The 229,346-nt window shown below is 67.7% G+C and carries 194 protein-coding genes, 1 pseudogene and 1 riboswitch (1 of these 196 running past the window's edge); of the genes and pseudogenes, 94 read left to right on the top strand and 101 right to left on the bottom strand.

Annotated features, from left to right (window positions below):
* The 4 genes from ACSQ3D_RS20010 to ACSQ3D_RS19995 all read left to right on the top strand — a co-directional run.
* On the top strand, positions 1–727 hold the 3' portion of the coding sequence (locus ACSQ3D_RS20010) for a KpsF/GutQ family sugar-phosphate isomerase (protein WP_436128046.1). Its footprint begins 275 nt before the window's first position; 727 of the gene's 1,002 nt are visible here — the last part of the coding sequence; its start codon lies off the left edge, out of view; the stop codon is at positions 725–727.
* 109 nt (positions 728–836) lie between these two features.
* On the top strand, positions 837–1,397 hold the full coding sequence (locus ACSQ3D_RS20005; RefSeq protein WP_056410875.1) for a KdsC family phosphatase: 561 nt from the start codon (positions 837–839) through the stop codon (positions 1,395–1,397).
* Positions 1,398–1,467: 70 nt separating this feature from the next.
* Positions 1,468–2,079 carry an LPS export ABC transporter periplasmic protein LptC gene (gene lptC, locus ACSQ3D_RS20000; protein ID WP_056411607.1) on the top strand — a complete coding sequence of 204 codons (612 nt, stop codon included), beginning with the start codon at positions 1,468–1,470 and terminating at the stop codon, positions 2,077–2,079.
* Between the two features lie 61 nt (positions 2,080–2,140).
* The gene (locus ACSQ3D_RS19995) at positions 2,141–2,917 is read left to right on the top strand and encodes an SDR family oxidoreductase (RefSeq protein WP_436128045.1); all 777 of its coding nucleotides are present in this window, start codon (positions 2,141–2,143) and stop codon (positions 2,915–2,917) included.
* 256 nt (positions 2,918–3,173) lie between these two features.
* Here ACSQ3D_RS19995 and ACSQ3D_RS19990 read toward each other — a convergent pair whose 3' ends face one another.
* Together ACSQ3D_RS19990 and ACSQ3D_RS19985 are read right to left on the bottom strand one after the other, a co-directional pair.
* Positions 3,174–3,716 (bottom strand): RNA recognition motif domain-containing protein, encoded by a 543-nt coding sequence (locus ACSQ3D_RS19990; protein WP_436128044.1) that lies wholly within the window; start codon positions 3,714–3,716, stop codon positions 3,174–3,176.
* Between the two features lie 400 nt (positions 3,717–4,116).
* Positions 4,117–4,539, bottom strand: a complete 423-nt coding sequence (locus ACSQ3D_RS19985; RefSeq protein ID WP_056411609.1) for an RNA recognition motif domain-containing protein — start codon at positions 4,537–4,539, stop codon at positions 4,117–4,119.
* Positions 4,540–4,865: 326 nt separating this feature from the next.
* Positions 4,866–5,058, top strand: a riboswitch (yybP-ykoY riboswitch).
* A 3-nt stretch (positions 5,059–5,061) separates the two neighbouring features.
* On the opposite strand from ACSQ3D_RS19985, the gene ACSQ3D_RS19980 reads away from it, so the two are divergent.
* The 4 genes from ACSQ3D_RS19980 to ACSQ3D_RS19965 all read left to right on the top strand — a co-directional run bounded on the left by ACSQ3D_RS19980 (position 5,062) and on the right by ACSQ3D_RS19965 (position 9,014).
* Complete coding sequence (locus ACSQ3D_RS19980; protein WP_056410882.1) at positions 5,062–5,631, top strand: TMEM165/GDT1 family protein; 570 nt, start codon at positions 5,062–5,064, stop codon at positions 5,629–5,631.
* Positions 5,632–5,870: 239 nt separating this feature from the next.
* Positions 5,871–7,076: a homoserine O-acetyltransferase MetX gene (metX, locus tag ACSQ3D_RS19975; RefSeq protein WP_396506319.1), complete on the top strand. Its 1,206-nt coding sequence runs from the start codon at positions 5,871–5,873 to the stop codon at positions 7,074–7,076.
* A complete protein-coding gene (gene metW, locus ACSQ3D_RS19970) occupies positions 7,073–7,657 on the top strand; it encodes a methionine biosynthesis protein MetW (protein ID WP_396506320.1) in 585 nt (194 codons plus the stop codon). Before metX ends, metW begins: the two co-directional genes overlap by 4 nt.
* 208 nt (positions 7,658–7,865) lie before the next feature.
* Positions 7,866–9,014: a glycerophosphodiester phosphodiesterase gene (locus tag ACSQ3D_RS19965; RefSeq protein ID WP_436128043.1), complete on the top strand. Its 1,149-nt coding sequence runs from the start codon at positions 7,866–7,868 to the stop codon at positions 9,012–9,014.
* On the opposite strand, the gene ACSQ3D_RS19960 is transcribed toward ACSQ3D_RS19965, so the two are convergent.
* Positions 8,983–9,645, bottom strand: a complete 663-nt coding sequence (locus tag ACSQ3D_RS19960; protein ID WP_436128054.1) for an NAD(P)H-dependent oxidoreductase — start codon at positions 9,643–9,645, stop codon at positions 8,983–8,985. The two genes, ACSQ3D_RS19965 and ACSQ3D_RS19960, sit on opposite strands and share 32 nt — an antisense overlap.
* A 101-nt stretch (positions 9,646–9,746) precedes the next feature.
* Positions 9,747–10,244, bottom strand: a complete 498-nt coding sequence (locus ACSQ3D_RS19955; RefSeq protein WP_436128042.1) for a MerR family transcriptional regulator — start codon at positions 10,242–10,244, stop codon at positions 9,747–9,749.
* A 157-nt stretch (positions 10,245–10,401) separates the two neighbouring features.
* Between ACSQ3D_RS19955 and otnI the strand changes: the two genes are divergently transcribed.
* From otnI to ACSQ3D_RS19935, 4 genes are all read left to right on the top strand, one after another.
* Entirely contained in the window at positions 10,402–11,232 is an 831-nt protein-coding gene (gene otnI, locus ACSQ3D_RS19950) for a 2-oxo-tetronate isomerase (RefSeq protein ID WP_436128041.1), read from the top strand.
* Positions 11,233–11,347: 115 nt separating this feature from the next.
* The gene (locus tag ACSQ3D_RS19945; RefSeq protein ID WP_436128040.1) at positions 11,348–12,589 is read left to right on the top strand and encodes a GGDEF domain-containing protein; all 1,242 of its coding nucleotides are present in this window, start codon (positions 11,348–11,350) and stop codon (positions 12,587–12,589) included.
* A gap of 171 nt (positions 12,590–12,760) precedes the next feature.
* Positions 12,761–14,233 (top strand): M20 family metallopeptidase, encoded by a 1,473-nt coding sequence (locus ACSQ3D_RS19940; protein ID WP_396506330.1) that lies wholly within the window; start codon positions 12,761–12,763, stop codon positions 14,231–14,233.
* A 200-nt stretch (positions 14,234–14,433) separates the two neighbouring features.
* Positions 14,434–15,300, top strand: coding sequence for a lysophospholipase (locus ACSQ3D_RS19935; protein ID WP_436128039.1), 867 nt, complete (start codon positions 14,434–14,436; stop codon positions 15,298–15,300).
* 34 nt (positions 15,301–15,334) lie between these two features.
* Here ACSQ3D_RS19935 and ACSQ3D_RS19930 read toward each other — a convergent pair whose 3' ends face one another.
* The 4 genes from ACSQ3D_RS19930 to ACSQ3D_RS19915 all read right to left on the bottom strand — a co-directional run bounded on the left by ACSQ3D_RS19930 (position 15,335) and on the right by ACSQ3D_RS19915 (position 18,586).
* Entirely contained in the window at positions 15,335–15,745 is a 411-nt protein-coding gene (locus tag ACSQ3D_RS19930; protein ID WP_436128038.1) for a hypothetical protein, read from the bottom strand.
* A gap of 70 nt (positions 15,746–15,815) precedes the next feature.
* Positions 15,816–16,250, bottom strand: a complete 435-nt coding sequence (locus ACSQ3D_RS19925; protein WP_436128037.1) for a DUF2628 domain-containing protein — start codon at positions 16,248–16,250, stop codon at positions 15,816–15,818.
* Positions 16,251–16,464: 214 nt separating this feature from the next.
* Positions 16,465–16,947: a YidB family protein gene (locus tag ACSQ3D_RS19920; protein WP_056410913.1), complete on the bottom strand. Its 483-nt coding sequence runs from the start codon at positions 16,945–16,947 to the stop codon at positions 16,465–16,467.
* 277 nt (positions 16,948–17,224) lie between these two features.
* Positions 17,225–18,586 carry a M20/M25/M40 family metallo-hydrolase gene (locus tag ACSQ3D_RS19915; protein WP_436128036.1) on the bottom strand — a complete coding sequence of 454 codons (1,362 nt, stop codon included), beginning with the start codon at positions 18,584–18,586 and terminating at the stop codon, positions 17,225–17,227.
* Between the two features lie 160 nt (positions 18,587–18,746).
* On the opposite strand from ACSQ3D_RS19915, the gene ACSQ3D_RS19910 reads away from it, so the two are divergent.
* Complete coding sequence (locus ACSQ3D_RS19910; protein WP_436128035.1) at positions 18,747–19,658, top strand: LysR family transcriptional regulator; 912 nt, start codon at positions 18,747–18,749, stop codon at positions 19,656–19,658.
* On the opposite strand, the gene ACSQ3D_RS19905 is transcribed toward ACSQ3D_RS19910, so the two are convergent.
* The 5 genes from ACSQ3D_RS19905 to ACSQ3D_RS19885 all read right to left on the bottom strand — a co-directional run bounded on the left by ACSQ3D_RS19905 (position 19,615) and on the right by ACSQ3D_RS19885 (position 25,512).
* Positions 19,615–20,826 (bottom strand): MFS transporter, encoded by a 1,212-nt coding sequence (locus ACSQ3D_RS19905; protein WP_436128034.1) that lies wholly within the window; start codon positions 20,824–20,826, stop codon positions 19,615–19,617. The genes ACSQ3D_RS19910 and ACSQ3D_RS19905 overlap by 44 nt on opposite strands.
* A gap of 324 nt (positions 20,827–21,150) precedes the next feature.
* Positions 21,151–21,969, bottom strand: coding sequence for an SOS response-associated peptidase (locus ACSQ3D_RS19900; protein ID WP_436128033.1), 819 nt, complete (start codon positions 21,967–21,969; stop codon positions 21,151–21,153).
* A 205-nt stretch (positions 21,970–22,174) separates the two neighbouring features.
* Positions 22,175–23,308 (bottom strand): diguanylate cyclase domain-containing protein, encoded by a 1,134-nt coding sequence (locus tag ACSQ3D_RS19895; RefSeq protein WP_436128032.1) that lies wholly within the window; start codon positions 23,306–23,308, stop codon positions 22,175–22,177.
* 188 nt (positions 23,309–23,496) lie between these two features.
* Positions 23,497–24,258 carry a 16S rRNA (uracil(1498)-N(3))-methyltransferase gene (locus ACSQ3D_RS19890; RefSeq protein WP_436128031.1) on the bottom strand — a complete coding sequence of 254 codons (762 nt, stop codon included), beginning with the start codon at positions 24,256–24,258 and terminating at the stop codon, positions 23,497–23,499.
* A gap of 75 nt (positions 24,259–24,333) precedes the next feature.
* Complete coding sequence (locus ACSQ3D_RS19885; RefSeq protein WP_436128030.1) at positions 24,334–25,512, bottom strand: aminoglycoside phosphotransferase family protein; 1,179 nt, start codon at positions 25,510–25,512, stop codon at positions 24,334–24,336.
* Here ACSQ3D_RS19885 and ACSQ3D_RS19880 point away from each other — a divergent pair.
* The 3 genes from ACSQ3D_RS19880 to rsmA all read left to right on the top strand — a co-directional run bounded on the left by ACSQ3D_RS19880 (position 25,511) and on the right by rsmA (position 30,544).
* Complete coding sequence (locus ACSQ3D_RS19880) at positions 25,511–28,036, top strand: LPS-assembly protein LptD (RefSeq protein WP_436128029.1); 2,526 nt, start codon at positions 25,511–25,513, stop codon at positions 28,034–28,036. The two genes, ACSQ3D_RS19885 and ACSQ3D_RS19880, sit on opposite strands and share 2 nt — an antisense overlap.
* A gap of 38 nt (positions 28,037–28,074) precedes the next feature.
* Positions 28,075–29,493 (top strand): peptidylprolyl isomerase, encoded by a 1,419-nt coding sequence (locus tag ACSQ3D_RS19875; protein WP_396506367.1) that lies wholly within the window; start codon positions 28,075–28,077, stop codon positions 29,491–29,493.
* Positions 29,494–29,764: 271 nt separating this feature from the next.
* Positions 29,765–30,544: a 16S rRNA (adenine(1518)-N(6)/adenine(1519)-N(6))-dimethyltransferase RsmA gene (rsmA, locus tag ACSQ3D_RS19870; RefSeq protein WP_056410945.1), complete on the top strand. Its 780-nt coding sequence runs from the start codon at positions 29,765–29,767 to the stop codon at positions 30,542–30,544.
* A gap of 636 nt (positions 30,545–31,180) precedes the next feature.
* Here the strand turns inward: rsmA and ACSQ3D_RS19865 are convergent.
* The 5 genes from ACSQ3D_RS19865 to ACSQ3D_RS19845 form a co-directional block, all read right to left on the bottom strand.
* A complete protein-coding gene (locus ACSQ3D_RS19865; protein WP_010464776.1) occupies positions 31,181–31,606 on the bottom strand; it encodes a barstar family protein in 426 nt (141 codons plus the stop codon).
* A 140-nt stretch (positions 31,607–31,746) separates the two neighbouring features.
* Positions 31,747–32,154, bottom strand: a complete 408-nt coding sequence (locus ACSQ3D_RS19860) for a ribonuclease domain-containing protein (RefSeq protein ID WP_056171418.1) — start codon at positions 32,152–32,154, stop codon at positions 31,747–31,749.
* A gap of 242 nt (positions 32,155–32,396) precedes the next feature.
* On the bottom strand, positions 32,397–34,748 hold the full coding sequence (locus tag ACSQ3D_RS19855; RefSeq protein WP_056410948.1) for an NADP-dependent malic enzyme: 2,352 nt from the start codon (positions 34,746–34,748) through the stop codon (positions 32,397–32,399).
* A gap of 254 nt (positions 34,749–35,002) precedes the next feature.
* Positions 35,003–36,529, bottom strand: coding sequence for a CoA-acylating methylmalonate-semialdehyde dehydrogenase (locus ACSQ3D_RS19850; protein WP_436128028.1), 1,527 nt, complete (start codon positions 36,527–36,529; stop codon positions 35,003–35,005).
* 103 nt (positions 36,530–36,632) lie between these two features.
* Positions 36,633–37,997 (bottom strand): aspartate aminotransferase family protein, encoded by a 1,365-nt coding sequence (locus tag ACSQ3D_RS19845; protein WP_436128027.1) that lies wholly within the window; start codon positions 37,995–37,997, stop codon positions 36,633–36,635.
* Between the two features lie 233 nt (positions 37,998–38,230).
* On the opposite strand from ACSQ3D_RS19845, the gene ACSQ3D_RS19840 reads away from it, so the two are divergent.
* Positions 38,231–39,136 (top strand): LysR family transcriptional regulator, encoded by a 906-nt coding sequence (locus tag ACSQ3D_RS19840; protein WP_436128053.1) that lies wholly within the window; start codon positions 38,231–38,233, stop codon positions 39,134–39,136.
* 72 nt (positions 39,137–39,208) lie between these two features.
* Positions 39,209–39,514: a flagellar basal body protein gene (locus tag ACSQ3D_RS19835; RefSeq protein WP_056171407.1), complete on the top strand. Its 306-nt coding sequence runs from the start codon at positions 39,209–39,211 to the stop codon at positions 39,512–39,514.
* Positions 39,515–39,779: 265 nt separating this feature from the next.
* Here the strand turns inward: ACSQ3D_RS19835 and ACSQ3D_RS19830 are convergent, their stop codons facing one another.
* Positions 39,780–40,049, bottom strand: coding sequence for a DUF2061 domain-containing protein (locus ACSQ3D_RS19830; protein WP_056171405.1), 270 nt, complete (start codon positions 40,047–40,049; stop codon positions 39,780–39,782).
* A 281-nt stretch (positions 40,050–40,330) separates the two neighbouring features.
* On the opposite strand from ACSQ3D_RS19830, the gene ACSQ3D_RS19825 reads away from it, so the two are divergent.
* The 10 genes from ACSQ3D_RS19825 (at position 40,331) to ACSQ3D_RS19780 (ending at position 51,837) form a co-directional block, all read left to right on the top strand.
* The gene (locus tag ACSQ3D_RS19825; RefSeq protein WP_436128026.1) at positions 40,331–41,383 is read left to right on the top strand and encodes an SPFH domain-containing protein; all 1,053 of its coding nucleotides are present in this window, start codon (positions 40,331–40,333) and stop codon (positions 41,381–41,383) included.
* Positions 41,384–41,486: 103 nt separating this feature from the next.
* On the top strand, positions 41,487–43,004 hold the full coding sequence (locus ACSQ3D_RS19820; RefSeq protein WP_056410962.1) for a DUF4178 domain-containing protein: 1,518 nt from the start codon (positions 41,487–41,489) through the stop codon (positions 43,002–43,004).
* An 86-nt stretch (positions 43,005–43,090) separates the two neighbouring features.
* A complete protein-coding gene (locus ACSQ3D_RS19815; protein ID WP_056171400.1) occupies positions 43,091–43,312 on the top strand; it encodes a DUF350 domain-containing protein in 222 nt (73 codons plus the stop codon).
* Positions 43,313–43,600: 288 nt separating this feature from the next.
* On the top strand, positions 43,601–43,810 hold the full coding sequence (locus ACSQ3D_RS19810) for a hypothetical protein (protein WP_436128025.1): 210 nt from the start codon (positions 43,601–43,603) through the stop codon (positions 43,808–43,810).
* A 274-nt stretch (positions 43,811–44,084) separates the two neighbouring features.
* Complete coding sequence (locus ACSQ3D_RS19805; RefSeq protein WP_436128024.1) at positions 44,085–45,749, top strand: polyamine aminopropyltransferase; 1,665 nt, start codon at positions 44,085–44,087, stop codon at positions 45,747–45,749.
* A 165-nt stretch (positions 45,750–45,914) separates the two neighbouring features.
* A complete protein-coding gene (locus tag ACSQ3D_RS19800) occupies positions 45,915–47,621 on the top strand; it encodes an NAD(P)-binding protein (RefSeq protein WP_436128023.1) in 1,707 nt (568 codons plus the stop codon).
* Positions 47,622–47,628: 7 nt separating this feature from the next.
* Entirely contained in the window at positions 47,629–48,117 is a 489-nt protein-coding gene (locus tag ACSQ3D_RS19795) for a L,D-transpeptidase family protein (RefSeq protein ID WP_436128022.1), read from the top strand.
* A gap of 166 nt (positions 48,118–48,283) precedes the next feature.
* A complete protein-coding gene (locus ACSQ3D_RS19790) occupies positions 48,284–49,300 on the top strand; it encodes an OmpA family protein (protein WP_436128021.1) in 1,017 nt (338 codons plus the stop codon).
* Positions 49,301–49,481: 181 nt separating this feature from the next.
* Positions 49,482–50,873, top strand: coding sequence for an esterase-like activity of phytase family protein (locus ACSQ3D_RS19785; protein ID WP_436128020.1), 1,392 nt, complete (start codon positions 49,482–49,484; stop codon positions 50,871–50,873).
* A gap of 262 nt (positions 50,874–51,135) precedes the next feature.
* Positions 51,136–51,837, top strand: a complete 702-nt coding sequence (locus ACSQ3D_RS19780) for a riboflavin synthase (RefSeq protein ID WP_056410973.1) — start codon at positions 51,136–51,138, stop codon at positions 51,835–51,837.
* Between the two features lie 68 nt (positions 51,838–51,905).
* On the opposite strand, the gene ACSQ3D_RS19775 is transcribed toward ACSQ3D_RS19780, so the two are convergent.
* A complete protein-coding gene (locus tag ACSQ3D_RS19775) occupies positions 51,906–52,319 on the bottom strand; it encodes a nuclear transport factor 2 family protein (protein ID WP_156370415.1) in 414 nt (137 codons plus the stop codon).
* Between the two features lie 166 nt (positions 52,320–52,485).
* Here ACSQ3D_RS19775 and ACSQ3D_RS19770 point away from each other — a divergent pair, with 166 nt between their 5' ends.
* On the top strand, positions 52,486–52,995 hold the full coding sequence (locus tag ACSQ3D_RS19770) for a GNAT family N-acetyltransferase (protein ID WP_436128052.1): 510 nt from the start codon (positions 52,486–52,488) through the stop codon (positions 52,993–52,995).
* A 108-nt stretch (positions 52,996–53,103) separates the two neighbouring features.
* Positions 53,104–53,598 (top strand): NUDIX hydrolase, encoded by a 495-nt coding sequence (locus ACSQ3D_RS19765; protein ID WP_436128019.1) that lies wholly within the window; start codon positions 53,104–53,106, stop codon positions 53,596–53,598.
* A gap of 25 nt (positions 53,599–53,623) precedes the next feature.
* On the opposite strand, the gene ACSQ3D_RS19760 is transcribed toward ACSQ3D_RS19765, so the two are convergent.
* From ACSQ3D_RS19760 to ACSQ3D_RS19730, 7 genes are all read right to left on the bottom strand, one after another.
* Positions 53,624–54,598, bottom strand: coding sequence for a Bug family tripartite tricarboxylate transporter substrate binding protein (locus tag ACSQ3D_RS19760; protein WP_436128018.1), 975 nt, complete (start codon positions 54,596–54,598; stop codon positions 53,624–53,626).
* Between the two features lie 93 nt (positions 54,599–54,691).
* Complete coding sequence (gene tcuB / locus ACSQ3D_RS19755; protein ID WP_436128017.1) at positions 54,692–55,885, bottom strand: tricarballylate utilization 4Fe-4S protein TcuB; 1,194 nt, start codon at positions 55,883–55,885, stop codon at positions 54,692–54,694.
* Positions 55,872–57,326 carry an FAD-dependent tricarballylate dehydrogenase TcuA gene (gene tcuA / locus ACSQ3D_RS19750; protein ID WP_436128016.1) on the bottom strand — a complete coding sequence of 485 codons (1,455 nt, stop codon included), beginning with the start codon at positions 57,324–57,326 and terminating at the stop codon, positions 55,872–55,874. Before tcuA ends, tcuB begins: the two co-directional genes overlap by 14 nt.
* Positions 57,327–57,548: 222 nt before the next feature.
* The gene (locus ACSQ3D_RS19745; protein ID WP_436128015.1) at positions 57,549–58,532 is read right to left on the bottom strand and encodes a LysR substrate-binding domain-containing protein; all 984 of its coding nucleotides are present in this window, start codon (positions 58,530–58,532) and stop codon (positions 57,549–57,551) included.
* A gap of 249 nt (positions 58,533–58,781) precedes the next feature.
* Complete coding sequence (locus ACSQ3D_RS19740; protein ID WP_436128014.1) at positions 58,782–59,903, bottom strand: porin; 1,122 nt, start codon at positions 59,901–59,903, stop codon at positions 58,782–58,784.
* A gap of 39 nt (positions 59,904–59,942) precedes the next feature.
* A complete protein-coding gene (locus tag ACSQ3D_RS19735) occupies positions 59,943–60,956 on the bottom strand; it encodes a Bug family tripartite tricarboxylate transporter substrate binding protein (protein WP_396506410.1) in 1,014 nt (337 codons plus the stop codon).
* 168 nt (positions 60,957–61,124) lie between these two features.
* On the bottom strand, positions 61,125–62,222 hold the full coding sequence (locus ACSQ3D_RS19730) for a 4-oxalomesaconate tautomerase (RefSeq protein WP_436128013.1): 1,098 nt from the start codon (positions 62,220–62,222) through the stop codon (positions 61,125–61,127).
* Positions 62,223–62,450: 228 nt separating this feature from the next.
* On the opposite strand from ACSQ3D_RS19730, the gene ACSQ3D_RS19725 reads away from it, so the two are divergent.
* The 8 genes from ACSQ3D_RS19725 (at position 62,451) to ACSQ3D_RS19690 (ending at position 75,796) form a co-directional block, all read left to right on the top strand.
* On the top strand, positions 62,451–63,392 hold the full coding sequence (locus ACSQ3D_RS19725; RefSeq protein ID WP_056410997.1) for a LysR family transcriptional regulator: 942 nt from the start codon (positions 62,451–62,453) through the stop codon (positions 63,390–63,392).
* On the top strand, positions 63,389–64,510 hold the full coding sequence (mnmA, locus tag ACSQ3D_RS19720; RefSeq protein WP_436128012.1) for a tRNA 2-thiouridine(34) synthase MnmA: 1,122 nt from the start codon (positions 63,389–63,391) through the stop codon (positions 64,508–64,510). The genes ACSQ3D_RS19725 and mnmA overlap by 4 nt, the downstream gene beginning before the upstream one ends.
* A 283-nt stretch (positions 64,511–64,793) precedes the next feature.
* Positions 64,794–65,270, top strand: a complete 477-nt coding sequence (gene bcsD / locus ACSQ3D_RS19715) for a cellulose biosynthesis protein BcsD (protein WP_235503871.1) — start codon at positions 64,794–64,796, stop codon at positions 65,268–65,270.
* Positions 65,271–65,313: 43 nt separating this feature from the next.
* Entirely contained in the window at positions 65,314–65,973 is a 660-nt protein-coding gene (gene bcsP, locus ACSQ3D_RS19710) for a cellulose biosynthesis protein BcsP (RefSeq protein ID WP_436128011.1), read from the top strand.
* Positions 65,970–66,755, top strand: a complete 786-nt coding sequence (gene bcsQ, locus ACSQ3D_RS19705; protein WP_056411008.1) for a cellulose biosynthesis protein BcsQ — start codon at positions 65,970–65,972, stop codon at positions 66,753–66,755. The genes bcsP and bcsQ overlap by 4 nt, the downstream gene beginning before the upstream one ends.
* The gene (gene bcsA / locus ACSQ3D_RS19700; protein ID WP_436128010.1) at positions 66,752–68,938 is read left to right on the top strand and encodes a UDP-forming cellulose synthase catalytic subunit; all 2,187 of its coding nucleotides are present in this window, start codon (positions 66,752–66,754) and stop codon (positions 68,936–68,938) included. Before bcsQ ends, bcsA begins: the two co-directional genes overlap by 4 nt.
* A 33-nt stretch (positions 68,939–68,971) precedes the next feature.
* Positions 68,972–71,293 (top strand): cellulose biosynthesis cyclic di-GMP-binding regulatory protein BcsB, encoded by a 2,322-nt coding sequence (bcsB, locus tag ACSQ3D_RS19695; protein WP_396506421.1) that lies wholly within the window; start codon positions 68,972–68,974, stop codon positions 71,291–71,293.
* Positions 71,294–71,392: 99 nt separating this feature from the next.
* The gene (locus ACSQ3D_RS19690) at positions 71,393–75,796 is read left to right on the top strand and encodes a cellulose synthase subunit BcsC-related outer membrane protein (RefSeq protein ID WP_436128009.1); all 4,404 of its coding nucleotides are present in this window, start codon (positions 71,393–71,395) and stop codon (positions 75,794–75,796) included.
* 174 nt (positions 75,797–75,970) lie between these two features.
* On the opposite strand, the gene ACSQ3D_RS19685 is transcribed toward ACSQ3D_RS19690, so the two are convergent.
* The 14 genes from ACSQ3D_RS19685 to cysC form a co-directional block, all read right to left on the bottom strand.
* Positions 75,971–77,545, bottom strand: coding sequence for a hypothetical protein (locus ACSQ3D_RS19685; RefSeq protein ID WP_436128008.1), 1,575 nt, complete (start codon positions 77,543–77,545; stop codon positions 75,971–75,973).
* A gap of 460 nt (positions 77,546–78,005) precedes the next feature.
* On the bottom strand, positions 78,006–78,719 hold the full coding sequence (locus tag ACSQ3D_RS19680; protein ID WP_056411015.1) for a Bax inhibitor-1/YccA family protein: 714 nt from the start codon (positions 78,717–78,719) through the stop codon (positions 78,006–78,008).
* A 146-nt stretch (positions 78,720–78,865) separates the two neighbouring features.
* The gene (locus ACSQ3D_RS19675) at positions 78,866–79,441 is read right to left on the bottom strand and encodes a hypothetical protein (protein ID WP_436128007.1); all 576 of its coding nucleotides are present in this window, start codon (positions 79,439–79,441) and stop codon (positions 78,866–78,868) included.
* A 514-nt stretch (positions 79,442–79,955) separates the two neighbouring features.
* Positions 79,956–80,534, bottom strand: a complete 579-nt coding sequence (gene ssb / locus ACSQ3D_RS19670) for a single-stranded DNA-binding protein (RefSeq protein WP_436128006.1) — start codon at positions 80,532–80,534, stop codon at positions 79,956–79,958.
* A 124-nt stretch (positions 80,535–80,658) separates the two neighbouring features.
* The gene (locus ACSQ3D_RS19665; RefSeq protein WP_436128051.1) at positions 80,659–81,828 is read right to left on the bottom strand and encodes an MFS transporter; all 1,170 of its coding nucleotides are present in this window, start codon (positions 81,826–81,828) and stop codon (positions 80,659–80,661) included.
* A 409-nt stretch (positions 81,829–82,237) separates the two neighbouring features.
* Positions 82,238–86,578 (bottom strand): DUF4347 domain-containing protein, encoded by a 4,341-nt coding sequence (locus ACSQ3D_RS19660; protein ID WP_436128005.1) that lies wholly within the window; start codon positions 86,576–86,578, stop codon positions 82,238–82,240.
* On the bottom strand, positions 86,575–87,432 hold the full coding sequence (locus ACSQ3D_RS19655; protein ID WP_436128004.1) for a sulfotransferase: 858 nt from the start codon (positions 87,430–87,432) through the stop codon (positions 86,575–86,577). The genes ACSQ3D_RS19660 and ACSQ3D_RS19655 overlap by 4 nt, the downstream gene beginning before the upstream one ends.
* A gap of 75 nt (positions 87,433–87,507) precedes the next feature.
* On the bottom strand, positions 87,508–88,044 hold the full coding sequence (locus ACSQ3D_RS19650) for a phage tail protein (protein ID WP_056411036.1): 537 nt from the start codon (positions 88,042–88,044) through the stop codon (positions 87,508–87,510).
* Positions 88,045–88,060: 16 nt separating this feature from the next.
* Positions 88,061–88,588 carry a phage tail protein gene (locus ACSQ3D_RS19645; RefSeq protein WP_436128003.1) on the bottom strand — a complete coding sequence of 176 codons (528 nt, stop codon included), beginning with the start codon at positions 88,586–88,588 and terminating at the stop codon, positions 88,061–88,063.
* A 22-nt stretch (positions 88,589–88,610) separates the two neighbouring features.
* Positions 88,611–89,129 carry a phage tail protein gene (locus ACSQ3D_RS19640; RefSeq protein WP_056411040.1) on the bottom strand — a complete coding sequence of 173 codons (519 nt, stop codon included), beginning with the start codon at positions 89,127–89,129 and terminating at the stop codon, positions 88,611–88,613.
* 63 nt (positions 89,130–89,192) lie between these two features.
* Entirely contained in the window at positions 89,193–89,693 is a 501-nt protein-coding gene (locus ACSQ3D_RS19635) for a GNAT family N-acetyltransferase (protein WP_436128002.1), read from the bottom strand.
* On the bottom strand, positions 89,683–90,852 hold the full coding sequence (locus ACSQ3D_RS19630; RefSeq protein ID WP_436128001.1) for a sulfotransferase family protein: 1,170 nt from the start codon (positions 90,850–90,852) through the stop codon (positions 89,683–89,685). Before ACSQ3D_RS19630 ends, ACSQ3D_RS19635 begins: the two co-directional genes overlap by 11 nt.
* Positions 90,845–91,483, bottom strand: a complete 639-nt coding sequence (locus ACSQ3D_RS19625) for an aspartyl/asparaginyl beta-hydroxylase domain-containing protein (protein ID WP_056411051.1) — start codon at positions 91,481–91,483, stop codon at positions 90,845–90,847. The genes ACSQ3D_RS19630 and ACSQ3D_RS19625 overlap by 8 nt, the downstream gene beginning before the upstream one ends.
* Entirely contained in the window at positions 91,480–92,163 is a 684-nt protein-coding gene (cysC, locus tag ACSQ3D_RS19620) for an adenylyl-sulfate kinase (RefSeq protein ID WP_436128000.1), read from the bottom strand. Before cysC ends, ACSQ3D_RS19625 begins: the two co-directional genes overlap by 4 nt.
* A gap of 257 nt (positions 92,164–92,420) precedes the next feature.
* On the opposite strand from cysC, the gene uvrA reads away from it, so the two are divergent.
* Positions 92,421–95,498, top strand: coding sequence for an excinuclease ABC subunit UvrA (gene uvrA / locus ACSQ3D_RS19615; RefSeq protein WP_436127999.1), 3,078 nt, complete (start codon positions 92,421–92,423; stop codon positions 95,496–95,498).
* Between the two features lie 72 nt (positions 95,499–95,570).
* Here the strand turns inward: uvrA and ACSQ3D_RS19610 are convergent, their stop codons facing one another.
* Complete coding sequence (locus ACSQ3D_RS19610) at positions 95,571–96,551, bottom strand: alpha/beta hydrolase (protein ID WP_436127998.1); 981 nt, start codon at positions 96,549–96,551, stop codon at positions 95,571–95,573.
* A gap of 139 nt (positions 96,552–96,690) precedes the next feature.
* On the opposite strand from ACSQ3D_RS19610, the gene ompR reads away from it, so the two are divergent.
* Positions 96,691–97,437, top strand: a complete 747-nt coding sequence (ompR, locus tag ACSQ3D_RS19605; RefSeq protein ID WP_436127997.1) for an osmolarity response regulator transcription factor OmpR — start codon at positions 96,691–96,693, stop codon at positions 97,435–97,437.
* Complete coding sequence (locus ACSQ3D_RS19600) at positions 97,434–98,852, top strand: ATP-binding protein (protein WP_436127996.1); 1,419 nt, start codon at positions 97,434–97,436, stop codon at positions 98,850–98,852. The genes ompR and ACSQ3D_RS19600 overlap by 4 nt, the downstream gene beginning before the upstream one ends.
* 304 nt (positions 98,853–99,156) lie before the next feature.
* Here the strand turns inward: ACSQ3D_RS19600 and ACSQ3D_RS19595 are convergent, their stop codons facing one another.
* Complete coding sequence (locus ACSQ3D_RS19595; RefSeq protein WP_436127995.1) at positions 99,157–101,205, bottom strand: sigma-54-dependent Fis family transcriptional regulator; 2,049 nt, start codon at positions 101,203–101,205, stop codon at positions 99,157–99,159.
* A 307-nt stretch (positions 101,206–101,512) separates the two neighbouring features.
* On the opposite strand from ACSQ3D_RS19595, the gene exaC reads away from it, so the two are divergent.
* Positions 101,513–103,036: an acetaldehyde dehydrogenase ExaC gene (gene exaC, locus ACSQ3D_RS19590; RefSeq protein ID WP_436127994.1), complete on the top strand. Its 1,524-nt coding sequence runs from the start codon at positions 101,513–101,515 to the stop codon at positions 103,034–103,036.
* 344 nt (positions 103,037–103,380) lie between these two features.
* A complete protein-coding gene (locus ACSQ3D_RS19585) occupies positions 103,381–103,761 on the top strand; it encodes a DUF779 domain-containing protein (RefSeq protein WP_436127993.1) in 381 nt (126 codons plus the stop codon).
* Between the two features lie 86 nt (positions 103,762–103,847).
* On the opposite strand, the gene ACSQ3D_RS19580 is transcribed toward ACSQ3D_RS19585, so the two are convergent.
* Entirely contained in the window at positions 103,848–105,803 is a 1,956-nt protein-coding gene (locus ACSQ3D_RS19580; protein ID WP_436127992.1) for a methyl-accepting chemotaxis protein, read from the bottom strand.
* 293 nt (positions 105,804–106,096) lie between these two features.
* Between ACSQ3D_RS19580 and ACSQ3D_RS19575 the strand changes: the two genes are divergently transcribed.
* Entirely contained in the window at positions 106,097–106,537 is a 441-nt protein-coding gene (locus tag ACSQ3D_RS19575; protein WP_056411072.1) for an acyl-CoA thioesterase, read from the top strand.
* Positions 106,534–107,484, top strand: coding sequence for an EamA family transporter (locus tag ACSQ3D_RS19570; protein WP_436127991.1), 951 nt, complete (start codon positions 106,534–106,536; stop codon positions 107,482–107,484). Before ACSQ3D_RS19575 ends, ACSQ3D_RS19570 begins: the two co-directional genes overlap by 4 nt.
* 99 nt (positions 107,485–107,583) lie before the next feature.
* On the opposite strand, the gene ACSQ3D_RS19565 is transcribed toward ACSQ3D_RS19570, so the two are convergent.
* The 13 genes from ACSQ3D_RS19565 to def form a co-directional block, all read right to left on the bottom strand.
* A complete protein-coding gene (locus tag ACSQ3D_RS19565; protein ID WP_436127990.1) occupies positions 107,584–108,903 on the bottom strand; it encodes an ABC transporter substrate-binding protein in 1,320 nt (439 codons plus the stop codon).
* A gap of 56 nt (positions 108,904–108,959) precedes the next feature.
* Positions 108,960–109,964: a succinylglutamate desuccinylase gene (locus tag ACSQ3D_RS19560; protein WP_436127989.1), complete on the bottom strand. Its 1,005-nt coding sequence runs from the start codon at positions 109,962–109,964 to the stop codon at positions 108,960–108,962.
* Positions 109,961–110,950, bottom strand: a complete 990-nt coding sequence (locus ACSQ3D_RS19555) for a Bug family tripartite tricarboxylate transporter substrate binding protein (protein ID WP_436127988.1) — start codon at positions 110,948–110,950, stop codon at positions 109,961–109,963. The genes ACSQ3D_RS19560 and ACSQ3D_RS19555 overlap by 4 nt, the downstream gene beginning before the upstream one ends.
* Positions 110,951–111,260: 310 nt before the next feature.
* Complete coding sequence (locus ACSQ3D_RS19550; protein WP_396506973.1) at positions 111,261–112,163, bottom strand: LysR family transcriptional regulator; 903 nt, start codon at positions 112,161–112,163, stop codon at positions 111,261–111,263.
* A 67-nt stretch (positions 112,164–112,230) separates the two neighbouring features.
* The gene (pyrF, locus tag ACSQ3D_RS19545) at positions 112,231–113,058 is read right to left on the bottom strand and encodes an orotidine-5'-phosphate decarboxylase (protein ID WP_396506975.1); all 828 of its coding nucleotides are present in this window, start codon (positions 113,056–113,058) and stop codon (positions 112,231–112,233) included.
* A 147-nt stretch (positions 113,059–113,205) separates the two neighbouring features.
* Positions 113,206–113,763, bottom strand: a complete 558-nt coding sequence (locus ACSQ3D_RS19540) for a FlgO family outer membrane protein (RefSeq protein ID WP_436127987.1) — start codon at positions 113,761–113,763, stop codon at positions 113,206–113,208.
* A complete protein-coding gene (locus ACSQ3D_RS19535) occupies positions 113,760–114,449 on the bottom strand; it encodes a hypothetical protein (protein ID WP_056411093.1) in 690 nt (229 codons plus the stop codon). The genes ACSQ3D_RS19540 and ACSQ3D_RS19535 overlap by 4 nt, the downstream gene beginning before the upstream one ends.
* A 209-nt stretch (positions 114,450–114,658) precedes the next feature.
* Positions 114,659–115,858 (bottom strand): phosphoglycerate kinase, encoded by a 1,200-nt coding sequence (locus tag ACSQ3D_RS19530; protein ID WP_436127986.1) that lies wholly within the window; start codon positions 115,856–115,858, stop codon positions 114,659–114,661.
* Between the two features lie 163 nt (positions 115,859–116,021).
* Positions 116,022–116,357 carry an AzlD domain-containing protein gene (locus ACSQ3D_RS19525; protein WP_436127985.1) on the bottom strand — a complete coding sequence of 112 codons (336 nt, stop codon included), beginning with the start codon at positions 116,355–116,357 and terminating at the stop codon, positions 116,022–116,024.
* Positions 116,354–117,121, bottom strand: a complete 768-nt coding sequence (locus tag ACSQ3D_RS19520) for an AzlC family ABC transporter permease (protein WP_436128050.1) — start codon at positions 117,119–117,121, stop codon at positions 116,354–116,356. The genes ACSQ3D_RS19525 and ACSQ3D_RS19520 overlap by 4 nt, the downstream gene beginning before the upstream one ends.
* A 53-nt stretch (positions 117,122–117,174) precedes the next feature.
* Positions 117,175–118,170, bottom strand: a complete 996-nt coding sequence (fmt, locus tag ACSQ3D_RS19515; RefSeq protein ID WP_436127984.1) for a methionyl-tRNA formyltransferase — start codon at positions 118,168–118,170, stop codon at positions 117,175–117,177.
* A 41-nt stretch (positions 118,171–118,211) separates the two neighbouring features.
* Positions 118,212–118,712 carry a hypothetical protein gene (locus tag ACSQ3D_RS19510; RefSeq protein WP_056411102.1) on the bottom strand — a complete coding sequence of 167 codons (501 nt, stop codon included), beginning with the start codon at positions 118,710–118,712 and terminating at the stop codon, positions 118,212–118,214.
* Positions 118,709–119,218, bottom strand: coding sequence for a peptide deformylase (def, locus tag ACSQ3D_RS19505; RefSeq protein WP_056411104.1), 510 nt, complete (start codon positions 119,216–119,218; stop codon positions 118,709–118,711). Before def ends, ACSQ3D_RS19510 begins: the two co-directional genes overlap by 4 nt.
* A 199-nt stretch (positions 119,219–119,417) precedes the next feature.
* On the opposite strand from def, the gene ACSQ3D_RS19500 reads away from it, so the two are divergent.
* Together ACSQ3D_RS19500 and dprA are read left to right on the top strand one after the other, a co-directional pair.
* Complete coding sequence (locus ACSQ3D_RS19500) at positions 119,418–120,635, top strand: LysM peptidoglycan-binding domain-containing protein (protein ID WP_436127983.1); 1,218 nt, start codon at positions 119,418–119,420, stop codon at positions 120,633–120,635.
* Between the two features lie 78 nt (positions 120,636–120,713).
* Positions 120,714–121,940 (top strand): DNA-processing protein DprA, encoded by a 1,227-nt coding sequence (gene dprA, locus ACSQ3D_RS19495; RefSeq protein WP_436127982.1) that lies wholly within the window; start codon positions 120,714–120,716, stop codon positions 121,938–121,940.
* 117 nt (positions 121,941–122,057) lie between these two features.
* Here dprA and ACSQ3D_RS19490 read toward each other — a convergent pair whose 3' ends face one another.
* The 9 genes from ACSQ3D_RS19490 to ACSQ3D_RS19450 form a co-directional block, all read right to left on the bottom strand.
* Complete coding sequence (locus ACSQ3D_RS19490) at positions 122,058–124,475, bottom strand: DUF1631 family protein (RefSeq protein WP_436127981.1); 2,418 nt, start codon at positions 124,473–124,475, stop codon at positions 122,058–122,060.
* A 17-nt stretch (positions 124,476–124,492) separates the two neighbouring features.
* Entirely contained in the window at positions 124,493–125,443 is a 951-nt protein-coding gene (gene secF / locus ACSQ3D_RS19485; protein WP_056411112.1) for a protein translocase subunit SecF, read from the bottom strand.
* An 11-nt stretch (positions 125,444–125,454) separates the two neighbouring features.
* Positions 125,455–127,338: a protein translocase subunit SecD gene (secD, locus tag ACSQ3D_RS19480; protein WP_396506986.1), complete on the bottom strand. Its 1,884-nt coding sequence runs from the start codon at positions 127,336–127,338 to the stop codon at positions 125,455–125,457.
* A gap of 15 nt (positions 127,339–127,353) precedes the next feature.
* Complete coding sequence (locus tag ACSQ3D_RS19475; protein ID WP_156370419.1) at positions 127,354–127,527, bottom strand: hypothetical protein; 174 nt, start codon at positions 127,525–127,527, stop codon at positions 127,354–127,356.
* On the bottom strand, positions 127,524–127,859 hold the full coding sequence (gene yajC / locus ACSQ3D_RS19470) for a preprotein translocase subunit YajC (protein WP_056171299.1): 336 nt from the start codon (positions 127,857–127,859) through the stop codon (positions 127,524–127,526). Before yajC ends, ACSQ3D_RS19475 begins: the two co-directional genes overlap by 4 nt.
* A gap of 422 nt (positions 127,860–128,281) precedes the next feature.
* Complete coding sequence (locus tag ACSQ3D_RS19465; protein ID WP_056411116.1) at positions 128,282–129,136, bottom strand: hypothetical protein; 855 nt, start codon at positions 129,134–129,136, stop codon at positions 128,282–128,284.
* A 36-nt stretch (positions 129,137–129,172) separates the two neighbouring features.
* Positions 129,173–129,763, bottom strand: coding sequence for a hypothetical protein (locus ACSQ3D_RS19460; RefSeq protein ID WP_436127980.1), 591 nt, complete (start codon positions 129,761–129,763; stop codon positions 129,173–129,175).
* Positions 129,764–130,245: 482 nt separating this feature from the next.
* Complete coding sequence (locus ACSQ3D_RS19455; protein WP_156370420.1) at positions 130,246–130,848, bottom strand: hypothetical protein; 603 nt, start codon at positions 130,846–130,848, stop codon at positions 130,246–130,248.
* A 376-nt stretch (positions 130,849–131,224) separates the two neighbouring features.
* Complete coding sequence (locus ACSQ3D_RS19450) at positions 131,225–134,794, bottom strand: indolepyruvate ferredoxin oxidoreductase family protein (RefSeq protein ID WP_436127979.1); 3,570 nt, start codon at positions 134,792–134,794, stop codon at positions 131,225–131,227.
* Positions 134,795–134,962: 168 nt separating this feature from the next.
* Here ACSQ3D_RS19450 and ACSQ3D_RS19445 point away from each other — a divergent pair, with 168 nt between their 5' ends.
* The 6 genes from ACSQ3D_RS19445 (at position 134,963) to ACSQ3D_RS19420 (ending at position 143,322) form a co-directional block, all read left to right on the top strand.
* Complete coding sequence (locus tag ACSQ3D_RS19445) at positions 134,963–135,445, top strand: Lrp/AsnC family transcriptional regulator (RefSeq protein WP_056171295.1); 483 nt, start codon at positions 134,963–134,965, stop codon at positions 135,443–135,445.
* 392 nt (positions 135,446–135,837) lie between these two features.
* Complete coding sequence (locus tag ACSQ3D_RS19440) at positions 135,838–138,858, top strand: DUF2339 domain-containing protein (RefSeq protein ID WP_436127978.1); 3,021 nt, start codon at positions 135,838–135,840, stop codon at positions 138,856–138,858.
* Positions 138,855–140,375 carry a DUF3999 domain-containing protein gene (locus ACSQ3D_RS19435; RefSeq protein WP_436127977.1) on the top strand — a complete coding sequence of 507 codons (1,521 nt, stop codon included), beginning with the start codon at positions 138,855–138,857 and terminating at the stop codon, positions 140,373–140,375. The genes ACSQ3D_RS19440 and ACSQ3D_RS19435 overlap by 4 nt, the downstream gene beginning before the upstream one ends.
* A 94-nt stretch (positions 140,376–140,469) precedes the next feature.
* Positions 140,470–142,236, top strand: coding sequence for an MFS transporter (locus ACSQ3D_RS19430; protein ID WP_436128049.1), 1,767 nt, complete (start codon positions 140,470–140,472; stop codon positions 142,234–142,236).
* A 100-nt stretch (positions 142,237–142,336) separates the two neighbouring features.
* Positions 142,337–142,801 carry a bifunctional diaminohydroxyphosphoribosylaminopyrimidine deaminase/5-amino-6-(5-phosphoribosylamino)uracil reductase RibD gene (locus ACSQ3D_RS19425; protein WP_436127976.1) on the top strand — a complete coding sequence of 155 codons (465 nt, stop codon included), beginning with the start codon at positions 142,337–142,339 and terminating at the stop codon, positions 142,799–142,801.
* Positions 142,802–142,905: 104 nt separating this feature from the next.
* Positions 142,906–143,322, top strand: coding sequence for a hypothetical protein (locus tag ACSQ3D_RS19420; RefSeq protein WP_436127975.1), 417 nt, complete (start codon positions 142,906–142,908; stop codon positions 143,320–143,322).
* A gap of 80 nt (positions 143,323–143,402) precedes the next feature.
* On the opposite strand, the gene ACSQ3D_RS19415 is transcribed toward ACSQ3D_RS19420, so the two are convergent.
* On the bottom strand, positions 143,403–145,364 hold the full coding sequence (locus ACSQ3D_RS19415) for a DUF3482 domain-containing protein (protein WP_436127974.1): 1,962 nt from the start codon (positions 145,362–145,364) through the stop codon (positions 143,403–143,405).
* A gap of 69 nt (positions 145,365–145,433) precedes the next feature.
* On the bottom strand, positions 145,434–146,600 hold the full coding sequence (gene mltA / locus ACSQ3D_RS19410) for a murein transglycosylase A (protein ID WP_436127973.1): 1,167 nt from the start codon (positions 146,598–146,600) through the stop codon (positions 145,434–145,436).
* Between the two features lie 391 nt (positions 146,601–146,991).
* On the opposite strand from mltA, the gene ACSQ3D_RS19405 reads away from it, so the two are divergent.
* On the top strand, positions 146,992–147,642 hold the full coding sequence (locus ACSQ3D_RS19405; RefSeq protein WP_056411136.1) for an OmpA family protein: 651 nt from the start codon (positions 146,992–146,994) through the stop codon (positions 147,640–147,642).
* Between the two features lie 90 nt (positions 147,643–147,732).
* Here the strand turns inward: ACSQ3D_RS19405 and ACSQ3D_RS19400 are convergent, their stop codons facing one another.
* The 4 genes from ACSQ3D_RS19400 to ACSQ3D_RS19385 are packed head-to-tail and all read right to left on the bottom strand — an operon-like array spanning position 147,733 to position 155,481.
* A complete protein-coding gene (locus ACSQ3D_RS19400; protein ID WP_056411138.1) occupies positions 147,733–148,362 on the bottom strand; it encodes a response regulator transcription factor in 630 nt (209 codons plus the stop codon).
* Complete coding sequence (locus ACSQ3D_RS19395) at positions 148,362–150,407, bottom strand: two-component system sensor histidine kinase NtrB (RefSeq protein ID WP_056411140.1); 2,046 nt, start codon at positions 150,405–150,407, stop codon at positions 148,362–148,364. Before ACSQ3D_RS19395 ends, ACSQ3D_RS19400 begins: the two co-directional genes overlap by 1 nt.
* Positions 150,404–151,219, bottom strand: coding sequence for a carbon-nitrogen hydrolase family protein (locus ACSQ3D_RS19390; RefSeq protein ID WP_056411627.1), 816 nt, complete (start codon positions 151,217–151,219; stop codon positions 150,404–150,406). Before ACSQ3D_RS19390 ends, ACSQ3D_RS19395 begins: the two co-directional genes overlap by 4 nt.
* Positions 151,219–155,481 carry a YhdP family phospholipid transporter gene (locus tag ACSQ3D_RS19385; RefSeq protein WP_436127972.1) on the bottom strand — a complete coding sequence of 1,421 codons (4,263 nt, stop codon included), beginning with the start codon at positions 155,479–155,481 and terminating at the stop codon, positions 151,219–151,221. Before ACSQ3D_RS19385 ends, ACSQ3D_RS19390 begins: the two co-directional genes overlap by 1 nt.
* Positions 155,482–155,579: 98 nt before the next feature.
* On the opposite strand from ACSQ3D_RS19385, the gene glnE reads away from it, so the two are divergent.
* The 15 genes from glnE to ACSQ3D_RS19310 all read left to right on the top strand — a co-directional run bounded on the left by glnE (position 155,580) and on the right by ACSQ3D_RS19310 (position 174,759).
* Positions 155,580–158,339, top strand: a complete 2,760-nt coding sequence (gene glnE / locus ACSQ3D_RS19380; protein ID WP_436127971.1) for a bifunctional [glutamate--ammonia ligase]-adenylyl-L-tyrosine phosphorylase/[glutamate--ammonia-ligase] adenylyltransferase — start codon at positions 155,580–155,582, stop codon at positions 158,337–158,339.
* Positions 158,340–158,470: 131 nt separating this feature from the next.
* A complete protein-coding gene (locus ACSQ3D_RS19375) occupies positions 158,471–159,220 on the top strand; it encodes a TetR/AcrR family transcriptional regulator (RefSeq protein ID WP_436127970.1) in 750 nt (249 codons plus the stop codon).
* Positions 159,217–160,653, top strand: a complete 1,437-nt coding sequence (locus tag ACSQ3D_RS19370; RefSeq protein WP_436127969.1) for an efflux transporter outer membrane subunit — start codon at positions 159,217–159,219, stop codon at positions 160,651–160,653. Before ACSQ3D_RS19375 ends, ACSQ3D_RS19370 begins: the two co-directional genes overlap by 4 nt.
* 76 nt (positions 160,654–160,729) lie before the next feature.
* Positions 160,730–161,965, top strand: coding sequence for an efflux RND transporter periplasmic adaptor subunit (locus ACSQ3D_RS19365; RefSeq protein ID WP_436127968.1), 1,236 nt, complete (start codon positions 160,730–160,732; stop codon positions 161,963–161,965).
* 12 nt (positions 161,966–161,977) lie between these two features.
* Complete coding sequence (locus tag ACSQ3D_RS19360) at positions 161,978–165,088, top strand: efflux RND transporter permease subunit (protein WP_436127967.1); 3,111 nt, start codon at positions 161,978–161,980, stop codon at positions 165,086–165,088.
* A gap of 108 nt (positions 165,089–165,196) precedes the next feature.
* Positions 165,197–166,402 (top strand): HD-GYP domain-containing protein, encoded by a 1,206-nt coding sequence (locus tag ACSQ3D_RS19355; RefSeq protein ID WP_436127966.1) that lies wholly within the window; start codon positions 165,197–165,199, stop codon positions 166,400–166,402.
* Between the two features lie 309 nt (positions 166,403–166,711).
* Entirely contained in the window at positions 166,712–167,332 is a 621-nt protein-coding gene (locus ACSQ3D_RS19350; protein ID WP_436127965.1) for a glutathione peroxidase, read from the top strand.
* Between the two features lie 244 nt (positions 167,333–167,576).
* Positions 167,577–168,884 (top strand): NAD(P)/FAD-dependent oxidoreductase, encoded by a 1,308-nt coding sequence (locus ACSQ3D_RS19345; protein ID WP_436127964.1) that lies wholly within the window; start codon positions 167,577–167,579, stop codon positions 168,882–168,884.
* Positions 168,884–169,717, top strand: a complete 834-nt coding sequence (locus ACSQ3D_RS19340; RefSeq protein ID WP_436128048.1) for a DUF1365 domain-containing protein — start codon at positions 168,884–168,886, stop codon at positions 169,715–169,717. The genes ACSQ3D_RS19345 and ACSQ3D_RS19340 overlap by 1 nt, the downstream gene beginning before the upstream one ends.
* A gap of 81 nt (positions 169,718–169,798) precedes the next feature.
* Positions 169,799–171,028, top strand: a complete 1,230-nt coding sequence (locus ACSQ3D_RS19335; protein ID WP_056411636.1) for an SAM-dependent methyltransferase — start codon at positions 169,799–169,801, stop codon at positions 171,026–171,028.
* A gap of 24 nt (positions 171,029–171,052) precedes the next feature.
* Entirely contained in the window at positions 171,053–171,622 is a 570-nt protein-coding gene (locus ACSQ3D_RS19330; RefSeq protein ID WP_436127963.1) for a chalcone isomerase family protein, read from the top strand.
* Positions 171,619–172,947 (top strand): MFS transporter, encoded by a 1,329-nt coding sequence (locus ACSQ3D_RS19325; protein WP_436127962.1) that lies wholly within the window; start codon positions 171,619–171,621, stop codon positions 172,945–172,947. Before ACSQ3D_RS19330 ends, ACSQ3D_RS19325 begins: the two co-directional genes overlap by 4 nt.
* A complete protein-coding gene (locus ACSQ3D_RS19320) occupies positions 172,944–173,495 on the top strand; it encodes a DUF3833 domain-containing protein (RefSeq protein ID WP_436127961.1) in 552 nt (183 codons plus the stop codon). Before ACSQ3D_RS19325 ends, ACSQ3D_RS19320 begins: the two co-directional genes overlap by 4 nt.
* Complete coding sequence (locus tag ACSQ3D_RS19315) at positions 173,492–174,274, top strand: SDR family NAD(P)-dependent oxidoreductase (protein WP_056411156.1); 783 nt, start codon at positions 173,492–173,494, stop codon at positions 174,272–174,274. The genes ACSQ3D_RS19320 and ACSQ3D_RS19315 overlap by 4 nt, the downstream gene beginning before the upstream one ends.
* Positions 174,271–174,759, top strand: coding sequence for a nuclear transport factor 2 family protein (locus ACSQ3D_RS19310; protein WP_436127960.1), 489 nt, complete (start codon positions 174,271–174,273; stop codon positions 174,757–174,759). The genes ACSQ3D_RS19315 and ACSQ3D_RS19310 overlap by 4 nt, the downstream gene beginning before the upstream one ends.
* 146 nt (positions 174,760–174,905) lie before the next feature.
* Here the strand turns inward: ACSQ3D_RS19310 and ACSQ3D_RS19305 are convergent, their stop codons facing one another.
* The 8 genes from ACSQ3D_RS19305 to ACSQ3D_RS19270 all read right to left on the bottom strand — a co-directional run bounded on the left by ACSQ3D_RS19305 (position 174,906) and on the right by ACSQ3D_RS19270 (position 182,555).
* Positions 174,906–175,811: a sugar phosphate isomerase/epimerase family protein gene (locus tag ACSQ3D_RS19305; protein WP_436127959.1), complete on the bottom strand. Its 906-nt coding sequence runs from the start codon at positions 175,809–175,811 to the stop codon at positions 174,906–174,908.
* Between the two features lie 23 nt (positions 175,812–175,834).
* Entirely contained in the window at positions 175,835–176,746 is a 912-nt protein-coding gene (locus tag ACSQ3D_RS19300; RefSeq protein WP_436127958.1) for a 4-hydroxyphenylpyruvate dioxygenase, read from the bottom strand.
* 39 nt (positions 176,747–176,785) lie between these two features.
* Positions 176,786–177,694, bottom strand: a complete 909-nt coding sequence (locus ACSQ3D_RS19295) for a shikimate dehydrogenase (RefSeq protein ID WP_056411161.1) — start codon at positions 177,692–177,694, stop codon at positions 176,786–176,788.
* Between the two features lie 57 nt (positions 177,695–177,751).
* Entirely contained in the window at positions 177,752–178,756 is a 1,005-nt protein-coding gene (locus tag ACSQ3D_RS19290; RefSeq protein WP_056171242.1) for a TRAP transporter substrate-binding protein, read from the bottom strand.
* A gap of 89 nt (positions 178,757–178,845) precedes the next feature.
* Positions 178,846–180,126, bottom strand: a complete 1,281-nt coding sequence (locus ACSQ3D_RS19285) for a TRAP transporter large permease (RefSeq protein ID WP_056411165.1) — start codon at positions 180,124–180,126, stop codon at positions 178,846–178,848.
* 46 nt (positions 180,127–180,172) lie between these two features.
* The gene (locus ACSQ3D_RS19280) at positions 180,173–180,793 is read right to left on the bottom strand and encodes a TRAP transporter small permease (RefSeq protein WP_436127957.1); all 621 of its coding nucleotides are present in this window, start codon (positions 180,791–180,793) and stop codon (positions 180,173–180,175) included.
* A 303-nt stretch (positions 180,794–181,096) separates the two neighbouring features.
* The gene (locus ACSQ3D_RS19275; protein WP_436127956.1) at positions 181,097–181,846 is read right to left on the bottom strand and encodes a TetR/AcrR family transcriptional regulator; all 750 of its coding nucleotides are present in this window, start codon (positions 181,844–181,846) and stop codon (positions 181,097–181,099) included.
* A gap of 94 nt (positions 181,847–181,940) precedes the next feature.
* Entirely contained in the window at positions 181,941–182,555 is a 615-nt protein-coding gene (locus tag ACSQ3D_RS19270; RefSeq protein ID WP_056171236.1) for a glutathione S-transferase N-terminal domain-containing protein, read from the bottom strand.
* A 132-nt stretch (positions 182,556–182,687) separates the two neighbouring features.
* On the opposite strand from ACSQ3D_RS19270, the gene purB reads away from it, so the two are divergent.
* From purB to ACSQ3D_RS19255, 3 genes are read left to right on the top strand one after another with little or no spacing between them, the layout of a single operon-like run.
* Positions 182,688–184,067 carry an adenylosuccinate lyase gene (purB, locus tag ACSQ3D_RS19265; RefSeq protein ID WP_056411172.1) on the top strand — a complete coding sequence of 460 codons (1,380 nt, stop codon included), beginning with the start codon at positions 182,688–182,690 and terminating at the stop codon, positions 184,065–184,067.
* Positions 184,068–184,113: 46 nt separating this feature from the next.
* Positions 184,114–185,808: a tetratricopeptide repeat protein gene (locus ACSQ3D_RS19260; RefSeq protein WP_436127955.1), complete on the top strand. Its 1,695-nt coding sequence runs from the start codon at positions 184,114–184,116 to the stop codon at positions 185,806–185,808.
* Between the two features lie 2 nt (positions 185,809–185,810).
* Positions 185,811–186,371 (top strand): YaeQ family protein, encoded by a 561-nt coding sequence (locus ACSQ3D_RS19255; RefSeq protein ID WP_396507038.1) that lies wholly within the window; start codon positions 185,811–185,813, stop codon positions 186,369–186,371.
* A 144-nt stretch (positions 186,372–186,515) separates the two neighbouring features.
* Here ACSQ3D_RS19255 and ACSQ3D_RS19250 read toward each other — a convergent pair whose 3' ends face one another.
* Both ACSQ3D_RS19250 and ACSQ3D_RS19245 read right to left on the bottom strand, forming a co-directional pair.
* Positions 186,516–186,821 (bottom strand): DUF2007 domain-containing protein, encoded by a 306-nt coding sequence (locus ACSQ3D_RS19250; RefSeq protein ID WP_396507040.1) that lies wholly within the window; start codon positions 186,819–186,821, stop codon positions 186,516–186,518.
* Between the two features lie 148 nt (positions 186,822–186,969).
* Positions 186,970–187,416, bottom strand: a complete 447-nt coding sequence (locus ACSQ3D_RS19245) for a DUF3717 domain-containing protein (protein WP_436127954.1) — start codon at positions 187,414–187,416, stop codon at positions 186,970–186,972.
* A gap of 493 nt (positions 187,417–187,909) precedes the next feature.
* Here ACSQ3D_RS19245 and ACSQ3D_RS19240 point away from each other — a divergent pair, with 493 nt between their 5' ends.
* The 3 genes from ACSQ3D_RS19240 (at position 187,910) to ACSQ3D_RS19230 (ending at position 189,647) form a co-directional block, all read left to right on the top strand.
* Positions 187,910–188,644, top strand: a complete 735-nt coding sequence (locus ACSQ3D_RS19240; RefSeq protein WP_056411178.1) for a TerC family protein — start codon at positions 187,910–187,912, stop codon at positions 188,642–188,644.
* Between the two features lie 90 nt (positions 188,645–188,734).
* Positions 188,735–189,193 (top strand): hypothetical protein, encoded by a 459-nt coding sequence (locus ACSQ3D_RS19235; RefSeq protein WP_056411179.1) that lies wholly within the window; start codon positions 188,735–188,737, stop codon positions 189,191–189,193.
* A 100-nt stretch (positions 189,194–189,293) separates the two neighbouring features.
* Positions 189,294–189,647, top strand: a complete 354-nt coding sequence (locus ACSQ3D_RS19230) for a phage holin family protein (RefSeq protein WP_056411181.1) — start codon at positions 189,294–189,296, stop codon at positions 189,645–189,647.
* Here ACSQ3D_RS19230 and ACSQ3D_RS19225 read toward each other — a convergent pair.
* Together ACSQ3D_RS19225 and tfpZ are read right to left on the bottom strand one after the other, a co-directional pair.
* The gene (locus ACSQ3D_RS19225) at positions 189,615–191,156 is read right to left on the bottom strand and encodes a M48 family metalloprotease (protein WP_436127953.1); all 1,542 of its coding nucleotides are present in this window, start codon (positions 191,154–191,156) and stop codon (positions 189,615–189,617) included. The genes ACSQ3D_RS19230 and ACSQ3D_RS19225 overlap by 33 nt on opposite strands.
* Before the next feature lie 10 nt (positions 191,157–191,166).
* Positions 191,167–191,925 carry a TfpX/TfpZ family type IV pilin accessory protein gene (gene tfpZ, locus ACSQ3D_RS19220; RefSeq protein ID WP_436127952.1) on the bottom strand — a complete coding sequence of 253 codons (759 nt, stop codon included), beginning with the start codon at positions 191,923–191,925 and terminating at the stop codon, positions 191,167–191,169.
* 65 nt (positions 191,926–191,990) lie between these two features.
* On the opposite strand from tfpZ, the gene moaC reads away from it, so the two are divergent.
* Positions 191,991–192,479, top strand: coding sequence for a cyclic pyranopterin monophosphate synthase MoaC (gene moaC / locus ACSQ3D_RS19215; RefSeq protein WP_436127951.1), 489 nt, complete (start codon positions 191,991–191,993; stop codon positions 192,477–192,479).
* A gap of 263 nt (positions 192,480–192,742) precedes the next feature.
* On the opposite strand, the gene ACSQ3D_RS19210 is transcribed toward moaC, so the two are convergent.
* The 10 genes from ACSQ3D_RS19210 to sucC form a co-directional block, all read right to left on the bottom strand.
* The gene (locus ACSQ3D_RS19210; protein ID WP_436127950.1) at positions 192,743–194,479 is read right to left on the bottom strand and encodes a Wzy polymerase domain-containing protein; all 1,737 of its coding nucleotides are present in this window, start codon (positions 194,477–194,479) and stop codon (positions 192,743–192,745) included.
* Between the two features lie 104 nt (positions 194,480–194,583).
* Positions 194,584–195,093 carry a pilin gene (locus tag ACSQ3D_RS19205; RefSeq protein ID WP_436127949.1) on the bottom strand — a complete coding sequence of 170 codons (510 nt, stop codon included), beginning with the start codon at positions 195,091–195,093 and terminating at the stop codon, positions 194,584–194,586.
* 204 nt (positions 195,094–195,297) lie between these two features.
* Positions 195,298–196,098, bottom strand: coding sequence for an MBL fold metallo-hydrolase (locus ACSQ3D_RS19200; protein WP_436127948.1), 801 nt, complete (start codon positions 196,096–196,098; stop codon positions 195,298–195,300).
* Positions 196,099–196,108: 10 nt separating this feature from the next.
* A complete protein-coding gene (locus tag ACSQ3D_RS19195; protein WP_436127947.1) occupies positions 196,109–198,370 on the bottom strand; it encodes a CHASE2 domain-containing protein in 2,262 nt (753 codons plus the stop codon).
* A gap of 90 nt (positions 198,371–198,460) precedes the next feature.
* Positions 198,461–199,114 (bottom strand): FHA domain-containing protein, encoded by a 654-nt coding sequence (locus ACSQ3D_RS19190; RefSeq protein WP_056411189.1) that lies wholly within the window; start codon positions 199,112–199,114, stop codon positions 198,461–198,463.
* A gap of 44 nt (positions 199,115–199,158) precedes the next feature.
* The gene (locus ACSQ3D_RS19185) at positions 199,159–199,947 is read right to left on the bottom strand and encodes a Stp1/IreP family PP2C-type Ser/Thr phosphatase (protein ID WP_082485727.1); all 789 of its coding nucleotides are present in this window, start codon (positions 199,945–199,947) and stop codon (positions 199,159–199,161) included.
* 17 nt (positions 199,948–199,964) lie between these two features.
* A complete protein-coding gene (locus tag ACSQ3D_RS19180; protein ID WP_436127946.1) occupies positions 199,965–202,565 on the bottom strand; it encodes a CHASE2 domain-containing serine/threonine-protein kinase in 2,601 nt (866 codons plus the stop codon).
* 260 nt (positions 202,566–202,825) lie between these two features.
* The gene (locus ACSQ3D_RS19175) at positions 202,826–203,515 is read right to left on the bottom strand and encodes a TerC family protein (RefSeq protein WP_056411194.1); all 690 of its coding nucleotides are present in this window, start codon (positions 203,513–203,515) and stop codon (positions 202,826–202,828) included.
* A gap of 152 nt (positions 203,516–203,667) precedes the next feature.
* Positions 203,668–204,564, bottom strand: coding sequence for a succinate--CoA ligase subunit alpha (gene sucD, locus ACSQ3D_RS19170; protein ID WP_056411196.1), 897 nt, complete (start codon positions 204,562–204,564; stop codon positions 203,668–203,670).
* Positions 204,565–204,579: 15 nt separating this feature from the next.
* The gene (gene sucC / locus ACSQ3D_RS19165; RefSeq protein WP_056411199.1) at positions 204,580–205,740 is read right to left on the bottom strand and encodes an ADP-forming succinate--CoA ligase subunit beta; all 1,161 of its coding nucleotides are present in this window, start codon (positions 205,738–205,740) and stop codon (positions 204,580–204,582) included.
* Between the two features lie 207 nt (positions 205,741–205,947).
* Between sucC and argC the strand changes: the two genes are divergently transcribed.
* Positions 205,948–206,880 (top strand): N-acetyl-gamma-glutamyl-phosphate reductase, encoded by a 933-nt coding sequence (gene argC / locus ACSQ3D_RS19160; protein ID WP_056171188.1) that lies wholly within the window; start codon positions 205,948–205,950, stop codon positions 206,878–206,880.
* Positions 206,881–206,926: 46 nt separating this feature from the next.
* Here argC and recX read toward each other — a convergent pair whose 3' ends face one another.
* A complete protein-coding gene (recX, locus tag ACSQ3D_RS19155; RefSeq protein ID WP_056411201.1) occupies positions 206,927–207,379 on the bottom strand; it encodes a recombination regulator RecX in 453 nt (150 codons plus the stop codon).
* 85 nt (positions 207,380–207,464) lie between these two features.
* Positions 207,465–208,532, bottom strand: coding sequence for a recombinase RecA (recA, locus tag ACSQ3D_RS19150; protein ID WP_056411202.1), 1,068 nt, complete (start codon positions 208,530–208,532; stop codon positions 207,465–207,467).
* Positions 208,533–208,674: 142 nt separating this feature from the next.
* Between recA and ACSQ3D_RS19145 the strand changes: the two genes are divergently transcribed.
* On the top strand, positions 208,675–209,232 hold the full coding sequence (locus ACSQ3D_RS19145; protein WP_436127945.1) for a MarR family winged helix-turn-helix transcriptional regulator: 558 nt from the start codon (positions 208,675–208,677) through the stop codon (positions 209,230–209,232).
* Between the two features lie 106 nt (positions 209,233–209,338).
* Here the strand turns inward: ACSQ3D_RS19145 and ACSQ3D_RS19140 are convergent, their stop codons facing one another.
* The gene (locus tag ACSQ3D_RS19140; RefSeq protein WP_056411206.1) at positions 209,339–210,316 is read right to left on the bottom strand and encodes a LysR substrate-binding domain-containing protein; all 978 of its coding nucleotides are present in this window, start codon (positions 210,314–210,316) and stop codon (positions 209,339–209,341) included.
* A gap of 107 nt (positions 210,317–210,423) precedes the next feature.
* Here ACSQ3D_RS19140 and ACSQ3D_RS19135 point away from each other — a divergent pair, with 107 nt between their 5' ends.
* From ACSQ3D_RS19135 to ACSQ3D_RS19115, 5 genes are all read left to right on the top strand, one after another.
* A complete protein-coding gene (locus tag ACSQ3D_RS19135; protein WP_436127944.1) occupies positions 210,424–211,389 on the top strand; it encodes a tripartite tricarboxylate transporter substrate binding protein BugE in 966 nt (321 codons plus the stop codon).
* A gap of 178 nt (positions 211,390–211,567) precedes the next feature.
* A complete protein-coding gene (locus tag ACSQ3D_RS19130; protein ID WP_436127943.1) occupies positions 211,568–212,515 on the top strand; it encodes an N-formylglutamate amidohydrolase in 948 nt (315 codons plus the stop codon).
* 193 nt (positions 212,516–212,708) lie between these two features.
* Positions 212,709–213,383 carry a response regulator gene (locus tag ACSQ3D_RS19125; protein ID WP_056171164.1) on the top strand — a complete coding sequence of 225 codons (675 nt, stop codon included), beginning with the start codon at positions 212,709–212,711 and terminating at the stop codon, positions 213,381–213,383.
* A 64-nt stretch (positions 213,384–213,447) separates the two neighbouring features.
* A complete protein-coding gene (locus tag ACSQ3D_RS19120) occupies positions 213,448–214,899 on the top strand; it encodes a sensor histidine kinase (RefSeq protein WP_056171161.1) in 1,452 nt (483 codons plus the stop codon).
* A 150-nt stretch (positions 214,900–215,049) separates the two neighbouring features.
* Positions 215,050–216,072, top strand: coding sequence for a tripartite tricarboxylate transporter substrate-binding protein (locus tag ACSQ3D_RS19115; RefSeq protein WP_436127942.1), 1,023 nt, complete (start codon positions 215,050–215,052; stop codon positions 216,070–216,072).
* Positions 216,073–216,289: 217 nt separating this feature from the next.
* Here ACSQ3D_RS19115 and ACSQ3D_RS19110 read toward each other — a convergent pair whose 3' ends face one another.
* From ACSQ3D_RS19110 to ACSQ3D_RS19100, 3 genes are all read right to left on the bottom strand, one after another.
* Complete coding sequence (locus ACSQ3D_RS19110; protein ID WP_436127941.1) at positions 216,290–217,057, bottom strand: SPOR domain-containing protein; 768 nt, start codon at positions 217,055–217,057, stop codon at positions 216,290–216,292.
* Positions 217,058–217,214: 157 nt separating this feature from the next.
* Positions 217,215–218,072: a biotin--[acetyl-CoA-carboxylase] ligase gene (locus ACSQ3D_RS19105; RefSeq protein WP_436127940.1), complete on the bottom strand. Its 858-nt coding sequence runs from the start codon at positions 218,070–218,072 to the stop codon at positions 217,215–217,217.
* On the bottom strand, positions 218,069–218,770 hold the full coding sequence (locus ACSQ3D_RS19100) for an SET domain-containing protein-lysine N-methyltransferase (RefSeq protein WP_436127939.1): 702 nt from the start codon (positions 218,768–218,770) through the stop codon (positions 218,069–218,071). Before ACSQ3D_RS19100 ends, ACSQ3D_RS19105 begins: the two co-directional genes overlap by 4 nt.
* A 166-nt stretch (positions 218,771–218,936) precedes the next feature.
* Here ACSQ3D_RS19100 and ACSQ3D_RS19095 point away from each other — a divergent pair, with 166 nt between their 5' ends.
* From ACSQ3D_RS19095 to ACSQ3D_RS19055, 9 genes are all read left to right on the top strand, one after another.
* On the top strand, positions 218,937–221,861 hold the full coding sequence (locus ACSQ3D_RS19095) for a DNA topoisomerase III (RefSeq protein WP_436127938.1): 2,925 nt from the start codon (positions 218,937–218,939) through the stop codon (positions 221,859–221,861).
* Positions 221,861–222,094 (top strand): hypothetical protein, encoded by a 234-nt coding sequence (locus ACSQ3D_RS19090; RefSeq protein ID WP_436127937.1) that lies wholly within the window; start codon positions 221,861–221,863, stop codon positions 222,092–222,094. Before ACSQ3D_RS19095 ends, ACSQ3D_RS19090 begins: the two co-directional genes overlap by 1 nt.
* A 199-nt stretch (positions 222,095–222,293) precedes the next feature.
* Positions 222,294–223,070, top strand: coding sequence for a helix-turn-helix transcriptional regulator (locus ACSQ3D_RS19085; protein ID WP_436127936.1), 777 nt, complete (start codon positions 222,294–222,296; stop codon positions 223,068–223,070).
* Positions 223,071–223,570: 500 nt separating this feature from the next.
* Positions 223,571–224,134, top strand: a complete 564-nt coding sequence (locus ACSQ3D_RS19080; protein WP_436127935.1) for a YbhB/YbcL family Raf kinase inhibitor-like protein — start codon at positions 223,571–223,573, stop codon at positions 224,132–224,134.
* A 162-nt stretch (positions 224,135–224,296) separates the two neighbouring features.
* Positions 224,297–224,635 (top strand): DUF4124 domain-containing protein, encoded by a 339-nt coding sequence (locus tag ACSQ3D_RS19075; RefSeq protein ID WP_436127934.1) that lies wholly within the window; start codon positions 224,297–224,299, stop codon positions 224,633–224,635.
* Between the two features lie 154 nt (positions 224,636–224,789).
* Positions 224,790–225,770 (top strand): glycerophosphodiester phosphodiesterase family protein, encoded by a 981-nt coding sequence (locus tag ACSQ3D_RS19070; RefSeq protein ID WP_436127933.1) that lies wholly within the window; start codon positions 224,790–224,792, stop codon positions 225,768–225,770.
* Between the two features lie 194 nt (positions 225,771–225,964).
* Positions 225,965–226,747, top strand: a complete 783-nt coding sequence (locus ACSQ3D_RS19065) for a tyrosine-protein phosphatase (protein WP_436127932.1) — start codon at positions 225,965–225,967, stop codon at positions 226,745–226,747.
* A gap of 183 nt (positions 226,748–226,930) precedes the next feature.
* A complete protein-coding gene (locus ACSQ3D_RS19060; RefSeq protein WP_436127931.1) occupies positions 226,931–227,935 on the top strand; it encodes a peptidoglycan recognition protein family protein in 1,005 nt (334 codons plus the stop codon).
* A gap of 1 nt (position 227,936) precedes the next feature.
* Positions 227,937–228,242 carry a hypothetical protein gene (locus ACSQ3D_RS19055; protein WP_436127930.1) on the top strand — a complete coding sequence of 102 codons (306 nt, stop codon included), beginning with the start codon at positions 227,937–227,939 and terminating at the stop codon, positions 228,240–228,242.
* A gap of 43 nt (positions 228,243–228,285) precedes the next feature.
* Here the strand turns inward: ACSQ3D_RS19055 and ACSQ3D_RS19050 are convergent.
* Positions 228,286–228,390, bottom strand: a pseudogene (locus ACSQ3D_RS19050) (IS481 family transposase); the annotation flags it as partial.
* On the opposite strand from ACSQ3D_RS19050, the gene ACSQ3D_RS19045 reads away from it, so the two are divergent.
* Positions 228,359–228,826, top strand: coding sequence for an STY0301 family protein (locus ACSQ3D_RS19045; protein WP_436127929.1), 468 nt, complete (start codon positions 228,359–228,361; stop codon positions 228,824–228,826). The pseudogene ACSQ3D_RS19050 and the gene ACSQ3D_RS19045 sit on opposite strands and share 32 nt — an antisense overlap.
* 77 nt (positions 228,827–228,903) lie before the next feature.
* Positions 228,904–229,311, top strand: coding sequence for an STY0301 family protein (locus ACSQ3D_RS19040; RefSeq protein WP_436127928.1), 408 nt, complete (start codon positions 228,904–228,906; stop codon positions 229,309–229,311).
* The last annotated feature ends 35 nt before the right edge of the window (positions 229,312–229,346 follow it).

Here is a 229,346-nt window from a genome sequence, read left to right as displayed (position 1 = left end):
TGGCGACCTGGGCATGGTCACCGGCGACGACCTGGTGCTGGCCATCTCCAACAGCGGCGAGAGCGGCGAGCTCACCGCCATCCTGCCCGTGCTGCGCCGCCTGGGCGCACCGCTGATCGCCATGACCGGCGGTCTGGAGTCCACCCTGGCGCGCCACGCCGAGCTGGTGCTGGACACCAGCGTGGAGCGCGAAGCCTGCCCCCTGAACCTGGCGCCCACCGCCAGCACCACGGCCCAGCTGGCCATGGGCGACGCGCTGGCCGTGGCCCTGCTGGACGCCCGGGGCTTTCGCCCCGAAGACTTCGCCCGCTCGCACCCCGGTGGCGCGCTGGGCCGCAAGCTGCTCACCCATGCGAGCGATGTGATGCGCACCGGCAGCGAGATCCCGCGCGTCGCGCCCGAGGCCTCGTTCAGCGACCTCATGCGCGAGATGAGCGCCAAGGGGCTGGGCGCCTCGGCCATCGTCGACCCGGCGGGCCAGGTGCTGGGCATCTTCACCGACGGCGACCTGCGCCGCCGCATCGAAGCCGGGGCCGACCTGCGCACCGCCACCGCCGCGCAGGTGATGCACGCCGGGCCGCGCCGCATCGCACCCGACGCGCTGGCCGTGGACGCGGCCGAGCTGATGGAAGCGCACGCCATCACGAGCGTGCTGGTGGTGGATGCCGCCGGCCTGCTGGTGGGGGTGGTGCACATTGGTGACCTGATGCGCGCGAAAGTCATATGACCCCCTGTGTCGCTTCGCGCCTTACCCCAAGGGGGACGCACCCGGTGGCCCGGCTAAGCCGGTTCCACGGGTGCGCTGGTGTGCGCCGTGCCTGTTCAAACGCTGTGTGATGACCTCTGACGTGACCTTTCCTGTGCTGCAATTTCCGCCCGAGCTGCTGCTGCGTGCCCAGGATGTGCGCGTGGCGTTCTTCGACGTCGACGGCGTGCTGACCGATGGCAGCCTGTACTTCAGCGAGGCGGGCGAGACGATCAAGCGCTTCAACACGCTGGACGGGCATGGGCTCAAGCTGTTGCAGAAGGCGGGCATCACCCCCGCCGTGATCACGGGGCGCGACTCGGCGCCGCTGCGCGTGCGCCTGAAGGCGCTGGGCGTGGAGCACGCGGTGTTCGGCACCGAGGACAAGCGCCCCGCGGCCGAGGACATCCTGGCGCGGCTGGGGCTGGCCTGGGCCCAGGCCGCGGCCATGGGCGACGACTGGCCGGACCTGCCGGTGATGCGGCGCAGCGCGTTCGCGTGTGCACCCGCCAATGCCCAGGCCGAGGTGCGCCATGCCGCGCACTTCGTCACCCAGGCGCGTGGCGGCGACGGCGCGGCGCGCGAGCTGTGCGACCTGCTGTTGGTGGCGTCGGGTCGCTACGCGGCACTGCTGGCGGAATACACCGCATGAGCAAGGCACCCATGAACGCGTGGCTGCACCGCCGCCGGCCTGCCGGTGCGGAGGGCTGCCTGTGAACCGCATGGTGCGCCAGGGCTGGGACCAGTTCTCGCTGTATTTGCCCGTGGTGCTCATGGGCCTGCTGGCCCTGGGCACCTGGTGGCTGGTGCGCAACGCGCCCGCCCCGGTGCTGCCCGCCGTCGCGCGCACGCAGGGGCACCAGCCGGACTATTTCATGAAGGGCTTTTCAGTCAAAAGTTTCGACGCCACCGGCCGCCTGCAAAGCGAGGTGCAGGGCGAGGTGGGCCGCCACTACCCCGACACCGACACGCTGGAGATCGACAAGGTGCGCATGCGCTCGGTCGCGCTCGACGGCCGCATCACCGTGGCCACGGCCGACCGCGCGCTGTCCAACGCCGACGGCTCCGAGGTGCAGCTCTTTGGCAATGCCATCGTCACCCGCGAGCCGCTGCCCGCCAAGCCGGGCAAACCGGCCGAGCCCCGCCTGGAGTTCCGCAGCGAGTTCCTGCACGCTTACACCAACACTGAGCGGGTGCGCTCGGACAAGCCCGTCGTCCTCACCCGGGGCAACGACCGGTTCACCGCCGACGGCATGGACTACGACAACCTGGACCAGGTGATGCAGATGCGCGGCCGTGTGCGCGGCGTGCTGCAGCCCGGTGCCGCCAAGTAGCCGCCAGCCCTGCGCTGCCTGCCGCTCCAACCCCCGCCTGTCCCCTCCCGCCGGAGCCCGTATGACCACCCCTCTCGTCTTCATCACCGGCGCTTCCAGCGGCATCGGCCAGGCGCTGGCCCTGCGCTTTCACCAGGCCGGCTACCGGCTGGCCCTGGCCGCGCGCCGCACTTCCGAGGTCAAGACCTGGGCTGCCGCGCAGGGGATCAGCGCCGACAGCTATGAAATATATAGCGCAGACGTCGCGGTGACCGACAGCATCGTCGCCGCGGGCCGGGACTGCTTGCAGCGCCAGGGCGTGCCCGACGTGGTCATCGCCAATGCCGGCATCAGCGTGGGCATGGACACCGCCGTGCGGAACGACCTGGACGTGATGGCCCGCACCTTCGCCACCAACAACCTGGGCCTGGCCGCCACCTTCCACCCGTTCGTGGACGCCATGGTGCAACGCGGCAGCGGCACCCTGGTGGGCATCGGCAGCGTGGCGGGCATCCGCGGGCTGCCCGGGCACGGCGCCTACTGCGCCAGCAAGGCGGCCGTCATCAGCTACTGCGAAAGCCTGCGCGGCGAGATGCGCCCGCACGGCGTGCGCGTGGTCACCATCTCGCCCGGCTACATCGACACCCCGCTCACGCAGCAAAACCGCTACGGAATGCCGTTCCTCATGCAGCCCGGCGACTTTGCCGACCGCGCGTACCGCACCATTGCTGCCGGGGTGAGCTACCGCGTCATTCCCTGGCAGATGGGTGTGGTCGCCAAGCTGCTGCGCCTGCTGCCCAATGCGGTGTTCGACAAGCTGCTGGCAGGCCGCCCGCGCAAGCGCCGAATCGACGAATAGCAGCCCTCCCTGTCTGTGGCGCTTTGCGCCTTTTCCCGCAGGGGAACGCTCCCGGCGTAGCGGGCCGGCCTTTGCGCAGGCGCAGTGGCCGTCTCGTGCCGCCTTGCGACGACGGGACCACGGAATTCGAACTCGTCACGCCGTGGCATGAAAGATGGCCGCTGATGCCCAACGGAGCGCTTTTCACTCTGCAGCGGCCCTGACATGAAAAAAGCTCCCGAAGGAGCTTTTCTCAAGAATGCAGTACCGGCGAGGTTCAGTAGCCGCTGTTGCCGCCGCCGCCGTAACCGCCGCCGCCACCATTGCGGCCACCGCCGCCGCCATTGCGGGAGCCCGAGCCGTAGGGGCTGCGAAAGCCGCCTTCGCCACGGCCACCACCGCCGCCGCCATATCCGCCGCCGCCGTCACGGCCGCCACCACCACCACCGTAGCCACCGCCGCCGCCTTCACGGCCACCGCCGTAGCCGCCGCCGCCACCACTGCGGCCACCGCCGCCAAAGCCGCCACCACCACCACCGCCGCCGAATCCACCGCTGCGGGGTGGGCGGGCTTCCATGGGACGGGCTTCGTTGACCACGATGGAGCGGCCACCCAGGGGCTGGCCGTTCATGCCGTTGATGGCGGACTGGGCTTCTGCGTCGCTGCCCATCTCCACGAATCCAAAGCCCTTGGAGCGTCCCGTGTCGCGCTCCATCATGACCTTGGCGCTGGTCACGGCGCCAAATTGGCCAAAGGCCTGTTCCAGATCACTGTCGCGCACCGAGTACGGCAGGTTGCCGACATACAGTTTGTTGCCCATCGAGGGACTCCTCAAAAACACATGGATAAAGCGAAGGGAGTCCCGAAAACGCAGCCAGCTGATCTCAATGACATTCTTAGCGCGAAACTGACGGACACCGCAGACTTGGACGACGGGGGAAAATCCCGCCAGCACACTATGCTCCACACTTTGGCTGAAAATGCAAGCGCTATCGCATGCTGTGGTGACTTTGCTGCGCATCCATGAAATGGCCCTGGCTCCTTGGCCTTGCCGCACCTTGCCGGCGGCCGTGCGGGGCGGCTGCGCCAGGCGGGTTTTTGCGCTGCAGCGATGGACGCCGCCAGTGGCATGGCGATCGTCCGGACATGAAAAAAGGAGCCCGAGGGCTCCTTTGTCTTGCCTTCAGCAGACACCGCGAAGGGTCTGCTGATCAGGTCTTTCAGTAGCTGCCGCGGCCACCGCCGTAGCCACCGCCACCACCTTCACGGCCACCGCCGTAACCACCACCACCGCCGCCGCCGCTACGGCCACCGCCGTAACCGCCGCCGCCACCACCGCCGTAACCGCCACCACCGTTGCCGCCGCCGAAGCCGCCGCTACGTGGAGCGCGTGGCTCCATAGGACGGGCTTCGTTGACCACGAGGTCACGGCCGCCGAAGTTTTGGCCATGCACGCCTTGGATGGCGGCTTGTGCTTCGGCATCGCTGCCCATTTCCACAAAGCCGAAGCCCTTGGAACGGCCGGTGTCACGTTCCATCATGACCTTGGCGCTGCCAACGGAGCCGAATTGGCCGAAAGTCTGTTCCAGATCTTGGTCGCGGAACGAATAGGGCAGGTTGCCCACGTAAAGTTTGTTGCCCATGAAGGACTCCTCAAAAAACACAAAAACGCGATGGAGTCCGACGCAATCAACAAACCTGTGACGACTTCAGAGACGCGAAACTGACCATACACCGCTAAGCTATTTGCCCCCTGCGAGCAGAAGAGCGGATTCATTATCAATCACTTTATGGACCCCGTGGGGGTTTATTTGGTCATCGGGCGACCGAATCCGCAGAAAGTTGAAGGGATTGGGGCCTTTCTTTGCAGAATCTGCGGGGAAACCCGCAAAAAACGGAACCCGGCCTCCCGCCCGCGGGCGCCGCCGAGGCGCTGCCGGACCACAGCGCCACGCCGGTCTGCTAAAATCCGCCGGTCTTTGGGGAGTAGCCCGCCCGGTGCGCAACGCGCCGGGGGCATGCGTCAACAAACTTGGGTCCTGTGGGCCTATGGCGCATGCGGTTCTTGAGCTGGGCGAGACCATTGACTGCATGCCGATCCAATGGCCGGAGTCGGGGTGCAGTCAATGCGTTGTCTATAACTATCCGGCCGGATAGACCCCCACATGGAACCGTTCTTCATCTCCACCGCCATCGTCGCGCTCGCCGAAATGGGCGACAAGACGCAGCTCCTGGCGCTCGTTCTCGCCGCCCGCTTTCGCAAACCCTGGCCCATCGTCCTGGGCATCCTGGTGGCCACCCTGGTCAACCACGGCCTGGCCGGCGCCGTCGGCTCGTGGGTGACCACCTTCGTGGGCCCGCAGGTGCTGCGCTGGATCCTCGCGGCATCCTTCATCGCGATGGCCATCTGGATGCTGATCCCCGACAAGCTCGACGAAGGCGAGGCCGACGGCTCGCCGCGCTGGGGCGTGTTCGGCACCACGCTGATCGCGTTCTTCCTGGCCGAGATGGGCGACAAGACGCAGATCGCCACCGTCATGCTGGCCGCGCAGTACAACGCCTACGTGTGGGTGGTGGCCGGCACCACGCTCGGCATGATGATCGCCAACGCACCGGTGGTGTGGCTGGGCGAGCGCATCACGCGCCGGGTGCCGATCCGCGCGGTGCACATCGTGTCGGCCGTGATCTTCCTGGTGCTGGGGTGCCTGGCCATCTTCATGCCTGCCGGCACCTGATGGATGGACGAAGTGGCAGGCGCTTTGGTATATTTACCGCCAGCGCCGATTTGCCACAGCTTGCGGGCGCTCTATAAATTCTGCTAAAGACCCGTCCGACGTACCTGCCCGGCCTCGTTTTTAGCGACGCCGGGTATTTTTTTGCCGCGGGCTGCCAGCCAGCCCCGGCCAAAGCGGCTCCTGCAGGGAGCATTCGGCGAATGCAAGCGGTGGAACGTGAGGGCTCACCAGTTCCAACTATGTCGTTCATCGCCACACCCCAGACCATGCACTTTGCGGAGGTGCTGCCGCTGCAAAGCGGCGCGACCATCCGCGCCTTCGACCTGGCCTTCGAGACCTACGGCACGCTCAATGCCGACCGCTCCAACGCCGTGCTCGTGTGCCACGCGCTCAACGCCTCGCACCACGTGGCGGGCGTCTACGCCGGGCAGGACAAGAGCGAAGGCTGGTGGGACAACATGATCGGCCCGGGCAAGCCGGTGGACACCGACCGCTTCTTCGTGATCGGCGTGAACAACCTGGGCTCGTGCTTCGGCTCCACCGGCCCCATGCACACGCACCCCGACACGGGCGAGGTCTACGGCGCGGACTTCCCGGTGGTCACGGTGGAGGACTGGGTCAACGCCCAGGCCCGCCTGCTCGACCGCCTGGGCATACGGCAACTGGCCGCCGTGCTGGGCGGCAGCCTGGGCGGCATGCAGGCCCTGAGCTGGACGCTGCAGTATCCCGAGCGCATGCGCCACGCCGTGGTGGTGGCCAGCGCGCCCAACCTCACGGCCGAGAACATCGCCTTCAACGAGGTCGCCCGCCGCGCCATCGTGACCGACCCGGACTTCCACGGCGGGCACTTCTACCGCCACGGCGTGATCCCCAAGCGCGGCCTGCGCATCGCCCGCATGATCGGCCACATCACGTACCTCAGCGACGATGTGATGAACGAGAAGTTCGGCCGCAGCTTGCGTGCGCCCACGCTCCCCGCTTCGCGTGGTTCGCTGCCCCCCGAGGGGGCTGGTCCGGCTCGGGGCGGCCCAGCGCCGGATCTCCGCGACTATCTGTACAGCACCCAGGACATCGAATTCCAGATCGAGAGCTACCTGCGCTACCAGGGCGACAAGTTCAGCGACTACTTCGACGCCAATACCTACCTGCTGATCACCCGCGCGCTCGACTACTTCGACCCCGCCCGCGCGCACGCCGGCAACCTCACGAGGGCCCTCGCGCGGGCCACGGCGCGGTTCCTGCTGGTGAGCTTCACCACCGACTGGCGCTTCTCGCCCCAGCGCAGCCGAGAGATCGTCAAGGCCCTGCTCGACAACCGCCGCAGCGTGAGCTACGCCGAGATCGACGCACCCCACGGCCACGATGCCTTCCTGCTCGATGACGCCCGCTACATGGGCGTGATGCGCTCTTACTTCGATAGCATTGCCAAGGAGGTGCAGCCATGACCGACAAAGCCGCCATGGAGGCGCTGGCGCGCCTGGTGCCCCAGGGCAGCCGGGTGCTCGACCTGGGCTGCGGCAACGGCGCCATGCTCGACTACCTGCAGCGCGAACGCGGCTGCAGCGGCTACGGCGTAGAGATCGCCGATGCCAACGTACTGGCCTGCGTGCAGCGCGGGGTGGACGTGATCCAGCTCAACCTGGACGAAGGGCTGGCCATGTTCGGCGACAACAGCTTCGACGTGGTGCTGCAGATCGACACGCTGCAGCACCTGCGCAATGCCGAGGTCATGCTGCGCGAAACGGCGCGCGTGGGCCGCACCGGCGTGGTGGCCTTTCCCAACTTTGCGCACTGGCCCAACCGCATGTCCATCCTGCGCGGGCGCATGCCCGTCACGCGCCGCCTGCCCTACCAGTGGTACGACACGCCCAACATCCGCGTGGGCACGTACAAGGACTTCGAGGTGCTGGCCACCAAGAACAGCCTGCGCATCCTGGAGTCCTTCGGCCTGCAGGACGGGCAGGAAGTGCGCTGGCTGCCCAACATGCGCGCCAGCACGGCGGTCTTTCATTTTGAACATGCGTAGCGATGCGGCGTCCATCGGCTTGAACCGTTCACGCTGACGCCGTCGAAGCGCCGCGCAAGGATTCGACAGGCTCGGCCCGAACGGTGGGTGCGAGTGCAAAGAGGCCCATGCCATGGCGGCTCCCGAGGGGCGCGAAGCGAGGCGACACGCCGCTGTCAACCGCATCGGCTAAGGTGCGCTCTTCCTGCAAGGACTGAAGGAGACCCGCATGAACCGCATTGCACTGCGCACCGTGGCTGCCGCCGCGCTGCTCGCCGCCTGGGCCCTGGGCGCCACAGCTCAGCAGGCCTGGCCGCCCACGCCCACCGTCATCGCCCACCGCGGCGCCTCGGCCCTGCGGCCCGAGCACACGCTGGCCGCGTACCAGAAGGCCATCGACGACGGCGCTGACATCATCGAGCCCGACCTCGTGATCACCAAGGACGGCGTGCTGGTGGCGCGGCACGAGAATGCCATCGCCATCCTGGGCGCCGACGGCGCGGTGAAGGAAGCCACCACCGACGTGGTGGACCGCCCCGAGTTCGCCGCGCGCAAGGCCACCAAGACCATCGACGGCCAGTCCATGACCGGCTGGTTCACCGAGGACTTCACCCTGGCCGAGCTGAAAACCCTGCGCGCCCGCGAACGCATCCCGGCGCAGCGCCCGGCCAATGTGGCCTACAACGGCCAGTTCGAGATTCCAACGCTGCAGGAAGTGATCGACCTGGCCAAGGCCCAGAGCACCAAGACGGGCAGGACCATCGGCATCTACCCCGAGACCAAGCACCCCACCTACTTCCAGTCCATCGGCCAGCCGCTGGAGGCGCCGCTGCTGGCCGTGCTGGAGAAGAACGGCTGGAACCACCAGGACGCACCCGTGTTCGTGCAGTCCTTCGAAGTGGCCAACCTGCAGGCCATCCGCAAGCTCAGCACCGTGCGCCTGGTGCAACTGGTCGCGCCGTCGGGCCGGCCCTACGACTTCGTGGCCCAGGGCGCGGCCAATACGCGCAGCTATGCCGACCTGCTCACGCCGGGCGGCCTGCAGCAGGTGGCTGCGTACGCCAACGCCATCGGCCCGTTCAAGACCCTGGTGGTGCCGGTGAAGGACGGCCTGCCCGGCGAGCCCACGGGCCTGGTGGAGCGTGCCCGCGCCGCCGGCCTGGCCGTGCACATCTGGACCCTGCGGCCCGAGAACGCCTTCCTGCCTGCAGGCCTGAAGAAGGCGCCTGCCACCGACGGCACGCAGCGCGGCGACAGCGTGGCCGAGATCTCCGCCTACCTGCGCGCGGGCATCGACGGCTTCTTCACCGACGACCCGTCCGTGGGCCGTGCGGCGGTGCAGGCCTTCACGGCGTCGTCGTCGTCGGCGAAGAAGTAGCGGCGGGCGCGAGGCCGGGCCCGGTGCGCCGGCCTCGCGGCGCGCGCCGCGCCTGCCGCGCGCCCAGCTGGCGCGCCGCCTCCACCCACTGCGCCAGCCGCCCGGTGCTGGCGCTGCGCACCGGGCCGAAGCTGTGCACGCGCACTGGCCGGATGCCGCAGAACTCCAGGATGGCCTTCTTCATCTGGTGGTGCCCCGGCATGCGCGTGACCCAGCGGAAGTACCACGGCGGCGAGTCCATCGTCACCAGCAGCTCGGCCGACCGCCCGGCCAGCAGCTTGTCCCACAGCGACGAACCGGGGCGGTACTTGAATGCGTACCCGGGCAGGAACACCCGGTCGATGAAGCCCTTGAGCAGCGCCGGCATGGCGCCCCACCAGATCGGGTAGACCCACACCAGGTGCCCCGCCCAGGCGATGTCGGCCTGCGCGGCCGCGAGGTCGGGCTCCAGCGGCTGGGCCGCGCCGTAGCCCTGGAACAGCGGGTCGAACGCCAGCTGCCCCAGGTTGAGACGCCGCACGTCGGCGCCCGCCTGGCGCGCGCCATCGGCATACGCGTGCGCCATGCCGGCACACAGGCTGTCGGCCGACGGGTGGCCCAGGATGATGAGAATGCGCTGCTGCTCTGCCACAAAACCTCCATTCGCCTGCACGGCGTGAGAGCCTGCTCAGGCTCTTGGTTGTCGATGCGGCATGGTCACCCTGCCCCGCGGGGCAGAGTCAAGCAGCGGGATCAAACCCTGGCCACAAAGCCGCGTGGCGGGTTGGTGCGCGCAGACTTGGTGGCGGGCCTCGATGGAGATGGGGGCGGTGGCGTGGCGGGCTCCACCGCGCAGGCCGCAGCGCTCGCGGGCACGGCCTGGGCGTCGCACTGCTGCAGCTCCCGCTCCAGCTGCGCCAGTTCGGCATCGAGCAGGGCCAGGCGCGCGCGCTCGGCGGCCACGGCAGCGCGGCGGTCGGCGATGAGTTGGCCCACGGCGTTCCACCCCGTGGCGGAATCGAGCGCAGGCAGGCCGCCCAGCTCCGCCAGCCGAAACCCCAGCGCCTGCGCCTGCCGTATCAACAGCACCCGCGCCACATCGGCCTCGCCATAGTCGCGGTAGCTGCCCGCGCGCGCCACCGCGCCCATCAGGCCGCGTGCCTCGTATAGGCGCACGGCCTTGGGTGTGGTGCCGGTGCGTTGGGCGAGTTCTCCGATGCGCATCGAGGGTCCTTCACGGTGACTGGTCATGGTGTGGAAATAGCAATGCTATCAATTTATGAGCTTCTGGCGCACGCCCATCAAGCGGTAGCGGCCATTTTGGCTTGTACATGCCGGTGTACCGCGCGGCAGCCTGCCTGCTGCACGATAAGCTGCCGGGTCCTGAACGCCACTGCACCCCGCTGCCATGCCCCAGTTTGCCGCCAACCTGACGCTGATGTACACCGAGCTGCCCTTCCTGGACCGCTTTGCCGCCGCGGCGCGCGACGGGTTCAGTGCGGTGGAGTTCCAGTTTCCGTATGCATGGGCCCCGGGCGACATCGCGACGCGGCTGCAGGACAACGGCTTGCAGTTGGTGCTGTTCAACGCGCCGGCCGGGGGGGCCGACCCCGCCGCCATGGCCGCGGCCTGGGACCAGAGCGCGCGCGGCACCGCCGCCCTGCCGGGGCGCGAGGCGGAGTTCCGCGCCGGTGTGCAGGAGGCCCTGCGCTACGCCGACGTGCTCGGCTGCCCGCGCATCCACGTGCTGTCGGGCATCGTGCCGCCGGGAGTGGAGCGCGAATCGCTCAAGGGCCTTTGCGCGGGCAACCTGCGCTGGGCGGCGGACGAAGCCGCGCGCTCCGGGCGCGAGATCCTGATCGAGCCCATCAACCTACGCGACGTGCCGCGCTACTTCCTGAACCGGCAGGACCACGCGCACGAGCTGCTCGACGCGGTGCAGGCCGACAACCTCAAGGTGCAGATGGACCTGTACCACTGCCAGATCGTGGAGGGCGACGTGGCCACCAAGCTGCGCCGCTACCTGCCCACCGGCCGCGTCGCGCACATCCAGATCGCGGGCGTGCCGCACCGCCACGAGCCCGACCAGGGCGAGCTGCACTACCCCTACCTGCTGGACACCATCGACGCCCTGGGCTGGCACGGCTGGGTGGGCTGCGAATACCGGCCGGCGGCGGGCACCACCGAAGGCCTGGGCTGGCGCAACCGCGCCCTCGCCCGGGCCGCCGCGGCGACCTGAGCGCGGCGCACCGCCGGGCGCCTTGCGCCGCAGGCCTGCACATTTGCCGTTTCCTGCGCCGCGGTCCTTGGTTTATGCTGGGCCGACCCACCACAAGCACCGCCTCCAGCGCTCCATGGCTGCCCACGTACCCACCATGCTGGCAATGATCATTGTCAGCTCCCTCATGATGGCGGCCTCGATGGCCGTGGTGGGCTGGGGCCGCCGGCGCGACGGCCTGGCGCGCTGGGCCGGGGCGCTCCTGGTCAATGCCATCGGGCACAGCCTCATCATGCTGCGCGGCGTGGTGCCCGACGTCCTGTCGGTGGTGGTGGGCAACGTCCTCCTGTCGTGCGTGTTCGTGGGCATGATCGCGGCGATCTACCAGTTCCAGGGGCGGGCGGTGCGCTGGATGCTGCTGTGGGCGCCGCCTGCGCTGGTCGCCGGGGTCGTCATCGTCTTCATCGACAACTTCGCGGCGCGCGTGAGCTTCGTCAGCCTGGTGATCGGCCTGCAGGCCGTGTGGACGCTGGTCTCCGCGCTCGAGCGCCGCCACGCCACGGTGGGGCGCGGGCAGTGGCTGCTGGTGGCGGGGCTGGGCATCGAGGCGGCCGTGCTCGGCGGCCGCGCGCTGCTGGCGCTCAGCAGCCATTCCACCGCCATGAGCATCCTGCAGGGCAGCGTGCTGCAGACGCTCACGTTCATGGGCACCTTTTCAGTGGTGCTCATCAGCACCATGGGCTTCGTCTTCATGGCGCGCGACCGCGCCGATGAAAACAACCGCATCATGGCCGCGGTCGACCCGCTCACCGGCGTGGCCAACCGCCGCTCGCTCATCGCCGCGCTCGACCGCGATGCCTCGCGCGCCGTGCGCACGCGCGAGTCCATCGCACTCATGATGGTGGACATCGACCACTTCAAGCGCGTGAACGACCGCTACGGCCACCCGGCCGGCGACCAAGTGCTGTGCCACGTGGTCAACGTGCTGCGGGCCCGCGTGCGCGCGCAGGACCTGGTGGGCCGCTACGGCGGCGAAGAGTTCATGGTGCTGCTGCCCGACACCACCCTGCTGGGCGCCGAGCAGCTCGCGCGCGCGCTGTGCCGCGAGGTGGCGGACTCGCGCTGCCGCATCCGCGCGGCCGACGGCACCGAGGCGAGCGAAGGGGTCAGCATCCCCGTGACCGTGAGCATCGGCGTGTTCGGCGGGCGGCTGGAGCCCGGCGACAGCTGGGACATGCTGATCGCCGCCGCCGACCGCGCGCTCTATGAGGCCAAGGAAAAAGGGCGCAACCGCGTCGAGGTGGCCACGTCGCTGCGCCGCCCGGCGGACCCGGGCCCGCGCAGCAGCCCCGACACCCAGCCCGCGTCGCGGTACTGAAGGGCTCCTGGTTCCTGGCGGGCGCTGCCGCCTGCGAGCTCCCGCCTGCGCGGTGCTGCATGGCGGGGCACTCCAGGGACATGCCTTTGCGCCATGGCGCCCGCGCGGGTGTTGTGTTGGAATGGTGGTTTTGGTCCACGAGACCCATCCCACCTTCGAGGAGAGCCGCCCATGAACGCCCGCATTCCCGCCCACGCACTGCAACCCGACCTGGCCCTGGAACGGGTGAGCCAGGCGTGGGACAACGACATCGTCCGCCAGCTGACCGACTACATCGCCATCCCTGCCAAGTCGCCCATGTTCTCGCCCGACTGGGCCGAGCAGGGCCTGCTCGATGCCGTGGTGCGCAACGCCGCCGCGTGGGTCGAGTCGCAGAAGGTCGCAGGCCTCACGCTCGAAGTCGTACGCCTCCCAGGCCGCACCCCCGTGCTGTTCTTCGAGATCGAATCCACCCAGGCCGGCGCCACCGACACCGTGCTGATGTACGGCCACCTCGACAAGCAGCCCGAATTCAGCGGCTGGCGCAACGACCTGGGCCCCTGGACGCCCAAGTACGAGGACGGCAAGCTCTACGGCCGCGGCGGCGCCGACGACGGCTACGCGGTCTACGCCAGCATCGCGGCCGTGCAGGAGCTCAAGCGCCAGAACGTGCCCCACCCGCGCATCGTCGGCCTGATCGAGACCTGCGAGGAAAGCGGCTCGCGCGACCTGCTGCCCTACATCGATGCGCTCAAGTCCCGCATGGGCAACGTCGCGCTGGTGGTGTGCCTGGACTCGGGTGCGGGCAACTACGACCAGCTGTGGCTCACCACCAGCCTGCGCGGCATGGCCACCGGCACGCTCAAGGTCGAGATCCTGACCGAAGGCATCCACTCCGGCGACGCCTCGGGCCTGGTGCCCTCGTCGTTCCGCATCATGCGGCAGGTGCTCGACCGGCTGGAAGACAGCGCCACCGGCCGCCTGCTGCCGCACAGCTTTCATTGCGAAGTGCCTGCCGACCGCCTGGCCCAGGCCCGCGCCACGGCCGCCATCCTGGGTGAAGAGGTGTACAAGCGCTTCCCCTGGGCGCACTACGACTGCGGCGGCGCCACCACCTTTGCGCTGCCCACCACCACCGACCCGTTGCAGGCACTGCTCAAGCGCACCTGGGAGCCCACGCTCAGCGTGACCGGCGCCGAGGGCTTCCCCGCGCTGCAGGACGCCGGCAACGTGCTGCGCCCCTACACCGCGTTCAAGCTGAGCCTGCGCCTGCCGCCCCTGGTCGATGCCGGCCAGGCCGTGCAGGAGCTCAAAGCCCTGCTCGAAGACAACGCGCCCTACCAGGCCAAGGTCACCTTCCAGGGCACCAGCGGCGCCACCGGCTGGAACGCGCCCAGCGCCACGCCGTGGTTCGAGCAGGCGCTCAACGACGCATCGCAGGCCCACTTCGGCGCGCCCTGCGGCCACATCGGCCAGGGCGGCACCATCCCGCTCATGAACATGCTCAGCGAAGGCTTTCCCACCGCGCAGATGATGGTCTGCGGCGTGCTGGGCCCCAAGAGCAATGCGCACGGCCCCAACGAGTTCCTGCACGTGCCCTATGCCAAGAAGCTCACCGCCGCCGTGGCACAGGTGATCGCGGCATTGCCGGTGGCGTCGGCCTGATACCGGCCTACCCGCGCGCCTTCGATCCCATAAACCCCGCTCACGCCGAGCCGCCCCAGCGCCGCGCAGGCCTTGTCCGGGGTGCGCACGGGTGGGCGGATGGAAGAAGGGCACATCCCGGTGCGCTGCCGCGTCCGCACCTGTCACCGCCCCCACCCTGCTCCTGCCTGTTTTTATTGCCCCCTCATCGCTGCTCCCCTATGTCCGAACTCGCCGTCTCGACCCTGCGCACCTTCACCGCCGCCGATGGCGAAAACCTGGCCATGCAGGACTGGGCCCTGGCACCCGGCGAACCCTGCCGCGGCACGGTGCTGCTGGTGCACGGCCTGGGTGAGCATGTGGGCCGCTACGACCCTGTCGCGCGCCGGCTCAACAGCTGGGGCTTTGCCGTGCGCGGCTACGACCAGTACGGCCACGGCGAGTCCGGTGGGCCGCGCGGCGGGCTGACCAGCGACATGCGCCTGCTGGCCGACCTGGCCGACATGGTGGACGCCACCCGCGCCCGCATGCCGGCCGGCCAGCCGCTGGTGCTGCTGGGCCACAGCATGGGCGGGCTGGTGGCGGCGCGTTTCGTGTCGCTGAACCTGCGGTCGGTGGATGCGCTGGTGCTGTCGTCGCCCGCACTGGACGCAGGGCTCGGCCCCGTGCAGAAGCTGCTGCTGGCCACGCTGCCGCGCCTGGCACCCAACCTGCGCGTGGGCAACGGGCTCGATGCGCAGTACCTCTCGCACGATCCGGCCGTGGTGGCCGCCTACCTGGCCGACCCGCTGTGCCATGACCGCATCAGCGCACGCCTGGCGCGCTTCATCGCCCAAGGCGGCCCCGCCACCGTGGCCTGCGCGGCGCACTGGACGGTGCCCACGCTGTTGATCTGGGCCGGCGCGGACAAGCTCGTCAACCCCGCTGGCAGCCGCGCCTTTGCGGCCGCTGCCCCCGCGGCCGTGGTGCAGTCGCACTGCTTCGAACCGCTGTACCACGAGCTCTTCAATGAATGCCCCGAGCTGGCCGAGCCCGTGTTCGAACGGCTGCAGCGGTGGCTGGTGGCGCGGCACCCCGCGGCGGCCTGAGGCCGCCGCGCCAGCACTGCGGGTGGGCGCCGCGTCACTGCCTGCGGTGGAGCCGGTGCCAGGCCACCGTGCCGTAAACCCCTGCTGCATAAAGACACACCAGCACGACCATCACGAACAAACCGCCGCTGAGGCAGGCGTCCAGGCTGTCCATGACATCGGCCCAGGCCACGCCGCCATCGTCATCGTGCAGCAAGAGGTCGTTCCACACCCAAAGCGCCTTGGACAGCAGAAAGTAAGCCAGCATCAATGCCGCCGCGATACGGCTGCGCCAATGGATGCCCGCCGTGAGGCCCGCAGGGATCAACACCTCCAGCAGCAAGGGCCAGCTGAAAGGCACACCGTTCGTGCCCATGGCCGCGCCTGCAGTGACGGAGATGGTGAGGACGGTGGTCAGCAGCCCGGTGGCCGCCGCCGCACGGATGCAGCGCTGCGCCCTTCGCAAGGCTGGTGACGCTGGCGCTGGCTGCGGGGACTGCTGTGGCAGTGGGTGGGACGTTGCCTGCGCAGGCAGGTCAAAACCACCCGTTGTCATGGAGCACGACCTTCTTGTAGTAGTCGCGGTTGGCCATCATGCCGAACAGTGCAGCCCAAGCTCCGGTGTAGTGCACACCTTTGAGAACATGCCCGAACCCGGCCAGCGTGATGATCAACTCCAGCAGCAAAATGCCTGCAAATGCCATTCCCCAGTAAGCCAGCCCGCGCTTCCACATGCCCTTGGCGGCGTAGTAGAACGGGCCGAAGATGGCTGCCAGCAAATTGAAGTTGCAGGCCATGCGCTCGCGAAAGTTCAGTTCCTTGAGCTTGGGCATCTTCACGCCCCCTGCGCGTTCGATCAACGCGAAACGCTTTTGCCAGGCCTCCGACAACTCCACCGTGTCGGTGGCGCTGGCCGGGGCTGCGGGTTCGAAAGACGGCGTGCCGGTGTGGTCGGCGTTGGGTTGGCTCATGCTGGAAATCCCTCTCGTTGGTGTTGTGACGCGACGTGCCTGCGCAGTGGCAGAGACGGCGGCACAAGATGCTAAGCGCACCACCTTGGGGAGGGCTGTGAGAACTTCTCTGAGCTGTGAAGAAAGGTAACCGCACGCACCGGCACACACAGACGCACAGCGGCCCACATGCCGGGGAACCCTGCAGCGCTTGTTCAGTCAGCGCTACGTGCTTCTATTTTTGTAGCAAACCGCCCAGCATGCCGAACAGATCGTTGGCATTGCCAAACCCGCCTTGCGGTGCCTGGCCTTGGGGGCTCAACTGATCCACCAGGCCCGGCAGCACCTGGGCCAGTTGCCCGGCTGCGGCACCGGAGCCCACGCCCAGTTGCGCCGCAATCTGCGACAGCGGGCCGCTGCCCAGCACCTGCGACAGCTGATCGCCCGAGATCGCCTGGTTGGGCCCCGAGCCCAGCCACGACGCAATCACATTGCCCAGCCCCGCCTGCTGGAACTTGGCCATCAGGCCCGGCAGGCCACCCACCGGGCCGTCGTTGCTGATGAGGGACATCACCGCCTGGATGAGCTGCGGGTTCTGCGCCGCCAGGCTGATGAGCCCGCCCAGCCCACCGGCTGCACCGCCGTGGCTGGCAGCATTGGCGCTGCCCTGCGACGCGTTGTTGATGACGGCACCCAAAACGGAATCGAGCAAGCCCATGGCGATCTCCTGCGCAAGACAACAAAAGGCAGATGTTACGCAGTCGGGGGCACGCCCTGTGTCAACAAAGGTGAATTCAGCGCAGCCTCGCCCTGCGTTGCTGACTGCGCAGCGCCCTGGCTTCGACAGGCTCAGCCCGAACGGGTGAGAGGGGTCGCCGCTATGTCCCCAACCTGCCGATACTGGCGCGGCCCAAGGCCAGTGCCGCCGCGCAAGGGCCGCCCCGCCGCGCTGGCGGCGTCCCCCTTGGGGGAAGCGGCGAAGCCGCTCAGGGGGGCTACTTTCTCTGGCGCTTTTCCAGCAATGGCTCGCTTACACCCTGAACACCCACCAGGCCCAGCACCGTGACCAGCGAGGTCTGCGCGCCCTTCCAGGCGTCGGTCAGGTCGATCCATTCCGACAGCGCATGAAAGCCGCCCGTCTTGCCCCCGCCCCCGATCACGATGGCCGGGATGCCCAGCGACATCGGCACGTTGGCATCGGTGCTGGCACCGCCCAGCACCGTGGTGCGTCCGAACGCGGTGTTGGCGCGCACGGCGGCTTCCACGATCAGCGAGTCCGCCGCCGTGCGGCCGCCGGGCCGGTCGCCGATGAGCTTGGTCGATGCCGACAGCGTGTTCACGCTCCAGCGCGCGTTCTCTTCGGCCACGGCGGCGTCGATGGCCGACAGCACCTGCTTTTCGGTGGCCAGCAGCGGCGCCATCTCGTCGGAGCGGATGTCCACCGCCATGCGCGCATCGGGCGCAATGGTGTTCACCGACGTGCCGCCGCCCACCGTGCCCACGGTGAAGGTGGTCTTGGGTGTGGCGGGCGTGCGGATCTCGGCGATCTTGGCGATCGCGCGGCCCATGCCGTGAATGGCGCTGGGCACTTGGCCGAAGGCCGCATAGCTGTGGCCGCCCGGGCCCTTGAAGGTCACCTCGTGGCGGTGGCTGCCGGTGCCCAGCACCAGCACCGTGCCGTCGGGCGCGGGCTCCAGCGCCACCATGCCGTCAATGTCCAGGTGCTCCTTGAACAGGTGCTTCATGCCGCGCAGGTTGCCCAGCTCTTCCTCGTCCACATTGCCGACGAACACCAGGTCGCCCACGGTGGAAACCTTCTGGTCGTTCAGCACCTTGAGCCACGACAGCAGCACGGCCAGGCCGCGCGTGTTGTCCGAGATGCCGGGCGCATAGAGCTTGCCGTCGCGCTCCTTGACCTTCACGTCGGTGCCGGCCGGGAACACCGTGTCCAGGTGCGCCGATATCACGAGCTTGGGGCCGTTGCCCGTGCCCTTGCGGATGCCCACCACATTGCCTTCGGCGTCGATGGCGGCGCTGGTCAGGCCCAGCGCCTTCACGCGGGCGAGGAACGCCTCGGCGCGCTTTTGCTCCTTGAACGGCGGCGCCTCGATCTCGGTCAGCATCTTGAGGTCGTCGGTCGCGCGGTCGTGGTCGGCCTTCACCGCATCAAGCAGCTTCTGGATCTGCGGCGCGGCCATGAGCTGGGTGTAGGCCTTGTCCACCGCCGGGCGCAGCGTGGTGGGCGTGGGCGCCACGGCGCCCTGGGCATGGGCCACGGGGCCGAGCAGCGCGGCAGCGGCCAGGGCCACGGCGCCAGCCAAAGGGGTGAAGCGAAGGGTGCGGGCAGGGTTCTTCATGGTCAGACAAAAGAGGGCGAGACAAGGGATGCAGGCCGGCATGGCTCCATCGATGGAGCCCGTGACGCAGCACAAAATGCCATGCAATTGTTGGACCGATTCACACCCGCCGGTTCTGCTTTAATCTGCCGAGCCGGCAGTTTTTCTTACACCTCATCGCATGCGCCACCACATCCCCAGCACCCGCGCCCTGCTCGTCTTCGATGCGGTGGCGCGCCACCACGGCGTGAGCAAGGCCGCCGAGGAGCTGTGCATCACCCACAGCGCCGTCAGCCAGCAGCTGCGCCTGCTCGAAGGGCAGCTGGGCCTGCAGCTGGTGCAGCGCGGCGCGCGCGGCTCCACGCTGACCGACGTGGGCCGCCGCTACCACGCGCAGATCGTGGGCGACATGCTGCGCCTGCAGAACCACACGCTCGAAGCCATGGCCCAGCGGCCCGACGGCGCGCGGCTGCTGGTGGGCTGCGTGCCTGTGTTCGCCGAGCGCTGGCTGCTGCCGCGCCTGCCCACCTTCCTGGCCGCGCACAAGGGCTGCAGCGTGCACCTGCAGGTCTACCCCACGCAGATCTACATGGCCGAGATCCCGTTCGACGTGGCCGTGCAGTACAACGATGCCGCCTGGCCCGGCGTGCAGCCCGCGCCGCTGATGAGCGAGGTCTGCGTGGCGGTGTGCGCACCCGCATCCCGCCACCGCCGCGCCATGGAGCGCAAGGACTTTCGCGCCGTGCCGCTGCTGCAATTGAGCTCACGGCTGGGCGCGTGGGATGCGTGGTTCGCCCGCGCCGGCATCATCCGTGTGCCCGCGCACAGCCTGGGCGGCCACCGCTTCGATCTGTTCTCCATGCTGGTCGAGGCCGTGCGTGCCGACCTGGGCGTGGGCCTGGTGCCCCGCTACTTCGTGGAGCGCGAGCTGCAGTCGGGCGAACTGGCGCTGGCCCACCCGCACCACGACAGCGACGCGCGCGGCTACAGCCTCTTCGTCGCGCCCGACCGGCGTGAGGACGCGGCGGTGGATGCGTTCGTGCAGTGGCTCACGACTGCGGTGCAGAGCCCGGATCAGCACCCGCCCGCGTAGCGCGCCGCCGCTGCACCGCCAGCCACGCCAGCGCCATGCCCGTGACGGTGATGGGCACCAGCGAGCCCGCGTTGAGCAGCGTCCATCCCTGCGTGGTGACCAGCACGCCGGATGCGAACGAGCTCATCGCCAGCGTGCCGAACACGCAGAAATTGATGGCGGCCTGCGCGCGGTCCTTCTCTTCGGGCCGGTAGGCCGTCATCGACAGCGTGGTGGCGCCGGTGAAGAGAAAATTCCAGCCCACGCCCAGCAGAAACAGCGCAATGCCGAAGTGGTGCAGCTCGATGCCCATCAGCGCCACGACCACGCAGGCGAGGTTGAGCAGCACGCCCGTGCCCATGATGGGCAGCACGCCCAGGCGCTTGATGAGGTGGCCGGTGAAGAAGCCCGGCGCGAACATGCCGATCACATGCCACTCCAGCACCAGCGCCGAGTCGTTGAAGCCGAAGCCGCACACCTGCATGGCCAGCGGCGTGGCGGCCATCAGCAGGTTCATCACGCCATAGCCCAGCGCGGCCCCCAGGATGGCCACCACGAACACAGGCTGTCGCATCAGTTCGGCGAGCGGCCTGCCCTGTACGGGCTGACCCGCGGCGTCGCGCGGTGCAGTGCGGGGCGCGAACCGTATCGCAGCCATGCACAGCATCGACAGCAGCGCCACCCCCATGAGCGCGACATAGGCGCCCGCAAACGGCACGGGAAACAGCGTGCGCGTGGCGCTGGCCAGGTTGGGCCCCGCCACCGCGCCGAGCAGGCCCCCGGCCAGCACCAGGGACACGGCCTTTTCGCGGTAGTCCGGCGCGGTCAATTCGGCAGCCGCAAAGCGATACAGACTGCCATTGGCGCTGTAGTACCCCGCCACCAGGGTGGCCGCGCACAGCATCCAGAAGTTGGCATGGAAGGCCGCCCACGCACACAGCCCGCACGACACCACGGCCACCGCCAGCCCGATCTGGAACGACGCCTGCCGCCCCCAGCGCGCCTGCGTGCGCGCCACCAGCGGCGTGGAGAGCGCGGCACCCACCACGTAGCCCATCACGGGCAGCGTGGCCATCCAGCCGAAGGGCGCCAGCTGCAGGCCCACCAGGCCGTTGATGGCGATGAAGACGACGTTGTTGGTCAGGAAAAGGCCCTGGCACAGGGCCAGCAGCCAGAGGTTCTTGTTCACGGTGATGGAGGGGGGCGAGGGAGGGGTCGGGCGCAGACCGCACCGGATCGAACCCAGGCGCAGGGCCCTGGCATTGTGCACGCCGGTGGATGAGGATCAGCCAGCGTGCAGCGCCCCGTGGGTAAGGTGGCGGCCAGTGCTTGAACTCCGGCTTGCTGCGGGGCGCTTTCGCCGTCGTCCGCCATGCCGTCTCGACTGGCCGCGCCTGAGCCTGCCGAAGCCTTGCGCCGCGCTTCGACAGGCTCAGCGTGAACGGTGGGTGGGGTGAGGTTGGGTTCGGCGAGGTTCAGCGGGGTGCAACGGCAACCGGGGCCGCACTGAGCTTCAGCCCAGCCACCCCTTGGGCACCTTGTCCGCCTTCTTCTCCACCGGGTTGGCCGTGAGCCACTGCGGCGCGTACTGGCGCATGAATTCCTTGGCCTTGTCCTGCCGGGCCGTGAGCCAGGCGTCGTAGGCGCCTTCGTTCAGGATGGCGGGCATGCTCTTTTCGCTGCCGGGCTGCTGGTAGCGGTGCAGCAGCGCGTGGTTGTTGGCGTTCACGGTGAGCAGGCAGTAGCTCACGATGACTTCGCCGTCGCTGCCCTGCCACCGCGCCCACAGGCCCGCCACGCCCATGGGCTTGCCGTCCACCCGCGAGATGCGGGTGGGCAGCGCCTTGCCGGCGCGGTAGTCGTCTTCGTAGAACGCCTGCATGGGCACGATGCAGCGCTGGCCCTTGAGCCATGCGTCGCGGAACGCGGTGCCGGTGGAGGCGAGGTCGGACTTGGCATTGACCAGCTTGGGCGCGCGCAGCTTCGCGTCGGATGCGGACTTGACCCAGTGCGGCACCAGGCCCCACTGCGCAGGCACGAACACGCGGGTGGTCGCAGGGGTGGCTGCGGCAGTGCCTTGGCCAGGGGCGGCTGCCTCTGCCTCGGCAGCGGCAGCTTCCGCGTCACGGGCGCTGTCGCCGGAGGCCTCGACGGCGGCGGCGGTGGTCGCTGCAGCCGGGTTGGCAATGGCGGCGGCGGTGGCGGCGTGGACGATGAAGCCCCCGGGCTTGCGCGGCCACAGGTGGCGCTCGCCGGGATCGGCGGGGGGCTCCACGGCGAACGCCTCGCGGTAGGTGTCGACGGGGTGCAGGGTTTCGTAGTGCGTGCTCATGGTGCGATGGTACCGGGCTGTGCCGAGGTTTCCATTAAAAATGCCCGCTACCGCTGAATTGGCAAGCGCGGGTAGCTATCAAAAAAGGAGTGCCTTTGCGCGGCCAAGTGATGGAGCTGTGAAGCTGTGGAGCTGCGGCACCGGTGGCCCGCCTGAGGCACCTTGGCGCTTGCCAGGCCGTGGCCACCGGTGCGCCTGCAGGCGCTCAGGCGCGGGCGCCGAGCGGCTTGCCGGGGCCTTTGCTGCCGACGCGGGGGCTCACCGGGGCGACGACGATGCGGTTGCGCCCCAGCGACTTGGCGGTGTACAGCGCCTGGTCGGCGCGCTCGAGCGTCAGCTCCACCGTGTCGCCGGGCAGGTGCAGCGCCAGGCCGGCCGACAGCGTCATGTGCAGGCTGCCCGAGGGGTGCGGGATCTCCATGCCGGCCACCGCCAGGCGCACACGCTCGAGCAGTTCGCGCGCGTCGTCGCTCTGGGTGTCCGACAGCAGCAGCACGAATTCTTCGCCGCCCCAGCGGCCCAGCACGTCGGTGTCGCGCACGCTGGCCCGCACCACGCCGGCAAAGGCCTGCAGCGCGCGGTCGCCGGTGGCGTGGCCGTGGCTGTCGTTGATGCGTTTGAAGTGGTCGATGTCCAGCTCGGCCAGCAGCATGGGGCGGCCGCTGCGCAGGCTGCGCCGGTGCTCCAGGTCCATCAGGTCCTGCATGGCGCGGCGGTTGGGCAGGCCGGTCAGCTCGTCGCGTGTGGCCAGCTCGCGGTTCACGGCCAGGGCCTGGGCCAGCGCCTGGCGCTGCTCGCTCAGCCGCGCGCGGATGCGCTGGATGCGCAGGTTCAGCGCAATGCTGCCACCCAGCACGATGAGCACCATGAGCGCGTAGGCCGTGTCCAGGTAGCCGAAGGGAGAGGTGCTGAAGCGCGTGGTGGCGGCCACCGCGCAGCTGAAGGCCAGCAGCGCGTACACGCCGATGCCGATCACCTCGGCCACGCTGAGGCCGAAGGTGCCGAAGAAGAGGATCATGGCCAGCACGCTGGGCACGATGCCCCGCGCTTCGCCGGCCAGCACGTACGCCACGGCGCCGCTGGTGATGGTCCAGACCATCTGCGGTACGGTCAGGGAAGGGTCGGCCAGGCGTGCGGTCTGGCCGGATCGGATGAAGGCGGTCATCACGGCCAGCCCACCCACCGAGATGGCGGCCCACCACTGCACGGCGGGCGCATTCGTCGCATCGCTGGCACCGGCCACCAGCAGCATCACGCCCGAGCTGGCGCTCATCAGCACCAGCGCGAGCAGCGCCACGCTCATCAGCGTGCGCCGACGGGGGTCGGTGGAGAGAACCACGTCCCTCAAGCGTTTCCAGCGTGACGGTGCGCGCAAATCGAAGCTCCTGACTGGACCAATCACCGCGCAAGGCACGGAGCAGCAGGCCGCCCCGGGAGGGCCTGGGCCTGACGTCGTTTCATTCTAGGCCTCGGCCTGCGGGGCGTACAGGCCCACAGGGCGGGATGACGCCGGGTGCGGGTGGCCGCCTACAGGGTGAGCGCGGCCAGGGCGGCCAGTGGCGCCGTTTCGGCCCGGAGCACGCGCGGGCCGAGCGTGGTGGGGGCAAAGCCATGCTGCAGTGCAAGATCTTCCTCGGCGGCACTCAACCCGCCCTCGGGGCCCGACAGGAAGACCACGGCCCGTTCGCTCCCCGGCTCGACCGCGCCGCGCAGGGGTGCCGTGCCGGCGCGCAGCGACAGCAGCAGGCGCTGCGGACTGGCGGGTGTGCCGGCTAGGCCCGTGGCCGCGCCGTGCGCACGCACCCAACCCGCCAGGTCGACCGCGTCGTGCACCACGGGCACGCGGTTGCGGCCGCACTGCTCGCAGGCGGCCACGGCCACGGCCTGCCAGTGGGCGAGCTTCTTCTCGGCGCGCTCGCCCTTGAGCTTGAGCACGCTGCGCTCGGCCACCAGCGGGGTGATGCTGGCCACGCCGAGCTCGGTGGCTTTCTCCACCAGCCAGTCCATGCGCTCGTTGGCGGTGATGCCCGCCAGCAGGTGCACAGCGCGCGGTGCCTCGCGCTCGACGGCGTGGTGCGCGCCCACCACCACGCGCACGTCGCTGCGGCCCATGCGCAGCACGGTGGCGTCGAACTCTCCGCCGGGGTCGCCCGCGCCCTGCCCGCCATGGAACAGCGTGATGCCGTCACCCGGCTGCAGGCGCAGCACCTGCACGTGGCGCGCGGCGCCGGGGGGCAGGTCCAGTTCGGCCCCGGTGATCAGGACCTCCGGGCAGTGGAAACGGGGCATATGCTATTAAGTTGGTAGCTGCTGGCGCTTGCTGAATGAGCGGCAGAGGCTGTTTTGATGGTGAGAGCGGCTGGCCTACATGCGGCCGTAGGCAAAGCCCACGACCGGCTGCGTGCCTTCGATCTCGTCCAGCATCTTGAGCAGCGGCCCGAGCTGGCGGTAGCGGTTGGCCGTGGCGCCGATGTAGGCCATGAAGCGCGGCGTGTCGGCCAGGTACTTGGGCTTGCCGTCGCGCAGCGTCAGGCGCGCAAAGATTCCCGCGACCTTCAGGTGGCGCTGCATGCCCATCCATTCGACGCTGCGATAGAACTCGCCGAAGTCGTTGCCCCAGCCGCTGGCGCTGTTGGCGCCCAGCAGGCCGGCCTTGCGCGCCTTTTCCCAGTAACGCACGGTAATGTCGATGACAAACTCTTCTTCCCAGCTGATGAACGCGTCGCGCAGCAGGCTGGCGATGTCGTAAGTGATGGGGCCGTAGACCGCGTCCTGGAAGTCCAGCACGCCCAGCGGGCCGTCGGCGGGTGTGGCCGGGCTGTGGGCGGGCCGGCCCGCCGCAGGCTTGGGCGCCATCAGGTTTCGGGTCATGAAATCACGGTGCACATACACGCTGGGGGCGGCCAGGTTGTGCGCCACGATCGCATCGAACGCGCTCTGGAGCGTGGCCTGCTGGGTGGCATCGAGCGTGACGCCGCGGTGCTTGCCGAGGTACCAGTCCGGAAACAGCGCCAGCTCGCGGCGCAGCAGGGCTTCGTCGTAGACGGGCAGCACGCCGGGTTGCGAGGCCTTTTGCCAGTCCAGCAGCGCATCGGTGGCCTGCTGGTACCAGGCGTACGCGTCCTGGGGCCGGGCGGGGTCCAGCAGTTCGATCAGGGTCTGGTGGCCCAGGTCGGACAGCAGCATGAAGCCGCCCGCCTCATCCCACGCCAGGATCTGCGGTACGTGCAGGCCCGCGGCAGCCAGCAGGGCCTGCACCTGCACGAAGGGGCGGCAGTTTTCCTTGTCCGGCGGCGCATCCATCACGATGCGGCTCACACCGCTGGCGCTGTCGATGCGCAGGTAGCGCCGAAAGCTTGCATCCGCCGAGGCGGGGCGCAGCGTGTGGGGCAGCAACTGGTGGGGGCCCACCAGCGGCGCGAGCCACGCATCGAAGGCGCTGTGGCGGGCTGCGTCAGGCCAGGCGACGGCCGTGGCGGCGGGGGCTGAGCCGCCCGGCGAGGCGGGTGGAACGGCGGGCAGGGAGGGGGATGGGTGGCTCATGGATAATCCGATTTTACAAACCGCTGTGGGCTCCCCTGCCGCGGTCTTCCTTTTGTCCGCCCTCTGCCCACCGCCCCACGTGCCACGCAGCCAGCCTTCTCCCGTGCAGACCCCCTCCCTCCGGACCCGGCCCGCCACGGCACAGGCCGCTCGGTTGCGCCCGCCCGTGCCGCGGGCCCTGGCCTATGGCGTGGCGCTCGCCTGGTGCGGCCTGCCCCTGTCCGCCCTGGCCCAGGCCGGTACGGCGCCCGCCGGCAGTGCCTGGGATGCGCCGCCCGCGCTGCGCAGCTCGCCCCTGCTGCAGGAAAAGATCCCGGACGCGGTGCGGCCCCAGTTGCCCGTCTTCGTGCGGGGTGACCACATCAGCGGCCAGACCGATTTGAACGCGGTCATCGAAGGCAATGCCGAGCTGCGCCGGGGCGACACCGTGATCCGCGCCGACCGGCTGGACTACGACGTGCCCGAAGACCTGGCCAAGGCCCGGGGCCAGGTGCGCGTGAACCGCGCCGGCAACGTCTACGAAGGCACGGCGCTCGAGCTGCGCGTGGATGCGTTCGAGGGCTTCTTCAGCGACGCGCGCTACCGCTTTCTGGCCACGCAGGCGCACGGCGAATCCAAGCGGGTGGACTTCATCGACAAGGACCGCGCGGTGGTGCACAGCGCCACCTACACCACCTGCCAGGTGGGCGACGAAGCCAGCTGGCAGCCTGACTGGGTGCTGCGCGCCAGCGTCATCCGCATCGACAACGAAGAGTCGGTGGGCACGGCTGAGAACGCGGTGCTGGAGTTCAAGGGCGTGTCGCTGCCGCCCATCCCGTACATCAGCTTTCCGCTGTCGGACAAGCGCAAGTCGGGGCTGCTGCCGCCGACCATCGGCCTCGACAGCCGCGACGGCGTGGCCTATTCGCAGCCCTACTACTGGAACATCGCCCCCAACCGCGACGCCACGCTGCGCGCGGCGCTGATGACCAAGCGCGGCGCCAACCTGGGCGGCGAGTTCCGCTACCTGGAGCCCAGCTACAAGGGCCAGATCAGCGGCGACGTGATGCCCGGCGACCGGCTGCGCGACCGCATGCGCTGGAGCTATTCGGGCCAGCACCAGGGGATGCTGGATACCGGCATCGGCGGCGTGGGGCTCAACATCAACGTCAACCGCGTGAGCGACGACAACTACTGGCGCGACTTCGGCCGCGCGTCCGAGCCGCTGCGCCAGCGCCTGCTGCCCAACGACGCCAGCCTGTCGTGGGGCTCCAACGACATGAGCGCCTCGGTGCGCACCCTCAAGTGGCAGACGCTGCAGGACGTGAACTCGCCCATCGTGCCGCCGTACGACCGCATGCCCCAGATGCAGTGGCGCTACGTGCCCTCGCAGCTGGGCGGCGGCTTCGATGCCACGGTGGAACTGGACACCACGCGCTTTCAGGCGGCCCGGGCGCTGACCAACCAGCCCAACGCCGACCGCAGCTATGCCATGGCGGCGATCAGCCGGCCGTTTCTGGCGCCCGGTGGCTTCATCACGCCGCGTCTGCAGCTGCATGCCACCACGTACCAGTTCGACACGGGCCTGAGCAACGGCGACCGCTCGGCCAGCCGCACGCTGCCCACGTTCAGCCTGGACAGCGGCCTGGTCTTCGAGCGCGACGCGGCGTACTTCGGCCGGTCGTTCCTGCAGACGCTGGAGCCGCGCGCCTTCTACACCTACACGCCATACCGCGACCAGAGCCGCCTGCCCGTGTACGACACGGCCGCCAACGACTTCAACTTCGCGACCATCTACACCGAGAACGCGTTCGGCGGCAACGACCGCATCGCCGACAACAACCTGCTGACGCTGGGCGTGAGCACGCGCCTGCTGGACCCGAACACCGGCGCCGAGGCTGCGCGTTTCGGCATTGCGCAGCGCGTGCGGTTCTCCGACCAGCAGGTGACGCTGCCTGGCGGCGCGCCCGTGAGCGAGCGTCTGTCGGACGTGCTGCTGGGCGCGGGCATCTCCTGGACGCCGCAGTGGGGCTTTGACTCCACCGTGCAGTACAACCCCAAGACGGGGCGTTCGATCCGCTCGACCATCGGCGCGCGCTACAGCCCGGGCAACTACCGCACCGTGAGCGCCGCCTACCGCCTGCAGCGCGGCACCAGCGAGCAGATCGACATCGGCTGGCAATGGCCCTTGAACGACCTGTGGGGCGACAAGGGCCAGGACCTGGGCCGCGGCCGGGGCCAGGGCGGCAACCGCTGGTACACCGTGGGACGCCTGAACTACAGCCTGCAGGACCGAAAGCTCGTGGACACCGTGGTGGGCCTCGAATACGACAGCTGCTGCTGGATCGGCCGCGTGGTGCTCGAGCGCCTGCAAAGCGGCGTGACCACCTCCAACACCCGGCTGCTGTTCCAGGTGGAGTTCGTCGGCTTCTCCCGCCTGAGCCTGGGCTCCAGCCCGCTGGAAACCTTCAAGCAACATGTGCCGCGTTACCAGTACCTGCGCGAGCAGGTCAGTACGCCCAGCCGTTTCACCAACTACGACTAGGCGCTCGTGCGCCCCGGTCACCTCTTACGCTCCACACCATGAACCAACGAGCATTTGCCCTGGCCTTGGCGGCCGCCCTGGTTTCCCTCATGGCCCAAAGCGCCGCCGCGCAGGGCCTGCGGCCTTCAGGGGCTGCTGCGGGCACGGGGCTGTCGCGCCCGGCCGCCACACCGTCGATCACGCTGCCGCCTGAAAGCAGCGCCAGCGGCACCAGCAGCGCCGGCCCGCGCGCTGCGGACTACATCGTGGCGGTGGTGAATTCCGAGCCGATCACCAACAACGAAGTGCGCTCGCGCCTGGCCCGCGCCGAGGCCCAGCTGGCGCAGCAGGGCGGCGCCCAGCCCCCGCGCGACGTGCTGGCGCGCGAGGTGCTCGAGCGGCTCATCGTCGAGCGCGCGCAGCTGCAGCAGGCCAAGGAATCCGGCATCAAGGTGGACGACTTCGCCGTGTCGCAGGCCGAGCAGGGCGTGGCCCGCCAGAACAACATGACCACCGACGAGCTGTACCGGCGCCTGGCCCGCGACGGCATGGGCAAGGAGCGCTTTCGCGAAGAGCTGCGCAACCAGCTGCTGCAGCAGCGCCTGCGCGAGCGCGAAGTGGAAGCCCGTGTGAAGGTCAGCGACCTGGACATCGACCAGTACCTGCGCGAGCAGCAAAAGGGCATGGACGTCGCGTCCATGGAAATCAACCTGGGCCACGTGCTGGTCCTGGTGCCCGAGAACGCCAGCCCCGTGCAGGTGGCCGAGCGCCAGGCACGCGCCCAGCGCGCCGCCGACCGCGTGCGGGCCGGCGAGGACTTCGCCACCGTCGCGCGCGAACTCTCCGACGCACCCGAAGGCCAGCGCAACAACGGGCTGCTGGGCCTGCGCCCTGCCGACCGCTACCCCGAACTGTTCGTGAACTCCACGCTGGGCCTGCCGGTGGGCGGCATCGTGGGCCCCGTGCGGTCGCCCGCGGGCTTTCACGTCCTGAAGGTGGTCGAGCGCGTGACCGCCGGCGTGCCCACCACCGTGACGCAGAGCCACGCACGCCACATCCTGCTGCGCACCAGCCCCCAGCTGACCGAAGCCGCCGCCGCGGCGCGGCTGGCCGACTACCGCCGCCGCATCCTGGCAGGCCAGGCCGACTTTGCCGCGCTGGCGCGCGAGCATTCGCAGGACGGCAGCTCCAAGGAAGGCGGCGATCTGGGCTGGGCCAACCCGGGCCGCTACGTGCCCGAGTTCGAACAGGCCCTGAACGCTTTGAAGCCCGGCGACATCAGCGAGCCGCTGGTCTCGCGCTTCGGCGTGCACCTGATCCAGCTGCTGGAGCGCCGCGAGGCCAAGCTCACGCAGCGCGAGCAGCGTGACATGGCGCGCGACACGGTGCGCGAGAAGAAGCTCGACGAGGCCTACGCCACCTGGGCGCAGGAACTGCGCGGCCGGGCCTACGTGGAATACCGCGACCCGCCGCAATGAAGAATCAGTGCATCCCCCTGAGGCGCTGCGCGCCTCGGCACCGCAGCCAGAGACAGCGGCCCTTCGGGCACGTCCAAGCCTGCGCAGGCAGGCTTGGAGCCGCGGCCCTCAGCCCCTTCTCTCCCATCGCTGCGCGACTCGGGAAGGGGGACGCCGCCAGTGCACGCCAGCGAAGCGCAGCCTGCGCTGCCAAGCGGCCCTTGCGCGGCGGCCGCTGGTCTGCGCGCCCTCGTCACAGCTCGCACATCGACCACACACGCGGGCCCATGGCATGAAACACATTCCCCGCAAGCGCTTCGGGCAGCATTTCCTGTCCGACAAAAGCATCATCGAAGACATCGTGCAGGCCATCGCGCCCCAGCCGGGCGACCCCATGGTCGAGATCGGCCCCGGGCTGGCGGCGCTCACGCAGCCTCTGGTGGAGCGCCTGGGCCGCCTGACGGTGATCGAGCTCGACCGCGACCTGGCCCTGCGCCTGCGGCTGCACGGGCATCTCGACGTGATCGAGTCCGATGTGCTGCGGGTCGACTTCACGCAGCTGGCGCAGGACTTTCGCGCCAAGGCGGGCCAGCCCGACCTGCGGCTGCGTGTGGTCGGCAACCTGCCGTACAACATCTCCACGCCCATCCTGTTCCATCTGCTCGAACATGTGGAGGTCATCCAGGACCAGCACTTCATGCTGCAAAAGGAAGTGATCGACCGCATGGTGGCCCGCCCCTCGACCAGCGACTACGGCCGCCTGTCGGTGATGCTGCAGTGGCGCTACGCGATGGAGAACGTGCTGTTCGTGCCGCCTGAGAGCTTCGACCCGCCCCCGCGCGTGGACAGCGCCGTGGTGCGCATGGTCCCGCACGCCGAGCCCGCTGCGCTGTCGGTGCCCCTGCTGGAAGAACTGGTGCAGGTGGCCTTCAGCCAGCGCCGCAAGCTGCTGCGCCACACCCTGGGCCGCTGGCTCGAGGCCCGCCAGTTCCCCGGCACCTTCGACACCCAACGCCGCGCCGAAGAAGTGCCCGTGGCCGAATACGTGGCGCTGGCGCAGGCTTGCTCTTGAATTGATAGCTGTTAGCGCTTGCCGGACAAGCGGTAGCGGTCAATTTGATCAGTGATAAGGGGCGTCTGAGGGCTCAGGCAGGCTGCACGATGCAGCTGCAAGCACGCCTGCCAACGTCGCACCGGTCCCGATGCGATGCCAAACCCGTCGGTCAAACGTCAACAGGTTTGAAGCAGGCACGCGCTGCAGTCGTGTACGCTGATTTCGTCACTTACGCCGAAACTGGCGTGGCCAAGGCGAGAGACACCGCGCAAGGGCCGCCCCGCCGCGCTGGTGTCGTCCCCCTTCCCGAACGGCGCAGCCGTTCGAGAGAAGGGGCTGAGGGCCGCGGATCCAAGCCTGCCTGCGCAGGCTTGGACGAGCCCGAAGAGCCGCCGCCTCTGGCGGTGGCACCGAGGCGCAGCGCCTCAGGGGGATGCCCCTGCTACGCGGCGCTGAGCCAGTACCCGGAGTTGAAGGGGCTGCTCATGCGCAGCGCCATGGGCGAGACGTCCACGAGCTTGTCGGTGGGCATCTTCTCGCCGGAGGGATCGGTGGCAACAGCTGCTGCTGCGCTGCCGATGTCTATGACCTCGACACCCGGGGTGCCGTGAGCCTCGTTCGCCCGTTCTGCTTGGCTGGTGGATGCAGAACGGGCTACAGAAAAGAATAGAAACACCGGAAGGGGATCTTGCGGTCGCCCCAGTAGTCGGCAGCGTCCCGGAAGATGTCGAGCAGTTGCTCGCGGGCTTCCTTGTCGAACTTGCCGGTGGCGGGGATCTGCTCCAGCACGACGATGAAACCAGGCTGCGGGCCTGATTTGTGCAAGGGGTCTGTCATGCAGTCGTACAACGCGTCGAAGTTCTTGCCGAAGTGCGACGGGAAGGTGAATTGCCCGGCAATCAGGTCCAGCACATCCTGCTTGGACTGCGCGTGGGCCAGGTTGGCGTACAAGAAATGGTGACCCATGGAAGTGGCTGCATCCTGCAGGTCCTGCACGCGGAAGGCGCGGATGGACTGCACGATGTTGGTGCGCACGCCACGCAGTGGCGTTTCCAGGTCTTTACGAAGTGGCGTCTGCATCTCCGCTACTCTTTCTTTAGAAAGTCCACAAACTTCTGGCATCTCGCAGGGCTGCGAGGGCCAGCCTGCGATGGGTGAATTCAATGGGATACGGTGCAGGTTGCCAAGTTTCATTTGGCAGGTGTGCACCGCAACGGGTGTCATTTGGCGATTTCGCGAAAACTGGCGTAGTGGTCGCTGGTGTAGTAGCAGGCGTCCGGGGTCCGGGGCTTGCCGCCGCACACGATGCGCCGGGCTCCCCGGTCGCGCGATCCTGGCGTTCTGACGGTGTATTCGCGGTAGTAGCCCCGCTGGTGGGCGGGCAACAGCCGCTCGCGATTGCCGAAAACCGATCCATCCTTGTCGTACGGAAACGGCCCGCCCTCAAGGATCAGCGCATACGTCGCTCGCCCTTGGGGCGGCAAGTCGGCCAGTGCAATGGGGGTGATGGACCCGTCTGTGGACGGGGATTTACGGGCGTGCCCCGCAACCGGGGACAGCACGAACGCAACACCCAGAACACACAAAACCCCTGCTTTGCGCGCCCGGGTGGCTACAGCCTTCAGCATCAACGAAACCTTTCACACGACTTATGCAATCCTGGACAGGCAAATCGCCTATCCCTGAAAACGCACTTCATGCCCCCTTGTTTGCATAAGTCCAGACTCCAGAAACCTACGGGTTAACCCGAAATTTCGACCCGCTAGTGTGACTCAATGGCCCCCAAAAAGCAAGCGTCTGCACAAAACTTGGGCAGACGCTGAAAGGGGGTGCAGGTGTTTTAAGTTAGCACTTGCTATCGGTTGGTGACTTACCGCAACGCGTTGGCATCGGCCACGGTCAGTGCGGTCATGTTCACGATGCGGCGCACGGTGGCGCTCGGCGTCAGGATATGGACCGGCTTCGCGGCGCCCAGCAGGACCGGGCCGATGGCGATACCGCCGCCCGCAGCCGTCTTGAGCAGGTTGTAGGCGATGTTGGCCGCGTCGATGTTGGGGAAGACCAGCAGGTTGGCGTCGCCCGTCAGCTCGCTGCCGGGCATGACGGCCGCACGGGCCTTGCCGTCCAGCGCCACGTCGCCGTGCATCTCGCCGTCCACCTCCAGCCACGGAGCCTGCTGGCGCAGCAGCTCCAGCGTCTGGCGCATCTTGATGGCGCTGGGGCTGTTGCTGGTGCCGAAGTTGGAGTGCGACAGCAGCGCGGCCTTGGGCTTGAAGCCAAAGCGCATCATCTCCTCGGCGGCCAGCGCGGTGATCTCGGCCAGCTCCTGGGGCGTGGGGTCGTAGTTCACGTGCGTGTCGACCAGGAACACCTGGCGGCCGGGCAGCATCAGGCCGTTCATGCAGGCGTACACCGGCACGTCCTGCTCGGTGCTGTCGGCGCCGCCCGCGTGCTTGCCGATCACCTGGTCGATGTACAGCAGGTGGTTGGCCGTGGTGCCCCAGGTGCCGCAGATCAGGCCGTCCACCTCGCCCTTGTGCAGCATCATCGCGCCGATCAGCGTGAGGCGACGGCGCATCTCGATCTTGGCGACCTGCTGGGTGATGCCCTTGCGCTCGGTCATGCGGTGGTAGGTCTGCCAGAAGTCGCGGTAGCGGTGGTCGAAGTCGGTGTTGACCACGTCGTAGTCCACGCCTTCCTTCAGGCGCAAGCCGAACTTCTCGATGCGCTGGGCGATGATGGCCGGGCGGCCGATCAGCGTGGGGCGCGCCACGCGCTCGTCCACCACGATCTGCGCGGCGCGCAGCACGCGCTCTTCCTCGCCCTCGGCGTACGCCACGCGCTTGCGCGCGGCGGTGCGGGCTGCATCGAAGATGGGCTTCATCGTCGTGCCGGAGGCGTAGACGAAGGCCTGCAGGCGGTCGCGGTACGCATCCATGTCGGTGATGGGGCGCTGCGCCACGCCGCTGTCGGCCGCCGCCTGGGCCACGGCCGGGGCGATCTTCATCATCAGGCGCGGATCGAACGGCTTGGGGATCAGGTACTCGGGGCCGAACGACAGCTTCTCGCCGACGTACGCTGCGGCCACCACTTCGCTCTGCTCGGCCTGGGCCAGCTCGGCAATGGCGTGCACGGCCGCGATTTCCATCTCATCGGTGATGGTGGTGGCGCCGCTGTCCAGCGCGCCGCGGAAGATGTACGGGAAGCACAGGACGTTGTTGACCTGGTTGGGGTAGTCCGAGCGGCCCGTGGCCATGATGATGTCGCTGCGCACGCTGTGCGCGAGCTCGGGCATGATTTCGGGGTTGGGGTTGGCCAGCGCGAAGATCACCGGGCGCTCGGCCATGGTGGCCACCATTTCGGGCTTGAGCACGTTGCTGGCCGACAGGCCCAGGAACACGTCGGCACCGGCGATCACTTCGGCCAGCTTGCGCGCGTCGGTCTTTTGCATGAACTGGCGCTTGTCGTCGTCCATCAGCTCTTCGCGGCCTTCGTACACCACGCCGGCCAGGTCGGTGACGAACACGTTCTTGCGCTGCACGCCCACCTTGAGCAGCAGGTTCAGGCAGGCCAGCGCCGCGGCGCCCGCGCCGCTGGTCACGAGCTTCACATCCTCGATCTTCTTGCCCGCCACCTTGAGCGCATTGACCATGGCCGCCGCCACCGTGATGGCCGTGCCGTGCTGGTCGTCATGGAAGACCGGAATCTTCATGCGCTTGCGCAGCTCGCGCTCCACGTAGAAGCAGTCGGGCGCCTTGATGTCTTCGAGGTTGATCGCGCCGAAGGTGGGTTCCAGCGCCGCGATCACTTCCACCAGCTTGGCGGGGTCCTTCTCGTCGATCTCGATGTCGAACACGTCCACGCCCGCGAACTTCTTGAACAGGACGCCCTTGCCCTCCATCACCGGCTTGGAGGCCAGCGCGCCGATGTCACCCAGGCCCAGCACGGCCGTGCCGTTGGTGATGACGGCCACCAGGTTGCCGCGTGCGGTGTAGCGAAACGCGTTGGCCGGGTCCTTGACGATCTCTTCACAGGGGGCGGCCACGCCGGGCGAGTAGGCCAGGGCCAGGTCGTGCTGGTTGACCATCTGCTTGGTGGCGGCAATGGCGATCTTGCCGGGCTTGGGAAACTCGTGGTACTCGAGAGCGGCACGGCGCAGTTGGGCGCGCTTGTCGGATTCGTTGTTGTTGTTCTCGTTCTGGGCCGTGGTGTTCTCGGGCATTCAGTGTCTCCAACTCAGGGGTGGGTGCAAAAAAACCGGGCTGCAGCGGCTCCGCGCGGGCTGTCAGCTTTGTAAGGGTCCGCGATTGTAGGACGATGCCGGTAAAAACCCTAGTAAGCGGATCTGCTTATGCGGGTGCATCAGTGATGACCTGCGCCGCTGCAATCGGCGCCCCCATGAAAAACGCCCCGCAGCCGAGGGGCTGGGGGCGCTGCAGGGTCAAATCAGCGGGTATCTGCGCTTATCTGCCGGCATCACCGGCTGCTGGGAAACGCGAACACCGCGCCCTCACGCACACCAGCACTGGGCCAGCGCTGTGTGATGGTCTTGCGCTTGGTGTAGAAGCGCACGGCGTCGGGACCGTAGGCGTGCAGGTCGCCGAACAGGCTGCGCTTCCAGCCGCCGAACGAGTGGTAGGCCACGGGCACGGGCAGGGGCACGTTCACGCCCACCATGCCGACCTGGATGTGGTCGGTGAAGTAGCGGGCGGCCTCGCCGTCGCGGGTGAAGATGCAGGTGCCGTTGCCGTATTCGTGGTCGTTGATGAGCTGCATGGCTTCCTGCAGCGTCTTCACGCGCACCACGCCGAGCACGGGGCCGAAGATCTCTTCCTGGTAGATCTTCATGCCGGGCTTGACGTTGTCGAACAGGCAGGCGCCCAGGAAGTAGCCCTCTTCATGGCCCGCCACCTTCATGCCACGGCCATCGACCACCAGCGTGGCGCCCTCGGCCACGCCGCTGTCCACATAGGCAGTCACCTTCTCGAAATGCGGCTTGCTGACCAGCGGGCCCATGTCGTTGCCGCCGTTGTCGGTCTGGGTGCCGGGGCCGACCTTCATCTTGGCGATCTCGGTCTTCAGGCCCGCGATCACGGCGTCACCCACGGCGTCGCCCACGGCTACCAGCAGCGGGATGGCCATGCAGCGCTCGCCGCACGATCCGTACGCCGCGCCCATCAGGGCGCTCACCGCGTTGTCCACATCGGCATCGGGCATCAGCACCGCATGGTTCTTGGCGCCGCCCAAGGCCTGCACGCGCTTGCCGTGCTTGCAGCCTTCGGCGTAGATGTACTCGGCAATGGGGGTGGAGCCGACAAAGCTCACGGCCTTGACGCGCGGGTCCTGCAGCAGCGTGTCCACGGCTGTCTTGTCGCCGTTGACCACGTTCAGCACGCCCGGCGGCAGGCCGGCTTCGAGTGCCAGCTGGGCGATGAACAGCGTGCTGCTGGGGTCGCGCTCTGAGGGCTTGAGCACGAAGGTGTTGCCGCAGGCCACGGCCATGGGCCACATCCACAGCGGCACCATGGCCGGGAAGTTGAACGGCGTGATGCCTGCCGTGACGCCCAGCGCCTGGAACTCGCTCCACGAGTCGATGCTGGGGCCCACATTGCGGCTGTGCTCGCCCTTGAGCAGCTCGGGCGCATAGCTGGCGTACTCCACGTTCTCGATGCCGCGCTGCAGCTCGCCGTGCGCGTCGCTCAGCACCTTGCCGTGCTCGGCGGTGATCAGGGCGGCGATCTTGTCGGCGTTCTCTTCGAGCAGGACCTTGAGCTTGCTCATCACGCGCGCGCGCTTCAGGGGCGGCGTGTTGCGCCAGGCGGGGTAGGCAGCCTCGGCCGATGCGATGGCGGCCTCGACCGTGGCCTTGCTGGCCAGCGCCACGCTGGTATTGGACTGGCCGGTGGCGGGGTTGAACACCGGCTGTGTGCGCTCGGTGTCGGCAACGAGCTGGCCGTCGATCAGGTGGCCGACGGTGGTGGTGACGTTCTTGTCGTGGTTCATGGCTGTTTTCAAGTAAAAAATGCCGCCACTGCTGGATGGGCAAGCGGCAGCAGCTATTGATTTAGGAGCGTGGGGTGTGGGCGTCGGTGGCCGGGCCCAGCGCTTACGCGGTCTCGGTGAGCGCGTCGCCCAGCGCACTGACCATGCGGTCGATCTCGGCCTCGGTGCTGATGAACGGGGGCGCCAGTTGAATGGTGTCGCCGCCGTAGCGCACGTAAAAGCCCTTGTCCCAGCACTTCATCGCGATCTCGTACGGGCGGCGGGCCGGCTCGCCCGGCAGGGCGCTGATGGTGATGCCCGCGGCCAGGCCGTAGTTGCGGATGTCCGCCACGTGCTTGGCGCCCTTGAGGCCGTGCACCGCGTTCTCGAAGAACGGAGCCAGCGCCTTCACGCGGCCGGGCATGTCTTCTTTTTGCAGGATGTCCAGCACCGCATTGCCGGCCGCGCAGGCCACGGGGTGGGCCGAATACGTGTAGCCGTGCGGAAACTCCAGCATGTACTCGGGCCCGCCCTGGCTGATGAAGGTGTCGTAGATCTCCTTGGTGGCGATCACGCCGCCCAGCGGCTGCGCGCCGTTGGTCACCTGCTTGGCGAAGTTCAGGATGTCCGGAGTCACGCCGAAGGCCTCGGCACCCGTCCACGCGCCGCAGCGGCCAAAGCCGGTGATCACTTCATCAAAAATCAGCAGGATGTTGTTCTGCGTGCAGATCTCGCGGATGCGTTCCAGGTAGCCCTTGGGCGGGATCACCACGCCGGCCGAGCCCGAGAACGGCTCCACGATCACCGCGGCGATGTTGGATGCGTCGTGCAGCGCGATCACGTCCAGCAGCTTGTCGGCCAGCGCACGGCCGCCGTCCTCGGCCATGCCCTTCTGGAAGGTGCCGGCCGGTGGCTGGGTGTGGGGCAGGTGGTCGGCCTCGATGCCCTGGCCGAAGGTCTTGCGGTTGCCCACGATGCCGCCCACCGAGATACCGCCGTAGTTCACGCCGTGATAGCCCTTTTCGCGGCCGATCAGGCGGGTCTTGCTCGCCTGCCCCTTGGCGCGCCAGTAGGCACGGGCCATCTTGAGCGAGGTGTCGGCCGACTCGGAGCCCGAGCCGGTGAAGAACACGTAGTCCAGGCCTGCGGGCGTCAGCTCCTTGAGCTTGTTGGCCAGCGCGAACGAGGCCGGGTGGCCGAACTGGAACGCGGGCGAGTAGTCCAGCGTGGCCGCCGCCTTGCCGATGGCTTCGGCCACGTCCTTGCGGCCATGTCCGAGACCGGAGCACCACAGGCCCGAGAGGCCGTCGAAGATCTTGCGGCCTTCGGCGTCGGTGTAGTAGGCGCCCTGGCCGCTCACGATCATGCGCGGCTTGGCCTTGAAGTTGCGGTTGCCGGTGAAGGGCATCCAGTGCGCATCGAGCCATGCGGCATCCATGCGAGGGCTGTCCGGGCCAGCGGCGGGTTTTTCGATATGGACGAAGCTCATGGCGGTCTCCAGGGCGGCGGTGAAGGGCGGGTGAATGATGACGGTGAGGGGGCAGCGCAGGGCCTTGCGTGGCAAAGCCCTGCCGACAGTGCATTGTTGTGCCGCCTGTTAATCTCTCCAATAGTGCAATATCAATGTTTACTTGACGATTTATGCAAGTAAAAGACACCCCCAAGCCATCCTCCGTTCCCCCAGCCACATCACTGTCCAGCCCCAACGCCCGGCACCGCGCCGTGCTGGGCCAACTCAGCGACATGGACCTGCGCCTTTTGCAGGTGTTCAAGAGCGTGGTGGAGTGCGGCGGCATGTCCGCGGCCGAGCTGGAGCTGAACATCGGCACCAGCACCGTGAGCCGCCACATGAAGGACCTGGAAACCCGCCTGGGCCTCACCTTGTGCCGCCGGGGCCGCGCGGGCTTTGCGCTCACGGCCGAAGGCCAGCGCGTGTACGACGAAACCCTGCGCCTGCTGTCCGCCGTGGACGCCTTTCGCAGCAGCATCGACGACATCCACCGCCGCATGGGCGGGCGGCTGGAGGTGGCGGTGTTCGACAAGACGGCCAGCAACCCCGCCGCGCACATCGGCGACGCCATCGCCCTTTTCGCCACTCAGGCGCCCGAGGTCAGCCTGCAGATGCACGTGGCCAGCATCAACGCCATCGAGCGCGGGCTCATCGACGGCAGCTTCCACGTGGGCATCATCCCGGCGCACCGCGCGTCACAGAGTCTGGTGTACGCCAACCTGTTCACCGAGACCATGCTGCTGTACTGCGGCGCCCGGCACCCGCTGTTCGGCACCGACCATGCCGGCCTGACCTGGGAGGCCTTGCGCGCCTACCAGTTCGCCGGCCTGGGCTACCACTCGCCCAACATGGAACTCAGCCACAGCGCCCGCCTGCCGCGCAAGGCGACGGGGTTCGACCAGGAATCGATCGCGACGCTGATCCTGTCGGGCCGCTACCTGGGCTTTTTGCCCGACCACTATGCGGAGGGCTTCGAGCGGCAGGGGCTCATGCAGGCGGTGTCGCCCGCGCAGTTCTTCTACCGCTGCGAATTCGTGAGCGTGCTGCGCAAGTCGCCCCAGCCGCCGCGGGCGGCCCAGGCGTTTGCGCAGTGCCTGGTGCAGGCGCACAGTGGATGACGCCTTGCGTCCAGCAAGAACCGGGCGGACAATCGGGGCCTTCTTCCTTCAGCGCGTTGAGCGGAGCACACCATGGCCAGCATTTCCTCCATCGGCAGTTCCGGCCTGCAGGCCGCCCAGTTGCGCTTGGATGCCTCGGCCAACAACGTGGCCAACATGAACACCCCCGGCTACCGCCGCGAGGTGGTGGCGCAGCAGGAGGCCAAGGACAGCGCGGGGGTGCAGGCCACGGTGCAGCGCGAGCAGGACGCCAAGGGCGTGGCGCTGGAGCAGGAGGCGGTGGAGCAGATGTCGGCCACCTATGCGTTCAAGGCCAACCTGCAGACCATCAAGACGCAGGATCAGATGATGGGATCACTGCTGGACACCCGGGCCTGACCGGCAAGCAAACCGCCGTGGCGGGCGGCAGTTGCTTCTGGCCCCTTCTGTATCACCTGATGCCCCGATTGCGGGGCATCGTCGTTTTTGCGCCGGGTTTTCCGACGATGGCGTCAGTGCGTCGACGCCATGCGCGCCAGGCGGTCGACCAGCCAGCGCTGAAACGCCAGGCCAGCGGTCGAACGGCTGTGAAGCGGGATCTTGTACATGGTGGGCTCCTTGCGGGGTCGGTTGCTGATGGATGAAGGAAGGGCTCGGACTCTCGTCACCCGGGCTGTGCCGCAAGCGCTGCATGCGCACCACCGGGCGCTGTGCCTGCGGCTTTGCGCAGCTTGCGGTCCCAGGCCTTTTCGTGAAAGAAAAACGCCACCGCCTGCACGGTAGGCTCCAGCAGGCTCAACGTGAGCGACGCCCAGAAATTGCCCGTCACCGCGTAGGCCACCATCGCGGCGACGCAGATGTGTACCAGGTAATAGCTGCCGGTTTTCATCAGCATGGTCTTGTTCTGGTGAGCGGCTTGGCGGATGCGGGTCATGGTGGGGCTCCTGTCAGTGGCAACGCCGATTCCGGGTGTGGAACGGCTCGGGAAGGCATGGAGTGAATGGTAGGCATTCTCAATAGCGAACGCCAATTGATTGCCGCTACTGCAGAGATAGCCGCTATGCACCGTGCCGAGCCTGTGCTGGCCGGTACGAGGAGAGCGCAGGGTGTGAACTACTTCACGGCCGCGCCCTGAAAAAAGCGCCGGAGGCCTGCAGCCCCGTTGCTATGATGGCCGCTCTCTTCAACCCCCTTCTCTTTGCTTTGGGAGCAGACATGGCCCTCATGGACTTCATCAAGAAACAGTTCATTGACATCATTCAATGGACCGAAGAGGGGGACGGCACCCTGGCCTGGCGCTTCCCCATGCGCGACATGGAAATCCAGAACGGCGGCACGCTGGTGGTGCGCGAGTCGCAGATGGCCATCTTCGTGAACGAAGGCCAGGTGGCCGACGTGTTCACGCCCGGCACCTACAAGCTCACCACGCAGACGCTGCCGGTGCTGACGTACCTCAAGAACTGGGACAAGCTCTTCGAGTCCCCCTTCAAGAGCGACGTCTACTTCTTCAGCACGCGCCAGCAGATCGACCAGAAGTGGGGCACGCCCCAGCCCATCACGATCCGCGACAAGGACTTCGGTGCGGTGCGCCTGCGCGCGTTCGGCAATTACGCCTTCCGCATTGCCGACCCCAAGCTGTTCCACACCGAGATCTCGGGCACGCGCGAGTCCTACCCCGTGGCGGACCTCGAAGGCCAGTTGCGCGGCCTGGTGCTGCAGAACATCAGCAACGCCATCGCCGGCAGCGGCCTGCCGTTCCTGGACCTGGCGGCCAACCAGGTCATGTTCGCCGATGCGCTGACCAAGGAACTCGCGCCCATCTTCGCCAAGCTGGGTTTGCTGATCGAAAACCTCACGGTGCAGAACGTCTCGCTGCCCGAAGAGCTGCAGAAGATCCTCGACCAGAAGATCGGCATGGGCATGGTCGGCAACGACATGGCCAAGTTCATGCAATACCAGACGGCGCAGGCCATCCCCAAGTTCGCCGAAAACAGCGGTGGCGGCAGCGGCATCGCGGGCGACGCCATGGGCCTCGGGGCCGGCGTGGCGTTGGGCCAGGTGCTGGCGCAGAACCTGCAGCAAGGCCTGCAGACGCCGGTGGCGCCTGCTGCCGCAGCGGCGGCCCAGGCGGCGGCTGTGCCCGCGGGCGTGCGGCCCGACGAGGTGATGGCCACGCTGGAGAAGCTGGGCGAGCTCAAGTCCAAGGGCATCCTGACCCAGGAAGAGTTCGACGCCAAGAAGGCCGAGCTGCTCAAGAAGCTGATCTGACCCGATTGCTATCATAATAATAGCTGCCTGCGCACGAGGGACAAGCGCCAGGGCCTTCACCGGCCCTGCATCGCGCTGAACGGCGCAGCACCAACACAGCACGATGGCCACCGCCGACCCCACACAGCGTTACTACCGCGCGCCCTGCCCGGGCTGCGGCGCGCCGGTTGAATTCCGCAGCGCGCAGTCCACGCACGCCGTCTGCGGCTACTGCCAGAGCACCGTGGTGCGCAATGGCGACGTGCTGCAGCGCCTGGGCAAGATGGCCGAGCTGTTCGACGACCACAGCCCGCTGCAGCTCATGGCCAGCGGGCGGATTCAGCTCGATGGCAAGGACATCCCCTTCACGCTGGTGGGCCGCCTGCAGTACAAGGGCGATGCGGGGGTGTGGACCGAATGGGCGGCGTTCCTCAACGACGGCACCCTGGCCACGCTGGGCGAGGACAACGGCGCCTACGTCTTCACCCGCCCCATCGACCCGGGCCGCGAGATGCCCGCGGCCGAGCGCTTTCGCGTCGGCACCACCACCGCCATCAACGGCAAGCCCTACAGCGTGGCCTACACCGGCCAGGCATCGCTCATCTCCGCGCAGGGCGAGCTGCCCAAGCTGCCGCCGCTGGGGCACCCCTTCGGCATGGTCGAGCTGCGCAGCGCCGACGGCGAAGTGGTCAGCATCGACTACGGCCACACCCCGCCCAATGTGGAGCGCGGCAAGTCCGTGCTGCTCGAAGACCTGCAGCTGCAGGGCCTGAAGGACGAGTCCGCCAAGGACGAAAAAGGCCGCCAGTTCAGCTGCCCGCACTGCGGCGCTCCGGTGCAGGTGCAGCTGTCCAGCACCAAGAGCCTCACCTGCGGCTCGTGCGCCAGCATCATCGACCTCAGTGGCGGCGTGGGCGGCGAGCTGCGCTCTGCCGAGCAGGACGAACCCGTACAGCCCATCATCCCGCTGGGCAGCAAGGGACAGCTGCAGGGCGTGCACTGGCAGGTGGTGGGCTTTCAGCACCGCATGGGCGTTGCGCCCGGCGACGACGAACACTTCGGCTGGAGCGAATACCTGCTCTACAACCAGAAGCGCGGCTTCGCGTTCCTGGTCGATTCGGAAGAAGGCTGGAGCATGGTGCGCCCCACCACCGGCGCGCCGCAGCTGGCCGGCACCGGCAGCACCGCCACCTACCTGGGCACGACCTACAAGCTCAAGTACAGCTACGAGGCCGAGACGACCTACGTGCTGGGCGAGTTCTACTGGCAGGTCACGCGCGGCCAGAAGACCTTCAACCGCGACTTCGAGGGCAGCAAGGGCGTGCTGTCGATGGAGCAAAGCACCAACGAGATCACCTGGTCCGCCGGCGACAAGCTGGCCAGCGACACGGTGGCCAAGGCCTTCAAGCTCGAAGACAAGCAGGACGTGCTCAAACGCGACGACCCGGGCCCGTTCGTGGCCAAGTCGGGCCTGGGCTGCGGCACCATCATCATCATCGCGGTGGTGATCTTGATCCTGCTCGTGCTGCTCAGCCGCTGCTCCAGCTGCGACCCGCAACGGGAGAACTGCTCGTCGTCGTCCAGCTACCGCAGCTCGGGGGGCTCGTACGGCGGGTACTCCTCGGGCGGCAGCCACAAGTAGGTGCGGCGCTGGAGGCCTCGGCTGGCGCACCGCCCCTCTTTTTTATTCAATCGACAGACAGACAACCGTTCCAAGGAGAACACATCATGATGGGAATCGAATGGCTCAAGCCCGCGGCGTTCCTCGGGTCCATCCTGTACGCACTGATCGGCGTGGTCATCTTCTGGGTGTGCTTCGTCATCGTCGACAAGATCACGCCGTACGACCTGTGGCGCGAAATCGTCGAAAAGCAGAACAGGGCCCTGGCCATGGTGGTGGCAGCGATGTGCCTGGGCATCAGCATCATCGTGGCGGCTGCGATTCATTGAATTCGGCAGTGCCGTACCGCGCATGCCGTCCGCACCCGCAGCGAACACACTCGCGCGGTCCACGCGAACAGCCTTGGCAGCCGCAATAGAAATTCAAGGTATGGACGCGAATGCGTTGTGACATGTCCTCTGCGGAGCTGACGGCCCATCGAATTGCAGGCTCGGTTGCAAGCGCACTCTCCCTCGGAGGACGGGCGTCATGAGTGGACGGAATAGCGCACCTGACACACAGCGTGACCGGCCGCAAAGGCGACGATCTGGCGTCCTACGCCCTTGCCGGTTTATGCCTTGTTGCTCCCCCAACTGCTGATTCCTGAGTTGGCGTATCGCAAGGAGTATGTGAAGGCGTTACTCAACGAGGTGTCCAAGAAAGGGCATTCGGAATATCGGCGGGAAAACCAAGGCGGCGGCGGGCGCTGGGCTCGACTTTCGAAGCTTCCGCTCTCGCCACGTGATGCCACGATTCATGCTCCGCAGAGCTTCCAAAACCCGGACTGATCCCAAACACAATGGATTTTCCCCAATGGGCTTCAAATAAGTCTTGGGCATCAATTGGTTGCGTTGAACTTGGCTCCCCAATCATCCCCAATCATCCCCAATCAGTCTCAGTCGGCTATTCATCGCGATTCATGAAATCACTCCACATCGTCATTCATCACGAGCATGCTGCAGAGCAGTTACGCCATAGCGCGGCAGGTATGCCTGATGCCCAGCGGCGCGGCACCACCGTCCCGCAACCGCAACCGCAACTCGCTGGGGTAGCGGGTTGACCATGGTGCAACCGTCGCCCGCACGACCGGCAGAACAAGCCTCGTCGCAGGGTGCCCGCCCCATCGACATCGCGCTGCTCATCAGCGTTTTCGTCGTGGCCGCCTGCGGCCTGCTGTACGAACTGGCCGCCGGGGCGCTCGCGTCCTATGTGCTGGGCGACTCGGTGCTGCAGTTCTCCACCATCATCGGCACCTACCTGTTCGCCATGGGCGTGGGCTCGTGGCTGTCGCGCTATTTCGAGCGGCAGCTGCCTGCGCATTTTTTGCGCATCGAGCTGCTGGTGGCGCTGGTGGGCGGGGCGCTGCCGGCCACGCTGTTCCTGGCCAATGCGTACACGCCGGGGGCGTTCCGGTTCCTGCTGTACGGCATGGTGATGGTGGTGGGCACGCTGGTGGGGCTCGAGATCCCGCTGGTCATGCGCATCTTGAAGCGCAACGTGGCGCTCAAGGACCTGGTCTCGCAGGTGCTCACCTTCGACTACCTGGGCGCGCTGGCGGTGTCGCTGGCCTTCCCGCTGCTGCTGGTGCCGCACCTGGGGCTGATCCGCACGGGGCTGCTGTTCGGCGTGATGAACGCCGCCGTGGCGCTGTGGGCCGTGTGGCTCTTTCGGCATGAGCTGCGCCGCCTGCGCGCGCACGTGGCCGCCTGTGCCATGGTGCTCGCGCTGCTGATCGCGGGCTTTGCCGGGGCAGACCACATCACCAGCTTTGCCGAGGACAAGTTCTACCAGGACCGCATCGTCTTCAGCACCGCATCGCCCTACCAGCGCATCGTCGTGACGCAGGGGCGGCTGGGCCACCGGCTCTACCTCAACGGCAACCTGCAGTTCGCGCAGGCCGACGAGTACCGCTACCACGAGGCCCTGGTGCACCCCGCCATGTCGGCCCACGGCCATCCGAAGCGCGTGGCCGTTCTGGGCGGCGGCGATGGCATGGCCGTGCGCGAGATCTTGAAGTACCCCTCGGTCGAATCCGTCACGCTGGTGGAGCTGGACCCGGCCATGACGCGCATCTTCAGCGAGAACCCCATGCTCGCGCAGCTCAACGGCAACGCGCTGCGCGACCCCAAGGTGAAGATCATCAACACCGATGCGTTCGGGTGGCTGCAGGGCAACACGGCCGAGCCGGGTGCCGAAGCGCAACCCCCAGCCGCCAGCGCCTCAGGCGCCAGCAGCACTGGGACTGCACCGCGCGTTCCAGCAAGTCCAGCAGCAATCCCTGCGGCGCTGGAGACCTTCGACGTGATCGTGGTGGACTTCCCGGACCCCACCAATTTTTCCATCGGCAAGCTGTACACCAACAGCTTCTACGCGCTGCTGGCCAACCGCCTGGCCGCCAGCGGCTATGCGGTGGTGCAAACCACCTCGCCGCTGGTGGCGCGCAAGAGCTTCTGGACGGTGGTGCAGACCATGGAGTCGGTGGGCCTGCAGACCGCGCCGTACCACGCCCACGTGCCCAGCTTCGGCGAATGGGGCTTCGTCATCGCCAGCCGCCGGCCCTGGCGCCTGCCCGAGACGCTGCCGGAGCACCTGCGCTTTCTGACGCTGGACTCGTTGCCGCTGCTGTTCGACTTTCCGCGCGACATGGCACGGGTGCCGACGGAGGTGAACCGGCTGTCGAACCAGGCGCTGGTCCACACCTACGAGCGCGAATGGGGAAAGCACTAGATGCCTATTCCCTTTTTGCACCCCACGGCTTAGCGGCCCAGCAAGTTTTGCCAATGAAAGAACCGTTCACGCTGAGCCTGTCGAAGCGCCGCACAAGGCTTCGACAGGCTCGGCCCGAACGGTGTGGATGGTTGACTGCAGACCCGAATCCAACACACTGACACCATGCAACGCCGCCATTTTCTAGCCACGGGTGCTCTTGCGACATCCGCAGTTCTGCTGCCGGGCTGCGACGAAGCGCCGCGCACGCTGCAAGGCGGCTTTGCCGGCATCGACATGCAGCGCGGCCATGCGCTGCGCGACCTGCTCAAGACCGGCAGCCTGCCCGAGCCCACGGTGCTGCGGCGCGCGCAGGTGATCATCGCGGGCGGTGGCGTGGCGGGGCTGGCGGCGGCGCGGTCGCTGCGGCTCGCGGGCGTGGACGACTTTGCGCTGCTGGAGCTGGAAGACAGCGCGGGCGGCAACAGCCGGGGCGGCGCGGTGGGGGGCATTGCCTGCCCGCTGGGCGCGCACTACCTGCCGGTGCCGGGCGACGATGCGCCCGAGGTGCAGAACCTGCTGGAAGAACTGGGCCTGCGCCAGCGCGTGTCCGGCCGCTGGCGCTACGACGAGCGCCACCTGTGCCACAGCCCGCAGGAGCGCCTGTTCTTCCAGGGTGAATGGCAGGAGGGCCTGCTGCCCGTGCACGGCGTGCCCGACACCACGATCGCGCAGTACCGCCGGTTTGCGCAGGCGGTGGACGATGCCACCCGGGCCGCGCGCTTCACCATGCCGATGATGCGGTCCCTGGGCCCAGGCCAGCCGCTGCCCCAGCCCCACCAGGCGCTCGATGCCGTCACGTTCGCCACCTGGCTGGATCAGCAGGGCTTCGACGACGAGCACTTGCGGTGGTACCTCGACTACAGCTGCCGCGACGACTACGGCGCAGGCACGGCCGTGGTGTCGGCCTGGGCGGGCATCCATTACTTCGCCAGCCGCCACGGCTTTCATGCGCCCGGCGAGGCGGCGGACGAGTCCCGCGAGAGCGTGCTCACCTGGCCCGAAGGCAACGGCTGGATCACCCGCCGCCTGGCGGCCCCGCTGCAGAACAATGCCCAGGGCGGCGGCCAGCTGCGCACCGCCACCAGCGTGCTGCGCATCACCGAAGGCCGCCACGGCGTGGAGGTGGACGCGTACAACCACGTCACCGACAGCGTGGAGCGCTGGCAGGCGCCGCGCTGCATCGTGGCGCTGCCGGTGCACATCGCCTCCCGCGTGGTGCGCAACCCGCCCGCGTTCCTGACCGGCGCGGCGCAGCGCCTGACCTGGGCGCCCTGGCTGGTGGCCAACCTCCACATCGACAGCCCGCTGACCGACCGCCCCGGCGCCGCGCCCGCCTGGGACAACGTGCTGTACGCCGACGCCACGCCCGGCGGCCTGGGCTACGTGGACGCAGGCCACCAGCGCCTGGACACCCGCGCCACACTGGCCGGCCCCACGGTGCTCACGTACTACCAGGCCCTGGGCAGCGTGCCCGACGGCCGTCAGCAACTGGCGCAGCAGCCCTGGCAGCACTGGGCCGAGGGCGCGCTGGCCGCCCTGTCCGTGCCCCACCCCGACCTGCGCCGCCGCGTCACGCGGGTCGAGGTCACGCGCTACGGGCACGCCATGGCCATCCCCACGCCGGGGCTGGTCACGTATTTGAGCCAAATCGGCCTCTACCGCGCACCTGGCAAGCGCAACCAGCTATCAAAAGCAGAGCGTGCGCTGGCCCTGCCCACGCCCGCCACGGCGCGCCTGGCGTTCGCACACAGCGACTGGTCGGGCTACTCGGTGTTCGAAGAAGCCTTCACGCGCGGGCATGGGGCTGGCCTGGTGGCGGCTGCGGGGTAGGCGGGCCGTGGGCGCGGCGATCCACATCGCAATCCACATCGGCCGGCAGGAGCTGTGTCTGCTCGATGGTGACGAGGTGCTGGCCCGCTACCCGGTGTCCACCGCGCTGAACGGCGTTGGCGAGGCCCGCGGCAGCGGCTGCACGCCACGCGGCCAACACCGCGTGCGGGCCAAGGTGGGCGCGGGCTGCGCACCCGGCACGGTGTTCGTCGGGCGCCGGCCCACGGGCGAGGTGTATTCGCCCGACCTGGCCGCGCAGCACCCCGGGCGCGACTGGATCCTGGCGCGCATCCTGTGGCTCACCGGCTGCGAGCGCGGTTTCAACCGGGGCGGCGGCGTGGACACGCTGCGCCGCTTCATCTACATCCACGGCTGCCCGGACGGCACGCCGCTGGGCGTGCCCGCGTCGCACGGCTGCGTGCGCATGGCCAATGCGGATGTGATCGACCTGTTCGAGCGGGTGCCCGTGGGGACGCCGGTGTTCATCCAGGCCTGAGGCCCGGCGGGGGCTGCGGCGTGGCAGCCGCCGTGCGGCAACGCCCTGGTGCGGCTTTTTGCCCAATTGTTCACGCTCCGGCCCCTGCCTGCGGGCGCAGGGGTGCGCTGGCCGCGGCAAACCGGAGACACTCGCGCATCGCCCACTTTTTTGGAGAAAAGACGCCATGACGCTCATGCGCCGCCTGCTCGTATCGCTTGCCACCGCGGTGTCCGCGCTGGTCCTCGTCTCGCCCGCTTCGGCCCAGGACATCGCCGGGTCCAAGGACAACCCCCTGGTCAAACGCTTCGCCGGCTCCACCATCGTGGGCTACGACTACAAGCGCTTCGACGAATACGTCGTGCCCACCGGCACCTACAAGAAGTACGACACCACCACCACCAAGCGCTCGTGGGCCAGCACCCTGCCGGTCGAGGGCGCGGTGACCCGCCTGTGGTACGAGGCGGCCGGCGACGCATCGCCCGCCGAGCTGGTGCGCAACTACCAGAACGAAGTGCAGGCTGCGGGCGGCACGGTGCTGTACGACTCCGGCAAGGACGACGCCTTCCGCGACCGCACCTGCTTTTTGTGCACCTACGGCTGGCGCAAGATCAACACCACGCGCTCGACCTACACCTTCACCCAGGCCGACACCGCCACCGCGCGCATCGCCAGCTTCAAGATCCCGCGCCCGCAGGGCGACATCTACATCGTGGTCGAGGCGGTCAGCTGGGCCAACGCCAGCAAGGACTACAAGGCCGTCAAGGGCGCCTACGCGGCGGTCGACATCATCGAGACCGGCGCCCTGCAGCAGAACATGGTCACGGTGAACGCGAGCGACATGTCCAAGGCCATCGCCACCACCGGCCGCGTGGCCCTGTACGGCATCCTGTTCGACACGGCCAAGGCCGACATCAAGCCCGAGTCCAAGCCCGCGCTCGATGAGATCGCCAAGCTGCTCAAGGCCGAGGCGACGCTCAAGCTGCGCGTGGTGGGCCACACCGACAACCAGGGTTCGCTCGATTCCAACATCGCGCTGTCCAAGCGCCGGGCCGAGGCGGTGAACGCCGCGCTCACCAGCCAGTACGGCATTCCGGCCGCGCGCCTGTCCGCCTTCGGCGTGGCCGACCTGGCCCCGGTGGCCAGCAATGGCGACGAAGGCGGCCGCGCCAAGAACCGGCGCGTGGAGCTGGTGCCGCTGTAAGCGGCGGCCCGCACTGGCCACGCACTCCGCGCCGCCGCCGCGGTGGTCGGTGCGGTCGGTGCGGTCGGTGTGGTCAGCGCGCAGCGCCCCGGGCCTGCCGCACCGGCGCCCCACGGTCACACCCTCGTCACGGGCAGGCGGCATCGTCGCCGCTTCATCTGCTTTCACTGCCCGAGCGACCATGTCCCGACTCTCCACCCTGGGTGCCTGCGCCCTGCTGGCGTGCACCGCCGCCGCCTGCTTCTCCACCTCTGCCCTGGCCCAGCAGGCCTACCCCGCCACGCTGGCCGGCCACGCCGTGCTGCCGGCGTTCACCGTCATCCCCGCACCCAAGGACGCACCGCAGGACCTGCAGGTCAGTGGCAAGTTCACCACCCCGCGCCGCGTGGAGACCATCGGCACGGTGATGGGCCAGTCGGGCGGGCGCGACACCGGCGTCTCGCTGCCCTTCAACGGCCAGCCGATCCAGGGCCACTCTGGCATCAAGCGCATGGCCGACGGATCGTTCTGGGTCCTCACCGACAACGGCGCTGGCGCCAAGGCCAACTCGGCCGACTTCATGCTGTACCTGAACCACTACACGGTGGACTTCCAGGGCGGCGAGTTCAAGCGCCAGAAGACGATTTTCCTGCACGACCCCGACAAGAAGGTGCCGTTTCGCATCACCCACGAAGGCACGGACCAGCGCTACCTGACCGGCGCCGACTTCGACCCCGAGAGCTTCCAGTTCGCCGGTGGCGCACTGTGGATCGGCGACGAGTTCGGCCCCTTCCTCATCAAGGCGGACCTGAACGGCAAGGTGCTGGGCGTGTTCGAAACCAAGGTCGACGGCAAGGTCGTGCGCTCGCCCGACGCCCCCGGTGTGCTGATGCCCGGCGCGCCAGACGCCAAGCCCACGCCGTTCGAGGTCAAGCGCTCCAAGGGCTACGAAGGCATGGCGTCGTCCAAGGACGGCAGCAAGCTCTACGCCCTGCTCGAAGGCGCGCTGTGGAACGAGGACGCCAAGGCGTACGAGAACGTGGGCGGCAAGCAATACCTGCGCGTGCTGGAGTTCGACGTGAAGAGCGAGCAATGGACCGGCCGCCACTGGAAGTACGTGCTGGAAGCCAACCACCATGCCATCGGCGACTTCAACATGATCGACGGCAGCATCTCGGGAGATGGCACAAGCGCCATGGGCCTGATCATCGAGCGCGACAACGGCGAAGGCACGGCCGACAAGGCCTGCCCCGCAGACCAAAAGCGCACCGACTGCTTCCACGACCTGGCCAAATTCAAGCGCGTTTACAAGGTCGAGATGAGCGACGCGAACGTGGGCGGCGAGATCCGCAAGGTCGGCTACATCGACCTCATGAACATCCAGGACCCCAAGCGCCTGTCGAAGAAGCCGCTGACCAACGGCGTGCTCACCTTCCCGTTCTTCACGATCGAAAACGTGGACGTGGTGGACGGCACGCACATCGTCGTGGGCAACGACAACAACATGCCTTTCAGCAGCAGCCGCGAGCCGAACAAGGCGGACGACAACGAGCTGGTGCTGCTGGAAGTGGGCGAGCTGCTGCGAGCGAAATGAAGTGACACCCCCCTGAGACGCTTCGCGTCTTCCCCCCGCTCTCGCACCGCTGCGCGATGCGGGCAGGGGGACGCAGCCCTCGCTGCGGGGCGGCCCTTGCTTGGCTGCCCTGGTCTGGGCTGCGCGTGTTGCAGGCGATGTCTGCTGTGCGATGCGCATGAATACCCGATGCCGACGGGTATCAACCCTCGTGCAACCTGCAATAGCTGTGGGTGGCAAAATTCCCGGTTTCCAATTCAACGCATTCGGAAGCCGCGCCACCATGTTCACAGGCATCGTCCAGGCCACGGCAGGCATTGCCGCCATCCAAGACCGCGCAGGCCTGCGCACCTTCACGCTCGACTTTCCGCCAGGCTTCTGCCAGGACCTGGCCATCGGCGCCAGCGTCTCCACCGACGGCGTGTGCCTCACGGTGACCGAGATCCTGTCGCCCACGCAGGCCAACTTCGACGTGATGCTGCAAAGCCTGAACATCACCACGCTGGGCAGCTACGCCGAGGGCGACCGCGTGAACGTGGAGCGCGCAGCCAAGGACGGGGCCGAGATCGGCGGCCACCCGCTGTCGGGCCATGTGGACTTCACCGGCACGCTGGTGCAGCGCCGCGAGTTCGACAACAACCTGGTGTGGCGCGTGGCGGTGCCCGAGGCCTTTCGCCGCTATATCTTCGCCAAGGGCTACATCGCCATCCACGGCGCCAGCCTCACGGTGGCCGAGGTGAACCGGCCAGAGGGCTGGTTCGAAATCTGGATGATCCCCGAGACGCGCCGCGCCACCGTGTTCGAGGGCAAACGCGAGGGCGATGCGCTCAACATCGAGATCGAGCGCAGCACCCAGGTGGTGGTGGACACCGTGCGCGAGGCGGTGCAGGAAAGCCTGGGCCGCCTGCAGCCCGTGCTGGAAGCCCTGCTCAAGGAAAAGGGCCTGTCGCTCGACGACTTCGTGCAGGCGCCGGTGCTGAAGTGACGTGGTGAGGGTGAGGGCCTGCAGTGCAGGCCTGACGCCGCCTTGCTTCGCGTTGCGCCGTGTCGCAGTCAGGCCCCGGCGACATAGTCGAGAAAACCGGTCACTTTGCGCAGGCGGCCGTGTGCGTCGACCTCCGCCATATCCGTGCCGCGCGCCACGGGCTCTGCGCCATCGGCGGCCAGCGCCCACGAAAAGCGCACGACATCATGGTGCCCCTCGGGCGTGCCCAGCAGGGTGAAACGGTGACCCGCAAACCGCTGCTGCGCACCGGCGATCAATGCGGCCAGGCCATCGTGGCCCTGGCCTTCCATCATGGGGTCGCGGTACTGCACATCGCTGCTGAAAGTGCTGCGCACCAGATGGTCGCGCTGCGCGCCGTCGGTGGCGTTCCAGGCGGCGATGTAGCGCGCGGCCAACTCGGGGGCAACCGTGGCGGCGGTGGGGATGGTGGTGGCGTGCTCCGGGGTTTCGACGGTGTTCATGGCAAGGCTCCTTTTGAGGGTGTGGATACAGGTGGGTCGGCCGCACAGGACATGCGCGTGCGGCCTGGGGTCATTGTTCAAAAGGGCGTGAACGGCGTCGATGACCCGGCAGGTCATGCACGTCCCTATCATTGAGGACCTGGCCATTGCTGACCACCGTGCCCTGATGCGCTCAACTCCACCTCACGTTCGCCTCCTCTCACTGCAGGACCTGCCCGGCCTGCTGGCGGTGCAGCTGGCCTGCTACGGCGAGGGCTTTGTGGAAAGCGGCGAGGTCTTTGCGCGGCGCCTGGCCAGCCCCGCCAACTGCTCGCTGGTGCTGGAGCGGGCGGGCGTGGTGTGTGCCTACCTGGCCGCCTACCGGTCGGTGCGGAATAAGGTAACGCCCCTGCACGGCAGCTTCGAGGCGGTGCCGCAGCCCGACACGCTCTACCTGCACGACATGGCCGTGCTGCCCGACTGCGCGGGCCAGGGCCTGGCCCGCGCCCTGCTGCAGCCGATGTGGGACGCAGCGCGGGCGCAGGGCCTGCAGCACACGGCGCTGGTGTCGGTGCAGGGCTCGCAAGGCTACTGGGAGCGCCAGGGCTACGCCGTGCAGCCGCTGGCCGATGCGGTGCAGCGCGCGCGGCTGGCCAGCTATGGCGAAGGCGCGGTGTACATGGTGCGAATGCTGTAGGCAACTGGCGCCAAGGCAGCGCTGCCGTGGCCCCTGCGCGACAGCAGCATGTGGCGTGCTACAGAGGCTGTTGGCAGCACGTCATGCTGCCTCGTCATAATGCGCGCCATGCCCCACCGCTGGAAACCCAACGTCACCGTGGCCGCGCTCGTCGAGCGCGACGGCCGCTTTCTGCTGGTCGAGGAAGAGACCACGGACGGCCTCAAGCTCAACAACCCCGCGGGCCACCTGGACCCGGGCGAGTCGCCCATCCAGGCCTGCGCGCGCGAGGTGCTGGAGGAAACGGCCCACGACTTCGAGCCCACGGCCCTGATCGGCGTGTACCTGAACCGCTTCACCAAGACGCGCACCGGCGACGACATCACCTACATGCGCTTTGCGTTCGCGGGCACGCTGGGCACGCACCACGACTGGCGCGCGCTGGACACCGGCATCGTGCGCACGGTGTGGATGACGCCCGACGAGATCCGCGCCTGCCCCGAGCGCCACCGCAGCCCGCTGCTGCTGCGCTGCCTGGAGGACTACCTGGCGGGCCAGCGCTTTCCGCTGTCGCTGGTGCACACCGACATCTCGGTCACCGAGCCGGCGTCGCAGCAGGGCTAACTCAAGGCCCCGGGTGCGGGGGAGTTCACTCCGCCGTGAGCTTGCGCTCCTTGATGATGGCGGCCCACTGCGCGGATTCCTTCTTCATGAAGGCCGTGAGCTGGGCGCGCGTGGTGGGCTGGGGCGTGAGGCCGTGCTTGTTCAGCGCCTCCTTCACGCCCGCATCGTTCAGCACCTTCACGATCTCCTGGTTCCAGCGGTCCAGGATGGCGGGCGGTGTCTTGCCCGGGGCCACGAAGGCGTACCAGTTCAGCGCCTCGAAGCCGGGGTAGCCTGACTCCGCCACGGTGGGAATGTTCGGCAGATAGGCCGGCCGCGTGAGGCCCGTGGTGGCCAGCGGGATCAGCTTGCCGGCCTCGACATGCGGCATCGCAGTCGGTGGCGCAGCAAAGTACGAGGTGATGCGCTCGCCCAGCAGGTCCTGCAGCGCCGGCGCGCCGCCCTTGTACGGCACGTGGGTCATGTCGATACCCGCACGCTGGTTGAACAGCTCGCCCGCCAGGTGCGACGCCGAGCCCGCGCCGGTGGACGCAAAGTCCACGCTGCCGGGTTTCTTCTTGGACAGCTGCACGAACTCGGCCAGCGTCCTGGCGCCCGCGCCCTGGTGCACCACCAGCACGTTCGGAAAGTTCACCCCGCCCGACACCGCCGCCAGGTCCTTGAACGGGTCGTAGGTGAGCTTCATGAGGTGCGGCGCGATGGTCAGCGGCCCCACCGAGCCCAGCAGCAGCACCGTGCCATCGGGCACCGCATTGGCCACGAACTGGTGGGCGATGTTGCCGCCCGCCCCGCCCTTGTTGTCCACCACCACCGGCTGGCCGATGTTCTCGCCCAGCTTCTTGGCGATCAGGCGCGCGGCGGCGTCGGCCGCGCCGCCGGCGGCAAAGCCGACGACCAGGGTCACGGGCTTTTTGGGCGGGAAGTCCTGGGCGTGGCCGGCGCCACCCAGCAGCAGGGCGGTGGCGGTGGCGAGGGCGTGCAGGGCAGCGCGTTTTTTCATGGTGGTCTCCTTCATCGTGGTGTTGTGGATTCGTGTTGTCGTGTGGTTGTCGGTGGCGTCACCGCACACCGGGGCGCTTCGCCACGCCCGTGCTCAGTCGGCACCCAGTCCGATGGGGTGGGGCTGGCGCTTTTCCACCGCATGGCGCAGCAGCGCTGCGGTGCGGAAGATGCCGTGCGCGAACTTGCCGTAGGGCAGCGTGGCGAACAGCGCCATCACCGCGCCCAGGTGCAGGCACAGCATCAGCGCCAGGGCCGGCGTGCTGCGCGCCGCCCACAGTGCCAGGCCGCTGGTCGCGGTGAGGAACAGCAGCGCGATGAAGCCCCGGTCCATGGGCTTTTGCGCGGCATCGCCCTGCGCGGGGCGGCGGCGCAGGTTCAGCCACCACAGGCCCGCGGTGCCCAGCGCCAGGCTGATGCCGCCCACGCCGCCCAGCAGTTTGGGCAGGCTGGGCAGGTCGTACGGTGCGGCCTGGCCCAGCAGGTAGTGGTACAGCGTGGCCACGCTGGTGGCGGCAAAGCACAGCATGAAGCCGTAGAACGTGAGGTGGTGAAACCGCCGGCGCGACAGGGTGTACGCGTCGTCCTCGTTGTGGCAGCCCTCGCCGTGGCCGCCGTCCAGGTATTTCAGGCGCAGCACGGCATCGGTGGCCTCGGCGGTGGCGGGGGCGCTCAGCGGCGCACCGCTGGTGGCGGGCGTCACGTCGCGCCAGAAGCGGCGCACGCCCAGCGCCAGGGCCAGCGTGGCGAACAGGAACACCGGCGCGAACAGGCCCACCAGCAGGTTGTGCGGAAAGATGCCGTAGAAGCCGCCCTGGGGCGTGCTCCACAGCGCCGCCAGGCCCTGCCCGTGCAGCGCCACGGCCAGCACCAGGAACAGCGCCAGGCCTGCCGCCAGCGCGAGCGACAGCGTGAGGCCGTTGCGCTGGTACAGCGCGCCCAGCGCCGGGGGCCACGCGTAGTCCGCATACGTCTGGCCGCGCACCTGCGCCATGGCCTGCGGGATGTTCACCGCAAATTCGTGCGGCGGCGCGTACTGGCAGGCGTGCAGGCAGGCGCCGCAGTTGTGGCACAGGTTGGCGATGAAGTGGATGTCGGCCTTGGGGAATTCGAGCCGGCGCGTCATGGCCGGGAATACGGCGCAAAAGCCTTCGCAGTAGCGGCAGGCGTTGCAGATCTGCAGCTGGCGCGCCACCTCGGCTTCGGCGCCCGTCAGCGGCAGTGCAGGCACCACGTCGCCGTTGGCCAGCGCCCGGGCATCGCGTGTCAGGGCTTCAAGCGCTTGCATGGGGTACTCCTGTTTTTATAGCTGCTTGCGCTTGCTGGGCAAGCGGTAGGCCCTGTTTTGATGCCAAAGCCGCCTGCGCGCCCGCGATGCGGCCGAAGGCGGTGCCGATGCTCATGCCCACCCCGGCCGTGTAGCCCTTGCCCAGTACGTTGCCGGCCATCATTTCGCCGGCCACGAACAGGTTGGGGCTGGGCGCGTTGCCAAAGCGCACGGCGGCGGTCTCGTCGGTGTGCAGCCCCAGGTAGGTGAAGGTCACGCCGGGCCTCAGTGCATAGCCGTAGAACGGCCCGGTGGCGATGGGCCGCGCCCAGTGGGTCTTGGCGGGCGCGATGCCCTCGGTGTGGCAGTCGTCCAGCGTGGTGTGGTCGAAGGTGCCCGCGCGGCAGGCGGCGTTGTAGGTATCGAGCGTGTGCATGAAGGTGTCCACAGGCAGGCCGAGCTTTGCGGCCAGCTCGGGCAGGGTGTCGGCCTTCACGCCCGGGAACACGGGCGGCATGAAGCGGCCGATGGCCTGGCTGTCGATGACCGAGTAGCCGATCTGCCCCGGCTGCTGCGCCACCAGGCGCCCCCAGATGGCGTAACGCTTGGGCCAGAAGTCCTCGCCCTCGTCGTAGAAACGCTCGCCCTCGCGGTTGACCACCACGCCCAGTGACACGCAGTCGATGCGCGTGCAGATGCCGCCGTCGTACAGCGGCGCGCGCGCGTCGATGGCCACCATGTGGGCCTGCGTGGGATCGCCGATGCGGTCCGCGCCGTGGTCCTGGAGCAGGTGCTTGAGCAGCACGCCCCGGTTGTAGGCCGTGCCGCGGATGAGGAAGTTGTCCGACGGCCACTCGCCGCGCTCGTTCTGGCCCCAGGCCTCGCGCAGCCATTCGCGGTTGGACTCGAACCCGCCCGCCGCGAGCACGCAGCTCCTGGCGGTGATGCGCTCGCCGCCTGCCAGGTGCGCCGCGACGAAGCGGCCGTTGTCGATATCCAGGCGCTCCACCGGCGACTCGTAGCGCACCTGCACGCCCAGCGCCTCGGCACTGCGGTAGTAGGCATTGACCAGCGCCTTGCCCCCGCCCATGAAGAACGCGTTGGTGCGCGCCACATGCAGCGTGCCCGCCAGCGCGGGCTGAAAGTGCACGCCGTGGCGGCGCATCCAGGGGCGGCAGGTGGCCGACGCGCGGATCACCAGGCGCGCCAGGTGCTCGTTGGTCAGGCCGCCGGTGACCTTGAGCAGGTCCTGCCAGAACTCCTCTTCGGGATAGCTGCCGACCAGCACGTCCTGCGGCGCATCGTGCATGCAGCGCAGGTTGCGGGTGTGGGCCGAGTTGCCGCCGCGCCAGGCCCGCGGGGCGGATTCGAGCAGCAGCACGCTGGCCCCTGCCTCGCGCGCCATGAGCGCGGCGCACAGCGCGGCGTTGCCGCCGCCGATGACCAGGACATCCACGCTCATGGCCGTGGGCCCGTGCGGATGCGGCGGGTGCAGCCCCTGCTGCAGGCAGGCGTGGTGGGATGGGGTGTGGGGCCCATGGTGGTGTCTCCTGGCGGGGTCGCCGTGTCGTTCATCGTGTGACGGCGACTGTAGGGAGACGGCGGCCCGCCGTGCAGCGGGCTCAGGTCATGGGGGTATCACGGATCGAGATGGCAGCGTGGCCGTTGAGGGCGCGTGGCAGGTTCAGACGGTTGCGCCTTCGCCGCCGATCCAGGTCGTCCCGAACCACTGGCCGCTGGCGACCAGCTCGCGCACGCAGTCCGCCATGACCACGCGCGTGGCCAGCGCGGCGGGCGAGAGTTCTTCGTCCGGCAGGCTGCACAGCAGGTTCACGCGGCGGGCGGGCGCGTCGGTCAGGCGCGCGCACTGAAAGCGCTCGGCCGCGTCCGAGTAGCGGCCCATGGCGGCCCAGGGCTGCACGGTGGAGCCCAGGCCCGCGTCCACGGCGGCCATCACCATGGCCAGCGAGTCCACCTCCAGCACCACGTGCGGCGCCACGCGGTCGCGCGCAAAGGCGGTGTCGAGCGTGCTACGCAGGCCGTGCGGGCCGGTGGGCAGGATCAGGGGCTCGTCGCCCAGCTCGGCCACGGTCAGGGTGTCGGGCAAGGCGCGGCCGCCGGGGTTGCCAGGGCCTCGGCGTGCGCAGATGAGGAACAGGTCTTCTTCCAGCAGCGGCGCCATCTCCCAGCGCCGCGCGCCCGCGGCCTGCCGGGCCTGGTGCAGGCGGGTGTCGAACAGCACGGCCAGGTCCAGCTCGCGCGCGTTGAGCATGGCCGTGAGGTGGCCCGACATGCTCTCGACCATGTGCAGCCGCACGTCGGGGTAGCGCGTGCGCATGGCCTGCATCAGCGGCAGGCCCAGCACGCCCGCGGTGGTGGGCGCCAGGCCCACGGTGACGGTGCCCGACAGGCGTGCCTGCTGCGCGGCGCGCACGGCCTGGTCGGCATGGCGCAGGGTGAGCTGGGCCTCGCGGAAGAACGCCAGGCCCGCCTCGGTGGGCGTCACGCCGCGCGGCGTGCGCTGCAGCAGGCGCGTGGCCAGCTCGCCCTCCAGCCGGGTGATCTGCTGGCTGAGCGCGGACTGCACCACGTCCAGGTCCAGGGCGGCGCGGCTCATGGAGCCACGCTCCACCACGCGCACGAAATAGCGCAGTTGTCTCAGTTCCATCGCAGGGCCCCATGGCGAATGCCATCACGGTGTGTGATGGCGCGGATGTTCGCACACTCGGGTGGCACTGCTTTTTGGTGAAAAACGGGCCCTGCCGCTGGATGGGACAGCGCAAGCAGCTACTGTTTTTGTAGCGTGGTGACGTCAGGGAAGAATCGACGGCGCGCAGGTGCCATGCCGCCCGCATGGGCCAGAAAAGAAACAGGCTGCGCAGCCCCACCAGACGCTGCGCAGCCGGGCCTTGCGACCTCAGAAGCTGTGCATCACGCCGGCAGACACGCCGCTGGCCGTGCGTTTGTTGGCCGCGCCCTGAAAGCCGTTGCGCCAGCGCGTGTGGTCCAGCTCGGCGTACACCCGGGTGCGGCGCGACAGCTTGTACTCGGCAAACGCGACCATGCGGCCGTAGCCATCGTCGGCCGAGCCGGTGCGCTCGCGGTCCACCTTGTAGTAGGTGGCGGTCAGGTCCAGCAGCGGCAGGGCCGCCCAGGTGGCACCGGCCGAGAGCACGCGCTGCTCGGTGTGTGTGGCCGCACCGGTCTGCGCCTTGCTGCGCCCGGCGTTGGCCGCCAGGCGCACGGTGCCCCACTGGTAGGCCGCGCCCAGCGTCGCGCCGTCCAGCGAGCGGAGGTTGGCGTCCTTGAAGTTCTGCACAGCGCCCGACACGGTGAAGCCGCCGTCCGCATAGGCCAGGCCCACGCCGCGCGAGGACAAGGGCGAGGTCTGCGACGCCACCTCGCCCAGTCCCAGCATGGCCCGTGCGGTGAATCCGCCGAAACGGCCGGTGTACTTGATGGAATTGTCCAGCCGGTACGAGCCCGAGTTGGCGCCCGCGCTGCCGTACTCGATGCCCAGGCCGTGCTGGCTGAGCGCGGTCACGCCGATGTTGGGGTTGAAGCTGGCAAAGCGCATGGCCAGCGGGTCCACGGGCGATATGGCGTCGGCCAGCGTGGTCGTCTGCCGCCCCAGCGCCACCGTGCCCCACCCGCCCTGCAGGCCCACCCACGAGGCGCGGTCGAAGTATTTGCTGCTGTTGGCGGGCGCGCCGGTGTCGGCGTTGAGGCCGCTTTCCAGGTTGAACAGCGCACGCAGGCCGCCGCCCAGGTCTTCGGTACCCCGCACGCCCCAGCGGCTGGTGGTGTGGATGCCGCTGCCCAGGCTGCGGCTCGACCCCGGCGCGGGCGCGTTGGCGGCCGAGAGGCCACTGGCTTGGCGCACGCCCAGGTCCACCACGCCGTAGAGCGTGAGCGCGGAGGACGGGGCTGTGGTCGGTGCTGCAGGCATCGTCTGCGCGAAGGCGGGTGTGCAGGCCAGCAGTGCGCAGAGTGTGAAGGGCGCGGACAGGGCGTACGGCGCCGCGGTCTTTGTTGTCATGGTGTCTCCTCGGATCGGTGTGTTCTTTGGGGGGCGGGGTCAATCAGCCGTCAGTTGGGCCTTTTGCACCACGCCGCGCCACTTGGCGAGCTCCTGGCGCACGGTCATGGCCAGCGCTTCGGGCGTGCTGCTGTCCACCACGGCGCCCTGCTCTTCGATGCGGCGCGCGACGTCCTTGTCGGCCAGGGCGGCGTTGAGCGTTTTGTTGAGCTGCTCCACCACCGCCTTCGAAGTCTTGGCCGGGGCGAACAGCGCGTACCACTGCGTGATCTCCACGCCCTTGATGCCCGCCTCTTCCATCGTGGGCACGTCGGGCATCAGCGACGAGCGCTTGGGGCCGGCCAGGGCCAGCGCGCGCAGCTTGCCGTTCTTGACGTGCGAGGAGGCCGAGAACAGGCTGGGGAACATGACCTGCGTCTGGTTGGCCATGGTGTCGTTCATCGCCGGGGCCGAGCCGCGGTAGGGCACGTGCGCCATCTGCGCGCCGCTTTCGAGCTTGAACATCTCGGCCGAGAAGTGCGGCGCGGTGCCGTTGCCGGCCGATGCGTAGTTGTAGGCGGTGGGGTTCGCCTTGGTCAGCGCCACGAACTCGGCCACCGTCTTGGCGGGCACCTTGGGGTTGATCACCATCAGCGTGGGCGAGTAGCAGACCATGCCGATGGGCTCGAACTGGGTGATGGGGTCGTAGCGCAGCTTTTGCAGCGCGGGGCTCATGCCGTGCGTGCCGATGTAGCCGAACAGGATGGTGTGGCCGTCCGGCGCGGCACGGGCCACGAACTCCGCGGCGATGGCGCCGTTGGCGCCCGCCTTGTTCTCCACGATCACCGACTGGCCCAGCAGCTGGGACATCTTCTGGGCCACCACGCGGGCCATGCCGTCGTTGCCGCCGCCGGCCGCGGTGGGCACCACGAGGGTGATCGAGCGCTCGGGAAAGGCGGCGTGCGCAGCCAGCGGCATGCCGGCTGCGAGAGTGGCCAGGGCCAGCCCGGCGGCCAGCGTGCGCCGGCGCGAAAGGGGTGCAGAGGGCTGTGTGGGTGCAGTGTGGCGAGTCATGTCTTGTCTCCTGTGATGTAGGTATGGAATAGCGAAAGCGGAAAGCGGAAAGCGGAAGGGTTGAGGGTTGAAGAAGGGCGGCGCGGGACGTGCCCGCGGTACGCCGCGTTGCGTATCGATGTGCCCGCCGCACGGCAGTCCGGCAGTACGGTCTTTGGGCCGGGGACTTCAGTCGTGGGGCTCGAGCGTGTGGTGCGCCACGAACAGCGTGCCCTCCAGAATCTTTCGGGCCGTGCGCACCAGGGCGGCCTGCACCAGCGTGCAGTGCCCGTCCACCAGTGCGAGCTCCACGTCCACGTGGATGCGGCCGGCCGGGTGCAGCACCTCCACCCGGCGCGTGCCGGCGCTGGGCGCGGTGCGGGTGTCGGTGGCCACGGTGCCGGGCAGCACCATCGCGGCGGCCACGCCGATGGCGCCGGTCACTGCGTGCGAGCGGTGGCAGCGCCGGGGCGTGAAGTAGCGCGAGGTGATGCTGCCGGGTACCGTGCCTTCGGAGACGATCACCGGCTTGGGCAGCACGCTGTGGGACACATCGCCCATGCCCATGCGCAGCCCGGCTTCGCAGCGCAGGGCTTCGAGCCGGGCCAGCAGGGCCGTGTCGGCGTCGAGTTCGGCAGGCGTTTCGTCGCCGCGCAGGCCCAGGTCAGCGGCGCGCACCAGCACCATCACCTGGGCGGCGTCGATGCAGGTCACTGGCAGGCCGTGGAGGGTGTCGATGCGCTGGCCGGTCGGAAAGATCTGGCCCGTGACGGCGCCCCAGGCATCGAGGAAGTTCATCAGCACCGGGGCGGCCGTGCCCTGCACGCCGTCGATGTGCACGTCGCCTTCGTAGTGCACCCGGCCGCCGCGCGTCTGCACCTGCACGTCGATGCGCGAGCGGGTGTTCACGTTGTAGACCCGCACCCGCGTCACGTCGCCGGTGGCGCTGGTGGGCACCAGGCCTTGCTCGATGGCGAAGGGCCCCACGCCGGCGAGCATGTTGCCGCAGTTGGGGCGGGTGTCCACGCGGGCCTCGTCCACGCTGACCTGGGCGAAGAGGTAGTCCACATCGCAGTCGGCGTGCACCGACCGCGAGACGATGGCCACCTTGCTGGTCAACGAGTTGCCGCCGCCCAGGCCGTCGATCTGCAGCTCGTGCGGCGAGCCCAGGGCCGCTATCAGCGTGCGGTCACGCTGGGCGGTGTCCTGCGGCAGCCAGTCGGCCAGGAAGAAAGGGCCCCGGGAGGTGCCGCCGCGCATCAGAACGCAAGGAAGGTTGTAGCTCATGGGTCCGCATGGTGCGGCGCGGCGACTTGTTTGTGAATTGCATTGTTGGCAACGATTGATGCACGCTGTGCAATATATGCCGTGTGCTTTTACGTGCTGAAATGGCATCTGTAAATTGCAACTTTGCGAAGCATTGATGCACACGGAGCAATGGTTTTCGGGCCTTGGGCCCGCGTCCGCCGCACCTCTTTCAATTACCGCCAGAACGCCCAGCACCGCAGGACCGCCATGAACCAGAAATTCGATCTCGCCGACATCCAGGCCTTTGCCGCCGTGGCCGAGCTGCAGAGCTTTCGGGCCGCGGCCGAATCCATCCACCTGTCGCAGCCGGCCTTCAGCCGCCGCATCGACAAGCTGGAAGAGGCGCTGGGTGTGCGCCTGCTCGACCGCACCACGCGCCGCGTGACGCTCACGGCCGTGGGCCGCGACTTCGCGCGCAAGACGCGCGTGTGGCTCGACGACCTGGACGGCATGCTCATGGGGCTGGGCGACGTGGCGGCGCGGCGCATGGGCGAGGTGACCATTGCCTGCGTGCCCTCGGCCGTGTATTACTTTCTGCCGCAGGTGGTCAAGCGCTACCACGAGCGGTTTCCGAAGATCCGCGTCAAGGTGCACGACGCCAGCGCCAACGAGGTGCTGGTGGCCGTGGCGCAGGGCGATGCGGATTTCGGCCTCAATTTCATCGGCAGCCAGGAGGCCGAGATCGAGTTCAAGCCGGTGCTGGCCGAGCGCTTCGTGGCGGCCTGCCGGCGCGACCATGTGCTGGCGCGGCGCAAGAAGGTCAGCTGGGCGGAGCTGGGCCAGCACGACTTCATGTCGGTGGGCAAGACCTCGGGCAACCGCCTGCTGATGGACCTGGCGCTGGCCAACGTGCCCGACCGCCCCCAGTGCCTGTACGAGGCCAAGCACGTGACCACGCTGCTCGGGCTGGTGGAGGCGGGCCTGGGCGTGGCGGCGGTGCCCAGCCTGGCGATGCCGGGCAAGGACCACCCCACCCTCGTCAGCATTCCGCTGGTGGACCCGGTGGTCACGCGGCAGATGGGGCTGATCAAGCGCCGGGGGCGGTCGCTGTCCCCGGCGGCCCAGCAGCTGTATGACCTGCTGGTGGCTACGCGTACTGCGCGGCCGCGCAGCGCCGGGGCGTCCGCAAAAATACAATCGCAGGGATGACAGCATCCCCCAAGCAGCGCGTCGTCGTCGGCCTCTCCGGCGGCGTCGACTCCGCCGTGACCGCCCACCTGCTCAAACAGCAGGGCCATGAGGTGGTCGGCATTTTCATGAAGAACTGGGAAGACGACGACGACAGCGAGTACTGCTCGTCCAACATCGACTTCGTGGACGCGGCCGCCGTGGCCGATGTGATCGGCATCGAGATCGAGCACGTGAACTTCGCGGCCGACTACAAGGACCGCGTGTTCGCCGAGTTCCTGCGCGAGTACCAGGCCGGCCGCACGCCCAACCCCGACGTGCTGTGCAACGCCGAGATCAAGTTCAAGGCGTTCCTCGACCACGCCATGCGCCTGGGTGCCGAGAAGATCGCCACGGGGCACTACGCCCGCGTGCGCCAGAACGGGGCTTCGGGCCTGTTCGAGCTGCTCAAGGGGCTGGACCCCTCCAAGGACCAGAGCTACTTCCTGCACCGCCTGAACCAGGCGCAGTTGTCCAAGACGCTGTTCCCGGTGGGCGAGCTGCACAAGACCGAAGTGCGCCGCATCGCTGAAGAGATCGGCCTGCCCAACGCCAAGAAGAAGGATTCCACCGGCATCTGCTTCATCGGCGAGCGGCCGTTCCGCGAATTCCTGAACCGCTACATCAGCCACGAACCCGGCCCCATCCAGGACGACCGGGGCCGCACCCTGGGCAAGCACGTGGGCCTGTCCTTCTACACGCTGGGCCAGCGCCAAGGGCTGGGCATCGGCGGCATCAAGGAAAAGGGTGCCCAGCGCGGCGGCGGCGAGCACGAGCCCTGGTTCGTCGCCCGCAAGGACCTGGCCAGGAACACCCTGCGGGTGGTGCAGGGGCATGACCACCCCTGGCTGCTGTCGCACCAGCTCTCGGCCCAGGACGCCAGCTGGACGGCGGGCCACCCGCCGGCGCCGGGCGCCTACGCCGCCAAGACCCGCTACCGCCAGCAGGACGCGGCCTGCGAACTGAGCGGTGCACAGGCGGACGGCTTCGGGCTGCGCTTCGACCAGGCGCAATGGGCCGTGACGCCCGGGCAGAGTGCGGTGCTGTACGACGGCGAGGTGTGCCTGGGCGGCGGGGTGATTTCAGGCGCTTCGGACTGAAACATTTACACACCACGATAGTTGCAAAAAACTATTAAATTCAGCATTTAATAGTTTTCTTGATGGTTGGTGTGGTTTGGTACCTACAAACTGGTCGGTAGTTGCCAGCAGTTGAACCAAGTTGACCTTTGGATGCAGGCCGAAAAGGGCGTGTGCGGATCAAGGCTTCTAAAATTCCGGCACGCTGATTGAAACCATGTGTATCAATCGGTGGTTCTGGTTTACCCTTAGTTCGGTCAATCCTGCGCCGGCCCGCCGCCGGTCTGATGTTCCTGCCTGCGCCATGTCCACTTCCGCCGCTTCCTTCCCCAGCCCAGAGATCGCCGAGCACATGGCCACGCAGCAGTGCGCAGCGCAGTGGAGGGGGTTCCTGCAGGCGCTGACGGAAGAATTCGCGTCCTCCCTGGCCCCCGAGGATTTGCATGCGCTGATGTTCCGCGTGGGAACGCGCTTTGCGGCCGCGAACCCCCTGGCGCCCGCTGCCACGCTGGACGAGCTGCAGCGCGGCATGACGGCGGTGTGGGAGCGCATCGACTGGGGCTGGGTGCAGCTGTCGCAAGAAGCGGCGCGCCTGAACATCCAGCACAGCCTCTCGCCCGTATCTGCAGCATTCGGGGCGCGCCACGTCCAGTGGTCGGGCGGTTTCCTGGAGGGGGTGTACCAGAGCTGGATGGAGCAGGCCGGCTCCGGGGCGCTGCGCGTGGTCCAGGTGGCTCCTGCCGACGCCTGGGGCTGCGTGCAGTTCCAGCTGGCGCGCTGAACTGTCGCCCCGCACGCAACAACGCACAGACGGTGATTGACCTATGAAGCCCTCCGATGACGTCGTGAACCTCTTTCAACAGTTTGGCGCCAAGCCCGGCCCTTACCAGGAACTGGCGCGCCAGCAGGAGCACCAGCTGTCGCGTGACCGCTGGCCGCTGGTGACGGCGGTGCACGGCGCCGTGGCCGGGGACATCCCGTCGGTGGTGCGCCGCGGCGATGCCGCGGAGGCGGCTCCAGCGCCCGCGGTCCGGCCGAACGCTGTGCCGGCCGCCGCTCCTGCGGGTCCGGGTCCTGCCGCATGGGCGCAACTGGCCCCTGCGCCTGTTTCGGCGCCCGCCCCTGCCCCTGCGGCCCTGGCCCCGGCTGCCGCTTCGGTGGACGCCTTGGCGCAGCCCGCACCCGTCGCCGCCCCCTTGATGTCTGCGGACCACGCGCCAGGCTACCGGGCGGCAACGCCCGTTTCTCCGGCCCCGGTGGCCGCATCGGCGCTGGCGTCGCGCTCGCCGCTGTCGGGCCTGGCGGGCCTGCGCTCCGGCGCTCCCGCCGCCGAAGCCCCTGCGCCCGCAGCCGGTGCATTGCCCACGGACCTGCCCTCCGTGTTCGCCCGTTTGGCGGGGTCGGCCGCAGCCGCTCCGGCCGCCCCGCAAGCCGCACCCGCGCCTGCTCCGGTCTGGCAACCGCGCCGAGGTCCGTACCCATGAAGGTGATCGCTATCGTTTCCGCCAAGGGGGGCGTGGGCAAGACGACATTGACGGCGAACCTGGCCACGGCCCTGCAAAGCCAGGGCGTGGGCACGCTCCTGGTGGTGGACATGGACCCGCAGAACGCGCTGGGCCTGCACTTCGGTGCCGACCCGCGCGCGCTGGGCGGGGTGTCCCGCGCCAGCCTGGAAGGTGAACACTGGGGCGCTGTCTGCGTGCGCAGCCTCTCGGGGGTGAACGTGCTGCCCTTCGGGATGGTGAACGAGTCGGACCGGGTGGCCTTCGAGCGCCACCTGGACGCCCACCCTGCCTGGCTGGTCGAGCAGCTGCAGCGCCTGGAGCTGCCGCCCGACGCCGTGGTGCTGGTCGACACGCCGCCCGGCCCGTCGGTGTACATGCAGCAGGCGCTGTCGGCCGCGCAGGCGGCGGTGATCGTCAGCCTGCCCGATGCGGCCTCCTATGCGGCCCTGGCGCTCATGCAGCGCCTGGTGAATACATATTGCGCTCCCCGACCGGACTTTGTGGACGCGCTGTACGTGGTCAACCAGGTCGACAGCGCGCGCCAGCTGGCCAAGGACATCACGCGCGTCATGCAGGACAACCTGGGCGAACGCCTGGTCGGTGTGATCCATGAAGACCAGGCGGTGCGCGAAGCACTCGCCTACGACCAGAGCGTGCTGCAGTACGACGCCCACGGCCAGGCCGCCGACGACCTGCGCAAATGCGCGCGGGCGATCACCCAGCGCCTGCGCCTGCCGCTGCTGCCGGGAGCGCCGCGATGAGCGTCGACCAGCGCCCCCGGGCGGACGAAGTCGCCGACGCCGATTCGCACAGCCCCCAGGCGCACTGGCGCACGGTGGTGCATGCCATCACGGCGTGGGAGATCTGGACGCATCCTCTGGCGCGCGTGGCGGCGGTGGTGTTCAGTGCGCTGCTCATGGGATTGGTCATCAGCGTGCCGCTGGACCTGCAGGGGCAGGTGCTGTTCTCGCTGGGCTCGTTCGGCGCCGCGCTGCTGCTGAGCAAGACCCCGGGGCGGCTGTCGACGCTGGCGATGATCGTGCTGTCGATCTCGGCCTCGTCGCGCTACATCTACTGGCGCTTCACCGACACCATCGGCTTCACCAACTGGGTGGACGCCGCCTTCGGCTACGGCCTGGTGCTGGCCGAGCTGTACGCGTTCGCCGTGCTGCTCATCGGCTACCTGCAGACCGCCTGGCCGCTGCAGCGCCGCCCGGTGCCCATGCCCGCGGACGTGAGCACCTGGCCCAGCGTGGACGTTTTCATCCCCAGCTACAACGAGCCGCTGGAAGTGGTGCGCCAGACGGTGTTCTCGGCCATGAGCCTCGACTGGCCCCAGGACCGCCTGCACGTGTACGTGCTGGACGACGGCCGCCGCCAGGACTTCCGCGAGTTCTGCGAAGAGCTGGGCGTGGGCTACATCATCCGTGACAACAACCACCACGCCAAGGCGGGCAACATCAACGCGGCGCTCAAGATCACGAACTCCGAGTACATCGCGATCTTCGACTGCGACCACATCCCGACGCGCTCGTTCCTGCAGGTCTGCATGGGCTGGTTCTTCAAGGACACCAACCTGGTGATGCTGCAGACGCCGCACGTGTTCTTCTCGCCCGACCCCTTCGAGCGCAACCTGGACACCTTTCACCGCATGCCCAACGAGGGCGAGCTGTTCTACGGCATCGTGCAGGACGGCAACGACCTGTGGAACGCGTCGTTCTTCTGCGGCTCCTGCGCCATCATCCGCCGCAAGGAGCTGCTGGAGGTGGGCGGCATCGCGGTGGAGACCGTGACCGAAGACGCGCACACCGCGCTCAAGCTCGCGCGCCTGGGCTACAACACCGCCTACCTCGAAGTGCCGCAGGCCGCGGGCCTGGCCACCGAGAGCCTGTCCGGCCACGTGGGCCAGCGCATCCGCTGGGCGCGGGGCATGGCGCAGATCGCCCGCACCGACAACCCGCTGTTCGGCAAGGGGCTCAAGTTCGGGCAGCGGCTGTGCTACCTCAATGCGATGCTGCATTTCTTCTACGGGCTGCCGCGCCTGGTGTTCCTGACCGCGCCGCTGGCCTACCTGTTCTTCGACGCGCACGTGTTCCAGGCCACGGCGCTCATGATCACGGCGTATGCGCTGCCCCACCTGGCCCACGCCAGCGTCACCAACTCGCGCATCCAGGGCCGCTTTCGGCACTCGTTCTGGAACGAGGTGTACGAGTCCGTGCTGGCCTGGTACATCATGCGGCCGGTGATCGTGGCCTTCATCAACCCCAAGCTGGGCAAGTTCAACGTGACGGCCAAGGGCGGCGTGATCGAGAAGGCGTACTTCGACTGGACCATCGCGCGGCCCTATGTGGTGCTGCTGCTGATCAACCTGGTGGGCATCGCCGTCGGCATCTGGAAGCTGTTCTACGCGGACGGCGACGAGACGACCACGCTGGTCATCAACATGGTCTGGACGGTCTACAACATCATCCTGCTCGGCGCGAGCGTGGCGGTGGCCAGCGAGACGCGCCAGATCCGCGGCACGCCGCGCGTGGCGGCGGCCCTGCCGGCGGTGATCCGTTTCGAGAACGGCCGCACCCTGGTGTGCAAGACCGAAGACTTCTCGCAGCACGGCCTGGGGCTCACGGTGCCGCCCGAGAGCGACATCCCGATGGGCAGCAAGCTGTCGGTATCGCTGTTCCGCTCCGACGAGGAGGGCGTCTTCCCGGCGGTCGTCACCTTCAACGGCAAAGGCCGCCTGGGCGTGAAGTTCGACAACCTCACCCTGGCCCAGCAGGCAGAGCTGGCATCGCTGACCTTTGCGCGCGCCGACGCCTGGATCGCCACCTGGGGCACCGGCCAGCGCGACAAGCCGCTGCGCTCGCTCGGGAGCGTGATCACGATCGGACTGCGCGGCATGGGGCAGCTGGCCTCCACCGCTGTCAAGTCGCTGAAGCCCCGGTAGCCGTTCCGTTTCCTGTATCCGAAGATTCCACACATGACCTCCACACGACAACCGACAGATCGGCTGCCGCGCCAGCGCATGCTCCCCGCCATGCTGGCCCTGGCGCTGGCAGGAACGGCCGCCCCCGTCGCGCAGCTCGCTGCGGCACCTGCACCCGCACCGGCTGCGGAGACCACCGCCGGGTCGCTGCCGGCAGCAGGCGGCGTGCGTGTGCAGCGCAACAGCTTCAAGGAACTGGGCGCCCTGTTCCCGCTGCAGTTGCGCGGCGTGGACGGCACGAGCGGCGTGGCCTTCAGCGTGCGCAACGACGAAGTGGTCACGGGCGCGAAGCTCAAGCTCAACTACTCGTACTCGCCGGCGTTGCTGACCAACCTGTCGCACATCAAGGTGATGGTCAACGAGCAGGTGGCCGCGACCATTCCCGTCACCACGCAGCAGGCGGGCGAGAACCTGCAGCGCGAGATCACCATTCCCCCGCGGCTGATCACCGAGTTCAACCGGCTGAACCTGCAGCTCATCGGCCACTACACGATGGAGTGCGAAGACCCGCTGCACTCCAGCCTGTGGGCCAACGTCGGCAACGACAGCGTGCTGGAGCTGACCGTGGCCCCGGTGGCGCAGACCAACGACCTGGCGCTGCTGCCCCAGCCGTTCTTCGACCGCCGCGATGTGCGCCCGCTGGAGCTGCCCATCGTGTTCAACGCGGCGCCCAACACCGCAGCCCTGCAGGCGGCGGGCACGATGTCGTCGTGGTTCGGCGCGCTGGCGGGCTTTCGCGGCGCCAAGTTCCCGTCGCTGATCGGCGAGCTGCCGGCACGCGGCAACGCCGTGGTGATGGTGGCGGGCCGCGCGCAAGCCCCGGCCGGCCTGTCGCTGCCGGACATCCAGGGCCCCACGGTGGCGGTGGTGAGCCACCCCGCGGACCGCAACGGCAAGCTGCTGCTGGTGATGGGGCGCGACGATGCCGAACTGGCCGTGGCGGCCAAGGCGCTGGCGGTGGGGTCTTCGGCCCTGTCCGGTTCCATCGCGCGCATCACGGAGGTCACGGAGCTCAAGCCCCGCAAGCCCTACGACGCGCCCCACTGGCTGCCCAACGACCGGCCGGTCAAGTTCGGCGAACTGGTCGAGGCGTCTGCGCTCGACGTGTCCGGCTACTCGCCCGACCTGATCCGCGTGAACTTCTTCCTGCCGCCCGACCTGTTCGCATGGCGCCAGAAGGGCATTCCGGTGGACCTGCGCTACCGGTACACCCCGCGCCCCAACGCCGACAAGTCCACGCTCAACATCAACGTGAACCAGCAGTTCCTGCGCTCGCTGCCGCTGCGTTCCGTGACCCACGAGGAGCCCGGCACGTTCGACCGCCTGCTGACCAAGGTGCTGCCGCTGAGCGAAACCGGGCCGGAGCGCGAGAAGTTCCACATCCCGCTGTTCAAGCTGCCGTCGCAGTCGCAGCTGCAGATGCATTACTACTACGACGTGGTCAAGCAGGGCGCCTGCAAGGACGTGCCGCTGGACAACGTGCGCGGCTCGGTGGACGCGGATTCGACCCTCGATATTTCCGGCTTCAAGCACTTCATCGCCATGCCCGACCTGGCCGCGTTCGGCAACGCGGGCTTCCCGTTCACCCGCATGGCCGACCTGTCGGACACCGCGGTGGTCATGCCCGACAAGCCGGGCCTGGCCGAGTACGGCACCTACCTGGGCCTGATGGGCATCATGGGCCGCGTGACCGGCCACCCCGCCATGGGCGTGACGGTGGCGCAGGCGCAGCAGGTGGACAAGCTCTCCGACAAGGACCTGCTGGTGATCTCTTCGGGCGGCGGCAACCAGCCGCTGCTCAAGCAGTGGGCCAGCTCCATTCCCGCGGCGCTGCAGGGCGACGCCAAGAGCTTTCAGCTCGCCGACCTGGCCCGCCGCCTGATGCGCTGGTGGGGCTTCGAGGAAGAGGCCGGAGTGCAGACGCGCCGCAACCAGGTGGCGTTCTCGAGCAGCAGCACCGATGCTTTCATCGCGGGCTTCGAGTCGCCGCTCAAGAACGGCCGCAGCGTGGTGCTGGTGGCCAGCAACCAGCCCGCCGGGCTGTCGCAGGTGGTGGATGCGCTGCTCGATGCCGATTCGCTCACGCACGTGCAGGGCAGCACCACGGTGATCCGCGGCAAGCAGGTCGACAGCCTGCTGGCCGAGAAAAACTACTATGTGGGCCAGTTGGGCCCGCTGCTGTACACACAATGGTTCCTCTCGCGCAATCCGCTGCTGCTGATCCTGCTGGGGGTGTCTGCCGCGGTGCTGGTGGCCATCGTCATGTACCTGTCGCTGCGTGCACGTGCCAGGGCCCGCCTCAAGCAGAAGGCCTGATGACGCCGCGCGGCGCATCGGCGCCCGCTGCGATGTTCTGAAACAAGCAAATCGTTCCCGGCCCCGTTGTGGGCCGGGGCCATCTGGGAGAAGGAAGGCATGGCCTCCAAACACCGTCGTCACCACACACTTGCGCTGGGGCTGATGGCCTCGATGATGGCGCCCGCGGCCTGGGCCCAGACCGGGGCCGAGCAGACGCTGCTCGACCAGGGCCAGTACTGGCAGGAGCGCGGAGATACCGACCGCGCGGGCGAGGCCTGGCAGAAGCTCTTGCGCATCAATCCCCAGAACGCCCAGGCCCTGTACGGGATGGCGCTGGTCGAGCTCAACGCGCAGCGCCCCGAGGGCGCGCAGCGCTACCTGACGCAACTGCAGGCGGCCCAGCCGCGCAGCCCGCTGGTGAGCCGGCTGCAGGAGTCCATCCGCAACGGGCGCAGTGCCCCGCAGATCGAGACTGCACGCCAGCAGGCCCGCAGCGGCCAGGCCAGTCAGGCGCTGAGCACCTACCAGGCCGCGCTGGGTGACCGCGCGCCCACCGGCCCGCTGGCGCTGGAGTACTACCAGACCCTGGGCGCCACGGCGGGCGGCTGGGACGAAGCGCGCCGCGGCCTGGGCCGGCTGGCGCAGGAGTCCCCCGAAGACCCGCAGATCGCCCTGGCCCTGGCGCAGCACCTGACCTACCGCGACGCCACGCGCCGCGAGGGCATCGGCCAGCTGGCGCGCCTGGCGGGCCGACCCGACGTGGGCAAGGCCGCCACGGAAAGCTGGCGCAAGGCGCTGGCCTGGACGGGCACGCGCTCGGCCGACATCCCGCTGTACGAGAACTTCCTGCGCGCCAACCCGGGCGACACGGCCGTGCAGACGCGGCTCACCCAGGCGCAGAACCTGCAAAAGCAGGCGCAGAGCTCCGGCCGCCCGGCCGCAGGCGCCGACCCGCTGCGCCAGCGCACCACGGCCGGCTTCCAGGCGCTGGACGATGGCGAGCTCGATGCGGCGGAGACCGCCTTCTCGAGCGTGCTCGAAGCGCGCCCCGCCGACGGCGATGCGCTGGGCGGCCTGGGCATCCTGCGCTTGCGCCAGGAGCGCTTTGCCGACGCGCGCGGCCTGCTGGAGCGCGCCTCGCGCGCCGGCTCGGCCAGCCGCTGGAAGCAGGCGCTGGACAGTGCCACTTACTGGAGCCTGGTCGAGCAGGCCACCAGCGAGCGTGAGCGCGGCGACACCGCAGCCGCCCAAAAATCCCTGGAGCAGGCCGTGCGCCTGAACCCGGCCGAGGTCACGGCACAGACCGACCTGGCGGACCTGCTGGTCGAGGCAGGGCAGTACGACGCCGCCGAAGCCGCCTACCGCCGCGTGCTGGCGCGCCAGGCAGACAACCCCGATGCCGTGCGCGGCCTGGTGGGTGTGCTGGCCCAGAACAACAAGGCCGCTGAAGCGCTGACCCTGGTCGAGAAGCTCTCGCCCTCGCAGCAGGAAAAGGTCGGCGCCCTGGGACGCCTGCGCGCAGCGCAGGCACTGGGCCAGGCCCGCGCCGCCACCGAGCGCGGGGATACCGCTGCGGCCCGCGTGGCGCTGGAAGACGCGCTGCTCAACGACCCCGCCAGCCCCTGGGTGCGCCTGGACCTGGCGCGCCTGTACCTGCGCATGGGCGCGGTGGCCGAAGCGCGCGGCGTGATGGACGGCCTGCTCATCTCCAACCCCAACATGCCCGAGGCGCTGTACGCCAGCGCGCTGCTGGCCTCCGAAGCCAGCGACTGGCCGGGCGCGCTGGCGCTGCTGGACCGCATTCCCGAGAAGCACCGCACGCGCGACATCGCGGCCCTGCAAAAGCGCGTGTGGGTGCATGTGCAGGCGTCGGCCGCCTCGGCCCTCGCGGCCGAGGGCCGCCAGTCCGAGGCCCTCGCCACGCTGGCCCAGGCCGAGTCGTTTGCCACGCAGGACACCGAATTGCTGGGCGCACTGGCCCTGGCCTATGCCGACGCCGGCGAGCCCCAGCGCGCCCTGGGCATGGTGCGCCAGGTGCTGGCGCGCACCCCGCGGCCCGACGTGGGGCTGCGGCTGCAGTACGCGGCCACGCTGCTCAAGACGCAGCAGGACGTGGAGCTGGCCGGCATATTGCGCCAGTTGCAGACCGCGCCGATGAACGACCGCGAACGCAAGAGCTTTGCCGACATCCGCCGCGCGTACATCGTGCGCCAGGCCGACGGCCTGCGCGAGGCGGGCGACCTCGTCGCTGCGTACGACACCCTGGCGCCGCTGCTGGCCGAGCAGCCCGACGAGCCGCTGGCCATGGCGGCCCTGGCCCGCATGTATGCGGCCAACAACGACTATGCGCAGGCGCAGGCGCTGTATGCGCGGCTTTTGGAGAAGTCGCCCAACGACGTGCCCCTGATCCTGCAGACCGCAGCCATGGCCACGGGTGCCAAGGACTACGGCTACGCCGAGTCGCTGCTGTCCGTGGCGCTGGCGCGCGCGCCGCGCGACCCCGAGGTGCTGACCGCCGCGGGGCGGCTGTACCGGGCGCAGGGCAAGAACAGCAAGGCCACCGAGTTTTTCACCGCCGCCGTCGCTGCAGAGAACGCGCAGCGCGACGCCGTGCTGGCCGCCAGCGGCGTGTCCACCGGCCCGGCCCGCATGGGCAATCCTTTTGCCCAGCGCGCAGCCCTGCAGCGCACCAGCAGCGGCCTGTCGGTGCCTGGGTCTGCGTCCGCTGGTGCCATGGCGCGCACCCCGCTGGGCTACACGCCCCTGCAGTACGCGCCCCAGCCTGTGGCGCGCAGCAATGCGCCGTCGGGGCTGTACATCCCGGATCCTGCCGGTGCGAGCCGGTTTGCGCCCGCGCCCCAGATGGTGGTCCAGGCACCGCCCATGACGCCGGCCAGCTACTACCCCGAGCTGGCCACGCCGGCCCCCGCTGCCGAGAGGGCCGCATCGCCATCCACCAATGCGCGGCGCAACGCGGCGGCGCCCACGGCAGGCCGCACCGCCTTGGCGCCCGCGCAGCGGCAAGCACCGGCGTCATCCGCCGCCGCTGCCCCGGCCGCGGGCGGCACTGGCGCGGCCAGCGTGCCCGCCTATGTCCCTGCGTACGCCCCTGCCTACGCGCCCGCAGCGGTGCCGGCGCAGCAGAACGCCGCGGCAGGCTACATAACCCCCGCGCAGGGCTATGCCGGTTACCCGGGCATGCAGCCTTCTGCACAGCTGCAACAACAGCAGCAGCAGCGGGCGCAGGCGATGGCCCCGCAGCCGTCGGCATGGTCCACCGCAGGCACGTTGAACGCCGTGCCGGACCCCACGCGCCCGCGCACGGCGCGCGATGAGCTGCGCGAGGTGCAGCAAAGCCAGATCAGCAGCTTTTCCGTCGGCGCCACGGCCCGCGCCCGCCAGGGCGAGGCGGGCATGAGCCAGCTGTCCGAGATCGAGGCGCCGGTGCAGCTCAAGATGAGCGTGGGCGATGGACACCTCATCCTGGGCGTGACGCCCACCGGTGCCAGTGCGGGCTCGCCGGGCACGCCGTACGGCACCGTCAGCCGTTTCGGCGGTGGGCCGGTCACGGCGCTCGACATGCCCGAGCGCGCTCCGGGCTCGCAGAGCGACAGCGGCATCGGGCTGAGCGTGGGTTACGAGTCCGGCAACTTCAAGGCCGACATCGGCACCACGCCCCTGGGCTTCGGCCAGGCGGACGTGACAGGCGGCGTGCGCTACCGCATGCCCATCAACGACGACCTGACCATGGCCGTGGACCTGTCGCGCCGCCCTGTGACCGACAGCCTGCTGTCGTTCGCCGGGGCGCGCGACGCCCGCACCGGCGACCGCTGGGGCGGCGTGTCGGCCACCGGGGGCCGCGTGGACCTGACCTGGGACGACGGCGAGCTGGGTGTGTACGGCTACGGCTCGCTGCACGGGCTGACCGGTGAGCGGGTGCGCAGCAATGCGCGCGTGGAAGCCGGTGGCGGCATGTACTGGCATGTGCACCGCACGTCCAACGCCGACCTGACCGCCGGCCTGAGCTTCACGGGGCTGTCCTACCAGCGCAACCTGCGGTACTTCACCGTGGGCCATGGCGGGTACTTCAGCCCGCAGCAGTTCCTCTCGTTCGGCATTCCCATCGAGTGGGCGCAGCGCAATGGCCGCCTGTCCTACCAGCTCAAGGGTTCGGTGGGCGTGCAGTACTTCAAGGAAGATGCCGCGCCCTACTTCCCCAACAGCCCCTCGCGCCAGGCGGCAGCGGCGGCGGCGGCCAGCGATGCGCTGGCGTTCGGCGAAACCGGCGCCACCGCCATCTACCCCGGGCAGTCGCGCACCGGCCTGGGCTACAACCTGGGCGCTGCCATGGAGTACCAGATGCATCCGCAGGTGTTCCTGGGCGGCCACCTGTCGCTCAACAACGCGCGCAACTACCGCGAGTTCGCCGGCGGCCTGTACGTGCGCTATGCGTTCCAGCCCTACACCGGCCTGCAGGCGTTCCCGGTCAACCCGCTGCGCTCGCCCTACGCCAGCAACTGATCACCGCGCCCCACGGTGCGGCGTGCCGGGCCGCTGCGGGCCGGTCCCGCCAGGACAAACCTGAAAAAGCCCCCCATGCCAGAAGCATGGGGGGCTTTTTTTTCAGCTCCTGCTGCGCGCAGGGCTGGAGGGTGGAGGGGGTGCCTCAGACACCCTCTCCGATTCCACCGGCGCTCAGCGCGTACCTATGAAGATCGTCTGGAAGCGCTGGCCTGTCAGCGTGCGCGCAGCTGTCAGCACGCGCAGGCCCGTCACGGTCTGCCCTGCGGCATCAAAACGGGCGGACGCCACGCCCGTCTGGTTGGGCGAGCTGTTGAAGGGGCAGCCGCCGCCGGTGTAGGCCAGGTTCTGCACGCGGTAGAGATTGTTGCCGCCGCCTTCATACGCAGTGACCACGCCCGTGAGCGCGCAGCCGTTGCTGGTGGTGCCCTTGATCTCGCCCAGCGCGTTGAGCGTGAGGCTCATGCTCGTGCCGCCAAAGCCGATGGAGGGGCTGCTGTAGGTGCCTGCCAGGCGCGCGACCGACGAGGACAGCAGCGCGTTGTACGGGAAGGTGGTGTCGGGCACCATCGAGAACGACGTCGCCGCGCTGCCCTGGGCGGGGTTGGCGTAGGTACCGGCAAAGCTCACGCCGGTGCGCGCGTCGCCGCTGAGCACCATCGACTCGGTGTACTGCGTCGCCAGCGGATTCTGGTGGTTGAAGTAGGCACCGTCGTTGGAGCTCACGAGGCTGCTGCCGGGCGTGACCAGCAGCGTGCCGTACAGCGCGTCGTAGCCCGCGCCGATGGGGCGGTAGAAGAAGTAGCCGCCGTCGGGGAGCACGGCCGCGGACACCGACGTGGCGCCCGAGCCGCTGACCGTGCCGGTCCAGTTGCCCGCCGCGCTCTGGGCCGTGGGGGCGGGCGTGGGGTTGTTGGGGCTGTCTGCCTTGCCTTCCAGCACGAAGGTGTTCGCCGGGCCGGTGGCGTTGCGGGTCATCATCCAGATGCCGCTGCGCTCCGTGGCGCTCACGTCGAACTTGAGCACCGCGACGCCGGCCTGCGTGGTGCCGGCGCCCGCGCACAGGGTTTCATTGCCCGAGAGGTTCATCGACACGCCGTACACCGCGGAGTCGCTGGCGCGCGGGATCACCGTGCCGGTGACCGTGCAGGCACCCACCGATCCGGTGAGTGCGCCTTGCGCCGTGATGGACAGCACCCAGTTGCCCCCGAACACACCGCCGCCGCGGTAGGTGCCTTCCATGAGCGACAGGCGTGCGGGGTGGTTGTTCAGGTCGCTGTAGTTGAGCTTGAACGTGGTCGTGGAGCCGGTGGCGGCCGCCGTGGCCACAGGGTCGCTGTAGTTGCCGCTGATGGCATTGGTGCGGCCCGTGGTCGCGCTGGCCGATGCGGTGCCGCGCAGCGTCACGTTGGTGGCGAACTTGCCGTCGCGCACCGAGAAGTACGTGACCCCGGTGGCCAGCACCGTGGTGCGGTCCACGTTGAGCCGGCCGTAAAGGCCGTCGTACCCGGCAGAGCTGGCCGCCTCGCGCGCCAGGTAGAACTCGCCGCCGGTGCCCGTCGGGCCGGGGTCGATATAGCCGAACACCTGGCGCTGCAGGGCGCCGGTACCGACCGTGCCCGACCAGACACCGCCCGGGTACTGCTGCACGCCGGGTGCGGGGCCCACGTCCCCCCCGTCGGAGGAGCCGCCGCCGCAGCTGGCAAGCAATGCCGCACATGTCAGGGAGAGCCAGGAGAATTTGCGCATGATGGACTGGAAAGAAGATGCTGGAAATGACGGGAGTTCGGGGCGTGGCACTCTGCGGCAGCGTGGACTTGTCAGCCGCCTGGTGGCCGAGGCCAGCGCAAAAGACAGCGAGAGCAATGCCCGTCCAGCCCGAGAGACCGCCCGGCCAAAACACTGCGTGCGGGGCCGGGCTGCTGTATCCAATTGTGCCAGCTATGGGTAAAAAGGCCTTCTAAAAATCGCTTCCAGGCGTAGCGGCGGCCCCGGCGGGAATGACTGCCGTGGGCCCAGGCCGACGTGATCGATGGCTACGGTGTGGCAGCTATGAAATCTGTAGCAATAAAGGCAATCACAACAAGCGGCAGGGGCATTTTTGGCGTGTCCACCGCCGCCAAAAGAAAAGGCCGGGCACCTTCGCAGGTGTCCGGCCTTGTCAGCCTGTGGTGCCGCACCGTGTCTGGCGCGGGCTCGGCTGGGGGTATCAATCGTCGTTGGTCGCCAGGCTGATGAGGATGCGCAGCACGTACCAGAGCATCAGCGCGATGGAGGCGAACAGGTGCAGCGCAGCGCCTGCAGGGCGGTCGGCCGGGTAGTCGTGGATGATGCGCGAGGTGTCGTACAGCACGCAGGCGCCGGCAAACAGCACCATGATCCCGGAGAACCAGATACCGAGCTTGAAGCCGAAGATCGCACCGGCCACGATGGTGCCCAGCGCCACCAGGCCACCCACCTTGAGGATGCCGCCCAGGAACGAGAAGTCGGACTTGCTGGTGAACGCCGTCCAGGTGAGCGCCGCCACCATCAGCAGCGTGATGAACGCAGCCGCACCGATGGCGCCGGGCACCAGCAGCTGGGCGATGCCGAACATCGGCGCGAAGATCAGGCCTTCGGCGAGCACGTACAAGCCCAGGCCCATGAGCTGGGTCTGCGGGTTCTCGGCGTTGTCGGCCAGGTGGGATGCCAGCCAGCCCACCAGCATGAAGGCGCCCATGACGCCGAGCCAGATGAATTTGTTGCCGCTGCCCATCAGCATCTTGGCGGTGGCGGTGGAAAAGCCGCTCATCATCAGCACGGCCGAGAGCACGACAAAGGCCAGGATGGCCGCGCCCAGGTGCTTGTACGTCGAGACGATGAAATCGCGCCGCTCCAGCGGTGCGCCGGCGGGTGTCTGGGGTGACAGTGCGTTGGGATTCATGGTGTAGGTCCTCCGGTGATGAAACTTATGGTTGCTGTGATCACGTTGTGCGGGAGGGGCGCGCGCCGGGCGCTACCCCTCCCTCCCTCTCGTGTGTCTGGTGGCGTGCCGCCATGCAGGTGCATGGCCGGCGCGCGCTGGAGGCATCAGGCGGCTGCGGCCTGTGCGTCTTGCTGGTCTTCGCTGCGCCGCAGCTTGCGGTTGGCCCACACGCCGCCCGCGCCGATCAGGGTCAGGAAGATCGCGAAGATCCACGTGCCCGCGCCGCTGAACGACTTGGCGTTGGACTGCGCTTCGGAGAGCAGGCGCTGCTTGCTGGCTTCGTAGGCGATCACGGGTTGGCCGCCGGTCACGATTTCATAGACGAGGTCGTTGTCGCTGGAGTCGAACAGCGCGGTCACCTTTTCATCGATCAGGTTGCCCACCAGGGTGGGTTGCGTGCTGTGGTCGATGCGCAGCTTGCGGTCTTCGCCGCCCGCTTCGGGCTTCACGGTGATTTCGTAGTACTTCTTGGTGGTGCGGCGCTTGCGCGTCACGGTGACTTCAGAAGCGCCCGTCACGGTGCCGGCCAGCGACGTCAGCTGCTCGCGCGGCTTGTAGGCGTGGTCGCCGTCGGCTTTCCACTGGCTCCAGACCGACATGCCGATCAGGCCCGGGCCGGCCAGCAGCAGCAGCCAAGCGTAGCCGGTGATGAAAATCAAGATCTTGCGGACGAATCCCATTGAAAACTCCCTGTGTGTGTTGTGTGTGTTTTTTCCTGTCCACCCGCTGGCCGATCAGGCCACGTGACGGAAGGCCTTTTGGCGAGAAAACGCCAGGTCCGCGATGATCTGCGAGTTATGTGTGAGGTATGTTTCAAAGTGTTGCGCGCGTAGCATGGATGCCGCAACTTGACAAACATGCCCTTCCCCGTCGCATGGAATTCGTGTAAGCCGTGGGTCAGTATCCAGGCCGCTTCAGCCTGCTGCCCGTCCGGCGTGGTGTGCCGTGCTGCTGGTGGCGGGGTGACAGGTGAGCGTTCGAACGCACGCCCCACGGCACGGCACTGAGCGAGCACAGCTTTCACAAAGGACAAGGGGTGGTCCAAGCCTGTCGCAGGGGTCTGCTGCGGCGCTGCGTTGCACAGCGCTGGCTTGCTATGGGGGAGGGATCAGAGCCCGGCCGCAGGCCGGGTCGCTGTGCTCAGCGGTCAGGGTGCGCACCGGTTGCGCCCTGCCAACCGCTGGCCGGTCGTGGTCAGAACGGAATGTCGTCGTCCATGTCATCAAAGCCCGACGCGGCACGCGGTGCCTGCGCTGCGGGCGCAGGAGCCGGGCGCTGTGCCGGTGGGCGGGCCGCTTGTTGCGGCGCAGGGGCTGCACGCCGTGGAGGGGGCGCCTGGTCGTAGCCGCCGCCCTGGTCGCCACCATAGCCGCCGCCGTCGTCATAACCACCGCCGCCGCCTTGCTGGCCACCACCACCGCCACCGCCGCCCATGCCCTGGCGGCTGCCCAGCATCTGCATCTGGTCGGCACGGATTTCGGTGCTGTACTTTTCCACGCCGCTCTGGTCGGTCCACTTGCGGGTGCGCAGGGATCCTTCCACATACACCTGCGAGCCCTTGCGAAGGTACTGGCCGGCGATCTCGGCCAGGCGGCCGTTGAAGACCACGCGGTGCCACTCGGTCGCTTCGCGCATCTCGCCGCTTTGCTTGTCTTTCCACTTGTCGGTGGTGGCAATCGTCACATTGGCCACCTGGTCGCCGCTGGGAAAGGTGCGCATTTCAGGGTCTCGGCCCAGGTTGCCGACGATGATGACTTTGTTCACGGATGCCATGCTGCTCTACCTCGAAGTTAAAGGGCGCCCGTCGTTGAGAAGGAGTCCGGGCGCCAAACGCTCCATTGTGCCGCAACGCCGCCAGCCCGGGCCACAAAGCAAAACGCCTGGCCGGAGGGGGTGGTCAGCGTCCCACGGGCCGCAAAGGCCAGGTCAGCACCAGCCACAGGGCCGTCAGCCCCGCCGTCACCGCAAACAGGCCCGGTGCCCCCGCCCACTTCACCAGCGCGCCGCCCAGGGCGCCACCGGCAAACAGGCCCAGCGACTGCAAGGTGTTGTAGCTGCCCAAGGCCGCGCCGCGCAGCAGCGGCGGCGCCATGCGCGAGACCAGGCTGGGCTGGCTGGCCTCCAGTGCATTGAATCCGCAAAAGAACACGAAGAGCAGCGGCCCCAGCACCCACAGCGTGGCCGGCATGCCGCTGGCGGCCAGCGCACCCAGGCCCACCTGCACCAGCAGCACCAGCGCAATGGCGCCCAGCAGCGCGGCCCGCAGGCGCCCCGCCCGTTCCAGCGCGAACAACCCGCCCATCGCCGCAAACGACAGCACCACAGCGGGCAGGTACACCTGCCAGTGGTGGTCCTTGGCCAGGCCCGCCTGCACCAGCATGGCCGGCACGGCCACCCACATCGACAGTTGCACCGTGTGCAGCACGAAGACGCCCAGGTTCAGGCGCAGCAGATCCGGGTGGGCCCACACATCGGCCAGGCGGCCGCGGGGGGCGTTCTGGTGTTGCAGGGGCTCGTGCGGCACCCACCACAGCACCACCGCGATGCCTGCCAGGGCCAGGGCGCAGGTCAGGCCGAACAAACCCGCCAGGCCGATGTGGGCCGTCAGCACAGGAGCCGCCACCAATGCCACGGCGAACATCAGGCCGATGCTGCCACCCACCAGCGCCATCGCCTTGGTGCGCACCGCGTCGCGCGTCTGGTCGGCCAGCAGCGCCGTCACGGCGGCAGACACGGCACCGGCGCCCTGCAGCGCACGGCCCACCAGCAGCCCGGTCAGGGAGTCGGCCAGCGCCGCCAGCAGGCTGCCGGCAGCGAACACCAGCAGCCCGAGCACGATCACGCGCTTGCGGCCCCACCGGTCGGATGCCATGCCCAGCGGCAATTGCAGCATGGCCTGCGTGAGGCCGTAGATGCCCATCGCCAGGCCCACCAGCGCCGGATCGTCCCCACCGGGATATTTGCGGGCCTCCAGCGCGAACACGGGCAACACCAGGAACAGGCCCAGCATGCGCAGCGCGAAGATGAGTGCCAGGCTGAGGCTGGAGCGGCGCTCCAGCGGGGTCATGGTGGAAGGTGTCACGGGCGCGGAAGCGGCGGTTGGCAAGGGCTGGGGCACGTCGGGGCGCACGGATGGGGGCGTGGGTGAAAGCAAGCGAAGCCGCGATTTTCGCCCATCGCCTCGCGGGGGCTTCCAAACCGGTCTGGACCGGGGCTGATTCACGCGGGTTGTGTGCCCCAAATGCCCGCTGCTGCGTGCGGGGCTGGTGACAGGCGTGTGCTGTGGCGGTGGCCGCAAGCATCCTCTCTTGCACCACATCCGCGCGGCGGGCCCGTGCCGAGCAATGCGGCCCGCTGGCCTGCGTGTCGACGTCTCTTCAGGCGGCATGCGCAGCACGCGGCACGCGCATCCGGCTACCGTCCCTCCATGCCGCACCCCCTGGCTGTCAGCATGGGTGCGGCGATGGTGCTGCGCCTCAGCCGGCGCGGCGTTGGCGGTATCTCACTCCCAGCCAGCCGACGATGGACGCCATGAGGGCCAGCGCCCAAGGGTTGTCGACAGGGATTCCCACAGCGCCGCTTCCAGGTGCAGCCAGGGCGGGCGCGAACGGGTCGCGGATGGTGCCCAGCGCAGAGTCGGAATCGCCGACGCCGTTGTCGGTCACTGTGTAGACCACCGTACGGCGGTCGGGGCTCAAGGTGGCGCCGGTCCAGGCGAACCAGGTGGAGGTGAGCGCGCCGGGCGTGGCTGGCCCGAGCTTCCAGAACTGCACACCTGCCGGGAGGGGATCCGGATAGTTCAGCGTGAGGGTGACATTGCTCGTGCAGCCTGTGGCGAGGAATTGGAAGCCGCCATGGGGAAGCGTATAGCCTCCCGGTGTACTGCCAGGCGTGATGAACGCTGTGCCGCCGCTGTTGAGCGTACAAGCGGCGCCGCCGCCCGACAGGGTGGCCGTGGCCAAGCCTGCCATGCCTGGCACTGTCCCGGACACTACCAACTGCGCATTCACGGCAAAAGTGCGGGTGACTTGTGTCGCTGCCAGATAACTGCCGTTGCCCGCCTGGTCAGCATTGATGGTGCAGTTGCCCGCCGTCAAGAAGGTCAGCGCACCGCCGGGAGTGATGGAGCAGGAGCCCGGCGAGCCGGAGGTGAATGTCGGTGACAAACCAGAGTCGGAGGTGGCTGTCAGCGTGGGGGTGGTCCCGAAGTTCTGCGTGCCCGGGTTGGTGAAGGTGATGGTCTGGACGGCTTTGGGCGTGACGGAGTTGGAGGCCGCGGAAGCCGCGCCCGTACCAGCTGCGTTGTCCGCCGTCACGGTGAAGGTGTAGGCCTGGCCGTTGGTCAGGCTCGTGACCACGATGGGTGACGACGCGCCGCTCACGGGTGCCACGTCTGGCGGGTTGGCGGTCACGGTGTAGCCGGTGATGGCAGAGCCCCCTGTATTGGTGGGCGCCACGAACGCCACCGACACCTGGGTGTCGCCCGCCGTGGCGACCACGGATGTGGGGGCGGCCGGCACAACGGGGCTGACCGTGAAGGAGCGCGAAACCTGGGGGGCAGCCAGGAAGCTGCTGTTGCCCGCCTGGTTGGCGTTGATGGTGCAGGTGCCGGCCGTGACGAAGGTCAACACCCCTGCGGAGGTGATGGTGCACACACCCGTCGTGGACGAGGTGAAGGTTACCGGCAGCCCCGAGGTGGAGGAAGCGCCCCCGCCCAGGGTGGACAGGTTCGGGCTGGTGCCGTAGGTCTGCGTCCCCGGATTGGCGAAGGTGATCGTCTGTGGCGCCGCCGGCGTGACCGAATTGGAGGCCGCCGAGGCCGGCCCCGCGCCCGCGCTGTTCGTCGCGGTGACGGTGAAGGTGTAGGCCACGCCGTTGGTCAGACTGGTCACGGTGATGGGTGAGCCTGCGCCGGTGCCCGTTATCCCCGTCGGACTGGAGGTGACGGTATACCCTGTGATGGCGGCCCCCCCGTTGCTGGCCGGTGCGCTGAAGGTGACCGATGCCTGGGTGTCGCCCGCCGTGGCGGTACCGATGGTAGGTGCGCCGGGCACGATGGCGTTGACCGTGAATGTACGCGGCACCGTGGTGGCCGCGTTCCAGGTGCCGTTGCCGGCCTGGTCCGCATCGATGGTGCAGGAGCCTGCCGTCACGAAGGTCAGCGTGCCGCCGCTGGTGATGGTGCACACGCCTGTGGTGGACGAGGTGAACGTCGGTGTCAGGCCGGACGAGGCGGTCGCCGTCAATGTGGGCGAGGTGCCGAAGCTCTGCGGGCCTGGGTTCGCGAAGGTGATCGTCTGGTTGCCCTTGGGCGTCACGGAGTTGGATGCGCCAGACGCCGTGCTGGTGCCCACGCCGTTGGTAGCCGTGACGGTGAAGGTATAGGCCGTGCCGTTGTCGAGCCCGGTGACTGTCGCGGTACAGGCTGCAGGCCCCGCGCATGTGCCAGTGGCCCCTCCCGGGTTGGCCGTGGCGGTGTAGGTCGTGATGGCGGAGCCGCCGTTGCTGGCCGGCGCGGAGAACGTCACGGAGGCTTGGGCATCGCCCGGCGTGGCGGTGCCGATCGTGGGGGCGCCTGGCGCGGTGAGGACGTTCACCGTGTGCGTGCTGCCGCCGTTGTACGCGGGTATGGAGTTGCCCACACCATCAATGATGTTGATGCCCCCATTGAGGTTGACCTTGAGGGTGCCCGTGCCACTGATCCCGGCGATGTTCACGTCGACGGTTGACCCGCTGCTTGCGGACACGCTGGCGATGCTGCCGGATGCCGAGCCCGTCCCCACGAGCATGAAGTCGTCGGTGGAAACGTTGGCCACGGACTCGCTGAAGCTCACCGTGAAAGCCATGCTGGTGGCGCCGCTGCCGGGCGACCCGTTCACCGCGATGCTGCTGACGAACGGCGCGATGTTGTCCACGGCGGCGTTGGTGGTGTCACCCGTAGTTGTCACATTGCCGGCGTTGTCCTGGGCGGTAACGACGACGTTGCGGTTGTTGGCAGCGATGCCCCCTGCCACGATGGTGTAGGTCGCCGTCCAGGTGCCGCTGCTGTTGGTGGCCGGCACCGCGGCACCGCCGCCGAACTGGGCGAAGTTCACCGTCACGCTGCTGATGATGTCGGTGTTGTTGTCGCCGCCGGCCGTGTTGTCCCACGTGGCCGTGACGGTATCGCCGATCCGGTAGGCGCCCCCAATGCCCGAAGCACCACTGATGTTGATACTGCCGTCCGTAACGGTGAGGGCCACGCTGTCCACCGTGGCGTTGGTGGTGTCGGCCGTGGTGGTGCTGCCGCCGGCATTGGTGGCGGTGACGCTGACATTGCGGTTGATGGCGTCAATGGAGCCCGCCGTGATGGTGTAGGTGGCTGTCCAGGTGTTGCCGCTGTTGGAGGCTGTCACGGCAGAGCCGCCGCCGAACTGGCTGAAGTCGACGGTCACGCCCGTGATGCCGCTGTTGTTGTCGCCACCGGCGGTGTTGTTCCAGGTGGCGGTGACGGTGTCGCCGATCTTGTACGCGCCGCCGGTGCCCGAGGCACCGGAGATGCTGATGCTGCCGTCGGTCACTATGGGGACGGGCCCGATGGCCCCCTGGATGGTGAAGTTGCGGAATTCGAAGTAGGACTTGGTACTGGGCGCGGTGTTCGTATCGAATACGAGCTTGAACGCCTTGAGCTTCACACCCGCAAAACTGCCCAGCTGGGCCGGTCCGAACGTAAAAGTCTCGCTGCCACTCGCTGAGCCATTGATGATGGTCGATGCCACCGTGCTGTTGTTCGGCAGGATGCCGATCACTTGCACATTGGTGAATTGTCCGGGGGCGTATTCCCCCGCGACCAAGCCCGTGAGTTCGAAAGCCCCAGTGTAGGTACCGTCCGCGCCGACCTGGAAATAGGTGCCTGTCGTGCTTGCGTTGAAACCGCTCTGTAGATATGCGGGTTTGGATCCTCCAGCGAAGATGCTGATGTTGCCGACAGGGCTTCCGCCGATGTCCCAGCCGGTGACGATGAAGTCCGTGGAAGTGAGGTTGGTGGCGTTATCCGTCCAGCCCGTCGAAAAGGTCTTGGTGCCGCTCGATGCCACCAGCACATGCGAGAAATCCTTCAAGGCCTTGTCCGAGAACGCCACGGTGGTTTCGATGCTTCCGCGCACCACCTCCAGGTTCCAGTCGCCACCCAGCGCGGGGCTGCCCGTGAGGTTGCTGGAGGCCGCCACGTCCAGGTCGGTGTCCTGCCGAACGATGTCCAGCAAGGCGCTGCCCTCCGAACTGGCTGCCAGGTCGCAGCCATAGAAGAGCAGATCGGCACCGGGTCGCACCGCCTCGCGCAGCGCGGACAGCGCAGCCAGTTCCTGGTGGGCATTGTCGGGCGTGATGCGGCTGCTGCCCAGCAGCAGCACGCCGGCGCTGGCGTGCGATACCACGTGGATGGCCGCCAGGTTGCGATGTCCGCGCAGGGCATCGGCCAGCTGGGGTAGGCCGGGCAGCGAGGGGTCGATCTCCACGGCCACCACGCCGGGCTTCAGTCCCCGGTACAGCGTGGCCTTGTCGGCGACGGAGCCGTCGATGACCACCAGTTCGGTGGCCACTGGTTGCTGCAGGATATCCAGGGTGGCGATTTCGGTCGGTGCAGCGGCATGCCGGGCCGGCGGCTTGGCCTTCTGGGGCGCTGTGAAGGCGGAGCTCAAGGCATCTATCTGCAGACGCGCATGGCTGCGAGGCTGATAGCCCCCACGCATCAGGTACCCCCCGGCCGAGGTGGCCGCGGCGTGGGCTGCAAAGGGAAACAGCAGCGTCGAAAGGCTGCTGAGCAGGGCACGGTTCATGGGGTGTCCTCGGGAATGTGCGCATTGGGAACGTTGGCCCGGCGGGGGGCGACGATGCTGGCCGAGGTACCGGTCTGGTCTTGCCAGAAGTCCATGTCCTGGTACTTGGCGAACAGGTCCGGCGGCAGAATGCTGCGGCGCGGCTTGAACGCGACCTTCTTCTTCACGTCATGCAGGCCTTTGACGCCGAGGTTCTGGTCGAACTCGTTCTCGGAATACTCGACGTTGTCGAAATCATGCTGGAAGGACTCTTCCCCGAGAAAACGGTAGATCAGCTCCAGCGTGCGTTGGGGATGCTGCGTGAGGAGGTCGTAGTCCACCAGCAATAGCCGGTCGGAAAACTCGCCGTAGTAGGCTTCCTTGAGCGCGGTCCAGGCGCTGCCCACGGAGCCGCCCGCAGACATCATGACCTCGCAGCGCGAGTAGACCGTGTGCCGGCTCCCCGCGTTGTACATGCGGCTGTAGTCGAACGGGTTCTTGCGGTGGATGACTTCGAAGCTGTCCATCACCCAGGCGGGGTTGCGCACGCAGCAGACCATCTTGAAGCCGCCCACCAGCTCGGCCAGCTGGTGCATGCGTGCCGTCCAGTGGCGGTTGGTGTCAAAGATGACGGGCTCGGTCTTGTCAGCGTAGTAGGCATCGATCAAGGCGCGGCAGATGGCCTTTCGCTTGGCCGCGTCGAAAAAAGCGTAGGACTCGCTGCCTGCCCCCATCTGCTCCAGCACGCCGTTGACAAGGCCTGCCACAGGGCTGCTCATGGCCGCGTGAAAGCGCGGGTTCTGGCGCAGGATGCCTGCGAGCAGGGTGGAGCCCGAACGTGGAAGGCCGGAAATGAAATGCAGGGTATGCGGCATGTGGCAATGGGGGGCAGTGGACGCTTGCCGGGCGACTGCTCGTCGGTCAGTCGCCCGTCGCGTCGCGGGGCTGCGTCAGTTGCGGGCGGGGAATTCGCCTCGCAGCGCGATGCAGTAGTTCAGCACCAGGAAGGGCTGCCTGTTTTCGTGGGGCGTCGTCCCGCCGCTGGGCAGCAGCGTGTTGGGCGCCATCGGGGCCGAGGGGGTGCCGCCTGTCTGCATGTACTGGATGACACCGCTGCCTCCGCGTGCATCGCGGCTCAGGTAGCTGTTGCTGTCGGGTGCTGGCAGGGTGCCGATGTTGTTCATGCCGGTGATCTGGTGGTTGTGCATCGGCATTTCGGTGGACAGCAGCGTCACGCTGTCGGACCCTGCGATCTCGCCCCAAAACCATTGGCTCAGGCCCGGGCTCTGCCCGGGAGAGACGATCACGCGGCCTTGCAGGTCGGGCAGTCCGAACGTGGTCTTGCCGTCCCCTCCGTACGTGGTGCCCAGTATCGAGAACAAGGCCGTGTTGCTGGTGATGGGCAGCACCTGGCCGTTGCACAGCGCCCAGTCCTTGGGCGCGAAGCTGAAGGGAAATGCCCGGATTTCTCCAATGAACTGATCCATACGATTCTCCTGTTGCTCAGTTGCGGCTGGGGAAAATGCCTTCGAGGGCAATGATGTAGTTGATGGCCATGCTGGGCATGATGTTGTCGTGCGGCTGGCTGCCACCCGCGACCGTCACGGCAGTGGGCGCCATGGCCTGGGGCTTGGGGTCGGTGCCGGGCACCGGGCCGTAGAGGTTGTCGGTGCCGGTCTGCGCGAACAGCATGCCGCCCGCCCGGGCGCTGGTCGCCGTGGCGGAGGTGGCGTTGAACGTGTGCGTGTGCTGGGGCAACTGCTGGGTGAGCAAGGTGACGCTCTCGCTGCCGTACAGCTGCGACACCACGCGGGGGGTCAAGCCCAGGCCCGTGCCCTGCCCGACCGGCACCCGCCCGCACAAGTTCGGCAGGGCGAAAGTGTTCTGGCCGTCGCCCCCATACCGGATGCCGATGAGCACGTAGAGGGTCTGGTATTCACTGATGCTGAGCAAGGCTCCGTTGCACAGCGCCCATCCCCGCGGCGCGAAGTTGCCGGCAAAGAGACGGATATCTCCGACATAGCTTTCCATGGTGGGTCTTTCAGTCAGTCGTTCAATTGCGGGAAGGGAAGACACCGGTCACCGCGATGCAGTAGTTCAGCACCAGGGACGGCTGGCAGTTATCGTGCGGCTGGCCTGCGCCTTCCGTGCTGACGCAGCCAGGCGCCAGCGCCTGCACGGGGCTCGAGGCATCTGCATACAGGTTCACGGGATTGCCCCCTGCGACAGCCGAGCCGACCAGGGCGCCGGTGAATTCGGCGCTGTTGGCATTGCCTGCGGACGCCATCACGGCGTGGATGTGCGCGGGCATCTCACTCGCTACCAGACTCACTGTCTCCGAGCCTCCCAGGCTGCCGTACGGAGTAGCCTGCGCGGCATGCCGCACAGACCGTCCGCGCAGGTCCGGAAGCTGGAAGTTGGTCGTGCCGTTGCCGCCGTAGGTGACGCCCAGCAAGGTGAACAGGGCCTGGTTGGTGCTGATGGCCAGCGTCTGCCCTTGGCACAGCATCCAGCCCTTGGGCGGCCATTCGTAGGGCAGGAGGCGGATTTCTCCGAGGTAAGGGGTTGCCATGGGGCTCAGCCTTTCGTTATGGTGGAAATGAACGAGGGTTTCGCGCGTGGGTCTTCATGCGCTTCACGAGGGGAGAGGGCGCCACAGCATCCGCCATTGAACCGGTTGCTGCTCGGTGGCTTCGAACCCCAGCGCCAGGTACAGGCGAAGGGCGGGTTGATTCAGAGGGTCCACGGACAATGTGACAGCTTGACGACCCATCTCGCGCGCCTGGGCCTGCACCTGCCGGACCAGCGTGCGCCCATGGCCGCAGCCGCGCGAGTGCGGCGCCACCGCGAGGTCCACGATGTGCAGCGTGTCGTCGTCATCGTCGAGCACCAGGGCGCCGATGGGTTCGTGGCCGGCCAGCGCGATCAGTGTGCGGGCCTGCGGAAAGCGGCGTCCGTAGTCTGCCTGCCGGAAGGCGTACTGCTGGTCCACCAGCGCTTGCAGCGCGGCCGGCGGAAGGCCCAGTGCATGCAGGTGTGCGCAGTGCGAATCGAAAAGCGCGCGCAGGAACGGCGCATCCTGCGCGCCGCCCGGGCGCGTGTGCAAGAGCAGTGGGGACTGCGTATCAGCCAGCATTTGCCACCTCGGGTTCGGGCGCTGCCTGCTCCGCCGGGGACACCAGCGCCCGGTGCAGCGAAGACAGCCGCTGCGCAATGGCCCGGGACTCGGCGGCATCGAACACCGCGGCCTTGGCGCTGCCATCCGGCTGGAAGCGGATATCCGGAAGCTTGGCGTTGCGCTGCATGCGCTGGGCGATCCGCTGCTGGCCTTGAGCATCGCAGCGCAGGCCGAACATCCCGGCGACCTGGCGCACGGTGTTGCCGTTCAGCTGGCGGTAGTCGATGCAGGTGGTGTGTGGCTCTGCAGGGAGCGCCAGCATGCTCTCCATCAGGCCGTGGAGCACGCGGATGCGGTGCTCCAGCACCGAGGCATTTGCGGACACCATGAACACCGGCGCCACGCCGGCGAGCGAGGGGTCCCCCGACATGTGCCGGCCCGCCTGCGCGTGGTGGGACGCGAGGATTTCCACAGGATCGCGCACCAGCGCCACGATGGGGACGGCGGGGTACGCACTGCGCAGCATCCGTGCATGGAAGATGTCCCACGCATTCCACTTGATGACCACCCGGCGGCCTGGAAAAAGGCTGGCCTTCACATCGATCAGGCATTCGACGCCAGCGCGCTTCTCTTCAGGACTCAGCGCTGGGTCGACCAGCACCTCGGTGAGCACCGGGGACTCGGAGAAGACTGCCGCTTCGTCCAGCTCCGACAGGCAGCCGGACAGCAGCGTGGAGCCGCAGCGCGACAGGTGAAGGATGAACCCCGCGGGCCGGGCCCGGGGCACCCGCCGGGCGCAGGCCGCCAGGGCGCGCAAGGAGGTCCGGGGCGTGATCAGCTGGTTCAGCGTGGTGCTTTGCCAGCAGCGGCTCAGGTACTCGTCGTGGAAGGGTTCGGTGGGTGCGCCATCGGGCAGGCACCAGTGCAGGTGCTGGCCGCGAGCGTGGTAGCTGCGGGGCAGCCAGATCCCAGCCATGCCGGCAGCCACCTCGTCGGGCAGGTTGTCGCGGTTCAACGCGTCGAGGGCCTGCAGGATGTCCGCGTCGCTGTGGCCGCCTGCACCCCAGAGGCCCCGCAGCGCAGCCAGCAGGTCCACCACGGACCGGGCTTGCCGGCACAGCGCCAGCTGCTGCGGCGAGCCGAGCAGCGTGTGGTAGGCGTGCCGCAGGTCAAGCACCGAACGCACCTTCCTGGATGCGGCGCACCAGCCACGGGTTGGCCACGCAGTCCATGACCAGGTGCGTGCGTGCCGCCCGGCTGCGATTCACCACCGCGTGCTCCTCGTCGGCGTTGAAGTACCAGAACTCGCCTTCGCGCATGGGCACTTCCTGGCCTGCGACGAGGAAATGCACACCAGGATGGGTCCAGACCGGCACATGCAGGCGCGCCTCGCCGCAGCCCAGGTGCAGGCCATGGTCCCGGTGGGGCTTGATGCTGGCGCCCGCATGCAGCCGCATCAGCCGCGCGGACTTCAGCGGGCACTCCAGCCGGGCCATCAGTTGCCGGATGGCAGGGCAATCCTGCAGTACCGGCAGGTCGTTCCAATCGCGGGCTCCGTCGTTCAGGGCAAAGCCCTGCAGGATGGGGTGCGCCGCGACATGCTGGCTCTGGCAGCGCAGCGGCAACACGTCCCATGCGCCGTCGTAGTCACCCCGGTTGACGTGGGGCAGCCAGCTGCGTGCCATCAGCTGCGAGACTTCATCCTGCAGCGCGGTGATGGGCACGGGTATGCGCAGGCGCGAGAACAGCGGCCCGCGCACTCCCTGCGCCTCGGCGGGCGCGGCCGCAAGGGCCATGGGCATGCTCATGGCAGCGGCACGTGATCGGCTTCACGCGGGAGATGGGCTTGGACTACGCGCTGTACGATGGTGGGCATCGTGTCTTGTGAAGGCTCCAGCAAGGCCAGCATCCGGCCCACGCAGGCATCGATGGAAAGCTGGTCCGTGCGCAGTGCAAGGTCGGGTGCGAGCGGGGGCTCGTAGGGTGAGTCGATGCCCGTCAGGTGTGACAGGGCGCCGCTGCGTGCCTTCTGGTACAGGCCCTTGGTGTCGCGCTGCTCGGCCACTGCGAGCGGTACATCCACGAAGACCTCCAGGAAGTCGCCGGGTGCGAACAGGTCCCTGGCCGCTTGGCGCTCCGCGCGGAAGGGGGAGATGAAAGCCACCAGCACCAGCACGCCCGCATCGACGAAGAGCCGCGCCACCTCGGCCACGCGGCGAACGTTCTCCACGCGGTCCGCGTCCGAGAACCCCAGATCCTTGCACAGGCCGCGCCGCACGTTGTCGCCGTCGAGCACATAGGTGCGCCTCAGGCCCCGGTGAAGCTCCACTTCCAAGGCGTTCGCCAGCGTGGATTTGCCCGCACCGGACAGCCCGGTGAACCAGACCACCCGCCCGCCATGCCCGGCCAGTTGCTCCCGGTCTTCACGCAGCACGCTGAAGGTCTGAGGGGTTACTGCGGATTGACGGTGGAGATCTTGGGGTGGCATGAGAACGTAACAGGCATTGCGAGCGTTGCAAACAAGGGCGCAGGGGGTGTGTGCGTGAATATGTGCGAATCCACTTGCACACACAAGAAAAAAAATGACAGGTGTTATTTTTCTTGTGCGACACGTGCACCGACGGACCCCTGTGCTGTCAAACAACGGTGCGGTTAGAGGCCCCGTCCATGTCAATCCCGCGAGTCCATGGCACGCAGGAGGGCCGTGACCTATCATGGTCGGTTTTCCTGCACCAGGCCCCACCCGTGACCGACCACACCGCCCCGTCACCCGCCACACCTGATGACGGCACGTACCTCGCCCGCGCCCTGCGCGAGCAGCGCATCAGCATCCGCGGCGCGCGCACGCACAACCTCAAGAACATCGACCTCGACATCCCCCGCAACCAGCTGGTGGTGATCACGGGGCTGTCGGGGTCGGGCAAGTCGAGCCTGGCGTTCGACACGCTCTATGCCGAAGGCCAGCGGCGCTATGTGGAGAGTTTGTCGGCCTATGCGCGGCAGTTCCTCGGGCGGCTGGACAAGCCCGATGTCGACCTCATCGAGGGCCTGTCGCCCGCCATCAGCATCGAGCAGAAGGCCACCAGCCACAACCCGCGCTCCACCGTGGGCACGGTGACCGAGATCCACGACTACCTGCGGCTGCTCTATGCCCGCGCCGGCACGCCCTACTGCCCCGACCACGGCCTGCCGCTGGCCGCGCAGACCGTGAGCCAGATGGTGGATGCCGTGCTGGCCCTGCCGGAAGACACCAAGCTCATGCTGCTCGCGCCCGTGGCGCGCGAGAAGAAAGGCGAGTTCACCGAGCTGTTCGCGCAGATGCAGGCGCTGGGCTACGTGCGCTTTCGGGTCGACGGCCAGATCTACGAACACGAGAACCTGCCTGCGCTCAAGAAAACCGAGAAGCACAACATCGACGTGGTGATCGACCGCATCAAGGTGCGGGCCGACCTGCAGCAGCGCCTGGCCGAGAGCATCGAGTCGGTGTTGCGCGTGGGCGGGCACGAGGGCAACGGCCGCGTGCTGGCGCTGGAGATGGACACGGGGCAGGAGCACCTGTTCAGCAGCAAGTTCGCCTGCCCCGTGTGCAGCTACTCGCTGCCGGAGCTGGAGCCGCGCCTGTTCTCGTTCAACTCGCCCATGGGCGCGTGCCCTGCGTGCGACGGCATCGGCCAGCGCGACGTGTTCGACCCGGCGCGTGTGGTGGCCTTCCCCACGCTGAGCCTGGCCAGCGGCGCCATCAAGGGCTGGGACCGGCGCAACGGCTACTACTTTGCGATGCTCGAGAGCCTGGCCAAGCACTACGCGTTCAACATCGAGGCGCCGTTCGAGTCGCTGCCCGCGCCGGTGCAGAACGCCATCCTGCACGGCTCGGGCGACGAAGAAATCGCCTTCAGCTACATCATGGACAGCGGCGCCTCCAAGGGCAAGGTGTATGCCAAGAAGCACCCGTTCGAAGGCATCATCCCCAACATGGCGCGGCGCTACCGCGAGACCGATTCGGTGGTGGTGCGCGAAGACCTGGCGCGCTTTCGCAGCACCCAGCCCTGCCCCGAATGCCACGGCACCCGCCTGCGCCGCGAAGCCCGCCACGTGCGGCTGGGCGAGGGCGAGCAGGCCCGCGCCATCTTTGAAGTGAGCCACGCCACGCTGAACACCGCCCATGCCTGGTTCAACGACCTCAAGCTCACTGGCGCCAAGGCCGAGATCGCCGACAAGGTGGTGCGCGAGATCGCCACGCGCCTGCAGTTCCTGAACGACGTGGGGCTGAGCTACCTGAGTCTGGACCGCAGCGCCGAGACCCTCTCCGGCGGCGAGGCGCAGCGCATCCGCCTCGCGTCCCAGATCGGCTCGGGCCTCACCGGCGTGATGTACGTGCTGGACGAGCCCAGCATCGGCCTGCACCAGCGCGACAACGACCGCCTGATCGCCACGCTCAAACACCTGCGCGACATCGGCAACAGCGTGATCGTGGTCGAGCACGACGAAGACATGATGCGCGCCGCCGACCACGTGATCGACATGGGCCCCGGCGCGGGCGTGCACGGTGGGCGCGTGATGGCACAGGGCACGTACGACGAAGTGCGTGGCAACACGCAGTCGCTCACCGGCCAGTACCTGTCGGGCGTGCGCTCGATTGCCGTGCCCCCGCGCCGCACGCCCTGGCTGCCGGTGCTCGAGCAACAGGCTGCGCCCGTGGTGGAGGCCAAGGCCAAGTCGCGCTTTCCGCAGACCGAAGCCAGCAAACGCCGCGCCGAGCGCATGGCCGAGCACCACGCGCGCCAGGGCGCCCTGCAGGCGCTGCGCGTGGCAGGCGCCACGGGCAACAACCTCAAGAACGTGACGGTGGACTTTCCGGTGGGGCTGCTCACCTGCGTGACGGGCGTGTCGGGCTCGGGCAAGAGCACGCTGGTCAACGACACGCTGTACGCCGCCGTGGCCCGCCAGCTGTACCGCGCGCATGAAGAGCCCGCCGCGCACGACGAAATTGTGGGCATCGAGTATTTCGACAAGGTGATCAACGTCGACCAGAGCCCCATCGGCCGCACGCCGCGCAGCAACCCGGCCACCTACACCGGCCTGTTCACCCCCATCCGCGAGCTGATGGCCGAGGTCAACACCGCCAAGGAGCGTGGCTACGGCCCCGGGCGCTTCAGCTTCAACGTGGCCGGGGGCCGCTGCGAGGCCTGCCAGGGCGACGGCGTGGTGAAGGTGGAGATGCACTTTCTGCCCGACGTGTACGTGCCCTGCGACATCTGCCACGGCCAGCGCTACAACCGCGAGACGCTGGAAGTGCTGTGGAAGGGCAAGAACATCGCGCAGATCCTGGAGCTGACGGTGGAAGACGCCGCCGCCTTCTTCAAGGACGTGCCGACCATCGTGCGCAAGCTGCAGACGCTGCTGGATGTGGGCCTGTCGTACATCCGCCTGGGCCAGGCGGCCACCACGCTGTCGGGCGGCGAAGCGCAGCGCGTGAAGCTGGCGCAGGAGCTCAGCAAACGCGACACGGGCCGCACGCTCTACATCCTGGACGAGCCTACCACCGGCCTGCACTTTGCGGACATCGACCTGCTGCTCAAGGTGCTGCACCAGCTGCGCGATGCGGGCAACACCATCGTGATCATCGAGCACAACCTCGACGTCATCAAGACCGCCGACTGGCTCATCGACATGGGTCCGGAGGGCGGGGCCGGCGGCGGCACCGTGGTGGGCGTGGGCACGCCCGAGGACCTGGCGGCCAACCCGGCGAGCCACACGGGGCAGTACCTGGCGCCTTACCTGAAGTCCGCGAAATCTGCGAAGTCCGCGTCCAGTTTGTCGTGACGGATTTGTGCCGGCGGCGCTCGACCAGCAGGCGCAAGCAGCTATCGAATCAGTAGCAATCGCCTGCGTACCTCATCGCGCCAACAAGCGCGCCACCAGCGGGTCCAGCGAGGCCATGAAGGCGTCCACCGCGCGGGTGTAGCCGCTGTCCAGGCCCAGCTCGCCGTTGATCTCGCCGTGTTCGAGCGGCTCGGGCAGGACCTCGGCGCGCACGCCCAGGGTGGCGGCCTGGCGCGCCATGGCCTCGGCCTGCAGGCAGGGCTGGTCGGGGCGCTCGGTGGAGCACACGAGCTGGTAGGGCGGAGCGCCGGCCACGAGCTGGTGGAATGGCGACAGCAGCGTCCAGGTGGACGGGTTCGTGCCGAAGGCCTCGTCGTACAGGCGGGCATGCGGCGCGGCCATGAGGCGCGGCACGTTCAGCACCGCGCTGTCCAGCGACACCGTGCCCAGCCAGGGCCAGGCGCCCTGGCGCTGCGCGAACGCGGGCTGCGCGTTGATCAGCGACACCAGGTGGGCGCCCGCCGAGTGGCCCATCAGGATGAAGCGGCCGGGGTCGGCGCCCCATCCGGGCGCGCGCTGCTGGGCTGCGGCCAGCGCCTGGGCCACGTCGTAGGCCTGCTGCGCGACGGGGGTGTCGGGCAGCATGCGGTAGTTGATGGAGACGAACACGAAGCCACGCGCCAACCAGCGCGCCACCTTGTTCTCCACGACCTTCGGCATCGCCTTGTCGCCGGTGCGCCAGGCGCCGCCGTGCACCATGAAGATCACCGGTGCGCGCAGGCCGGCCGGGCGCGCGTCCGCGGGCGGCAGGTACACGTCCATGCGCTGGCGCGCGTCGCTGCCGTAGGGCAGGTCGGGCAGCTTCTGCACGCCGGCGGGCAGTGGCGCCGGATTCTGCAGCGCGCGCTCCAGCAGCCGGGCACGCAGGCGGTCGCCGGGCGTGGCGGGCGCGTCGGAGGCCTGGGCATGCACCGGGGCATGGGCCAGCAGGGCGGCGCAGGCCAGCGCACACAGCAGGGCTGGGGCAGAGCGGAAGAAGGTGGCGGCAGACATGGTGGACAACTCCGAAGAAGAAGAAGGGATGCCTGCATGGTGCGGCTCCCGGCCAGGCTGCGGGTTGCGCCACCGTGCCAAGTGATGACAAGGTATGACATCGCCGCCACAGGCCGTCACCGCCTGTCATGATCCGCGCATGAACGATGCACGCGCCAAGATCCTCGTGGCCGATGACGAGCCCGACCTGCGGGCCCTGCTGCAGCGCTACCTCGGCGACCAGGGCTATACCGTGCGCACGGTGGACGGCGCGGGCCCGCTCAACGTGCTGCTGGCGCGCGAGCGCTTCGATGTGCTGGTGCTCGACGTGATGATGCCGGGCGAGGACGGACTGGCCATCTGCCGGCGCCTGCGCGCGCAGGGCGAGACCATTCCCATCCTGATGCTCACCGCGCGGGGCGACCCGGTGGACCGCATCGTCGGGCTGGAGATGGGCGCCGACGACTACCTGCCCAAGCCCTTCAACCCGCGCGAGCTGCTGGCGCGCATCCAGGCCATGGTGCGGCGCCAGCGCCTGCTGGGGGCCCACGCCGGGCCGCGCCAGGCGGGCGGGCAGATCGCGTTCGGTGGGTTCACGCTGTGGCTGGACGAGCGCCGGCTCACGCGCGAGGGCGCCGACGTGCCCCTGACCACGGGCGAGTTCGCGCTGCTGCAGGCCCTGGCCCGGCAGCCGCACCGGCCGCTGGGGCGCGACCGGCTCATCGCGCTGGCCTACGGCCCCGACCACGCGGCCACCGACCGCAGCATCGACGTGCAGGTGATGCGCCTGCGCAAGCTCATCGAGGCCGACCCCGCGCAGCCGCGCCACATCCGCACGGTGTGGGGCGTGGGCTATGTGTTCGTGCCCGACGGGGCTGCGCCGCAGGGTGCGGGCACCACGCCATGACGGCGCCGCACATCCCGGCCGCGCACATCCCGGCCGCGCATATTCCGGCCCCGCCCGCAGCGCCCTCAGCAGCGCCCGCCCGCCGCCGCAGCCCGTGGCCGCGCAGCCTGCTGGGGCGCAACCTGCTCCTGATTGCCGCGCTGGTGGTGCTGGGGCAACTGGTGGCGGTGGTGCTGGTGCGGCAGATGATCCTGCAGCCCCGGGTGGCGCAGGTGGCCGATGGCGTGGCGCGCAATGTGGCGGCGCTGAGCGCCGGGCTGCAGGCCCTGCCCGCAGGCCAGCGTGCCGCGTTTGTCGAAGCCTTCAACCTCAAGGCAGCGCAGGCAGCCCAGGCGGTGCCGACGTCTCAGCCCCGGCGCGCCCTGCTGTCGCCGCTGGAGCGGCAGTTCGTGCAGGCCGTGGCGCGGCGGCTGGAGGGCGGCGGCACCGCGCCGGGCGGCGAGGCCGTGTGGCGGCGCGACAGCACGGGCGTGCTGTCGCTGCGGGTGGTGCACGACGGCACAGCCTACTGGCTGCACCTGCCCAGCGTGTTCCCCACCCGCGAGTTCACGGGGGCCTGGCTGCTGGCCACGCTGATCAGCGTGCTGCTGGCGTTGTGGGGGGCCTGGTGGCTGCAGCGGCACATCAACCGCCCGCTGGGCCAGGTGGTGGGGGCGGCGCAGCAGCTGGCGCAGGGCCAGGCCCCTGCCGCCCTGCCCGAGGACGGGCCCGACGAGATCGCCACCGTGGCGCGCAGCTTCAACCAGATGGCGCAGAGCCTGGCCGCGGCCGACCACGAGCGCGCGCTGATGCTGGCGGGCGTGTCGCACGACCTGCGCACGCCACTGACCAAGCTGCGGCTGGGGGTAGAGATCGCAGGCCCCGGCCTGGATGCGCCGCTTGCGGCCAGCATGGCGCGCAGCATCGACGAGATGGACGGCATCGTCGGCCAGTTCCTGGACTTTGCGCGGGTGGGCGAGGCCGAGGCCGCCGCCATGGCATCGCTCAACGACCTGGCCCGGGCCGTGGCCGAGGCGCAGGCAGACCATGGCCGCAGCCTGCGGCTGGAGCTGGCCCCGCCCGCGCATTTGCCCGATGTGCCCGTGCGCCCGCAGGCCCTGCGCCGTGCGCTGGACAACCTGGTGGAAAACGCGTGGCGCCACGGCGCGGCGCCGGTGGTGGTGCGCACCGGCACGGCGGGCGCCACGGCCTGGATCGAGGTGGCCGACCAGGGCCCGGGCATCGCGCCCGAGGCACTGGAGCGCATGCGCGAGCCCTTCGCGCGCGGCGGTGGCGCGGCGCGGTCGGGCGCACCGGGGGCGGGGCTGGGCCTGGCCATCGTGGACCGGGTGGCGCGCAGCCATGGCGGCCGGCTGGAGCTGCGCACCGCACCGGGCGCAGGGCTGTGCGCGCGGATCGTGCTGCCGCTGGCGTGAAACGGAGCGGGGAGTGCGTGGGCTGGCAGGCGGGGCATCCCGTGCCCTGTTCCTTCACTTCTCATGGGGAGAATCACAGCCAAAATGGCTGCTACCGCTTGTTGGATAATCGCTAGCAGCTATTAATTCAATAGCATTTGCCATGCGTGCCATGCGTGCCATGCGTGCCATGCGTGCCATGCGTGCCATGCGTGCCATGCGTGCCAGCGTACGCCCCGGCCCGCCGCACCACGCGCCCGCTGGCCGTCGTCGCGCTACCGTGCAGGTCACCGGTGCCGCTGCTTCCGCAAGCCCCGCTGCCCGCTCACCCCGGCGTCTTCTTGAGCTTGCGGTACAGCGTCTGGCGGCTGATGCCCAGGCGGCGCGCGGCCTCGGACATGTTGCCGCGGGTGGACTGCAGGGCTTGGTCGATGGCGGTGTGGGACAGCTGCTGCAGGTTGAGTGGCGCGGGCGGGGGCCCGTCGTCGTCTGCGGTGGCCGGGCCGGTGGGCCAGGCCGTGGGCCCGCTGCCTGCGTGTGCGTGTTCCTCTTTCTGTTCCTGCGCCGCCAGCGCCTGCGCCAGGTCGTCCGGCAGATGGTCCCAGCGCAGCGTGTCTTCGCCGTCGTCGAGCATGGCGCAGGCGGTGCGCAGCACGCTGGCGTACTGGCGCAGGTTGCCGGGCCAGGGGTAGCGCGCCAGGCGGGCCAGCAGGTCGGGGGCCAGCTGCAGGCTGCGCGGCCGGCCGGGGCAGGGGCTGGGTCCTGTGGTCGGTGTGGCCAGCGAGCTCAGCAGCTGCTGCGTCAGCGCCAGGAAGTCGGTGCGCTCGCGCAGCGCGGGCAGCTGCACCGTCAGGCCGTTGATGCGGTAGTACAGGTCTTGCCGAAAGCGCCCTTGCTCGGCGGCCTGCATCAGCTGGCTGTGCGTGGCGCTCACCAGCGCAAAGTCCACCGCAAAGGACTTGCCCGCGCCCACCGGCGTCACGCTGCGCTCCTGCAGCACGCGCAGCAGGCGGGTTTGCATGGCCAGGGGCATGTCGCCGATTTCATCGAGGAACAGCGTGCCGCCGTGGGCCTCGCGCAGCCGGCCCGCGCTGCCCTCCTTGCGCGCGCCGGTGAAGGCGCCGCCCACATAGCCGAACAGCTCGGCCTCGATGAGGTTCTCGGGGATGGCGCCGCAGTTGATGGCCACGAAAGGGCCGTCGCGCCGCGGCCCGCTGGCGTGCAGCGCGCGGGCGAACACTTCCTTGCCCACGCCCGACTCGCCCTGGATCAGCACCGGGATCGGCTTGCCCACCACGCGGCGCGCCTTGTCGGCGGCGCTGCGCCAGCGGGCATCGCCCGTGTCCAGCTGCGCCAGGGCATCCACGGCCTGTACCGGTGCCGCCGCCTCGGGGGCTGCGACTGCGCCGCGGGCCGACGCCAGCGTGGTGCCCGGCCACGCTGCGGGGTCCCTCTGCACCTGCGCGAACAGCAGGGCACCGCCGGGCAGGCGCACGGCCTGCGGCTGCTGCGGGCGGCGCTGGTGGTGCGACAGCAGGTCGTCCAGCCGCGCGTCCACCACGCGCTCGAGCTCGGTCGCGCCGACATCGCTGGCGCACAGCCCCAGCTGGGCCAGGGCTGCGCGGTTAGCGCCCACGATCCAGCCGTCGCCCGACACGGCCACGATGCCTTCGGCCACGCTGCCGATGCCTTCGGGGTCGCGGTGCAGGTGCAGGCGGATGTTGCGCTTGCAGGCGGCGGCCAGCAGGCGGTTTTCGATCATGCGGGCCGCGGTGCTGACCAGGCCCAGCGTGTGCGCGTGCCCCTGGCGGTAGTCGCCCGAGATGTCGAGAATGCCCAGCAGCTCGCCGGTGGCCGACAGGATGGGCGAGGCCGCGCAGGTGAGAAAGCTGTTGCGCTCCAGAAAGTGCTCGCCGCCGTGCACCTCCACGGCCGTGCATTCGGCCAGCGCGGTGCCGATGGCGTTGGTGCCCCGGTGCGCTTCGTGCCACGACGCGCCGCTCGTCAGCGCCACGCGCTCGGCCTTGCCCACGAAGCCCGGGTCGCCCAGCGTGTGCATCAGCATGCCGCGGCGGTCGGCCAGCACCACCACGCTCTGGCTGTGGCGCACCTGCTCGAAGAGGTATTCCATCACTGGCCGTGAATGCGCCAGCAGCTCGGGGTTGCTGGCCAGCGCATGGCGCAGCGTGCCGCCACTGGCGTGCTCCACGCGCGGGGCGCGCCCGGTGGGCGCGAGGCCAGCGGCCATGCTGCGGCCCCATGAGCGGGCCAGGCGCTCGTCCAGCAGGCCGCTGGGGCACTGGCCGAACTCCAGCAGGTGCTGGCGGGCCTGTCGCAAGGCGACAAGGGGCGGGGTGGTGGCGGAAGAACGCACGCGCTGGTCTCCTGTGCAGGCGTCTGGTGCACCCGCTGCGGCCAGTATGGCGCCCCCACCGGGCCGGGGCAAGGGCGCGGGCCTGCCGCGCGGTGCGGGTGTTCCATTTCGTGACAGGTGTGGCGTTGCGGAACACGGCGGGCGGGCACGGTGTGACGGTCCGGACAGTGCTCCGACAGAAAAATCTCCATGAAATCAACGGCCCGCCGCGTGCCAGGCGCTGGCATGCGTCTTGAGTAGGGGAGTGCATCGGAGCGGCCCGCGCGGCCGGCCGATGCCTCACACAACATCCCTGGAGACAACGCACATGACCGTATACGCAGCCCCCGGCACCGCCGGCGCCAAGATCGCCTACCAAGCCCGGTACGACAACTTCATCGGCGGCCAGTTCGTGGCCCCGGTCAAGGGCCAGTACTTCGACGTGATCTCGCCGGTGAACGGCAAGGTCTACACCCAGGCCGCGCGCTCCACCGCTGAAGACATCGAGCTGGCGCTGGACGCCGCCCATGCCGCTGCCGATGCCTGGGGCAAGACGGACGCCGCCACGCGCAGCAACATCCTGCTCAAAATCGCCGACCGCATCGAGCAGAACCTGGAGCTGCTGGCCTATGCCGAAACCGTGGACAACGGCAAGGCCATCCGCGAGACGCTGAACGCCGACATCCCCCTCACCGTGGACCACTTCCGCTACTTTGCGGGCTGCGTGCGCGCGCAGGAAGGCGCGCTTTCCAACATCGACGAGAACACCGTGGCGTACCACATCCAGGAGCCGCTGGGCGTGGTGGGCCAGATCATTCCGTGGAACTTCCCCATCCTGATGGCCGCGTGGAAGCTGGCCCCGGCGATCGGCGCGGGCAACTGCGTGGTGCTCAAGCCCGCGGAGTCCACGCCGATTTCCATTTTGATCCTGGCCGGGCTGATCGCCGACCTGTTGCCGCCGGGCGTGCTCAACATCGTCAACGGCTACGGGCGCGAGGCGGGCATGCCGCTGGCCACCAGCAAGCGCATCGCCAAGATCGCGTTCACCGGCTCCACCAGCACCGGCCGCGTGATCGCGCAGGCCGCCGCCAACAACCTCATCCCCGCCACGCTGGAGCTGGGCGGCAAGAGCCCCAATGTGTTCTTCGCCGACATCATGGACAAGGACGACGCTTTCCTGGACAAGGCCATCGAAGGCCTGGTGCTGTTCGCGTTCAACCAGGGCGAGGTCTGCACCTGCCCGTCGCGTGCGCTGATCCAGGAAAGCATCTACGACAAGTTCATGGAGCGCGTCTTGAAGCGCGTGGCCGCCATCCAGCACGCCAACCCGCTCGACACCGACAGCATGATGGGCGCGCAAGCCAGCAAGGAGCAGCTCACCAAGATCCTGTCGTACCTGGACCTGGGCAAGCAAGAAGGCGCCGAGGTGCTGGCCGGCGGTGGCCAGGCCCACCTGGGCGGCGACCTGGAAGGCGGCTACTACGTGCAGCCCACGCTGTTCAAGGGCCACAACAAGATGCGCATCTTCCAGGAGGAAATCTTCGGCCCCGTGCTGGCCGTGACCACCTTCAAGGACGAGGCCGAGGCCCTGGCGATCGCCAACGACACGCTGTACGGCCTGGGCGCCGGCGTGTGGAGCCGCAACGGCAACGTCGCCTACCGCATGGGCCGCGCAATCAAGGCCGGGCGCGTGTGGACCAACTGCTACCACGCGTACCCGGCGCACGCGGCGTTCGGCGGCTACAAGGAGTCGGGCATCGGGCGCGAGACGCACAAGATGATGCTGGACCACTATCAGCAAACGAAGAACCTGTTGGTGAGCTACTCCGAAAACAAGCTCGGGTTCTTCTGAGGGGTGGCGGTCCAAAAACCGTCCCTGGCGTCGTTGCTCCGTCTTGCCGTAGCGTTGCTACTGTCTGCGACGAAGACGCCTAGGGACCCGCTGCACGAATCATCGCGCCGTGTGCATCTGCGGTCTCGGGCGGCCTGCGGCGTTGCAAATACTCGCAATAGCTACGGCTATTGCTGCGTCTTGCGCCTTGCACGCCATCCCGATCCGCAGCGCACACTTGGCAGCTCGATCCGTGCAGAGGATCCCTAGCCAGGAACGGTTTGTGAACCGCTGCAAGCGCTGCTGCCGGCTCGTTGTTCCAACTTGCCGCGTTTGCTTTTGTGCATCGCACGTTGGAGACACCCATGGTCGACAAAGTCATCGCCACCCCCGCCGCGCTGGAGCTGGTGGCCTTTCTGCAAGCCAAGCATGGGCCTGACCTCATGTTCCACCAGTCGGGGGGCTGCTGCGACAACAGTGCGGCCAACTGCTATCTGCCCGGCGAGATCACGATGGGCGCGGGCGATGTGTATCTGGGCGATATCGGCGGCTGCCCTTTCTACATTGGCCGCGCGCAGTACGAGACCTGGAAGCACACGCAGCTCATCATCGACGTGATCGAGGGCACGGGCGGGACGTTTTCGCTGGAGGGGCCCGAGGGCAAGGCGTTCCATACGCGCTCTCGGGTGTTCAGCGATGCGGAGCTGGCTGCGCTGGGCATCGAGCGCGGCGTGGCGGGCGGTTGAGGGGGCGGATTTTAAGGTAAACCGACCTCTACCGCTTGTCTGTAAAGCGCTAGCAGCTATCGAATTTGTAGCGATGGATGTGTGGGCTAGGCGGCCTGCTGGCGCACGCTGCCTTCGTCCCCCAGGCGGAACACCGACACCACCTGCACCAGGTCTTCGGCCTGGAGCTGCAGGCTGCCGGCGGCCGCGGCCATTTCTTCGACCAGCGCGGCGTTCTGTTGCGTGACCTGGTCCATCTGCGTTACGGCCTCGCCCACCTGGGCCACGCCCAGGGACTGTTCGTGGCTGGCGGTGCTGATCTCGCCCACGATGTCCGTCACGCGGCGGATGGCGCTGACCACCTCGTTCATCGTGCTGCCAGCGCGGTCCACCAGGGCGGTGCCGTGCTCCACGCGCTCCACGCTGGCGCTGATGAGGGCCTTGATCTCGCGGGCGGCCCCGGCACTGCGGCCGGCCAGGCTGCGCACTTCGCTGGCCACCACGGCAAAGCCGCGGCCCTGCTCGCCTGCTCGCGCTGCTTCCACCGCGGCGTTGAGCGCCAGGATGTTGGTCTGGAAGGCGATCGAGTCGATCACGCCGATGATGTCCGAGATCTTCTGCGACGACGCGTTGATGCCCTGCATGGTGTGCACCACCTGGGCCACCACTTCGCCGCCCTGCGCGGCCACGGTGCTGGCGCTGTCGGCCAGCTGGCTGGCCTGGCGGGCGCTGTCGGCGTTCTGCCGCACGGTGGAGCTCAGCTGCTCCATGGACGCCGCGGTTTCCTCCAGCGCGCTGGCCTGGCTCTCGGTGCGGGCCGACAGGTCGGTGTTGCCCTGCGCGATCTGTACGCTGGCCGTGGCCACGCTTTCGGAGCCGCTGCGCACCTGGCGCACCACCACGGTGAGCTGCGTGCGCATCTGCAGCAGCGCCTGCAGCAGCTGGCCCACTTCGTTCGTGCCGTGGGCGATGGGCGCGCCGCCCAGGTCGCCCTGGGCCACCGCGCGCGCCAGGCCCACGGCCTGCTTCAGGGGCTGCGTCATCGAGCGCACGAACACCAGGGCCATCGCGCAGGTGGCCGACAGCGTCACCGCCAGCGCCACCGCCACCCACAGCAGGCTTTGCTGCAGCCGCGCCACGCGGTCCTGCAGCGCCTGGGCGAGGCTGGCCAGCGACTGCGTGTTGAGTGTGTTGAGCGCATCGATGGTGCGGGTGAGCGCGTCGAAGTAGTCCTTGGAGGCCATCTTGAGTTCGGGCGCGTTGATCACCTCGCGCTCGGCCAGCTGCAGCGATTGCTGGATCTGCGCCTGGATGTCCTGCGTGCCGCTGCCCAGGGCCTGCCGAAGCTCTGCATCGCCTTGCAGCGCGCGTTCCAGCCCGCCGAAGGTGTCGCCCTGCAGCTCGACCACGCGCTGCTGCAGCACCAGCATCTGGCCCTTGGCCTCGGGGCTGAGCTGGCCGCGGCCGAGCGCGCCCGCGCCCTGCGCGCGCAGCAGGCCCAGCTTCTCGCCGAGCAGCGGCGCCTGGATCAGCGACGACTGGATGAGCGCCTGCGTGGGCGCTTCGGGATCGATCTGCAGGCCGTAGGCGTGCACCAGCGACGCGCTCAGCTGCAGCAGCGAGCCGATGAGCTGCGTGTGCTGTGCCGTGCTCTGCGCCAGTTCGATGCCGCGCGCGGCCACCGCCTGCTCCAGCGTGCGCCAGGCCTGCTGTGCGTCCGTCCAGGCCGCAGCCTGGGCCGCGGGCACCTGTGCGCTGGCAAAGCGCTCGGTCACGTCGCGCAGCGCGGCCTCGACCGCCTCGCGCGCAGCGGGGCGGCGTGCCGCCAGCGACTCGTCGCCGCCCAGCATGCCGGCCGACAGGCCCCGGTGCACCTGCACCGCCTGCACCAGCCGCGTGACGGCCTGCGCAGGCGGCACGCCGCGAGCCTCCTGCCGGGCGTGGCCGATGCCGCGCAGGGCGTCGGCCACATAGACATACGTGGGCAGCGCGCTCATCATCAGCCCGAGGGTTCCGAGGATCAGGAATTTTTCGAGCAGGTTCAGTCGGTGAAGCAGTGACATGGCAGGGCGGCACGCCGGGGCGTGCAAGGTGAAAACCGGCTCTGGCGTGGTCGGCCATCGCCGGTGGGCGGCGCGGCAGGCCGGGGCCGCAGGGTTGCTACGCAATGTAGGCAAGTGCGGCCTGCAGGGTGTTGACTCAGGTCAAGCTGTGGCGCCGGCCCCGGGCCTGCGCACCACCGGCGCTGCACCTACGTTCGCGCGCGGGCTGCACTGACGCGGCGCCCCCTGCAGCGCGCCGGGTGGCTGGTGATAATGGCTTCACACCCCCTGCACCGTTTTGATGGAGCACCCGCATGCAATCGATCACCCTGCGTTTCCTGGCGTCCCAAAGCACCCTGCCGCAGGCCGGCCGCGTGCCCGGCGGGACCGTGCTGCGCTGGGTGGATGAAGCCGGCTTTGCCTGCGCCAGCGCCTGGGCCAAGGGGCCGTGCATCACCGAGTTCGTCGGCGGCGCGCAGTTCATGCACCCCATCCGGCCCGGAGACCTGGTCGAAGTGCATGCCCGCCTGGCGGCGACCACGGACACGGCCATGCAGCTGGCGGTGGAGGTGCGCAGCGGCGGCCTGCACGGCGAGCCGCAGCAAGAGGTGCTGCACTGCGTGGCGGTCTACACCGCGGTGGACTCCGACGAGCAGCCCCGCACCATCGACAAATGGAGCCCCGAGACCCCCGGCGACATCGCGCTGGCGCAGCGCGTGCAGGCCCACATCGACGCGGCCCGCAGCGCGCAGTGACCGGGCACGGCACGGCGCAGGCGGCGCCGCCGCTGCGGGCGCGAGACCTGATCATCGCGCTGGTCGTGGTGGTGTTGTGGGGCGTGAACTTCGTGGCCATGAAATGGGGGCTGCGCAGCTTCAGCCCCTTTCAGCTGGGCGTGGCGCGCTACGTGTTTGCGGCGCTGCCGCTGCTGCTGATGATCCGGCCGCCGCGCGTGCACTGGCGCTGGGTGCTGTGGTTCGGTCTGTTCCAGGGCGTGGGGCAATTCGGGTTCTTGTTCATTGCGATGAAGACGGGCATGACGGCCAGCCTGGCCAGCGTGCTGCTGCAGACCCAGGTGTTCTTCACGGCCCTGTTCGCGTTTGCGCTGCTGCGCGAGAAGCCGGGGCGTCCGCTGCTGTGGGGCTTGGCGCTGGCGGCGCTGGGCCTGGCGTGTTTTGCGATGAACCACCTCGGTCACGGCACCGTAGTCAGCGCCGCACAGGCCACCACATTGGCAGGCCTGCTGCTGACGCTGTGCGCTGCTGCGATGTGGGCCGCATCGCACATCGTGGCGCGGCTGGCACAGAACGCGAGCCCGGGTTACGACCCGCTGGCCTTCGTGATCTGGAGCAGCGTGGTACCCATCGTGCCGTTCATCGCCCTGTCGGCAGTGTTCGACCCCGACGCCGCGCGCTGGCTGCGGTGGGACACCTTCGCCAGCGTGCCGCTGTCGGGCTGGGCTGCCGTCGCTTACCTGGGCTGGGCGGCCAACACCGTGGGCAATGCGTTGTGGACGAACCTGCTGCAGCGCTACCCCGCCAACCGCGTGGCGCCGTTCAGCCTGGCGGTGCCCGTGGTCGGGCTCACCGCGGGGATGCTGCTGCTGGGCGAAGGCGTGGCGCCCTGGCAGTGGGCGGGCATTGCGCTGATCGTGGCGGCGCTTGCCTGTGTGATGCTGGGGCCCAGGCTCCAGAGAAGATAGCCCGCTACCGATTCACCGCCCCATTGTTTGATGTTGGATTGGGCGTGCCGTCGTGCCGTCGTGGCGTCGTGCCGGCGCAACCTGCCCCCGCCCGCCCGGTCAGTTGATCGGCCTGCCCTGGCGCCCGATCATGGTCATGTCCACGAAGTCCGAGCCGTTGTGGTTGCCGGGGCTGAAGGTCACTTCGAACCCGCCCACATCCACCTTCATCCGGGACAGCGTCTGCAAAAAGCCCGCGCGCGTCGGTGCCGGACCGGTGCGCTGCAGCGCTGCGCAGAACACCTTGGCGGCGATGAAGCCCTCCAGCGAGATGTAGTCGGGCTGGGCGCCGGCCCCGCTGCTTTTGAGCAGGCGGTTGTACTCCTTGCTCACCTCCACCACCTGCTTGAACGGGTTGGGCACCAGCTGGGTGACCGAGATGCCGAAAGCCTGGTCGCCCAGCTCCTGCGCCAGTTGCCGTGCGCCGACGAGGCTGCGGGCGTAGTACTGCGCCTTGCGGCCGGTGGCGGCCTCGTAGCCTTGGATGAAAGCCACGGCGTCGGTGCCGGACACGCCCAGCAGCACGGCCTGGGCCTCGACGGGCGCGAGCTGGCGGATGGCGTCTTTCGGCTGGGCAGAGTTGTTGGCCATAGCGCCGGTGCCCACCAGGGTGGCGCCGTATTGCTTGAGCAAAGGCTCCAGCTCGGCGAGCAGCTCGTCGCCCGTCTTGCTGGTGTAGCGCACGAACGCAATCCTGCGGATGCCCAGCGTGGTGACGTGCCGGATGATCGCCTCCAGCTCGGCATGGAAGCTCGCGCGCACGGTGAAGACCATGGGGCTGCTGGAGCGGTACACGTCGCTGGCGCCGGTATACGGCGCAAAGAACGGGACGTTGTACTTCGTCGCCACCGGAATCACCGCGCGGGCCACCGGCGTCCAGGTGTAGTGGGTCAGCGCGAAGGCTCCGTGCTGCTCGATGAGCTGGAGGGTGTTCTCCACCGCCAGCTCGGGCTTGTACTGGTCGTCGAGCGACACCAGGCGGATCTTGCGCCCATGGATGCCGCCGCGGCGATTCACCTCGTTCAGGTACAGCAGCGCGCCGTCGCGGTACGCCGCCGCCTGGCTGGCAAAACTGCCGGTGAAGGACGCCGACTGGCCCAGGACGATTTCGTCCTTGGACACCTCTTGGGCAGCAGCATTCAAGGGGGCCAGCAGCAGTGCCCAGATCAACAACCAGACTTTCATGGCGATGTCCTTGTATTCGTGGAAAACAGTGGTCCCCATGACGCCGGGCTGTTCATCACAGCGGGTCATGCAGCGGGCATGGGAGGGGGTGAGGTCGCCCGCAGCGTGGGCGCGTGCGGGTGGGTTGGCAGCCGTGCAGTGGGAAGCTGCACGGCGGGCGATGGCGCTGGCCCAGCGTTGCCAGGCGGCAGCCATGGGATGTGCGAGAGCGCCTGTGCGCCCAGGCGCACGGACGGCGCCAAAGGGGCTGGCTAGCTCAGTGCCTTGCGGCGCGCAAAGCGCACCACCGTCACGCCGGCGCGGGCCTGGCGCACCGAGGGCATCACCAGCACGCAGTCGTCGTACGGTGTGGTCACCGGCACGCCGTCGTTGTCGCCGATGACGGTGCCTGCTTTTTCAAACACCTCGAGGCCTGTGTAGGGCGCCACGAACCGGAACGCGCTGCTGGTGGCCACGACCGGGCCGGTCACCTCCAGCGCCCACTGGCGGGGTGCATCGGGCAGGCGCCAGCCGGGTAGCTGCGCTGCCAGCGCGGCGGGACTGATCACGCCGGACTGCTCCAGAAAGCGCACGCACTGGTCCTGCGCCACGGCGCGGCTGGCGGGGTCGCCATGAAAGCCGCATTCGACCAGCAGCGAGCGGGTGTCGGCGGCTTGGCCCTCGGTGTCTGGCAAGCCGAAGCGGCCGTAGTCGCGCATGCGCACGCCGTCCTTGTGGCCCGCGTCGACCACGACGTGCTCGGGTGAGCGCATGGCGCGCGCCAGCGCCAGGTTGCGCGGCTGGATGCCGGTGAGCAGCAGCGGGGCCGAGGGCTCGTGCATGGAGTGGATGTCCAGCAGCCAGTCCGCGCGCGCCACGAAGGGCCGCAGGGCCCCGGCGCGGCGGCGTTCCGCGGTGTCGGCCGCGTCGATGCGCTCGTCGAGCCACTGGCGGTTGAGGTCTTCGTCGGTGAAGCGCGAGGCATCGTGGCTTGCGGCATCGAACCGGTCGAACGCGGCGAGGTTGCAGAACGCGAGCGTGAGCGAGCCGGACTCTGGCCGCACGCCGGCTTCGAGCAGGCCCTGGATCGCCCAGGCGCCGCACAGCTCGTTGCCATGCACCAGCGCGCTGATCATCACGTGGCGCCCGGGCTGGCCCGAGTCGAAGTGCCACACCCCTTCGGTGCCGGTGTTGCCGGCGCGCCAGGCGCTGATGTCGGGCGCGGGCAGTTCGAACACCAGCGGCTCTGCGGCGGAATGGTTGGCGGTAGGGTTCATTCTTCGATCTTGGCGAATTCGACGATCTTCTTGTACTTGGCCACTTCGGCGGCAAGGTACTGGTCGATGTTCACGTTCGTGGCCGCCACCGTGGAGCCGGTGGCTTCCATCTTCTTTCGGAAGTCGGGCGACTGCAGGCTGTCGTTCAGCGCCTTCTTCACCTTGTCGAACACGGGCTTGGGCAGGTTGGCGGGGGCCAGCAGCGCGAACCACACGCCGATGTCCACGTTCTTGAACTGGGGCGACTCGGCCAGGGCCGGGATGTCCGGCGTGGTGGGCGAGCGCTTGGCTTCGGTCGTGCCCAGGGCGATCACCTTGCCGCTCTTGATGTGGGGCAGGCCGCTGGAGAGCACGAACACGCCGAATTCCAGGTTGTTGCCCAAGAGGTCATTGGTCAGCGGCGCCACGCCGCGGTAGGGGATGTGCGTCATGAACAGCTTGCCCTGCTCCTTGACCATCTCGCCGGCCAGGTGCAGCGACGTGCCCACGCCCGAGCTGCCGTAGCTGAACTTGCCGGGGTTCTTCGACACCTTCTGGGTGAACTCGGCCACGTTCTTCACGCCCGAGCCGGCGGACGCCACCAGCACCAGCGGCTGCGAGGCGATGAGGCCGATGGCGGTGAAGTCCTTCACGTCGTACTTCACCTTCTTGGTCACCAGCTTGTTGATGGCGATCTCGTTGCTGGCGCCCACCAGCAGCGTGTAGCCGTCCGGCGCCGCGCTGGCCACCTTCTGTGCGCCGATGGCACCGCCCGCGCCGCCGATGTTCTCGATCACCACCGGCACGCCCAGCTTGTTGCCCAGCTCGGTCGCCACGGTGCGCGCGGTCAGGTCGGTGCTGCCGCCCGGCGGGTAGCCCACGACGATGGTGATGGGCTTGGAGGGGTAGGCATCCTGCTGCGCCCAGGCGGGGGCGGCGGCCAGGGCCGCCAGGGCGCACAGCAGCGCGGTGCGGCGCAGGGGGGAGGACAAAGACGGATGGTGCATGGTGTGGGTCCGGGTCGGTGGTGTTGTGGGCTGCTGCAAGCCGCCACGGGGTCAGGATTACGCGGCCGCCCAGGGTTGGTGCGGGTGCCGTAAAACTTCCTGCGGCGTAACCCATTGTCGAAAATACGATCTGCTGTGTTGGTGCTGAAACGGCACCAACCGTTGCCAATCCGTACCGGTTGTGCAGGGAAAACCCCTGCGTGATGAATGAATCCACCAATGCATGTGTCGCATCCACGCCGGACCTGAGCAGTACCTGAGCGGCACCTAGGCCGCATCGATGCTGCATTCGTGCTGCATCGGCGGGGCATCACCGCTGTGACAGGGCCTTCCACAGTGCCTCGGCCAGCGGCCCCAGGCGGCGCTTGGGCCGGTACAGGCGCACATCGAAGCGCACCTCCATGCGCGCATCGCCCGCAGGCGCAAGGCGGCGCGCCTTGCAGTCGGCATGCACCATGGACCAGGGCAGCCAGGCCACGCCCAGGCCCTTTTGCACGTATTCGTAGTGCGCGTCGGCCGAGTCGCACTCCACCACCCGCTGCAGGCGCGGGGCGTGCGGGTTGTGCGCCAGGTGGTCCTCCACCAGCCGGCCCAGGGCCAACTGCGGTGCGTAGGCGAGGTAGGGCACGGCATCGGTGGTGCCCTGTGGGCCGAATCGGTACATGGCATGGCCCTGCGCGGTGGCGCGCGACACCGGCACCAGCCGGTCCGAGGCCACGGTCATGTGCAGGAACTGCCGCGCATCGAGCCGGATGGCGAGCGCCGGGTGGTGGTAGACCAGCGAGAAGTCGGCCTCGTTGCGCTCCAGCAGGGCCACGGTGTCGGCCAGCGCGCGGGTGCGGATGCACAGCTCGCCACCTTGCAGCAGCGGCTGCAGGCGCACCAGCCAGTCGGCCACCACGGTGCGCGCCAGCGTGCGGCCCGTGGCCAGCGTCACGGTGCGGGCCTGCCGGCCGGCCAGGCTTTGCAGTTCCTCGTGCGACTGGGCGAGGTTGCGGGCCAGCTGGCCTGCCGTCTCGAGAAAGCTGTGACCGGCCGGCGTGAGCGTGACCGGGCCGCCCGTGCGTTCGACCAGCGGCGTGCCCGCCCAGGCCTCCAGCGCCCGGATGCGGCGGCCAAAGGCCGGGTGGGTGACATGCCGCAGCTCGGCCGCGCGGGTGAAGCTGCGTTCCTGCGCGAGGACGATGAAGTCTTCAAGCCACTTGAGCTGCATGGCAGGAGGGGTACGGGCCGGCGAATTGAGTAGGTGCTTGTGCTTGGGCCCAGGGCTCGGTACCGACCTAGCGGCTGCGCGAGGCTTCGAGCACGGCGCGGGTGCGCTGCGCCTCGGTGCGCGCTGCGTCCGCAAAGTCGTCGCCCTTGGAGGCGTACAGGATGGAGCGCGACGAGTTCACGATGATCGGCCCGCCGTCGCGCAGCCCTGCGCGCACGGTGGCTGCGGCGTCGCCGCCCTGCGCGCCCACGCCGGGGATCAGCAGCGGCAGCGTGGGCGCAATGGCGCGCACGCGCTCGATCTCCTGCGGGTAGGTCGCGCCCACCACCAGGCCGAGCTGGCCGTTCTTGTTCCAGGGCCCCTGCGCCAGGCGCGCCACGTGTTCGTACATCAGCGGCTCGCCCTCCACGCTGGCCAGGCGCTGGGTCTGCAGGTCGTCGCCACCCGGGTTGGAGGTGCGGCACAGCAGGAAAGCGCCCTTGCCGTGGTAGGCCAGGTAGGGCTCGATGGAGTCAAAGCCCATGAAGGGCGAGAGCGTGACCGCATCGGCGCCGTAGCGCTCGAAGGCCTCCTTGGCGTACTGCTCGGCTGTGGAGCCGATGTCGCCCCGCTTGGCATCCAGGATCACCGGCACGTGCGGTGCGTTGGCCCGCATGTGCTGCATCAGGCGCTCGAGCTGGTCTTCGGCGCCGTGCGCGGCAAAGTAGGCGATCTGTGGCTTGAAGGCGCAGACCAGGTCGGCCGTGGCGTCCACGATGGCGGCGCAAAAATCGTAGATCTTGTGCGCATCGCCCTGCATCCCCGCAGGAAACCGCGTGGGCTCCGGGTCCAGGCCCACGCACAGCAGGGAGTTGTTCTGCGCCGTGGCGTCGCGCAGCATGTCGGTGAAGGTCATGGGGCGTGATTTTAAGTGGGGGGCTGCCCGGTGCCTTCCGGTTTTCTGCTGCTGCAGTGCCTGGGCCGCTGGTGGCCAGCCATGACGGCCTTCGCCGGGGCAATAAAAAAGGCCGTCGAAACGGCCTTGGAGTCGGGAGACTGCAGCTCAGCGCTGCACGGTCAGCAGGCGCTGCACGTCGCGGTCGTTGGGCAGTGCGTAGTCGTAGCCGCGGATGATGCGGCTGTCTTCGGTGCGCACCAGCTTCAGGCTCACGTAGGTGTAGTTGGCGGCAGCCGAGTACGTGCCCACGAGCACCAGCGACGCGTTGTGGTTGCGTGCGATGTCCTTGATCTCGCGCGACAGCAGCAGCTCGCCCGCGCCTTCGCGCACGAACACGTCGCCGCGCAGCTTGATTTCCTTCACATCGAAGCCGGTGGCGGCCATGTGCGAGGCATATTGCTCGGACAAGGTGCGGCCCAGGGGCGCAGAGCGGCTCAGGTCGTTCACGTTGACCACGGTGGCCACGAGGACGGGGCCGGTGCCGGTGGCGGTCAGGTCAAAGCCCGCGGTCAGCTTCGACACAGCGTCGCGGCTGCTGTTGAGGAACTGGTTGTTCGAGGCTTCCTGGTAGGTCGGCTCGTTGCGGACGGTCGTGCCATTGTTGGCGCAGCCGGCCAGCAAAGCTGCTGCGGCCAGCGCGGTCAGAAGTGCAGCGGATTTCATTGCGAGACCACCTTCATGTTGACGTGCTTGTAGTAGGACGGACGCAGGAACAGCGGCGTGTCCGCATTCTCCAGGTAGTAGACGTCGGTCTTGCGGGCCACATACTGGCCGCCGCGCGTGACGGTGGTGGTCAGGATCAGCTCGGTATTGGTCGGGCCGCCCGAGTTGATGCTGGAGCCGTAATCTGCCAGGCCGGTGAAGCCCAGCGTGGCCAGCAGTTGCGTGTCGATGTGCTCGTGGCGCAGGCCATAGGCGGCCATCAGGCCCGCAGCGATCATGGTGAACTGGCCGGGGATGAAGTGGGGGCGTTCGCTGTTGTGACGCACCACCTGGGTGTTGTACGTGACGGTGAGCGTCTGGCCGGGGTCTTGCAGCACGGGCGCGCCGCTTTGCACGAGCTTGGTGATCAGGAAGTCACGGAAAGCCAGGTCGAAGGGGCTGGGGTTGGGCGGCTGGGCCACGAACAGCGCAGTGCCGGGGGCCGTGCCGGCCTTGTCGAGCGTGCTCAGCGTCTGGGCCACCACGTCGTTGGAGAGCAGTTCCCAGTGGCCTGCGGAGCGCACCTTGGGTTGGACCGTCAGCTCAAAGTTCTCTGCGAGAGGGATGGGCGAACGGTAGGCGCACCCTGCCAACGTTGCCACGGCGCCAGCGAGTACCGCCAAGCTGACTGCTTTTGAAAATTTCATGATTCCCTCCTACGGACTTTGAGAGGCGGGGACATGAACAGATACATCCCACGCGATTGAAAAATAATTCTGGGCGGGATACTCAACAAAAACAAGAAAAAATTGAGGTAACTGCGCCCAGCCGCTTGCAATTCGTTGTTTTTGGTCACAGTTGCATGTGACTGCTTACGCGCAGTCGCATGCGCTTGCGACTATATACGTAACAAATATCAACCGGCGGTAACCGCGCGTTTTTCGAGAATGTCGAATGCGGGCAGCGTCTTGCCCTCCAGCACCTCCAGGAAGGCGCCGCCGCCGGTGGAGATGTAACCCACCTGCTTTTCGATGCCGTACTTGGCGATGGCAGCCAGCGTGTCGCCGCCGCCGGCAATGCTGAAGGCGGGGGATTCGGCGATGGCCTTGGCGATCTCGCGGGTGCCGTTTTCAAAGGCCGCAAACTCGAACACGCCCACCGGGCCGTTCCAGACGATGGTGCCGGCCGATTTGAGCTGGGCGGCGAGCCGGGCGGCGGTCTCCGGGCCGATGTCCAGGATGAGGTCGTCCTCGGCCACGTCCTTGGCGGCCTTGACGGTCGCGGGTGCGTCGGCGGAGAACGCCTTGGCGGTGACCACGTCGGTGGGGATCGGCACGTCCGCGCCCCGGGCCTTCATCGCGGCGATCACTTCGCGCGCCGCGTCCAGCAGGTCGGGCTCGGCCAGGCTCTTGCCGATGGGCAGGCCGGCGGCCAGCATGAAGGTGTTGGCAATGCCGCCGCCCACGATGAGCTGGTCGACCTTGTCGGCCAGGCTCTTCAGGATGGTGAGCTTGGTCGATACCTTGGAGCCCGCGACGATGGCGGCCAGGGGGCGCTGGGGCTGCGCCAGGGCCTTGGTCAGGGCGTCGATCTCGGCCGACAGCAGCGGGCCTGCGCAGGCGATGGGCGCGAACTGGGCGATGCCGTAGGTGGTGCCTTCGGCGCGGTGGGCGGTGCCGAACGCGTCGTTCACGAAGATGTCGCACAGGGCGGCCAGCTTCCTGGCCAGGTCTTCCTTGTTCTTCTTTTCGCCCACGTTCAGGCGGCAGTTCTCCAGCAGCACGACCTGGCCGGGTGCCAAGGTCACGCCGTCGACCCAGTCGGCCACCAGCGGGACCTCGCGGCCCAGCAGTTCGGACAGGCGTGCAGCCACCGGCGCCAGCGAGTCTTCGGGCTTGAACTCGCCTTCGGTCGGGCGGCCCAGGTGGCTCGTCACCATGACGGCGGCACCGGCGTCCAGCGCCATGCGGATGCAGGGGATCGAGGCGCGGATGCGGGTGTCTTCGGTGATGCGGCCGGCGTCATCCTGCGGCACGTTCATGTCGGCACGGATGAAGACGCGCTGGCCTTGGGCCTTGCCTTGGGCGCACAGATCGGAGAAGCGGAGGATGTTCATGGCAGAGAGGTAGAAGGAGAAAAAGGGCTCGCGGCGGCCATTTTAGTAACCGCGGTGAGGGCGTCAGCTCGCCCATGCCAGTGCACCCGTGGATCTGGCTTTGCCAGGCCACCGGGTGCGTCCCCCTAGGGGAAGTCGCGCAGCGACTCAGGGGGAGCCTATTTCACCAGCCCAGCCCGATGTGCAGCGGCAGGTAGATCACCATGCCCACGACGATGGTCCCGAGGATGCCCCGCTTCCAGAAGTAGTAGCCACTGGCGCACAGCACGGCCGGCAGGCGGGCGTCCATGAACGTGTCGATGAACTCGCCCTGGGTCATGAGGATCTCGGGCGCGATGACGGCGGCCAGCGCGGCCAGCGGCGCGTACTTGAGTCCGCGCTTGAGCCAGTCGGGCAGGGGCAGCTCGCGGTCCGGAATCATGAAGAATGCGCGCGAGACCAGGGTGATGACCGCAAGGCCCAGGATGGCGATGGCCGGCTCGATCCAGGCAAAGCTCATGGGTGGCGCTCCTCGCGCAGCGGCACGACGTCGCCCGCCTTCAGGTGCTCGCGCTCTTCGGGCGGCAGCACGCTGTCGGCTGGCAACAGCACCACTTCGGGTTTGTGGCGGCGGCGGTCCACGGCTTCCATGAGCAGGCCGGCCGCCACGGCCGCCGCAATGGCCACCAGGATGTTGAGCTTGAGCGGCAGGGCGAATGCCGCCACGGCTGCGGTGGCCGCCACCCCTGTCGCCAGCCAGGTGGCGCGGTCGAACAGCAGCGACAGCAGCACGCCCAGCAGTGCCAGCACGCCGGCAAACCCCAGGCCCCACGACAGCGGAACGGCGTTGGCCAGCAGGATGCCCGCAATGGACGGCACCTGCCAGGCCAGCCAGTTGGTGCTGGCCGCCCCCCAGAAGTACGGTACTTGCTCAGGTTGCGGGCGGGGCTCTGGAAAGCGCTTCATGAAGCCCACGTAGATCACGTCACCGCTGAAGTAGCCCACCGCCAGCCGCTGGCGCAGCGGCAGGTGGCCGAAGTAGCTGCGCCACATGCTGCTGAAGATCACGAAACGCAGGTTCACGCAGCTGGCCGTGAGCCACACCACCCACAGCGGCGCCCCCACGGCAATCAGCGGGATGACCGCCAGTTGCGCGCTGCCCGCGTAGACCACCAGCGACATGAACAGGGCCATGCCGACGGGCAGCCCGCTCTTGACCATGACGACGCCGGTGACCAGGCCCCAGGCGGCGATGCCCAGCGACGTGCCGGCCATGTCGACCATGGCCAGGCGAAAGGAGGGGTGGCGCAGCGTGTGGCGAATGCGCGCGCTGCGGCTCATCCGGGTGCCGCTGCCGCAGCCGCCATAGGCGCCGCGCCCAGCACCATGCCCGGTATCAATGCGAAACCGCGCAGGAAGTCTGCGGCGGCCAGCCGCTTGCCGCCTGCGCGCTGCAGGGTGGTCAGGCGCAGCGTGCCCTCTCCGCAGGCCACGGTCACGCCGTCGTCGCTGACCGACAAAACCTCGCCATGGCGCGCATTGGGTGCGCCCTGGATGCTATCAATTTTGTAGCACCAGACCTTGATGGCCTCGCCTGCGCAGTCGGTGCTGGCGCCGGGAAACGGGTCGAAGGCACGGATGCGCTGGCCGATGACCTGTGCAGGCAGCGACCAGTCGATGGCGCTTTCGGATTTTTCGATCTTGTGCGCGTAAGTGACGCCCTCGGCAGGCTGGGGCTCGGCCTGCAGGCCGCCGCAGGCCGCCAGTTCCAGTGCCTCGACGATCATCCGCCCGCCCAGGGCCGCCAGCCGGTCGTGCAACACGGCAGTGGTGTCCGCCGCGCCGATGGGGGTGCGTTCGGTCAGCAGCATGGCGCCGGTGTCCAGGCCTGCGTCCATCTGCATGATGGTGACGCCGGTTTCGGCGTCGCCCGCCTCGATGGCGCGGTGGATGGGTGCCGCGCCGCGCCAGCGGGGCAGCAGGCTGGCGTGGATGTTGAGGCAGCCTTGGGGCGGAAGGTCCAGCGTCCACTGCGGCAGGATGAGTCCGTAGGCTGCCACCACCATGACATCGGCCCCCACAGTCAGCAGCGCCTCGCGCGCCGCCGCCGCATCCTCCGGGTACTTGCCGTCGAGCCGCAGGCTGCGCGGCTGCGCCACGGCGATGCCATGCGTCTGGGCGCACTGCTTGACGGGCGAGGCCTGCAGCTTCATGCCGCGGCCGGCCGGGCGGTCAGGCTGGGTGAGGACGAGCGGCACCTGAAAGCCGGCCGCCAGAAGCTGCTCCAGCGCCACGCGGGCGAACTCGGGGGTGCCGGCAAAGATGACTCTCATGGAAACAAGGGTGTCGTGATCACGGGTGCCGCTGGGCGCCGTCAGTCGCGGGTGTTGTCGAAGTTGGGCAGTTCGTCGGTGAACATCACCATCCGCACCACACCCTGGCGGTCCAGGTGGACGTGGGCCAGGCGCGGGTCGGAGTTCTGCCGGAAGCGGTACGTCCAGATGTCGCCGTCAAAGCGTGCCACCCGCTCCACGCGCAGCGGCGGGCCGAAGGTGCCCTGCACATCGCGGACGGTCCAGATGCCGACGGGAATGGTCTCGAAACGCGTCTGCGTGAGGACCTGTTCATTGCGCACCAGCCTGCCGGACGCATCGAAGTCGAGGTTGTAAGCGGCAAATCCGGCGGGAAGTTCCGAGTACAGCAGCCGCTCGCCCGACGGCAACGCCACCACGGCGGTCGGTGGCCCTTGCCGGGCCATGACCTCCGCACGCAGCGCGCCAGGCTTTTCGCTGGCCACCAGCGCGCAGCCCGCCACCAGCGCCGCCAGCGCCAGCACTCCGCCGCCCCGCAGGGCGCGAAGCGCCGTGCCCGTCACTCTCGGGCCCCCCGCTGCTGCTTGAGCATCTTGGTCTTGATCCGGTTGCGCTTGAGCGGTGAGAGGTACTCCACGAAGACCTTGCCCAGCAGGTGGTCCATCTCGTGCTGGATGCACACCGCCAGCAGGCCATCGGCCTCGATGACGCGCGACTGGCCATCGGCGTCGAGGGCGCGCACATGGACGGCATCGAAGCGCTCCACGCCGTCGTAGATGCCGGGCACCGACAGGCAGCCCTCGTCATTGAGGTGCTTTTCGGCGCTGGCCCAGACGATCTCGGGGTTGATCAGCACCAGAGGCTGGTCGCGCCCCTCGGAGACATCGATCACGACGAGGCGCTCGTGCACATCGACCTGCGTCGCCGCCAAGCCGATGCCCTGGGCGTCATACATGGTCGCCAGCATGTCGGCCACCAGGGCCCGGGTGCGGTCATCGACGGCCTCCACGGGGCGTGCGACCTTGTGGAGCCGGGGGTCCGGGTAACAGAGAATGGGAAGGATTGCCATGGATGCAGGTAAGAGATGTCGCTATTTTCGCCACTTTTGCCGCCCGCTGCAGTATTGCAAGCCAATAATCGTTGCCGAATCAAGGGCTTGAGCAGAGAATCTAAAAAGGTTTGTAACTTAGTTGCCTGGTTGTTCGCGTGGCGCGAAAGCCAAGGCGCCAGTGAGGGGGCGTTTCACAATGCATGAGAAAAGGAACAACATGACGGCATTCACCAGCGTGCGGCGGACCGCCATGGGCGCGCTCACCATCGTTGCTGGCGCTGTTTTGGTGACCCTGCCCGCTCAGGCGCAGAACTACCCCATCTCCGGAGAGCAGCGTGCCACTGCGCAGCAGGTGTCCGAGCGGGGCATTCCGCTGGCCGAACTCGCCGCCAGCGCCCCCGACACCTACACCGTCAAGCGCGGCGACACGCTGTGGGGCATCTCGGGCATGTACCTTAAGCGGCCTTGGCGCTGGCCTGAGCTGTGGGGGATGAATCTCAAAGCCATTCCGAACCCGCACTTGATCTTTCCCGGGCAGACGCTGTATCTCGAGAGAGACGGTGGCTACGCTCGCCTGAGCACCACCCCGCGCGGCACGCAGTCGTCGGGCACCGAGACTGTGCGTGTGTCGCCACGCACCCGCTCAGACAGCTTGGCCGACACCGCGCTTCCCACCCTCAAGCCGCACCTGATAGAGCCTTTCCTTGTGGAGCCTTTGGTGGTTGACGCGCAGGAGTTGCAGCGCGCGCCCCGCATCGTGGCCACGACCGAAGACCGCGTGCTGATGGCCAGCGGTGACCGTGCGTATGTCAGGGGAGACGCAGCCTCCCCCGTCCGTCAGGAACCGGGCGAGCCGCGGTTCTTCCGCGTCTTCCGCGATGCGGTACCCATGAAGGACCCGGTGACGGGCGAGATCCTGGGGTATGAGGCCCAATACCTGGGCAAGGCCGAACTGGTGCGGGGCGAGTCCTTTGAGGAGACCCCCAACGGCAAGGGAGGCTTTGTCTCCGAATACGTGCCCGCCACAGTGGATTTGTCCTCTGCCAAGGAAGAGATCCGTGCCGGTGACCGCCTGCTGCCAGCGCCCGAGCGCGTCTTCACCAGCTACACGCCCCGCGCCCCGCAAATGGATGTTGACGCCCGGGTGGTGTCCATCTACGCCAGTTTTGCTGCGGCCTACGCGGGGCAGAATCAGGTCGTTGCCATCAACCTGGGTTCCCAGGACGGCATCGAGTCCGGCCATGTGCTGACGCTCATGACCCGAGGCGAGCGAATCAAGGACAAGACCGACAGCGAACGCGCGACGATCAAGTTGCCGAGCGAGGTCAACGGAACGGCGATGGTGTTCCGTACCTTCGACCGCGTCTCCTATGCGCTTTTGCTGGAGATCAAGGGCGGTGTTCGTGTCGGGGATCGCCTCGTCAACCCCCGCTGATTGACTGACTGACGTCCCCGCCGCTGTCGTCTGCCCTCGCGCGCAGTCGATGCGCGGCAGCTGTGCCCAATCCCGTTCATGGACCGCGAAGAACTCGGCGCATGGTTGCGCCTGACCCTGAGCCAGGGCGTTGGCAACAGCACGGCGCGCGCCCTGCTGGCGCGGTTTGGCTTGCCGCAAGCGATCTTTCAGCAGCCTGAAGCCGAGCTTCGGCAGCACGTGACCGCGGCCCAGGCCCGGGCTCTGTGCACAGTGCCAGGCACCTGGGACTCTCTGGTGGAGCTGACCTGGCGCTGGCTGCACGAGGCTGACTCGCAGGGGCCTGCGCGCGCCGTCATCACCCTGGGCGACACCCGTTATCCGCAGGGGCTGCTGGAGACCGAAGACCCCCCGCTTGTGCTGTACCTGATGGGGCCCGCCCGCTTGCTGGCGCACGCCCCGTTCCCTGCCGGGCGTTGCCTGGCGGTGGTGGGCAGCCGCAATCCGACGGCCCAGGGCGCCGAGAATGCGCGGTTGTTTTCCAGGGCGCTGCATGGCGCCGGTTTGACCATCGTCTCGGGGCTGGCCCTTGGCGTGGATGCCGCCGCGCATGAAGGTGCGCTGGACGTGGCGACGGCGGGGGCCGCGGTGGCTTCCACCATCGCCGTGGTGGGCACGGGGCTGGACCGGGTCTACCCCCGCAGGAATCTCGATCTTGCGCACCGCATCGCGGCCCGCGGACTGCTGGTCAGCGAATACCCGCTGGGCACGCCGCCACTGCCGGGCAATTTTCCCAAGCGCAACCGCATCATCTCCGGCGTGTCGCAAGGCACCCTGGTCGTGGAGGCCGCGCTGGCGTCCGGCTCCCTTATCACCGCGCGCATGGCCGTTGAACAGGGCCGTGAGGTTTTTGCCATTCCCGGCTCCATCCACGCACCGCAGTCGCGGGGTTGCCATGCCCTGATCCGCCAGGGCGCCAAGCTGGTGGAGTCGGCGCAGGATGTGCTGGAAGAGTTGCGCCTGCCGCCTTGCGCGCAGCAGGCGGCACCTCCACCCGCGCAGGCGGCCACCGAGGGCATGACCGACATCGATGGCGTCGATGATGTCGATCATGTCGATGATGCTGGCAACGCAGAAGTGAACACCCCGGTGCCCGAGACCGCGCTGCTCCAGGCGCTGGGGTTTGATCCCATCAGTGCGGACGCGCTGGTGGCGCGCACGGGCATGGCGGCCGCGGCCTTGCAGGTGGGCTTGCTGGAGCTGGAACTGGACGGCCGGGTGGCACGCCTGCCGGGCGGCCTATTTCAGCGCCTGGCATCCGCCTGAGCGCTGCCTTGGCGGGGGCGGGACCCGGCGACAAGGCCATGTGCGAAGGTTGAGGAGACCGGGCGCTACATCGCGCCGGCCGCCGCTGCCGCAGCAGCGCCCGCAGCGGACCGTGCTTCAGCCCAGCAACCGCTCCGGGTTCGCGTCCAGCTTGGCCAGTGCATCCCGCGTGGCGCGCACCGTCAGGCCTTCTTCGTCCTGCGGAACCAGCAGGCCCGCCTGCAGATACGCCGCCAGCCGGCGCAACTGGATCAGGTAGCTGCTGCCATCCACGGCGGCGAACAGATGCAGCTGCTTGCGCTGGCTCTGCCACGCGTACTGCACCTGCGCCGACGCGCCGTTGTGGTCCAGCGTGTACCAGGTGCCGGGCTGCAGCTCCTGGGCCCAGGCCACCATGTTGTCTTCCACCGGGGCGCCGTTGTCGGCCACCACGTGGATGGACGATGCGTCGATGCCGAGCATCATCTCGATGTTGTCGGCATTGAGCGGCATCTCGCCCAGCGTCGCGTCGCCGATGAAATCTTCCAGGTTCGACAGCCGCTTGGCCATCGCATCGATGTGCGCCTGGGGGATCGACGCGGTCTTGGACAGGAAGGCGTCGGCCAGCGTATCGGTCAGGGTCTTGATCTGCGCATCCTGCGGGGCGCCGTTCACCCCCAGAAGCTCCAGACCCTGGCGCAGCCGCTGCAGCAGGCCCGGCAGGTTCTGGATGACCTGCGCGCGGTCGCTGCGGTGCGGCTTGGCGCTGGCGGCCCACACCAGGTCGGCGGCGGTGCGCTTGAACGCAATGGTGTCCACATGCTGGGCGCCATCGCGCACGGCCGACAGGGCCAGTACCTCGGCCCAGGTCTTGAAGAGAAACTCGCGGATCTCGTCGCGCACCGGCATGTCCTTGAGCATGGTGCGCAGCTCGATGGTGTACTGGATGGCCAGCGTTTCCTTCTGCTCCACCTGCTGGGCCACGCTCACCAGGCGCGATGTGGCCTGCTTCTCGGTCAGGAACTTGGACAGGAATTTCTCGAATTCGTCGTAGACCAGCTGGAACACGCGCCGGCCGGTCTCGGGGTACTGCTCGATCACCTGCACCACACGGCGGATCTCCGCCTCCAGCGCGCTGCCGTTGATGCTGGTCGCGTCAAAGCCCATCACGCAGGCGCCCATGCGGTCGATCAACTGGCGCGCGGGGTGGGTCAGGTTGCTGAAGAACTCGGGCTCGGCCAGCGCCACGCGCAGCACCGGCACCTGCAGCCGCGCAAACCACACGCGCACGGCGGGGGGAATGCGGTCTTCTGCCAGGATGCTCTGGAACATCAGGGCCACGACTTCGATGATGGCTTTCTCGCCCGCGGACGATGCCTTCTTCTTGAGCTCGGTGGAACGCTCGCGCACGGCGCCTGCCACCTGCACCACGCCTGCGGAGCTGTAGTCTTCCATCAACGTGGCCACGCCACTGTAGTACGTGTCTGCCTGCACGCGGTGCGCCGTCAGTGCATGCGCCAGGGCGGCCGAGGCCGGGGGCGCGTTCACCATGTCAAAGCCGGTGGCCGGCTGCGTCAGCAGCCTGCGCAGCTGGCCCATCACGCCCTGGGCCCGTTGCCGCGCGCGTGCCAGCGGTGTCATGCCCGTGGCAAAGCCCGTGGGCATGCCATGCTGCGGATAGCCGGGGGGCTGCTGCTGCATGCGCTGCTGGGGGTATTGACCCATGGGACCCGCTGGTCCCATACCTCCCATGCCCGCCATGTGGCGGCCGGGCGGGGCCATCATGCCGCCGCGCGCCGCAGCGGCTGCCGCCATGGCGTCGCGTGTCTGCGCGAGTGCCTGGGAGGCCAGGCCGCCCGCGCCGGACTCGCCGCCCGCACCGGCCACACCACCGCTGGCCGTGCGGCGCACGCGGGATTTCAGGTCCGCCTGTGGCGTGACGCCCTGCTCCACATAAAAGACATTGACTGCCTGGTACTGCTTTTGCAGCAGGTTGGCCAGTTCCCGCTGCAGCGGGTCGACCACCACCTGCAGGTCGGTGCGCGGCATGCCGGCCTCCACCCACTGCTCCACCAGCAGCACGCAGACCGTTTCGGGCCGCAGGATGTCGTTGCTGTCCAGGTCCTGGCCTTCCAGCGACTGGGTGCGCTGGCGCAGGGTATCGAACTGCGGGCCGACCTGCTCGTTGAGCGTGAGCGCCATGCGGGAGGCGAGGATCTTGTTCTCGACCACGTCGTCGCTGAGCAGCTCGAACTGATTGCCCGGCCCGTTGGGTGTGAGCTGGCCGCGGTTGGTGCTGGTGTGCGGCGCCAGCGCCTCGCGCCAGGCCTTGGCGGCGCGGTCGGTCCAGACCGCATGCCGCTGCTGGTAGAGCATCCAGGTGTCGCGGTGGGCCTGCATCTCGCGGGCCGTACCCGTCTGGGTGATCAGCGTGGTGAGAAAGTCCAGAACGACCTTGTCCAGGTCGACCAGGCCGCTGCAGATGCCCTCCACGAACCGCTGGCGCGCCTGCCGGGCCAGGCGGCGCTGCGGGACGGACGACGGTGTGGGCTGCATGGACAGATATTAGCGGCTCAGACCGTGGCTCCGGCATGGGGATCGTTCGGATCCTCGTCCTTTTTGGCAGGCTTGATGAGGTCTTCGCGTTTCACACCCAGCCACATCGCGATGGCGGCCGCCACGAACACGGACGAGTAGATGCCGAACAGGATGCCGATGGTCAGCGCCAGCGCAAAGTAGTGCAGGCTGGGGCCGCCGAAGAAGAACATCGACAGCACCATCGCCTCGGTCGAGGCGTGGGTGATGATCGTGCGGCTCATCGTGCTGGTGATGGCGTGGTCGATCACCTCGTGGGTGGTCATCTTGCGGTACTTGCGGAAGGCCTCGCGGATCCGGTCGAAGATCACGACCGACTCGTTGACCGAGTAGCCCAGCACCGCCAGCACGCCCGCCAGCACGGCCAAAGAGAACTCCCACTGGAAGAACGCGAAGAAGCCCAGGATGATCACCACGTCGTGCAGGTTGGCGATGATGGCCGCGACCCCGTACTTCCACTCGAAGCGGAAAGCCAGGTAGATCACGATGCCGACCACCACCATGGCCAGCGCCATGAGGCCGCCGTGCACCAGTTCCTCGCCCACCTGCGGGCCGACGAACTCGGTGCGGCGCAGCGTGACTTCCGGGTTGGCGGCCTTCAGCGCCCCCAGCACCTGCTCGCTCTGCTGGGCAGACGTCACGCCCTTTTGCACGGGCAGGCGGATCATCACGTCGCGGGCGGTGCCGAAGTTCTGCACCTGCACGTCCGGGTAGCCCAGGCCCGACACGGTCTCGCGGACCTTGGCGAGTTCTGCCGGCTGGCTGTAGGCCACTTCCATGACCGTGCCACCGGTGAACTCCACCGACAGGTGCAGCCCGCGCGTGAGCAGGAAGAACACCGCCAGCGCAAAGGTGAGGAAGGAGATCGCGTTGAAGATCAACGCGTGCTTCATGAAAGGGATGTCTTTTCGGATGCGGAAGAATTCCATGTCTTCCTCCTTTAGTTCGTCTTGGCCACAGCGGTGTCAGGTTCAGGCTTCCACACCTGGCCGATCGACACGCTCTTGAGCTTCTTCTGGCGGCCGTACCAGAGGTTCACCAGGCCGCGCGAGAAGAACACGGCCGAGAACATGCTGGTCAGGATGCCGATGCAGTGCACCACGGCAAAGCCGCGCACCGGGCCGGAGCCGAAGGCCAGCAAGGCCAGGCCCGCGATCAGCGTGGTCACGTTCGAATCGAGAATCGTCGCCCAGGCGCGCTCGTAGCCCGCATGGATGGCCGCCTGCGGAGACACGCCCGCGCGCAGTTCTTCGCGGATGCGTTCGTTGATCAGCACGTTGGAGTCGATCGCAACGCCCAGCGCCAGCGCCATGGCGGCAATGCCAGGCAGTGTGAGCGTGGCCTGCAGCATCGACAAAATGGCCAGCAGCATCAGCACGTTCACGGCCAGCGATATCGTGGAGAACACGCCGAACAGCGCGTAGTAGATGCACATGAAGACGGCGATCGCCACCATGCCCCAGACCACGCTGTGGATGCCGCGCTCGATGTTGTCGGCGCCCAGGCTCGGGCCGATGGTGTATTCCTCGATGATTTCCATGGGCGCGGCCAGCGAGCCGGCACGCAGCAGCAGCGCGGTGTCGTTGGCTTCGGCCGTGGTCATGCGGCCGGAGATCTGCACCCGGCCGCCGCCGATTTCGCTGCGGATCACGGGGGCCGTGACCACTTCGCCCTTGCCCTTTTCGAACAGCACGATGGCCATGCGCTTGCCCACGTTCTCGCGCGTGATGTCCTTGAAGATGCGCGAGCCCTTGGCGTCCAGCGTGAGGTTCACGGTGGGCTCCTGGGTCTGGCCGTCAAAGCCGGGCTGGGCGTCGGTGAGGTTCTCTCCGGTCAGCACGACCTGCTTCTTCACGATGATGGCCTGGCCGCTGCGCTCCAGGTAGCGCTCGGAGCCGAACGGCACAGGGCCGCGGCCGGTTTCCGCAGAGCGGGCCTCGGTGCCTTCGTCCACCATGCGCACTTCCAGCGTGGCGGTGCGGCCCAGGATGTCCTTGGCCTTGGCGGTGTCCTGCACGCCGGGCAACTGCACCACGATGCGGTCCAGGCCCTGCTGCTGGATCACCGGCTCGGCCACGCCCAGCTCGTTGATCCGGTTGTGCAGCGTGACCATGTTCTGCTTGAGCGCCTGCTCCTGCACCTTGCGGGTGGCTTCGGGCTTGATGGCGGCGCGCAGCTTGAATTCGCTGCCGTCCGGCGTGCTGGTGACCTGCAGGTCGGTGAACTGGTCCGTGATCAGGTTGCGCGTGGCCGTGAGCGTGGCCTCGTCGCGCACGCGGATGTCGATGTTCTGGCCGTCGCGGCTGATGCCGCCGTGGCGGATGTTCTTGTCGCGCAGCGCGGTGCGGATGTCACCGGCGTACGACTCTGCCTTCTTGGTCAGAGCCGCCTGCATGTCCACCTGCAGCATGAAGTGCACGCCGCCGCGCAGGTCCAGGCCGAGGTACATCGGGTTGGCGTGCAGCGCCTTGAGCCACAGTGGCGAGCGCGACACCAGGTTCAGCGCGACGATGTAGGACGGATCGTTGGCGTCGGGCACCAGCGCCTTTTGCAGCGCGTCCTTGGCCTTGAGCTGGTTGTCGGGCGTGTCGAAGCGCGCGCGCACCGAGTTGCCTTCCAGCGCCACGAAGTCGGGCGTCACGCCAGCGGCCTTGAGCGTCTCTTCCACCCGCTGCTGCATGGCGGCGTCCACCTTGATGGTGGCCTTGGCCGACGAGACCTGCACTGCAGGCGCCTCACCGAAGAAATTGGGCAGGGTGTACAGGGCCCCCACCAGCAGCACGATCACCAGGATCGCGTACTTCCAGACCGGATAACGGTTCATGATCGCGCTCTTACCTCAGTTGTCCATGGCGCCATGCGCGCCAGCAGCCCCATGAGCCTGCGCCTGGCCATGCCAGACATGCCGTGGCACTGGCGTGGCCAGACCACCGGCATCGCCCGCCTCCTTGCGCGCAGCGCGCAAGACGAAGAGGGAGGCAGCGCAGTCGCTCAGGGGGTTGTTCTTCTTCACTTCACCGAGCCCTTGGGCAGGACTTGCACGACAGCGCTGCGCTGCAGTTGCACTTCCACGCCACTGGCGATCTCGATGTGCAGGAAACCTTCGGACAGGCGCGTCACCTTGCCGACGATGCCGCCCGAGGTGGCCACTTCGTCGCCCTTGGCGATGGCGTCGATCATGGCGCGGTGCTCCTTCTGGCGCTTCATCTGGGGCCGGATCATGACGAAGTACAAGACCACGAACATGAGAACCAGGGGCAGCATGCTCGTCAGCGAGGACATCATGCCGCCGCCGCCAGCGGCTGCGGCGGGTGCGGTCTGGGCAAAAGCGGAAGAAATAAACACGGGTGGCACTCCACAACGGATGGTCAAAATACACAAAAACCGCCCACGCAGGCGCCTGGGCGCCCGCCAAGGCGGAACAGGACATTGTATGCGGCCCCCCGCCTGCGCCCCAAGGGCGAAGACCCAAGCCCGCGCCGGGTGTTTGCTGCACAGGCGCTGCAGGCAGGGTGGTTGCATCGATATGAATAAAAATGGCCGCTAACGCTTTATGGGTAAGCGCTGGCAGCTCCTTAATTCATAGCAAAAGGCCCGCGGGGTGCGGGGCCCTGGGGTCGCAGATGCAGCCAGCAGGCTGGACTTCAAGCCGCCCGACGTCCGGTGAAGGCGCCTGCACCACCTCGGTACCTGGGCCATCAGCCAGTGTCATTCCGAGCGCGCCATCGTCAGGGGCGCTCTTTCGCTTGGCCATTGCCGCTGAGCGCTCAGCGCCCAGAAATACTCAGGCGCTTGTGGGTAAAGAAAGTATTACCTCCGAGAGTTTTGAACTGCACGAATTCGGGCGAAGGGGCGCTGCTACCGGCCGTTTTCCAAGCGAAAAGCCCCGTGGGGCTGGGATCAGGAGGCAGCGGTTCGGTTGCAGCAGCAAGTGCCGCTTCGTAGTACGCAACATATTTCGCGTGCCACTGTGTATTGGTAGCGTCATTAACGATGGCCAACCGATCGTCGATCATTCTGCTTTTCTTGTTGGCGATGCTGGGGTAATGCGCAAAACCTTCAAACTGCACATTTCCGCGGTCGTTCGCAGTCACGATATCCCTCAAGCTGCCTGCTCCTGCTGCCATGAATTCCTTGGCACTGCCGGACTCGAGCCGATTCACAATCACGCGGCGCATCATGCGCATAGCATCTTTGATTGCTTCAGGGCCAGTGATGTTGTAGCGTTTCCATTCCTGTGGATCCGGTACTTCCGCCAGAAAGAGCCGGATCAGCAACCCGGCATCGGAGTTCTGATCTGGAAAAGTCACCGCCTTGCTGACGTTGACACTCACCAGCGCGGGCGTCACCGTCAGTGTGGACATTCCCTCGCCACGATTTGATTTCAGCATCAGCTTGGCATTGCCCGCGCTGCGTGCAGTGACCTCGAAAGTCCACGAGTCTGCGCGGCTGTTGTGCGTGTTGCTCGTGAGCTCCAGCACATGGGGATAGTCACTCACGGCCACCAGTGTGTAGCGCTTGTCGATGGCTTCCAGCTTGACGCGCAGAACGTTACCCTCCACAAGGTCAACCGCCCCAGGCACAGGGCTGCCGTAGGCGTATTTCAATAAGGCGTTTGGCATGTAATTCCTCCCCCTGCTGATCGATATTTTTTTGAACTATTGCGCTGACTTAGCAGGCTTGAATGCAGGAATTCTCACTTGGACACCCACTCGCTGACACTGAGCGAGCTTGTGATTGACCCAAGGGCGGCTGACCAGAAAGGTGCTGGTACCTATGTCTTCGTCGGTCGGGACCACGCCTGTTTTGAGATTGATCCCGCCACTGGCATAAGCCAGCGCATGTCCCGCCGTCACTGGGTCCAGAGCTGGATCTGACCGATAACGTTGCCCATCTTTCACGGAGTTGATTTGTTGAAGATAGGCGCCTTCATGCCAAATCATCCATAAGAGAGTTTCATCGCTGTCACCCGCACCTTCAGCCTTGAACGCCTGTTGTACGAAGCAAAACGTGTTCAGGTACCCGTTGGCTTCTTCCTCTGCAAGATAGGAGCGCAGCGTAGTCCGGCTCGGCATTCTTCGGGGGTCGGGCCTGGAGAACTCGGGGTCGATGGCCGGATAGGGGTTGGGCTGCGAAGGAGGTGCTGCTGCCGTAGCTGGTTCCGCGGCGGTGGCAGTGGCCGCGGCGGTCAACGCGAACGCCAGCGCAAGGCTGGCGGAAATCCGGTATGCAAAGGTGGTGGTCTGCATGGTCTGGCACCGCTTCGATGGGAGAGGCACTATAGAGCCGGGCGAACACGGAAATATCGAATGCTGGCCGCCTAAGCGCTGGTCAACTTGTCATTGATCTATTTGCGTCGTTTGCACTGTTTTTTAGAGCACTTTCCGCCGATGGTGGGCGCTTGGATTGAGCGTCTTAAAACGCATCGCGCGGCACGGGCGGGCGGAGTGTGGAAATACGGATTCGGGCACCTACCCGCCGACACTGGGCGAGCTTGTGGTCAACCCAAGCGCGGCTGACCAGAAAGGTACTCCCACGGATGTCATCGTCAGTCGGGACGACATCTGTCTTGAGGTTCACGATGCCGGTGGCGGATGCCATCGACCGCCCCCTTGTAGCGTCATCGAGTGCGGGATCGGGTCGATAGCGTTGCCCCTGCGGGACGGTGTTGACATCCTGAATGGTCATCCCCTCATGCCAGATCATCCACACCACGCTCTCGCCTTTTTCATCAGGGCGGCGCGGTGTGGCGCGGCACAGTTGGGCGAAATGCGGGGATGCGCACTCGGGTGCCCACACGCCGGCACTGAGTGAACATGTGATCGACCCAGGGGCGGCTCACGAGAAACGTGCTGCCACCGACGTCCTCGTCAGTTGGAACCACGCTGGTCGTAAGGTCCACCGTGCCGGTTCCGTGAGCCATTGACCGCCCCTCTGCCACTTCATCCAGCGCATCGTCGCGCTCAAAGCGCTCTCCAGGGCCCAAAAGATTGACGAGGTGGATGGACTTCCCCTCATTCCAGATCATCGACAACACGCTCAACCCCGGCTCAGCCGTATCTGGCGCATCCAGCCGCCGCTGCACAAAGCAGAACGTGTTCGACTGCCGGTGGCTTTTCATTTCGCTCAAAAACGACCGCAGCGTGGTCCGGCTCGGCATTCTTCGGTCGTCGGGCTTGGAGAACGCCGGGTCGATGGCCGGATAGGGGTTGGGTTGTGACGCAGGCGCCGCTGTCGCAGCAGATTCCGCGGCGGTGACAGCGGCCGGGGCGGTCAACGCGAACGCCAGCGCGAGGCTGGCGGACATCCGGTGTGCAAAGGTGGTCGTCGGCATGGTCTGGCACCGCTTCGATGGGAGGGGCACTATAGAGCAGGCCACAGGCGTAACCGTCGAACGCTGGCGCCCGTGCGGTGGGCCGGCATGTCATTGGTTTCTTTGCTGCGTTGGCCCTGCTGTTGAGGCACTTTCCCCTGCGGGCGGACCTAGGTGCTGCCGCTCACCGACCAGGCACCCCAGGAGTCAAAGCACGATGCGCCCCAGCGGGGCCCACCGCAAAAATCAGCGGATATCCATGGTCGCAGAGGCTTGCACAGTGCAACCGCAGAGCCGCAGAGCCGCAGAGCCGCAGAGCCGCAGAGCCGCAGAGCCGCAGAGCCGCAGAGCCGAACCACCGTGCAGCCCCGCAGCTCCAGCCCCTGCAGCTCCAGCCTCAGGCCGACCGCCGCAGCGCGCCCTGCGGTTGGCGCCACTGCACCATCAACCCATCCCACTTCGGCCGCGCGGTCTTCAGATGGCGCTCCTTCACGTGGCCGTAGCCGCGGATCTCTTCGGGGATGCGCGCGATTTCCACCGCCAGGGCGTGGTTGTCGGCCGTCAGGCCCGCCAGCAGTTCTTCGATGCAGGCCCGGTACTCCACGATCAGCGCGCGTTCCATGCGGCGCTCTTCGGTCTTGCCGAACACGTCGAACGCCGTGCCGCGCAGGCCCTTGAGCTTGGCCAGCACGCCGAACGCGCTGCGCATCCAGGGGCCGAAGGGCTGCTTGACCAGTTCGCCGCGGTCGTTCTTCTTGGCCGTCAGCGGGGGCGCCAGGTGGTGCACCAGCTTGTAGTCGCCTTCGAACATGTTGGCGATCTTGTCCGTGAAGGCTTTGTCGGTGTGCAGGCGCGCGACCTCGTACTCGTCCTTGTACGCCATGAGCTTGAACAGGTATCGGGCCACGGCCTCGCTCAGGCGCGTGCCGATGTTCAGGCGGGACTCGGCGGCTTTGACCTTCTCGACGAACGCGTGGTATTCGGCCGCATAGGCAGCGTTCTGGTAGCCGGTGAGGAAGTCCACGCGCTTGGCGACGGTCTCGGCCAGCGAGGGCTTCTTGACGAACTGGATCACCTGCGCGGCCTGGAACAGTGCCTGCACCGACGCCAGGTCGTGCGCGCAGCGGCGGCCCCATTCGAAGGCGGCCTTGTTGTTGTCCACCTGCACGCCGTTCAATTCCATGGCGCGCATCAGCGATGCAAGGCTCAAAGGCACGCGGCCCTTTTGCCAGGCGTAGCCCAGCATCAGCGGGTTGGTGTAGATGCTGTCGCCCAGCAGTTGGGTGGCCACCTGCTCGGCGTCGAAGCTGCCCACGCCACCCGCACCGACTGCGGCGGCAATCGCGCTGTCGCAGTTGGCACCGGGGAACTGCCAGTCCGGGTTGGTCACGAAGGCCGCCGTGGGCGTGCCGTGCGTGTTCAGCGCCACGAAGGTGCGGCCCGGCTGCATGACGGCCAGCGTGTACTTGTGCGCCGCCACGATGGAGTCGCAGCCGATCACCAGGTCGGCCTTGGCGGTGTCGACCTTGGTGGTGTAGATGGCCTCGGGCCGGTTGGCGATCTGGATGTGGCTCCAGGTGGCACCGCCCTTTTGCGCCAGGCCGCCTGCGTCCTGCGTGATGACGCCCTTGCCGTCCAGGTGCGCGGCCATGCCCAGCAGCGATCCGATGGTGATCACGCCCGTGCCGCCCACGCCGCCGACCACGATGCCCCAGGCGGTTTCGGCCACCGGCAGCACGGGTTCAGGGAGGGACGGCAGCGCCGACAGGTCGCCCTTCTTTTCCTTCTTGGGCTTCTTGAGCTTGCCGCCTTCCACCGTGACGAAGCTCGGGCAAAAGCCGTTGACGCACGAGTAGTCCTTGTTGCAGGTGCTCTGGTTGATGCGGCGCTTGCGGCCGAATTCCGTTTCCACCGGCTCCACGGAAAGGCAGTTGGACTTGGTCGAGCAGTCGCCGCAGCCCTCGCACACCAGGTCGTTGATGACCACGGTCTTGTCGGGCGTGGCCAGCGTGCCGCGCTTCCTGCGGCGGCGCTTTTCGGTGGCGCAGGTCTGGTCGTAGATGATGACCGTGCAGCCCTTGATCTCGCGGAACTGGCGCTGCAGCGTGTCGAGCTCGTCGCGGTGGTGCACCGTCACGCCCTCGGCCAGTGCCACGCCGTCGTACTTCTGCGGCTCGTCGGTCACGATGATGAGCTTGGCTACGCCTTCGGACTTGAGGCTGTTCATGATCTGCAGCACCGAGTGGCCCTCGGGCCGCTCGCCCACCTGCTGGCCGCCGGTCATGGCCACGGCGTCGTTGTAGAGCACCTTGTAGGTGATGTTGGTGCCCGCCGCGATGCTCTGGCGAATCGCCAGCAGCCCGCTGTGGAAGTACGTGCCGTCGCCCAGGTTGGCGAACACATGCTGATCGGTGGTGAACGGCGCCTGGCCCACCCAGGTCACGCCCTCGCCGCCCATCTGCGTGAAGGTCGACGTGTTGCGGTCGGGCATCCAGTTGGCCATGTAGTGGCAGCCGATGCCGGCCACGGCGCGCGAGCCTTCGGGCACGCGGGTGCTGGTGTTGTGCGGGCAGCCGCTGCAGAACCAGGGCGCGCGCTCGCCGGTGTCCACCTTCAGCTCGGTCATCGCGCGCTCGCTGGCCTCGATGACGGCGATGCGCGCATCCATGCGCGCGATGATGTCGCTCGATACGCCCAGCTTCTTCAGGCGCTTGGCAATCGCCTTGGCGATGATGGCCGGGGTCAGGTCGGCCTTGGCGCGCAGCAGCCAGTTCTGGCTGGGGTTGGGCATGGACCATTCGCCGCCGGTGGCATCACCTTCAGGTTCGTCGAACTTGCCCAGCACGTGGGGGCGCACGTCCGAGCGCCAGTTGTACAGCTCTTCTTTCAGCTGGTATTCGATGACCTGGCGCTTTTCCTCCACCACCAGGATCTCCTGCAGGCCCTGGGCGAAGTCGCGCGTGATGGTGGCTTCGAGCGGCCAGACCACGTTGACCTTGTGCACGCGGATGCCCAGCTGGCGGCAGGTGTCGTCGTCCAGGCCCAGGTCCACCAGGGCCTGGCGCGTGTCGTTGTAGGCCTTGCCGCTGGCGATGATGCCGAAGCGGTCGTTTTGGCCTTCGATCACGTTGTAATTGAGCTTGTTGGCGCGGATGTACGCCAGGGCCGCATACCACTTGTAGTCCATGAGGCGCGCTTCCTGCTCCAGCGGCGCGTCGGGCCAGCGGATGTGCAGGCCGCCGGGCGGCATCACGAAGTCCTCGGGCATGACGATCTTCACGCGGTCCGGGTCCACCGAGATGCTGCTCGACGACTCCACCACCTCCTGGATGGTCTTCATGCCAGACCACACGCCCGAAAAACGGCTCATGGCAAAGGCGTGCAGGCCCATGTCCAAAATCTCTTGCACGCTGCTCGGGAAGAACACCGGCGTGCCGCAGGCCTTGAAGATGTGGTCGCTCTGGTGCGCGGCCGTGCTGCTCTTGCTGATGTGGTCGTCGCCCGCAATCGCGATCACGCCGCCGTGCTTGGCGGTGCCCGCCATGTTGGCGTGCTTGAACACGTCCGAGCAGCGGTCCACGCCCGGGCCCTTGCCGTACCAGATGCCGAAGACGCCGTCGAACTTCTTGGACTGTGGGTACAGGTCCAGCTGCTGCGTGCCCCAGACGGCCGTGGCGCCGAGTTCCTCGTTCACCCCGGGCTGGAAGACGATGTTGTTGGCCGCCAGGTGCTTTTTGGCCGCCCACAAAGATTGGTCATACGTGCCCAGCGGCGAGCCGCGGTAGCCGCTGATGAAACCCGCCGTATTGAGGCCCGCCATCGCGTCGCGCTGGCGCTGCAGCATGGGCAGGCGCACGAGGGCCTGGACCCCGCTCATGAACGCCCGGCCACCGTCTAAAGAATATTTGTCATCGAGCGTGACGGTTTCCAGGGCCTTGCGAATGTGTTCGGGCAACGGGGCGTTCATGGGTAGTTCCTGTGGGGTGACGGCCTGCTGTCACCGCCTTGTGGGCAGCGCAGAGGGAGTTTCAACGGTTTGAAGCACAGTTTATGCACTCCGAAGGGATATGTCCTTTCGTTTTCATGCTAGGTTTACCCTTGATTTGGAAAGGATCTTTCTTAAAATCGCGCTGATATGAACAATTTGGATAAATTCGACATCGCCATCCTGAACGAGCTGCAGGTCGATGCCCGGCTGACCAACGCCGAACTGGCTCAGCGCGTGGGCTTGTCGGCGGCTCCGTGCTGGCGCCGGGTGCGGGCGCTGGAGGAGCAGGGCTTCATCAAGGGCTACCGCGCCGAGATCGACCGTCACAAGATCGGCCTGGGGGTGCTGGCTTTCGTGCGGCTCGATGCCGACCGCAGCACCGGCAACCTGACGCGCGAGATGGAGGCGGCCATCGCGCGCATCCCCGAGGTGGTGGCCTGCCACTACATCAGCGGCACCGGCACGTTCGAGCTGCAGGTGGTGGCGCGCGACCTGGACAGCTTTTCGCAGTTCGCACGCGAGGTGCTGCTCAACCTGCCCAATGTGAAAGACATGCACACCAGCTTCTCGCTGGGCGAGGTCAAGGCCAGCAGTGCGCTGCCGCTCACGCACCTGGCGCGTGCCAAATGACGTTTGCTATGTATTTGATAGCTGCTGCCGCTTGCCAGACAGGCGGTGGGGCCAGTTTTGAGCCCGTACCGGCGTGCTGCGGCTGCGGCAGCGCTCCGGCCACGCGCGCAGCCGGTACCGCCCACGTAACAAGGCGTTAAGGCGCCCCCCCGCAGCATGGTGTGCTGTATAAGCCTGCTGAACCATCGCGAAGCCAGCCAGGCTTCGTGCGCGCTGCATCCACCACCACGCCCCGCCAGCGGCCTGCCCCGTGCCCACGGCCGGGGGCGTGCGGCCGTGGCACCGCAGTGACGGCGGTTTTTCCTGGTGGGTCCATCAATCAATAACTACGGCTCCCTTTGAGCACAGGCCGCCAGCCTGTCGACCGGGGCGCCAACGAGGGAGGGGTCGGCATGATCTTCTGGGGCGTTTTTTGGGGCGCGGTGCTGGGCTCCGTGCTGCCGGGCTACGGCTACGGTGAGCTGGGGCCGTACATCGGCGGCATCCTGGGTTTTTTTGCCGGGTTGTCGCTGCGCTGGGCCATCCGCGCTGCGATCCGCAGCGAGCTGCAGGCGCACGCCGCGAAGCCCGTCGTCAGCCCTGCGCCCCCAGCCACATCGGCGGCATCGGCGGCATCGGCTATCGCTGAGCTGGAGCGGGCGCCTGCTGCCACGGCAAGGGTGCCGGTCCCCGCGCCTGTTCCGTCGCAAATCCCCGTCCCGGTCCCGGCCGCGCCCACTGCGGACGACGAACTGCTGGAGGTGGACGACGCGCCCCGCAGGGGCGGTCTCACGCCGCAAGGCCTGCCCGCCAATCCGCCGCCTCTCGCGCAGCCCCCTTCGCCTGCCGCCACCCGCCCCCGTCCTCCCGCGCCGCCCGCCCAGCCCAACCCGATCGAGCTGGCCGTGCTGGCCGCAAAGAACTGGTTCCTCGGCGGCAACACCATCGTGCGCGTCGGGCTGGTGATCCTGTTCATCGGCCTGTCCTTCCTGGCGCGGTACGCAGCCTCGGCAGGCCTGTTCCCGGTCGAATTCCGCCTGGCCGCGATTGCCGGCGTGGCCATCGCGCTGCTGGTGGTCGGTTTCCGCAAGCGCACCGACAAGCCCGCGTTCGCGCTGGCCCTGCAGGGCGGCGGCGTGGCGGTGATGTACCTCACGGTGTTCGCCGCGTTCCGGCTCTACGGGCTGCTGCCGCCCACGCTGGCCTTCGCGCTGATGATCGCGGTCTGCGCCACCAGCTGCGCGCTGGCGCTGCTGCAGGACTCGCGCTCGCTCGCGGTGGCGGCGTTCGCCGGTGGCTTCGCGGCGCCCATCCTGCTGTCCACGGGCCAAGGCAGCCACGTCGGCCTGTTCAGCTACTACACGCTGCTCAATCTGGCCATTCTGTTCATCGCCTACAAGCGCTCGTGGCGCGTGCTGAACGTGGTGGGCTTCGTGGCGACCTTCGGCGTGGCCTCGGCCTGGGGTGTGCTCAAGTACGTGCCCGACCAGTACGCCAGCACCCAGCCCTTCCTCGCGGTCTTCGTACTCATTTACCTGTTCGCCGCCATCCTGTACGCCCGCAATACACCGACCAGGCTGGGCAATGCGGTCGACACCATGCTGGTCTTCGGCACGCCGCTGGTGGGCTTTGGCCTGCAGGCCGGGCTGGCGCAACCGTTCGAGCTGGGCGCCGCCTTCTCGGCGCTGGCCTTCGCGGCGCTGTACCTGATCGCGGCGATGGTGCTGGTGCGCCGCGCGCAGAGCAGCTACCGCCTGCTGATCGAATGCTTCATCGCCATCGGTGTGGGCTTTGCCACGCTGGCCGTGCCGCTGGCGCTGGACGCGCAATGGACGTCGGCGGTGTGGGCGCTGGAGGGCGCTGGCGCCTTCTGGGTCGGCATGCGCCAGGCCCGCTGGATGCCGCGCGCTTTCGGCCTGGTGCTGCAGGGCGTGGCGATGCTGGCCTTCATGGACGGCGTCTCCAGCGTCTCGCGCCTCGCTCTGGTCAACCCGGCCTTCCTGGGCGCCTTGCTGATCGCGCTGCCGGCGCTGCTGCTGGCCTGGTGGCTGCGCAAGCCGCTGCCGCACAGTGGCTCGGCCTGGGCCAAGGGCTATGCGGGTGTGGAAGCGCGGCTGTCCAGCCCCGCCTACCTCTACGGCTTTGCCTTCTGGTGCCTGGCCTGGCTGCTTGAGATCACGCGGCGCGTGCCCGGCCTGGAGGCGGGCCAGTGGCCCGTGCCGGTGTTCTCCGAACGCATCATCGAACTGCTGGCCATGCTGGCCATCGTGCTCAGCGCCGCGCTGTCGATGGTGCTGGGCCTGCGCACGCGCTGGCCCGTGGCCACTTGGCCGGCGCGCGGCACCATCGCCGTACTGGCGCTGGGTTTTGTCGCGCAGGTGGGCGACGGCTACCGCGTGCTGGCCACCCCCGCGTGGGCCGTGTGGCCGGTGGCGCTGGCGCTGCATGGGTGGATGCTGCGGCAGACCGACCGCCTGCAGGCAGCGGCCGCTGGGGACGGCAAGCCCGCCGCGCGCATGTCGGCCTTCGGCTGGTTCCATGCCGCCACGGCGTGGCTGGTGACCTTTCTGCTGGCCGACTGCCTGTGGTCCGGCATCGGCAAGGCCGAGCTGTGGCGCACCTCGTGGGCCGGCGTGGTCATGCTGGTCAGCGCCATTGCGGTGCTGATGGCGCTGGCGCTGTGGGCCGGCCGCGGCAACCGGCCTGCGGCGCGCGCAGCGCTGCCCTGGCCGCTGAACCCGCATGCCGAGGCCTACTACTGGCTGGCAGCGCTGCCGCTGGCGGTGCTGGTGTTCTGGGGCTCGCTGCTGGCCGCGGTGCATTCGTCGGGCCACACCGCGCCACTGCCCTACATTCCGCTGCTCAATCCCACGGACCTGACCCTGGCGCTCGCGCTGGGCGGCCTGGTGTTCTGGCGTCGGGTGCTGGTGTCGGCACGGCCGCAGCCTGCCCACGCGGGCTGGGTCGTCGGCCGCCATGCGCTGGTGGCGCTGGCGCTGCTGGTGTTCATCGCGATCAACACGGTGTGGCTGCGCGTGGCCCACCACTTCTTCGGCGTGCGCTGGGATGCCTCGGCGCTGTTCGACAGCTTCGTCGTGCAGACCGGCTACGCCATCCTGTGGACGCTGCTGGCGCTCAGCATGATGGTGCTGGCGCACCGCCGCGCGCAGCGGCCGCTGTGGCTGGTGGGCGCAGGCCTGCTGGGGCTGGTGGTGGTCAAGCTGCTGCTGATCGACCTGTCCAACGCCGGGGGTGCCGAGCGCATCATTGCCTTCATCGCGGTGGGTGTGCTGATGCTGGTGGTGGGCTACTTCGCGCCGCTGCCGCCCAAGGCCGCGCCCCGTGCGGCGCCCGATGCTCCGCCGGTCGCACCGGTCCCCCCGGTCGCGCCTGCGGCGCCTGTGGCCCCGGCGCAAGAGGAATCACTGTCATGAAGTCTCCCCGTCACCACCTGCCGCGGCCCGTAGCCGCCTGGCTGGCCGCTGCCGCCCTGTCCCTGGCCGCCGGGGGTGCCCAGGCGGCGGCCGATGCCAACAGCCCGGCCGCCTACGCCATCCGCATCCCTGTCACGCTGGCGGCCGATGCGCCGCTGCAGCGCGTCATGCTGCCCGCCGAGGTGTTGGTGCGCCTGCAGAGCCCAGGCTATGCCGACGTGCGCCTCTTCAACGGCGCAGGCCAGCCGGTGCCCATGGCGCTGGCCGGCGTGGCGGCCGCCAGTGCGCCGGAGGAATCGGTGGTGCTGCCGGCCTATCCCATCCTGGGCGCGCCCGGCACGCCAGGGCAGGCCGGGCTGGAAGGCCTGTCGCTGCGCATCGAGGAGCAGCAGGGCCGGCGCGTGGTGCAGATCGACACGGCGGGCACGGCTGCCCCTGTCGGCGCGCAATCCGTGCGCGGTGCGCTGCTGGACGCGCGCAGCGTCCCACTGTCCGTGGCCCGCATGGCGCTGGACGCCGATCTGCCCGCCGGCCAGCCGGTGACCTTCACGGTGCAGGCCAGCCGGGACCTGAAGAACTGGCGGCCGCTGGCCGAGACGGTGCTGTACCGCGCCGACGCGGCGGGCACGACCCCATCCCCAGCGGCACCGGGCCGCCTGGGCAGCGAGCACATCGACCTGCAACGGGCCGACCTCAAGGACCACTACCTGCGCGTGACCTGGGGCGATGCCGCCGTGACATTCCGCGGTGCGACGCTGGTCACCTCGCGCGGCGCGGGCCCGCGCGAGCGCGTCAGCGCCAGCATGGCGGTGCCGCCGCTGGGCAACAACCCGCGCGAGCTGGTGTTCGCCCTGCCGTTCGCCACTCCGGTCGCTGCGCTCAAGATCACGCCGCAGGGCAGCAACGTGCTGGTGCCGGTGCGCGTGCTGGGCCGCAACGACCGCGAGCGGCCCTGGGCGCACCTGGCCAGCGCCACGGTCTACCGCATGTCCACCGGCGGCAAGGAGCAGACCAACGCCCCGGTCGAGCTGGGCGGCGCTTCGGTGCGCGAGGTCAAGATCGAGGCCGACGCCAGGTCGGCCGGATTTGCCGCCGCGCCCGATATCGCGCTGCAGTTCGAGCCAGCGCAACTGGTCTTCCTGGCCAGCGGGCAGGGCCCCTTCACCCTGGCGGCCGGCTTGCCCGGCGCCGGTGCGGCAGCAAGCGCCTTCCTGCCCCTGGCCAGCCTGGTGCCGGGCTACCAGCCCCAGCAGGAGAACACCCTGCCCCCGGCGCTGGCCGATGTGGCCCGGGCCGACATCACCGGCGGCAAGCCCGCGGACGGCCCTCTGGTGGCCGCCGCCGCTGCCAGCGACGGGCTGTCCACGCGCAGCTGGGTGCTCTGGGGTGTGCTGCTGGCCGGCGTCGGCGCGCTGGGGCTCATGGCCTGGCTGCTGATGCGGCAGACGAAACCGGCGAGCCAACCGGCGATGGAGCCCGCGAGCAGTGCGCCGGATTCGCCGCGCGATGCGGTGTGACCGTGCCGTGTGGTGACCGTGCGGCGCTCTGCCAAGGTGGCTATTCGGCGCCGCACGCACCATGGCCGCGCCAACCGTCGCACAATGGGAGGACATGCCACCTTTGCCGTCCCACGAAAGCACGCGCAGCACTGCGCCCACCCCCGCTCCTGACCTGACCCCCGCTGCCCATGCCGCAGCGCGCGGGCCGACCGACGACGCGGCCGCCGCAGACCGCGCCGCGGCCGCGCAGGGCACCGAAGAATCCGTTGCCGCTCAGCTCGACCAGAGCGCCGCCGCGCAGCTGAGCCAGGCGGCCTCGCTGTCGCCCCTGGCGCCGCTGTCCGTGCCGGTGTTTCGCATGCTGTGGCTCACCTGGGTGGCGGCCAACACCTGCATGTGGATGAACGACGTGGCGGCCGCCTGGCTCATGACCACGCTCACCACCTCGCCCATCCTCGTGGCGCTGGTGCAGTCGGCCTCCACCCTGCCCGTGTTCCTGCTGGGCCTGCCCAGCGGCGCGTTGGCCGACATCCTGGACCGGCGGCGCTACTTCATCGCCACGCAGTTCTGGGTGGCGGCCGTGGCGCTGGTGCTGTGCGTGTTCGTCATGGCCGGCGGCATGACGGCGCCGCTGCTGCTGATGCTCACCTTTGCCAACGGCATCGGCCTGGCCATGCGCTGGCCGGTGTTCGCGGCCATCGTGCCCGAACTGGTCAGCCGCCCGCAGCTGCCGGCCGCGCTGGCCCTCAACGGCGTGGCGATGAACGCATCGCGCATCATCGGGCCGCTCTTGGCCGGCGCCATCATCGCCAGCGCGGGCAGTGCCTGGGTGTTCGTGCTCAACGCGGTGCTGTCGGTCATCTCGGGCCTGGTCATCATGCGCTGGAAGCGCACCCACGTGCCCAGCCCGCTGGGCCGCGAAAGGCTGCCCAGCGCCATGCGCGTGGGGCTGCAGTTCGTGCGCCAGTCGCCGCGCATGCGGGCCGTGCTGTGGCGCATCTCCATCTTCTTCCTGCACGCCACCGCGCTGCTGGCCCTGCTGCCGCTGCTGGCGCGCGGCCTGGAGGGCGGCGGTGCGGGCACCTTCACGCTGCTGCTGGCCAGCATGGGCGCGGGCGCCATCACCGCCGCGATGTTCTTGCCGCGCCTGCGCCAGGCCATGGCGCGCGATGTGCTGGTGATCCGCGGCACGGCCCTGCAGGCCGTGGCCACGGGCGTGATGGCCGTGGCGCCCAATGTGTACGTGGCCGTGCCCGCGATGTTCGTGGCCGGCATGGCGTGGATCACCACGGCCAATTCGTTGAGCGTATCGGCCCAGCTCGCACTGCCCAACTGGGTGCGCGCACGCGGCATGTCGATCTACCAGATGGCCATCATGGGCTCCACCGCCCTCGGGGCTGCGGTGTGGGGCCAGGTGGCCACCCTCAGCGACGTGCACGTGAGCCTGGGCATTGCCGCGGGCACCGGCGTGGTGGCCATGCTGCTGGTGCAGCGCCTGGTGGCCGACCGCAGCATGGAGGAGGACCTGAGCCCCTCCCGTGCCTTCAAGGCCCCGGTGGCCGATGCGCCGCCCAGTACCGGGCATGTGGTGGTCACCATCGAGTATTTCATCGACCCCGCGCGTGCCACCGAATTCCGCGCGGTGATGCAAGAGAGCCGCCGCAGCCGCCTGCGCCAGGGCGCGCTGGCCTGGCAGCTGCTGCACGACATCAGCCAGCCCGCGCGCTATGTGGAGCGCATCGAGGACGAGTCGTGGACGGAGCACCTGCGGCGCTTCGACCGCGTGACGGCGTCCGACGTGGCGCTGCGCGACCGCAAGCTCGCGTTCCATGTGGGCGACGCACCGCCGCGGGTGACGCGGTGGGCGGTCGAGTCATGACGGCTCGGCAAGGACCGAACCGCGGCTGACTCACAATACCCACCCTGAGCGGCGCGGCCCCGGCATGCGGGCCCGCCTTCCTTGTCCAACGCTTTCGACCATGTCCGCATCCGACGAAGATTTCATGCGCCTTGCCCTGGCCGAGGGCCGCAAAGCCCTGCCAGCCTGCCTGCCCAACCCGCCCGTGGGTTGCGTGTTCGTGAAGGACGGTGCGGTGATGGCGAGCGGGTTCACCCAGCCGCCCGGCCAGCACCACGCCGAGGCCATGGCGCTGGCCCAGTGGCCCGGCGATCTGGCCGGCGTGACCGCCTACGTCACGCTGGAGCCGTGCTCGTTCCATGGCCGCACGCCGTCGTGCGCCAAGGCGCTGGTGGCGCGCGGCATTCAGCGGGTGGTGGTGGCCATGCTCGACCCCGACCCGCGCAACGCCGGCGCAGGCATCGAGATCCTGACGGCCGCTGGCGTGGAAGTGTCGGTCGGCGTGCTGGAGCGCAGCGCCGTGGACGACATGGGTGCGTACCTGGCGCTCAGCGCCAATGCCGCGGCCCCGGGGAGCGCCGCATGACGCGCTTCACGCCCAGCCTGCTGGTGTGCCTGGTCGGTGCCGCATCGTGCGCACATGCCGTCCAGGCGCCTCAAGTGCCTCAAGTGCCTCAAGTGCCCCAAGCCGTGAGCGCTGCAAGTGCCGCCAGTTCGGAGAGCGCCCCCAGCGCCGCCGGCCTGCTCGGCTGCTGGCGCGCCACCAAGATCGTGCTGTACGTGCAGGACGGCACCCAGGCCGAGGACACCTCGGGCCGCTGCACCCTGCAGTTCAAGCAGACCCTGTTCGAGTCCACCTGCAAGACCTCCACCGGCAGCTCCACCACCGCGTACCGCTACCAGGTCGTGCGGCCCCAGGTGTATGCGGCCACCATGGCCAGCAGCACCTTCAAGACGGACATGATCGGCTCCACCCGCGAGTACGAATACCGCATCGACGGCGACCAGCTGCGCACCGTGAGCGTGCCGCCCGCCAAGCCGTCCGAGCCGCCGGCCGTGGCGGCACCGCGCGTGGAGACCGAGGCGGCCCGGACGCCATGCCCGTGAGGCTTGCGGTTGGTTTGCTATTGAATCAATAGCTGCTGGCGCTTGCCTATCCAGCGGTAGCGGCCCAAAAGGCTTGGATTTCAGGCCGCGTCGGCCGGTGCTGCCGTGGCCGCAGCCGCAAAGCTGCGCCGCAGTATCCCGGTCAGCATGGTGTGCAGCAGCGCCTGCACCGCTTGCATCGCGTCATCCCCCGGCCCCGTGCGTCGCAGCGCCGCGGCCAACGCATCGCCGTGCGCGGCCACCGTGCCGGTGACCTCGGCGCGCCAGCGCTCGGCCAGCCGGGCGGCATCGGCCGGCGGCACCCGCTCCAGGTGCGCGATGACGAGGTAGTGCGTGCAGGCCGCCTCCACCGCGTGGCGCAGCAGCGCGTCCCCATCGTCCTTCTTCTGCAGGGACCGCAGCACCCAGGCGGTGGTGCCGCCCAGCAGCGCGCCCAGGGCGGTGCCCGCCCCCAGCGTCAGGCCGCCGGTGCCGATGTCGATCAGCGCACCGGCCTTGGCGCCTGCCGCCGCGCCCGCGGCGGCGCCGGCGGATGTGCCCACGGCCAGGGCGGCGGTGCTGGTACGGCGCATGGCGGGCAGCAGCGCGTTGGATTCATGCAGCAAGGGCGCAGGTGGCTGGCCGTGCAGCGTGCGCAGCGCGGCGTCCAGCGTCTGCACCTGCTGCGCGTAGCGCGCGGACTGGGCGGTGGCGTCGCCCGTCTCACCGCTGGGTGCGGGTTGCGCCACCTCGCGCAGGTGCCGGGCCAGGGCTTGCAGCGACTGGTGAAAGCGCAGCTCGTTGCGCTCCACCCAGGCTGCGCGCAGGCGGCCCAGGGCGTGTTGCTGCGCGGGCAGCGCCACGGTTAGCCGGTCAAACAGTACGGGCTCCAGCACCCAGCTGGCGCCAAAGTCTTCCCACCGCAGTGCCAGCAGGGGCGCGCCCTGCCAGGCGGGCGGCGGGGCGTCGGTGGTCCATGCCAGCACGGCGTCCACCGGCTGGCGGGCATCGCCGAACTGCAGGCGGTCGCCCTGCGGGGTCTGCACCGCGGCGTTGTGCAGCACGTCCGCCAACGGCCCGTGCAGGCCGATCAGCAGGTCGCCCGGCAGGGCGGCGCGCAGCGCGTCGAATGCGGCATCGCCCGGATCGATGCGGGCTTGCCAGCGGGCCTCGCGCCAGCGCGCCCAGGCCGCCAGCGCCAGGCGGGGCAGCACCACCACCAGCGCCAGCAGGCCCACGTACATCCACACCCAGCGGCTGCCGCCCGCGCCCTCGCCGGCAAAGTTCTGCGTGGCCGCAATCTCCTGCAGCGTGAAAGGGGCCGTGCCGAACAGCACGGCCAGCGGCCAGAACAGCACCGACACGATGGCATGCACCTGAGCGGCGTCGAGGAAGGTGCTCTCCCACCCGAACTGGTAGCGCACCACCAGCCCGCGCAGCAGCAGCGACAGCGCGATGCCCGCGCCCCAGGCCGCCGCGCACAGGTGCAGCACGCGCGCCGCGCGCTGCACCTGCAGGTCGGCCGTGTGGGCCCACCACCGTGCATGGAAGTCCGCCGCGATGCGCGCCGCCAGCCCGCGCCCCCGGCCGGTGCCCAGGCGGCGGGTGAGGTGCCGCAGGCCCTGCAGCAGCGGCAGCCCCGTGGCCGGCGGGCGCCAGGCACGCCAGGCCATCAGCAGGTACACGCACAGGTTCCACGCCAGCACGATCAGCAGCGGTGGCGACAGCAGGTCCACCCGGTGGGCGTTGGCGATGCGGTCGATGGCCAGGCCCATCGCCAGGGCCAGCAGCGGCAGGCCGCGCGCCAGCCAGCGCCCGGCGGCACCGGGCTCGTGCAGGGCGGCGACGGTGGCGTCCCGGCCGCTGGCGCGCCGGGCGACGGTGTCGGCACGCTCCAGCACCACGTCGCCCGCACCCACGCGCTGCGCACCGCGCTGGCGGGCGGCTGCCACGGCCGTGCGCGTGGCCTCGTCCCAGTCGGCCTGGCTGACCAGGGTGCGCCCGGCATCCACCTGCTCGATGGACTGGGCGAGCAGCACGGTCCGCAGCTGGGGCAGGGTCACGCGCACGGATGCTCCTGTTTTAATAGCTGTTGGCGCTTGTCAGACAAGCGGGAGAGGCATTTTCGACCATTATTTGGGCCACAGCGCCCACAGCCGCAGGTTCTGCTTCAGGCGCCCGGCAATGTCCCCGGCCTCCGGGCCCCAGCCCGAGAAGAAGTCGGCCCGCACTGCGCCCAGGATGGCGCTGCCGGTGTCCTGCGCCATCACCATGCGGTTGAGCTGCACTTGGGGGCCGCTGGAGGCCAGCCACACCGGCGTGCCGTACGGGATGCTCTGGCGGTCCACGGCGATGGAGCGGCCGGGCGTGAGCGGCACGCCCTGCGCGCCGCGCGGGCCGAAGCCGGCGTCCAGCGGGTTCAAGGGCTCCTCGCGGAAGAACACATAGCGCGGGTTGGTCCACATCAGCTCGTTGGTGCGCTGCGGGTTGGCCGCCAGCCAGGCGCGGATGCCGGGCCAGGTCGCGTCGCGCGTGTAGCCCTGGTCCAGCAGCCAGCGGCCGATGCTCTGGTAGGGCTGGTCGTTGGTGCCCGCATAGGCCACGCGCACCAGCGACACCGACCCGTCGGCCTCGGTGATGCGCAAGCGGCCCGAGCCCTGGATGTGCAGCACCATCGATTCCACCGGGTCGCGCAGCCAGGCGATGGCCCGCCCGGCCAGCGCGGCCTGTGCCTCGGGCATCGACTCGATCTGCTGGCGGGTGTACCAGGGCTTGCGCGCGCCCAGCCCGGCGGGCGTGCGGTAGATGGGCACGTTGAAGCCGTTGCCCGGCTGGCGCGCGCCGTCCATCATGGGCTCGTAGTAGGCCGTGAGCAGGCCGTCGGGGTTGCCGTCGGTCGCCTCCACGCGGTAGGGCTGCAGCCGCGCGATGAGCCAGGCGCGCTGCTCTTCGGCGGTGGCGATGCTCAGCTGGCGCACGTCGCTGCACAGCGCGGTGAAGGGCGGCGCGGGCCGTTCGCAGCTCTTGATCCAGGCGTTCCAGGCCTCGTGCAGCGCGTCCTCGGTAAAGCCCGGCAGCTCGGCCCAGCGCACGGGCACCCAGCGGCTCTTGGGCTGGGCCATCGGCGCAGGCAACGGGCCGGTGTCGCCCGGCAGCACCACCGCGCCAGACGGCAAGGACGGAAAGGGCGCCGGGATGGCCGGGGTGCGGGAGGGGCTTGCGGGCGGAGGGCTGGAGCAGGCCACCAGCGTTCCTACAATCAGCGCCGTCGATACAAGGCGCAGGAGTGTCAATGTCATGGGGCTGATTTTGCTTGAAGCGCTGCTTGCGCTGGTGCTGCTGGGGGCGATTGTGTGGTGGACGATGTTTTCGGGGCGCAAGGGGGGTGAGCTCAAGCCGCCCAGCCAGGACACGCCTGCACCTGCACCTGCACCGCCTGAGGCGCCCGGCCCCAAGCCTCCTGCGCCGCCGCCCGGTTCTTCCTGACCTCCTGCGCTTGACCGCTCCCGGGAGCCAGGCGACGCAGTCCTACAACCAAGGGGCCCCTGTGCCGATGGCGTGGCTCCGCATGCCACACCAAGATGGCGGATCAGCTGGGCGCTACCGAGGCTGCCGCCAAAAACAGGCTGCAGCCCGCGACCGGAACTCCCGCAGCGCCCAGCTCCCGTTGATCATTCAAGGAGCACACACATGCGCAGAAACATTCTTTGGGGCGCCACCGCCGCCGTCGTCATCCTGGCCACCGGCTGCGCCAACATGGACGATACCCAGCGCCGCACCGCCACGGGCGCTGGCGTGGGGGCACTGGCCGGCGCCGTGATCGGCTCGGCCACCGGTGGCAATGCCGGTACCGGCGCCGTGGTGGGCGCGGGCGTGGGCGCCCTGGGCACCTACATCTGGTCGCAGAACATGGAGCGGCAAAAGCGCGAGATGGAGCGTGCGACCCAGGGCACCGGCATCGCCGTGACCCAGACCGCCGACAACCAGCTCATGCTCAACATCCCGAGCGACATTTCGTTCGCGGTGGGCCGCTCGGACATCCAGCCCAACTTCGCGCCGGTGCTCGACCAGTTTGCCGCCGGGCTGCGCAACAACCCCAACACGGACGTGCGCATCGTGGGCCACACGGACAACACCGGCAGCGATGCCATCAACAACCCGCTGTCGGTGGACCGCGCCGCCAGCACGCGCAGCTATCTGGCTGCGCGGGGCGTGGACGGCCGCCGCATCGCCATCGACGGCATGGGCGAGCGTTACCCCATCGCCAACAACGACTCGGCCGACGGCCGCGCCCGCAACCGGCGCGTCGAGATCTTCGTGGGCGAACGCCCCCGCGGTTGATCCTCGGGGCTGACAGCCCCAGGCGCAACGACCCAGGCTCGCCAGCCTGGGTTGCGCACGCCGCAGCGGCTCAGTGCAGAGCCGGCGGCTTCATTGACCTGCGCGCAGCAGGTTGGCCAGCTCCACGGCTGACTTCACCTGCATCTTGTCGAACACGCGCGAGCGGTGCACTTCCACCGTGCGCACGCTGATGTCGAGCTGGTCGGCGATCAGCTTGTTCGGCAGGCCCGCCACCACCAGGTCCATCACATCGCGTTCCCGCTCCGTCAGGTCGGCCAGCCGCACCTGCAGGTCGCTGCGTTCGCGCAGCTGCGCCAGGTGCGCGGCCGACTGGGCGAGCGCCTGCTCGATGCGGTCGACCAGGGCATTGTCGGAAAACGGCTTTTCGCAGAAGTCGAACGCACCGCGCTTGACCGTGTCCACCGCCGTGGGCACGTCGGCGTGGCCGGTGAGAAAGATCACCGGCATGGTGGCCAGGTCGCCCCGCACCGCCAGCAGGTCGAACAGCGCCAGCCCGCTCATGCCGGGCATGCGCACGTCCAGCAGCAGGCAGCAGGGCTGGCGCTGCGCAGGGCGGGTCTTGAGCATCGCGTCGAAGGCTTCGGCACTGTCGAACGACTCGCTGGGCAGCCTGCGCGAGCGCAGCAGCCAGGCCAGGGCCTCGCGCACGCTGGCGTCGTCGTCCACGATGTACACGGTGGCGTTGGTGATGGGTTCCATCAGGGCGGGGGCGCGGGTTGGGAAACAGGGAGCGTGAAGGTGAATACCGTACCACGCGGCTCATGGGGGGCAAAGCCGAGAAAACCACCGTGCTGCTCGATCACCGTGCGGCACAGCGACAGGCCCAGGCCCATGCCTTCGGGCCGCGTCGTGAAGAACGGCGTGAACAACCGGGCCGCGACATCGGGCGGAATGCCCGTGCCCACGTCCGTGACCGCGAATTCGACCCAGCCGCTGTGCTGGTTGGAGGCCGCGCGGCGCACGCGGATGTCCAGCACGCGGTGGCGGATCTCGGGGTCGTCCATGGCCTGCATGGCGTTGCGCGCGAGGTTGAGCAACACCTGCTCGACCATGGTGCGGTCGCACAGCACCGGCGGCAGGCCGGGCTCCACCGTGGTGTTCACCCGCACGGCCAGCTTGCGGGCCTGCAGGATGGCCAGCGGCAGGATGGCGTCGATCAGCTGCTGGGCCGACACGGCCTCGCGCGCCTGGTCGCGGCGGCGCACGAAGTCGTGCACGCTCTTGATCACCTTGCCGGCCCGCTCGGCCTGGCGGGCGATCTGCTGCATCGCCATGCGCACGTCCTGCAGGCTGTCGGGCGCCGGCGTGCTGCCGGCCCCGGCGGGCGCTTCCAGCAGGTTCATCGAGCCGGTCGCGTAGCTCGATATGGCGGCCAGCGGCTGGTTGAGCTCGTGGCTCAGCAGCGAGGCCATCTCGCCCACGGTGGCCAGGCGGGCCGTGGCCTGCAGGCGCTCCTGCGATGCGCGCGAGAGCTCTTCCACCCGCCGCTGCTCGCTGATATCGAGGAACGCGCTCATCCAGCCGGTGTGCTGGCCCTGCGCGTTGATGAGCGGCGCCTCGATGATGAGCACCGGGAAGCGCGTACCGTCCTTGCGCATGAAGACCGACTCGAACCCCTCGCGCGGCGGTATGTGCTGGCCCGACAGGCGGATGGCCTGGCGCTGGCGGTACTCGTCCACCAGCTCGGGCGGCCAGTAGGGGGCGGACACGCTCTGCCCCAGCAGCTCCTGCGCGCTGAACCCCACCATGGCGCAGAACGCGGGGTTCACGTAGGTGATGCGGCCCTCCAGGTCGCGCGCGCGCAGGCCGGTGACGAGCGAATCCTCCATCGCCTTGCGGAACGCCAGCGCATCGGCCAGGTCGCGCTCGGCGCGCAGCCGCCGGCGGTTGTCGCGCACCAGCACCACCATCACCGTGACCAGCGCGATGGACATGGCCGTGACCAGCGCCGTGAGCACGTTGGGGAACAGGCTGGGCGCGCTGTGCCAGGTGTCCATGCGCAGCACGAGCGTGGTGCCGGGCAAGTCGAGCAGGTGCTGCGCGGTGAACATGCGCGAGCCCCTGCGCGCCGCACCCAGCACCGCCAGGCGCGTGCCGTCGGCCTCGGTGAACGATGCCTCCTGGCTGCGCGTGAGGTTGTGCGCCACCAGGTTCACCAGCACGTCCTGCAGCGAATACGTGGCCACCAGAAAGCCGGTGTGCCTGCCCCCGCCGGTCAGCGGCAGGCACAGCTCCATCATTTCCGAACCCAGGCCGTCGCCGTGGGGCTGGAAGTAGCTGCTGGAGTACGAAGGGCTGCTCAGGCGGCGCGCGTTGGTGCAGGCGATGGCAGCGTCGGACTGGTGGCCTTCGCGGATGCGCGCATCCCAGGCCACGGGCCGGTAGGGCGACTGCGCATGGGTGCGCATCCGCAGGTTGGCGTCGCGCCATTCGATGCGCACCAGCTCGCGCCGGCTGCGCAGCAGCTCGGCCGCATCCACCTCCCAGGCCAGCTGGCCCGGTTCGCCCGCGTGCAGGGCCTGCAGGCTCTGCAGGTTGCGCGTGAGCGCCACGCGGATGTCGGACACCGCATCGGCCGTGTCGCGCTCCAGCCGGCTCTGCACCTGGCTGGCCTCGTAGCGCCCCGCCAGCCACACCATGGTGGCCAGCATGGAGATCACCAGCAGCACCAGCAGCGTCCACAGCGACCAGCGCCGCCAGGCGCCCCGCCAGCGCCGCAACAGGGTGCGTGGCCCCAGCTTCACAGGACGCGGTGCGACAGGGAGGGCAGTTGCAGCCGCACGCTGCGCAGGCGCTCAGGGTCCAGCGTGCCCTGCACCACGCCCGCGCCCTGGTCCTGTTCGGCCAGCACCACGCCCCAGGGGTCCACCAGCATGGTGTGGCCCCAGGTGTGGCGTCCGTTCTCGTGCACGCCGCCCTGCGCGGGGGCCAGCACATAAGCCAGGTTCTCCACCGCGCGGGCGCGCAGCAGCACCTCCCAGTGCGCCTGGCCCGTGGTGTGGGTGAAGGCGCTGGGCACCAGCAGCAGGTCGGCCCCGGCGCTGGCATGCGCGCGGTACAGCTCCGGAAACCGCAGGTCGTAGCACACCGACAGCCCCACGCGCCAGGTGTGGCCGCCGCGCGATGGCAGGTCGAACTGCACGGGCGTGTCGCCCGCTTCGATCACGCGGCCTTCGTGGTACTGCTCGCGTCCGTTGTCGAAATAGAAAAGGTGGATCTTGTCGTAGCGCGCCACACAGGCGCCGCTGGGGTCGAACACCAGCGTGGTGTTGCGCACGCGCTCAGGGGTGCTGGTCTGCAGGGGCAGCGTGCCGCCCACCACCCACAGCTTCAGCTCGCGCGCCGCGGTGGCCAGGAACCGCTGGATCAGGCCTTCACCGGCGGCTTCGCCCAGGGCCAGCTTGTCGGTGTCCTTGTGGCCCATCACGCAGAAGTATTCGGGCAGCACGGCCAGCTCGGCACCGCCGTGCGCCGCCTGCTCCAGCAGGGCGCGCGCGGCGGCCAGGTTGTCCTCGAGCCGGGTGCCGGACACCATCTGAATCGCTGCAACTTGCATCATGACACTTCTCCTGGTTTTGCCGGGGGGCTGCTGCGCGGCGGGGCCTCCGCACCGGGCAAGGCATCGCGCGCGCGGCGCGGCACGCGCACCACGCGCGGGTCGGACCAGGTGCCGTCGATGCGGAACTCCTGCGTGGCGGCCTCGATGAGCGGCCCGCGCAGGAACACCTGCGCGAGGAAGCTTCCGAGGCCGATCACCGGGTTGATGGCGGTGGCCACCAGCGACGCTGTCATGGCGTTGATCTCGGGCACCACCACCACGCGCAGGTCCTGCGTTTCGTGGTCGATGTTGGCGCTGCCTTCCATCAGCACAGCGGCGTTCACGCCCTTCATCTGCAGGTTGTTGGTGGTGGCCACGCCCTGCTCGATGCGCACGTCGCCGCGCACGAAGTCGAACGCGAAGCCCTCGCTGAACACATCGCGGAAGTCGAGCGTCAGGCGCCGCGGCAGGGACTGCAGGCTCAGCACGCCCAGCAGCTTGGCCAGCCCCGGGTCGGCCTTGAGGAACTGGCCGGTCTCGATGTTCACGTTGATCAGGCCCGTCATGGAGCGGTAGTCGGGGCTGAAGGGCGCGCCCACCCAGGCGACCTGGCCCTCCATGCGCCCCTTGCCGCGCCGGATCACGCCGGGCATGCTCATGCGAGACAACAGGTCGCCCGAGTCGCGGATGTCCAGCCGGAAGTTGAGCACCGTGCGCCGATCGGCTTCGCGCGGGCCCGAGCCTGCCGCATTGAGCACCGCCCAGTTGCCGCTGGCGGTCAGGACGGCCTCGGGCGCGGTGATGTTGAACTTGGACAGGCGCCACTCGCGCTGCGAGCCATCGCCGCCGCGGTTCTGCGCTTCGATCTCCACCCGCCCCAGCCGTTTGCCGCGCAGGTCGAAGTCGTCCACCACAATGTCGAGCGCCGGCAGCGCGCCGGGCTGCTCGTCCAGCAGCGACTCGACCTGGTTCACGTCGCTTTGCGGCATGTTCACCCGCGACAGCCGCGCGAACAGGCGGCCGTTGGGGTGGTCGGCGGAGCCGGGCTGGCGGTACTCCAGATAGCCGTTGAGTTCGGTGGCATCCAGGTTGGCGCGCCAGGTGGTGCCGTCGCGCAAAGCCCCGGCCACGATGTTGTGCAGCGTGCGGCCCTGCAGCGTGATTTCGCGCGCGCGCAGGGCGAGCGTGGTGGGCATGTAGTCCTGCGTGGCGGTCTGGGCGCTGGGGGCCGCGGCGGTTGCTGCGGTGGCCGAACGGCTTGCTGTGTCGGTGCCGGCAGTGCTGGCGGTGGGGGATGTGCTGGAGGGGCCCGAGGTGGCCTGTGTCAGCACATCCTCCCAGGCGTCGACATCGAGCTTGCCCTGGTTGATGTTGGCGGCCACGCCCTGCGCCGGCATGGGGGCCGATTCGCCGCCCGACAGGCCCACCCCGATGGTGCCGCGCAGCACCCGGGGTTGGGGGCCGCTGATGTCGCGCACATACATGGCCGAGCCCACCGCGCCCAGGTCCACGGTGATCTGGTCGCGCAGCGGCGGGGCGTCCACACCGTTGGCGTTGGTGCCGGTGTTGGTGCTGCCACTCCCATTGCTGCTGCCGTTGGTGCCATGGCCGTGGCTGCCCTGCGTCAGGCCCACCAGCGACTCGCGCATCACCTGGGTTTCAAACCGCAGGGGCAGGGTCGCGTCTGCCGCCTTGCCCAGGGGCGGCGGCAGCGCCAGCGCCAGGCCCTGCAGGTTGGTCGTGACCTGCACCTCGGGCACGCCGCGGCGAAACGACAGCGCCATCGCATATGGCGCGCTGCCCGTGGCGCGCCGCGCCAGTTGCGACAGCAGGCCCAGCTGCGGCGCCTGCTGCAGGCCTTCGGCCGTGGTCGTGCCTTGCGCGCGCAGCTGCACTGCCGATTCAGTGGCGGGTGCGTTGGCCGGCAGCGCGCGCATGCCCCCTTCGAGCTTGACGTTGCCGCCCAGTGCCATTGCCTGCACGCCCTGCAATGAGAAGCCCGCCTCCGTGAACTGCACCGCGCCGCGCGCACGGCTCAGCGTGGGGGTGTCGGGCGTGATGCGCACGTCGTTGCCCGCCAGCGTGACGCTGCCTTGCACCTTGGATTTGTTGATGTCGCTGATGGGCAGCGACAGGCGCAGCTGCAGGTCCGCAGTGCCCGTGCCGCTGGCCTGGTCGAGCGCGCCGCCGGTCATGCGGCCGAGCGGCGAGGTGGCCATGAGCGCCAGCATTTCGGGCAGGGGCCCGCGGGCATCGGCGCTGACGGCGACCACGGTGTGCGCCAGGTCCGGGATCTTGGCGTCCACCTTGGACAGCTTCAGGGCCTGTCGCCCGGCAAACGTGCCGGTGGCGCTGCGCACCTGCATGGACGATCGCTCGAAGATCAACTCGCCCGACAGGTCGGTCAGCGCCGGCCAGGGCAGGGTGCCGGCGGGCTGCAGGCTGGGTGGCACGTAGGCGTACGTCACGTCCTTCACCCGGGCGGCGATGCGGAACTCGCCCAGCTTGGGGTCGTTGAAGGGCAGGTGGTGCAGGTCGCCCTTCACGCGGAACTGCACGTTGCTGGCACTGCCCGCCACCACTGCGTCGCGCACATAGTGGCGCGAGTCGGGAGGGATGGACAGCGGCAGGTAGCGGTGTACGCGCGTGCCGTCGGCGCGGTGCAGCGTGCCGCTCAGGTCCAGTACGCCCGGAAAGCGCGACTGGTGCGACACCTTGGCCGCGTCGCTGGTGTGCCAAGTGGCGCGGGCCTCGCCCTGCGCGTCGGCGTTGGCAAACTGCACGTCGTTGGCCTGCACCGCGATGCGGCTGCCTTCGAGCTGCCAGCGCACGTCGGCGCTCAGGCGGTCCAGCGGCAGCACCGGGTCTTCGAACACCCCGGGCAGCAGGAGCGCGCCCGAGGCAATGGTCAGCGCCGCCTTGCCGCCGCCCTGGGTCATGTCGAGGTCCACCGTGGCGCCGCGCAGGCCCAGGTGCGTGGGTGCGCCGCTGCTGGTGTCGCCCGCCAAGGCCAGGCCGCGGATGCGTCCGCGCACCTGGTATTGCTGCAGCTTCTCGAGTGGACCCTTCCAGGTGGCCTGGATCTCGTCCACCTGCCCTTGCGGCGTGTAGGTGCGCACCGCGGTGTGCGCCGTCTCGCCCAGGGGCAGGCGGCTGGCGATCTGCGCCAGAGCCGCCAGGTCCAGCCGGTCCGCGCGGAATTCGCCCTGGGCCGGTGCCTTGGCCGTGGCATCGGTGTAGACCAGCCGCAGGTTGCCGCCGGGCCAGGCCAGGCCGTCGTCGGTCTCAAACTGCAGGGACTGCGTGGAAAACTCGAACCCGCCGTTGAGCCGGCGCCCGCCCATCCGCCCCTGGATGGATGGCAGCACCAGCGCCTGCAACTGCGGGCCCAGGGTGGCGTTGACGTCGGCCAGCGCGAGGTCGGCCGTGCCGCCCACGATCTGCCCGCGCTGCACATCCGCCCAGGCGCGCAGCGCGCCGCGGCCCTGGGCCACCTCGACGCCCACGTCGGCATAGTGGCGCAGCCGCGAGGCATCGACCCGCGCGAAGTGGGCGAACACCTGCCCGTTCCAGTGCTTCCAGTTGCCGTCGCGGGCGCTCAGCAGTGGCGCGCGGAACAGGCCCACCACCGTGAACCGGTCGCCCCAGCCTGCGGGTGGCGTGGCATCCAGCCGCATGTGGTGGTGCCAGTTGCCGTTGCGCAGCACCAGGTCCACCTTCTCCAAAGCCAGCTCGGGGGCGCCGCGCTGCTCGTCGGTCCAGCGCACCGTGCCGCCCTGGATGAACACTTCGCCCTGCGAAAAGATCCAGTCGGCCGCGGCGCTGCTGTCGCCCTGCTCCTGCGTAAAGTCCAGGCCCGCCACATGGATACGTCCCTGGGTGTCGCGCCGCACATCGAGCTCGGGTTGTTCGATGTAGAGCTGCTCGAAACCGCCCTTGAGCAGCGACCGCGGCGACAGCGCCACCACCACCCGGGGCAGCCGCAGTGCGGTGCGGCCAGCGGCATCGAGCAACGCCAGGTCCGACAGTTCGATGGACGGGATCAGCCCCTCGGTCTTGGCAGAGATCGCGCCGATCTTGACCGGAACCCCCAGAGCCCGTGCGGCATGCGCCTCCAGCTGTGGGCGGAATTCGCCGATTCGCGGCACAATCCAGCCATGAAGTGCGCCCCACGCGATGGTCACCAGCAGCCAGAAGGCCAGCAGCAAACCCAGTGACCACCGTGCGAGACCAGCCACGAATTTCAGCAGGCGGGTGGGGTGCGTGGTGGGAGCAATCATGTTGGAATTGAATGTGGCAGGAATTATGACCCGCGGCCCCGGCTTGGGTTCCTTACCAACGAGTGTCCTTATGTATGGGGTCCCCGGCCATGTCTGCCATGCCATCGCCCGCCGCTGACCTTTGCTGCCTGGCCCGCCCCGAGGGGCCGCTGGCCAGCCATTCCCGCTTCTACCAGCGCCTGCACCGCCGCTACGCCGACGACCTGCCCCTGCTGCCCCCTGGCCCGCCGGTGCTGGCCACGATGGAGCAGGCCTACGACGCCTTGCGCGTGCGCGGCGCGGACACCGGCACCGCCCTGCGCGTGGTGCGCCAGCTGGTCATGGAGCGGCTGATCCAGCTCGATTGCGATGAGGGGGCCTCGCTCGCCGACGTCACCCGCGCGGTGACCGAGCTGGCCGAACTGGCGCTCGACCGCGCCTGCCACCAGGCCCGCCAGGAACTCGATGAGCGCCACGGCGCGCCGCGCGGGCCCGAGGGCCAGCCCGTGCAGCTGTGGATCATCGGCATGGGCAAGCTGGGCGCGCGCGAGCTCAATGTGTCGAGCGACATCGACCTGATCTACGTGTACGAGCACGACGGCGACACCGCCGGCACGCCCGAGGGCCGCGGCCGCATCTCCAACCACGAATACTTCGCGCGGGCCGTCAAGTCCATCTACAGCCTGGTGGGCGACACCACCGAGCATGGCTTTGTGTTCCGCGTGGACCTGGCCCTGCGTCCCAACGGCAACTCGGGGCCGTCGGCGGTCTCGCTGCCCGCGCTGGAGGAATACCTGCAACTGCATGGCCGCGAATGGGAGCGCTTTGCCTGGCTCAAGAGCCGCGTGGTCGCTCCGCGCGACTGCATCGGGGGCACCGAGGTCCAGGCGCTGCGTGGCGTGGTGCTGCCCTTCGTGTTCCGCCGGTACCTCGACTACAGCGTGTTCGACGCCCTGCGGTCCCTGCACCGCCAGATCCGCGACCACGCCGCCAAGCGCAGCGCCGGCCACCCCGAGCGCGCCAACGACGTCAAGCTCTCGCGCGGCGGCATCCGCGAGATCGAATTCACCGTGCAGCTGCTGCAGGTGGTGCGCGGCGGGCAGTTCCCCGAGCTGCGCCGCCGGCCCACGCTCGACGCGCTGCCGCGCATCGCGCAGGCCGGCCTCATGCCGCAGGAGACCGCCGAGGCACTCGCCCGCGCCTATGTCTTTCTGCGCCGCGTGGAGCACCGCATCCAGTACCTGGACGACCAGCAGACGCACGTGCTGCCCACGCGCGACGACGACCTGGCCTGGATCGCCTACACCATGGGCTACCCCGACTGCTGCGCCTTCCTGCACGAGCTCGACGCGCACCGCGAACTGGTGGCGCAGGAGTTCGACACCCTGCTGGGCGGCAGCGGCAAGAAGCAGTGCAACGGCGGCGGTTGCGGCGGCCCCCGGGCGGCTGCGCCACCGCCGCCTGAACTGGAAGGCCTGCTCGAGCAACTGCCCCCCGGCTTTCGGGAGCGCGTGGCCGAATGGCGCAACCACCCGCGGGTCGAGGGCCTGCGCGACGAAGCGCGCACGCGCCTGTTCCGCCTGGTGCAGCGCACCGCGCGCTGGCTGGCCGAAGGCAAGGTGAACGAAGACGCGGCGGTGCGCCTGGTCGGCTGGCTGGAGCCACTGCTGCGGCGCGAGAGCTACCTCGCCCTGCTGCTGGAGCGCCCCTCGGTGCACGAGCACCTGCTGCACCTGCTGGGCGCCGCCAAATGGCCTGCCCGCTACATGCTGCAGCACCCTGGCGTGATCGACGAACTGGCGGGCGATGCGCTGCTGTCCGAGCGCTTCGTGGTGGAAGACTTCGAGCGCGAGCTGGCCGTGCGGCTGGCTTCGCTGCAGTCCACCGGCGAAGACGACGACGAGACCCTGCTCAACCTGCTGCGCCGCGCGCAGCACGCCGAGACCTTCCGCACCCTCGCGCGCGACGTGGAGCGGCGCATCACCGTGGAACAGGTGGCGGACGACCTGTCCGCGCTGGCCGACAGCGTGCTGCGCATCACCGCCGACTGGTGCTGGAGCCGGGTCAAGAACCGCCACCGCGACCACCCGCAGTTCGGCATCATCGGCTACGGCAAGCTGGGCGGCAAGGAGCTGGGCTACGGCAGCGACCTGGACATCGTCTTCGTGTTCGATGACGACGACGATCGCGCCCCCGAGGTCTACGCCGCCTTCGTGCGCAAGCTCATCAACTGGCTCACCGTGAAGACCAGCGAAGGCGATTTGTACGAGATCGACACCGCGCTGCGCCCCAACGGCAGCTCGGGCCTGCTGGTCACGAGCTTCGAGGCCTACGCCAACTACCAGCAGCGCCGCGGCAGCAACACCGCCTGGACCTGGGAGCACCAGGCCATGACGCGCGCGCGCTTCGTGATGGGCAGCGATGCGCTGCGCGAGCGCTTCGACGCGGTGCGCGAAGCCGTCATCACTTCCGAACGCGACCCGGTGGCCCTGCGCGACGAGATCGTGCTGATGCGCGAGCGCGTGCGCTCGGCCCACCCGGCCAAGGACGGGCGGTTCGACGTCAAGCACAGCCCCGGTGGCATGGTGGATGCCGAGTTTGCGGTGCAGTACCTGGTGCTGTCGCAGTCCGCCGCACACCCCGAGCTGCGCGGCAACGTGGGCAATATCGCGCTGCTGCGGCACGCCGAACAGGTGGGGCTGCTGCCAACCGGCGTGGGCACGGCCGCGGCCGATGCGTACCGCGAACTGCGCCGCGTCCAGCACGTGGCGCGCCTGGACGAGGCACCCACGCAGGTCGCGCCGCCCGCGCTGCAGGCCGAGCGCGACGCCGTGTTCGCCCTCTGGCTGGCCGTGTTCGGCGCGGGCCTGGGGATGTAGACCGCCGACCCCGGCGTTGCCCCAGTGACAGCGGGCGGTGACAAATGGTTGCAAGTTGCCGGGGCGCCGCCGGTCTGAAAAATTCATTAATTCAAACAACTGTTTGAATTCTGGTGGTCTAATCCGGGGCCATGAGTTTTGGTGCCCACGTCATTCCTGCCGCCCAGCGCGCCGCCCGCAGCGACGGCGAAGACACGCGTGCACGCCTGCTGCGCGCGGCCCTGCAGCTGTTCTCCGAAAAGGGCTTTGCCCAGACCTCGGTGCGCGCCATTGCCGAGGCCGCCGGCACCAACGTCGCGGCCATTGGCTACCACTTCGGTGACAAGGCGCAGCTGTACACCGCCACGTTCTACGAACCCTTTGGCAGCGGCAGCGACCTGATCCCGGTGTTTGCCGACCCGGCGCTGGACTTGACCGATGCGCTCAGCCGCTACTTCGCAGGGTTTCTGGAGCCGCTCAAGCACGACGACCTGGTCACCCAATCGGTGCGCCTGCACATCCGCGAGCTGCTGGACCCGACCCACGTGTGGCCCGAGCTGTTCGAGCGCGAGTGCCGCGCGCCCCACCTGGCCCTCGTGCAGGTGCTGTGCCGCCATATGGGCGTGACCGAGGTGGACGACGACATCCACCGGCTCGCCTTTTCGCTGGCCGGCCTGGTCATGCAGATGTGGACGCAGCGCGACGCATTGCAGGGCATCACGCCGCAACTGGCCACGGAAGCGGCCGTCGAGCAGTGGGTGGAGCGGCTGACTGGCTACGCCCTGGACATGGTGCGCGGCGACATCGCACGGCGGCAGGCCGACGCACCCCCGGTGCGCCCTGCACGCCGCGGTACTTCACAGACTCCGAGGACTTCGCACAAGAAGGCATCCAACACATGACAACCAGCAAGACCCGATTTTTGTGGGCCGCCTGCCTGCCTCTGGCCCTGGGCGCCTGTGCCATCTCGCCACCGCCCGCCCAGGTGCCCGCACCGCCGCCGGTAGCGTGGCAGGCGCCGTTGCCGCACCAAGGCTCTCTGGGAGACCTGACGCAGTGGTGGACGCAACTGGGCGACCCGCTGCTGGTCGAGCTGATCGACGCGGCGCAGGCCATCAGCCCCGGCGTGGCGCAAGCCCAGTCGCGCATCGCGCAGGCCCGGGCCACGCAGGTTAGCAGCCGCGCCGTGCTGCTGCCGTCGCTCGACGGCCAGGGCAATGCCAGCCGGGGTTTCAATGAGCAGCTCGCGGGCATTGCCACCACGGCGCAGGCCGGGCTGCAGGCCAGCTGGGAGATCGACGTGTTCGGCGCCAACCGCGCCACCAAGACGGCGGCAGACCAGCGGCTGGCGGGCGCCCAGGCGCTGTGGCACGAGGCCCGCGTGAGCGTGGCCGCCGAGGTCGCGCAGCAGACCAGCAGCCTGCGCACCTGCCTGGATCAACTGCGCGTGGCCGAGCGTGATACGCAGTCGCGCGGCGAGACCTCGCGCCTGTCCGACCTGAGCGAGCGTGCGGGCTTCACCGCCCCGGCCACCGCAGCGCTGGCCCGCGCCAGCGCTGCCGAAGCCCAGGCCCGCGCATCGCAGCAGCGCATGCTGTGCGATGTGGACGTGAAGACCCTGGTGGCCCTGACCGGCTGGGAAGAGCCCGCGCTGCGCGCACGCCTGTCCACCGCCGCGCCTGCGGCGCCCGACACGTTGTTCAGCATCGCGGCCCTGCCCGCGCAGGTGCTGGCCCAGCGGCCCGACGTGTACAACGCCGAGCGCGAAGTGGCGGCGGCCAGCGCCGAGGTGGGCAGCGCGCAGGCGCAGCGTTACCCGCGTTTGTCGCTCAGCGGCTCGGTGGGCACGGCCTGGGTGCGCACCGGTGGCGTGACCACCGACCTCAACACCTGGACCATCGGCCCGCTGGCGCTGAGCGTGCCCTTGTTCGACGGCGGCCGGCGCAGCGCGCAGGTGGATGCGGCGCAGGCCCGCTACGACGAGGCCGCGGCCCTGTACCGCGCCAAGGTGCGCCAGGCCGTGAGCGAGGTGGAGCAGGCGCTGGTGCGGCTGCAGAGCACGGCCGAACGCAACACCAGCGCACGCACGGCGGCGGCGGGCTACCGCACCTCGTTCGATGCGACCGAGGCGCGCTGGCGCGGCGGGCTGGCCAGCCTGGTGGAACTGGAGGACGCGCGGCGCACATCGCTCGCTGCCGAGAACGCGCTGGTCGCGCTGCGGCACGAACGCCAGGCGGCCTGGATCGCGCTGTACCGCGCCGCAGGCGGCGGCTGGAACGGGCAGACCGCCCTCGCCGTAGCCCCACCATTCGCTGCGGCCACCGCCGCGCGCTGAGTGATTGAAACCGTGGGAGCCGGCCGATCGCCAGCCTCCTTTTCCTGACACCGACTGGATGAACGGACAGACAAAAATGACAACTCCAACGCAACGTTTCAAGTTCTCTCCCACCGCCTTCGCCGTGATCGCCGCCTGCGTGCTGGCCACGGGCGGCGCCCTGGTTTTCTCGGGCGCGTCGCGCGCGGCCGATGAGCCCAAGGCCAACCAGCCCCGTCCCGCGCTCACCGTGAGCACGGCCCAGCCGCAGCGCACCTCCGTGCCGGTGCGCCTGTCGGCCAACGGCAATGTGGCCGCGTGGCAGGAGGCCAGCATCGGCGCCGAAAGCAACGGCCTGCGCCTGACCGATGTGCGCGTGAACGTGGGCGACGTGGTCAAGGCCGGCCAGGTGCTGGCCACCTTCTCGGCCGAGACGGTGCAGGCCGACGTGGCGCAGATGCGCGCAAGCCTGCTCGAAGCCCAGGCCAATGCGGCCGAGGCGGCGGCCAATGCCGACCGCGCCCGCTCGCTGCAGGCCACGGGTGCCTTGAGCCAGCAGCAGATCCAGCAATACACGACGGCCGAGAAGACGGCGCAGGCCCGGGTGGAGGCCGCCAAGGCCACGCTGAACGCACAGCAGCTGCGCCTGAAGTACACGCAGGTGGTGGCGCCCGACAGCGGCGTGATCTCGGCCCGCACGGCTACGGTGGGTGCGGTGGTGGGTGCGGGCACCGAGCTGTTCCGCATGGTGCGCAAGGGCCGCCTGGAGTGGCGGGCCGAGGTCACCTCGACCGAGCTGCGCCGCATTGCGCCGGGCGCCAAGGTCAGCGTGACCGCGGCCAGCGGCGCCACGGCCGAAGGCACGGTGCGCATGGTCGCACCCACCGTGGACCCGCAGACGCGCAATGCGCTGGTGTACGTCGATTTGCCGGCGAACAGCGATTTCCGCGCGGGCATGTTCGCGCGCGGCGAGTTCGCGCTGGGCCAGAGCGATGCGCTCACCGTGCCGCAGGAGGCCCTGGTCGTGCGCGACGGGTTCTCCTACGTGTTCGTGGTGGGGGCCGAGCAGCGCGTGCAGATGCGCAAGGTACAGACCGGCCGCCGCGTGGCGGACCGGGTCGAGGTGGTGTCGGGCCTGGAGGCCAATGCGTCGGTGGCCGTGCGCGGGGCGGGTTTCCTGAACGACGGCGACCTGGTGCGCGTGGCGGCTCCGGCGGCTGCGCCGGCTTCGCCCGCGGCACCTGCACAGCCTGCGCGCACCTCCTCGGCGCGGGAATTCAAGCCAAAAATGCACCTGGCGCTTGCTGATCAAGCGCCAGCAGCTATCAATTAAGGAGCGTTCTTCATGAATGTATCCACTTGGTCGATCAAGAACCCGATACCGGCGCTGATGCTGTTCGTGCTGCTGACGTTCGGCGGCCTGCTGTCGTTCAACGCCATGAAGGTGCAGAACTTTCCGGACATCGACCTGCCCACGATCTCCGTGACCGTGGCGCTGCCGGGCGCCTCGCCTGCGCAGCTCGAAAACGACGTGGCGCGCAAGATCGAGAACAGCATCGCCACGCTGCAGGACTTGAAGCACATCTACACCAAGGTGCAGGACGGCGGCGCCACCATCACGGCCGAGTTCCGGCTGGAGAAGACCACGCAAGAGGCTCTCGATGATGTGCGCTCTGCCGTGGCCCGCGTGCGCGGCGACCTGCCTGGCGACGTGCGCGACCCCATCGTGACCAAGATGGACCTGGCCGCGCAGCCGGTGCTGGCCTTCACCGTGGCCTCCAACCGCATGGACGACGAGGCGCTGTCGTGGTTCGTGGACGATGCCGTCGCCAAGAAGCTCCTGGCCGTGCGCGGTGTGGGCGCGGTCAACCGCGTGGGCGGCGTGCAGCGCCAGGTCCATGTGGAACTGGACCCGGTGAAGCTGCAGGCGCTCAACGCGTCGGCCGCTGACATATCGCGCCAGCTGCGACTGGTGCAGACCGAAAGCGCCGGCGGCCGCACCGACCTGGGCGGCAGCGAGCAGCCCGTGCGCACGCTGGCCACCGTGCAGTCGGCGCAGGAACTCGCGGGCCTCACGCTCGCGCTGTCCGACGGCCGCCATGTGCGGCTCGACCAGGTGGCCACGGTCTCCGACACCATCGCCGAGCCGCGCGCGCTGGCCATGCTCAATGGCAAGCCCGTGGTGGGCTTCGAGGTGGCGCGCAGCAAGGGCGCCAGCGAGGTGGAAGTGGGCGGCGCGGTGCAGGCTGCGCTCAAGGAGCTGCGCGAGCAGCACCCCGACCTCGAGGTCACCGAGGCCTTCAACTTCGTGCAGCCGGTGCAGGAGGAATACGACGGCTCCATGCACCTGCTGTACGAAGGCGCCCTGCTGGCCGTGCTGGTGGTGTGGCTGTTCCTGCGCGACTGGCGCGCCACGTTCGTGTCGGCCGTGGCGCTGCCGCTGTCGGTGATCCCGGCGTTCATCGGCATGCACCTGCTGGGCTTTTCGATCAACGTGATCACGCTGCTGGCGATGTCGCTGGTGGTGGGCATTCTGGTGGACGATGCCATCGTGGAGGTGGAGAACATCGTGCGCCACCTGCGCATGGGCAAGACGCCTTACCAGGCGGCCATGGAGGCGGCCGACGAGATCGGCCTGGCGGTGGTGGCCACCACGTTCACGCTGATCGCGGTGTTTTTGCCCACGGCCTTCATGAGCGGCATCGCGGGCAAGTTCTTCAAGCAGTTCGGCTGGACGGCGTCGCTCGCGGTGTTCGCCAGCCTGGTGGTGGCCCGGGTGCTCACGCCCATGATGGCGGCGTACATCCTCAAGCCCATCGTGGACGAGCACAAGGACCCGCGCTGGATGACGGTGTACCTGCGCTGGGCGTCCTGGTGCGTCAAGCACCGCTGGATCACCTTCCTCGCCACCGGCGCGTTCTTCATCGGCTCGCTCGCGCTGATCCCGCTGCTGCCCACGGGCTTCATCCCGCCGGACGACAACTCGCAGACCCAGGTCTACCTGGAGCTGCCGCCCGGCGCCACGCTGGCGCAGACCCGCGCCGTGTCCGAAGACGCGCGCGCGCGCATCGCCAAGGTGGAGCATATCAAAAGCGTGTACACCACCATCGGCGGCGGCTCGGCGGGTGCCGACCCCTTCATGGGCGGCGCTGGCGCCGAGACGCGCAAGGCCACGCTCACCATCTTGCTGGCCGAGCGCGGCGACCGGCCGCGCAAGCAGGGCATCGAGAACCACATCCGCGCTGCGCTGGAGACGCTACCCGGCGTGCGCAGCAAGGTGGGCCTCGGTGGCTCGGGCGAGAAGTACGTGCTGGTGCTCTCGGGCGACGACCCGCAGGCGCTGACCACGGCGGCCCTCGCGGTCGAGAAGGACCTGCGCACTATCCCGGGCCTGGGCAGCATCTCGTCCACCGCCAGCCTGGTGCGCTCTGAAATTGCGGTGCGCCCCGACTTCGCGCGCGCCGCCGACCTGGGCGTGACCAGCAGCGCCATCGCCGAGACCCTGCGCATCGCCACCGTGGGCGACTACGACGTATCGCTGCCCAAGCTCAACCTGGCCTCGCGCCAGGTCCCCATCGTGGTCAAGCTGCAGGACGACGCGCGCCAGGACCTGTCGCTGCTCGAGCGTCTGGCCGTGCCGGGCAGCAAGGGCCCGGTGATGCTCGGCCAGGTGGCCACGCTGGAGTTCAGCGGCGGCCCGGCCGTGGTGGACCGCTACGACCGCGCGCGCAACGTCAACTTCGAGATCGAGCTGTCGGGCCAGCCGCTGGGCGACGTGACCAAGGCGGTGGAGGCGCTGCCCTCCATCAAGAACCTGCCGGCCGGCGTGCGCCAGATCACCATCGGCGACGCCGAGATGATGGGCGAGCTGTTCGCCAGCTTCGGCCTGGCCATGCTCACCGGCGTGCTGTGCATCTACATCGTGCTGGTGCTGCTGTTCAAGGACTTCCTGCACCCGGTGACCATTCTGGCGGCGCTGCCGCTGTCGCTGGGCGGTGCGTTCGTGGGCCTGCTGATCGCGCAAAAGAGCTTCTCCATGCCCTCGCTCATCGGGCTGATCATGCTCATGGGCATCGCCACCAAGAACTCCATCCTGCTGGTGGAGTACGCCATCCTGGCGCGGCGCGAGCACGGCATGACGCGCTTCGAGGCACTGATCGACGCGTGCCACAAGCGCGCGCGGCCCATCATCATGACCACGCTGGCCATGGGGGCGGGCATGATGCCCATCGCCCTCGGTATCGGCGCTGCGGACGCGAGCTTCCGCTCGCCGATGGCGGTGGCCGTGATCGGCGGCCTGATCACCTCGACGCTGCTGAGCCTGCTGGTCATCCCGGCGGTGTTCACCGGCGTGGATGACGTGGGCCAGTGGTTCGGGCGCACGATGCGCCGGCTGCGGGGCGGGCACCATGAACACCCGCCTGCGGCACCGCAAACCCCGCCAGCCACGCATTGATAGCACGCACTTACATTTCGGGGGGCTCTTTCGGCAGAAAAGCCGGGAAATCACCCGGCAGCCGATGGGTTTGGTGGGGGGCGGGCGTTAGATAATGTAACGAGCACCATGAACCTCGTCAGCCTCAACATCGAATCGATCCAGCTTGGCCAGCCGCTGCCTTTTGTGCTGCGCGGCGCCGACGGCACCCTGCTGGCACAAAAGGGGTACATCATCCGCACCCGCGAAGAGCTGGCCAAGATGGTGTCCCGGGGCCGCCAGCTGTGCGTGGACACCGACGAGTCCGGCGGCAGCCACCGCGCCTACCTGGCGCAGCTGCAGCGCATGCTGAACGCCGACACCAACCTGGGCGAGATCGCGGCGATGAAGATGACCGCGGCCGAGGACTCGGCCGCGCGCGCCCGGGGCGGCCGGCTGCTGCCCGACTGGCCCGAGCTGCAGTTGCGGGCCACGCAGCTGCTGCGGTCGCCGTCGGCCACGGACTTCGGCGGCCGGTTCCAGGCCCTGCACGACGAGCTATCGCGCCACTGCGAGCAGACGCCGGACGCGACGCTGCTGGCCATGATCTACCTGTCGGCGCAGGAAACCCACATGTACAGCGGCACCCATTCGATGCTGGTGAGCTGCGTGTGCATGGTGGTCGCGCGCGAGATGCTGCGCTGGCCCGAAGTGCGCGTGCAGCAGCTGGGCCAGGCGGCGCTGAGCATGAACATCGCGATGACCGAGCTGCAGGACCAGCTCGCCCAGCAGACCCACCCGCTCACCGCCGAACAGATCTCTGCGGTGGAGGACCACGCGGCGCGTTCCGATGCCCTGCTGCGCAGCCTGGGCGTGTCCGACCCGCTGTGGCTGGAGGCGGTGCGCTGCCACCACCACCGCACCCCCGGCCCCCTGGCCAAGAAGACCGAAGCCCAGCAGATGGCGCGCCTGCTGCAGCGCGCCGACATCTTCGGCGCGCGCATGGCGCCGCGTGCGGCCCGCCCGCCCATGCCGGCCACCGCCGCCATGCAGGCGAGCTACTACGACGAGGAGCACCAGGTCGACGAAGCCGGCGCGGCCCTCGTCAAGACCCTGGGCGTGTACCCCCCCGGTGCCTTCGTGCGCCTGGCCAGCCAGGAGGTGGGCGTCGTCATCCGCCGCGGCGCCACGGCCACCACGCCCAAGGTGGCCGTGGTGACCAACCGCGAAGGCATGCCCACGGGCGAGCCCATTCCCCGCGACACCGGCATGCCACCCTGGAAGGTCACGGGCGTGGTGGCCTTCAAGGATGTGCGGGTCAAGCTCTCGCTCGACCGGCTGCTGAGCCTGGGCTGACCCGCCGGCGCCGACGGACGGGCAGATACACCTGGGGCCTGCGCCATCGGCCAGCGCCCCTCGTGCTCATGCGGTGCGGCGCCGGTACGCCGCGGTGCGCGGCGCCCTCTCCACAGACTTTGATCCCCTTGCGGCATGGTGGCCGCATCCATGGGGTCGGCTGCTGCGTACATGATGCAGGTGCCGCGTGATCCACACCGATTCCGGGATCCGCACCAAGACGTAACCAATCGGTATAAATAAAAACTCATGTGGACAAAAAATAATGGAGCGGTTAAATTGGCCGCACCGACCTGTGCTGGAAGTCCTATGACCACCTTTTTGCTACGACCCGTCCCTGCCGCCGCCCTGGTGCTGGCCGCTGCCTTCGGGCCCGGGGCCTGGGCCCAGCCAGCGGCGCAGCCGGTGCCCGGTGCGGCTGCAGCGGCGGCGCCGGCCGCCTGTCCCGCCACGCTGCAGCACACCTTCCTGCGCCTGCAGGACGAAAAGCCGCAATCCCTGTGCCAGTACAGCGGCAAGGTCGTGCTCGTGGTCAACACCGCCAGCTTCTGCGGATTCACCGGCCAGTACAAGGGGCTTGAAGAGCTCTATGCGCGCTACAAGGACAAGGGCCTCGTCGTGCTGGGCTTCCCGTCCAACGACTTCTCGCAGGAGTCCGGCAGCAACCAGCAGATCGCGGACTTCTGCGAAAGCACCTTCGGTGTGAAATTCCCCATGTTCGCCAAGAGCAGCGTGAAGGGCGCCGACGCCTCGCCGCTGTTTCGCCAACTGGCCCAGCTCTCGGGCACCGCCCCGCGCTGGAACTTCCACAAATACCTGCTGGGCCGCGACGGCAAGCTGGTCGACCAGTACTCCAGCCTGACCGCGCTCGACAACCAGGGCCTGGTGCGCGCCATCGAGCAGCAACTGGCGGTTGCCCCCGCACGGTGATTGACATGCTTTCTTTACGTTTCTTTAAAAAAAACCTGTCCGAAGGCTGGAACTTCGGCGGGACAGCCCCACTCTATTTCTTGCGCAACACGATTGCGCGACGTACAGTTTTAGTGTTGCGAAGCCTTTCGGGCCCCCGGGTTCCGACTGACCTCCTGGAGCGCTTCTCCTCCCTCCCTCTCTTATTCGTTTCGGGACGCTTCGCAACCTTTTTATTCCGTGACCCGGCCAGAGGGAGCCGGCCATGAAAATCGCCATCATCGGCTCCGGCATCTCCGGGCTGGCTGTCGCGCACCAGCTGCGCGGGCATGCGGACATCACCCTCTTCGAGGCCGGCGACTACTTCGGCGGCCACACCCACACGGTGGACGTGACGCTGCCCGATGCCTGGGGCAACCCGGTCACGCACGGCGTGGACACGGGCTTTCTGGTCTTCAACGAGCGCACCTACCCGGGCTTGATCCGCCTGCTGGCCGAGCTGGGGGTCGAGACCTCCAAGTCCGACATGTCGTTCTCGGTGCAGGTGCCCGGCGCGCTGCGCGGGCGCACGCTCGAGTGGAGCGGCACCGACCTGTCCACCGTGTTCGCGCAGCGGTCCAACCTGCTGAACCCGCGCTTTTGGGGCATGCTGCGCGACCTGCTGCGCTTCAACCAGCTGTGCACCGGCATCGCACAGGCCAATGCCGAGGCCGCGATGACGCAGCCGCTGGGCGACTTCCTGAAGGAGCACCGCTTTGGCGACGCGTTCCGCGACTGGTACTTCCTGCCGATGCTCGGCTGCATCTGGAGCTGCCCGACCGACCAGATGCTGAAGTTTCCCGTGGCCACCATGATCCGGTTCTGCCACAACCACGGCCTGATCCAGGTGAGCCAGCGGCCGCAGTGGTGGACGGTGTCGGGCGGTGCCTGGCACTACGTCGAGAAAATCGTGGCGGGCATTGCCGACAAGCGCCTGTCCACCCCCGTGCGCCGCGTGGAGCGCGACGCGGCCGGCGTGCGCGTGGTCACCGACCGGCACACCGAGCATTTCGACAAGGTCGTGCTGGCCACGCATTCGGACCAGTCGCTTGCGCTGCTGGCCGAGCCCAGCGCGCAGGAGCGTGCAGTGCTGGGCGCCATCCGCTACCAGGCCAACCGCGCCGTGCTGCACACCGACACGGCCGTGCTGCCCCGCCTGCGCAGCGCCTGGGCCGCCTGGAACTACGAGCGCGCCGCCGAGGGCCACCGCGAGTCGGCCCGCGTGTGCCTGCACTACCTCATCAACCAGCTGCAGCCCGTGCCGTTCGCTCAGCCCGTGGTCGTGTCGCTCAACCCGCTGCGCGAGATCGCGCCGGAGCATGTGATCGGCAGCTACGACTACGCCCACCCCGTGTTCGACCTCGCGGCCATCCAGGCCCAGCGCGGCGTGGCCCAGCTGCAGGGCCAGGCCCACACCTGGTTCTGCGGCGCCTGGACGGGCTACGGCTTCCACGAAGACGGCCTGCAGTCGGGCCTGGCGGTGGCCGAGCAGCTGCGCGCCACCCTGCCCACCGCGTGGGCGAAGGCCGCCTGATGACCACGCCGGGCGCTGCCGCACCCCTGATCGGCTTCGGTCAGGTGCGCCACACCCGGCTGCGCCCGCAGCGGCACGCGTTCGCCTACCCCACGTTCTTCCTGATGCTGCCGCTGCGCAGCCTGGCGGGCGGGGCCGGCGCGGCTGCGGGCGCACCCGGCCCGCTCGCGGTCAACCGCCGGGGCCTCATCAGCTTTCACGATGCCGACCACGGCGACGGCCGCAGTGCCGCGCAGGGCGGTGCGCTCGCCTGGGTGCAGGAGCTGCTGCGCGCCGAGGGCATCGCAGACGCGGACGGCGAGGTCTGGCTGCACTGCTACCCGCGCGTGCTGGGCTACACCTTCAAGCCCGTGAGTTTCTGGTACTGCCACCGCGCCGACGGCAGCCTGCGCGCCATCGTGGTCGAGGTCAACAACACCTTCGGCGAGCGCCACTGCTACCTGCTCGATGCGCCGCGCTACGGCGTGGAGCTTGCAGCGCGCAAGGTGTTCCACGTGTCGCCGTTCTGCGAGGTGAGCGGCGGCTACCGGTTCCGCTTCATGCGCACCCTGGCCGCAGGGGCCGGAGCGCCCGCCGACACCGATTCCGATGCCGCGGGCCGCACCGTGGTGCGCATCGACTACGACGACGCGGCCGGCCCGCTGCTGCAGACCAGCGTGAGCGGCACCCTGCACCCCATCACCGACAAGACGCTGCGCCAGGCCCTGTGGGGCTACCCGGCCATGACGCTGGCCGTGATCGCCCGCATCCACTGGCAGGCGCTGCAGCTGTGGCTCAAGCGCGTGCGCTTTCACAGCAAGCCCGCAGCGCCGGCCTCCACCGTGACCCGCTGAACTGCTGAAACGTTGACCACCGAACCATCGAATCGCCGGCCCTTGGAACGCACCCACCGCAAACCGCACGAGATGACCGCCATGAACACCTCCAGCACCACCGCCCGCCGCCCGGCCATCGACCTGCCCCAGGGCACGCCCGCCGCCGCCCGCACGGCCCTGAAGCTCTTGCAGCGGCTGCAGCACGGCAGCCTGACGGTGCAGCTGCCCGACGGCACGCTGCAGCACTTCGGCCACGGGGGCGGGCCCACCGCCGCCATCACGCTCAAGAACTGGAACGTGTGCAGCGCCGCGCTCAAGTCCGGCGACATCGGCTTTGCCGAGAGCTACATCGCCGGCGACTGGACCACGCCGCACCTCACCGACCTGCTCAAGGTCTTCATCGCCAACCGCCAGCAGGTCGAAGGCGTGATCTACGGCACCTGGGCCGGGCGGCTGCTGTACCGCATCAAGCACCTGCTCAACCGCAACACCCGCGCCAACAGCCAGAAGAACATCCACGCCCACTACGACCTGGGCAACGCGTTCTACCAGCTGTGGCTGGACGACACCATGAACTACTCGTCCGCCTGGTTCGAGGGCCAGGCCGGCGGCGACATGCGTGCCGCCCAGCACGCCAAGGTGCGCCGCGCGCTGCGCATGGCCGGCGTGCAGCCCGGCGACCGCGTGCTGGAGATCGGCTGCGGCTGGGGGGCGCTGGCCGAGATGGCGGTGACCGAGTTCGACGCATCGGTCACCGGGGTCACGCTGTCCACGGAGCAACTGGCCTTCGCCCAGGACCGCATGGCGCAATGCGACCGCGCGCAGCAGGCCGACCTGCGGCTGCAGGACTACCGCGACATCACCGACGGCCCGTACGACGCCGTGTGCTCCATCGAGATGATCGAGGCCGTGGGCCGCGAGTACTGGCCCACATACTTCCAGGCGGTGCAGCGCCTGCTCAAGCCCGGCGGCCGTGCCTGCGTGCAGAGCATCGTCATCGACGACAGCCTGTTTGCGCGCTACATCAGCTCCACCGACTTCATCCAGCAGTACATCTTCCCGGGCGGCTGCCTGCCCTGCCCGCGCGAGTTCCGCCGCGAGGCCGAGGCCGCCGGCTTGCGCGTGGTCGACGAATTCGCGTTCGGGCAGGACTACGCCGAGACGCTCAAGCGCTGGCGCGAACGCTTCCTGGCCCAGCGCACGCAGATCCTGCAGCTCGGGTTCGACCAGCGCTTCATGCACATCTGGGAGTTCTACCTGGCCTACTGCGAAGCCGCCTTTGCGATGGGCAACATCGACCTGGTGCAGTACACGCTGGTCAAGGACTGACCGGCCAGCCCCGGAGGCACACCGATGAACGCTATTAAAAACATAGCTATTGCCGCTTGCCTGGCAAGCGGTACGGCCATTTTTTATGCGCAACCCCTGTTCGCGCTGGAAGCCGAGGCGGCCGGCCCGCTGTCTGGCGCCCGCCTGGTGGGCCAGGGCACGTTGAGCTTTCTGGGGTTCGATGTGTACCGTGCGCGCCTGTGGGCCGCGCCCGGGTTCGACGCCAGCGACTACGCCGCCCACCCGCTGGCGCTGGAGCTGACCTACCACCGCGGCTTCTCGGCCGATGCCATCGCCAAGCGCTCGCTCGACGAGATGCGCCGTGTGGGCAGCTTCACCCCCGAGCAGGCCGCGCGCTGGCAGCAGGCGCTGCAGGCCGCACTGCCGGACGTCAAGCCCGGCGACCGCCTGCTGGGCGTCTACCAGCCCGGTGCAGGCGCGGTGTTCCGCATGGGCGGGCGGGTGGTGGGCGAGGTGCCCGACGCCGAGTTCGCGCGCCTGTTCTTCGGCATCTGGCTGTCGCCCAAGACGTCGGAGCCGGCGCTGCGCCAGGCACTCATCGCCTCGCCCCGCAACGCAGGGTCGCCCCCGTGACCCCGCAGGCCCCGCAAGCCCTGCAGTCGCCGCTGCGCGCCGGGCAGGGCCTGGCGTATGGCCTGCTGGGCCTGCCGCTCGCGTTCGTCGCGCTGCCGCTGTACGTGCTGCTGCCCAACCACTATGCGCGCGAGTTCGGCATGCCGCTGGCCACGCTGGGCGGGCTGCTGCTGGCGGCGAGGCTGCTCGATGCCGTGTCCGACCCGCTGCTGGGGCGGCTCTCCGACCACCTGTTCGGCCGCTCCGCGCGCGCCGTGCTGGCGGTGGGCGCCGTGTCGGCGGTCGTGATGGCGCTGGGGCTCACGGGGCTGTTCTTTCCGCCGGTGCAGGGGGCGCCTGCGCTCACCGCCTGGGCGTTTGCGGCACTGGTGGTGACCTACCTGGCCTACAGCCAGCTGGGCATCGCGCACCAGTCGTGGGGCGCGCGCCTGGGTGGGGACGAGCTGCAGCGCAGCCGCATCGTGGCCTGGCGCGAAGGCGCGGCCCTGGTGGGCGTGGTGCTGGCCTCGCTGCTGCCCGCGCTGGCGGGGCTGCCGGCCATGCTGGGCGTGTTCGCGCTGGCGCTGGGCCTGGGCTGGTGGGCCTGGAGCCGGGCGCCCCGGCCGGCCACCCACGCCGCTGCGGCGTGGCAGCCGGCGCACGCAGCACCACAGCCCGCGCTGTGGCGCCCGTGGCAGCGCCCGGCGTTTCGGCGCCTGCTGGCCGTGTTCGTGCTCAACGGCATTGCCAGCGCCATCCCGGCCACGCTGGTGCTGTTCTTCATCCAGGACCTGCTGCAGGCCCCGCCCGCGCAGGAGCCCCTGTTCCTGGGCATCTATTTCGTGTGCGCCGCGGTGTCGATACCGCTGTGGCTGCGCGCCGTGGCGCGCTTCGGGCTGGCACGCACCTGGCTGGCGGGCATGCTGCTGGCCATCGCGGCGTTCAGCGGCACGGCGCTGCTGGGCGCGGGCGATGTGTGGCCGTTTGCGCTGGTGTGCGCGCTCTCGGGCGTGGCGCTGGGCACCGACCTGGCCCTGCCCAGTGCGCTGCTGGCCGGCGTGATCGCGGCCGAAGGCGACAGCGGCCGCCACGAGGGCGCGTACTTCGGCTGGTGGAACCTGGCCACCAAGCTCAATCTGGCCCTGGCCGCGGGCCTGGCGCTGCCGCTGCTCGGCGCGCTGGGCTACGCGCCCGGCACCCGCAGCGAGGCCGGCCTGCAGACCCTGAGCCTGGCCTACGCAGTCCTGCCCTGCGCGCTCAAGCTGATGGCCGCCGTGGCCCTGTATGCCCTGATCCTGCGCCGCCTCCCGGCGGGCGCAGCCCTTCCCCTGCGAGGTACCCCATGACACTGAACCGACGCCACCTCCTCGCCGCCGCCGCGGCCGCCGCCAGCCCCGTGCTGCTGGCGGGCTGCGCCAGCCAGAACCTCGAGGGCTACGCCAGCGAGAAGCCGGTGCTCGACCTGGCCCGCTACTTCAACGGCACCATCGACGCCCACGGCATCTTCCAGGACCGCAGCGGGCAGATCGTCCGCCGCTTCACCGTGGTCATGGTCTGCACCTGGACGGGTGATCAGGGCGTGCTGGACGAGGCCTTCACGTATTCGGACGGCACCACGCAGCGGCGCGTCTGGCGCCTCACGCGGCTTGCGGACGGGCGCTACACCGGCACGGCGGACGACGTGATCGGCGAGGCGAAAGGCCAGACGCGCGGCAACGCCTTTCGTTGGAACTACACGCTGGCCCTGCCCGTGGACGGCAAGGTCTACCACGTGGACCTGGACGACTGGATGTACCTCATGGACGACCGCGTCATGCTCAACCGCGCCACCATGAGCAAGTTCGGCGTGCGCCTGGGTGAGATCACCTTGTCCTTCACCAAGCGCGCGCCATGAGCCTGAACCCGCCCCAGCGCGACTGGCACGGCCGCCGCGCCTGGCTCATCGGCGCCTCCACCGGCATCGGCCGGGCCACGGCGTCGGCCCTGCATGCGCGGGGTGCGCGCGTGGTGGTCTCGGCCCGCGATGGCCAGGCGCTGCAGGAGTTCGTGCGCGAGCACCCCGGCAGCGAGGCGTGGCCCCTGGACGTGGCCGCGCCCGAGCAGGTGCAGGAGGTGGCCGCGCAGGTGCTGGCCGGCGGCGCAGTGGACCTGGTGTGCTACTGCGCAGGCACCTACCGCGAGATGCGCGCCACCGAGTTCGACCTGGCCGACATGCTGCGCCACCAGCAGACCAACTACACCGGCGTGCTGCACGTGTTGGGCGCCGTGCTGCCGGCCATGCTGGCCGCCGCCGCGCGCGGCCAGCCGGGGCACCTGAGCGTCATCAGCAGCGTGGCGGGCTTTCGGGGCCTGCCCAAGAGCCTGGCCTACGGGCCCACCAAAGCCGCGCTGATCAACCTGGCGGAGGCGCTGTACCTGGACCTGCACGACCTGGGGATCGGCGTGAGCGTGATCAACCCCGGGTTCGTGTCCACGCCGCTCACCGCGGGAAACGACTTTCGCATGCCCGCACTCATCACGCCCGACGCGGCGGCCGCCGCCATCCTGCAGGGGTGGGGAGAGGGCCAGTTCGACATCCACTTCCCCAAGCGCTTCACGCGCGTGATGAAGGCGCTGCGGCTGCTGCCGTATGGTTGCTACTTTCCAGCGGTGCGCCGCTTCACGGGACTATGACCATCAGTTTCTCGCCCCCTCCACCGCCTGTCACCACCGGCGGCGCGCCCACCGCCACACCCGAGGCCGTGGCCCGCGTCGTGGCGTTCTTCGAGCAGCTGTCCCCCGCCGATGTCGCGCACATCGGCCGCCTGTACGCACCGGCTGCGCGGTTCAAGGATCCGTTCAACGATGTGCAGGGCGTGCCTGCCATCCAGGGCATCTTCGAGCACATGTTCACGTCGCTGCAGGCGCCGCGCTTCGTCGTCACCGGCCAGGTGGTGCAGGGCGACCAGTGCTTTCTCACGTGGGACTTCGTGTTCGCGTTCCGCAATTTCCACCAGGGCGTGCAGCAGACGGTGCGGGGCGCGTCGCACCTGGTGTTCGACAGCCGGGGGCTGGTCACGCTGCACCGCGACTACTGGGATGCGGCCGAAGAGCTGTACGAGAAGCTGCCCGTGGTGGGTGGGCTGATGCGCTGGCTCAAGCGGCGCGCGAACAGCTGATGGCTTCCGCTTGCAACAACACCCATCGTTCACCGTTCGCGCAGTGCCAGCCCGCACGCAGCGCAGGGCTTGGGCAGGCTCAGCCCGAACGGCCGGGGTTGAACGGCCCCATGCAGACCCCCTTGCACGGCCGGGGCTGATAGCGGTCAGCCCCGCGCCCGCAGCCGCGAGTGGCCGGGCAGCGGCACCGCGCGCTGCAGCACGCCTTCGGCCAGCCACACCGCGCTGTCCCACGCACGCCGCGCCACGAAGGGCAGCGGCAGCTGCTGGTAGTCGTCGTTGAAGACCTCGAAGCTGTAATCGCCCTGGTAGCCCATGCCGTCGAGCGTGCGCACCAGTTCGGCCAGCGCCTGGCTGTGCACGCCCTCGCCGGGGAACACCCGAAAGTGCCGGGCGGTGTCGATGCGCTCCTGCACCGTGCGCGTCTCCTGCCACATGAAGTCCGACAGCTGCACCAGGTAGATCTTCTCCGGGTCCACGTCGCTCAATGCCGACAGCGGCGTGCTGGTGGCGAACTGGTGGTACGAGTCGATGGCCAGGCCCAGGTTGGGACAGTCGGCCTGCTCGACCGCGGCCCAGGCCTGGTGCACCTCGTTGATGTGCCGGCCCCACGACAGGCCCTCGAACGCGATGCGGATGCCGTGCGGCAGCGCCAGCATCGCGAGCTTGCGCAGGTCGCGTGCAATCGCGTCGGCGTCGGCCGTGGCGTGCGACGAGGTGGAGCTGCAGGCCAGCAGCACGGGCGCACCCAGGTCGCGCGCCATCAGGATCATCTGCTTGGCGATGTCCACCTTGTAGCTGTGCAGGTGGCCCGACAGGCCCTCGAAGTCGCGCAGCACCTGAAAGCCCGTGACGCGCAGCCCACTGCTGCGCACCGCGTGCACGGCGGCCTCGATGCCCTCGGGGTGGCCCACGATGTCGCGGGCGGCCAGCATGATCTGGCCGAAGCCTGCGGCCTGGATGGCGGCGAGCTTGGCCTCCAGCGGGCCGGCCAGGCTGATGGTGTCCATGCCGAAATCGGCGACGTTGCGTTGCATGGTGGATGTGCGCATGGCGGCTCGGCTCCGGTGCGGGGTCAGCGCTGGTCCAGCACCAGCTCGAAGCTGGGGGCACCGGCTTCGGCCCGCGTGAGGGCGCCGCGTGACTCGGTGTGCACGCCGGTGGGCGACTCCACGAAGTCCACACCGCGTGCGCGCAGCGCATTCACCGTGGCCAGCACGTCGGGCGTGCCGAAGGCCACGCGCTGCAGCAGCTCCTCGGGGTCGGCGTCCAGCGCATCCACCAGCGGCTCGATGAGCTGCCAGTGCAGCGTGCCGCAGGGGCTCGCCAGGATGCGGCCGTGCGTGAGCACGCCAAACGACGTGTCGGGCGACAGCTCGGCAAAGCCGAACAGCTCGCCGTAGAAATGCGCCCAGTCTTGCGCGCGGCCCAGGCCTATGTACTGCACCACGCCGAACAGGTGCAGGCCCTGCATCGCAGGCGACAGTGCCGTCGGTGAGGGCTGCACTGTGGGGATGGACACGAAGTCCACGTCATAGATGGAAAAATCCTTCCAGCGGTCCACGAAGTAGATGCGGCTGGCGCCCACGCCATGGATGGCAGGGATGTTGAGCTCCATCACCTCGACCTCGGTGTGCACGGCCCACGCGCCCAGCGCCAGCACACGGCGGTAGGCCGCGGCGGCATTGCCCACGCGGAACGCCACGGCGGTGAGCACCGGGTGCTCGGTCAGCGCTGCGGGTGCGTGCACGCCGGTGCGCTCCTCGTCCTGGTGCGCGTTCACGATGATGTTCATATCCCCCTGGCGGTACAGCAGCACCTCGCGCGAGCGGTGGCGCGCCACGGGCTGAAAGCCCATGCGTTCGAGGGCCTGGCCCAGCGCCTGCGGGCGGCTGGTGGCGTATTCGATGAACTCGACGCCCTGCAGGCCCAGGGGGTTGGGCATGTCGCCCAGCGCTTCGCGGGCGGCCATCATCGGGGTGCTCATGGGTTCAACTCCTTGTGTTGTGCCGCGCGCGCAGGGGCGTCAGCGGGCGGTGACGAGGCGGCGGAAATGCGCGTCCATGCGCGCAGCGTCGGGGGCTTCGCCGGTGAACAGCTCGAACGCGCCCACGGCCTGGCCCACGGCCATGCCGCCGCCGTCGGACACGCGGCAGCCCAGGGCCCGTGCGGCCTGCACCAGCGCGGTGTCGAGCGGGAAGTACACCACCTCGGACACCCACATCGCGGGGCGCAGCAGGCCCACGTCCAGCGGCAGGCCGGGCAGCTTGTCCATGCCCGTGGGCGTGGCGTGGATGAGCCCGCTGGCACTGGCCATGGCGGTGGGCAGGTCCGCAGCCTGGGCGCGTGCGCCATACAGGGCGTTCACATCGGCGGCCAGCTGCGCCGCACGTTCGGGCTGGGCATCGACGATGCTCAGGCGCTGCGCGCCCAGGCGCAGCACGGCGTGGGCAATGGCAGCGCCTGCGCCGCCCGCGCCCAGCAGCACCACGTGCGACAGGTCGGCCTGGGGCAGTGCGCGGGTGAACCCCCACGCCCAGCCCGAGCCATCGGTGTTGTGCCCCACCAATTGGCCATCGCGGATCACGACTGTATTGACCGCGCCCATGGCCTGGGCCTCTTCGGAGAGGCTGTCCAGGTACGGGATCACGGCCTGCTTGCAGGGGTAGGTGACGTTGCAGCCCGCGTAGCCCATGATGCGCGCGGCGGACAGCAGCGTGGGCAGCTGTGCGGCCGACGAGGCCGAGCGGTCCAGGTCGATGAGCTGGTAGTGCAGGCGCATGCCGTGGTGCCGCGCTTCTTCTTCATGCAGCGCGGGGGACAGCGACTTCTGGATGCCGGCACCGATCAGTCCGATCAGTACCTTGCGGGGGCTCAGGGGCGGCATGGCAGTCTTTGCGGGAGCGGTCGGGGGATCGGAGAGCAGGGTGCTCATGGGGATAGGCTTGGGTGCGCTGCGCCAGCGCGCAGCGCACGGGGTGGAGGTAGCGTGTTACTTGGTACCGCGCAGCTTGGCCAGCGTCGCATAGACCTCTTTCACGGTTTCGGCGCCCACCTTTTCGCTGTGCTTCTCGACCACGGGCTTGACCTTGGCGCGCAGCTTGTCGAGCTCTGCAGCGGGGAACTCGGTGACCTGCATGCCGGCCTTCTTGAGGTCTTCCAGCGCCACGTTGGCCTGCACGCGCGAGACGCCGCGCTGGAACGTGGTGGCCTCGGCCATGGCTTCGGTCACGGCCTTCTGGTCCGCGGGGCTCAGGCTGTCCCAGAACTTCTTGCTCACGATGACGGCCTGCGGGTTGTACATGTGGCGCGTGATGGTCAGGTACTTCTGCACCTCGGCGAACTTGGACGACAGGATGGTGGAGACCGGGTTCTCCTGGCCGTCCACTGCCTTTTGCTCCATGGCGGTGTAGAGCTCGGGGAAGGGCATGGGCACGGCGTTGGCGCCCAGCGCGTTGAACATGTCGATGTAGATCGGCGACTGGATCACGCGGATCTTCAGGCCCGCGATGTCCTCGGCCTTGGTGATGGGGCGCTTGCTGTTGGTCACGTTGCGAAAGCCCAGCTCCCAGTAGCCCAGGCCCACCAGGTTCTTGGCCTGCAGCTTGTCGAGCAGCTTCTTGCCGAAGGGACCATCGGTCACGGCATCGGCTTCTTGCGGCGAGGCAAACAGGAACGGGAAGTCATAGATGCCGAACTCCTTGGCCTGGGCCGACAGGATGCCGGCGTTGAGCACCGTCATCTCCACCGTGCCGCCCTGCAGGGCCGAGACGGTCTGCAGGTCGCCGCCCAGCGTGCCGCCGGGGAACAGCTTCACCGCGATGCGGTTGTTGGTCTTGGCCGCGACGAGGTCGGCGAACTTCTGTGCGCCCTGCGCCTGCGGGTGGTCCTTCTGGTTCTGGAACGCGAACTTGATGGTGCGCTCCTGCGCGTGTGCGGCGGGCAGCAGCGATGCGGCGACGAGGGCGGTGGCCAGCAGGGTCTTCAAGAGTTTCATGGATGTCTCCTTGGGTTTTTGGGCGGTGCAGAAACGACGACGGAAAAGGGTTGCGCGGTGTGCGTGGAATGCTCGGATTGGCGGGCGTATCAGCCGCCCAGCCAGCGCATGGGCACGGTGACGAGCGAGGGGAACAGCACCATGAGGAACATCACGATGAACTGCGCCAGCATGAACGGCATGACGCCGCGCGTGACCTGGCCCATCGAGATGCGGCCCACGCCGGCCACCACGTTGAGCACGGTGCCCACGGGCGGCGTGATGAGGCCGATGGAGTTGTTGATGATGAACAGCACGCCGAAGTACACGGGGTCGATGCCTGCGGCCTTGACCACCGGCATGAGCACGGGCGTCATGATGAGGATGGTGGGCGTCATGTCCATGGCCGTGCCGACCACCATCACGAGCACCATGATGGCGATCAGCAGCAGCGTGGGGTTGCCCATGAAGGGCTCCAGCATGCCGATGACCTTGGCAGGCAGGTCTGCCACGGTGATGAGCCAGGCCGACACCATGGCCGCAGCCACCAGGAACATGATCACGGCGCTGGTGCGGGCCGCCGTCTTGAAGATGACGATGAGCTGGCGCCAGGAGAGTTCGCGGTACACCACCATCGAGACGACGAGCGCGTACATCGCGGCCACCACGGCGGCCTCGGTGGGGGTGAACACGCCCATGCGCAGGCCCACCAGGATGATGATCGGCAGGCCCAGCGCCCAGCCAGCCTCGCGCAGGGCGACCTTCAGTTCAGCCCGCGTGGCGCGCGGCGGCGGGGTGACGTGTTCGCGTCGGCCCACCCACCACCAGGTGAAGGCCAGCGACAGTGCCAGCAACAGGCCCGGGAAGATGCCCGCGAGGAACAGCTTGCTGATGGACACGTTGGCGGCCACGCCGAAGATCACGAAGCCGATGGACGGCGGGATGATGGGGCCGATGACGCCGGCCGAGGCGATGAGGCCCGCAGAGCGCTCCTTGCTGTGGCCTGCGACCACCATCATCGGCAGCAGCAGCGAGGTCAGCGCCGCCGCGTCGGCCACGGCCGAGCCCGAGACGGCCGACAAAATCACGGCGGCCATGATGACCACGTAGCCCAGGCCGCCCGGGATGTGGCCGACCAGGGCCAGCGCGAGCTTGACGATGCGGCGCGACAGGCCGCCCACGTTCATGATCTCGCCGGCCAGCATGAAGAAGGGCACGGCCAGCAGCGGGAAGCTGTCGGCACCGTTGATCACGTTCTGCGCCAGGATCTGGGCATCGAACAGGTCCAGGTGCCACATCAGCGCCACGCCGCTGAGCAGCAGCGCGTAGGCAATGGGGATGCCGATGGCCATGGCCACCAGCAGAGAGCCGAGGAAGATTGCGACGGTCATGGAAAGAGTGCTCCGGGCGGTTTGTTCTCAGGGCGTGAACACGTATTCAGGGCTTGCCCGAGCCCGGCGCGCTGCGGCCGTCCAGGCTCTGCGCCATGGCAGCGGCATCGGCTTGCTGTACGTCGCGCTGGATCTGCTCGAGCGCGGCGGCTTCTTCGCTTTCCTGCACCATGACCAGTTCGCGGTCGGTCAGCGGCAGGAACAGCGTGCGCAGCAGGTCGCGCAGCAGGATGGCAATCGCCGAGGCGCCCATGAGCACGCCGCTGGCGTAGAAGATGCCCACCGACGCGCCGGTGACCGGGGCCTCGGTCTCCCAGTTGATGACCGTCTGCGCCCAGCTGCCCGTGAGCAGCAGCCACGACACGTAGATCATGGCCACCTGGGCCAGCACGAGGCAGATCTTCTTGCCCAGGCGCGGCAGCCGGGCCACCATCGCGTCCACGCCCAGGTGGCCGTGTTCGCGCAGCGCCACCACGGCGCCCATGAAGGTCAGCCACACGAAGAGCCAGCGCGACAGCTCCTCGGACACGGTGATGCCCGAGTTGAAGGTGTAGCGCAGCACCACGTTGCCGAAGACGAGCACCACCATGATGGCCAGGCACAGGCCCGCGAGGGCGTCCAGGGCGCGGGTGTAGCCCCGCAGCACGCGGTCAGCCAGTGCAAACATGGTGTCTCCGTTCTTGTCGTTGATGCCGGTAAATAATTTTGTACGAACTGGTTAGTATTTGATCTAGGTGCAAACCCTGGACCGGGGAGTGCCATAAAGAATGACGAACGGGAACGGCAACGGGAACGGGAACGGGAACGGGAACGGGAACGGGAACGGAGGGCGGGGGCAGCCTGAGCGAGCCGCACGGCCGGCGCAACCGCCGCAGCGCCATCGCCATCGCCAGCGCACCCGCGCAAGGGCCGCCCCGCTGCGCCGGGTGCGTCCCCCTCGGGGGGATGGCGCGCAGCGCCTCAGGGGGGCTTACTTCAAGAAGCGGACGATCATCTCGATGATCGATGCACGGCGTGCTGCCGTGGCGTCGGCGGAGTCCAGCGAGCGCTTGAAGATGGCGCCGAAGGTGTGCTGGTTGGCCACATTGAAGAAGCACAGCGCCGAGATGGACATGTGCAGGTCCACCGGGTCCACGTCGGGGCGGAACACGCCGCTGGCCACGCCGCGCTGGTAGACGTCGCGCACCGCGTGGATCACCGGGATGTTGAGCTCCTGGATGGTGGTGGAGCGGCTGATGAACTCGCCCCGGTGCATGTTCTCGTTCATCACCAGGCGGATGAAGTCGGGGTTGGCCAGCTGGTAGTCGACGGTGAAGCCCACCAGCGTGCGCAGGGCTTCTTCGGGCGCGAGGTCTTCTAGGTGCAGCTCCGACTCGATGCGCCGGATGCGGCGGTACGCGTCTTCCAGCACCGCCACGTACATGCCTTCCTTGCTACCGAAGTAGTAGTAGATCATGCGCTTGCTGGTGTTCGTGAGCGCCGCGATCTCGTCGATGCGGGCCCCCGCCAGGCCTTTGTCCGCGAACTCCGCCGTGGCCACTTGCAGGATGTTGGCCATGGTGCGGTCCGGGTCGTTGATCCGCACCCGGTCGGCGCCCGGCGTGGCGGCGGCGGCGCGGGCTGCGCGTTGCCGTGCGGCACGGGGGGTGGTGGCCTTGGCGGCCTTGACGGCCGTGGCCGGCTTGCCAGGCTTGTTCGGTTTTTGAACCATCTCGTTCATAAGCTTCGTAGCATACGGCACGCCCTGGATGTCTCCAGGGCGGCACGGCCACGGCGCCAAGGCACGGCTGTGGCCTGCCAATGCACGCGCAGGCTCAGGATGGCTTGGTGTCAGCGAAGCTCGGGCGCAGCATGAGCTTGTCGAGCAGCTTGGCCAGGTTGGGGTACTCGGCGCGCCAGGCGATTTCGGGAAAGCGGAACTCCAGCCAGCCCAGGGCGCAGCCCACGGCGATGTCCGACAGGCTCAGGTGGATGCCGCTGCAAAACGGCTTGTCGCCCAGGCCCTGGCTCATGGACTTCAAGCTGTCGTTCACCTTGCGCAGCTGGCGGTCGATCCAGGGCTGGCTGCGCTCGCTGTCCTTGCGGTGGGCCCAGGTGGCTTCCAGGCGCGCCAGGATGGCGGCGTCCACGAGGCCATCGGCCAGGGCTTCCCAGGTCTTGACCTCGGCGCGCTCGCGGCCCTGGCTGGGGATGAGCTTGCCCACGGGCGAGAGGGTGTCGAGGTACTCCACGATCACGCGGGAGTCGAAGACGGCTTCTCCGCCTTCCATGACCAGGCAGGGCACCTTGCCCAGCGGGTTGGAGGTGGCAATGGTGGTGTCGTCCGCCCAGACGTTCTCTTGCACGAACTGGTAGTCGAGCTTTTTTTCCGCCATCACGACGCGCACCTTGCGGACGTAAGGGCTGGCAGTGGCTCCGATCAATTTCATGGTGTGGCTTCCAGTGCGCGGTAGTCTGAACAATCGACTTTGATTCTATCGGCTGCGCCTTGGCACCACCGCCGGGCGGGCCGCAGGTGTGGCAAAGCCGTGACACTGGCCCAACACCTACAATTGCGCGCCATGAGCCTGTCCACCATTACCGCCCTGTCGCCGCTTGACGGCCGTTACGCCAGCAAACTTGCCGCCCTGCGCCCGATCATGAGCGAGCACGGCTACATGCACCGCCGTGTTCAGGTCGAGGTGGCCTGGTTCATCGCCCTGTCCGACGCGGGCTTTGCCGAGTTCAAGCCCCTGACCACCGGCGCACGCGCCTATCTGCTGGGCCTGATCAAGAATTTCTCCGAAGCCGACGCTGCGGCCATCAAGGAGATCGAAAAAACCACCAACCACGACGTGAAGGCCGTGGAGTACTGGATCAAGAGCAAGTTCGAAGCGCGCCCAGAACTGGAGAAAGCCTCCGAGTTCGTGCACTTCGCCTGCACCAGCGAAGACATCAACAACACCAGCCACGCGCTGCAGCTGCGCTCGGGCCGCGACCAGGTCGTGCTGCCGGGCCTGGACCGCATCGTGCTCAAGCTGCGCGAGATGTCGCACGCCTACGCCGACGTGCCCATGCTCAGCCGCACCCACGGCCAGACGGCCAGCCCCACCACGGTGGGCAAGGAGATGGCCAACGTGGTCATGCGCCTGCAGGCCGCCAGCGAGCGCATCGCCAGCGTCAAGATCATGGGCAAGATGAACGGCGCCGTGGGCAACTACAACGCTCACCTGTCCGCCTGGCCCGACTTCGACTGGGAAGCCTTCAGCAAGAAGGTCATCGAGACCCCCGAGCCGCTGGGCCTGGGCCTGACCTTCCAGCCGTACTCCATCCAGATCGAGCCGCACGACTACATGGCCGAGCTGTTCGACGCCGTGGCGCGCGCCAACACCATCCTGATCGACCTGTCGCGCGACATCTGGGGCTATGTGAGCCTGGGCTACTTCAAGCAGCGCCTGAAGGCCGGCGAGATCGGCTCGAGCACCATGCCGCACAAGGTCAACCCCATCGACTTCGAGAACGCCGAAGGCAACCTGGGCCTGGCCAACGCGCTGCTGCGCCACCTGTCGGAAAAGCTGCCGATCAGCCGCTGGCAGCGCGACCTGACCGACAGCACGGTGCTGCGCAACATGGGCGTGGCGCTGGGCTATGCGGCGCTGGCGTACGCCTCGCTGCTGGCGGGCCTGAACAAGCTCGAGTTGAACGAAGAAAACCTGGCCGACGACCTCGACGCGGCCTGGGAAGTGCTGGCCGAGCCCATCCAGACGGTGATGCGCCGCTTTGGCGTGCAGGGCGCGTATGAAAAGCTCAAGGAAGTCACGCGCGGCAAGACGGTGACGGCCGAGGCCCTGCACGGCCTGATCCGTTCGCTGGAGATTCCCGAGGCGGAGAAGGAACGCCTGCTGGCCATGACGCCGGGCAGCTACACAGGCAAGGCGGCGGAGCTGGCCCGCAGAGTGTAGTGACGGGTTGTATGCGGCAGAGCAGTTCCAGCGAGCGCACGACTTTATGACTATGCCTTTTGTGGGGGGGCGTTGGTCTAAAGAATCAGTTTTTACGCTTCTTGTCATTCTTGCTATTTCGGGCGTCGGGTCAGCTTTGTACGGCCCGTATCTTCAGAATCCGTTCGTCTTTGACGACGGTAACCTGTTCTTTTCGTCGAGACTCACAACTGCGGCCATAGAGCCTTGGGAGCTAGTTACACGCTCGTTGCCGTATTTCACCCTCGGTTGGGTGCAAACGCAATATGGAAGAATGGAGGCGCATCGGCTGATCAGCTTGGTGTTGCATATTCTGGTCGCTTGGCAGCTCTATCGGCTGATCAAGCAGATGCTTATTCTGGATATGAATCGAGCGGTGCCTATCGTCGCCGCCCGTCACCAAGCCTGCGCGGTTGCAGCAGGACTGGCCGTTATATTCATTGTGCACCCGGTGGCTGTGTACGCCGCCGGTTATCTGATTCAGCGCACCACGGTCATGGCCACGCTGTTCTCATTGGTCAGTTTGCGCTACTTGCTTACTGCACTGCAAGAGGGCAGTTTAGTGATGGCTATGCGGTCGGCATTGATGTCATCCCTGGCAATGCTTTGCAAAGAACATTCTGTGACTGTTCCATTTGCAGCGTTGTCTCTTGTTCTGCTCTTGGACCGGATAGATCGGCGAACAGTGTATATCTGTGCCGCATTTGTATGTGCAAATTTACCTGCAGTGGCACTGGTGCTCAGCGTTGGGATAGGATTCGTTGGTCAGCCCTATGAGCCTAAACTGAGCGACTTGCAAGGGGAAATCTACGGAATACCCGTATTCAAAGGAAGATGGGATCGTTGGCTATTTTCTGCATATACGCAGGCGCAACTTTATTTCCAATATTGGGTGCAGTGGCTAGTGCCCTCCACCACTCGAATGTCGGTGGACTTGAGGGTCGATTTTCTCGAGCCTTGGACTCCCCTGCGCGCTTGGCTGCAACTTGCGGTGTTTGCGGCGATTCCTTCTGGGGCTATTGCGCTCTCCCTTTTGACTGGGAAGTACCGCTTGTTTACGTTTGGTCTCGCATTCAGCGCGTTGCTGTTCATGGTTGAGTTCAGCCTTGTGCGTTTCCAAGAACCTTATGTGCTTTACCGTAGCTACATCTGGGCCATCGGATATGCAGCCACAATTGCCGCACTGGCCCGGCACCTCGCGCGGCGCTGGATATTTGCAGTGGCAGTGGTTGCAATACCTCTGCTATTTGTGCAATCTCAAGATAGGCTTGAAAGTTTTTCTTCGCGTGCTGCACTTTGGGAAGACGCTGCGGCAAAGCTACCGACGAATGCAGTTGCAGGAGCGAGTCGCATCTTTTTCAACCGCGGCAACGAGCGGTTTCAAACCGGTGATGTCGAAGGAGCGCTGTCGGACATCGGCAAGGCGATTGAGCTGAGTCCAAAAAACTCCAGCTTCTACATTGCACGCGCTTCAACCTTGACCAGGGCAGGTCGTGCCGGCGATGCAATTCATGATCTGGATTCTGCTGAACGCCTCAGCCCCGACGAAGCACCCCGAATCTGGTTTGAGCGATTTCGCGCGCTTCATGCCCTGAATCACCCTGAAGCAGAACAAGCACTGCAAAATGCTGCGCGTTTGGGGAGTTTCCCCGCACGATACTTCATTGAGAAGCGTCGGAGCAACGGGGCTGATGTGAAAGTATTTATTGAAGGAACCCGCTGAGAATGGCCATCAAATCAACAATATTCAAAGCGAATCTTCAACTTGCCGACATCGACCACGGCTACTACGCCGACCACGCGCTCACCCTGGCCCGCCACCCCAGCGAAACCGACGAGCGCATGATGATCCGTCTGGTGGCCCTGGCCATCCAGGCCCACCAGCTCAACGACCTGTGCAAGGGCGACGGCACGCTGACCTTTGGCGCGGGGCTGTCCGACCCGGACGATCCCGATGCGTCGCTGACCGACTTCACCGGCCGCAAGCGCGTGTGGATCGAAGTGGGCCAGCCGGAGGACAAGCCGCTGACCAAGGCCTGCAGCAAGTCGGACGCGGTGATCGTCTACTGCTTTCACCATGCGGCCGAGGTGTGGTGGCGGGGCATCGAGACCAAGCTCTCCCGCCTGGACAAGCTGCAGGTCTGGCGCATCCCCAGCGAGGCATCCCAGGCGCTGGCCCAGTTGGCCGAGCGCAGCATGCAGCTGCAGGCCACGGTGCAGGAGGGCGCGATCACCCTGAGCAGCAACCAGGGCAGCGTGCACGTGGAGCCCGTGCGCTGGAAGTGATGCCGGATTCCAGGATTCAGCGTTCAGCAATAGGGAAAAAGGCAGCTACCGCATGATAGGTGGGCGCTAGCAGCTATTAATTTGATAGTGATTGCATCGCATCGCATTCAGCTGCGCTGAATTGCTTCGCTCTGGCGGTGCCGGTCATTCGCGCGGCATGAGCGCGCCGCATTGCCAGCACTGCTCGAAACCGCCCTCCACCATCTCGCCGCAGCGGCAGTCCCAGCGGCGCTGGGGCAGGTCCTCCAGTGCCTGGAGCAGACTGCGGGCAGGGGTGGCGTGTTCGTCGTACTCCAGCCAGATCTCGGGCAGGCACTGGTCGGGCGGCAGGTGGCCCGCTGCCGCCCCCAGGTACTGGCGCTGTACCGACGCCGCCATGCCCGCCTCGCACAGCAGGTCTGCCCAGAGCGTGGCAATCGCGATGTTCGGGGCTTGGGTCAGGCGCAGCATGGGCCCACCATAGCGGTTTGCTCCCGTGGCGTACAGCCCTGCGGCCTCTTCCGTTGCCCCTGCCGCTCCTGTTCCCCTGCGTGTTGCACGTTCAGCGGGTCGTGCAGGACTGACAGCCAGGGTGACAGCAGCCGACCGCCAGCCTTCTTCAGGAGGCGGCCTCGGCAGCAGCAGCGGACCGGGTTGACGCGCCTTCGGCCGCACGCTCCGCGTACCGGTTGAAGCGCCAGGCCGAGTGCTCCAGCGTGATGCGCCGCCACACTACGCGCTTTTGCGCCGGCGTGAATGCGGGCCAGAACTGCACTTCGTCAAACGTGCGCCCGCAACCTTTGCACAGGTCATCGCCCTGGCTGGTGGAGCAGATGGCAATGCACGGCGTATCGGGCGTGGTGTCGTACCAGGCCTGCCATGCGGCATGGGCCTCGGTGGTCACGGCCGCTTCGTCGACCTCGTCCTCGCGCCGGAACACCATGAGCGCGTACAGCTCGCCCAGGGCGCAGATCTCCGGCGCCAGGCTCACGCCATCGGGCGACGGGCAGCGCCTGCGCCAATGGTTGATCGCAGCTTCGATGTCGGTGATGTGGAGAACGGCCATGGAGAAAGATCAGAAGGGGCTGGATCATAGCTGCCCGCCCCCGGGCCTCCTGCCAGCGGTGTTATTTGCCTGCCGCGGGCGCACTGGCAGAGATTCCGGGGTACCGCTGTACGCATTAACCACAACGAGCCGCCCTTGCGCGCAAGCGCTGGCGATGTTCCAATCGCAGCTTCGAAGGGGAGTAGCTCCCGACTTGCCACCCGGCACGGCCAGACACCTGGTCCTGGGGGTGGCGAGGCATCGGAACCGTCGTCAGTACGAAGCGCGCACCGCGCTTCCGGCGGTCCGGGCCAGGCGCACTCACCATGCTCCGGGCTGAGCAAGACCTTTGATGGGCCCTGCACAGGGCTGATCAAGGCCGTCCTTCGCATATCCATGCCCTTCTCGGGCGCGCCCTTGATCCTCTCATCGCAGGCCCTCTATCCCTTGGACGGACTCGGCGCTACAGTGGCACCGGGATCCTCCTTTCGCGCGCATTGATACAGAGGAATTTATGGACTTTTTGGCTTCGCCCGAATTCTGGATCGCCCTGGGGCAGATCATCATCATCGACATCCTGCTCGGGGGCGACAACGCGGTGGTCATTGCGCTGGCCTGCCGCAAGCTGCCGCCCGCCCAGCGCACCAAGGGCATCATCTGGGGCACCGCCGGTGCCATCATCCTGCGCGTGATCCTGATCGCCTTCGCGATGACACTGCTGGCGCTGCCGTTCCTCAAGTTCGTGGGCGCGCTGCTGCTGGTCTGGATCGGCATCAAGCTGCTGGCCCCCGATGAAGACGGCCACGGCGACGTGCAGGGCAGCGACAAGCTGCTGGCCGCCATCAAGACCATCATCGTGGCCGACCTGGTCATGAGCGTCGACAACGTCATCGCCATCGCCGGCGCCGCCCAGAATGCGGGCGAACACTCGTTCCTGCTCGTGGTGCTGGGCCTGCTCATCTCCATCCCGATCATCGTCTGGGGCAGCCAGCTGGTCATCAAGCTCATGGAGCGCTTCCCCCTGATCATCACGGCCGGCGGCATGCTGCTGGGCTGGATCGCCGGCGGCATGCTGGTCACCGACCCCGTGTTCGCCAACCCCGACAAGTGGCAGTGGATGGTCAAGCTGCCGCAGACGGACCTGATCCGCTATGGTGCGAGCGTGGCAGGTGCACTGCTCGTCCTGGCAGCCGGCAAGTTCGTCCTGTCGCGCCGCGCAGCCGCCGCGCCTGCCGAGCAGCAAGGCTGATCGCCAGGCGCTATCGGGCGCTCTTTGGAATCGACCCGGGGCCTGGGGGCATGTCGCACTCCGGGCCTTTGGCTCTCAACAGGAGATGGTATGGACAGAGTCATCGTGTATGTGGACGACGCGGCATACGCCGAACAGGTGCTGGCGCCGTTGTTTGCCCGGGATGCCACGAAGCATACCCAGTGGGTGCTGGTCGCCTGCGCTCCCCGCATGACCCACCGCATCAGCAAATGGGTGAGCCACAGCGCGCGCGAGAACTGGCGCGCCAAGTGGGCCGACAAATTGTTCTCGCAGATCCTGCCCGCGCTGCGGGCGCCCGCGAGCAGCGTGACCACCGTGGTGGCCAAGGGCCCGCTGGTGGAGCTGACCGAGCAGCTGCAGGCAGCCCAGCCGTCCGCGGCCCAGGTGGTGGACGCCCGCCGGCCCAAGTCCGACACCCCCGAAGCGCAGGCCGCCGCAGGCCGCCGCTGGTCGTCGCCGCGGCCGGGCACGCTGCTGGGCAGCCTGCTCACCGGCTTTGGCGCCCTGTGGGTGCTGGCACTGGAGTAAAAAGAGCGCTGGACAGCCCGCTTCATGGCGCGGGTTGGCATGCTGAAAGGGCCCTCACGGGCCCTTTTTCGTTGTGGCTGGCCGGTGCTATTCTTTGGCCATGAAACTTCTTCTCAAATGGCTGCTGAGCGCAGCGTCGCTGCTGTTCGTGGCCTACATCTACAGCGGGGTTGAGGTGAAAAGCTTCACGTCGGCCTTGATCGCGGCTTTCGTCATCGGGCTGTTCAACGTGGTCCTGCGGCCCGTGCTGGTGGTGCTGACCCTGCCGGTCACCGTCGTCACGCTGGGGCTCTTCCTGTTCGTCATCAACGCGCTGATGTTCTGGGCCGCCGCGGCCGTGCTGGACGGCTTCCACGTGCAGGGCTTTGCAGCCGCCCTCATCGGGTCTCTGATCTACACCGTCCTGGGTGTTCTGATCGAGTCAGCGCTCGGCGGCCTGTTCTCGAAGAAGTAGCTCCACCGCGCGCAGCCGCGTGTCGACGATGGACGCTTCGATGTGGTCCACCTGCGGCCCGCCGCGCCGTGCCAGATCCTGCCCGGCCTTGAACCGGTCCACTGCCGCCGCATAGTCATAGCGGGCGGCGTGGGCCTCGGCTTCGGCACGCACGGCGCGCAGCGGCTGGCCCTGGGCCTGCCAGCTCGACGCCAGCAACTGCCACACCGTCGCATCCCGGGGGTGCGTCGCCACCCAGGTCTGCAGCGCGCCCGTGCCCTCGGCAGCGCGCCCGAGCCGCAGCAGGGCCTGGGTGCGCAGGGCCAGGTCCGGGCGGCGTGGCGCGCCTTGCTCGGCGGGCAGCGCATTCAAAGCCGCGGTGGCGTCGCCCGCGGCCAGTTCGATTTCAGCGCTCAGCAAGCGGGCCAGCCGATGGGCAGCGGGGTCGTTGCGGGCCAGTTCGTCCAGCTTCCTGGCCGCCGAGCGCGCACCCTGCGCATCCCGCAGTTGGTTGCTGCCGAGGGCTGCCGCATACAGCACGGCAGCGCGGCGGTTGGCCGGCAGCGAGGCAAATCCCGTGCCCTGAGGCTCGGCCACCCACTGGCGCAGCGTGTCGACCCCGGGGTTGGACAGCACCCGCGCACGCGCTGCCACCATCGCGTGCTCCATCGTGCCCGCCGGCGCCGCTGTGGGCGCAGCCGCCGCGCCGGGCGGCATGCGCGAGTGCATGTCTGCCATGCGCTCGCTGGTCAGCGGATGGCTGCGCAGATAGGGCCAGGAACCGTTGTCGTTCAAGCGGTTGGCCTGCTGGAGCTTCTCGAACATGCTCACGAAACCCTGGGGCGCAAACCCGGCCGGCGCCATCAGTCCGTAGCCGATCCGGTCCGCCTCGCGCTCCATGTCGCGCGAGAAATTCAGCTGGTTCTGCATGGCCAGCGCCTGCCCGCCGACCACCAGGGCCTGCGTCGCGCCCGGGTTCTTGCTGGCCGCCAGCGCGCCCAGGATCATCGCCCCCAGGAGCAGGGGCGTCTGCTTGCTTTGCTGAGTGATCAGGCGGGAGATATGGCGCTGCGTGACATGGCTGAGCTCATGGGCCAGCACCGAAGCCAGCTCGTCGCGCGTGGTGACCACCCCGATGAGGCCCAGGTGCACCCCCAGGTAGCCGCCGGGCAGCGCAAACGCATTCACCGTCCGGTCACGCCCGAGCAGAATCTCCCACGCAAAGCGCTCGTCCAGCTCGGGGGAGAGCTCGCCACGGGCTTTGGCAGCTGCCACCAGCGGCTGCCAGATGCCCTGGACATAGTCGCCCACCACGGGGTCGTCGATGTAGTCGGGGTCGCGGTAAAGCTCGCGGATAATGCGGTCACCCAGCCGGCGCTCGGCGCTGGTGGTGAGGTCGCTGCTTTCTCCCAGAATTGGGAGCCTGCTTTGTGCCGAAACGCACGGCGAATATACTGCGACAGTGCACACTATCACTAATACAAAGGTCGCAAGTGATTGCGTCACAAAACGGAGACTTTGCGGCACCATGAGAGTTAACTCAGAAAGAGTCCAGAGGGAGAAATCCCAAAGGTTTGGCGGTGGAAGCGTCCAGCAATATAGTCCAAGCGTTGTTGCGTCCCACAAGTGGTAGGTAACGTAATTGGGATGCGGGCAGGCCTGTCTTTTTGATACTTTTGTCAATTAGCGCAACTTGTTTTATAAACCGCACGCGCAAATCTTCGACCGGCTTGGCTTCTTTGAGTATGTCCACGATGCTATCGTCAAAAGATTGCCACAGATCGCTGCGAGCCGAAAGCGGGATGCCTTCAATAGCGGCCATAGTTAAGTCAAACTGTTCAGTCGCGTCCCTGAAGGGCCTTAGTGATATCGTAGTAGGCCCAGTGATTGGAAGCCTTCTCAACGACACCGGCGCTTTGGTAAGCAGTGTGTCATCTATGTCGATGGCGTGGACAACAGTCATGCGACTGTACTCGAACACAAGATGAACCGGGCGGGCGACGAAAACCGCCCACATGCCGTAGCTCAATGCTGCTATCTGGAGTAATCCCACCACAGTGAAGTCCAGGACCAGTTCCCGTCTAGGTTTAGCTCTGTTGAAAACGATCAATGTAATCAAAGGCCCGATAGCAACGTCTACGCAAGCCATAAGCAAAAACAGTGTACGTCCTCCGGAAACCTCCCAATAAGGATATGGATACCATAGTCCGAAGACGAGCAGGGCAGCAAACCCTACGATGCAGATACTGATGCTGAGATGAATGCCGCTTGCGAGCAAGCGTTCTTTCAAATTCCACATGGTCGTATGATATCCTCGCCGATAAATTTTCAATGCACAAGTGCAATAATTTGTATATTTAACTCATGTCCGAACTTACTCACTTCGATGCACAAGGCCAAGCCCACATGGTCGATGTCGCGACCAAGCCCTTAACACGCCGAGTCGCTGTGGCCAGCGGTCGCATTGAAATGCTGCCAGAGACGCTGGCTTTGATTGAGGCCGGAGTGGCCAACAAGGGCGATGTGCTGGGCATCGCGCGCATTGCTGGTATACAGGCTGCCAAAAGAACCAGCGAACTGATTCCTCTATGCCATCCACTTTTCTTGACCCGCGTGGCACTTGAGTTTAAAGCCGCATCCCCTATTTGCCCGGGCACTGTAGGTGTCACTTGTTTGGCGACGGTAGAAACCGTCGCGCAGACAGGGGTTGAGATGGAGGCTCTTATGGCTGTGCAAATCGCGTTGCTGACCATTTACGACATGTGCAAGGCTGTAGACAGAGGTATGTTGATCTGTGGGGTGAAGGTGATGGAGAAGCACGGTGGAAAGTCTGGAAGCTTTGTCGCCGGATGAGGGGCAGGTTGAGAAAAATAATGAGGCAAGCTCTGGAGGAATTTGCTTCCTGTACATGGCTGCCGAACTGTTATTTGGTCATCCGGATAGATGCATATTCTCTCGTTCTAATTGTATTAATTTTGAATAAATAAGTGCGGTTTGGTTTTAAAAAATTTGAGATAATGGTGCCTCTGAGTTACGCGGAAAATTATTATTGACTGATATTTTCACGCAAGTGTGTCGAAGCTGATTGATGCGGCGGTGCCAATATGAATTCTAGTTCATTGATCTTCTGGGATGTGGCGAAATTTTATTTTCGTTAACTCCGGGTGAGCACCTTTCGACAATATTTCCCATTGAGACTGCGCCTTGTGGCAGATTTCCTGCGGTTGCATGGAACACATTTTTTCCAGCGTCAATAATGCGTTATGAGTTTGACCATTCAGCGCTTGGGCAAGTGCATATTTGAACATGGGCGCTGCATATGCAAATCTTTCCGAAGCGCGTCGCATCGCTTCAAGTTCCGCTGATGACATATCGGGCTCAGCCTCGGTGCGAGAAAACTTCAAAAATTGTACCAGACTTGTGAGAATCAATGCTTGCGGCGGTTCCGTGGCAGCAGAGTTTCCGATTTTTGCCTGCTGAAAGCGCATCAGGCTCCAGTCTGATTCAATCGGGAAATATTCTATCGCGACCACCGCAGTTAAGGCCGCAGCGATAGCTCCTGTTGCTATAATTGTACTGTATTGCGTGCGAACGCTAAATAGCTTATTTTTCAAAGCACATTTACCCGTGACCGGATTTGACATCGCCCCCATGAAGAACCCAATGGGCAACAAAAAGTATGCGTAGTTGAGTGGGAACTCCACCATTGTATGATTAAATACTACTGAAATACCCATGAGGGTGGCCCACCTTTTAGGGCTATTGCAGCGGTGCAGTTGGTGAAGAAACCAGATTATCAAGCCGGCAGTCGTTGCAAGTGCGATGGGCAAGCCATTCCAGAGTGCTAAGTCCAAAAGCAGGTTGTGTGCGCTTTCCAGCAATAAATGGGTAGGTGGATGATCTAATGTCACGGCTATTTGTGCGATGCTAACTTGGCCCCATCCATAGCCGAACCATGGGGCTCGACCAATGGCATCCAGCATGGAAAGCCATATCAAACTACGGACTCCCGGGGTATGCATACGCTCCAATGCTGTATTCGCGCCTGAATCTAGAAGTAGGAGATCGCTTAGCAACGGCCACAGCCAGATAGCGGCTAGATAAAATGCCACCGCAGCAATCACTGCGCTTGGAGCTGTTCGCAAGTTGCATCTCTTGCGCAGTAGAGCATATCCAGGAACAAGCCACATCAGAGCGAGCAGGACTGACCGTGATCCTGTCATGACCAAAGCCCACAGTAGTAGAAAAGCCGCCACCATCGCTAAAGTTGATTTCAGCTGGCGGCCCTCCCACAAGTAAACCAAACCCGCGATTCCAAGCAGCAACAGCGTAGCTAGTTGGTTGGGCTGTGCCAAGTTGGCAAATGGACGGCCTCGCGGAGGCACTTCAGCAATGAAAATACCTTGATGCGCCGGCAGCAACCATTGATGAAGCGCTATGACTGCTGAAAATAGCGCTGCGACCAGTATGGCGATCCACAACGATTCGACAGGATTGAAGCGTTGTCTACTCTGCTGCAGCTGAGGAAAATGCTTTTCGCAAAGTGCCCCAGCGTAAGCGGATAAGCCGAAGCCAAGCAGATAAAGGCACGACATCCACCCATCGGTAGGAAAGTGCAGGTGTCCGGTAGCGAGTTGGGCGACAGGAACCAAAGCAAGCGCAAAAGCTCCATACGTAACGTTCGGAATAGGCGCAGCCTTTGTGCAAGCCCACGCCAACAGGGGAGCGAAAGCGAAAGCCGCAGATATTTCTTGATGATAGCTAAGCCAAGGGGAGTAGTGATTTGGCAAAAGGTACGCAAGACACAACACCGTGCCGGTCCATAAAAGCATTTTTTCTTTCGCCATTTTCATAATTCAACGATGATGACGGAATAAAAAAAGCGGTGCGCCAAAAAATCGGCGCACCGCTCATAATGCAGAGTCCCGCTCTCTGTGAGCAGGATATCAAATCTGAATTAACCGCGGCAAGAGCCGGGCAGATATTTAGCAGGCATAGGCTTCGTGCCCCCTGGACCACATTTCCATTCGTAAACAGTAATGTTTACATCAGAATTGGTAATGGGGGCGGAGGTTGTAGCTCCAGTCTTCTTGTAAGGGGTCATCACGACTTCCTTATCGCCGGCTTCTTTAAGGCTGGCTTCTGCCGTAGTATGAATGGTCACAAGGCCAGCATTGGTTGTGATGATGGACATCACATACTTGGTTGGATTGCTGGAGGTGTTCTCCGCAGTATTTTGCTCGCAGCCCCATGCATTAGCTGCAGGAAGTGCAGAGCTCGAGATGGTTTGAACGGTTTCTGTAATGCTGGTGCGACACTGTGAGCCAGCCAAAATAACTTCAGAGACCTTGGCGCGGATGGTGTAGTCCTGATATGCGGGCAGGGCTACGGCGGCCAGGATACCAATGATCGCGACCACGATCATCAGTTCGATAAGGGTGAAACCCTTTTGGATAGAACGCTTCATAAAATTCTCCTGGGAGTAGGTTGCCATCGATACACCTGTCGAAAGTTCTCCAGGCTGGACTCAGTACAGCAGATTTTGTGCCAAGGAGCTACCGGCACAACGAACTAGGTTTGATCCAACGGCAGCGCGTCAGCGAGCGTCAATTTTGTAAAGAAATGTCTGCTTTTGGTAGGGATTTTGACATTTTTGTCCGCCTGGATGGCGCTAGAGTTCGAACAACTGGCCGGCTTTCAACCACTGGATGCTGCGAGCAACCGGCAACCTGTACGTCGTCTCACCGGCCACAATCCCTGAGGTTTCAATTTCTCTCATGATCAGCGCAGTCTCAGAGGGCTTGGTATGCGTTACAAAGATCGGGTAAACACGGTCCTGCGCTATGCATGCCAGCTCCGCGGCCAGAGTCGCAGGTGAAAGGTGCGAGCTTCGCTTTGCTAACTCCTGCTCCCGGTTGCTGAAAGCAGTCTCGATCACGAGCAACGCGACCGGAAGCTGGTTGACGCGCTCCCAGAATGTGGGATTGCGCTCAGTATCTCCACTGAAGACCCACCATCCCGTATCGCCTTTGATGGCGTAACCTAGTGCCGGCACAGAGTGGACTGCGGGAAGCGCCTCCACCGCAAGATCTGCCACCTGCAGGATTTCGCCCTCGGCAATTTGCTGGTAGGTTAAAAAGGGGCTTAACGCGCTCGGGATTCGGCTGAAATCCGGCCAGATGACGTTGTTGAAGATGTGGTTTTGTAGTGCGTCAATGGTTTCGGGCAGTGTATAGATCGTGACAGGCGCGGTACGCAACGATGACACTGCGTCCAGCATCAACGGAAGCGCGGCAATATGGTCCAAATGCGAATGCGTGAGCAGCACATGGTCAATCTTGCGCATCTCGTCCAGGGTCAGGTCACCCACGCCGGTCCCCGCATCAACAAGAACACTGTCGTTGATGAGAAATGACGTAGTCCTGCAGTCCTTGGCAATGGCACCAGAGCAACCGAGTACGCGAACCTTCATGCCTGCCTTGCTATTTGGTTTCGAAATTTGTCGCGTTGTCCCATGCGGGATCGAAAGCTTGTTGGCGCAAAACCTCCAACCGTGCCAAGTACAAATCAAAGATGGGGGATGCGCTTTGACTGCGCTTCAATTGTGTCAACAATCTGTCGCATTGTGCCCAATCTTGCGCGCGGTAGGCATCCAGCGCCTCGCGCCAACTTCGCAGGTCTGCACGATCTGATTCTGACTGCCCGCCTAGAACTGCAGTGGGCGAATAGATAGCCACTGCTTGTGCTTTGCCTTTGACCCGTACCCTGTCCAGCTCCAGCCACGCGAATTGCGGCGCTTGCGCGAACGTTGTTTCGCTCACCACGGTCCGCACGCCGTAGTATTTCGACAAGCCCTCAAGCCGTGATCCCAGGTTGACGGCATCTCCAATGACTGTGTAACTGCGCCGGATATCGGACCCCATGTCGCCAACGCACATGTTGCCCGTGTTGAGCCCGATGCCGATTCCAATCTCAGGCAGACCCCGCTCCCGGTGCAGAACATTCACCTCTTCGATAGCTTTGGCCATATCAAGAGCCGCCTGCACAGCCAGCCGAGCATGGTCAGGAGTCGGCACCGGCGCGCCCCAAAACGCCATTACGCAGTCCCCCATGTACTTGTCGATGGTTCCCCGATGGCTGCGGATGATGTGGGTCAGCCTGCTGAACACGTCGTTGAGCAACGCCTGCAGTTGCAGCGGCTCCATCTGTTCTGACATGGCTGTGAAGCCTCGCATGTCGCAGAACATGACCGTGAGCTCCTGGTTGCTGGCCTGCATGCTGTAGTTGTCGGGCTGCTTGACCATCTCGTCCACCAGTTCTGGCGGGACGTAAGTGCCGAACAGCGCGGCCAGTTCCCGTTTGGAGCGGCTTTCCACAAAGTAGCCGTAGACCATGTTCAGCGTGAACGCCAAAACAACCATCACGACCGCGCTGGCCAGGGGCAGTGCCAGCCCGTGGCTGAGGTAGAGCCACAGGTTGAGGGCCGTCAAGCCGCTCACCAGTCCCACGCTCATCAAGACCGCCCATGCCGCTGACAGCGCAGGCAACGCGAATGCCAGCAACAGGCCCGCGCACAGCAATTGCAAGGCGTCAAACCCGGCGGCGTAGTCCGGTCGCACAATGTTCTTGCCGTCCAGAAACGCGGACAGGACGTTGGCATGCGTTTCGACGCCCGGGTAGGCGCGGCCCACGGGCGTGACCCTCAAATCCAGCAAGCCGGGTGCTGTGGAGCCGACCAGGATCAGCCGATCCTTGAGTTCGTTCGCAGCGAGCCTGCCTTCCAGAACGTCTGATGCGGAAAGATAGCGGAAGGATCCACCGCCAATATCGCCGGGGCCGCGAAAGGGAATGAGGGTGGCCAGCCGGTCATCCACCGGAAGCGCCAGCGCACGCCCGTCCTGCACCAGTGCAACGCTGTGCAGCGTGTCATAGGTGCCGTCCGGCGCAGGGTTTGCAAAGCCGGGGTGGATTTCGGGCAGGCCCAACGCGGTGCGAAACATCGCAAGGGCAAGCGACTCATAGTACTTGCCCTGGTACTCTGCGAGCAAAGGCAGTGCCCGCACCACCCCGTCCTCATCGGTCACGGAGTTGAAGAAGCCGGCGATGGGCACTGCACCAGCGAGAATGCCGATGTTGCTGCCGTACCCTCCCCATGAATAGGCCTTGAGGGGCAGGCCACGCAAGCGCTCTGCCGGAAGTGCGGGAGGCGGCAGGACGCCCTTGGTCCGGCCCTCCTTGTCACTGGTGAGGTAGTAGCCCAGCACAGCCGGGCGCCCCTTCAATGATTCAGCGAAGAGCGTGTCGAAGTCCAGGGATGGCGCCAGGCGCTCCAGCTGCTCCTTGAATGCGGGTTGGTCGCTCAGCGCACCCTGGGCCAGTTGCTGCAGGTTGCGGAGTCCGGAGCTTCCATCGGTCTCCGCGAAAAGAACATCGAAGCCCACCACCGCCACCTGTTGCCGCTCGAACAGCTCTTGGGCCAGGGTGGCCATCTTGTCCCGCCCCCAGGGCCAGTGGCCTACCCGCTCCAGGCTTTTTTCGTCGATGTCGACGATGACGATGCGCTCGTCCAGCGTGCGCGGCATCGTGGCGCGCAATCGGATGTCATAAAAGATGTTGTCCAGCCGCTCCAGCATCTGCAGGGGAAGAATGCCCGACAGGTGCAGCAGCGCAAAGACAAGAGGGATCAGCGTCACCACAGTGCGCCGCCAGCGTCGGCGAGCCAGCTGTGCGATGTGCTTCCACATGACTTCCGTCCGGCGTGGGTGGTGCGGGGATCGGAAGTCCGGGCCGATGGCTCAGGCAGTGCTGCTCGGCCCGTTCATTCAGCCTGCGCGTCAGGTCTGCTCGAACTGCATTTCCGTCCCGGCCAGCTCCAGCCGGTCACCGTTCTTCAGGGGCACGGGCGCACTGCCGATGGATGTGCCGTTGAGCAGCGGCATGTCCGGCCCTTCCACATGGGCCAGCACGAACCCCTGGTGGCGTTTGGTGATGGAGGCAACCGCCACGCCGGGCTTGCCGATGGTGGTGACGACCTTTTGCAGGGAGACTTCACGCCCGGCCGCAGCGCCGGACATCACGCGGATGACTGCCGAAATCGGCGCCACGGGTGCCGCGCCCAGGGGCGCTGGCCGGGAGGCTGTGCCCAAGGGCGGCACCATCCCCGGCTTGAAGATCATCGTCTTCTCGAAGTTCTGGCCCTCGGCCTCGTGCAGGAAGCGGATCTTGTACTTGCCCACCTCGATGGTGTCGCCGTTGCGCAGCTCCTGGCGCTTCACGGCCTTGGCGTTCACATAGGTGCCGTTGGTGCTGCCCAGGTCCTCGATCTCGACATCCTGCTCCAGCATGTGAATGACCGCGTGCTCGCCACTGACCGCAAGGTTGTCGATCACGATGTCGTTGTACGGGCGACGGCCGAGCGTGGTGCGCTCTTTAGTCAGCTGGACTTCCTTGATGACGACGCCGTCGATTGAAACGATCATTTTGGGCATGATCCACTCCTGATGTGATGAGTAATTGTTGTATTGGGAGCCAGTCACGAGGCTCCGAGCAATCGGGACACAAGGCTGCGTTTTTTGCCCCCTGCCGCAGCCTGCACCAGCAGTACGCTCACGTTATCACGCCCGCCGTTCGCGTTGGCGGTGTCGACGAGCAGTGTGGCTTTTTCTTCCAGCGGTATCGGTGCACGCACCAGCTCGGCCAGGTCCGCGTCGGCCACCATGTCGGTCAGGCCATCCGAGCACATGAGGAACAGGTCGTTGGGCGCCACCTGGAACTCGTTGACTTCCATCATCACGTTCGGCTCCACGCCCAGTGCGCGGGTGACGAGGTTGCGGTTGGTGGACAAGGCGGCCTGCTGGGCCGTGAGCAAGCCGGCATCGACCTGCTCCTGCAGCCAGGAATGGTCCCGTGTAATCTGCTGCAATGCACCATCGCGCAAGCGGTAGCAGCGGGAATCGCCGATGTGGCCCAGGATCAGCCGGCTGCCGTGAAACACACCCACCACCAGCGTGGTGCCCATGCCCGCATACTGGGGGTTCGACAGCGACGCCCCCAGGATGGCGTGGTTGGCGTTTTCCACGCAAATCTCCAGCGCCCGGCGGACATCGGTGGTCTGCGGCGTGGTGCCCGCCTGGCCGAGCCATCGGGCCATTTCCGTGCGGATGAAAGTGGTCGCCATGCCGCTGGCGACTTCGCCGGCGTTATAGCCCCCCATGCCATCGGCCAGGATGGCGACCTGCGCATCGCGGTCAACGGCTACCGCGTCTTCATTGTTCGTACGCACGCGACCCTTGTCAGTCCGCGCGAAAAATTCGTAGGTCATGGATGTTGGGGCGAGCGTCATCGGGCGCTTGAAATCGGCGGGGACGCCGCGGCCCGCCCCGCGGGTGTCTCCGTCACGGTTTCCTGAAAATCCACCATCTCATGCCCTGTTGCATCGCGGTCCGCATCATAGACGACTGCCCCGGCCTCCGGTGCACCCGTCTGTCCGGCCTGGGCGCCCGCCTGCCGCAGAGCGTCTGCAAACTGCCGGCCCGTTTGGTACCGCGCCTCCTGGCGCTTTTGAAGGGCTGTGGCCACCACCTGGGCCACGGCCGGCGAGAGCTCGGGCCGCAGCTGGCGAATGTCCGGCGCATCCACGTTCGCGATCTTGTGCATGAGCTCCGTCATCGACTCGCCACGCAGCGGCAGCGAACCCGTCAACAGCTGAAACAGCGTGACGCCCAGCGAATAAAGATCAGATCTGCCGTCCACCTTCTTGCCCGCCAGCTGCTCGGGCGACATGAAGCTGGGCGTGCCCAGCACGAGGCCCGTGCGCGTCTTGCTGGAGTCCGTGATGCGGGCGATGCCGAAATCCGTGACCTTCACGGTATCCGTCGCGCGGTCGAACATGATGTTGGCTGGCTTGATGTCGCGGTGCACCACCTGGTGGGCATGGGCATAGTCCAGGGCCTGGGCGACCCGCGATGCGATGGACAGCACGGTGGCCACCGGCAACACCTGGTCGGCGCGGCACGCTGGCGCCAGGTCCGCGCCTTGGAGGAACTCCATGGCGATGTAGGCCAGGTCGTGCTCCTCGCCGGCATCGAAGATCGTCACGATGTGCGGGTGCTGCAGGCGCCCCGCGGTCTCGGCCTCCCGAAAGAAGCGGGTTCGCGCGTCCACCAGCGCATCGCCTTCGAACTCATCGCTCAAGGCCAGCGTCTTGATCGCCACCACGCGGCCGATCTTCGGGTCGCGGCCCTGGTACACGATGCCCATGGCGCCTTTGCCGAGTTCCTTGTCGATGTGATAGCGGCCCAGCATCGGAATCGCAACGCCCGCATCCCCCGGCAAATGCGGCAGCTGCGACAACGGCGATGGGAGTGACGACGGTGTGCTGGGCGGCGCATCGGCGGCCTGCAGCTGGGCGCGGATCCGCTTGTAGCGGCTGCGGGCGTCCTTGTAGTCGCGGTTGTGCTGGAGGATGTGCTTGTAGACCGCCTTGGCCTTGGCCAGGTTGCGCTTGCGTTCGAAGTCCTGGGCCAGGTGGTAGAGGTTGTCCAGCACCGCGTCGCTGGCGGGCACCTTGCGCAGGCGTTCGAACGCCATGTCCAGCTGCCCCTGGCCCTGCAGTGCCAAGGCCATCATGCGATCGGTTTCCGCGGCATCCGCCGACGAGGCTTGGCTGGCCGTGCTGCGCAGCGACAGCGCCGTGACGGCAAGCCACCCGGCGATCAGGGCGACCACGCCTGCGACCAGCGGTATCCACAGGCCCGCGTGGCGCAGCAGGGCCCAATCCAGGCCCGCCAGCACGACGACCACGGTCGCGGTGGCCACCCAGCCCGCGGCACGGGAGAGTTTGGGAAGCACCAGCGCTGCGAACACCAGTGCCAGTAGCGCGGCACCCCAGGACGCTGCGGGAGTCCACGAAGGACGCAGCACGCCCTGGCCCAGCCGGATGGAGGACACGGTGTGCGCCAGCACCTCCACCGGGTATGCGGCCTGCCCGCCTGGCAGGGCCTGCGGTGCGGCCAGGGAGTCGCTCAGGGCGCCCACCAGCACCAGCTTGCCGCGGAAGGTCTGCGGCGGCACCTTGCCCTGCAGCACGCTGGCAGATGGCGTCACGGCAAACGCCGGCGCGGCGTTCTCTGCCGGCGCATGAAACCGCGGGCGCAGCACCGCGGAGGCGTCGGTGGCGACATGCAGGCCGCCCAGGCGCAGGCCCCGGGACGCCTCTTCCACGCGCAACTCGCCGGGGCCGAGGTGCAGGCTGTGGCGCACTGCGAGCAACGCGAGTGACGGCAGGCCGATGTTGTTGTGGCGCACCAGCAAAGGTATCTGCCGCACGACCCCATCCGCGTCGGTGTCGGCGACCCAGTGGCCCACGCCCGCTGCGGCGGCGCCCAGGCCGGCGGTGGGGTACTGGACGGAGGGGGGCGCGATGGCGAACGCGCCAGGGTCTGGCAGCGCGCCGCGGTGTGCGTAGGGGGGCAGTGGCAGCGACGCGCCGCTCGGCGCATACCGGGAGGCCAGCAGGACGTTGCCCGCACGCTGGAGGCTGGCCGCCAGGCGCGCGTCGGTGTCCAGGTCGTTTTCCGCTGCGGCGGCCAGCTGGGCCAGTTCGGTCGATGTGGCCGATGTGTCCCCGGAGCGCGCCAGCGTTTCGCGGATCTTGCGGATCTGGGCGAGTCCGCGATCGGATTGCGGCTCGAACAACGGGCCCGTCAGGACGATGGTCTTGGCGCCCGCCGCCGCCAGTTGGTCGACCAGCCTGGCGTCCAGATCGCGTCCCCAGGGTCGGTTGCCCAGCGCCTGGAGGCTCGCGTCGTCGATGCCGACGATGGCGATGTCGGGCAGCGGAGCAGGTGCCGTGATACTGGCAGCAGCGTCATAGACGAAGTTTTCCGCCCGCTGAACGGCGCCGCTGGCCACCAGCAACGCCGTCACCCCAGCAGCCATCACAGCGGCCAGGACACCGTCGGTACGCCATTGGCCACGCTGCCGTCCCGAGGTTGTTCGTCCCACTTGCTATCGTTCCGCTCTGAGTTTGAAGTGGGTTCGAAGCAATATCTGCGCCCAGCGCCAACCCCCGCCCAGAGCGGCCCGGCAGCCGCAGGATGCCCACTGGCCCGGCACGGGCCCTGTCGTTCTTGTCGCGCTCCAGGCCCCTGGCAGCATGGCTGCTGCCATTTTTGTCACATGCGGAGGGCCTGCGGCGTTCAGGCGGCGGCGCTGGCTCGGCGCGAGCGGTAAGCCCAGAACTTGCCGGCGCCCACCACGAGGGCCGCGCCCAGGGCCGCTGCCACGTAGTGGAGTGACGGGTGCGCCGCCACGTAGCCGTGCAGCGCCGCATCGTTGGCGATGGTTTCGCCGCCCACCCAGCCGATCAATGCAGCACCCAGCAGCACGATGACGGGAAAGCGCTCCATCAGCTTGATCATCAGCGTGCTGCCGAAGATCACCAGCGGAATGCTGATGGCCAGACCCAGCACCAGCAGCACCACGTTGCCGTGGGCGGCTGCCGCCACGGCGATCACGTTGTCGAGACTCATCACCAGGTCGGCAATCAGGATCGTGCGCACGGCGGCCATGAGGCTGCCGTAGGTCTTGGACTCGCCTTCGTCTTCCTCGTCATCGCTCAGCAGCTGAAAGCCGATCCACAGCAGCAGGCAGCCGCCGATGATCTGCAGGAACGACAGCTCCAGCAGCTTGGCCGCCACGACGGTGAGCAAGATCCGCAGTACCACGGCGGCGCCGGAGCCCCAGAAGACGGCTTTTCTCTGCTGATGGGGGGGAAGCGAGCGGGCCGCCAGGGCGATGACCACGGCGTTGTCGCCCGAAAGAATGATGTTGATCCAGACGATCTTCATCAGGCCGATCCAGAAATCGGCACTTTGCACAAACTCCATACTGAACTCCACTGTTATGAATGCAAGAAGCGCCGGGAACCAGGGTTCCGAGCGCTTCTCTTTTTATTGGAGCGGCCAGTTTATCTGGCCTGGCGGTCGCGGGCGTCCGTAATTGTGCTTACGAATGCCCGTGCCGCAGTGTGGCAGGCAGCTTACTTGAGCTGGGCCTTGAGCAGCTTGCCCAATTCCGAAGGGTTGCGGGTGATGATGAAGCCCGACTCTTCCATGATGGCCAGCTTGGCATCGGCCGTGTCGGCGCCACCGGAGATCAGCGCGCCAGCGTGGCCCATGCGCTTGCCGGGAGGGGCGGTCACGCCAGCGATGAAGCCCACGATAGGCTTCTTCATGTTGGCCTTGCACCATTGGGCGGCTTCGGCTTCGTCAGGTCCGCCGATTTCGCCGATCATGATCACGGCGTCGGTGTCCGGATCGTCGTTGAAAGCCTTCATCACGTCGATGTGCTTGAGGCCGTTGATGGGGTCGCCACCAATGCCCACGGCGCTCGACTGGCCCAGGCCCACTTCGGTCAGCATGGCCACGGCTTCGTACGTCAGCGTGCCGGAACGGCTCACGACGCCGATGCGGCCCTTGCGGTGGATGTGGCCGGGCATGATGCCGATCTTGATTTCGTCGGGCGTGATCAGGCCGGGGCAGTTGGGGCCCAGCAGCAGCGTCTTCTTGCCGCCGGCGGCTTCCTTGGCCTTCATCTTGTTGCGCACTTCCAGCATGTCGCGCACGGGGATGCCTTCGGTGATGCAGATGGCCATGTCCAGGTCGGCCTCGACGGCCTCCCAGATGGCAGCGGCAGCGCCTGCGGGCGGCACGTAGATCACCGACACGGTCGCGCCGGTCTGCGATGCGGCTTCCTTGACGGAGGCGTAGATCGGGATGTTGAAGATCGACTCGCCGGCCTTCTTCGGGTTCACGCCGGCCACGAAGGCGTTCTTGCCGTTCGCGTATTCCTGGCACTTCTCGGTGTGGAACTGGCCCGTCTTGCCCGTGATGCCCTGGGTGATGACCTTGGTGTCTTTGTTGATGTAGATCGACATGTGTGTTCTCCGGGCTTACTTGACGGCAGCAACGATCTTGGTCGCAGCTTCGGCCATGGTGTCTGCGGCGATGATGGGCAGGCCGGACTCGGCCAGCATCTTCTTGCCCAGTTCTTCGTTCGTACCCTTCATGCGCACGACCAGCGGCACGTTCAGGTTCACGGCCTTGCAGGCGGTGATCACGCCGGTGGCGATGGTGTCGCACTTCATGATGCCGCCGAAGATGTTGACCAGAATGCCTTCGACCTTGGGGTTCTTGAGCATGATCTTGAAGGCTTCGGTGACCTTCTCGGGGGTGGCACCACCGCCCACGTCCAGGAAGTTGGCCGGCTCGCCGCCGAACAGCTTGATGGTGTCCATGGTGGCCATGGCCAGGCCGGCGCCGTTCACCAGGCAGCCGATGTTGCCGTCGAGGCTGATGTAGGCCAGGTCGAACTTGGAGGCTTCCACTTCGGCCGGATCTTCTTCGTCCAGGTCACGGAAGGCCACGATTTCGGGGTGGCGGAACAGCGCGTTGGCGTCGAAGTTGAACTTCGCGTCCAGGGCCATCAGGTTGCCCTTGGAGTCGCAGTTCAGCGGGTTGATTTCCACCAGCGACGCATCGGTTTCCATGTAGCACTTGTAGATCTTGGCGAAGATGTCTACGGCCTGGTCGATGGAGGCACCGGTCAGGCCGATGGCGGCTGCGACCTTCTTGCTTTGCTCGGTGGTGATGCCGGCAATCGGATCGATCATCTCGGTGATGATCTTCTCGGGGGTGGAGTGGGCCACTTCCTCGATGTCCATGCCACCTTCGCTCGACGCGATCAGGGCGACCTTCTGCGTGGCGCGGTCGGTGACCAGGGACACGTACAGTTCGTTCTTGATGTCGGCGCCGTCTTCGATGTACAGGCGGCGGACCTTCTGGCCTTCGGGGCCGGTCTGATGGGTCTTGAGCTGCATGCCCAGGATCTCGCCAGCGATGCGCTTGACGTCGTCAATGGTCTTGGCAACCTTCACGCCGCCGCCCTTGCCACGGCCACCGGCGTGGATCTGGGCCTTGACCACCCACACGGGGCCGCCGAGCTTCTGGGCTGCTTCGACGGCTTCTTGTACCGTGAATGCGGGAATGCCACGCGGAACGGGCACACCAAAATTGCGCAAGATTTCCTTGCCTTGGTATTCGTGAATCTTCATGAGGTCTCTCTCAGGGAAGGGTGATAGTTACCCGTTTACCATGAACAGTTGTCTGGCCGCGGGCTTGGGACATGGCAACCGGCGACTGTATCATGTTGCGACGCACCATCCTTGTGCAGACCTGACGGCCCCCATGGCTTCGCCACGGGCAACTCACCCTTGTTTTCTTCGGCGGCCCAGCGGCTGCTTTCTTGCAGGAGTCACTCCATGTCCAGAGTCTTTATCGATGGCGAAGCCGGCACCACGGGCTTGCAGATCCGTGAGCGGCTGCAGGCCATGCCGCAGGTCGAGCTGGTCAGCATTGCGCCCGAGCTGCGCAAGGACCCGGCTGCCAAGCGCGACCTGATCGCCGGCGTGGACCTGGTGGTGCTGTGCCTGCACGACGACGCCGCCCGCGAGACCGTGGCCATGGTCGACGGCATCACGCAGAGCACCGGCCGCGCGATCAAGATCATCGACGCGAGCACCGCGCACCGCACGGCGCCGGGCTGGGTGTTCGGTTTTCCGGAACTGGCTGCAGGGCAGCCCGAGGCCGTGGCCGCGGCCGACCGCGTGTCCAACCCCGGCTGCTACGCCACCGGCGCCATTGCGCTGCTGCGCCCGCTGGTGGACGCCGGCCTGGTGCCCCAGGACTTCCCCCTGGCCCTGCCGTCGGTCAGCGGATATTCGGGCGGCGGCCGCACCATGATCGAGGCGTACGAGGCGGGCACCGCGCCGCTGTTCGAGACCTATGCGCTCACGCTGCAGCACAAGCACCTGCCCGAAATCATGCGCTACACCGGCCTCACGCGCCGGCCGATCTTCGTGCCGTCGGTGGGCAACTTCCGCCAGGGCATGCTGGTGCAGCTGCCACTGCACCTCGACCTGCTGCCGGGCGCGCCCAAGGCCGCTGACCTGCACGACGCACTGGCCGCCCACTACGCCAAAAGCAACACGCCCGAGCAGTGGGTCAGCGTGCTGCCGCCCACCGCGGACGGCAAGCTCGATGCCACCGCGCTCAACGACACCAACAAGCTGGAACTGCGGGTGTTCGCCAATGAAGAGCACCGCCACGCCGTGCTGATCGCCCGCCTGGACAACCTGGGCAAGGGCGCCAGCGGTGCCGCGGTGCAAAACCTCAAGCTGATGCTGGGGCTCTGAGGAGGGGGGGCTGCGCTGGAGCCGCCCCGGTGCTGGCGGCCTCAACTCAAGCCTGCGGCGCCTCGCCGCGCACCACACGCCAGGTGATCTCGCTGGAGAATCCGCGTGTCACCAGAAAGCGCACCTGCTTTGCGCGCTGCTGGGGGTCTTCGGCCACCGCGCCGAATTTGCGCTGCCACACGGCGTGCGCGCGGGCCCATTCGGTGTCTTTCAGCCGGGTGAGCGCTTGTTGCGCCGTGTCGGGGTCGATCCCCTTGGCCTGCAGTTCCTGACGGATGCGGTTGGCGCCCAGGCGGCTTGCGCGCTGGTGCAGCACCGACTCCACCACCCGGGTTTCGCTGATGAAATCGCGGGCCTCCAGGTCGTCCAGCAGCGCGGCCAGGTCCTCGCCCTCCTGCACATGGGGCGCGAGCTTGCGCTGCAGTTCAGCGCGGGAGTGCTCGCGCTGGCTCAGCAGCCGCAGCGCCCGGCCCTTGAGCGACAAAGTCGTGAAGCCCATGGCGGATGGTCGTTGTTATCAAATTCATAGCAGCTACCGCTTGTCAATCAAGCGGTAGCGGGCTATTTTTATCAATAACGGACGCTCACTCCTCGGTGGCGGCCGCGGCCTTGGTCACGGCGGCTGCCTGCAGTGCCACGCCCAGGCCTTCACGCACCTTGTTCTCGATCTCGCGGGCGAGGTCGGGGTTTTCGCGCAGGAACTCGCGGGCGTTGTCGCGGCCCTGGCCGATCTTCTCGCCGTTGTAGGCATACCAGGCGCCCGACTTCTCCACGATCTTGGCCGTCACGCCCATGTCGATGATCTCGCCCTCGCGGCTGATGCCTTCGCCGAACAGGATGTCGAACTCGGCCGTCTTGAAGGGCGGGCTCACCTTGTTCTTGACCACCTTGACCTTGGTTTCGTTGCCGATGGCTTCGTCGCCCTTCTTGATGGTGCCGGTGCGGCGGATGTCCAGGCGCACCGAGGCGTAGAACTTGAGTGCATTGCCGCCGGTGGTGGTTTCGGGGCTGCCGAACATCACGCCGATCTTCATGCGGATCTGGTTGATGAAGATGACCATGCAATTGGTCTTCTTGATCGTGGCCGTGAGCTTGCGCAGCGCCTGGCTCATCAGGCGGGCCTGCAGGCCGGGCAGAGAGTCGCCCATTTCGCCTTCGATTTCGGCCTTGGGCGTGAGGGCTGCGACCGAGTCGATGACGATCAGGTCCACGGCGCCGGAGCGCACCAGGCTGTCCACGATTTCCAGGGCCTGCTCGCCGGTGTCGGGCTGGCTGATGAGCAGGTCGGGCACATGCACACCCAGCTTCTGGGCGTACTGGATGTCCAGCGCGTGCTCGGCGTCGACGAAGGCGCAGGTGCCGCCCTGCTTTTGCATCTCGGAGATGACCTGCAGCGTGAGCGTGGTCTTGCCCGACGATTCCGGGCCGTAGATCTCGACCACCCGGCCGCGGGGCAGGCCGCCCACGCCCAGGGCCACGTCCAGGCCCAGCGAGCCGGTGGACACCACCTGGATGTCTTCGATCACCTCGCCTTCGCCCAGGCGCATGATCGTGCCCTTGCCGAACTGCTTCTCGATCTGGGCGAGCGCGGCGGCCAGCGCCTTGGCCTTTTCGGTGTTTGCGGGGTTGGTGCCTTTGACTGCGACGTCCATGAGAAACTCCTAGGAAAAACAACAGGTTGGATGTGTGTGCGTCCTCTGCGGTTAACCACAGGCTGGATGCTTGAACAGTAGTTTATGCGACCTGTTTCGCCAAAACCAAGCAGTATTTGGTCAGTTTGCCTGACAATCTGGCATGGCCGAAAACTCCCCGTCCAGCCCCACTGCCCACCCCCCGCCAGGGGCTGCCTGGCCCCGCGTCGACGACGGCTGGCGCCAGACCCACCTGGGCCGGCTGCTGGGCCATGCGATGCGCCGCTTCGATGCCCGGGTGCTGCAACTCATGGCGCACAACGTGGAGGTGCCGCTGGCGCTGTCCAACCTGGCGGCGCGCGACCAGGTGACGGCCGCGCATGTGCACATCACCCGCCACCTGGCGCTCCAGGGCGACCGGCTGACCGACCTGGCCCAGCGTGCCGGCATGACCAAGCAGGCCATGGCCAACTTGGTGGACCAGTGCGAAGCCTGGGGCCTGGTCACGCGCGAGGCCGACCTGCTGGACGCCCGCGCCCGGCGCGTGCGCTTCACGGCCAACGGCCTGGCCTGGGTGCAGGCCTTTCGCGACGCCGTCACCCAGGCCGAGGGCGAGTTCCGTGCCGAGGTGGGCCCTGACGTGGCCACGGTGGTGGCCATCGGGCTGGAAGCGTATGCGGGCGGCGATGCGCAGTGGCTGGCCGCCGGCCGCCGCGAGTGAGCCGCGCCGCTGACCACGCGTCCCCCGCAGAGCCCACCTGACCCCGCGCAACGCGACCAGGTCCACCTCGCGCATGGCTGCCGGGGCCCATGCACCGCTGCACTGCTCAAGGCACCGGCAATGCACCCGTGCCCGCGCCCTGCGCCGCAGGCACCGCGGGCGTTGCGCCCGGAGGCTCGGCGCACACCAGCAGCCACTGCAGAAAGCACTGCAGCGCATGCAGCTGCGTGCGGCCCTCGGGGTAGCAGAACCAGTAGCCCATGTCGCTCAGGTAGCCGCCGCGCAGGGGCTGGTCCGCCAAGGGCTCGCGCACCAGCCCCGCGGTGATCTCGTCCTGCACCAGGCAGCGCGGCACCAGCGCCAGCCCCATGCCGGCCATCACCGCGCGGATCATGGTCTGGAACTGGTCGAACTGCGGCCCGGCCAGCGGGTCGATGAGGCCCGCCACCTGGTGCGTTTCGCTCCAGCGCAGCCAGGCGTCGGGCACCGTCACGTGGCGCAGCAGCGTGTGCTGGGCCACGTCGCGGGGGCTTTTCAGCGGCCAGTCGGCCACGCGGGTGCGCGGGGCGATCAGTGCGACGTCGTTGCCGGTCAGGTAGTGGGCATGGGCGCCGGGCCAGTGGCCTTCGCCGAACAGGATGGAGCAGTCGAGCTCGGGCCGCTCGAAGTCGTAGCTGTGCACATAGGGCACGAAGTGCAGCGTGACCTGCGGGTGCTGCTGCTGGAACTGCGGCAGGCGCGGGATGAGCCACTTGGCCCCGAACGTGGGCAGGCTGGACAGGTGCAGCGCGCCGCCGCCGTCATCGCTGGTGATCAGCTCCAGCGTGGCGGCCTCCAGCTGCGCCAGCACCGCGCGCACGGCTTTTTCATAGCGCTCGCCCGCCGGGGTCAGCGACAGGCGCTTGCGGTTGCGCTCGAACAGCGCCACGCCCACCCAGCCCTCCAGCTCCTTGATCTGCTTGCTCACCGCGCTCTGCGTGAGGTGCAGGGCCTCGGCGGCGCGCGAGACCCCGCCGAACCGCGTGACGGTGGAAAACGCCCGCAGCAGGTGCAGGGGCGGTGAAAGGCGGCGCAGGGAGGACATCGTAAGTTCTCACATCATTCCATTCGGGAATGTTATCAGGCATATCCATTGCTTGGTAGGGCTCACCAGTTCATTTAACCTTCAGATTCTTCATAGGAGAACCCCACATGCAACGCCGTCACCTGCTGTCCGCTCTGGCTGCCGTATCTTTCGTTCCTGGAATGTCTATGGCGCAAGAGGGCAAGCCCCTGCGCATCGTCGTGCCCTTCCCGCCCGGGGGCGCCACCGACATCACGGCCCGCAGCCTGCAGGAGTCGCTGGCCCGCATCCTCAAGCAGCCCGTGGTGCTCGACAACCGCGGCGGCGCGGGTGGCTCCATCGGCATGTCCGAAGTGGCGCGCGCCCCGGCCGATGGCCTCACCATCGGCGTGGCGACCCTGTCCACGCACGGCGTGAACCCGGCGGTCTTCAGCAAGCTGCCCTACAACCCCACCAAGGATTTCGTGGGCGTGACCGAGATCGTGAAGGCCCCGGGCGTGATCGTGATCAACCCCACGGTGCTGCCCGTCAAGGACTTCGCCGACCTGGTCAAGTACCTCAAGGCCAACCCCGGCAAGATCTCGTACGCCACCCCCGGCAACGGCACCATCGGCCACATGTGGGGCGAGCTGTTCAAGAGCAGCACCGGCACTGCCATGGTGCACATCCCCTACCGTGGTGCAGGCCCGGCCGTCAACGATGTGCTGGCCGGCCAGGTGGCGGTGTACTTCGACCAGGTGGCCTCGTCGCTGCCGCACATCAAGTCCGGCAAGCTCAAGGCCCTGGCCGTGTCGTGGCCCGAGCGCCTGGACGTGCTGCCCGATGTGCCCACCTACGCCGAGCTGGGCTTCAAGCAGGCCAACGAGCCCTCGTGGTTCGGCCTGGTGGCCCCTGCCGGCACACCGCCCGCTGCGGTCGAACGCATCCAGCAGGCCGTCGCCCAGGCCTTGAAGGAGCCCGCGGTGCGCGAGCGCCTGGCCGGCCAGGGGCTGTACCCCTCGGGCACCACGTCCAAGGACTTCACCGCGCAGATCGGCCGCGAGATCGACAAGATGAAGCGCGTGGCCGCATACGCCAAGATCGCGCTGGACTGACTCGCCCTGAACTGATACCCCCGGGAGGCCTTGTTCCGCAGGTGCAAGGCCCCCACCTGGGCAGGGTGCCGTCCCTGCCCGGCCGTTAGCCGGATGCCATGGCGCCTGAGGGATAACCATGGCCCTATTCCGGTCTGGGAGGCTAGGCCAGCCGCCCCCATTTGCGCACACTCTGCCTATGCATGCAGCCTTGAAACTCATTCACCACCGATTCCAGCAGGCCCAGCCCGGCCTGACCGGTTCGCCCGGGCACACATCGCCCGCTCCTGCCACAGCTGCCGCTGCCGCCATGGTGACCGCCGTGCCCGGCAGCACGCCGCTGGTGCTCGACTCGCCGCACAGCGGCACCCAGTACCCGGCCGACTTCGGCTCGGCGTGCGACCTGCCCACGCTGCGCCGCGCCGAGGACACGCACGTCGAAAAGATCTACGCCTTTGCCCCGGCCCTGGGCGTGGCCTGGATCGAAGCGCACTTTCCGCGCATCTACCTCGATGCCAACCGCGACACCACCGAGCTCGATACCTCGCTGCTCGACGGCGCATGGACCGACCCCATCTCCACCGACCCGCAGGTGCTCAGCAAGGTGCGCCTGGGCAAGGGCCTGGTGTGGAAGTTCACCGACGAGGGCGAGCCCATCTACAACCGCCTGCTCACCGTCGATGAAGTGCGTGCGCGCATCGACCGCTGCTGGCGCCCCTACCACGCTGCCGTGGCGCAGGCCATCCAGGCCGCCCATGCGCGCCACGGCTACAGCATCCACCTCAACTGCCATTCGATGCCCGCCGTGGCCGGCCGCTTCGCGACCGAGTTCCCGGGCCTGGAGCATGCCGACTTCGTGGTCGGCGACCGCGACGGCACCACCGCCAGCCCGGCGCTGTCCGCACTGATCTGCGACCACCTGCGCGCGTGCGGCTACAGCGTGGAATACAACCACCCCTACAAGGGCGTGGAGCTGGTGCGCCGCTACGGCAACCCCGCGCAGAACCGCCACAGCATCCAGGTCGAGATCAACCGCAAGCTCTACATGGACGAGCGCACGCTCGCCCAGCACCCCGAAGGCATGGCACGGCTGCAGGCCGACCTGCAGACCCTGGTGCACAAGCTGCTGGCGCACGACCCGCGCTGACGACGGCAACGACGGCGGCGGCGGTGGTTGTACACGCCCCGCAGGCAGCGCAGACACCGGGCGGTCTGCGCCTGCCCGCCCGGTCCGCAGGTGTGAACCGGTTTGCGCCAGTGGCCTGCCGCTGCGCCCGCGCCGCCTAGAATCGGCAGCAGGCGCGGCGCCAGACCGCAGCCATCCACCAGGAGACACCCGCATGCGCATCCTCATTGCCGAAGACGACCAGGTGCTCGCCGACGGGCTGCTGCGCACGCTGCGGGGATCGGGCGCCGTGGTGGACCACGTGGCCAGCGGCACCGAGGCCGACGCCGCCCTGCTCACCAACAACGAATTCGACCTGCTGATCCTGGACCTGGGCCTGCCCAAGTTGCACGGCCTGGAGGTGCTCAAGAAGCTGCGCAGCCGGGGCTCGGCGCTGCCGGTGCTCATCCTCACCGCAGCCGACAGCGTGGAAGAGCGCGTGAAGGGCCTGGACTTCGGCGCCGACGACTACATGGCCAAGCCGTTTTCGCTGCAGGAGCTCGAAGCCCGCGTGCGGGCCCTCACGCGCCGCGGCATGGGCGGCACCAGCAGCGCCATCAAGCACGGCCCCCTGGTGTACGACCAGGCCGGCCGCGTGGCCACCATCGATGGCAAGATGATCGAGCTTTCTGCCCGCGAGCTGGGCCTGCTGGAAGTGCTGCTGCAGCGCGCCGGCCGGCTGGTGAGCAAGGAGCAACTGGTGGAGCGCCTGTGCGAATGGGGCGAAGAGGTCAGCAACAACGCGATCGAGGTCTACATCCACCGCCTGCGCAAAAAGATCGAAGGGGGGCCCATCCGCATTGCCACGGTGCGCGGCCTGGGCTACTGCCTCGAGAAAATTCCAGGCTAGCTCCTGAATTGATAGCTGCTGGCGCTTGATGGACAAGCGGTAGCGGCCCAAAAGGCTTGACACCTTGAAAATCTTCCAGCGAGAGCAGCGCTCCCTCTTCGGCGAGATCCTCGACTGGATGCTCACGCCGCTGCTGCTGCTGTGGCCCGTCAGCCTGGCGCTCACCTGGCTCGTGGCCCAGGGCCTGGCCAACAAGCCGTTCGACCGGGCGCTCGAATACAACGCCCATGCGCTGGCGCAGCTGGTGTCGGTGTCCGGCGGCAAGGTGCAGTTCAACCTGCCGCAGCCCGCCAGCGAGATTTTGCGGGCCGACGACTCCGACATCGTCTACTACCAGGTCATCGCGCCGGGCGGCGAGTTCCTGTCGGGCGAGCGCGAGCTGCCCGAGCCGGCGGGCGACGAAGTGCCCCAGTCCGGCGAGGTGCGCCTGCGCGATGCCGAGATGCGCGGCATCGAGATCCGCGTGGCCTACATCTGGGTGCGCCTGCCGCTCGAAGGCACGCCCCTGGCCCTGGTGCAGGTGGCCGAGACGCGCGAAAAGCGCAGCGTGCTGGCCACCGAAATCATCAAGGGCGTGATGCTGCCGCAGTTCGTCATCCTGCCGCTGGCGGTGCTGCTGGTGTGGCTGGCGCTCGCGCGCGGCATCCAGCCGCTGAACCAGCTGGAGCAGCGCATCCGCGCGCGCAACCCTGACGATTTGTCTCCGCTGGACGACCGCACCGTGCCGCTCGAAGTCGCGCCGCTGGTCTCGTCGGTGAACGACCTGCTGCAGCGCCTGAACGACTCGCTGGCCACGCAAAAGCGCTTTCTGGCCGACGCGGCGCACCAGCTCAAGACCCCGCTGGCGGGCCTGCGCATGCAGGCCGACCTGGCCCAGCGCGAGGGCACCAGCACCGAAGAGCTCAAGCGCTCGCTGCAGCAGATCGGGCGCTCCAGCATCCGCGCCACGCACACCGTCAACCAACTGCTGGCCCTGGCGCGTGCCGAGGGCAGCGGCGTGGGGATTGCGCGCCAGCCCTGCGACCTGGCGCGGCTCGTGATCGAGGTGGTGCGCGACTCGGTGCCCCGCGCGCTCGACAAGCGCATCGACCTGGGCTACGACGGCGCCGAGCCCGGCTCGCCCGGCGTGCTGCTGGATGGCAATCCCACGCTGCTGAAAGAGCTGGTGCGCAACCTGCTCGACAACGCCATCAACTACACGCCGTCCACCCCCGCCAAGCCCGGCGTGGTCACCGCCCGCGTGCTGGCCGACACCTTCGGCCACGTGCTGCTGCTGCAGGTGGAAGACTCCGGCCCCGGCGTGCCCGAGGCCGAGCGCGAACTGGTGTTCCAGCCGTTCTACCGCGCCCTGGGCAGCGAGGCCGACGGCTCGGGCCTGGGCCTGCCCATCGTGCTGGAGATCGCGCGCAAGCACGGCGCCGAGGTCACGCTGGAAGACGCGCGCCCCGGCCACCACCCGCCCGGCGCGTGTTTCAGCGTGCGGTTTGCGGCGCGGGACGCGGTGGCGGGGGGCTGACGGCACGCACCCCCGCCCATCCCGCCGCATCTCCAGCCCGCAGCCGCACATTCCACCGCGGAATGTGATGAGGCCCAAACATCGTTAGCCAGCGCGGCATCGCCTGCCCAGAATGGGCCGCAGCACATGCCGCGAGGCGAGGACCCCACGATGCCCACCATTACCAGCCGGCGCAAGCTGCTGATCTCCACCGCCGCAGCCTGCCTGGGCGGCCCACTACAAGGCCTCGCCCACGCACAGGGGCAGCCGGCTTCGGCCGGCAGCGCGCCGCAGGCCCGGCCCAGCCAGCCCGTGCGGCTGCTCGTGCCCTTTGCCGCAGGCGGCGCCACCGACATCACCGCGCGCGTGCTGGCGGGGCCGCTGTCGCAGTGGCTGGGCGTGCCGGTGGGGGTGGAAAACCGCCCCGGCGCGGGCGGCGCCACCTGCATGGCCGAGGTGGCCGCTGCCGCACCCGACGGCGCCACACTGGGCGTGGCCACGCTGTCCACGCATGGCGTGAACCCCGCGGTCTACAAACAGCTGCCGTACAACGCGCTCGACGGCTTCACCCCCGTCACCGAGATCGTCAAGGCCCCGGGCGTGCTGGTGGTGCACCCCGGCCTGCCGGTGCGCGACTTTGCGCAGTTCGTGCAACACCTGAAGGCACGGCCCGGCCAGCTGGCCTATGCCTCGCCGGGCAACGGCACCATCGGGCACATGTGGGGAGAGCTGCTCAAGAGCAGCGCCAATGTGCGCATGACCCACCTGCCCCAGGCCGGCGCCACGGCCGCCCTGGCCGAGGTGCTGGCGGGCCGGGTGCCGGTGTACTTCGACCAGGTAGCGTCGTCGCTGCCGCACATCCAGGCAGGCCGCCTGCGGGCCCTGGCGGTGTCGTGGAACCAGCGCCTGGCCGTGTTGCCCCAGGTGCCCACCTACGCCGAGCTGAGCCTGTTCTCCAACAACGACCCCTCGTGGTTTGGCCTGGTGGCTCCGGCCGGCATGCCGGCCGCCGCGGCGCGCCGGCTGCGCGATGGCGTGGCCGCCGTGCTCAAAGACCCCGGCGTGCTGGCGCGCCTGGCCGAGCAGGGCCTGTTCGCATCCGGCAGCCTGCCCGACGAGTTTGCCGCGCAGATCCGCAAGGAGGTGGAGAAGATGCGCCGCGTGAGCCGGTTTGCGCGGATCACGCTGGATTGACGAAGGGAGCTGCCGCGTCCACTGCCGCAGGCAGGCAACACATCGCCTTCGGTGTGTGCCTCGGGTGCCATGTCGGTGGATTGCAGCGCGCCGCGGTCTGTCTCTGCACATCCCCGATGCATCCGGCAGAGGCGCGTAGCCTCAAGGATCTGAGTGTTTTTAGCCTCTACCGCTTGTTGGGTCAGCGCTAGAAGCTATATTTTTTATAGCAAAGAGCCTATCCGCAATTGCGCAGCGACTTGCCCGCCATCGCCGTGCGCAGCACCTCCAGCTGCGGGCGCAAAGCGTCGGTCACTGCGGGCAGGCGCAGGGTGAAGCCGGCGGTGTCTGGCCGCTCCTGCAACACGCGGGCAGTGCGCACGCCCTTGGTGGCCAGGTTGGCCAGCTCGCGCTCGGCGGCGTCCTTGGACGCAAAGCGGCCCAGCGACAAACCCAGCTCCAGCGTGCCGCCCGCGCGGTCGTGGTCCACCTTGCGGGCGCGCAGCTCGGCGCGCTTGCGGTCCAGGGTTTCCTGGTCTTCGAAGCGGCCCATGTAGACCATCCAGCGGCCCGGCACGGGCGTGGCATCCATCACCCAACTGCCCTGCGGCAGCGGCGCGGCCGCGGTGCGCAGCGCCTCGGCCTGGCGTTCGTCGAACACACCGGCCTGCAGGCATTCAGCGGATTCGGTGGCGGCCGTAGTGGCGTTGGGGGGAGGGGAAGACGAAGAGGCGGCATCGCTGGACGCCGTGGCCGTGCCAGACGAAGAGCCGGGGGTGGCCGGGGCCGCCGAAGAGGAGGGTGAGGTACCGGAGGAGGACGACGGGGACGTCTTGCCCGGGTTCACGCGCAGAATCTGCAGCGTCTCGGGCCGGATCTGCTGGTCCATGCGCTGGGGCTCCGCCTGCTCCTCCGGAGCCAGCCCCCAGCTCTTGAGCAGCCCTTGCGACCACGCGTAGTACCCCGCGTTGGCCAACAGCAGCACGATCACGGCAAGTCGCAGCATGGTGTCCTTTCAGTCGCGGTGTCCGACCAGCGTAAGTCCAACGCACCTACCGTAAAAACTGGCGCTACCCCCGCCAGCGCCACCGTGGAGCCGGCTTTGCCGGGCCAGGGGTGGCGTCCCCCTGTGGGGGATGACGCGAAGCGGCTCAGGGGGAATCTCATGCCACCGGCCGCACACTGATCTCGGAACTGGTGATCGCCTGCATGCCCGCGTCCGTGTGCACCAGCAGCGCGCCGTCCTCGCCCACGCCATGCGCCGTGCCCGCGGTGCCGTCGCTCAGCGTCACCGCGCGGCCCTGCAGCACGTCGCGCGCCGCAAAGCGGGGCTGCATGGGGCCGAAGCCGTAGCCTTCGAACGAGCGCAGCAGGCCCACCAGCGGCGGCACGATGCGCAGCAGCGCGGCGGGTGCATCCAGGCCCGGCTCCACGTCCTGCAGGCTGCCGGGCGGCATGCTCATGCCGTCGCCGCTGCGCGGCAGCACGTTGATGCCGATGCCCACCACCACGTAGCGCTGGTAGCGCTGGGTGTGGGGCAGCCCGCCAGCGGCGGGTGCCGCGCCCTGCGGCGAGACGAAGCTGGCCGTCTCGACCAGGATGCCGCCCAGCTTGCGGTCGCCGCCCGCGCCGCCCAGCCACAAGTCGTTGGGCCACTTCAGGCCCACGCGCGCAGGGTGCGCCGCGCCGACGGACGGCAGCACGGGCTGCAGGCTCTCGGCCACGCTCACACCCACCGCCAGCGACAAACCCGACCAGTCGGCCGGCGCCAATGGCAAGCCCAAAGACATCATCAAAGACGATCCGATATCGCTCTGCCAGGCCCGCCCCATGCGGCCACGGCCGGCGGTCTGCTGCTCGGCCACGAGCAGCGTGGGGTCGCACTGGCCGGCGCGTGCGCGACGCATCAGCTCGGTGTTGGTCGAATCGATGCTGGGCAGCACCTCGACGGTAAAACCGGGTAACAACGGTGACACCGCTTCCCACACGGCCTCTGCGGGCCAGCGGATGGGCGCGGTCACGCGCGGCGGCCCTGGGCGGTCTTCGCCTGGGGCTGGGCCGGCTTCACGGCCTTGGAGGGTTTTGCCGTCTGGGGGGTCTTTGCGGTCTTGGCCGCTTTGATGGGCTTGGCGGGCTTGGCGGCTTCTGCGGCCTGGCTGGCCTTTGTGCCTGCTTTCACCGCCTTGGCTGTTTTGTCTGCTTTCACCGGGCTGCGCGGCACCGGCGGCGCCCAGCCGCGCTTGGGCGCCAGCAGTGTGCCGCGGCAGTTGGCGTTGCCGCACCAGCAGGGGTATTCGGCCTTGAGCTTGGGGGTGTAGCGCTCTTCGATGATCAGGCCGTAGTCGTAGTTGAGCTCTTCGCCTGCCTTGATATTGCGCAGCGCCGTGATGAAAATGCGGCCGTCCCGTTCGTCGGCGTAGCAGTTGGGGTTGCAGCTGTGGTTGATCCAGCGCGACGAATTGCCGCCGAACTTTGCGTCGATCACGCGGTCTTCATCCACATGGAAGTAAAACGTGTGGTTCGGTTGCAGCGGGTCGTGGGGGTGGCGGTCCTGCGCCTCCTGCCAGCTGATGACCTCGCCGGTGTACTCCACCAGCACCTCGCCCTCGGCGATGTCCTGCACGGCAAACACGCCGTTGCCGTGCACTGCCGAGTGCCGGGTCTGGATGCGGCGACCCGGGGCGATGGTGGGGGCAGCAGGCGATGCAAAGCGGGGCATGGCAAAAACTCTGTTAACTTGATAGTGCACACGTGTGTGCGTGCGCGTGCATGTATGCGTACGTACATGCGCGCGAAACCCGAATTGTAGAAGCGCCCGGGCCGGACCCGGTCGCTTGGCCCCCAGAACGCAGAACGAACGACGACAGGCAAGAGCCCCCCAAAAAATGACCAAGACCCTGGTAATTGCAGAGAAACCCTCCGTGGCACAGGACATCGTGCGCGCCCTCACGCCCGTGGCGGGCAAGTTCGACAAGCACGACGACCACTTCGAGAACGACCGCTACGTGGTCACCAGCGCCGTGGGCCACCTGGTCGAGATCCAGGCGCCCGAGGAGTTCGACGTCAAGCGCGGCAAGTGGAGCTTTGCCCACCTGCCCGTGATCCCGCCGTACTTTGACTTGAAGCCCGTGGACAAGACCAAGACGCGCCTGAACGCGGTGGTCAAGCAGGCCAAGCGCAAGGACGTCACGCAACTCATCAACGCCTGTGACGCGGGCCGCGAGGGCGAGCTGATCTTCCGCCTGATCGAGCAGTACGCCGGCGGTGCCAAGCCGCTGGGCAAGCCCGTCAAGCGCCTGTGGCTGCAGTCCATGACGCCCCAGGCCATCCGCGACGGCTTCGACGCCCTGCGCACCGAGCAGCAGATGGCGGGCCTGGCCCACGCCGCGCGCAGCCGCAGCGAGGCCGACTGGCTGGTGGGCATCAACGGCACCCGCGCCATGACGGCATTCAACTCGCGCGACGGCGGGTTCTTCCTGACCACCGTGGGCCGGGTGCAGACGCCCACCCTGTCGCTGGTGGTGGAGCGCGAAGAAAAGATCCGCAAGTTCATCAGCCGCGACTACTGGGAAATCCACGCCACCTTCGGCGCCGAAGCCGGCGAGTACCCCGCCAAATGGTTCGACCCCAAGTGGAAGAAATCGGAAGACGTCGAAGCCCGCGCTGACCGCGTGTGGTCGTCCGCCGAGGCCACGGCCATCGCCGACGCCGTGCGCGGCAAGCAGGCCACCGTCACCGAAGAGAGCAAGCCCACCACACAAGCATCGCCCCTGCTGTTCGACCTGACCAGCCTGCAGCGCGAGGCCAACGGCAAGTTCGGCTTCTCGGCCAAGACCACGCTGGCCCTGGCGCAAAGCCTGTACGAGCGCCACAAGGCCCTGACCTACCCGCGGACCGACTCGCGCGCGCTGCCCGAGGACTACCTGCCGGTGGCCAAGCAGACCTTCGAGATGCTGGCCGACAGCGGCATGCGGCACCTGGCGCCGCACGCGCTCACCGCGCTGAACAACAACTACGTGCGCCCGTCCAAGCGCATCTTCGACAACAGCAAGGTCAGCGATCACTTTGCCATCATCCCCACGCTGCAGGCACCGAGCGGCCTGTCCGAAGCCGAACAGAAGCTGTACGACCTGGTCGTGCGCCGCTTCATGGCGGTGTTCTTCCCCAGTGCTGAATACACAGTGACCACCCGCATCAGCACCGTGGCGCCCCATAGCTTCAAGACCGAAGGCAAGGTGCTGGTCAAGCCGGGCTGGCTGGCCATCTACGGCAAGGAAGCGGCCGACGAGGTCGAAGGCGGCAAGGAGGGCGACAAGGGCCAGAATCTCGTGCCCGTCAAACCCGGCGAAAGCGTGAACACCCTGGCCGCCGACCCCAAGGGCCTCAAGACCAAGCCCCCCGCCCGCTACTCCGAAGCCACGCTGCTGGGCGCCATGGAAAGCGCCGGCAAGCAGATCGACGATGAAGAGCTGCGCTCTGCCATGCAGGAAAAAGGCCTGGGCACACCAGCCACCCGCGCGGCCATCATCGAAGGCCTGCTGACCGAAAAGTACATGCTGCGCGAAGGCCGCGAGATCATCCCCACGGCCAAGGCCTTCCAGCTGATGACGCTGCTGCGCGGCCTGGAGGTCGAAGAACTCTGCCGCGCCGACCTGACCGGCGAATGGGAGTTCAAGCTCTCGCAGATGGAAAAGGGCCAGCTCAGCCGCGAATCCTTCATGGCCGAGATCGCCGCCATGACCGAGCGCATGGTCAAGAAGGCCAAGGAATACGACCGCGACACCATCCCCGGCGACTACGCCACGCTCGAATCGCCCTGCCCTAACTGCGGCGGCACGGTGAAGGAGAACTACCGCCGCTTTGCCTGCGTGGGCAAGCCGGGTGCGGAAGGCTGCGGCTTCAGCTTCGGCAAGTCGCCCGCGGGCCGCACCTTCGAGACGGCCGAGGCCAACGCCCTGCTGCGCGACAAGAAGATCGGACCGCTGGAGGGCTTTCGCTCCAAGGCGGGCTGGCCCTTCACCTCCGAGATCGTCATCAAGTACGACGACGAGGCGCACAACTACAAGCTCGAATTCGACTTCGGCGACGACAAGAAGGGCGAGGAGTCCGGCGAGCTGGTGGAGTTTGAAGACGCCTCGCTCGGCCCCTGCCCCATCTGCGGATCGGAAGTGCACGAGCACGGCAGCAACTACGTGTGCAGCAAGGCCGTGCCCACCGCCGCGCAGCCCACGCCGAGCTGCACCTTCAAGAGCGGCAAGATCATCCTGCAGCAGCCCGTGGAGCGCGAGCAGATGACCAAGCTGCTGGACACCGGCAAGACCGACCTGCTCGACAAGTTCGTGAGCATGCGCACCCGCCGCGCCTTCAAGGCCCACCTGGCCTGGGACAAGGACGCGGGCAAGGTCAACTTCGAGTTCGCACCGAGCAAGTTCCCGCCGCGCCCCGGCGCTGTCGCCAAGGCTGCCGCGGCCAAGGCCGCCAAGCCCGGCGCCGCCGCCAAGAAAACCGCCAAGCCCGCAGCCGCCAAGAAGGCCCCGGCCACCAAGACCGCCGCCGCCAAGGCACCGCGCAAGGCCGCCGCCGGCAAGGCCCCCAGCGCCGCCCTGGCCGCCGTGATCGGCACCGAGCCCGTGGCCCGCCCCGAGGCGGTGAAGAAGCTGTGGGAATACATCAAGGCCCACAACCTGCAGGACCCCAAGGACAAGCGCACCATCGTCGCCGACGACAAGCTGCGCGCGGTGTTCGGCAAGGACAGCGCCGGCATGTTCGAGCTGGCGGGCATCCTGGGCAACCACCTCGGAGGCGAATGATGACCCCTCAAGCTGAACGCACAACGTCGCGGGCAGGCCGCGTCTGGCGCGCCGCCCTCACCACGCTCGGGGCCGTCGTGGTCGTCGGCGCGCTGGGTGGCTGCAGCAGCACCAGCACCTCGGGTTCTGCGCGCTCCAGCGACCCCGCGAGCCAGCAGCAGCAGCAGGGCGGCAGCGGCGTGACGGTGTTCGGCGATATCGATGTGAACGTGACGCGGGAGCGCACGCGCTGAGGTATTGAGGTGAAGGCCTGTGGTGGTGAGGCGGCGAGGCTTGAGGTGCCGAGGTGTGCATGTGGTTCAGCGTCGCTCGCGTCCATTCGGCGCCGCGGTGGCCATCGCACGCAGTGGGCCTGCCAGCAGCGCATCGTGTCACCGGCCTGGACCGCACAGGTGATCGCCGCCCACCCGCACCCCTGGAAAGAGTGATGTGATGGGCGAGCCCGCACTGTCCCTGCAGATCGCCACCACGGTCCATCACCGCATCCACACCGTCACGGTGCGCATGGATTCGGTGGGCTGGGTGGTGTCGGGCACCAAGCACCTGGTCGCGCCCGGCGGCGGGCACCGCTATCCCAGCGGGCGGGTGTTCGTGCTGCCACGCGGCGCGCAGTGGGAGGTCGTCAACGACCCGGCGCCGCAAGGCCGCTATGTGGCGCGCCTGCTGTGTTTTGCGCCCGAGTTGGTGGCGCAGTTCCACCGGCAGTTCGGCCAGTTCGCGGCCGTGGCACCGGTGCAGGGCTGCGCCGGCATCGCTGCCGATGCGGCGTTCGAAGACAGCTACATGCGCGCGGTAGCCGCGCTGGAGAGCGACGGCAGTTCGCAGGCGCTGCGCGAACACCGCGCGCTGGAGGTGCTGCTGCTCCTGGCCGAATCGGGCATCGTCTTCGCTCCACCCGGCGAGCTGGGCTGGGCCGAACGCGTGCGCCGCCTGGTGGGCCCGAGCCCCCAGGCCGACTGGACGCTCGATCGCATCGCCGCGGCCTTCGCCATCAGCCCCAGCACCCTGCAGCGCCGCCTGGCGCATGAGGGCGACACCGTGAGCCAGTGCCTGCGCGACGTGCGGCTGGAGACGGCGCTGGTGCTGCTGCAAAGCTCCACGCTGCAGGTCTCCGAGATCGCCGGCCGCTGCGGGTACGAATCGCACAGCCGCTTCAGCGCCGCGTTCCGCGAACGCTTCGGCTTCTCGCCATCGCAACTGCGGCCGTGATGCGTCGGTTGTGCCGATCTGCGGGCAAACGACAAAACGACAAACCGTTCACGCTGAGCTCGTCGAAGCGCTGCGCAGGGCTTCGACAGGCTCAGCCCGATTCAGCCCGATCGGGTTGTGCAAGTGATGCCGTTGGGAATGCACTGAAAAAGAAGCCCGGTCCGTTCACGCTGAGCTTGTCGAAGCGCTGCACAAGGCTTCGACGGGCTCAGCCCGATCGGGGTGTGGAGGTGATGCCGCTGGGAAGCCGCCAAAATGAAGACAAGTCCGTTCACGCTGAGCCTGTCGAAGCGCCGCGCAAGGCTTCGACAGGCTCAGCCCGAACGCCCTGGGGTGTGGCCGAGCGCGACCCCCTGACGCGCAGCGCACAGCGATTGACGCCGCCGGGCCAGCGCCAAAGCACGGCGCAAAGCACCATCAAGGCCTTGTTCCACACCGCTATTGCAGGAGCCTTCTTGATGCCACAACGTCCATTGCTTCACCGCCGCCTTCTGACCACCATGGCCACACTGGGCCTCGCACTGACAGCCGGCACGCTGGCCGTCACAGCCGCCCACGCCCAGGCCTTCAGCCTCAGCAGCCCCGACTTTGCCGCGGGCGGCACGCTGCCCCAGCGCTTCGAGTTCAAGGGCTTTGGCTGCGCAGGCGACAACCAATCGCCCGCGCTGCGCTGGAGCGGCGCGCCCGCCGGCACGCAAAGCTTTGCGGTCACCATGTACGACCCCGACGCACCCACGGGCTCGGGCTGGTGGCATTGGTCGGTGGTGAACATCCCCGCCAGCGTGACCGAACTGCGTGCCGATGCGGGCGCGGCGGGCGGCGCGCAACTGCCGGCAGGTGCCAGCCACGTGCGCATCGACTACGGCGTGGCCGCGTGGGGCGGCACCTGCCCGCCCGAGGGCGATGCGCCGCACCGCTACATCTTTACGGTGCATGCGCTCAAGGTACCGCGGCTCGACCTGCCCGCCAACGCAACGGCGGCGCTGGCCGGCTACATGGTCAACGCCCACAGCCTGGGCAAGGCCACCCTCACCGCCCACTACGGGCGCCCCGCGGCCCGGTAGGCGCGCTGCGCACCCGGGCGCCCGGGCCATGGCAGTGGCCGCAGTGGCCGTGTCGGGTGGAGCGGGGCGAGGTGGGCACTTGCGTTGTCTTGCCGTAAGCTCGCGGCGTCCGGCCCGTGCCAGCGTGGGTCGTCCCTGCCCACACCCCTGAAGGTCCCACCCATGCGCAGTACCCGCGAACGAGCCCTCTGGTCCATCGCCCTCGCGCTGCTCTTGGCCGCTGCCGCCGCCGCATGGTGGACGGCCGACCAGTGGCTGCCGCAAGCGGGCCCGTGGGCCGACCATGCGTGGAAGAAAATCACCCGCCCCGGCCCGGACACGCTGCCGCCGGGCCAGCAGGCCGGCCAAGCCCGCGCAGCGCGCGGCGGAGCCTCGGAGCCGCTGCCCGCGCAGCCCCGCAAGTGCGTGCAGGACGGCCGTGTCACCTACACCGACCAGCCCTGCCCCAAGGGCAGCCGCGAGCAACCCGTGGACGGCGCCGTGACCTCGCTGCCGAAGTAATGCAAGTAACTCCTGCCGGCGCCATCAAGATTGGAGCGCATGGCATCCCCGGTAGTAAGGCTGTCCCGCATGTGCCAGGCCCCCGGGCCCTGTCACCAGACTGCCTTGGTGCGTCGATAGAGTCGGCCTCTTTTCCAAAATGGAACGATCCCCCATGAAAGCCTTCTCCCTGGCAGCCGTCTGCCTCTGTGCCCTCATCGTCACCGGCTGCGGCGGCAACGACGACGCCCCTGCCCAGCCCCAGGTCATCGCGCGCCGCGGCGCCAGCGGCTACCTGCCCGAGCACACGCTGGGCGGCTACGAACTGGCCATCCGCATGGGCGCCGACTTCATCGAGCCCGACCTGCAGATCACCAAGGACGGCGCGCTCGTGGCCATCCACGACGACACCCTGAACCGCACCACCAACGTGGCCACGCTCTTTGCGCAGCGCAACGGCGGCTACAAGGTGGCCGACTTCACCCTCGCAGAAATCAAGACGCTGACCGTGGTGCCCACCGGCACAGGCAAGGTCAGCTACCCCGGCTTTGTGCCCAGCGCCACCAGTCCCTTCACCGTGCCCACCTTTCAAGAGGTGGTGGACTTTGCCAAGAAGCAAAGCAGCGCCGTGGGCCGCGAAGTGGGCATCTACCCCGAGGCCAAGCAGGCCGACCCGGTCATGGAAGACGGCATCCTCAAGACGCTGAACGCCAACGGCTACAACGGCACCAGCAAGGTCTTCATCCAGTCGTTCAGCGACGCCACGCTGCGCAGCCTGCGCACCAAGCAGATCGCGCAGAACAACAAGATGCCGCTCATCCTGCTGGGCGTGGCCACCACCGCGGCCGACGGCAGCGTGCGCATGGGCGTGACGGGTGCCACCGGCGTGCAGCCGATCGCGCTGAAAGACGTGGCCAGCTTCAACGAAGGCGTGGGTGTGCTCATCAACAACACCACCTACCCCGTCACCAAGGCCTTCATCGACCAGGCCCACGCCGCAGGCCTGAAGGTGCACGGCTGGACCTTTGCGCAGGCCGACGCCACGCTGGCTGCTGCAGAGTTCCGCAAGTACCTGGACATGGGCATGGACGGCATGTTCGCCAACTACCCCGACCTGGCCGTGACCACGCGCAACGCCTACGTGCAGGGCAAGTAACGGCGCGCTGAGGGGCGCGGCCCGCCGTGTGGCACACGGCGGTGACAGCCCGGGCTGCGCATTTGGGCTAGGCTTGGAGCCTGTGCCGGCCCGTCACTCCCGTGGCGCCGGCCCAGCACCATCACCAGCCACCCCACGCAAGTCCCCACGTACATAGCCACGTACATAGCCACGTGCATAAGCACGCACTCGCCATGCCCCAGCAGCCCGCCTCCACGCACTCCACCGCCAGCCCCACCCGATCGCTCCCCTTCGCGGGCGCCAGCAACTTCCGCGACCTGGGCGGCTACATCGGCCGCGACGGGCGCGCGGTCAAGTGGCGCCACCTCTTCCGGTCAGACCACCTGGCCGCGCTCACCCCGCAAGACCAGGCCCTGCTGGCCCAGCTGGGCGTCACCCGTGCCATCGACTTTCGCGGCAAGGCCGAAAGCGCCGCCTACGCCTACGCCCTGCCCGGCGTGGCCTACCACCCCCTGGTGATCGAGCCCACGGTGGTGCAGCGCGCGCTGGAGCTGCAGCGCACAGGCCGCCAGCTCACCGCGCAGGACGCCGTGGTGCTGATGCAGGACACCTACCGCGGCTTCGTGCACGACAACGCGCCGCGCTTTGCCGAGCTGTTCCAACTGCTGCTGGCAGGCAGCGAGCCGACGCCCGTCGTCTTTCACTGCACGGCAGGCAAAGACCGCACCGGCTTCGCCGCCGCCCTGATCCTGCTGTCCCTGGGCGTGCCGCGCGATGTCGTCATGCAGGACTACCTGCTCACCAACACCCTGTACCGCCGGCCTGAGGGCATGGGCAGCCACGCACCCGAAGAAGTGCTGTCGGTGCTGTGGCGAGTGCAGGAAGAGTTTCTGGATGCGGCGCTGCACATGGTGGACAACGACTTTGGCGGCGTGCAGGCGTATCTGGTGGATGTGCTGGGGGTGGATGCGGCGGCGCAGGAGGCGTTGGTGGGGCGGTACTTGCAAGCGACGTAGTACCCTTTGGCAGAAAATGCTTTATTGTCATTATTCTTTGAGCTAATTGTTTATCCTGGTGCTTTTGACTTTGAATCAGACGTTCTAGAATGGCACACTCCCATTCTGATTCAAAAAATTAATATTTCTCAGATTTTTTGATCGGCGGGATTTGAAATATCACGACTGAATGATGTTGGGCTTTTGCCTTCTTCATTTTTGATATTGCTGTCTTGTATACTGATTGAAAACACTAAAATGGCAGAAATTAAAATCACTTCGCCAATAGGAAAAACAGTTGGAAATACTCCTCACGAAGTGAGGATGGTTCAGCAGGCGCTTAACAGGCATATGAATTGCAAGTTAGGATACCGACCCATTAAAGAAGATGGCCGCCTGTCTTCAGAAACATTGGAGGCAATTCGTATTTTTCAGGAAATGATTGGGATAATTCCTGTGGATTCGATAATTTTACCCAATGGGGCGACACATAGGGCATTAAACCAAAGTGTTATAAGGATTCTTAATCCGTCTGCGGCATGCATGATTGCGGATCAGGAAAAAGTTAGACAAATAATTATTGATCGAGTCAATATTGTCGAGCGTAAAGCATGGCAGGCTTTGAATCCGGCCAAAATACCGCTCAACGATTGGGGGTACCAATCCATAGCCATCCATCACGCTGGCAACTCTTTTTCATGCGGGGCAAATGGTGTTGATGCTCTAAAGCAGGCAGAGAAAATTGATATGAAAAGCTTTAACCAAATCAGCTATCACTACGCAATTGACTGCAAAGGCATCGCTTACGAAGCACTCGATATTCGCCATAAGGGTGCACATATCGAAAAAGGCAATACCGGGGTTATAGGAATAGTGTTCTTGGCAGATCTGAGCGTGAGAGGAGAGGCGGCGCGTTACGGGCCAGGTGTCGCTAACGTAACTCGTAATAACGGCGTTCGAGCAGGCGTCTCCGAGTTCTTGGGGGTGCAGAAAGATCGACTTGCAGTGGCTCACGACGAACCATCTGAGCTCCAACTATCTAAGGCGGAGAAGCTTGTGAAAACTCTTGCTGAATTTTTTCCTATCAGAAAACTTGGAGGACATCGAGAGTTCGCACAGTCCGCTGGTACTAGCAGAGCATGCCCTGGTATCTATGGAATGATCATCGCTGAGCAACTTAGGATGAAATTTGGTTTTGCAAAGCCATGACATGAAGAAAAAGTATTTAGGTATTTTGATTGGTCTAATTATTTTTTCATTGGCGTGGATTTTCGTGGGTTTTGATCGTTATGTTGGAGATCACGAGGTGGGTTCCTGGTGGACCCCGTTTATTAAATCGGCCCCTACGTCAAGAATATTTTTTCATAATCCTGCGCAGTACACCCTTGATCGTGAGCCGTTTGATTCACTTGATGATGAGCGTAAAGAGCAGTTTATTCAGTATTGCTATATACGCTACGGTACTAAAATGCCTTACGACTGTGAAATTCTGGTTGAGGCAAGACGAATCAAATGAGAAAATTCAGAGACTCATCATTCGAGTTTTTATCGAGTTAGAGCTACTTGTCACATCCCGGACGATCATATGGCCGCTTGTGAAACAGATCCGGGTGTTCCTGATACCACTCTTTCATGGCCTGCATGGGCGTCTTCCTACTCATCGCTCCCGGCTCAATGGCTCTCGCCATGGCGCAATCAGCACCCGGCCCCGACGCAATGCCAACGCCTTCTGCCAGCGTGTGTCCACGCTCGCTGCAGGTCCAGCAAACGCCTTTGGACAAGGTGCCTCCTGATTGGCAGGTGCGCGGCAGCAATAAGAGTTTTCCCCTTTCCAATGTTGGGTTTTATCAAGGTCCCCCTGAGCTGCTCATGCAGAAGGTACCGTACCGCACCTACCGTAGAGGCAAGACGCTGCACTCTCAGTGGATCTTCCCACCCTCTACTCAACAGTATTGGGTGGCATGTGAATACTCCAGCACCGATGCCGTAGCCACAATGCCGCTGGACAAAAGTGTTACTGGCTGCACGGCAGAACACGACCTCAATACGTCACCGCCTACCGTTAAAAGCTGGGCCTGTCAAAGCACAGCGCGCCCATGAAGCGCGGCGTGAATGATGAATCGCCGCAGGCGGGTGAGCCATGCTGCAGCTAATCCGAGCGCGGTCGCTACACCCCGATGCGCTGGATGAACAGCCGACCGCCTCTCCACTTTGCCGTCGCCTTTCTTTGTCGTGGAGTAGTCGCTATGGCCATTCGCTGGCGCTCAGTATTTTTTCTCGCGCTATTTGGAGCTACGGGTAGCGTCATCGCCCAAACCGGCTACGCCTTGCCCAGCGTCGCGCACGTGGGCACATGCCCGGCGTCCATAGAGGTACAGCAAACGCCCATCGGCGAACTGCCGCCAGGTTGGCAGGCGGTTGGCAGCACGCGCAAGCATTACCTCAACAACGTTTCGTTCTACTACGGGTCGCCCGATCCAAGGGCGATACTGGCGCCCGACAGTGAGCAGCGCAGGGGCAAGACGTTGACGTCGACTTGGCCGCTCACGTCCCAAGACCTTCCTTACTTGTCGCATCCCGGATGATTGCATCGATCCAAAACGCTATCCACTCTTCATGG

Origin of the sequence: Acidovorax sp. LjRoot117, from assembly GCF_964252695.1 — a bacterium.
Classification (GTDB): Bacteria; Pseudomonadota; Gammaproteobacteria; order Burkholderiales; family Burkholderiaceae_C; genus Acidovorax.
Note: the sequence above shows the minus strand (reverse complement) of the source record. Positions and strands in the feature narration are given on the sequence as shown.

Bases quoted from the DNA above. Each gene is read 5' to 3' on its own strand.
- ACSQ3D_RS19135 (WP_436127944.1), top strand. From the start codon at position 210,424: ATGCAACGCCGTCACCTGCTGTCCGCTCTGGCTGCCGTATCTTTCGTT.
- ACSQ3D_RS19065 (WP_436127932.1), top strand. From the start codon at position 225,965: ATGCCCCAGCAGCCCGCCTCCACGCACTCCACCGCCAGCCCCACCCGA.
- ACSQ3D_RS19985 (WP_056411609.1), bottom strand. From the start codon at position 4,539: ATGGGCAACAAACTTTACGTGGGCAACCTGCCCTATTCGTTCCGCGAC.
- ACSQ3D_RS19760 (WP_436128018.1), bottom strand. From the start codon at position 54,598: ATGAAAAAACGCGCTGCCCTGCACGCCCTCGCCACCGCCACCGCCCTG.
- ACSQ3D_RS19910 (WP_436128035.1), top strand. From the start codon at position 18,747: ATGCGCCACCACATCCCCAGCACCCGCGCCCTGCTCGTCTTCGATGCG.
- ACSQ3D_RS19745 (WP_436128015.1), bottom strand. From the start codon at position 58,532: ATGGAACTGAGACAACTGCGCTATTTCGTGCGCGTGGTGGAGCGTGGC.
- ACSQ3D_RS19560 (WP_436127989.1), bottom strand. From the start codon at position 109,964: ATGAACCCTACCGCCAACCATTCCGCCGCAGAGCCGCTGGTGTTCGAA.
- ACSQ3D_RS19080 (WP_436127935.1), top strand. From the start codon at position 223,571: ATGGCCACACTGGGCCTCGCACTGACAGCCGGCACGCTGGCCGTCACA.
- rsmA (WP_056410945.1), top strand. From the start codon at position 29,765: ATGAAACACATTCCCCGCAAGCGCTTCGGGCAGCATTTCCTGTCCGAC.
- secF (WP_056411112.1), bottom strand. From the start codon at position 125,443: ATGGAATTCTTCCGCATCCGAAAAGACATCCCTTTCATGAAGCACGCG.
- ACSQ3D_RS19335 (WP_056411636.1), top strand. From the start codon at position 169,799: ATGAACACCTCCAGCACCACCGCCCGCCGCCCGGCCATCGACCTGCCC.
- ACSQ3D_RS19245 (WP_436127954.1), bottom strand. From the start codon at position 187,416: ATGGCCGTTCTCCACATCACCGACATCGAAGCTGCGATCAACCATTGG.
- ACSQ3D_RS19225 (WP_436127953.1), bottom strand. From the start codon at position 191,156: ATGGTGCCGCAAAGTCTCCGTTTTGTGACGCAATCACTTGCGACCTTT.
- ACSQ3D_RS19890 (WP_436128031.1), bottom strand. From the start codon at position 24,258: ATGCCCCGTTTCCACTGCCCGGAGGTCCTGATCACCGGGGCCGAACTG.
- ACSQ3D_RS19295 (WP_056411161.1), bottom strand. From the start codon at position 177,694: ATGAGCACCCTGCTCTCCGATCCCCCGACCGCTCCCGCAAAGACTGCC.
- glnE (WP_436127971.1), top strand. From the start codon at position 155,580: ATGCCATCGCCCGCCGCTGACCTTTGCTGCCTGGCCCGCCCCGAGGGG.
- ACSQ3D_RS19255 (WP_396507038.1), top strand. From the start codon at position 185,811: ATGGCCATCAAATCAACAATATTCAAAGCGAATCTTCAACTTGCCGAC.
- ACSQ3D_RS19445 (WP_056171295.1), top strand. From the start codon at position 134,963: ATGAACAATTTGGATAAATTCGACATCGCCATCCTGAACGAGCTGCAG.
- ssb (WP_436128006.1), bottom strand. From the start codon at position 80,534: ATGGCATCCGTGAACAAAGTCATCATCGTCGGCAACCTGGGCCGAGAC.
- ACSQ3D_RS19190 (WP_056411189.1), bottom strand. From the start codon at position 199,114: ATGCCCAAAATGATCGTTTCAATCGACGGCGTCGTCATCAAGGAAGTC.
- ACSQ3D_RS19815 (WP_056171400.1), top strand. From the start codon at position 43,091: ATGATGGGAATCGAATGGCTCAAGCCCGCGGCGTTCCTCGGGTCCATC.
- def (WP_056411104.1), bottom strand. From the start codon at position 119,218: ATGGCAATCCTTCCCATTCTCTGTTACCCGGACCCCCGGCTCCACAAG.
- ACSQ3D_RS19115 (WP_436127942.1), top strand. From the start codon at position 215,050: ATGCCCACCATTACCAGCCGGCGCAAGCTGCTGATCTCCACCGCCGCA.
- lptC (WP_056411607.1), top strand. From the start codon at position 1,468: ATGGTGCGCCAGGGCTGGGACCAGTTCTCGCTGTATTTGCCCGTGGTG.
- ACSQ3D_RS19525 (WP_436127985.1), bottom strand. From the start codon at position 116,357: ATGAGCTTTGCCTGGATCGAGCCGGCCATCGCCATCCTGGGCCTTGCG.
- bcsP (WP_436128011.1), top strand. From the start codon at position 65,314: ATGAAGCCCTCCGATGACGTCGTGAACCTCTTTCAACAGTTTGGCGCC.
- ACSQ3D_RS19855 (WP_056410948.1), bottom strand. From the start codon at position 34,748: ATGCCCGAGAACACCACGGCCCAGAACGAGAACAACAACAACGAATCC.
- ACSQ3D_RS20005 (WP_056410875.1), top strand. From the start codon at position 837: ATGACCTCTGACGTGACCTTTCCTGTGCTGCAATTTCCGCCCGAGCTG.
- ACSQ3D_RS19045 (WP_436127929.1), top strand. From the start codon at position 228,359: ATGGCCTGCATGGGCGTCTTCCTACTCATCGCTCCCGGCTCAATGGCT.
- pyrF (WP_396506975.1), bottom strand. From the start codon at position 113,058: ATGACCTTCACCGACATGCTGCGCGACGCCACGGCGCAGAACAACTCC.
- ACSQ3D_RS19260 (WP_436127955.1), top strand. From the start codon at position 184,114: ATGACTATGCCTTTTGTGGGGGGGCGTTGGTCTAAAGAATCAGTTTTT.
- cysC (WP_436128000.1), bottom strand. From the start codon at position 92,163: ATGCCACCCCAAGATCTCCACCGTCAATCCGCAGTAACCCCTCAGACC.
- ACSQ3D_RS19575 (WP_056411072.1), top strand. From the start codon at position 106,097: ATGCAATCGATCACCCTGCGTTTCCTGGCGTCCCAAAGCACCCTGCCG.
- ACSQ3D_RS19085 (WP_436127936.1), top strand. From the start codon at position 222,294: ATGGGCGAGCCCGCACTGTCCCTGCAGATCGCCACCACGGTCCATCAC.
- recA (WP_056411202.1), bottom strand. From the start codon at position 208,532: ATGGACGTCGCAGTCAAAGGCACCAACCCCGCAAACACCGAAAAGGCC.
- ACSQ3D_RS19655 (WP_436128004.1), bottom strand. From the start codon at position 87,432: ATGCCGCATACCCTGCATTTCATTTCCGGCCTTCCACGTTCGGGCTCC.
- ACSQ3D_RS19320 (WP_436127961.1), top strand. From the start codon at position 172,944: ATGACACTGAACCGACGCCACCTCCTCGCCGCCGCCGCGGCCGCCGCC.
- ACSQ3D_RS19250 (WP_396507040.1), bottom strand. From the start codon at position 186,821: ATGCTGCGCCTGACCCAAGCCCCGAACATCGCGATTGCCACGCTCTGG.
- ACSQ3D_RS19765 (WP_436128019.1), top strand. From the start codon at position 53,104: ATGCCCCACCGCTGGAAACCCAACGTCACCGTGGCCGCGCTCGTCGAG.
- ACSQ3D_RS19770 (WP_436128052.1), top strand. From the start codon at position 52,486: ATGCGCTCAACTCCACCTCACGTTCGCCTCCTCTCACTGCAGGACCTG.
- ACSQ3D_RS19205 (WP_436127949.1), bottom strand. From the start codon at position 195,093: ATGAAGCGTTCTATCCAAAAGGGTTTCACCCTTATCGAACTGATGATC.
- bcsB (WP_396506421.1), top strand. From the start codon at position 68,972: ATGACCTCCACACGACAACCGACAGATCGGCTGCCGCGCCAGCGCATG.
- bcsD (WP_235503871.1), top strand. From the start codon at position 64,794: ATGTCCACTTCCGCCGCTTCCTTCCCCAGCCCAGAGATCGCCGAGCAC.
- ACSQ3D_RS19055 (WP_436127930.1), top strand. From the start codon at position 227,937: ATGAAGAAAAAGTATTTAGGTATTTTGATTGGTCTAATTATTTTTTCA.
- ACSQ3D_RS19800 (WP_436128023.1), top strand. From the start codon at position 45,915: ATGCAACGCCGCCATTTTCTAGCCACGGGTGCTCTTGCGACATCCGCA.
- ACSQ3D_RS19465 (WP_056411116.1), bottom strand. From the start codon at position 129,136: ATGCCAAACGCCTTATTGAAATACGCCTACGGCAGCCCTGTGCCTGGG.
- ACSQ3D_RS19440 (WP_436127978.1), top strand. From the start codon at position 135,838: ATGATCTTCTGGGGCGTTTTTTGGGGCGCGGTGCTGGGCTCCGTGCTG.
- ACSQ3D_RS19955 (WP_436128042.1), bottom strand. From the start codon at position 10,244: ATGACCAGTCACCGTGAAGGACCCTCGATGCGCATCGGAGAACTCGCC.
- ACSQ3D_RS19830 (WP_056171405.1), bottom strand. From the start codon at position 40,049: ATGACCCGCATCCGCCAAGCCGCTCACCAGAACAAGACCATGCTGATG.
- ACSQ3D_RS19565 (WP_436127990.1), bottom strand. From the start codon at position 108,903: ATGGCTGCCGCCTGGCAACGCTGGGCCAGCGCCATCGCCCGCCGTGCA.
- ACSQ3D_RS19500 (WP_436127983.1), top strand. From the start codon at position 119,418: ATGACGGCATTCACCAGCGTGCGGCGGACCGCCATGGGCGCGCTCACC.
- ACSQ3D_RS19635 (WP_436128002.1), bottom strand. From the start codon at position 89,693: ATGCTGGCTGATACGCAGTCCCCACTGCTCTTGCACACGCGCCCGGGC.
- ACSQ3D_RS19550 (WP_396506973.1), bottom strand. From the start codon at position 112,163: ATGCAGCTCAAGTGGCTTGAAGACTTCATCGTCCTCGCGCAGGAACGC.
- ACSQ3D_RS19345 (WP_436127964.1), top strand. From the start codon at position 167,577: ATGAAAATCGCCATCATCGGCTCCGGCATCTCCGGGCTGGCTGTCGCG.
- ACSQ3D_RS19340 (WP_436128048.1), top strand. From the start codon at position 168,884: ATGACCACGCCGGGCGCTGCCGCACCCCTGATCGGCTTCGGTCAGGTG.
- ACSQ3D_RS19725 (WP_056410997.1), top strand. From the start codon at position 62,451: ATGAACCAGAAATTCGATCTCGCCGACATCCAGGCCTTTGCCGCCGTG.
- ACSQ3D_RS19860 (WP_056171418.1), bottom strand. From the start codon at position 32,154: ATGCTGAAGGCTGTAGCCACCCGGGCGCGCAAAGCAGGGGTTTTGTGT.
- ACSQ3D_RS19965 (WP_436128043.1), top strand. From the start codon at position 7,866: ATGAACCGCATTGCACTGCGCACCGTGGCTGCCGCCGCGCTGCTCGCC.
- ACSQ3D_RS19365 (WP_436127968.1), top strand. From the start codon at position 160,730: ATGACAACTCCAACGCAACGTTTCAAGTTCTCTCCCACCGCCTTCGCC.
- ACSQ3D_RS19790 (WP_436128021.1), top strand. From the start codon at position 48,284: ATGACGCTCATGCGCCGCCTGCTCGTATCGCTTGCCACCGCGGTGTCC.
- ACSQ3D_RS19110 (WP_436127941.1), bottom strand. From the start codon at position 217,057: ATGCTGCGACTTGCCGTGATCGTGCTGCTGTTGGCCAACGCGGGGTAC.
- ACSQ3D_RS19880 (WP_436128029.1), top strand. From the start codon at position 25,511: ATGGATAATCCGATTTTACAAACCGCTGTGGGCTCCCCTGCCGCGGTC.
- ACSQ3D_RS19385 (WP_436127972.1), bottom strand. From the start codon at position 155,481: ATGATTGCTCCCACCACGCACCCCACCCGCCTGCTGAAATTCGTGGCT.
- ACSQ3D_RS19680 (WP_056411015.1), bottom strand. From the start codon at position 78,719: ATGAATCCCAACGCACTGTCACCCCAGACACCCGCCGGCGCACCGCTG.
- ACSQ3D_RS19140 (WP_056411206.1), bottom strand. From the start codon at position 210,316: ATGTCCTCCCTGCGCCGCCTTTCACCGCCCCTGCACCTGCTGCGGGCG.
- argC (WP_056171188.1), top strand. From the start codon at position 205,948: ATGTCCAGAGTCTTTATCGATGGCGAAGCCGGCACCACGGGCTTGCAG.
- ACSQ3D_RS19290 (WP_056171242.1), bottom strand. From the start codon at position 178,756: ATGAAACTCTTGAAGACCCTGCTGGCCACCGCCCTCGTCGCCGCATCG.
- ACSQ3D_RS19785 (WP_436128020.1), top strand. From the start codon at position 49,482: ATGTCCCGACTCTCCACCCTGGGTGCCTGCGCCCTGCTGGCGTGCACC.
- ACSQ3D_RS19540 (WP_436127987.1), bottom strand. From the start codon at position 113,763: ATGAAATCCGCTGCACTTCTGACCGCGCTGGCCGCAGCAGCTTTGCTG.
- ACSQ3D_RS19375 (WP_436127970.1), top strand. From the start codon at position 158,471: ATGAGTTTTGGTGCCCACGTCATTCCTGCCGCCCAGCGCGCCGCCCGC.
- metX (WP_396506319.1), top strand. From the start codon at position 5,871: ATGTCGTTCATCGCCACACCCCAGACCATGCACTTTGCGGAGGTGCTG.
- ACSQ3D_RS19925 (WP_436128037.1), bottom strand. From the start codon at position 16,250: ATGAGCCAACCCAACGCCGACCACACCGGCACGCCGTCTTTCGAACCC.
- ACSQ3D_RS19535 (WP_056411093.1), bottom strand. From the start codon at position 114,449: ATGAAATTTTCAAAAGCAGTCAGCTTGGCGGTACTCGCTGGCGCCGTG.
- ACSQ3D_RS19285 (WP_056411165.1), bottom strand. From the start codon at position 180,126: ATGACCGTCGCAATCTTCCTCGGCTCTCTGCTGGTGGCCATGGCCATC.
- fmt (WP_436127984.1), bottom strand. From the start codon at position 118,170: ATGAGAGTCATCTTTGCCGGCACCCCCGAGTTCGCCCGCGTGGCGCTG.
- ACSQ3D_RS19075 (WP_436127934.1), top strand. From the start codon at position 224,297: ATGCGCAGTACCCGCGAACGAGCCCTCTGGTCCATCGCCCTCGCGCTG.
- ACSQ3D_RS19195 (WP_436127947.1), bottom strand. From the start codon at position 198,370: ATGTGGAAGCACATCGCACAGCTGGCTCGCCGACGCTGGCGGCGCACT.
- ACSQ3D_RS19275 (WP_436127956.1), bottom strand. From the start codon at position 181,846: ATGAACGAGATGGTTCAAAAACCGAACAAGCCTGGCAAGCCGGCCACG.
- ACSQ3D_RS19685 (WP_436128008.1), bottom strand. From the start codon at position 77,545: ATGCGCAAATTCTCCTGGCTCTCCCTGACATGTGCGGCATTGCTTGCC.
- ACSQ3D_RS19300 (WP_436127958.1), bottom strand. From the start codon at position 176,746: ATGAGCACCCCGATGATGGCCGCCCGCGAAGCGCTGGGCGACATGCCC.
- ompR (WP_436127997.1), top strand. From the start codon at position 96,691: ATGAACGATGCACGCGCCAAGATCCTCGTGGCCGATGACGAGCCCGAC.
- moaC (WP_436127951.1), top strand. From the start codon at position 191,991: ATGTCCGAACTTACTCACTTCGATGCACAAGGCCAAGCCCACATGGTC.
- ACSQ3D_RS19175 (WP_056411194.1), bottom strand. From the start codon at position 203,515: ATGGAGTTTGTGCAAAGTGCCGATTTCTGGATCGGCCTGATGAAGATC.
- ACSQ3D_RS19920 (WP_056410913.1), bottom strand. From the start codon at position 16,947: ATGGGCTTGCTCGATTCCGTTTTGGGTGCCGTCATCAACAACGCGTCG.
- secD (WP_396506986.1), bottom strand. From the start codon at position 127,338: ATGAACCGTTATCCGGTCTGGAAGTACGCGATCCTGGTGATCGTGCTG.
- ACSQ3D_RS19980 (WP_056410882.1), top strand. From the start codon at position 5,062: ATGGAACCGTTCTTCATCTCCACCGCCATCGTCGCGCTCGCCGAAATG.
- ACSQ3D_RS19305 (WP_436127959.1), bottom strand. From the start codon at position 175,811: ATGCGCACATCCACCATGCAACGCAACGTCGCCGATTTCGGCATGGAC.
- ACSQ3D_RS19610 (WP_436127998.1), bottom strand. From the start codon at position 96,551: ATGTCTGCCGCCACCTTCTTCCGCTCTGCCCCAGCCCTGCTGTGTGCG.
- tcuA (WP_436128016.1), bottom strand. From the start codon at position 57,326: ATGAGCGTGGATGTCCTGGTCATCGGCGGCGGCAACGCCGCGCTGTGC.
- ACSQ3D_RS19330 (WP_436127963.1), top strand. From the start codon at position 171,053: ATGAACGCTATTAAAAACATAGCTATTGCCGCTTGCCTGGCAAGCGGT.
- ACSQ3D_RS19490 (WP_436127981.1), bottom strand. From the start codon at position 124,475: ATGCAGCCCACACCGTCGTCCGTCCCGCAGCGCCGCCTGGCCCGGCAG.
- ACSQ3D_RS19180 (WP_436127946.1), bottom strand. From the start codon at position 202,565: ATGGCTGCTGGGGTGACGGCGTTGCTGGTGGCCAGCGGCGCCGTTCAG.
- tcuB (WP_436128017.1), bottom strand. From the start codon at position 55,885: ATGCAAGCGCTTGAAGCCCTGACACGCGATGCCCGGGCGCTGGCCAAC.
- dprA (WP_436127982.1), top strand. From the start codon at position 120,714: ATGGACCGCGAAGAACTCGGCGCATGGTTGCGCCTGACCCTGAGCCAG.
- metW (WP_396506320.1), top strand. From the start codon at position 7,073: ATGACCGACAAAGCCGCCATGGAGGCGCTGGCGCGCCTGGTGCCCCAG.
- ACSQ3D_RS19210 (WP_436127950.1), bottom strand. From the start codon at position 194,479: ATGAAAATGGCGAAAGAAAAAATGCTTTTATGGACCGGCACGGTGTTG.
- ACSQ3D_RS19585 (WP_436127993.1), top strand. From the start codon at position 103,381: ATGGTCGACAAAGTCATCGCCACCCCCGCCGCGCTGGAGCTGGTGGCC.
- ACSQ3D_RS19625 (WP_056411051.1), bottom strand. From the start codon at position 91,483: ATGAGCATGCCCATGGCCCTTGCGGCCGCGCCCGCCGAGGCGCAGGGA.
- ACSQ3D_RS19145 (WP_436127945.1), top strand. From the start codon at position 208,675: ATGGCCGAAAACTCCCCGTCCAGCCCCACTGCCCACCCCCCGCCAGGG.
- sucD (WP_056411196.1), bottom strand. From the start codon at position 204,564: ATGTCGATCTACATCAACAAAGACACCAAGGTCATCACCCAGGGCATC.
- ACSQ3D_RS19835 (WP_056171407.1), top strand. From the start codon at position 39,209: ATGGCCAGCATTTCCTCCATCGGCAGTTCCGGCCTGCAGGCCGCCCAG.
- ACSQ3D_RS19520 (WP_436128050.1), bottom strand. From the start codon at position 117,121: ATGGTCGACATGGCCGGCACGTCGCTGGGCATCGCCGCCTGGGGCCTG.
- mltA (WP_436127973.1), bottom strand. From the start codon at position 146,600: ATGACATTGACACTCCTGCGCCTTGTATCGACGGCGCTGATTGTAGGA.
- ACSQ3D_RS19900 (WP_436128033.1), bottom strand. From the start codon at position 21,969: ATGAGCACGCACTACGAAACCCTGCACCCCGTCGACACCTACCGCGAG.
- ACSQ3D_RS19455 (WP_156370420.1), bottom strand. From the start codon at position 130,848: ATGCCGACGACCACCTTTGCACACCGGATGTCCGCCAGCCTCGCGCTG.
- purB (WP_056411172.1), top strand. From the start codon at position 182,688: ATGAGCCTGTCCACCATTACCGCCCTGTCGCCGCTTGACGGCCGTTAC.
- ACSQ3D_RS19315 (WP_056411156.1), top strand. From the start codon at position 173,492: ATGAGCCTGAACCCGCCCCAGCGCGACTGGCACGGCCGCCGCGCCTGG.
- ACSQ3D_RS19235 (WP_056411179.1), top strand. From the start codon at position 188,735: ATGGACAGAGTCATCGTGTATGTGGACGACGCGGCATACGCCGAACAG.
- ACSQ3D_RS19940 (WP_396506330.1), top strand. From the start codon at position 12,761: ATGAACGCCCGCATTCCCGCCCACGCACTGCAACCCGACCTGGCCCTG.
- ACSQ3D_RS19995 (WP_436128045.1), top strand. From the start codon at position 2,141: ATGACCACCCCTCTCGTCTTCATCACCGGCGCTTCCAGCGGCATCGGC.
- ACSQ3D_RS19580 (WP_436127992.1), bottom strand. From the start codon at position 105,803: ATGTCACTGCTTCACCGACTGAACCTGCTCGAAAAATTCCTGATCCTC.
- sucC (WP_056411199.1), bottom strand. From the start codon at position 205,740: ATGAAGATTCACGAATACCAAGGCAAGGAAATCTTGCGCAATTTTGGT.
- ACSQ3D_RS19820 (WP_056410962.1), top strand. From the start codon at position 41,487: ATGGCCACCGCCGACCCCACACAGCGTTACTACCGCGCGCCCTGCCCG.
- ACSQ3D_RS19280 (WP_436127957.1), bottom strand. From the start codon at position 180,793: ATGTTTGCACTGGCTGACCGCGTGCTGCGGGGCTACACCCGCGCCCTG.
- otnI (WP_436128041.1), top strand. From the start codon at position 10,402: ATGCCCCAGTTTGCCGCCAACCTGACGCTGATGTACACCGAGCTGCCC.
- ACSQ3D_RS19400 (WP_056411138.1), bottom strand. From the start codon at position 148,362: ATGGAACCCATCACCAACGCCACCGTGTACATCGTGGACGACGACGCC.
- ACSQ3D_RS19095 (WP_436127938.1), top strand. From the start codon at position 218,937: ATGACCAAGACCCTGGTAATTGCAGAGAAACCCTCCGTGGCACAGGAC.
- ACSQ3D_RS19100 (WP_436127939.1), bottom strand. From the start codon at position 218,770: ATGCCCCGCTTTGCATCGCCTGCTGCCCCCACCATCGCCCCGGGTCGC.
- recX (WP_056411201.1), bottom strand. From the start codon at position 207,379: ATGGGCTTCACGACTTTGTCGCTCAAGGGCCGGGCGCTGCGGCTGCTG.
- ACSQ3D_RS19735 (WP_396506410.1), bottom strand. From the start codon at position 60,956: ATGACTCGCCACACTGCACCCACACAGCCCTCTGCACCCCTTTCGCGC.
- ACSQ3D_RS19350 (WP_436127965.1), top strand. From the start codon at position 166,712: ATGACCACCTTTTTGCTACGACCCGTCCCTGCCGCCGCCCTGGTGCTG.
- ACSQ3D_RS19390 (WP_056411627.1), bottom strand. From the start codon at position 151,219: ATGCAAGTTGCAGCGATTCAGATGGTGTCCGGCACCCGGCTCGAGGAC.
- ACSQ3D_RS19990 (WP_436128044.1), bottom strand. From the start codon at position 3,716: ATGGGCAACAAACTGTATGTCGGCAACCTGCCGTACTCGGTGCGCGAC.
- ACSQ3D_RS19885 (WP_436128030.1), bottom strand. From the start codon at position 25,512: ATGAGCCACCCATCCCCCTCCCTGCCCGCCGTTCCACCCGCCTCGCCG.
- ACSQ3D_RS19430 (WP_436128049.1), top strand. From the start codon at position 140,470: ATGCCACCTTTGCCGTCCCACGAAAGCACGCGCAGCACTGCGCCCACC.
- ACSQ3D_RS19945 (WP_436128040.1), top strand. From the start codon at position 11,348: ATGGCTGCCCACGTACCCACCATGCTGGCAATGATCATTGTCAGCTCC.
- ACSQ3D_RS19875 (WP_396506367.1), top strand. From the start codon at position 28,075: ATGAACCAACGAGCATTTGCCCTGGCCTTGGCGGCCGCCCTGGTTTCC.
- bcsA (WP_436128010.1), top strand. From the start codon at position 66,752: ATGAGCGTCGACCAGCGCCCCCGGGCGGACGAAGTCGCCGACGCCGAT.
- ACSQ3D_RS19230 (WP_056411181.1), top strand. From the start codon at position 189,294: ATGAAACTTCTTCTCAAATGGCTGCTGAGCGCAGCGTCGCTGCTGTTC.
- ACSQ3D_RS19130 (WP_436127943.1), top strand. From the start codon at position 211,568: ATGCATGCAGCCTTGAAACTCATTCACCACCGATTCCAGCAGGCCCAG.
- ACSQ3D_RS19650 (WP_056411036.1), bottom strand. From the start codon at position 88,044: ATGGATCAGTTCATTGGAGAAATCCGGGCATTTCCCTTCAGCTTCGCG.
- ACSQ3D_RS19200 (WP_436127948.1), bottom strand. From the start codon at position 196,098: ATGAAGGTTCGCGTACTCGGTTGCTCTGGTGCCATTGCCAAGGACTGC.
- ACSQ3D_RS19640 (WP_056411040.1), bottom strand. From the start codon at position 89,129: ATGGCAACCCCTTACCTCGGAGAAATCCGCCTCCTGCCCTACGAATGG.
- ACSQ3D_RS19555 (WP_436127988.1), bottom strand. From the start codon at position 110,950: ATGCACCATCCGTCTTTGTCCTCCCCCCTGCGCCGCACCGCGCTGCTG.
- ACSQ3D_RS19675 (WP_436128007.1), bottom strand. From the start codon at position 79,441: ATGGGATTCGTCCGCAAGATCTTGATTTTCATCACCGGCTACGCTTGG.
- ACSQ3D_RS19070 (WP_436127933.1), top strand. From the start codon at position 224,790: ATGAAAGCCTTCTCCCTGGCAGCCGTCTGCCTCTGTGCCCTCATCGTC.
- ACSQ3D_RS19600 (WP_436127996.1), top strand. From the start codon at position 97,434: ATGACGGCGCCGCACATCCCGGCCGCGCACATCCCGGCCGCGCATATT.
- ACSQ3D_RS19460 (WP_436127980.1), bottom strand. From the start codon at position 129,763: ATGCAGACCACCACCTTTGCATACCGGATTTCCGCCAGCCTTGCGCTG.
- ACSQ3D_RS19355 (WP_436127966.1), top strand. From the start codon at position 165,197: ATGAACCTCGTCAGCCTCAACATCGAATCGATCCAGCTTGGCCAGCCG.
- ACSQ3D_RS19740 (WP_436128014.1), bottom strand. From the start codon at position 59,903: ATGACAACAAAGACCGCGGCGCCGTACGCCCTGTCCGCGCCCTTCACA.
- ACSQ3D_RS19425 (WP_436127976.1), top strand. From the start codon at position 142,337: ATGTCCGCATCCGACGAAGATTTCATGCGCCTTGCCCTGGCCGAGGGC.
- ACSQ3D_RS19370 (WP_436127969.1), top strand. From the start codon at position 159,217: ATGACAACCAGCAAGACCCGATTTTTGTGGGCCGCCTGCCTGCCTCTG.
- ACSQ3D_RS19185 (WP_082485727.1), bottom strand. From the start codon at position 199,947: ATGACCTACGAATTTTTCGCGCGGACTGACAAGGGTCGCGTGCGTACG.
- ACSQ3D_RS19240 (WP_056411178.1), top strand. From the start codon at position 187,910: ATGGACTTTTTGGCTTCGCCCGAATTCTGGATCGCCCTGGGGCAGATC.
- ACSQ3D_RS19435 (WP_436127977.1), top strand. From the start codon at position 138,855: ATGAAGTCTCCCCGTCACCACCTGCCGCGGCCCGTAGCCGCCTGGCTG.
- ACSQ3D_RS19935 (WP_436128039.1), top strand. From the start codon at position 14,434: ATGTCCGAACTCGCCGTCTCGACCCTGCGCACCTTCACCGCCGCCGAT.
- tfpZ (WP_436127952.1), bottom strand. From the start codon at position 191,925: ATGTGGAATTTGAAAGAACGCTTGCTCGCAAGCGGCATTCATCTCAGC.
- ACSQ3D_RS19915 (WP_436128036.1), bottom strand. From the start codon at position 18,586: ATGAAGAACCCTGCCCGCACCCTTCGCTTCACCCCTTTGGCTGGCGCC.
- ACSQ3D_RS19090 (WP_436127937.1), top strand. From the start codon at position 221,861: ATGACCCCTCAAGCTGAACGCACAACGTCGCGGGCAGGCCGCGTCTGG.
- ACSQ3D_RS19360 (WP_436127967.1), top strand. From the start codon at position 161,978: ATGAATGTATCCACTTGGTCGATCAAGAACCCGATACCGGCGCTGATG.
- ACSQ3D_RS19825 (WP_436128026.1), top strand. From the start codon at position 40,331: ATGGCCCTCATGGACTTCATCAAGAAACAGTTCATTGACATCATTCAA.
- ACSQ3D_RS19690 (WP_436128009.1), top strand. From the start codon at position 71,393: ATGGCCTCCAAACACCGTCGTCACCACACACTTGCGCTGGGGCTGATG.
- ACSQ3D_RS19040 (WP_436127928.1), top strand. From the start codon at position 228,904: ATGCGCTGGATGAACAGCCGACCGCCTCTCCACTTTGCCGTCGCCTTT.
- ACSQ3D_RS19530 (WP_436127986.1), bottom strand. From the start codon at position 115,858: ATGAACATCCTCCGCTTCTCCGATCTGTGCGCCCAAGGCAAGGCCCAA.
- ACSQ3D_RS19865 (WP_010464776.1), bottom strand. From the start codon at position 31,606: ATGCAGACGCCACTTCGTAAAGACCTGGAAACGCCACTGCGTGGCGTG.
- ACSQ3D_RS19805 (WP_436128024.1), top strand. From the start codon at position 44,085: ATGGTGCAACCGTCGCCCGCACGACCGGCAGAACAAGCCTCGTCGCAG.
- bcsQ (WP_056411008.1), top strand. From the start codon at position 65,970: ATGAAGGTGATCGCTATCGTTTCCGCCAAGGGGGGCGTGGGCAAGACG.
- exaC (WP_436127994.1), top strand. From the start codon at position 101,513: ATGACCGTATACGCAGCCCCCGGCACCGCCGGCGCCAAGATCGCCTAC.
- ACSQ3D_RS19310 (WP_436127960.1), top strand. From the start codon at position 174,271: ATGACCATCAGTTTCTCGCCCCCTCCACCGCCTGTCACCACCGGCGGC.
- ACSQ3D_RS19730 (WP_436128013.1), bottom strand. From the start codon at position 62,222: ATGAGCTACAACCTTCCTTGCGTTCTGATGCGCGGCGGCACCTCCCGG.
- ACSQ3D_RS19125 (WP_056171164.1), top strand. From the start codon at position 212,709: ATGCGCATCCTCATTGCCGAAGACGACCAGGTGCTCGCCGACGGGCTG.
- ACSQ3D_RS19270 (WP_056171236.1), bottom strand. From the start codon at position 182,555: ATGAAATTGATCGGAGCCACTGCCAGCCCTTACGTCCGCAAGGTGCGC.
- ACSQ3D_RS19645 (WP_436128003.1), bottom strand. From the start codon at position 88,588: ATGGAAAGCTATGTCGGAGATATCCGTCTCTTTGCCGGCAACTTCGCG.
- mnmA (WP_436128012.1), top strand. From the start codon at position 63,389: ATGACAGCATCCCCCAAGCAGCGCGTCGTCGTCGGCCTCTCCGGCGGC.
- ACSQ3D_RS19780 (WP_056410973.1), top strand. From the start codon at position 51,136: ATGTTCACAGGCATCGTCCAGGCCACGGCAGGCATTGCCGCCATCCAA.
- ACSQ3D_RS19660 (WP_436128005.1), bottom strand. From the start codon at position 86,578: ATGAACCGTGCCCTGCTCAGCAGCCTTTCGACGCTGCTGTTTCCCTTT.
- ACSQ3D_RS19845 (WP_436128027.1), bottom strand. From the start codon at position 37,997: ATGAGCTTCGTCCATATCGAAAAACCCGCCGCTGGCCCGGACAGCCCT.
- ACSQ3D_RS19665 (WP_436128051.1), bottom strand. From the start codon at position 81,828: ATGACCCCGCTGGAGCGCCGCTCCAGCCTCAGCCTGGCACTCATCTTC.
- ACSQ3D_RS19850 (WP_436128028.1), bottom strand. From the start codon at position 36,529: ATGAACCACGACAAGAACGTCACCACCACCGTCGGCCACCTGATCGAC.
- ACSQ3D_RS19450 (WP_436127979.1), bottom strand. From the start codon at position 134,794: ATGAACGCCCCGTTGCCCGAACACATTCGCAAGGCCCTGGAAACCGTC.
- ACSQ3D_RS19405 (WP_056411136.1), top strand. From the start codon at position 146,992: ATGCGCAGAAACATTCTTTGGGGCGCCACCGCCGCCGTCGTCATCCTG.
- ACSQ3D_RS19775 (WP_156370415.1), bottom strand. From the start codon at position 52,319: ATGAACACCGTCGAAACCCCGGAGCACGCCACCACCATCCCCACCGCC.